Below are 190,116 nucleotides of genomic sequence, written 5' to 3'. Positions count from 1 at the left end.
CCGCCCACAGGATCACATCACCCTGGAAATGGCGCCACTTGAAATCCGTCATCGTTCCGTCCGTCCAATCTCCGCCAAGCATGCTCAAGCTTCACGATTTTTGCAACAGAGCCCTACTGCCAGACCGACAAATAACGCTAGAATCTCCTCAGCCCACACGTTAAGGATTTCGCCGAGCTCGTTCAGTGGCGGGAAAATGCCGTTATCCCTGATGCTCTCTTCTCATAGTGACCGGCTGAACCACTGCTCAGGAAGAGCAATATGAGCAGCAGCGAGGAGAGAATCAAGAGAGCATGAATCAAATTCGAACTGCGGCTGCGAAGTACCACGGTACGGCTCTATGCATTGTTGTCACCTCAATGTCGAAATGTGTTAGTTGTCTTCTTTTGCAGTTTTCCCTAGTCCCGTTGTTTCGCGGTGAGTGTGCTTCGTGCACGCATGAAAATGCTCCCTCAAAAGTGTCGACTTTTTACAGTCCAATTTTCGGGGAGCAGTTCATTTCACAGTCCAACTATCGGGGAGCATTCCACTTATAGGAGTGGATTGCACCATCTACTGATGCACAGTTCGTGCACGCGTGTATTGATTCTTACTTGAGCAGACTATTCACGAGCTGAATAGGGGTGGACTCTTCGAGGAAGAAGTACAAGTAGATTTTCAAAAGTAGGCTATCCATTTCCTCTGAAGAGATAAGACGGGCTTCGGGGGCACGAAGCGAAACCACTATGGAAGCGACATTCATGATGGCTTTATTATGCTCACCTCTGGAAAGGTTCTTGTTTCTGAAAGATTCCAGATACAGAAGAGCCAGATGGCGCAATACGTCTACATCTGCTTTGCTGTTAGTCGCAATCGTTGAATTCGTGGCACGATTCATTGCGTCAATTGCCACGTCAACTTCAGGTAACGGCAAGCACTGCTGATTCAGTTTGAGAAGAGCATGTTCTGTGAATATTGGGTCTTGATGGCCATTCGCAGAATAGTCAACCTCACTCCGCTCTCCTGGGAAATTATCCACCACAGTTGTATCGCCTCCAGCCTGAAGCGCCTGTTGCGATGTAGCCTTTGCCAGCGATGGTTACACGTCCTTGTGACACTGTATTGAATTCAGCAACATAGCCGGTTTTGCACGTGTAATCAGTTTCAACTTCGTTGTGGAACTCTGTTTCACTGGCGACAATGGTTCCGCTACCTGAAGCTCCGGCTTTCTTTTTATGGATATCTAATTCGATTCTGTGCGAAAAGGCTTGGTCGCAGCGGTTGTGCGCCCATCCGGACACATGGCTGTAGTTGCTGCTGTTCGGGGTATGGTACTCACCTGTTACTAACTTGCACCCACCAGGCAAAGCAAATGTTGTTGCTGCTTTATTCGAAGATGCTTCAGGCACATACTCGGTAGAGCTCACACTAAGAATGACTCCTCCTCCATCCTGCTCTACTCGTTCTGCAAGCAATTCCAAAGCCTGCTTCTCATCTTGGTTCAATCTGTCCACATCAACGTAGGAAACATCTACCTTGACGTTGCTGGCGTCAATCCCAAAATGCGAAATCGGCTCTACTGAGTCGGAGGGGCTATTCGTTGCTGCAATAGCTGGGGTCACCATCAAGGAAGACGCCAATAGAGCTATTGCGGCGATGGAGCCAAAGGTTTTAGGTTTCAAGAGATGAAACCTTTCTTGTGTTGGAACGCTGTCTGGTCGTCGAGAGACGGTGAGGTCATCTTGGATATGAACTCAATTTTAATAGTAAAGGCAAATGTGTAAATCGTCATCTAGGTTATGACTTTTTCGGCTCTTCAGGGTTCCGGGTGTAATCGCGATCTAAAACCACCGATTTTGACAGCGAACACTGATGTGCGCGACACGCACTAACGGCCTGGGCTTAGGTAACTGGCTGAATGATTTCAAGCCCAGATATTGTCTGAGTATGCGAGTAACTCCGACCGTGCATGCAGAGCCAGAAGACTATGAAGAATACCCGACTTACCGAGTCAATTTTTGGCAGAGCGGTCCGGGGCAGGTGAGCTTTAACCTAGAGGCCTTTGTTGTGTCAGGCGCGTTGGATGTCAATCAGGTGAAGGAATGGATACACGACCATGCTGCAGGGCGCTCCTATGAGCTGTTTGTCGAGGTAAACGGAACCGTGCCCGATGATTATCGGAAGCCGCGGGTGGCGGCTCTCATTCGCCTTGAGGGGAGAGACCCAAATATGGGTGAGATGACGGAAATCGGGAGATTCATCCCCGAGTAGTACAACAGGGTGGGGCCAGCAGTTCTGCCGGCCCCACCCCAAGAGCAATGAAGACCTAGTTCTTTTGATCTTCTCGCACGAACGTGACAGTCATCAAAGATGCCAAGTCGGATTCTGATTGTGTAGAAAGTGAAGCAGCGCCGCGGGCGATGGGTAAGATGGAACCGTATTTTTGGTAGGTCGGTGCAGTGTCGAGTACGTATCCGGGAGGGGGCTTAATTTCGCTCTTTCCCCATCCTCGAAAATCTCCAGGACCTTCCTTGCAACTGACCCCTCGGTTGGTGGAGATATAGTTCCTGCCGGAATTTGATTCTGTGGGGCCGCCCCACTGCGTGGGGTTGGGGGCTGTACGAATTAACGAATAGTGAATTGTTAGGCTACCGTCATTACCACCGCTGCACGAGATGCTGGCGGTGCCGTTAATCGTGCCGGTTACATGATGTGAGCCGTGTGGGTGGTGGACCCCGAGGTCGCATCGAATGCTGGGAGCAAGCAGCGCATATTCAGCTTGCGTGAATGTAGATTCTTCTGCTGGCAAGATTGTCAGTTCTGTTGCCTCAGTCGAAAACACCTGATTTCCAGCCTCATCGAACTGAGTCGTTATTTCGGCCTGGTCCGGTGCGAGCTGCTGCGCGGGTTCCATCGCAAGGCTCGGAGTGCCGATGGTTGCCGAAAGCGCAATTACGGCAGCCAAAGCAAGAATCTTTGACGTAAACATTAATGCCTTCCTACACAGTGTGAATATGTTATTTCCACCACATAGCTTTTCTTAATTCTTGTCAAGGCGCTGGCAAATATCTGTTGCCATTGAGTTTCTTTCTCCTGGATGCGCGGGCGGTCCAAAACGGAAAAGAGTTGAGCTTCCAAAATTGACCGTTCTTGATGCCCAGCAAGGGTTGCCCATAAGGGGCGTTTTAGGGGGAACCATGCGGTCTTAGGCACAATAAGATATGGGAGACTCTGGATATGAACAACGACGAGCGCGCTTCCGACCAGGACACCCTGCGAATGGTGAATGTCCTCAAAATGGCTTTGGAACGTAGAGCAGAGGTCTTCGAGATCATTGATCGGGCACCCGACGAATCAACGGCGAGAACGCACCTCGCCAGATTGCTTGATGTCGAGGAGTCTGACTGCTATCCAATACTTAATTTGCAGGTCAAGAGTTGGCTTGGAACTTGGCGCGAGCGTCTCGATGAAAAAGCCGAAGGCCTCCCCTGATTCTTGAACGCGACGCGTCTCAGCCATAGCGACGCACGTGGTTTGGGTAGCCCTTAGCGTGGATTCTCCAGGTCAGTCCAAGTGAATTTTGCAGACCTTACCGGTTGGCTCACCATTAACGGTGTTTTTGAGCTGCTCACCTGCCTACAGGAGTCTGTCGCTCTGGCAGCGTAAACCTTGGTGTCAACCAAACCTTCAGCAGACCCGTTCGTGGAAGCGACGTGGAAGGTGTATCAACGGATGGTCGCCGCTTACCGGGCACCTTCCCCACTCGTGGGGAAGGAGCGGTTGAGGGATTTGATCCATGACCTGACCACGACCTTGCCTAGGGAAATGATCGAGGTGAGGTCCTTGGCGACAACGTTGAAGAAACGCGCGTCGGATATCTTGGCGTATTTCGATCATATGGGGTCATCGAACGGGCCAACTGAGGCGATCAATGGGCGGTTGGAGCATCTTCGAGGTTCGGCGTTGGGGTTCAGGAACCTCGCGAATTACATCGCGAGGTCCCTGTTGGAGTCTGGTGGGTTCAGACCGGTGTTACACCCTTGATTGCGAAGAGCCACTATAGTGTGAACCAATGACCGCCGACAGCTGGCCAACGGAGTTTCACATGCCTGTGGTGAGGAAACCGGGCGCCGATGCCCTGGTGTACTTCTGGTTTGCCGTCGGCTTGTCGGTGCTCGGCGTGGTGGTCCAGCAGATCGGCACATTCCTGATGCTCAACGCCACGCTGGAGCTCAACGTCCTTGAAGTGACCACGCTTCACCTGGTTGCCTGGGGCTGCTACACCGGAGCTGCAATCTTCACCATCGTGGTCATGCACAAGGCCCTGGCCATGCTGATCTACTTGGTGCACCACCATCGCCCGCTGCCTCCACACAGGATGCCGGTGATCCGCGATGCCCCGGTAACCGCCCAGAGTTCCGAGGCCACTGCAGCAAGCAATACATCTTCTGGCGCTTCTGACCCGGCGGATCCACTGGGCAGCGACGAGCTGCCCTCCGGGTCCAAGCCGAAAACCTTCCCGCGGCAGGCGCTGGGCGCTCTGCCCCCGCAGAACCGGCGACCTCCCACGCGGCGCCAGAACCCCGGCAAAGACAACGACCCCGCCTAGCGAACCCTGCATCCACCGCGCTGCGAACTGCGCAGCAAGTCCCTGCGATGCAGGGCCGTCCATCACTGTGGAGTGTCAATATTTGTTCTATGGGTGTCACGAACTTCAACGCCTGATCGCGCCGGTGCGATGCTTTAAGCATCACCTATAAGGAGCGTGCGATTGAGTTCCCGGAAGCCATCGCGGATCCACCGAGCGTGGCTGGTCGCCATCGTGACCACACTGGCACTCGTTGCCACGGCGGCATTCCGCTCCACCACCGGCGCGTTCTTCGAACCGCTCGAATCCGAATTCGGCTGGCTCCGCTCCCAGCTGTCAACCGCGGTGACCATCAACCTGGTGGTCTACGGCCTGGCGGCACCCTTCGCCGCGACCTTGCTGGAACGCTATTCCATGCGCAAGGTGGCTGCCATTGCCCTGGCGTTGGTGGCTTCGGGCGCCGGATTATCGGTGTTCATCAGCCAAATCTGGCAGTTATGGATACTCTGGGGCGTGCTGGTTGGTCTGGGAACCGGGGCGATGGCTCTGGTATTCGGTTCCGTGGTGGCCAACCGCTGGTTCTCCGAACGCCGCGGCTTGGTGATGGGTATCTTCTCCGGCGCGAACGCCGCCGGCCAGCTAGTGTTCCTGCCAAGCATCGTGGTGATCATCGAGCAGTACTCCTGGCGGATCGCGGCCCTGGTAGTTGCCGTCTTCGCGGTGCTGATCATTCCGTTGCTGCGCTGGCCCTTTGCCAACTCCCCTGCCGAAGCCGGGGTGCTGCCCTATGGCGCAACCGATGCCGTGGACACGCCGGCAGCCGAACCCCAGCAGGGCTCGATGGCCGCTGCGACGCTCAAGGCCCTGTTCTCTGCCTCGCGCTACCCGGCATTCTGGGTCTTGGCGATGACCTTCTGGATCTGCGGCTGGTCAACCAACGGCCTGGTGCAGACGCACTTCATCCCTGCGGCGCACGACCACGGCATGCCGGCCACGACCGCGTCCGGGTTGCTGGCGCTGGTTGGCATTTTCGACATCCTCGGAACCGTGTTCTCCGGGTGGCTGACCGACCGCGTACGCCCGTGGCTGCTGCTTGCGGTGTACTACGCGCTGCGCGGGCTCTCGCTGCTGTTCCTGCATTCGCTGATGGGTCCCACCGTCGAGCCGCTGCTGTGGATCTTCATCATCTTCTACGGCCTGGACTGGGTGGCCACGGTGCCTCCTACGGTGGTGCTCTGCCGCCAGTACTTCGGTCCGGTCAAGGCCACCGTGGTCTTCGGCTGGGTCTTCGCCTTCCACATGATCGGTGCCGGCGCAGGTTCGCTGACCGCGGGGCTGTCGCGGGAAACCACCGGCAGCTACCTGGCCGCATGGATTACCGCCGCGGTGCTGTGCTTCGCGGCGGCCGTAAGCCTGCTGTTCCTGCCGCGCATGCGCAAGGCCTACAAGGATCCGCAGCTCGAACAAGTCGGGGTGTAACCGCACGGCACCACTGCGGCACAGCCGCTTAACGCAAAAACCTCGCAGAGCAGATCATTGCTGATCGTTCTGCGAGGTTTTGCGCATCAGGCTCAAGCCACTGCTACGTCCTTGGAAGGAACGTGCAGCTTCTTGTTGCCGTAGTGCACGGAGAAGAACCAGCCGATGCCGGTCACGATATGGATCAGGCTCAGGCCCACTGCGGTAGCTGCATCCGCTGCGTGCATGATCGGGAAGGCGATCGATGCGACAGCTATAACCAGGCCGATCCACTGCGCGATCTTGCAAATGCCCTTGTTTGCCCGTCCAATCAGGAATACCACCAGGCCGAAGAACAGGATCGGAATCAACGTGAACTGAAGCAGGTGGTCGAAGGCGACAACATCAGTTGGGTTCGGACCGATCCGGCGGGATGCCCCAGCGGCGCCAGCCAGGAAGAAGATTATGACGTTCAGGTAGCTGGTACCCAGCGCCCCGATAATCACCTGGATGAAATTGAATGGGCTATTGGGTTGTCCCTGAGCCGTCATGGCACTCCTAGAATTGTTGAAAGTTCGCAACCATTCTATTCCCGAGTGCCTGTGCCACGGCTCTCAATAGCCCGTGAGAACCGCGACACTTAGCATGGCTATATGTTTTCCAGCTCCGCGATCTCGTTGAACTTCTTGTTCGAGTAGTTCACCGCGACGTACCAAGACGCCGCAACCACCAGGTGCATGATCGTCACCGTCAGAGCGGTCCCCCAGTCCTCGGCGAAGAACCACTGCACCACCGCCGAGGCCAGCACGACTGCAACGCCGATGACCTGGGCGATGCGGCAGAACCCCGGCTTGGCCCGGCCAATCAAGAAGGTCAGAAACCCGAGCACGAGGATCGGCGGGGCGGTGAAGCGCACGATATGGATGAAATCCAGATTCTGGAACAAGCCGCCGGAGTACTCCATGGATGCGCCGATGACCCTGGCAATGAAATAGGCCAAGACACTCAGCGACATGGCCCCGAAAGCCGCAATCACCACCTGGGCGAAATTGAACGGCATCTTGAATCTAACGTCAGCCTGCATCGCAAATCATCCCCTTTTACGGCGAATTCGAGCTGAACCGGTAGTTCCACTGTACGCCCGCTGGCGGCAAATGGATCCGGCGATTTTCCGATGCTTTCAGCAGCGGCATCAACGGCACGCGGTTGCACCGTGCTTAGTTCGGGCCGAGCACCAGGAACAGCGCATATCCGCCCAGCGCACAAAGCGCCAGCGTGGTCATCAGCACCGCAACCACGTCCGCCTGGACCTTCTCGTGCTTGACCCCGAGGGCCATGCGCCGATACCGCGCACGCTGCGAGAGCAGGATCCCCAGAGCCATCGACGAGGACACCGCGATCAGCAGGATCATGCCGATGCCGTAGTGCGGCAGCCAGCGCAGGAAAACAGCGGAGACCACGAGGAAGGAGACCATCGTGCGATTCCACGCGAAGATGGTCCGCTCGGGCTGCAGGCCCGCATCGGCGATCTCGATGGGTTCGTTCTTCACGAGCCGAGCGACCAGAAGATCATGACGATGGCCGCCAGCGAGGCGACCACCGCGCCGAAGGCCAGCAGCGGGACAATGGCGGGAATCGGCAGCGGCCGGCCGGTGCGCATGCTGCGCTCTACACGAACCCAGCGCACCGCGGCACCGGCGGCGATCAGGATGCCGACGCCGATCACCAGCACCGCCAGCCAGGTGCGCAGCGGCGAGGGGAAGGCCTCGGCGGCGAAGGCCTCCAGCGCGGTGCCGCCGGCAAGGAACGCCAATGAGGTGCGGACCCAGGCCAGGAAGGTGCGCTCGTTGGCAAGGGTGAAGCGCGGGTCGGGCTCGCTGCCCTCGGGCAGCAGCCAGCGTGAGATCCGGCTGCGTTCTGGCTCGGACATGACCCTCCTTGGTGTACGTCGATGCTATGAGCATACCCAACCAATCATCGGTGAAACCTATTTAGCTGGTTGATAAAAACAGTTTTACGGATGTGATCCAGCGCATAAGAATTGATTGCAGCACTTGAACGAAAGAAAGGGCGCATTCCATGGCCTCCGCCAATCTCAATCCCCGCGTCGTGACGCTGGGCACCGCCGGCGGTCCGCGCTGGTGGACCGGCGAGAACGCCGGAAAGCGCGCAGGAATTTCCACCGCCGTCATCGTGGGCGACAGCGTCTATCTGGTGGATGCCGGAACCGGCGTGGGCAACCAGCTGATGAAAGCGGGATTCACCCCGGCTAACCTTCGCGGCATCTTCCTCACCCACCTGCATTCGGATCACACCATCGACCTGGCGTCGCTGGCCATCTTCGGCATGTTCACCCTGCCAGCTGGCAAGGCCCCGATCTCCATCATCGGCCCCGGCGACCGCGGCGCCCTGCCGCCAGCGTCGCCACGCGCCACCACCGCACCCCAGCCGGTCTTCGCGCAGAACCCGAAGTCGGTCATCCGCGGAACCCTGGTGGGCATGAGCTCCTACACCGTGCAGGGGTTGATGACCGTCTGGGCCATCTCCTACGTGGTCGAGGAAGTCGGAATGGACCGCACGGCGGTGCTGAACATCAAGGCCATCGGTGCCGCACTGACCGTGGTGGGCATCTGGGTATCCTCGCGCTACTCCGACAAGCTGGGCCGCCGCCCGGTCATGATGGTCGGCATCCTCGCCGGCGCCATCGCCGCCCTGCCGATCATGTGGATGCTGGAACTGGGCCAGCTGTGGCTGTTCGCCATCGCCCTGTTCGTGGCCAACGGCATCATCCAGGCGTTCATCTTCGGGCCGTTCGGCGCATTCACCGCCGAGCTGTTCCCCACCCGCATCCGCTACACCGGTGCCTCGCTGGTCTACCAGCTCTCCTCCACCGTGGGCGCAGGCTTCACCCCGATGATCGTTGCCGGCCTGGTGCTGCTGGGCGGCGGCTCGCTGTGGATCGCCGGCGGCGTCTGGGCGGCCGCGTTCATCGTCGCCGCGCTGGCCATGCACGGCATCAAGGAAGGCCGCGACGCGGACCTCGAAGCCGAGGAAATGAGCCACTAGCCTCCCGGCTGGTTGGAGCGCGGGGCCGGTTGGAACCTACGGGTTACAGCCGGCCCCGCGTTCTTTCTCTGCCCCGGTTTCCTCGCAGAAATCCAGGAACGCGCGCAGCCGCAGGCTCAGGCGTTCCGAGGCGGTATAGGCCACGCAGATGTCGCTGACCCCGACCTCGCCTTCGATCTCCAGCGCCGACAGCGGCAACCCGTCGTAGCTCAGGTTGACCGGCGGACGCTGCACCAGCACGGTGTAGCCCAGACCCCGGGCCACCATCCCGCGCACCGCCTCGAAGCTCTGCGAACTCCAGCGCACCTTCGGATCAAGGCCCGACATGCGCAGGTTCACCAGCTGGTTATCGCGCACCGTGGGAATATCCAGTGAAACGAAATCGTCATCGGCCAGCTCGGCGAGCGCAACAGAGGTTCGGTCCGCCAGCCGGTGGTTGCCGCCCACCAGCACATACGGGCGGCCCGACATTACGCGGCGCCAGGATACCTGCGACAGCAGGTGGCGGGTATGGGTGAGCACCGCATCCAGGTGGCCCTTGAGCATGCGTTCTTGCAGCTCGGCGCCATCGCCTTCCACCAAGGTCACCTGCAGGTCCGGGTGGACATTGGTGAAGCGTTCGCAGATCACCGGGATCCAGAACGCTGCCAGCGAGGAATAGCAGCCGATCACCAGCGGGCCCGAGAGCTTGGTCTGGCGCTCGACGATCAGGTCCTGCACCTCTTCGGCATGGCGCACCAGCGCCCGCGAATCCAGCAGGAAGTCGGTGCCGACAGCGGTGAGCACCACCCCGCGCGCCCGGCGTCGCACCAGCAGCTGGGAGCCGACGGCGCGCTCCAGCTCGTCCATCGACTGCGACATGGCGGCCCGGGAAATATGGCACTGCTTCGCTGCAGCCGAAATGGACCCCAGTTCTGCGACGGCGACGAAATACTGCAGCTGGCGCAGGGTGTAATTGATCACCCACACAGTCTAGCCAGCGGGCGATTCTGCAGGCGCAAAACAACAGGCCCAGCATCGGCAAAGAATGCTGGGCCTGCTACGGAAATGGAAGCTACTTCGAGGCGCCGATCGCCCACACGCGTGGAAGCTCGGTGCCGTTGACCGCCAGGTCGCCGATCAACCGCGCCTTGAAGACCCAGGGATTGTGGTTGCCAGCGGTCCGGGCATTGCGCCAGTGCCGATCAAGGTTCTTGGAAACGCTCGTCGCGCTGGCAGCCAGCGCATCGAAGGCATGGGTGATGGCATTGAGCACCAGCGGGGTCAGCACCACCTGCGCCTGCGCGCTGGCCAACTCGGCCGCATCATTGGCCGCTTCGTCCTCTTCTGCGCTCGCCTGGCCGGTGTGCAGCGCCAGCGCTGTTTCGTAGGCTCCCTGCAACGCCACCGAAACGCGTTGAACCGTTGCCGCGGCGGCGAAGGATGCAGCGGAGACCTCGCCGATCACCTGCAGCAGCTGCGGGTCTTCGGCCGCCACATTGGCTGCGGCATGGCTGAAGGTCCGCTTGCGCGCCTTCAGCTCGGCGGCGAAGTCCCGTTCTGCCGCTTTGGCGGAGCCGGCCAGGACCGCCAGCAGCACCTGCTGGTAGAACGCGGTCTGGTACTTGAAACGGGTATCGAAGTCGATCAGGTCCTCCTCGGCCACCACCGCATCGGTGAAGGTGGAGGTTCCGGTACCCGTGGTGCGCTGGCCGAAGCCATCCCAGTCATCGGCCAGCTCGACACCGGGCTGGTGGCGGTTGACCGCGGCGATCACGCGCTTGCCGGTGTCGGTGCGCTCGGCATAGGTGTCCAGCCAGTCAGCGAAAATTGAGCCGGTGGAATAGTACTTGGTTCCATTGATCTTGAAGCCGCCCTCGCCGTCCGGGGTGACCTTGGTGATCACGTCCCCGACCTTCACGGTTCCAACCTCGGTCCACGAGTTGCCCACCAGTTCTCCGGCGGCGAAGCGGGCCAGCCACTTGTCGCGCCCCGGGCCTTCGGCGGCCACCAGCCGATCCTCGACGAAGGCGAAGTGCGCGCGCAGCGCCTGGGCGATATTGGAATCAGCGGCCGCAAGATCCACGAACAGCTCGAAGAGCTCAGGCAGGGTCGCCCCGGCCCCGCCGTGCGATTCCGGAACCCGGACGGCGCCGAAGCCGGCGGCCGCCAGGTCGGCCACCGCTTGGTAGGGCAATTCTCCGGTGCGGTCGCGTTCGGCAGCGCCCTGCGCGATGTCCGCGAAGAGCGGGGCAAAACGGGCTTTGAGCCCTGCAAGCCGAGTGCCAGTTGCAAGTACAGTCATCGTTGAATCCAATCCGTTCGAAATTCTAGGTGTAGAGCGAGAGCGGCTGGGATTCTCCGCGCAGGAAGTACGCGCCGACCTCGATCTTCTTGTAGTCCACCGGGTCATGCAGCGAGTGGGTACGCACGTTGCGCCAATACAAATCCAGGCCCACCGAGCTCGCGGTCGAGGATGATCCGGTCACTTCGAAGATCCGGTTCGCCACCTCGACGCCCACCTCGGTGGAGACCACCTTGGCTTCGGCGATTTCCACTGCCAGCGCGGCCCGCTCGGGCTGGGTGACGTCCCCGGCCTTGGACAGCAGCGCATCGAATTTCCGGCCGAGTTTCTCGGTCAGTGCAGCCACTGCGGCGGTGCGGGCCTTGAGCTCCCCGACGGTGCGCTGGAAAATCGGGTCTTGGGCGTAGGTGTCGGCCTGCGAGAACAGCCAGGCATTCTTGCGGCCCAGCAGGATCTGCTTGCCGCGCTGCAGCGCTCCTTCGGCGATGCCCAGGTAGAAGTTGGCGAATGCCAGCTGGATCCCCGGGGTGAGCAAGGTGGACACTGGTTCGTCGGTGACGAAACCGAGCAAGTCCTCGGCTTCAAGCCTGACGTTGTGGTACTTCAGCGAGTTCGAGGCGCTGAGCCGCTGGCCCAGGTAGTCCCAGTCGTCAACGATTTCCAGTCCTTCGATGTCGCGCGGCAGCACGAAGGCGAGAATCTGCCCGTCGTATTCCCCGCCCTGGACCAGTGCGTTGATGACGATGACCTCGCCAACACCGGAACCGGTGGAGAACCGCTTGGCCCCGTTCAGCCGGTACCCATCCCCTTCGACGCTCAGCGTCAGATCCGGGTCAACCGGATTAACCGAATCGCCCCAGAGCCAGCCGCCTTCCACGGTGCGTAGCCACCACTTGCCTTGCGCCTCCGCCGGAGCATAGAAGGCAATGCTGGACTGATTGATGTAGTGGTAGGCCAGTAGTTGCGCGATGGAGCCATCGGCCGCGGCCAGGATGCGGACCACCTCGAAGGCGGTTTCCCAGTGGGCTCCTGCTCCGCCGTATTCCGCAGGCACCAGGAGGTTCAGCAAGCCGGCCTCGCGCAGCAGCTGCACTTCGGCGAATGGCTGCTGGTTCTTGCGGTCGCGTTCCAGGGCGTCCTTGGCGAGCGTGCCTCCCACCTGTTGGGCAACTGCGCGCCACTGTTCCAGCTCGGTTTCGCTGGCGTTCCCGTAGTAGGGAACTCGGCGTAGTCCAGTGCTTTGTACGGTCATCTTCTTCTCCCTTGCGTTGCAGGTTCCGAAGGACGCAGGATCCCTGCGATTCCATCGATCCTGGCGTTAGCACTACCTGCCGGATGCAGGCTTACTGCGGCGTCGCGGAGCCAGGTCTCTCAGCCGCTCTGGATGGGTTGTGCTCCGAGTCAACCACTGCCGGCAGCAGTCTTGGAAGGGCACTGTCATACGAGGGAACGGCAGGACAAAATACGTCATCTTCGAGCCTCCTGCCTGCCTGATCGATGGCAGCGCGGCCTTCGTATGACACTTGCATGACGAAATCTGAACTCGGGAACTGCTCTGCCTCCGAATAGGATGGCTGTTCACGGCGAATAGTCAGAACAGGTGGAACGTGGATCCAGCAGGCGTCATCCCCTTCATGCTCGGGTTGATGGGCATCACTGTGGTGCCAGCGTTCCTCGCACCCATGGCCCGGGATGGAAAGCTCGCGCGCAATGCGTCCATCGGCATCAAGACGCGCCATACCTTGGCCAGCGACGAGGCCTGGCTGGCAGGGCATCGGCGGGCTGCGCCGCTGATGGCCGCGGCTACCTGGGCCGGCTGGGCCATGCTGGCCGGTGCAACGATTCTCTGCGTGCTGGGCCAGTTCGGTTTCGCCTTCGCCACAACCGGGGCCGGCTATCTCGCCGTCATCACGTTGCTGATGATCTCGGCCGCAAAAGCGAACAGGGCCGCGCGAGGCGTCTAGCCGGCATAGCCCGGCCAGTCTGCGGCCGCATAAAGAAACGGATCGCACCATCGGCAGATGGTGCGATCCGTTGTTTACTTGGCCAGCATCCTGCTACAGCAGTACGGCTCCCAGGAGCAGTACCGTCAGGAAGGCGGCGGTACCCTGGATGGCGGTCGCCACGCTCAAGGTCTTGTATGCGGTAATTACCGGAATGCGGCTGAGCTGCGAAACGACCCAGAAGTACGAGTCGTTGGCGTGCGAGACAACCATCGCACCGGCACCGACGGCCAGTACCGTGAGCACCATGCCCAGTTCCGAGCCCAGGCCCAAGGAGCCGAGCATCGGCGCGACCAGCGCGGAGGTGGTCACCATGGACACGGTGGAGGAACCCTGCGCGGACTTCAGCGCAGCGGCGATCAGGAACGGCACCGCCAGGCCCAAGCCCAGGCCGCTGAGCGAATCCGAAAGAATTGTGGTCAGATCCGAGGCCGCCAGCACCGCGCCGAAACCGGCACCGGCGCCGGTGATCAGCAAGATCGGGGCAGCGGTGCGCACGGCTTCATGCATCTGCTCGTTGAAGACCGACAGCTTGCTGTCGCCGCTGAGCAGGAAGGTTGAGGAGATCAAGCCGAAAATCAGCGCGATCACCGGAGTACCGATGAAGGAAAGGATTTCCAGGGCGATGCCCTCGCCGAACGGGAGCGAAGGCAGCTTCGCAATGGAGGCGGCGCAGATCAGCACGAGCGGAACCAGGATCGGCATGAAGGCCAACGCCGGGTGGGGCAATTTGCCGAAGCTTGCGCGCAGCTGCTCGTAGTCGAGTTCGGAGAGGTCGTCTTCGCCTTCACTGGGCAGCGGAGTCCACTTGGACTTGTTGAAACGGCTGGCGTAGGCCAAGCCGGCCAGCGCCGAGATGGCGGCAACTGGCAAGCCGACTGCGATGATCAGGCCCAGGTTGTCGGCAACGCCGATGCTCTCGGCTGCGGCCAGCGGTCCCGGAGTCGGAGGCACCATGGTGTGGGTTGCGTACAGGCCGGTCATCAATGCGATGGATGTCGCCAGCGCGGAAACTCCGGTGCGCAGGGTGATGGCTTTGCGCAGCGAGTTGAGCACCACGTACCCGGAGTCGCAGAAGACGGGAATGGAAACGATGTAGCCGATGATTGAGAGCGTCAGGTTGGGGAACCGCGTGCCCAGCACCTTGATCAGCGCATCTGCCATGGAGATCGCGGCGCCGGATTTCTCCAGGATGACGCCAATCATTGTTCCGAACAGGATCACCAGACCGATGTTGCCCATGGTGCTGCCGAAGGCCGTGGTGACCGTCGAGGCCACATCGGCCAACGGAATCCGGTAGGCGAAAGCGGCCAAGATGGCGGCGCCAATGAGGGCGAGGAATGGGCTGATCTTCAAGCGTGCCGTGACCATCACGATGGCCACGACAAGGATCAGCAGAACAAGCAGTTCATACACGGCGGGTTGGCTCCTTTGCCAATAACGGTAGTGCTCTGCGCCTGGCCCACGGCGGCAGAATCGGCGGACCAGCTCTGTCGGCAAAGCTGCTCAAGGCTTTGCCCGTTGGGCTAGATGCCTCCGTGCCGCCACGGAATTCGGGCGCAAAGATCGATCATCCTGCCAATATTAGGAAAAGCTGCCCCGGATGCCTATGGGCACACGACCATATTTGCCTGATTCTGGTCGGGGTAAATGTGTGCAAATATCCCGCTACTGCCACAACTGTCACCCGCACCCCCGTTCCCGGGTCCTAGAAAATATGCAGCTGCCCCAAGGCCACTCGCGCGTAAATCGCATGCTGGAGTTTCAGGGACTCGCTGGACTGCCGAATGTCCACACCACTGATCTGGCTGATCCGCTCAAGCCGTTGCACCAAGGTGTTGCGGTGAATATGCAGATCCGTGGCAGCCTGGCTCATCGATGCAGCCGTCGACACCACCAAGAGGGTTTTGGCCTGTTCCTCATTGAGCTGTTGCGCCGGGGCAGCCGCATGTTCCAGGCTGCGCGCTGGGGTGCGGGCGATAGCCACGGCAATTTCCCGGCTCCACATTCGGCGTTGGGCGTAGCGCGGCACGAGTGGCGGATAGCCCAGCAGCGCCCGCAGCGCCTCGGTTTCAGCCATGAGGTCCGCTGCCGTTTCCACCGGCATGGAGACGAGGAAACGCTCCTCATCCATGCGCTCTTCAGCGAAAGCGGGCTCGTGGGTGGCGCGTAGCCTCCAGTACGCACCGGAAAGGCTGATCCAAGACGTGCGATGGTGTTCCTTGGCCGGTTCTTCGAGCAAAGGATCCTCGACGCTTCGCGGGAGCCATGCTTCGATGCACTTGGGCCCGCGCAAGCCGTGGGCCGCCAGCGAGCGGTCGATGACTTCGGGGGCAACGCGGCCTGCGATCAGCGCAGAAATGATGTCTCGGGCCTCGGTCTCGCGGCGCGCACTGCGCGAGTGCTCGTAGTCCTGGGCGAAGAGCAATTGCACCGTCAAGGCAATCAGGCCGGCCAGCGGCTCCACCTCATGCGGAGCACCGGTCACGCCAACAACTCCGCACAGCTGGCCGTTCAGCGTCAGAGGGACATTGACCCCTGGCAGGGTTCCCGCGGAACCGTCAGCCTGGCTGACCCGGATGATGGCGTTGCGACTGATTGCCTCGGCGCTGCCGTCGTGGTGGGTGCCGATTCGCGCGGCATCGGTCGAAGCGATGATGACCCCGTGAGCATTCATGATGTTCACGTTGCGGTTGATGGTCGGAGCAATCGTGTCGACAACTTTCTGCGCCAATGCGCTGGCCAGCCGCGGTTGCTCCTTTTCGCTCATGAGCTCATCCTATCGGCTAGGGAGTGCACAAACATGAAACATAAGCGCACACAAGCAATCAAGGTTCCGGGCTGACAGCAACAGTTACTCGAAGCATCATCAATAAACCACCCGCAGTCACAGCCATGTGATCGCCATCACCAGCCAAGGGAACTGATGCGCCGCGGTAAAGCTAAAAAATTTTCCAAGTCAGAAAATACATTTATTGCTTGACAGTGCATTAGATCACACGCAATATGTTTATAAGCTTTCGGCCAAACAGCATCTCGGATATTTGTTGCGCTTGCCCGGATAGAAGACATGGGGAGTAGAAGTTGTGAGAAAAATCAGGTCGTCCGGGGCATTGCTAGCCCTCTTTCTCTTGTTTATCTGCGCTTTCTTCGGTTATCCGCTGGCAATGCTCATTTACGGCACTTTCCGCAGCGGACAACCGGGCACCGAAGGCTCGTTCGGCCTCGCCGGCATCGTCGATGCCTACGGTGATCCCGCGACATGGGAGACCCTGTGGGCCTCGGTCATCTATGCCGTTGCGGTGCAGTCCATTGGCATCATTGGCGGATTCATCTTTGCTTGGATTTCCATGCGGACCAAGACTCCTGCCGGCAAGGCCATCACCCCCGTCATGGTCACCATTTTTGCCATACCGACGCTTTTCTTCGCGATCAGCTGGGGCATGATGACCTCGCCTACCGGTTTGCTGACCCAATTCTTCGGTGTCTCCGCAGACGGCTCGCCACGCCTGGATGCGTATTCCTGGGCCGGTTTGATCATCGTCAGCGGGCTGAAGGCAATTTCGGTGATGTACCTATTGCTGCTCGGTCCGGTTCGTGCGCTGAACCGTTCGCTCGAAGAAGCCGCACTGCTCTCTGGTGCCAACCGTGTCCGGCTCTTCCTGGATGTAAACATCCCGATTCTGCTGCCGACCCTGTCCGGTCTGGCCATCCTCGGATTCGTTAACTCCCTAGGCCAGCTGGATGTCGCCCTGATCCTCGGCGTTCCAGCGGCAATCTATGTCTTCCCTACTCAGATTTATGATTTCCTGGCGACGACGCCCATCCGCTACGACTCGGCCAGCGCGTTGGCACTGTTGCTGATCGCCGTCATCTACATTCTGGTGGCCATCCGCTCCAAGGCCATCGGCAACCGCAACTTCATCACTGTGACCGGCAAAGCCTTCCGCATTGAGAAGGAAGAGATCGGCCGTTGGAAATGGGTCGGCTTCAGCCTGTTCATCGGATACGTCGGTGTCGCACTGGTGCTTCCGCTGCTCCAGCTGATCATCGGCTCCTTCCAACCGGTGCTGGGAGTTGCCGGCTTCACTTTCAAGCACTACATCGGACTGTTCGAGTCCTCGAAAGTCGTCCGGGCACTGGAAAATACCTTGATCATGGGTGTTGTCGGCGGGCTCCTCGCAACAATCCTGGCCGTGTTGATTACCTATGTCGCCCTGCGTAGCAAGAGCCGCTGGGCACAGGTGCCAGAACTCATCGTCTGGGCCGTGGTCGCGGTGCCGGGCATCGTCCTCGCCTTGGCCATCACGTGGGCATACCTCAGCATCCCGGGCCTGAAAAGCCTCTATGGCTCGATCTGGATCGTGCTGATTGCGCTGGTCATCGTGGTCACCCCCATCGCGCAGCGCGCCACTTCAGGCCCGGTGGGCCAGTTGGGCGTCGAGCTGGAGGAATCAGCCCGCATCTGCGGCGCTTCCGCGCCGAGGATGCTGCTGACCATCGTGGTGCCGCTGATCGGCCCGACCTTCCTGGCTTCCTGGTTCATCACCGGCGTGATGGCGGCGGGCAGCCTGGATATTCCGATCCTGCTTTCCAGCGCCAAGACAGAAACTGTATCGCTGCTGGTCTACAACTACTACACGCAACTAGGCAACGGCTCCACTGCCGCAGCGTTGCTGCTGTTGCTGCTGGCCCTGCTCGCGGTCGGTGGCGGTCTCCTCATGGCCATCGGCGCACTGTTCAAGAAGGCCAACGAGAGCAGGACCACCCGCCGCGGACGCCTTGTCGATACCGCAACACCCACCGATACCTTCGATCCAGCACTTTCCAAGGCCCTCGAAGCAGACAACGATCCAACCACCTTGCGTCGAGTCCCGACCTCCGTTTCCAAGTGATAGGAAATTCCATGGCACACGTCAGTATTGAGTCGCTAGAAAAAAAGTACTCGCCCAAAGCGCCAGCTGCAGTGGAATCACTGGACTTGGAAATCAAGGAAGGCGAATTCCTGACCCTGCTCGGCCCCTCCGGCTGCGGCAAAACCACCACCCTGCGCTGCGTCGCTGGCCTGGAACGCCCCACCGGCGGCCGCGTCTCCATCGGAGGCAAGGTCGTGGACGACCCGGCGCACCGCACCCACATCGCGCCGGACAAGCGTGACATCGGCATGGTTTTCCAGAGCTACGCCCTCTGGCCGCACATGTCGGTGGCCTCCAATGTCGCCTACCCGCTGAAGATGCGCAAAATCGGCATCGACGAACGCGCACGCCGCGTCCGCGAAGCACTGGACATGGTGGGCCTGTCAGAATATTCCAGCCGCATGGCCACCGATCTTTCCGGCGGCCAGCAGCAGCGCGTTGCCTTGGCCCGGGCCCTCGTGGCGACCCCTCAGCTGCTGCTCTTCGATGAGCCGCTGTCCAATCTGGATGCCCGATTGCGCCAAGACATGCGTTCGGAATTGCGTGAAATGCACAAGCGCGTCGGCACCACTTCCATCTACGTCACACACGATCAGGAAGAGGCGGTCTCGCTGTCCACCCGAATCGTGCTGCTCAACAAGGGCGCGATTGAGCAGGTCGGCAGCCCGCGCGAAATCTATTGGCACCCGGTCTCCCACTTTGTGGCCGATTTCGTTGGATACGACAACTTCATCGAAGGCACCGTTGTCGGCGCCGACCAATATGGAGTCAAGGTTTTGCTGGAAGGCACCGAAATGCGCCTGGTCTGCCCACCGCGCAATGATGTGCATGAGGGCCAGCGTGTCGATGTCGCTGTCCGTTCCTCCTCGGTCATTCTCGGCCCACCCGCGGCCGACAAGCCGAATGCCTTCGAGGGGCTGATTACCGACGTGATGTACCTAGGCGATGACTTCATCTACGAGCTGCAGCTCGGCCCGCATAAGGTCACCGTTTCCATTCGCACCGCCGAGGTCGCCAACATTTGGCTAACCGGCGCACCGAAAGTCGGCGATATCATCTCCGGTGCCATTTCGCCCGACTCCCTGGCTTGCCTGCCTGCTCTGCATGCCAACGTCCCGGCCATGGCCTGAGACACGACGCAGCCGGGCACCACACCAGCCAAGACGCTATTTTCGACCATCACAATGAAAGGCACCACCATGGGGATCAAGAAGAACAAGGCAACCATCGTTGCAGCCCTGGGACTGTCGTCCCTGCTCCTGCTCAGCGCCTGTGGCGGCAACGACGCCGCCAGCGCTGACGGCCTGGGCGAACGCGAGGGCATCGACACCGTTGAAGCCCTGGGCGGCGAAGAAGCCAAAGCCCAATTTGAAGAACAGTATGCGGCCGCCCTGGAAGCGGGTCAGGAGTCACTGAATATCTACACTCCGTTGACCGCCACCTGGCCTTCGGTCTTCGAAGCGTTCGGCGAGCGCTTCCCTGGCATCGAGGTTGCGCCGTTGCAGATCGTCGGCGCGGAACTGGATACGAAGATCTCCCAGGAGCAGTCCTCCGGGCAGCGCATTGCAGACATCGTCATCACCGGCGATGTAGGCGCCGTCTCCCTCGCGGACCGCGACTACTTCGAGGAATACCGCCCGGCAAATGCAGAGAAGGTCACCAGCGATCCGCAGTTCTCGCTGGAGAACGGCACCCTGACCGCGGTCTCGGCTTCGCCTCGCGGCCTGATCTACGACACCCGCCAGGATCTGGGCCAGACCCCGGACAGCTGGGATGACCTGCTGGATCCTGCCTACAAGGGCAAGATCACCATGACCGACCCGAGCACCGACGGCGGCGGCATGCAGTGGGCCGACCTGGTCTTGAATGCGGACAAGCTAGGCAAGCCATACCTCGAGAAGCTGGCCGCGCAGGATCCGATCTTCTCTTCCAGCACGGCCGAATGCCACAACGCAGTAGTCCAGGGCCGAGCTTATGTCTGCTTGATGGGCGCCATGGGCAACTACCTGACCCTGACCAACGACGGTGCTCCGGTGGAGATCTCCTACCCGGTCGAGGGCGGCAACTGGGCGACTTACTGGTATGCCGGCGTCATCAAGGAAGCTGAGAACAACAAGGCGGCTGAGCTGTTCGTCTCCTGGTTGAATTCCCCAGAAGCCAATGAAGTCAAGGCCAAGGCCGGCCACGGCCCGATCGTGAATGCCGAAGGCCTGGACCTGCCATTTGAAAACCCGGCAGAGGTCCCATTGTTCCCACGTCCTGACCTTGTCGACGTGACCGAGCGCCAGCGCGAAGGACAGAAGGCTGTCAGCAGCGTCTTCAACAAATAAGACCCTGCAACGATGGTGGGCATCGCCTGGCGATGCCCACCATCGTTTTTCCATATCGGATCCCTCCCATAGAAAGCGATCGCGCCGATGAAGAGCGGAATGACAATCCATGCCCTGGGTACAGCGGGCGGACCGCTGCTGCGCCGAGGCATCGCCAACGGCCACCGGCGTGGAATCGCCACTGCTGTGGAGGTCGACGGGCACACCTACCTCATCGACTGCGGCCACGGGGTCGGGCTGGGCCTTGCTGAAGCCGGGCTGGCACCCACCAGCCTGCGCGCCGTATTCATTACCCACCAGCACTCCGACCACGTCATCGATTTGAACTCCCTGATGGTGCTCGGCGGCTTGGCGTTTCGGGGCAAGCCCGATCTGCGGGTGCGCGTGTTCGGTCCCGCAGACCGCGGCGTCTTGCCCGAAGTGCAGCACGCCGACAAGGACGTCGAGGTGATCTTCCCGCAGTCGCCAACCCCTGGGACAGCAGAAATGGTCCAGCGGCTGCTACAGGCACACGCCACCGACCTCAATGACCGCCGCAGGGACTCCGGCGCACCGGATATCTCCAAGATCTTCACTGGGGAGGACATCGAAATTCCTGCCGAGGCCGGCTATCACCCCAACGATGCCAATCACCCGCAGATGCAGCCATTCGAGGTGTATGCCGACGAGCTCGTGAAGGTCTCTGCGATTCTGGTACAGCACCGTCCGGTGGCTCCGGCTTTCGCGTTCCGTATCGACAGCGCCTACGGTTCCGTGGTGGTTTCGGGCGACACCGCACCGAGCCAGAACTTGGTACGGCTGGCCGAGCACTGTGACTTGCTATTCCATGAAGCCATCGATCTCGAAGCTGTGGCGCGCAGCTACCCGAACGCCACCCCGGCAGAGCTCGAGGCCAGCATGGGACATCATCGGCGGGCGCACACGACACCGCAGGATGCAGGCGCCATCGCACAGCAGGCAAACGCCGCAAACCTTGCGCTGCACCATTTGGTCCCTGCTGGTTCGCCTGCCGAAACATGGCAAGGCGCCAAGGAGCAATTTGGTGGAAACCTGTTCGTTCCGTGCGATGGCGACAGCTTCGAGATCAATGCAGGGGTGGTGTCCCATCACGAGAACGGATAGCACGATGCGAACCTCGAAGCAGCCTCCGAGTCGGAAGAACATGCCGGCAAATCCTTGGTGCAGGCCGCAGGTGATGCTAGGCTCGCAGGAACAAGTTTCACCCGTGGAAGGTTCATAATGAGTTCAGCTATCAGTTATCTGACCGGCGGATTCCTGGTAGCACTGCTAGTCTCCCTGAACATGACTTGGACCCAGTACCTTCCGGCCTTGATTGGAATTGCGGCCGTAGTCTTCAGTCTCCTCGGACTGGCCGCCTGCGTTTTCTACGCAACTCGTGTGACTCCGAAGGCTAGCCAATAACCGGATTGCGCGGCTCGCGCTAGCCGTTCGGCTTCGCCTGTTCCTTTTCTATAGCGTGGACGTTGGAGACCGTGTCCGGCGCAAAGGCATAGAGCGCGCCGTCTGCCTGATGCACCCAGAAACGTCCGCACAGGTCAGTTGTCTTGTCCTGGCCATCGGCCGGCCACCAGTCGGCATCCAAGGTGCGGGTTTCTGAGATCTCATCAGGCTCGAAATTCTTGGTGCGCGGATCTGAAGCATAGGCCTTGGCCAGTTCCGCAGCGGTTGGATCTCCTGCTGTTTTCAGCGCCGTGCATTGCCCGCTATCCAGCTTGCCGTCGTATTTCATCGTGAAGATACGTTCGGCACCGGTGTTGCGCTGGACCAGTTGCACGTCGGTGCCGCCGGGGGGGGGGAACCCAATCGGGCAGCAGGCCATCGGCAACGGCCTGCGCCGACGTTACGGCAGTTCGCGTGGTGGATTCATCGTACTTGTCGGCAAAGAGGTCAGAAGCGCTGCATCCAGTGAGCAGCAGGGCAAAGGGAAAGGCGAGCGAGCCGGCAGAGAGATACTTTTTCTTGAGCATGATTACAGCGTAGAAAGATCAGCAGCCCTGGACATCAGCGATGCGAGGTAACTGTCCTGCGCCCTGCTCATCCCCTCGTCTGAGGGATTCACCCCATGGCCTCAACCCGAAACCACGATTCGCTGCCTGCACGTGGCGAATCACCTGCAATTTGAAACCTACTAAGGAGCTGACACCAATGAGCACTTTCGATCCGGTGAAACTGGAAGCGCAGCTGCGCGAAGCCGAAGCCCAACGGCTCTCGGCCATGCTGGCAGGCGACCTCGAAACCTTGGAGACCCTGCTGGATCCTGAACTGCAGTACACCCATTCCACCGGTCGGGTCGATAACCGCGACTCGTTGCTGGAACTGCTGGGTTCCGGGGCCGTCGAATATTTGGCGCTCAACCACGACTTCGATTCGATCACCCAGGAAGGCGAGGTGGCGGTGGTCGAAGGCACCATGACGATGCGTCTGGTTTCGGGCGGCGTTGAGAAGCAGCTGGAAACTGCCAATCGCACGGTGTGGGCCTGCACCGATGGACAGTGGAAACTGCGGCTCTTTGTTGGGTCCAAAACCGCATATGGCGCCTGCGCAAGGAATTAAACGTCAGCGGCGGCAAGCTGGATGATTCCAGCTTGCCGCCGCTGACGTGAGTACTTACCGGATCCTAGACCTGGCCGCCATGGCGTGCCACTACTTCACGCGCCAGGGTCTTGCCGAACTCGGTGTGGGCCGCCAGTGCCGCCTGGGCAGCTGGGGCATCGCCGGCGGCCAGCGCTTCGGTCAGCTCTGCGACGTGGCGGTGATCCAGCTGCCGCGACCACTGTTCAGGGGTCAGGGCCTGGCGCCACACGGTGCCAATTCCCAGACGACGGAAGGAATCCACCAGCTGGCTGGAACCTGCAACGCCAACCAGTGCATCATGGTAGGCCACATTCAAAGCCAAGAACTCTTCCAGATCGGATTCCGAGGTCTCGCGCAGGTCCGCCAGCTTCGCGGTAATCTCGCGCAGTGTGGAGATAGTCTCCTCGGAGATCTTGCCCAGCTGCGAGGCGATCACACCGGATTCGATGGTGGCACGCGAGTCATAGGCAGAGTCGGTCAGCTCTGCGGTAATCGGCTTCGGCTGGTACTTTCCGGTTTCGGTGCGGAAGACCAGGTGCTCGCTTTCCAGCTTCACCAGGGCGTTGGCCACATGATCTGCTTCGGCGCGGGAAGCCGCGGCGATGGCGTCGATGTCGAGGTCCTCGCCCAGCGGGCTGGTGCGCAGCAGCACCCAGTTGCGGGTGGCCTGGTAGGCGGCCAGTTCCTTGGTTGGCTCCAGGCGCCCCATGGTTCCGCGGTAGTAGGCCAGCGGTTCGCGGTCATGCGCTTCAGCGTGGCTGACCAAGCCGAGGAACACCGTGTGGGTACCCCCGGTCGGGGTTTCTGCCACATGGCACACGATCGTGGCCAAGGCGCCGTCGATCAGCGGGATGCCTTCCTCGGAGAGGGTATGCGGCACGGTGGCGAACTTGTCCTCGCCCTTGCGGCCGAAGTGGAAGGCCAGCGCCCCCTGGTCCTCGGCCAGGATGTTGATGCCGAAGACGCCGGCTTCCACCACCCGGTCGTGGGTTGAGCTGGAGCGGTTCAGGCAGGCGAGCATCATGGGCGGTTCCATCGACAGCGAGGACACGGCCGAAGCGGTGGTGCCGTAAAGCTGGCCGTCCACAGCGGTGGTGATCACCGTGACGCCGGAGGCGAAGTGCCCCACGACATTGCGGAAGACATTCATGTCTACCGGGGTGACCGATTCAAGGTTGGTGATGCTCATGAGAGTTGCTCCTGGTAATTCGGGGTGAAGTTTTTAGAAGGATCCAGCGTTGCGATCAGTTCACTGACATCGCGGGCGCTGGAGAGGTGTTCGAGCTGGTGCAGCAACGCGTCTTTGCGTGCTGCCAGCTCAGGATGCGAGAACTCGAGATTCTTCGAGAACTTCTCAACGACCTGGTCATGCTCCAGGGGCGTGCGCAGGATGTTTCCGTCCGGATGTTCCACGCGCACGTGGCGTATTTCGCCGTTGCGCAGCCGTGCGGTGATTTCAGCGGTCAGGCGCTGGCTGTTGGGCAGCGAGGCCACCAGCTCGATCCGTCCGAGCATCTGCGCCAGTTCCGGATCGGCCAGCGCGCTGGCGGTCAGGTGCTCCGGGCGGACGGTTCCGTGGATCAGGGCGATCGCCGCTGTGGCATGCACCGAGAACAGCGCGGCCACGGTGCGGGTGTCCCCCGCCGCGAAGCGCGCCCCCACGAATCCGTTCAGGGTCCGCTCGCTCAGGTGGACGGTGAGGCATTCGATGTCCTTGTAGTCCACCGTGCCTTCGGCCACCAGTTCTGCGCAGGCCTGCAGCGATGGCTGCGCTGCCCGGCAGCTGGCGTACGGCTTGATGGTGCAGTCGCCGTGGAAGCTTTCGCCCAGACCTTGAACTGCCAGTTCCGGCTGCGCGTCGATGCCGAACAGCTGGAAGTAGCCGTGCTTGCCGGTCAGCGGGTCAGCGGCTGATTCCAGGCCGGCCTTGGCCAGCTGCGCGGCAGCGATTCCGGATCGCGCGGCGAAGGCCATGGGCAGCTTGAAGCTGTTGGCGCCATCGAAGATGGCGGCCACGTTGCCCGCGGCCTGGTTCACCGCGATGCCTGTTGCATGCCGCGCCTGGGCCTTGGTCAGCCCGAGCATTCGGCTGGCGATGAACGCGGCGGCCAGGGTATTGAGCGTACCGGTATTGTCCTGCCCCGAGTACACATCGAAGCCGCCGGCGATGGCCAAGCGGGCTGCCAGGTCATCACCCAGCGCCAGCGCGGCCAAGGTTTCTTCGCCGCTCGCCCCGGTCGTTTCGGCCAGGGCCAGCACGACGGCCACGGTGGTGCCGGAAATATGGGCTGCCACCTGCTTGCCGGCTGGGCCTTCGGCTTCCACCGGCTCGAAGTCGAAGGACCGGATCAAGGCAGCATTCACGAAGGCCGCCGAGGTGGCCGGAAGCTTGATTCCGGTCCCCAGCACGGTGGCTTCTTCACCGCTGCCCCAGGCTTTGGCTACCTCGATGAGGCCCGCCGCATCATCGGCACGGTGGCCTGCTACTCCGACTCCCACGGAGTCGAGCAGGCGCTGGTTCACACGCTGGATCGTTTCCTCCGGCAGCTGGGCGTACTGGGTTTCCAGCAGGTGCTCCAGCAGCGCATCGAGCACATCGGGCGTCGGGTTAGCCATGATTTCCTCAGGCGCGCGTTGCCGCGGCGTCGAGGTCCAGTCCGGACTGCTCTGCCAGAACCGGGTCGATGCCCAACTCCGCGAACATCGCCTCGAAGGCACCGGTTTCGCCCTTCATCTGGGCCTTGCGGTGGTCCAGGCCGCGGGCACGGCCCACCGAGCCCAGGTAGAAGCGCTCGTAGAGCTCGATGCGGCTGCCCAGCGCGGATCCGGCGAAGTCCCACGCGGTGCGGAAGATCTTGGCGCGTTCCTCCGGCGCAATGCCGTTGGCCCCTGGCAGGTACTTCTTCAGCAGTGGGCCCAGGCGAGGATCCTCGAAGGCGGACGCGGTCGGGGTGGCCAGCAGGTTGTGCGAGCCCATCGACTTGATGATGTCGTTCACGCGTGCCATCCAGATTGGCATCATGGTGCGCAGCGCGGAGATGTCATCGTGGCAGAAGAACGCTCCGCCGCCCCATTCCGAGGCGTTGACCTCGGCCGAGTGGATCACGGCGCGGGCGATGCGCAGGTAGGAGTAGATTTCTCCGAGCATCGCAGCGGTGTCCGGCTTGGTATCGGTGGCGGTGACCTTGGCCATCTGCACGCACAGGTCATAAGCGAATTCGAGCTTCACCGATGCGCGGATGGCGGTCTGCTGCTGGGTGTTTCCGGTGGCGGTGCCGGCATTCAGGGAGTTGTAGACATCCAGCTGGCCGTCGATGAAGACGCGGTCCCACGGAACCAGCACGTCGTCGAAGATGATGACCGCATCCTGCTCGTCGAAGCGCGAGGAGAATGGCTTGTCCACCACTGGCTGGTCCACGCCGTAGTGGTCGCGGCATACCGAAACCACGCCCTTGGTGGCGACCGGGATGGCGAAGGACAGCGCGTATTCCTCGAAGCCCTTCTGGATCGGCACGGCCGGGTAGACGTAGAGCTCGTCGGCGATGGGGCCCAGGGTGGCGAGCATCTTCGCGCCGCGCACGATCAGGCCTTCTTCGGTGCGGTCCACCACGCGCAGGGTCAGTTCTTCATTGATGCCCTGCAGCTCGCCGACCGACTTGTCGATGGCCGCATGCACGATGGTGTGGGTCAGGGCCAGGTCCTTCTCCTGGACCAGGCGCCAGTAGTTCTGCAGGCGCTCGAAGTAGACCGGGTTCCCGGACTTGGCGAAGATGTCCGGACGCGAAGCATGGCCGGCCAGCACGACGTTGACGTAGTCGGGAGTGCGGCCAAGCATGCCGTTGGAGTAGCGGGCCAGGCGGTCGAAGGCGCGGTGGCGGCGTGCGATGTCTTCCGCGTTCTTCGGGCGAAGCAGCGAGACGTTATGCTGCTCGCCGGTCTCTTCATCGACCATCAGGCAGTCATCTGCATACTTGTGCTGGTAGTCGAAGTACGCTGCCATGCCGTTGATCGAGCCGGCAAATGCCGGGTGCTCGGTGACGTCAATGCGCTGATCTCCCAGCCAGACCTCGCGGGAATCCTTGAGCCCTGCCAGGTACTGCTCTCCAGTGCGTGCACTCATCTTTGCTGCTCCTTTATCGGGCGTCCCGCCACGCGGGTTCAAAAATATATTCTGTGCATCAGTTTATATAACTTCTGTGACCCAGATCAAGTCACTCGCTGAAGAAATTTTTCAAAACCGCGGAATTCCGCGGTTTTTACCTCTTCAAGAAAATATTATTAGTCTTAAAATGCGTAAAAATTGGACAGCGCGAGTGAAATAAGCCACTATGGCTTAAGTCACATCAGCGAAAAGGAAGGGTTCTCAGGTGTCCTCATCACAGCAGAACCGCCCAGCACAGGCAATGGAGCCCAGCGACTCCCTCAATACCAAGGATTTGCGCCGCATTCTCGGTTCCAGCTTCTTGGGCAGTGTCATCGAGTATTACGACTTCATCTTGTACGCCACCGCGGCGTCGCTGATTTTCGACAAGGTTTTCTTCAGCAACCTGACCCCTGGCTTGGCTCTCTTCGCCTCCTTCGGCACCCTGGCTGTCGGATACATCGCCCGCCCGCTGGGCGGCATTGTCTTCGGCCACTTCGGCGACCGCTTGGGACGCAAGAAGATGCTGGTGCTGTCCATGATGATGATGGGCGTGGCCACCGTTGCCATTGGCCTGCTGCCTACGACGGCAACCATTGGCGCGGCCGCTCCGGTCATCCTGGTCCTGCTCCGCGTGATCCAGGGTGTAGCAGTCGGCGGCGAATGGGGCGGCGCCACCTTGATGGCCTTGGAACACGCCCCGGCTTCCAAGCGCGGCTTCGCAGCTTCCTTCGCCAATGCCGGAGCTCCGGCCGGCGGCCTGCTGGCGACCTTCCTGGTTTCCTTCGTCTCCTTCTCCACCGGTGATGCGTTCCTTGAATGGGGCTGGCGCATTCCGTTCATCTTCTCGGCAGTCCTGATCATCATCGGCATGGTCATCCGCCTGAAGGTGGCAGAAACCCCAATTTTCCAGGAAATGGATGCGAAAGCCGCCGAACGCCAGCAGGAACGCAAGACCCCGATCTCGCTGGTACTGAAGAACCACTCCCGCACCGTCATCATTACCCTGATCGCTTCGCTCGGCTTCTACACCTGCCAGGGCGTCCTGACCTCATGGGGCGTTTCCGAAGCCGCGGCCCAAGGCGTGGACCGCTCCTTCGTGCTGAACACCAAGGGCTACGCGGCCATGGTCACCATCGTGGTCTGCTTCTTGGCCGCCAAGCTCTCGGACAAGTACGGACGCAAGACCATCCTGACCATCGGCGGCACAGCCGGTATCCTGTGGGCTTTCCCCGCGGTCTTCCTGATGAGCAATGGCACCGGCTGGGGCTTCGCAGTAGCAGTGATCGTCGGCAATGGCGTCATCCAGGGCATTCTCGCCGGACCGATTGGCGCTTACATCTCCGAGCTGTTCCCGGCCGATGTCCGCTATACCGGCGCGTCGCTGGCCTACCAGGGATCCTCAACCCTCGGTGCCGGCTTCACCCCGATGATCTGCACCGCGCTGGCCGTCAGCTTCGGCATCACCGCGGTTGGCATCTTCTGGGTGGCGATCCTGGTGATCGGACTGATCGCAATCCGCATCAGCCCGGAAGGCGCCGCATTGTCTCCGAAGACCGCTGGCTCAGCATCGGCCGACGCAAAGCTGAACGCCTAACCCCACCGCCGGTCCGCGTACCTGTGGGTACGCGGACCAGTTTTTGACTTCTAACATCAATTTTTCTGAATGCCATGGCACAAAAGTTCTCTATTTACTACTTTGTGGACTCTTGTAAACATGGATTCAGTGCTTCCCGTCGCATTCGCAGGAAAGGATGAGTTTCAATGACTCCCAAGAACCCCCAGCACATGGTGCTCACCACCTTCATGCTGCCAGCTGGCTACCACAAGGACTCGTGGCGCATGGACGGCTCGCGCTCCGATGAGCTGGCCAACCTGGAATTCGTCTACGACCTGACCAAGATGGCTGAAGACGCCAAGCTTGATGCCATCTTCTTTGGCGACATCGTCCATGCCAACACCGTGATGCGCGGCGACATCAAGATGAACGGCTTCTACGAGCCCATCTCGGTACTGTCCGCACTGGCAGCACGCACCAAGAACATTGGCCTGATCGGCACCGTCTCCACCTCCTTCTCGGAGCCATACAACCTGGCCCGGCAGATGGCCGGCCTGGACCACATGTCAGGTGGACGCGCAGGCTGGAACATCGTGACCAGCTCCGATGGCTTCCAGAACTTCGGCATGGACAGCGCCCCGGATCCAGCTACCCGCTACCGCCGCGCCACCGAGTTCGTCGAGGTAGCCAACAAGCTTTGGGATTCATGGGAAGACGACGCCGTCACGAACGACAAGGAATCGGCCTGGTACGTCGATACCGACAAGATCCACCCGATCAATCACGAAGGCGAATTCTTCAAGGTCCAGGGCCCGATCAACATGCCACGCAGCCCGCAGGGCCGTCCGGTGCTGGTCCAGGCAGGATCCTCGGGACCGGGCATGGAGCTGGGTTCCTCGGTGGCCGACGGCATCTACACCGCGCAGCCGCTGAAGGAGCCTTCGGTCGAGTTCTACGCGAAGTTCAAGGCCATGGCCGCGGCCAAGGGCCGCAACCCCAACGATGTGAAGATCATCCCGGGCATCCTGCCGATCCTCGGCGATACCCAGGCTGAAGCAGATGAGCTGGCCGAAGAGCTGGCCAACCACATCCACTTGGAGAACGGCCGCGTGCAGGTTGGCGCCGATCTGAAGATGGACCTGTCGTCGCTGGACTTCAACGAGAAGATTCCTGCCGAATGGTTCTCCGATGACCCGGCGCTGGGTTCGCGCTACCAGATCTACCGCCGCAAGTCGGTGGACCAGGGCATGACCCTGCGCGAACTGATCGTCGATCTGGCCCGCTCCACCGGCCACCAGTGGATGGCCGGTACCGCCTCGGCAGTGGCCGACCGCATGATCGACTGGTTCGATTCCAAGGCCTGCGACGGCTTCAACCTGAACGCCCCGTTCAACCCGGGTGGCTTCAAGCTGATCTGCGACAAGCTGGTCCCGGAACTGCAGAACCGCGGCTACTTCCGCACCGAGTACGAGGGCACCACCCTGCGGGATAACTTCGGTTTGTCCTACCCGTCCTCGATCCGCTCGCGCGTCTAGCCGCTAGGCGCGCCGGCCTGCAGTCTCGAAGAGCTCAGCTGCCACTTCCACCCAGGCTTGGGCACGGGAGTTCAGCCGCGAAGTGCGGGGCCAAGCCACCGAAACCGGAACGACTGCAATATTTCCGTCATCCAGTTTCAGCGGCTTGAGCACCACATTCAGCTCTTCATAGGGCGCCTCCAGGGCCGGCTGCTGGAACAGCACCGCCACACCACGGCCGGTGCTGACCAGCGAGCGGACGGTTGCATAGGAACGCGAACGGTGCCGGATCATCGGCTCCAGCCCGCTGCCCTGATAAAGGCCGAGGATGCGCTGGGTGATCGGCTCGGATTCGAAGAGGACCAGCGGCTCCTCGGAGATTTCACGAAGCGACACCGATCGGCGACCCGCCAGCGGATGCCCCGACGGCAGCAGGATCTGCGCTTCGGCCATCGCCACGGTGGCCGAACGCAGAGCCGGTGAGATCTCCGATCCGTAGAGGAAGGCGACGTCGATGGAACCATCGAGCAGCGCGTCCTGCATTTCCTGGTGGAAGCCCTCTAGGAAATCGACCTCCACCTTGGGGCACTGCTCTGCGAAGGCGCTGAGCATCGAAGGAATGATGACCGGGCCCAACGGCATGAAGCAGCCAACGGTCAGCGGACCGGCCAGCTCTTCGCGGGTCCCCTGGCCCATGGTTTCCAGATCATGGGCGCGGTCCAGCAGTTCTCGGGCCTGGAGCAGCACCATCTTGCCGCTCGCGGTCAGTGTCAGGCCCTTGGCCCGGCGCTTGACCGCCAGTTCGGCGCCGACGATGCGTTCGAGTTCGGCGATGGACATGGAGATGGCCGAGGGTGCCAGGTGCAGCCGCCGGGCGGCTTCTGCCATGGTTCCGGCCTCGGCGGCGACAACGAAATGCCAGAGCTGGCGCAAGGTCAGCTGCGGGTGGGACACAAGACTCATGGCATCAAGCTTATTGATGATGGCCATGTGCAATGCAAGATTTTTAGATTAAGACAGTGAGGCCGCGGCACCTGCCAGCGGCCAGTGGAAGGGTGAATCATGGATCGTCGTGAAGAGTTTCTTCGGGCAGCCAAGGAAATCGTGGGTGCGGAGAACGTTGTTTCCCTAGGTGATTCCGAGGGGTATCTCGATCCCTACCCGCTGAACCCGGGACGCACCCCCTGGCCCGGCGTCCGTCCGGCCAACACCGAAGAAGTACAGGCCATCGTCAGACTGGCCACCGAGCATGAGGTTCCGCTGTGGACCTTCTCCTGTGGAAAGAACCTCGGCTACGGCGGCCCTGAACCCCGCGATACCGGCATGGTGGCGCTGGATCTGAGCCGCATGAAGCGCATCATCACCGTCGATGACCGCCTGTGCTACGCCGTGGTGGAGCCCGGCGTCACCTTCTTCGAGCTCTTCGAATACATCAAGGAACGCGGCCTGAAGGTGTGGATGTCGGTGCCGGCCCTGGGCTGGGGTTCGGTGATGGGCAACATGCTCGACCGCGGCTACGGCATGACCCCGCTGGGCGACCACGTGAAGTCCCTGTGCGGCATGGAGGTCGTCATGCCCGACGGCGACCTGGTCCGCACCGGCATGGGCGCGATGGACGGCACCGAGCTGGGCCCGATCTTCCAGGGCGGCTTCGGTCCGACGCTGGACGGGCTGTTCACCCAGTCCAACTACGGCGTGGTCACCCAGGTCGGCCTGTGGCTGATGCCCGCGCCGAACACCTACGTCAACGGCGACATCTTCGTCGACGATGAAGCGCACCTGCCGCAGCTGATCGATATCCTCACCACCCTGCGCCGCGAGGAAATCATCCAGAACAATGCGCTGTGCGGCAACGTTGTCCGCGCGGCGACCATGCGCGGATCCCGTGCCGATTTCTGGGATGGCGAAGGCTCCATTCCCGACTGGCGGCTGGAAGAAATGCGCCAGGAATTCGGCATTGGCCAGTGGAACTGCAAATTCGCCTTCTACGGCGACCGTGAGCTGTGCGAACGCCGGCTGCAAATCGTCAAGGACCGGATCAGCGCCATCCCCGGTGCCCGCGTCGATGCCCGTTTCTACTCGGGCGAAGAGGGCCTGGCCTTGCAGCATGATGACATCGCCGCCCAGGACCGCACCCAGATGGCTGGCGTTCCGACCCTGAAGCCGCTATCCACCGTAGGCTGGGCTGCCGAAAATGGCGGGCACATCGATGCCGCTCCGATCATCCCCGCCCGCGGCGAACTGGTGGCCGAGTTCTACCAGGAAGCCAAGAAGCTCTATGAGAAGCACGGATTCGACCTGTACATCGGGTACCACCTGTACCCGCGCCACATGGTCCACGTGACGATGATCTTCTTCGAGCGCGGCAACGAGGAAATGCTCCAGCGCGCCCGCGCCCTGTACTCCGAGCTGCTCGATGCCGCCCGGGCCCGCGGCTACGCACCGTACCGCAGCCATGTGGACTACATGGACCGGATTGCCGACGGCTTCGACTTCAACGGCAATGCGGCCCGCCGCTTGCAGGAGAAGATCAAGGACGCGCTGGATCCTGCGGGCATCCTGGCCCCGGGCAAGCAGGGCGTCTGGCCTGCACGCTTCCGCGAAGAGCGTTCAAGCGTCCAGAACTAGCACCTGGCGCACTAGCCACAGCAATTCCCCTTGCCGCAAAAGCGGCAAGGGGATTTGTTGTACCCGGACACGGACCGATTATCCGTTGCCTGGCATGGATTCTGGCCGAAACGGCTTAGATCGAACGGGCAACTCCACCGTCAACACGAATGTTCTGTCCGGTCATGTAGCTGGATTCGTCACTGGCCAGGAAGCGCACGGCCTTGGCAATCTCGGTGCTGCTAGCGGCACGGCGCAAGGGAATCTTCTGGACCCATGCTTCAGGCACCGTGCTCGGGTCCTCTTTAGTGAAACCCGGAAGCACATTATTCATGCGTATGCCTTTGGGACCGTATTCATCGGTGTACAACTTGGTGAAAGAGGCTAGGGCAGCACGGAAAGTTGCGGAGACGGGGTATTTGGGATTCGGCTCGAAAGGCGAGCTGGTGGAAATGTTCACGATGGTTCCTCCCCCATTGTTCTCTAAGTGAGGTGTGACGATGCGGCACATCCGGACCACGTTCATCAGATACATTTGCATGCCGGCTTCCCAGTCCTCATCGGTGATATCCAGGACGGGACCGGAGGCCGCGTGGCCCGAGCCGTTGACAACGACATCAATCCGCCCGTAGGTCTCCAGAGCAAGGTCAACCACAGCCTGCAGGTCTGCGGTCAAGCAGTTCGAGCCGGCTAAGCCGACACCGCCCAGTTCTTCGGCAAGTGCCTTGGCTTGGCCTGACGGCGAGAGGGCAACAATTCTATGCCCATCGCCCAAGGCCAATTCACGGGCTACCGCAGCGCCTATCCCGGAGCCTGCTCCGATAACAACAGCTACTTTCCGTGTTTCAGTCATTCAATCCCCTCATCGGATACCCGCTGAACTTCACGTGCAATCAACGCATTGACCGCGGCCGAAGAAAGCTCGGCGAATTCCATAAAATCAATCTCGTCGCCAGCAGAAGCGGCAACGTAAAATCCATCAGTGAGTGCCCGGCCGAGCACCACCATTTTTCGTGCGAAGGCCGGGTCGGCCTCCAGCACTTCATCTGGGATTTCCGGTTCAACCCGGGAAACCATCAGCTCAAACATTTCTTTTCTGACTTCCAGGTAGCGCTCACGCGCGGCATTGCCTTCCAACCGCTTTTCGAGCGCAAAGAGCAGTGCCAAGACCCAGAATGCTTCTGTCTCATTTTCGGGGTTGGTGGAACCACCGGCAGAACCTGCGATGCTGCGGCGCAGCAGGTCGCGGTTCGTTGGCCCGGTATGGTCGAGCTTCCACTGCTCAAAGCAGTAATCGATCAGGTTGGAAAATAGCTGCTCTTTATTGTTGAAGTGCCAATAGACTGAACCGACAGGCAATCCGGATAGTTCGGCGACCTTGGACATCGTGGTGCCTTCGTATCCGGCGTTAACTGCCAAAGTAAGCGCTGCATTAAGAATTGCCTTCTCGTTTTCGGGGGTTCCCTGGTGCGATCCATTGCGTCGGGCCACGAACTGCTCCTTCTCCTGTACTGCTTCAGTCAATACTGCAGAGACTACCGCACGCGGAAGCGCCCAACCCTCTTCCGCGTGCACCAAGTCATCACCGGCTCTTTTCAGCGCAGAAATTCATGCTCATCTGGACGAACGGATTCCGTTGCTTCCCAATATTCAATGTTGGTGAATGGCCAGACTTGGGAAACCCTGCCCTTGCTGTTCTGATACCACGTTCTGACATAGGGCTGACCCCACGCCATTTGGCGGTTCTCCGCATCCACCCATGCCGTGAACCGATCCAGTGCTTCCTGGGTGACCGACAGTGCTTTTGCGTCGCGCTTGAGCACTTCGTGAATGGCCTTGAGTGCGTACTCACTGGCTCGTTCCAGCATGAAGTGCAGACTACCGGCAACCACACCGCCAACGTTCGGTCCGTACACCATGAAGAAATTCGGGAATCCCGGAACCGTGACGCCGTTATGTGCCCGTGCATCTGCTTGCCAGTAGTCGTGGATGCGCAAGCCTTCACGCCCAACTATTTCAATACCGTCCAGGTAATCCGACGGCTTGAACCCGGTGGCATAAATGACGATGTCCACCTCGTGATGGACTCCATCCGCAGTCATAATGCCGGTTTCGGTGAATTCGGCGATTGGTGAGACTTCCAGTGTGGAGTGCTCAGCCTTGAGCGCTTGTGCCCAAACGCCGTTGTCGCGCAGCATCCGCTTGGCACCGGGCGGGTAGCTAGGGATCGCGTGCTTCAACAGCTCGGGATGGCCTTCGAACTGCTCGCGGAGCAAGTCGATGAGCTCTTCACGCACCTGGTGGTTTTTGCGCGAAACACTCAGCGGCGCCTGTGGCCAATTCTCTTCAGCACGCACGGTATGGAAGCGCCCCGGTATTCCCAAGACCGTCGTCCACAGGCGGAACCACTGGGCGTAATGCGGAACTTTGCGCACCAGCCACGAGAAGGTTTCACTGACTTCCTGGTGGTATGCCGGTGCTGGCAGCATCCATGGTGCGTTGCGTTGGAAGACCACGAGTTCTTCAATGTCCTGGTAGATCGCCGGAACAATCTGGTAGGCACTTGCCCCGGTGCCAATGACCGCGACCTTCTTGCCCCGCCAGTCGACGCTCGAGTCCCATTCCTGCGAATGCATCTGGATTCCAGCGAACTTGTCCCGATTCGGGAATTCTGGAATGTTCGGGATATCAAGCTGCCCCGAGGCACTGATCAGGGCGTTGAAGCGACGGGTCTCGGCCCCATTGCCATCTTGGGAAATCACGGCCTCCCATTGCCCCGCAGCTTCATCCCATGTGGCGCTGATCAGCCTAGCGCCATACTGGATTTTGCCGGACAAGCCGGCTTTGGCTGCCACCGTCTCCAGGTATTCCCGTACTTCTTCACCCTGTGCGAACTGGTGCGGCCAGTCGGCTTTCTGCGCGAAGGAATACGAGTAGCCGAAGGTCGGGGTGTCCAGCCGTACCCCTGGATATTTGTTCTTCTGCCAGGTCCCGCCCAAACGGGCGCTGGCTTCAATGATCTCAAAAGGCACCCCGGCCTGCGCGAAACGGTGAGCTGCCGCAATCCCTGCCACCCCCGATCCGACGATCAGCGCGGTGAACTCCTTGCCTGCGGCAGCGAAATCCTCATACTGCCACGTCGGTGCGCCGCTATTTTCAGGCAGTATCGACAGCTCGTGCTTGAGCATGTCGTCCCATTCGGAGTGGCCATTGCTCAGATAAGCCAGGATCTCTTCAGCGGCCTGCGGCTGCAGAGCTGGCGTTGCCGTGATCTGCTGATCGCGCAGCTGTATCAGTCCGGACAAGGCCACGGCCTTCCCCTTCAATACTGCTTCTTCACCCATGCCGCCATGCGGGTGGTTCTTGGTATCCACCGGGGTCAATGGGGGACGCAGCTCTTCGGCAAGGATCGCGGTATTCGACGTCGCGGCAGCGATGGCGGCCAGAAGCGCGGGCAGGTCCGCCTGATCCACGATTCGGGCCAGCTGCTCATCGCTTTCGGTGATCAGTTCGCTGTTCGCCTGCCAGAACAAGTCATCGGCTGCCGGTGCCAGGGTGTTCACGCTGTTCTCGCTCATGCCGCTGGTTCCTTGACTCGCAGGACGTCGGACTGCCCGTCGGTATTCGTCTTGGCCCGCTGGACTTGTTCGTAGACCTCCGAGCGCAGCTCGCCAAAACGGGCTTCGCTGCGGGTCGTCAGCTGGTTGCGGTCGACAGGCAAGTCGATCTTGATGTCGTTCTGGATGACGGTCGGTGAGCTGGAGAGCACCAGCACGCGTTCTGCCAAGTAGACGGATTCGTCGATATCGTGGGTGACGAACAGGATCGTCATGTTGTGTTGCTTCCAAATGCGGCGCACCAGATCTTCCAGCTCTGCGCGGGTTTGCGCATCCACCGCGGCAAATGGCTCATCCATCAGCAAAACGCTGGGCTGTGCGGCCACGGCGCGAGCAATCGCTACGCGCTGCTGCATGCCGCCAGACAGCTGCCATGGGTACTTCTTGCCAGCCTTCTCCAAGCCCACGGATTCCAAGGCATCCTTGACCCGGCGGGCCCGCTCGCCCTTGGCTACGCCGCTGGTTTTCAGCGGCAGGTCGACGTTGGCTTCCACCGTCATCCAAGGGAAGAGGCTACGCCCGTACTCCTGGAAGACCACGGCCATGCCCTTGGCCGGGCCATTGACCGGTTTGCCGTCCAGCACCACAGTGCCGGAGGTGGCGTTCATCAGGCCGGCGATACACTTGAGCAAGGTGGTTTTGCCACTGCCTGAAGGGCCTACAAGGCAAACGAATTCACCTTCATGCAGATCGAAGGTCAACGACCTCACGGCTTCGAATTCATTGCCCGAGGACAGCTTGTAGATCTTTTGGACCTGATTGACCTCAAGCCGGACGTTGCTTTGCTGATTAGTCATTTTCGTTTTCCTTTAATCCTTCGTACCAAGCTAGGGTGCGCCGATGAACCCACCCGAAGATGATGGAGAGCACGACGCCGATCAGGCCAAGCAGGAATACTCCGCTCCACATTTCAGGGATGGCAATTCGGTTCTGGAAGTTGATGGTCCAATGGCCGATGCCGTCTGTGGAAGCGAACATTTCCGAGACCACCATCAGGATCAGCGCCACTGCCAAGGACTGGCGGATGCCGGCCATGATCTGCGGCGAGGCGCCGGGCAAAACCAGATAGCGCAGGCGATCGACTTTGTTCATCTGCATCATCTGTGCGGAGTTCTTCAAAACCTCGTCCAGCGAGGTGACGCCTGCTACCGTATTCAGCAGGATCGGCCACATGCAGCTGAGCACAATCAGGGTGATCTTCATAGTGTCGTTGATGCCAATCAGCAGCAACAGCACCGGGATCAGGATGGTGGAGGGAACGGCTCGGATAAATTCGAACAACGGTTCCAGCAACCAGCGAAGCCACCGTACCGACCCCACGAGGACACCGAGCAGCACGCCAATGACGATTGAAATCCCCAGTCCGGCCAGCAGGCGGTAAAGGCTCGGGATGACATCCGATAAGAAGCGCTCGGCGAACCAGATGTCCACGAAGCGGTCAAAGAGCTCCAGCGGCTTCGGGATGAAGAAATTCGCGTAGAGATCCGTGTAGATGAACCACGTCGCAAGCAGAATGATCGGCAGGCCCAGCAGGTAGGCGGCCTTCTTGAGCAACGTCATAGCGAAGTGCCTCCTCGTACGCTTTGATGCCAGAACAGGGTCTTGCGCTCAACGAAGCGCATAATCATGTTGATAGCAATGCCCAGCAGTCCGCTGGTGATGATCAACGCATAGATTGCTGGTGCTGATCCATTGATCTGGGCGAAGGCCACTTCCTGACCCAAGCCCGGGGTGCCCACGATCAGCTCCACGCTGATAGCCAGGATCAGCGCAATCGTTGCCGACAAGCGCAGCCCGGTCATCAAGAACGGCAGCAGTGTGGGGAAGAGCAGGTAGCGCACACGCTGCGCGAAATTCATGCGCAGCGTCCGGGCTGTATCCACAGCAACCTTGTCCACGTCTGAGATCCCGTAGAACACCTGGATCAGCACCACCCAGAAGCAGGCGTAAATGATGATCATCAGCTCTGTGCCGATCCGTGGGCCGAAGAGCAGGGCTGCAATGGGAATCAGCGCCACGGCCGGGATCGGGCGGAAGAATTCCACTGTCGAATGGGTGGCCTTTGTCAGGATTCGACTCGAACCGATAATGATGCCCGCAATGATTCCCAAAACGGTGGAAATCGATACGCCCAGCAGCCAGGCCTTCATCGTGTTGCCCACGGCGGCCCAGAATTCCGCATAGGCGAAATTCATCACGAAGCGTTCGAGAACTACGGTTGGCGGCGGCATGTGGGTTGCGTTCACCATCCCGGACACCGAGACCACCTGCCAGATGGCAAGGAACAGCAGGATCCCCAAGGTGCCCAGGGCAACCGGTCCCACCGAGGTCCACGAGACCCGCTTGCGCCTCGACGTGATATTTACCCTGCGAACCGATGCCGCAGGAAGCGCTGGATTACTCATGAGTTCCAGCCCCCTTTCAATTGTCGCTGGCTCAATCGCCAGGCGCTGAAGCTACTTGCTCCATACCGTCTGGTCGATGTCCGGACGTTCTTCCACGAGTCCGTATTCCTTCATCAGATCGGCGAACTGGTTCAATACGTCTTTGTCCAGATCCGCGTTCCATTCGATGAAGTCGGTCTTCTCAGCAGCAGCCTCCGAGGTGCCCAGGACTTCCGGCAGCAGCGCCCGGACTTCGTCCTGATGCGCTTCGGCGTAGGTCAACGTCTTATCCAGTGCAGCAGTGAAGCCGTCAACCAGCTCCGGGTCCTCCTCGGTCAGAGCGCCACTGGAGACGATCACCAATTCCGCTCCGCCAAGCTTCGATTCCTTGATGAAGTCGCTGATGACGACGCCTCCGTCTGCAACAATCTGCTGCAGGAACGGAGGTCCCGCCATACCGGCGTCAATCTCGCCGCTTTCCAGCTGCGCGGCGACTTCGTTCAAGCCCAACTGCACGAAGTTCACCTTGTTCGGATCGCCTCCGTCCAGCGAAATCGCCTCGCGAATGCCGATGTCCCCGATGCTTCCCAGCGCGTTGATGGACACGGTCTTGCCCTCGAGGTCCTTAGCGCGCTTGATGTCTGACTTCGGACCGACCAATACTGCAACGGAATCCTCGACGATGTCCGGACGGTTCTTGGCATAGCCCGAAACGATCTTCACATCAAGGCCCTTGGTGGTGGCCACCAGAGGTGTGGTGGGGCTCGCCAGCATGAATTCCAGGCTTCCAGAGGTCAGCGACGGAAGCTGAGCCGCGCTGCCCTGACCGAGCAGCATTTCAAGATCGATGCCTTCCTCTTCGAAATAGCCCTTGTTGATGCCCAGCTGGATAGCGCCAACTGCGGAGGATGGGAACAGACCGATGGTCGCCTTGGCAAGGCCGCTGCCGGCGTTTGAGTCCGATCCCGTATCAGCGCCACCGGAGATGGAGCCCTGCGCGCAACCGGTGAGGCTAAGCGCTGCGATCAACCCGAGAGCGGACAGTTTGCGAGTGGTTTTGGTGTTCATGAGAGTTCTTTCTTTCATGGATGGGGTGAGCCGTGGTTGGTCAACGAAAAGGAATACGGCGGTGTCGTGCGGTGTGTCCGCGTCCTAGCGGGCCGGTTGGATTTCTGCGGCCTGTGCTTCAGCGATGGTGTTGCTTTCGTTCCTTCCAGCTGGAGCAACGCTGGCTTTGTCGAGAACCCGATTCAGAGTCTGATCCAGGTTCTGAATCAGACATTCAGCGGCGACCACGTGATCCGGGCGGACCACCACTGCAGAGACTGGGTGCTGATGGAACCATTGCTTCAAGACACCTGCGGGGTCGCCCACGACCTGGACTCCCGGCACGGCATTCTGCTGCGCCCAAGGAAGCTGGACGCTCGGAACTACCTGCACCAGGCTCGCCCCCAAGGCCTCGAAGCGGCGACGGCTCTGTTCGCTCAGGAAGTTCGATGGATCGTTGTTCCATGCGTAGATTCGCCAACCGAGATCGGTAGCGTCATCCAGCAGGACCTCGCCGCATTCGCCGTCGATCACCTTGGGCTGCGGGAAGAGCATCCCGGTACTCGACTTCGCACCTTCTTCCACGGGGACCGCCTTGGAGTCCTGCGAGGTATCGTGCACCACTACCCCCCGCGTGTACTTGGGCATCGGCTTGAAGCCCTGACCCGATACGTAGGATTTGAGTTTTGGCAGATGGTCGATCACCGCTGCCGTGGCATCGCGCACCGCCGAGGTGATCTTGCTGCGATTGGTGACCACCTTGGACATGCCCACCGACAGGTCAACCATGGCTTTGACATGGTCACGCCGCTCATCCGCATAGGTGTCCAGCAGCTGACCGGTGGCCAAGCCGCGGGTGACAGCATGCAGCTTCCAGCCCAGGTTCATCGCATCGCGAATGCAGGAATTCCATCCCTGGCCTGCGACGACCGGCATGACATGAGCGGCGTCGCCGGCCAGCAGCACACGATCCTTGCGGAAGCTTTCGGCAACACGAGCATGGTGCGCGTAGACGCGGCGCCGGATGATGTCCAGGCTTGCTGGATCGTCCACATGGTCCTTGAGCAGCTTGTCCAAGAACTCGTCGCTGTCGACGAGTTCATCGCTCTCGTCTTCCATCAGCGAGAACTCCCAGCGGCGGATGCCATGCGGCAAGCTCAATGTTGCGTAGGCGCGAGATGGGTCGCCGCCGAACACCGCGTGCGGGGTGCCCAGCGGATCATTGGCAACGTCGATCACCACGCCGCGCTGCGCACGGGTGGTCCCGGGGAAGCCAATGCCCAGCTTCTTGCGGGTGAACGATGCACCGCCCTCGCAACCGACTACGTAGTCTGCGCGGATGGTGCGTTCGTGCCCGGCATCCCCGATGGTGACGGTGACGCCCTGGGCATCTTGGACCAAGTCGGTGGCTTCCGCTCCAAAGCGGACGTCGACGCACTGGTAGCGGCTGATGCCTTCGAGCAGCACCTGGTCAACTAGCGGCTGCACGAAACCGTTTCGGCGAGGCCAGCCGAATTCCCGGGTGGTCGGATTGATGTTCGCGATGATCTTGCCCGACCCGTTGACGATGCGAACCTGCTGGTCCGGAACGGTGTGCACCAGCACTTGGTCAACTAGGCCCAATGTCTGCATGGCCCGCAGCGACTCGTCGTCGATGCCCACGGCCCGAGGGTAGTCGATCAGCTGCTCACGAGCCTCGATCAGGATGGTCTTGACCCCCAGCTTGCCCAGCAGATTCGCCAAGGTCAGGCCGGTGGGACCGGCGCCGATGATCAGGATTTCAGTTTGCTCGCTCATGCCTTTTCCTCCAATGCCGCGAGTGAAACCCGTGCTTGTTTTCCAACGTATAAAAGGTCGATGCCCAGTCCTGCGTAGGCCAGGGAATGACTGCGCATGGCAGCCGCGGCAAAGGCCGGGTCGCTGCAGTACAGTCCCAAGCCGATGCCCTGCTCTTGCGTGATCGTCGCCAATTGCTCGACAGCCTCCGCCACCGGGCCCTCTTCCCAGTCCGCCCGTCCGGGCAGTCCGTAGGTCACGGCCATATCGGAGGGTCCGATGTACAGCGAGTCGAGTCCCGGCACCGCAGCGATCTGCGCGGCCGCTTCCACGCCGGCGGCCGATTCAATCTGCACGATGGCCGATACCGCTTCGTTGCCTGCTTGGCAGTAGTCCGCTCCCTGATAAAGGTTCGGGCGCGTCGGGCCAAGGCTGCGGCCGCCCAACGGCGGGTACTTCACCGCTTGCACCAGTGCACGGGCCTGTTCCACGGTTTCCACGCTGGGTGCCACGATGCCGCGTGCTCCGCTGTCGAGCAGGCGGCCAATTACTCCGGAGTCGATGCTGGCCACACGCGCGTAGACCCACTGGTTGCCGCGAGGGATTGCACGCAGCATGCTGCACGCTTGGTCCAGCCCGATCTCTCCGTGCTGCAGATCGATCATGACGCCGTCGTAGCCGGCGTTCAGCGCGCTTTCGACTACCGCCATTGAAGGGAGCGCAATGTGCAGCAGTACCGGTGCGTTGTCTGGTTCGCTGCTCATTTTTCTGAACCTGCGGCAATCTTCGCCGCATGCTTTGCGGCGTTTTCCGCTCCGAATACCGGGACGATCTCGCGGCGCTGGATCAGCCACTTGCCATCAACGTTGGTGTACTCCTCTTGGAATTCGCCAACACTTGCCGGATGCAGTGGATCTGGCTGGCTGTCGCGGAAGGTCATGTAGTAGGTGGTGCTCTTGACGACACCGTCCTCGACGTAGACGCGGGTGCCGCCGGAGAAGTGGCGCACGATTCCAGCGTTGATCTTGCTGCGGCGTTCGCCCCATGCCTTGATCGCTTCGCGGCCTTCCATCACGCCCATGGGGCCGACCGAACGTCCGTCTTCGGCGTACAGCTCATGCAGCTTGTCGGCATGGCCGTGGTCCAGGAGCCAGTGGAATTCAGAGACCAACGCCAGGATTTCGTTGCGGATATCTGCGGTCAGTTCAGTCATTGCTGTTTTCCTTGCTGATCAGGGTCGCGGAGACTTCGCCGAAACCGTGCGAGTACTTGGCGGTGTAGGTGACGTCCTCGTCCCAGTCGACGATCATGCCGATCGATCCGGACAGCAGGATCTCGCCTGCGCGCAGCGGCTTGCCGGTGCGGATCGAGGTCTCTGCCAGCCATTGGACGGCGTTGATTGGTCCCTGCAGGACGTTGCGTCCCACGCCGCGGGTGACTTCCTCATCGCCGCGATAGAGCACCATCTCAACCTCGTCCAGATCGACTTCGTCGAGCTTCTTCCGGGCTCCTCCCACCACCAGGCCTTCGCAGGCGGCGTTGTCGGCCACGGTATCCAGGATGCTCATCTTGTAGTTGTGGTATCGGCAGTCGACTAGTTCCATCGCCGGGACCACGTAGTCGATAGCTGCCCTGATGCTGTCCATGTCCGCTTCAAGGATGTCGTGCTTGAGCACGAAGGCGAGTTCGGCTTCGATCTTCGGGCGGATGAATGCCGAGCGCGGGCGGTCCACCGGGCTTTCGAAGACCATGTCATCGAGCACGATTCCATAGTCCGGCTGGTCTACACCTGCTTTCTTCTGCACCATCGGGTTGGTCAGCCCTACTTTGCGGCCCACCCTGCGAAGGTTGAATTCTTCTTCGCGGCGCTTGGTGTTCAGCTCCGAGATCGCGTAGGCGGAATCCAGGTCGCCTTCCTCAAGCTGATGGCGGATGAAGTCGATGGAGGTGAGATTGGTGCGCGCCTCATACAGGGCATCCGCGAGCTTCTGGATAGTTGCCGACATGTTCAGCCCTTCCTTGAAAGAAAATCGATGGCTCGTTCGTTGAATTTCTTCGGGTCTTCCCACTGCGGCCAGTGCGCCGCATTTTCGATGACGAGCAGTTCGCCGTCGGGCAGGTGCGATGCGAGCTCGTGGCCCGTATCCACACCGCCAGTTGGCTCGTGGTCGGTCCAGACCAGCAATGTCGGGACCTTGGCCGCCGCATAGTCTTCTTCGGTCACCCGGTTCCGGAAGCGGATCTCAGAATTCTGCAGCACCAGAATGTGTCCGATGGACTGGCTGAATCCTTCACGGGAGTAGACAGCCTGCCGCATCCGAACCAGCTCGTCGGAGATCAGGTCTTCGTTGTGGATGACGACCTGCAAGCGAGCCTTGACGTTTTCGAATGTTGGGTTGTCGACGGCGTCGCGGGTGACCGAGCGTCCTTTGCTCATGGCTGGTTTGCCAACGATGCGGCCCCCCGGTGCGCTGAGAATCAAGGTGTGCACGCGATCTGCATGCTTCTGTGCAAACTTCAGTGCAATCCAACCTCCCAAGGATTCGCCGCACAGGTGTGCACGCTCCAGGCCGAGAGCATCGAGCAAACCGATAAGGTGCTCTTCATAGTCGCTGATTTCCAGATCGGCTGTCGCCAACGTCGAGAAGCCGTGTCCTGGGTAGTCGTAGGCTACGACGCGGTAGTTCTCGGCCAGTGCGCGGATGTTGTGGGTGAAGGCTTCGAGGTGACCACTGGTTCCGGCCAACAGCACGATGGTTTCTTCACCGGATCCGACGGTCAGGATCCGGGTGTTCCATTGGCCAATTTGCTTGTATTCCAAGGTGTGCGGGACATCGCCGATGGCCTGCCACATGGTGGTCATGCCAGTGTTCATTTGGTACCATCCGCGATTGCAGCAACGACGCCGAAACCGGCGCCCCACGTTTCCACCGGCCAGTACTTGTCTACTGCCATGGAGTAGCTGCCATGGGCGGACAGCGCAGCGAAGGCCGCGATCCAGGTACGGACTTCATGCGCGCCGCTGCCGCCTTCTGCTCCGAACCATTCGTTGGTCCACTGGTCTACCACCGATAGATCTCCGCTGCGCAGCACGTCGAGCACTTCGTTATCCCAGGCTTCGTTCAGCGGCTGGGTGCTGGCCTTGCCTTCAGCGAACTTGCGGATATTGGCAAGCATCGTTGATTCCTTGATCTCGCGCTGCTCTGGGGTCATGGTGGCCTCGATCAAGCGCTGGCGCACTTCGTCAGGAGCGTCGTCCCATACGGGGATCGGCGGATTGTGGGACAGGCCGCCGGACGCGAAGACCAGCACCTTCTTGTCCAGCTTCTGCGCCGCGCGCCCCAGTGCTTCGCCGAGCAATCGAACCCGGCTCATCGGGGTGAGCGGGAGGCCTACGGAATTCACGAAGATCGGGACAAATGGGTTGGTGAACCCGTGGCCGAAGACAAACTCGAGTGGCTGGAGCACACCGTGATCCACCTGGAGATTCTCGGAACGGGCAATGTCGATTCCATCTTCAAGGATCAATTTATGCAATTCACGGGCGGTGTCTCCATCCACCGGCAGTGGACCGGCCGCAGTTCCCCAGTCGCCAACGCCGCTAGCCTGCGCGCCAACGCAGAACGGCGGCATCATTTCGTACATCACGCCATTGAAATGGTCCGGACCCAAGGCGATGGTGATGTCTGGAGCGAAATCTTCGACGAATTTGCGAACGTCTTCGATGGCTTCATTGATCTCGGCAAAGGTCGTCCCGCCTGGATCGACATTTCCAAACGATGGCGCGTGGGACATGGCAGCAACTGCAAGTGTCATTTTCAGATTCCCTCGGATACTTCGGAGCGCCCTAGCTCCGCGAATTCAACAAAACGTGATCTAGATCATTACTTCTAGAACCACGATTCTAGAGTCTTGCGTCACATAAGGCTAGCCCTCGGAATGATTTTGTCTCGCAAGAAAGGGTCCAAGTCAACGGGAAAGGCCCCTTTGAGCAAGGCTGTTATTCAGGGAAATAGCCATGGGAAAATCGTCTATTTATTTGTCGAACAATGCATAACTTGAGATCAAGTAGAGTTTCCCTAGAAGGTTTCAATGGCGCTCTCACGCCATGAAGACGATGCCAGGCGCGCATCGGCGTCTGATCGAAAATTGAAGAAAATTCTTCAAAAATAGTTCGCCCCTCTATCGCAGATGCGGCAATTAGGCTGCAGAGCCGCGCAGGAGGGCACTTGGAGTCGTTGAGGACAACAAGTTGGCAGCTCGTCAAGCCTGAGCGCCAGCAATGCTCGAAATCCACTGCGTGCCGCTATTAAACGGAACCGAAGTACACTGAAAACCGGCGGGGCAAGCAAGCGCCTGCAGCGTGGGACAACTGGAGCGACGCCACGCACCAGAGGCTCATCGGCAACGGTCGAGCCGTCCACGTCAGCCCTCGGCACGAATCAAGGTGAGATGAAAGAACCAGCCGTACAGAGCGAACCGTATATCCTGGTCCCGCACACGGTGACGGACCTCGACGATTTCGTCGCGCATCCCGAAAACTACCTGGTCAGCATGTTCCAGGAGCCTGGCCGTGCCGCCAGCATTTGGCGGGATCGGCTGAACAGAAACCCCTACGGTAGTGAAGGTTTTCTTTCGCTGTCGTACCACGGGATCGAATTGATTCCAGGCGAGCTGTGGGATGAAGTGAGCGGGATCTGGTTCGAGCTGATTGAACTGGTCGAGGAGTATCTGCACAAGGGATCGGCTCAACGGCTGTTCCCAGGCCAACCCGTGCCGCTTCGCCTGGAGATGAAGGAACGGTCGACTCTCTTCACCGTGAACCAGCACAAGCACCGTGTTGATCCCAGCGATTTCATTCCGGGAATCCTGGCAGAAGCCCAGCGCTACTTCACCTGGGTCGAAGAAAACATCGGCACCGGCGAAGGCCAGGTGCTCCAAACCATTGATTCCTTGCGCACCCGCTTCTTGTAACGGGCGCATTCCCCCGCGGCACTCTCGATCCTGAGCCCTGGAGCCGAGTTCCGCGCATGGCGGCGGGCCACATCTTGCCTTGGCTGCGCCGCGAAACAGCTTCCGGCTACTTCAGCAGCTTCACATGCGGCAGGCAGGCCAAGCCCACCTCGCCGCCATTCTTGACGGCGCTGAGTGTGGTTTCGTAGTGCGCACGCAATAACTGCCCTGCCAATTCGGCATCACGGTCCAAAGCCGCGTTCAAGATGTCGCGGTGCTCCTTGTCCAGATCGCGTTTGGCATCGCGCGTTGCCGGCCCGGCCCAGCGCCCGTAGAGCTGGATGAGATCCGACAGCGTTCGGGTCATCTCGGTCAGCAGTGGAACTCCGCAGGCTTCGACGAGCTTGTCGTGGAAGGTTTGGTGCGCGTGATTCCATTCCGGGGTGTGGTTATCCGGGTCTTCGTCCGAACGGCGCGGGGTGCGCTCCAGGGTATGGTGTGCGGCCATGAGCTCGCTCTCCCACTCCAATGGCGCGCGCTCGAAGCCCAGCGAGATGGCCAGCTGCTCATTGACGCAACGCATCTCCACGATGTCCGTCAGTTCGGCCAACGACAACTCGGGCACGAAGAAGCCCTTGTTGGCGCGAAGGGTCACCAGCTTGTCCCCCACCAGACGGGTCAACGCTTCGCGAATGACCGTGCTCGAGGTTTCGTAATGCTCGGACAGGTGCGTGAGCTGGAGCCGGGCACCTGGCTCCCAGCGCCCATCGAGGATATCGGTGCGCAGGGTGTCACGGATGTGCTTTGACATCGTCTCTGAATCGGTGCGTTTCGCCATGATCTAGATCATACCAAAGTCGGTAAAGAATACATTTTTAGTTGACTTATGCATAACTTGCCGGTGACACTGGTTACATAACGCGTCTGCTGGCCCTTGCCGCGCACGGCCCGAAATGACTTGCTAGGAGCAACCAATGAGCGAATCACTGATCGAGACCGCCACCACCAAACAGGTAGATGACCTGTACTGGCGTGACAACTACTCGGCGATCACCGAAAGCGACGAGCAGCTGCGCCAGATCGTCGCAAGCACCGAACTGCCGCCGCTGATGGTGGCACTGGCCGCTGCCACCGGCGATTACTCGATCCTGCGTGATGAGCTGCGCCCGCCGCAGCCGCCGGTTGACACCGTTGGCCAGCCGCACGGCGGCATGAATGCCGCAGCGCAGGAGGCAGCCCGCGAGCTGGCCTTCGAGGCGCTGCGCACGATCCGCGACGAGAAGATCACCTCGGTGGGCACCCTGGATGACGAGCAGGCCACCACGATCCTTGACTGGATCACCAATCAGGCCACCAGCGATTACCACGAGATGCTCAAGCACGACATGGCGCTGGTCCCAGAAGTCAGCGGCGCACCAGCCTTCACCAAGGAACAGGTAGCCCCGACCCGCGACTTCACCGTGGCGGTCATCGGCTCGGGCGTGGCCGGCATGGCCGCCGCCTACCGCCTGAAGCAAGCAGGACTCGACTACACCGTCTTCGAGAAGGGCCACGAAGTCGGCGGCACCTGGTGGAAGAACACCTACCCAGGCGTGCGCCTCGATACCCCCAACTACGCCTACTCCTTCTCCTTCGCGCAGCGCGATGACTGGCCGCAGCAGTTCTCCGAAGGCGCCGAAATCCACAAGTACACCCGCGACGTGGCAGAACGCGCCGGCATCACGCAGAACATCCAATTCGGCACCGAGGTCCTCTCGGCGACCTGGGATGAAGAAGACGGCCGCTGGGTGCTGGCCATGGTCGTGGACGGCGGCCAGGTGCAGGAACGCCGCTTCAACGCCGTGCTCACTGCCGTAGGCCAGCTGGACCGCCCGAAGTTCCCCGACACCCCGGGCCACGACAAGTTCGCCGGCATCCATGTGCACTCGGCCGAATGGAAGCCGGGCATCGAGCTGGCAGGCAAGAAGGTGGCAGTGATCGGCACCGGCGCCAGCGCCTACCAGATCGTTCCGGCGATCGTGGATGAGGTCGCGGAGCTCAAGGTCTTCCAGCGCTCTTCCCCATGGATGCTGCCTACCCCGTTCTACTACGAGGACATGCCCGAATCCGTGACCTGGCTGGTGGAGCACCTGCCGCAGTACGGCCAGTGGCTGCGCTTCTGGCAGCATTGGCTGGGCGTCGAGGGCCGCCAGCACACCACCGCCGCGGATCCGAACTGGACCAAGGAAGGCTCGGTTTCGGCGATCAACGAGCGCGTGCGCCAGCAGCTGACCGAAATGCTCAAGGAACAGTACGCAGACCGCCCGGATCTGCTGGCGAAGGTCACCCCCGACTACATCGTGGGCGGCAAGCGCATGCTGCGCGACAACGGAGTATGGGCCAAGAGCCTGAAGAAGCCGCAGACCACCCTGGTCACCTCGGGCATGAGCGAAATGACCGAAGCCGGGATCATCGATGGCGAGGGCACCCTGCACGAGCTGGATGTCATCATCTACGCCACCGGCTTCCAGGCCTCCGAGTTCCTCGAGCCGCTGCGCATCACCGGCCGGGATGGCCAGGACCTGCACGAATACTGGGGCGGCAACGCCACCGCCTATGCCGGCGCCACCGTGCCGGGCTTCCCGAACCTGTTCATCGTTTCCGGCCCGAATACCGGCCACGTGGTCAACGGCTCGCTGTTCTCGATGATCGAGTACGGCCTGACCTACATCCTGGACGCGCTGAACATCGTGCTGGAAAAGGACCTGAAGGCCCTGGATCTGAAGCAGGACGTGCTGGATGAGTTCGTGGCGGACCTCGATGCCGCAAACGCCCAGAAGGCCTGGGGCCACCCGGACGTACACACTTGGTACAAGAACAAGTTCGGCCGCGTCTCGCAGATCTGGCCTTACCCCATCGTCGAGTACTGGAACATCACCCGCGCAGTGGACCAGTCGCAGTACACGGAAATCCGCTAGGCATGGGGGTATACCGCTACGCACAGCGCAGCGCAGGCCGCTTCGGCAAGCTCAGTGAAATCACCGGGCTTGCCGAGGCGCAGCCGGCCATCTTCCCGCAGACCCCCGGTTCGCTGGATTGGCTGCTGGGTCCGGCCCTGCACGAACTGCCGCAGAGCGAAGATGCTTTCCAGCTCGCGGTGTTCGCACCCGAGCAGGCCAGCGGTCTTCCGGTGATGGTCTTCCTTCCCGGCGGCGGATTCGTTTCCGGCGCCGGCACGGTGCGCTGGTATGACGCGCAGAATTTCGCGGAACAGCAGAACTGCGTGGTCGTCGTGGTCAACTACCGCATCGGCCTGCTGGCGCATCGCCAGTCGGTGGGCGGAGGCAACCTGCCGGTCGAAGAGCTGCTGCTGGCTTTGCAGTGGGTGCAGCGCCACATCGCCCAGTTCGGCGGCAATCCGCAGGAAATCACGCTGGCTGGCCAGTCCGCCGGGGCTTTCTGGGCCTTTGTGCTGGCTCAGCTCGATGAGGCCCGCGGCCTGTTCAAGCGCCTCTACCTCGGCTCGCTGTCCTACCAACCGCCAATGAACCAGGCTATGGCCGATGAGCGCAATGGAGTCATCGGCCAAGCCCTGGACGGGACCGCTCTGGAGCAAGCCAGCACCGAACAGCTGCTGGCCGCCGGTGGCGCGCTGGCCAAGGCGTGGGCAGGCCGCGGGCTCGGCCTCTACCCGAGCGCCGACGGCGCGGTTCCGGCAGACCTGTTCGACGTCAACCAGGCAGCTTCCCGGCTGCACGTGCCCGAAGTGCTGATGACCTACACCGCCGATGAAGCCAATGCGTTTATCGGCATGGCTCCGGAGCAGGCGTTCAGCATCGAAGCGGTGCGCGGCTTCATTGCGGGCAACTTCGCGCAGCCACAGGGCGTTTTCGAAGCACTGGCCGCCGAGGCGCCCGAGGCCACGGCCAAGCAGCTGATGGCCAGGGCCATGACCCTGCACCAGATCCAGCTCTACGCTGTGGAATTCGCTGATCAGGCCGTTGCGCAGGGTGCCAGCGTCCAGCTGTTCGGCTTCGAGCTCAGCTCCCCGCTGCCCAACGCCGGGTCGGCGCACTGCTTCGAGTTGCCATTCCTCTTCGGCAACCGCCAGGCATGGCATGATGCGCCGATGCTCGATGGCATCACCGAGGAAACGTTCAGCGCCGCGGCCGCCCAGCTTGGCGGTGCGCTCGGAGCGTTCATCCGCACCGGACGCGCCGCCAGCGACTCCGGAGAGAGCCTGCCGCTGCATGCGCCAGGCGTCCAGTCGCTGACCGCGCTCACCGAATCCGGTTTGGTCCAACGCGAGATCGACCGGCGTTTCGCGGCCAAGCGCCAGGTGCTGGCCTAAATATTTGCGCGCCCGTCTGCGCGGACCCCCGGTTCGCGCGGACGGGCGCGCAAATTTCTTTCGCAGTAACACTAGACAATCTAACTTAAAGTAAATAATCTAATTATCTAGATCACAATATTTTTATTGCCAGCAGAAGGGATCCACCATGGCTTGGGGATTAATCAGGGAAATGGGCCACGTGTCCATCCAGACCAATGACATCGAAGGATCCATTTTCGACGCCACGCAGCTGCTCGGCCTGCGCGTCACCGAACGTACCGGCAACGAGGTCTACCTCGCCGCCAACTCGGTGCACCACGAGCTGACCTACGTCGAGTCCGAGGTCAACGGCATCCACTCGCTGGGCCTGATCGCCCAGAACGGCGACGCGCTACGCGAGATCCGCAAGCGCGTGGCCGACGAGAACTTCAAAATCGTCTCCGAAACCCCGGTATCCCTGGGCGTCCAGGACGGCTTCTCGTTCGTCGGCCCCGAAGGCTGGATCTTCGAGGTGTACACCGGCATGCAGCACAACGACCGCGGCCTGCTCTCCTTCGGTCCGGATCGCTACGGCCACATCAACTTCCACCCGCGCGACGTGAAGGGAATGATGGAATTCCTGCGCCGCATCTTCGACTTCCGCCTCTCGGATGTCATCGGCGACGACTTCGCCTACTTCATGCGCTGCAACCCGGATCACCACGGCATCGCGCTGATCAAGGGCCAGGGCACCTTCCACCACCACGCCTGGCAGGTCCAGTCCATCGGCGACCTGGCCAAGCTCGGCGACCGCCTGGGCGCAGCCGGCCGCGAACTGATCTGGGGCCCGGTCCGCCACGGCGCCGGGCACAACATCGCCGCCTACTACGTGGAGACCTCCGGCGCCGTAGTGGAGCTCTACACCGACCTGGAACAGATCTACGACGACGAGCGCGACCCGGTGATCTGGGGCGAAGACGAGAACTGGTGGAACATGTGGTCCAACCGCCGCACCGAGGACTTCCGCACCTTCGGCATCCCGACCGTCACCGAACTGAAGACCTTCATCTAAACCGCAACGCATCGCGAACACTTTCGAAAGGCAACACCACCATGCAGTACGTATCCTTCAAGGCAGCTGACGGCACCGAGACCTGGGGCGTGTCCATCGACGGCACCGTCCACGACCTGGGCCCCTCGGGCAAGAACCTCGCGGCCAGCACCCGCGACGCCATCGAAAAGGGCATCTTCGGCACGCAGCTGGATCTTTCCGGCGCACCGACGATCGCCGAGTCCGACATCGAATTCCTGCCCTCGGTCACCAACCCGGGCAAGATCATCTGCATCGGCGTGAACTACCTGGCCCACCAGGAAGAATCGGGCAAGACCGGGCAGACCGCGCCGACCGTGTTCACCCGCTTCGCCGATTCGCAGATGGGCCACCTGGCCCCAGCCGTGAAGCCGACCACCACCACCAAGTTCGACTACGAGGGCGAAATGGCGCTGGTGATCTCCAAGGAAGCCTTCCACGTCGAGAAGGAAGACGCCTGGGACCACATCGCCGGCTACGCCTGCTACAACGATTTCTCCGTCCGTGACTGGCAGAAAGCCGCCAGCCAGTGGATCCCGGGCAAGAACTTCCCGGGCACCGGCGGTTTCGGACCCTACCTGGTGCCGGCAGCCGACCTGGGCGACATCACCACCGCGGTGCTCGAAACCCGCGTCAACGGCGAAGTGCGCCAGCAGGCGCCAGTCGCCAACCTGGTCTTCGACATCCCGACCCTGATCAACTACGTCACCGGCTTCACCAAGCTGAACCCGGGCGATGTGATCGTCACCGGCACCCCGGGCGGCGTGGGCCTGTTCTACGGCCCGGACGGCCTGATCAACCACGGCGACGTGGTCGAGGTCGAGATCACCGGCTTGGGCATCCTGCGCAACACCGTGGCCGACGAAGCCTCGCTGCTTGCCGGCGCGCAGGCGACCGCTGGCGCCAGCGCCTAGCCTCGCACCAACCGACAGAAGCACGACAGCAACCAAGGAAGTAGCGGGCAGTGGCACAATCCCATGAAATCGACGTCCTGGTCATCGGTTCGGGCCCCACGGGCCTGACCGCCGCCAACCTGCTGGCCGATTCCGGCCTGCAGGTGGCATTGATCGAGAAGAATCCGGGCAGCGGCGACGAACCGCGCGCCATCAGCGCCACCGATGAGACCCTGCGCATCATGTCGCACCTGGGGATCATGGATGAGCTGGGCCCGCAGATGCTCATGGACACCGGTGCCCGCTACTTCGGCTTGGGCGGCAAGGTCATTGCCGACGTGCGCCCGGGCAACCCGCGCCTGGGCCAGCCCGGCAAGAGCCAGTTCGACCAGCCGATCCTGGAAGGCCTGCTCTACGAGGCGGCCGCCCTGCGGCAGAACCTGGCCCTGCACTACGCCACCGCGGCCACCTCGATCCAGCAGCACGAGGACCACGTCATCGTGCATGCCACCCGTACCGGAGAGGCCACCACCGGCTTCAACGGCGCGAAAATCGGCGACGCCGGCCACGATCCCTACGCGGGCGCCGAAGGCACTGAAACCGCACTGGAATTCAAGGCGAAGTGGGTGCTGGCCTGCGATGGCGGCAAGTCCTTCACCCGCCGCGAGCTGGGCATCGGCCTGCAGGGCTCCACCCAGACCGAACGCTGGATCGTGGTGGACCTGCTGGATGTGCCCGGCAACCCGGAGCCCTTCGCCTCTTTCCACTGCAACGGGCAGCGCCCGGCCGTGGTGGTCCCCGGGGTGAACGGCCGCCGCCGCTACGAATTCATGCTCTTCGACCACGAGGACGGGGAGCAGATGACCTCGCCAGCCTCCATCACCAAGCTGATCTCCCCGTTCCAGGACACCGAGACGGTGACCATCCGCCGCGCCGCCGTTTACACCGCGCACCAGCGCATCGCCGAACGCTACCGCGAGCGCCGGGTGCTGCTCGCCGGCGACGCCGCGCACCTGATGCCGCCCTTCGCCGGGCAGGGCCTGAACGCCGGCATCCGCGATGCCGCCGCCATTTCCTGGCGCTTGGCAGCCGTCATCGCCGGCGAGGCCGAGGAATCGATCATCGACGACTACGAAATCGAGCGCCGCCCGCACGCCGCCGAGATGGTCAAGCTCTCCAAGCGCATCGGCTGGGTGGTCATGAACACCAACCCGGTGATCACCCGGATCCGCGACGCGGTGGTCGTCGGCACCCGGATCATTCCGCCGTTGAACCGCTGGCTGACCGGCATGCGCTTCCTCAAGCAGCCGAACTACACCACCGGCACGGTCCTTCCCCCGCTGCCCGGGGTCCCGCACCTGGCCCAGGACTTCGTCGGGCGCATGCTCCCGCAGCCCGAGGTGGATGCCAACGGCGCGGCCACCACGCTCGATGACCTGCTGGCCCCAGGCTGGAACACCATCGAGGTGGCCGCCGGCCACCAGCTGGTCTTCACCAGCCAGGACGGCAGCACCGTCACCGCCACCGACACCTCCCGCGTCTTCGATGCCGCCACCGGCACTGTCCTGCTGATCCGCCCGGACTACTATGTCGCAGGCATTGCTCCATCCAACGACCGCGCCCTGCTGCTCAAGGAAATGAGCTCCAAGGCCACCGTGCTGGCTTCCTTCGGGACGGCAAAGCAGCCAAGCCATGGCTAAGCCGGCCGAAGCCGCACTATCGGGCATCCGCGAGGCCATCCTCGATGGCGCCTGGATGCCCGGCGAGCGCCTTGCTCCTCCGCACCTGGCGCAGCGCTTTTCCACGAGCACCACCGTCATCCGCGAGTCGCTGACCCGGCTGTCCGGCGAGGGCCTGGTGGCGGCAATCCCCAATCGCGGCTTCTTTGTCCCGGAGCTGAACCTGCGCCAGCTGCGCGACCAGACCGAACTGCGCTGCGTCACCGAAGAGCTGGCCGCCAGGCTTGCACTCGAGCGCGGGGATCTGGAATGGGAGTCCGCCCTGATCGCCGCGCACTACCGGCTGGCCAAGGCTCCGCGCCGCCGCGCAGATCATCCCGAGCAGTTCACCCCCGCATGGGGCAAGGCGCACCGCGAGTTCCATCAGCTGCTGCTCGCCCCCTGCGCTTGCCCGCCGATCCTGGACCTGTCGGCCAACCTGGCCAATTCGACGCTGCTCTACCGCCGCTGGGCCGCGGCCACCGAAGCCGCCACGCATCGGAATGTCGAAGCCGAGCACGAAGGACTGCTCCAGGCTGCGCTGGATCGCAATGCGGAGCAGCTCGGCGAGCGCCTGCGCGCCCACTATGAGGCAACGGCCCAGGTGATCCTTGAAGCCGGCCTGCTCAAGCTGGAGAATTTCTAGCGCTGCCCTACCGTTTCGATCGCCGTGTCACCTAGGCTGGCACTGGGCATTGCACCAGAGGGGAAGCGAGCAGCCATGGGATCCACGCCAAGCATTGCAGTCACCGGCTCCACCGGAGCGCTCGGATCCCTGGTGGCCCATCGGCTCGCCCACCGCGGGATCGCCCAGCGACTGCTGGCGCGCACGCCGTCAAAAGCCCCGGAACTGCCCGAGGCCGAGGTGCGGCAGTTCGACTATGCCGACCAGTCCGCCAGCGCCGAGGCTCTTGACGGCATCGAGGTACTCTTCATGGTCTCCGCTCCGGAAGGACCGCAGCGGATGGATCTGCACCGTGCCTTCATCGACGCGGCCAGTAAGGCCGGGGTAAAGCAGGTCATCTATACATCCTTTTCCGCCGCGGCACCCGATGCGCTGTTCACCCTTGCCCGCGAGCACCACGCCACCGAGCAATACCTGAAGGAGTCCGGGATGCGCTGGACTTTCCTGCGCGACAGCTTCTACCAGGACCTCATGCCGCACCTTGCCGGGCAGGACGGGGTCATCCGCGGACCTGCAGGCGAGGGCCGCTTCGTTCCGGTCGCCCGGGCCGACGTGGCGCGGTCCGTGGCCGCCGTGCTCGCAGATCCGGCAGAGCATGCCGGCGCCACCTACGAGCTGACCGGCCCGCAGTCCCTGGACATGGCCGATGTGGCACGCATCCTCAGCGAGGCCGGCGGCAAGCAGATCGTGTTCCACAACGAAACCATCGAGGAGGCGTACGCCTCGCGTGCGGTCTTCGGTGCCCCGGACTGGCAGCTGGATGCCTGGGTCAGCACCTATACGGCCATCGCCAGCGATGCGATGTCACAGGTGAGCAACCACGTCGAAATCATCACCGGCACCCCGCCGATCTCTCTCGAGGAATACCTGCGCACGGCCGGCTGACCCCGAACGCGCAGGCTAGCGCAGGTAGGTGCGCGCCACGCTGAACGCGGTGCGCTCCACCAGGGACAGGGTCTGCGCGGAGAGTTCTGCCAGCGTTGCCGGCCCCGGGGCAATGGAATAAGCGGCCAGGATTCCGGAGTCCTCCAGCTGTTCATCGGTCAGGTCCACCGACCCGGCAACCACGATCACCTCGGCGTTCTCGCCGGCTGCCTGCAGCACCCCGGAGACCACCTTCCCGTCCAGCGACTGCGAATCCAGGCGCCCTTCCCCGGTCAGTACCAGATCCGCGCCCTCGAGGATGCCGTGGGCGCCAAGCACTTGCGCCACCAAATCCCAGCCGGGGACCAGATCCACCTGGAAGTAGGATCCGAGGCTGATGGCCAAGCCGCCGGCCGCGCCCATGCCCGGCTGCTCGCGCAGCTTGCGCCCGGTATCGGCTTCCAGCACATCGGCCAGCCGGGCCAGGCCTGCATCCAGGAGCTGCACCTGCTCCTGGCTGGCGCCCTTCTGCGGACCGAACACCGCGGCCGCGCCCTTGGCGCCGAGCAGCGGGTTGGTGACATCGCAGGCGATCTGCCATTGGACGTTCGCCGCCCGCGGGTCAAGCTCCGAAACGTCGATGGAGTCCAGATTCTGCAGCGCTCCGCCCCCAGCGGGCAGCTTCGCGCCGTCGGCATCCAGGAAGCTGGCGCCGAGGGCAGCAAGCAGCCCGGTGCCGCCGTCGGTGGTGGCCGAGCCGCCCAAGCACAAGATGATTTGCGAGACGCCCAGCTCCAGGGCCCGGGAGACCAGCGCGCCCAGGCCGTAGGTCGTTGCCTCCAACGGCTGGCGCTCGACGTCGCTGACCTGAGGCAGGCCGGCAGCTTCGGCCGCTTCAACCACGGCGATCTTCCCGTCGGCCGACAGTCCCAGCCGGGACGCGACAGGGCGGCCCAGGGCGTCGGTGGTCTGCACGCTGATCGCTTCGGTGCCCCAGGCATCGATCAATGCTTCGAGGGTTCCTTCGCCGCCATCGGCGAAGGGCACCGCGGTAATCTCAACCTCGCGTTTGCGGCTGGTCGCTCCCTTGGCAAAGCCGTCAGCCAGGGCCGATGCCACTTCGCTGGCCCGCGCACTGCCTTTGAAGGAATCAGGCACGATGGCCACGTTCAACGGACGGGTCGCTGCGGGTGCTGGCTTCTGCGTTGGAGTCATGCTTCCCAGCATAGGGAGAAGCGGCTCGCGGGCCTATGGAGATTTGACCAAGTTTCACTCCGGTCGGCCCGTGGATCTATGTGCATTTCGCCCAACGGCCTTCTGTGTACCCTGCCTGTGCGGAAGCATCGAATATGCGTAGCTGAGCCAAAGGGACGGCACAGAAACCGCCAGTAGTGTTGTAAACACCTCTTGAAGGTGCGAGTGATGATCGTAGAAGTTCCCGTTGGATATTGCCCAACGGGAACTTCTCTTTAAGCCCTTTTGGCTTCGCTGTACTCTTCGATCGAGCTGTTGAAGCGATTCAGGTACTTGGCGAATTGCTCGATATCCGCAGAGCTCCAATCGCCCAGGATCTGCTCCAGCGAAGCGATGGACAGCGCGCGGGAATCCGACAGCCGTTCGGCGCCCATCGAGGTCAGGCAGATCTTGCGGGCGACATTTCCCTGGGGATCGGCAATGCGTTCCAAGTATCCTTCCCTGATGGCCGCAGTCGCTTGGCGCTGCAGGGTTGAATGATCCGGGCGCAGGGCATTGCTCAGTTCACCAACCGGAGTTGCTGGCTAACAACAAGCATCTTGCCCGATGCATGGCCTACGCGCAGTGCATGCTTATAGCATCCACAGACTGCCGCTCTAGAGTTATAAGTACCTCATGAAGGTGCGAGTGATGACGCGGAAACTGGCACTGTCGGTCTTGCGACAGTGCCAGTTCCTGTATCCAAAACCATTTGCCTGCTTCCGGCAATTCTCGAAACCGCGAACTGCACGAGGGCCGTTGAAATTATTTCCGGCACCCTGCGACCTGCGACTCACGACAAGGAACTCTTCCTGGAGGCAACCGGCGGCACGATCCTCCCCTAATCTGCAGTCGGCGCTCAGCACCGGCATAGCTTTGCCTCCTATATTTGTAAGTACCTCATGAAGGTGCGAGTGATGATCGAGAAATCCCGGCGAAGCAATTCGCCGGGATTTCTAATTTAAAATGGCGCGACTTACTATGCTGGTGCGTATGTTCCTGTACAGAATGGGGGATCCATGCCGCCTCTGAGCAGCATCCTGTCAAGCATCAAGAATCGCCTTAGCCCGAAATATGCAGAGCAACTGTCGGTCTACGTTGTCTATGGCAAACAACCCAGCCCATTTCCAGATCTGGAACATATAGAGCCAATAATTGCGGTCGTGGCCAATGAGCCTGAATGCTTTGAGATCCAGGAAAAGTGCCCGGAAACTGAAGTCAGCTGGGAAGCCCGAACGGTGAAGAACGCTGAAGGCATGGACGTGGCAACAGGCAGCATTCTGTATCTCACGCATACTGCTTTGTTACCGTACGACGAGGATGGCGACGGGAATCCAGTCTTCGGGATCATGGAGTCTCCGCAGCCTACGGCCCTGTATTGCAGTCGGGACAGTGCTGAACAAGAAGCACCAGATCAATATCTGCACAGAGTCACCGTCGGTGAAATCAACCTTCGCGGCGTCGGAGAGCTTCTGGACACTGGCCACTGACCAATCTGATCTTCTCCCAACCGGCGAGCGCGTACCTCCCGAATGACGGTCAGCGCCTGCGTCCGATCTGCAGCCCTGAGCCCGATTGGGCGTAGGTGCGATAACGTAGACGGGATCCCACTTCCCTTCCCTGGGACACCTGACGAAACGGAGCCCCGGTGAGTACCGCGACCGCTGAATTGACGCCCCTGCAACGGCAGTCGGTGCTGCGCACCCTCAAGTCCCCGCGGCTGCTGAAAACCGAACTGCTCGCTGGCCTGGTCGTTTCCCTGGCACTGATCCCCGAGGTCATCGCGTTCACCGTGATCGCCGGGGTGGACCCGCGCGTAGGCATCTTCGCCTCCTTCACCATGTCGGTGGTCATCGCGATCACCGGCGGGCGCCCGGCGATGATTTCCGCGGCCGCCGGCGCGGTGGCACTGGTGGTCGCCCCGCTGGTGCGCACCCACGGAGTGGAATACCTCTTCGCGGCGGTGGTGCTGGCCGGCATCATCCAGGTCACGCTGGCTGTGCTGGGCGTGGCCAAGCTGCTGCGCTTCATTCCGCGCCAGGTGATGATCGGTTTCGTCAATGGCCTGGCCATCTCGATTTTCTGGGCGCAGATGCCCGAGCTGCGCAATGTCCCGTGGATGGTCTACCCGCTGGTGATCCTCGGCGTCGCCATCGTCTGCTTCTTCCCGAAGATCACCAAAGCGGTCCCGGCGCCGCTGATCGCGATCGTGGTGCTCACCGCGATCACCATCTTCGCGAAGGTCTCCGTGCCCACCGTGGGCGACAAGGGCGAGCTGCCCGACTCGCTGCCGATCTTCCACCTGCCCGGCGTGCCGCTGAACCTGGAGACGCTGCAGATCATCGCGCCCTATGCGATCGCGGTGGCCTTCGTCGGCCTGCTCGAATCCCTGCTGACCGCCAAGCTGGTCGATGACATCACCGACACCCCGTCGAGCAAGACCCGCGAGTCCTGGGCGCAGGGCACCGCGAATATCGTCACCGGCTTCTTCGGCGGCATCTGCGGTTGCGCGATGATCGGCCAGACCATGGTGGGAGTGAAGGTCTCCGGCGGACGCACCCGCATCTCCACCGCCTTCGCCGGCATCTTCATGCTGCTGCTGGCGGTGCTGCTCGGCGACATCGTCGCACGGATTCCGATGGCAGCGCTGGTCGCGGTGATGATCGTGGTTTCGGCGACCACCTTCGACTGGCATTCAATCCGCCCGAGCACGCTGAAGATGATGCCCAAGAGCGAAACCTTCGTCATGGCCATCACCGTGGCGCTCACGGTGATCACCAGCAACCTCGCCATCGGCGTGGGCGCGGGCATCCTTGCGGCAATGGTGCTCTTCGCAAATCGCGTGGCGCATATGGTCACCGTGGACCGCAGCGCTACCGAAGATTCGGCCGTGTACAAGGTCAACGGCGAGCTGTTCTTCGCTTCCTCCAACGACCTGTACATGCAGTTCGACTACGCGCAGGACCCCGAGAAGGTCATCATCGACATGTCCGACTCGCACCTCTGGGATGCCTCGACCGTCGCCGCCCTGGACTCGATCCGCACCAAATACGCGCACTACGGGAAGAGTGTGGAAATCCAGGGCCTGAACGAGGCCAGCCAGAAGATGCAGGACCGGATGGGCGGCAAGCTCGGATAGGGGCGGAACTCAGAATTCCCCGGCGGGCTTGCCGCGTTCGGCAGCACGCTGGCGCTTGGAGGCGTACATGTCCCGGTCGGCGCGCAGGATCATGGTGCTCAAGTTGTCGTCGGCTCGGGCCTGCGCAGTTCCGAAGCTCCAGGCCAGCTTGGATGAGCCCGCAATGCGCTCCATCAATAGCTGCGCCTGGCCCTGGGTCGTATTGGGGAACACCAGCACGAATTCGTCTCCGCCCAATCGGCAGACCAGGTCTCCGGCACGGATCGAGCTGCGCAGATGCCGCACCAGCTCCTTCAGCGCACGGTCCCCCGCGTCATGGCCGTCCTGGTCGTTGATCTCCTTGAATCCGTCCATGTCCAGCAGCGCCACAGCCAGCGGCCTGCGGTGCTTCCGCGACGCGAGCAAGGCGGCCTCGCCACGCGCTGACAGCCCGACGCGGTTCAAGGCGCCGGTCAGCGCATCAACCTGGGTTTGCTGGCGGAACCGGCGCTTGACGTAGTGGCCGACGAACAAGCCAACTACGGTGAAGAAGACCAGGCTCAGCACGTTCAGCGGCCCGCTTTGGTGCTCGGTGCCTACTGCAGGGCCGAAGAACACCGAGTAGGGAATCGTGAAAGCCATGATCGGATAGATGGTCCACCGGGTGACCGCCGGCGGAAAGAGCCAGGACATATAGAGCGCGATAAGCGGAAATTCCTGGAGCCTGAAGACGATCTGCTCATGGTTGACCGAGAATCCCACGAAGGCGACAAAAGCCGACAACTCGGCCAGGGCCCCGAGATAGGCAATCCACAGTGGAAAACGGTCAAGCAGCATCCACACGGTGATCACCATGGCCAAGGTCCCTGCAACCCTTGCCACCGCCAGCTTCTGGATGAGCGGAGAACTGAAATCATTGCCCAGGTTGACCAGATAGAACGCCAGCAGGAAGGCCGCCACCATCCCGGTGACAGCAACTTCCAGTCGCTTGATCCTGCGGAGCCTGGCTGGCAGCAGCCGGCTCCACCAGATTCCGTCATCGTTGGCCCGCCGGTTCCTTGTCCTGGGCATGCTGCTCCCGCTTCCTTGTGAATTCATCAGTACCGCGTATCCCTGGCCAGCTTCAGGGTAATATCACCTTCGTACACAACAGCCTAACCAGCATGATGTTGCCAATCCGCATCGCCAGCCTAGGTGGACCATGAAGTTTGCATTCCAGCCCCTGATCAACCTGCGCGCCGACGCGCTGCTGGGCTTCGAGGCGCTGGCACGATTCAGCGACGGACGCCGGCCGGACGAGCATTTCGCCCAGGCCCGGGCCGAAGGCAATCTGCTGGCGCTGGAGCTGCGTGCCCTGGAGGGCATCGTCCACGCCGCCGAAGGGCTGCCCGACGGGCTGCTGCTCACCATGAATGCCTCGGGCCCTGCAATCAAGGCCTTCGCGCGCACTGCCCCGGAACTTGATCGCCGGCTGGACTGGGGGCTGGAACTGAACGAGCTGTCCGCACCGGAAGTTTGCGATGCGGCCCGGATCAATGCCGATGAGCTCGGCTGCCTGCTGCTCGTTGACGATGCAGGCATCGGCTACGCGACCAGGGAGCGCATCCTGCGCCTGTTGCCGCACATCGTGAAGCTGGACCGTTCGCTGTTCGTCCACTACCTGGCATCGGCCGAGGCCCGCGAGCATGTGGACATCCTGCTGGCGGCCGCCCGCGAGATCAATGCCAAGACGCTGGTCGAGGGGGTCGAAACCGCCGAGCACTTGGAGCTGGCCCGCAGGCTGGACTTCGACTATGCGCAAGGCTTCTATTTCAGCCCCGGCATCGAGCTGGCGGACCTGCCCGCGGCGATGCATGAGCTACACGGACGCCTCGGGATCGATATTCCTGGTTTCTGAGCGGCGTTCGCGTCCCCGTGCGCTGCGGATCCGGAACACCGGCAGCAGCTTGGCCAAGCCCAGGACCAGATAGAGCACGGTGTTGATCGCGACGAACGAGGCTAGCACGGCGAACCAATCGCTGAGTAGCACGCTTTCGGGGAGAATGATTCCCCGCGGGATCTGGACGATGAGATTCATCATGAGATGTTTTCCTTCCGTGCGGCACCTGCGTGGTCGACATGCTTCCAATCCGCGCTGCGGGCAAAGGCGATATCCCCGACGCCCTTGAGGAATGCGAGATCGAGGAAGGCGTCGTAGACCAGCTCGGGAATCACCAGTGCGGCGACGATCCTGGCTTTCCAGCCGCCGCGCCAGACTGTGACCACGCGCTCGAGCGCGAACAGCGCGCCCAGCAGCATCCAGAACGGGAACCACACCCAGGTGTCCATGGAGATCAGCATGATGATCATCAGCACAAAATAGCTGAACAGCGCGATCACTCCATAGCCGATGCCTACCTGCTGCGCCCAGTACCGGGAGGTCTGCGCGGTGACTCCGTACGCGCCCAGATTCTCCAACGCCCCGCGCTGCCAGCGCAGACGCTGCGCCCACAGCATCTTCCAGTTGGGCATCAGTTCGGTGACCACCGTGCAGTCCTGCGGCGACGTGGTCAGCGCGCCGAGGGTTTTCAGCGCAATGGTCAGCTCATTGTCTTCGGTCAGGGCAGCTGTGTCGTAGACCTCGCCGGGAGTGCCCGGAAGCAAGCTGCCGCGCGCAGCCGCCACCTCGCGCAGGGCCGAGGCGCGGAAGACCGAGGCGGTACCGGTCAGCACGAAGACCCGGCCGTCGCGCCGCGAGATTTCGCGCTGATAGCGGGTGTATTCGTTGCGCTGGAATTGGCCGATCAGCCCGTGGCCTTCTTCGCCGTGGAACAGCCCGCCCACCGCCATCAGCGCGCGGTCCCAGGTGAAGCGGTCCCGGGCGGTTGCCAGGAAGTCCGCGCCGATCTGGCTGTCGGCGTCCATCACCATGACGCAGTCGTTATCGCCCATCCCGGGCAGGATGGAGTGCAGCGCCTGGTTCAGCGCCCCGCCCTTCTTGTGCTTGTTGTCCACCGATTCGAACACCTCTACCCCGTGCTCGCCGGCGACCTGCACGGTCCGGTCGGTGCAGTTGTCAGCCACCACGATGATGCGCGATGGAGCAAAGCTCTGCTCCTCCAGGGCCTTCAGGGTGTACGGCAGGGAAGCTTCTTCATTGTGTGCCGGAATCAGCACGGTCACGGTGACCGGTCCTGCGTAGACGCCTCGGGTGCGGCCCATCACCGCCTTGGGCGCCAGCGGCCGGCTCGATTTCTCGATTGGTGTGCGGCGATAGCGCCAGGTGACCAGACGCTCGCCCAGGACCACCAGGAGCACCAGGATCACCGCGGCGGCAACGGAGAAAACCAGGATCGACAAATCCGGCAGCTCGGAGCTGTAGAAGGTTGTCCAGAGCCTTCCGATGTGGACCTCGATCGGGTTCCACATTCCCACCGGCCGATCAGCGATGCTCAGCGCCCACACCAGCAGCGAGGCCGCGAGAACCACGATCATGATCACCGCGATGCCCACTAGTCGGCTGAAATGCTTCTGCACGTACGCACCCCATTCACGTAAGGATTTTCCTTGTCGCCCCCGAGGTTAACCCACGGAAGCCACTTGGAAAACTAGCATGCAGGAAATTCCCGGGCGCAGTATTCATGCTGAAGCTCACCTCCACCCAAAGCATCGCTGTGGCTTGATGCCCCGGCTGGCGGCAAGCGGCTACAGTTCGAGCAGTTTCGCCGCATCCTCGCGCAGCTGGTTCTTGCGGATCTTGCCGGTGACAGTAGTCGGGAAATCCTGCAGCACCTGCACATACGCGGGGATCTTGTAATGCGCCAGATGCCCGGCGCAATACTCGCGGATCGCGGCTGCATCCAGCGGCTCGCGGCCTGCCTTCATGCGGATGCAGGCGCAGACCGTCTCGCCGTACTTCTGATCGGGCACCCCGATCACCTGCACGTCCTCGATGTCCGGATGCTTGTAGAGGAATTCCTCGATTTCCGCCGGGTAGATGTTCTCCCCGCCACGGATCACCATGTCCTTGATGCGCCCGACGATCGTGCAGTAGCCGTCCTCGCGCATCACCGCCAGATCCCCGGTGTGCATCCAGCCTTCGTCGTCGATGGCCGCCCGGGTCTTCTCCTCATCGTTCCAGTAGCCGAGCATCACCGAGTAGCCGCGGGTGCAGTATTCGCCGGTTTCCCCGCGTTCCAGGGTTTCGCCGCTGACCGGATCCACCACCTTGATTTCCACATGCGGGTGCACCCGGCCGATGGTGGAGGTGCGACGCTCGAGATCGTCGTCGCCGCGGGTCTGGCAGGACACCGGAGAAGTCTCGGTCATGCCGTAGGCGATGGAGACCGCGCTCATCCCCATGTCATCGACGCAGCGGCGCATCACCTCGATGGGGCAGATGGAACCGGCCATGATGCCGGTGCGCAGCGAGGAGAGGTCGTGGTCCTTGAAGCTGGGATGGTTCTGCATCGCGATGAACATCGTCGGCACCCCGTACAACCCGGTGCACTTTTCCTCGGCCACCACCCGCAGCGTGGTTTCGGCGTCGAAGCCCGGGGCCGGGATGACGATCGTGGTGCCCCGGCTGGTGCAGCCCAGGTTGCCCATGACCATGCCGAAGCAGTGGTAGAACGGGACCGGGATGCACAGCCGGTCATGCTCGTCCAGGTCGATCATGCCGGTGACCTGGTAGCCATTGTTCAGGATGTTGCGGTGGCTGAGCACCGCGCCCTTCGGGTAGCCGGTGGTGCCCGAGGTGTACTGGATGTTAATCGGGTCCTCCGGCTTGGTGGCAGCCAAGCGCCGGGCCAGCGCCTTATCGCTGATGTGCTCGCCTTCGGCCAGCAGTTGCTCGAAGTCCGCGGTGTCCACGTAGATAACGCGCTCGAGCTGCGGGGTATCGGCACGGGTCGCATCCACCATCGCACGGTAGTTGCTGGTCTTGAATTCGGAGACCGCCAGCAGTAGGCGCACCCCCGAATGGTTGACCGCGTAGGCGTACTCATGGGTGCGGTAGGCAGGATTGACATTGACCAGGATGACGCCGATTTTCGCGGTGGCGTACTGCGCGAAAACCCATTCGGCGCAGTTCGGCGCCCAGATGCCCACCCGGTCCCCCGCCTGCAGGCCGGCGGCCAGCAGGCCCTTGGCCAGGCGGTTAATCTGCGCGTCCAGCTCGCTCCAGCTCCAGCGCCGTCCGGTGGAAGCTTCGACCAGTGCTTCTGCCGGGCCGAAGCGGGCCGCCGTGCGTTCGAAGTTGGCTCCGATCGTCTCTTCGATCAGCTGCGGCTCGCTCTCGCCCTGGGCATAAGCCTTCATCTGCGTACCCCTTCATGGATCGCCTCGTCGGAATTTGCGCGGACACCGAACATGTGCCCAGCGTCACATTCACACCCTATCCGCGACCCTTGCCGCTGCCAAGCGCCGGTGCGACCTGCGATTTCAAGATTGAAGCTGCGCCCTGAGATCGGAGGACAGCTCGGTGAAGCATGGCAAGCTCTTCAACTCCTCGGCGATTGCCTTGATGCCTTGCTCCGCCAGCAGGAGCGCTCCATCGAGATGCTCCAGCAGCTCTTGCTCGCCGAGCTGTCCGGATCCGTTGAGGCTGATGGCGCATCCCCGGTCCCAGTGGATCGAGACCCGGGTGCCATCGTCGAACTCGGCGAACTCGTCGACTTCAACGCCAACCTAGTCCCGGCTACCGGTCGACGAACAAGCGCCCCTGGGCGTGCACCTGGCGCCGACCGCGACAAGAACACCGGTGCTCCCGTTCCGCTTTACCCATGTTGCTGTCCGCGGCGCGACGCCGGCAGGACCATAAGCCATCTCTTCCACATCCCTCCCTGCCAGTACGGCAAGTCCATTCATACTTGATCAACACGATGCAGCCGGCTCCGTACCAGATTCCGACCGACGGCGCCTGCGGCCAGCTGATCGCCGCCGCCGGTTGGCACGCTTGGCGCCCAGCCCACCTGCACCTGAAGGTTTCGGCACCGGGCCACGAGCTGTTCACCGCCCAGCTGTACTTCCCGCGCGACGCGCACAACGACGATGACATCGCCACCGCGGTGAAGCCGGAACTGATGCTCGACGTGGAGCCAGCCGAATCCGGCAACGGCAAGCAGGTCACCTACGACTTCGTGCTCGACCCAGTCAAGTAAGCCCCAGCGCGGCCAGGCAAGCGGAAGGCCTCGGCAGGAATGTTCCTGCCGAGGCCTTCCGTGCATTTGAACGGCTCCGGGCGTTGCCGCTGCCTTGGATCAGCCAGCCGCCTTTTTCACCAGCTCGCGGATCCTGTCTTCCGTTGCAGCATCCAGCGAGGTGATGGTCCACGCGACTGGATGCATGTGCGCGCCGTCCTCGTAGGCGGGATTCACCACCTCGCCAAAACCGAAGGCAACGAAGTCCTTGTCAGGCTTGATGTAGCAGACATCCTTGCCGTCCCGGACATAAAAGGGAAGTCCCCAGCGGACGATCGGCTCCAGCGACGGTGCGCTTTCCACGATGATGGCATGCAGCCGCTCGGCAATCTCGCGATAAGGTGCTGGAGCCGCACTGAGCTTGGCCAGGACAGCGGCGTCGCCCTTCTTGGTGAAGATCATTTCTAGTCCCCTTATAGACAATTGGCGCTGCATGGCAGCGTTTGGTGATGTCGCTTGCGCGATCGCCGCGCTTTCCCGATCGGCACATAATGCACTTTACCGATTCGGGGCCTCTGCTTCACGGACTTCTGCAATGCAATACCGGCACCCGGCGCACGAGCTGCTAGTAATGCCAAGTATTTCGCTTGCACGCTGTAGGCTACCGGCATGCGCAAGCTTCTAGCCACCACCGGTGCCGCCATCATCGTGGCCTACGCGGTTTACGGCGCACTGCTCATGAACAATTGGGCAGTGGTCGCAGCCAGTGGAATCCCCCTGGATGAGACCATCGCGCAGATGGCCGCCATGGACCAGGATTACGACTCGCTCGGAGGTTGGGTCTTCGCAGCAATCGGAATTGCCCTCGCCATTTCCTGGCTTGTTTCCGTCATCAGGTCCGGCCGCAAGCTGCCCGCTTGGGCCGCTATTGGGACATGGAGCCTGATCGTTGCTCTCGGCGCACCGGCCTATTTCTTCGCCTCCTTCGCCAACATGAACTCCGTGGGCGATACCTTTGCCGATTGGAACGCCGGCGCTGCTGCTGATCTGGAAGAGCCCCTGCACATCGCCAGCATCCTCGCCTTGGCCTTGCTGGCAGCCATGGGAATCCTTGGCCTCCGCGCGGCCTTGACGCGCCCGCCACGCCCTCTGGCTCAAGCAAGCAGATAAAACCACAGCCACTGCTCCATTCCCGGTACTGGGGATTTTTCACCAGAATCCACATGGATGGCTTTTCGCAGAAACTTTCGAGATGTTATCCACAATTCGAAAATAACCAGAACACATAGTCGATGTATCGCGGGAAAGTAAATCATGACTACTCCCGCATATTTAGAAGATAACGACGGTGAACACCGCCTGCCACTGCGACCACCGGGCACCCGCACAGAGTCGCACAAGACCTCCCCGTTCGATGCTCAGCGCGAGCACCAGATGTTCTTCGGTCCCCTCAAGAAAATTGCCAATGAGCTCTATGATGCCGGCCCGGTCAACGGCCCCGGGGACGCATTGGAACGCTTGCAGAAGATCCAGCGCCTCCTGAGCAGCGTCGAAGCTGTCATCTGCGTCTTGCTGGCGGATTCGGTCGAACAGGTCAGCGAATCATTCAGCGATTTCATAGCCACGGAAAATACCCACACGGCAGAGGAAGAAGCTGAAGCCCGAAAGAGCGCCGCATACTACGGCGTGGACCGTGGAAGCGAGCAGACCATCAACTCCAACCTCATCGCCGAGGCGGCTGTCGCGTTGAGGGAAAGCCCGCGCAAAGTCAGCAAGCGGATGTTCCACGCCAAAGGATTGCGCCATGTCTGCAAAGCCACGCTCCTCGCGCTGGCCGCCGGCGAGATCACTGCCAAGGCCGCCCACGACATCGTCAAGTACTCCCAAGACCTCGGCCCTGGGCAAGTCTCGCTCATGGAACAGACCCTTCTGCCTCTGGCAAGGACCGCCAGCGACGAGACCGTCTACCAGCGCGCCCGCCGCCTTCATGACCGGCTGAACCCCGACTCTGCCGAGAACCGGCAGAAGGACGCCATGGCCGCCCGCAACGTCAAGGTCTGGAATGACGAGGATGGCATGGCCACCTTGCAGTTGCATCACCGCGCTGATGTCATCCACTCAATCCGCAATTCGATCAAGCAGGTGGCCGCCCAGAGCACTGATCCCAAAGATCCGCGCACCCAAACCCAGCTTGAGGCCGATGCCCTTGCAGACGTATATCTGAATGGATGGCCCGGAATGGAGGGCATGCCGCTGAAGCCACGGGTATCCATCACGATACCGGCCGTGGAAATGCTCGCGAATCCCACTCGCGCCCTTGCCGATCTGGAAGGCTACGGACCCATCCCAATCGGGGTAGCGTTGGAACTCGCGGCAGACGCTCCATCATTCCAGCGCGTGCTGACCGACCCATGGACGGGCGCCGCAATTGACGTGGAACCCAAGAAATACCGGCCTTCGCAGGGGTTGCGCGATTTCCTGCGTCACCGCGACCGGCATTGCGGTTTCCCGGGTTGCCGTCGCCCAGCCGACCGATCAGAAATAGACCACATTGAAGCGTTTGGGCAAGGCGGCCACACGACCCGGCGAAACACCCATCTCTTGTGCAAGCAGCATCAGATGTTCAAGCACGCCCTAGGGTGGAAGGTCTTCGCCTGCCCTGATGGCTCCAAGACGTGGGTGTCTCCGCACGGGCTGCGGTCAATCACGATCCCTGAGAGCGTAGCCAACGTGGCGAACTTTGATCATGTCAACGATCATTGCCCGCAGCGAACATCGGACGACGCAGCTCACAAGGTGCATTTGACCCCCGAAGTGCGGCGCGTGCTGGGCCTTGGCCAAGATGAAGACCTGCCCGACACTGGGACCAGCTAGCACCGGTCGCCCGCTGTGAATTTTGAGTGACAAATTTTTTCAGTCACTAGAACCGCCACACCACCCATAACCCCACAGGAGCAACCGCGATGATTCGCGTTGCTCAGCTGGCTGCCGCCTGCATCAAGTCCTGTCTTCCTCCCATTCAAGCGATACGACTTGAATGAAAAAAATTTTCAGTCACTGCACGCAGGACGAGCCACACTGCGGATGGCTCGGCTGTCGTTCGTGAGTGAAAATTTTTATCAGTCAAGAAGCACTATTCTTCTTGGCCAAAGCGTGCCAAAGCAGCAAGCTCTGTACGGTTGGAGACCGACAGCTTCGTGTAGATCTTGGTCAGGTGGTACTGCACTGTTTTGGTACCGATATACAGTTCTTCAGCTACACGTCGGTTGCTTGCCCCTTCGCACACCAGCTTGGCCACAGTGGTTGGGTCCCTTTAAGGAGTCCAGCAACTATGCGATAGCTAACTGATTCTCTCTAACCCATTCATCCCAAAACCGGGAAGGCGTCAACCCATCCAAGGAGCCATGGGGACGTTCCTGATTGTAAATGTCCTTCCATTCATCAGCCAAATACCTCGCTTCCACCATAGTGTCCATGATCTCTCCGGAAAGCTGTTCACGTCGGAACTGCGCATTGAACGACTCAATAAAACCGTTCTGCCAAGGTGAGCCCGGATCAATGAACGCAGTAGACACCCCCACAGTGTTGCACCAGTTCACCAACGCACCGGCAGTGAATTCAGGCCCGTTATCGCACCGCACGAATGTTGGTTGGGTCCCTGTCTCGGCAATGATCCCTTCCAAAACTGCCACCACGTCCTCAGCCTTGAAAGGCCGCCGCGGAATAATCGCCAATGCCGTTCTCCTGTACTCATCAATGACATTGAAAAAGCGGACGTGACGTCCGCAGGAGGTGACATCCGACTGGAAATCAAAGCTCAGTACATGCATCGGGTACTCGGCGGTCAACCGCTTCTGCTCCCCAGCGTCTGGACCGGTGCGCCGCTTCTTTCGACGCTTGGGCTTACAGACCAAGCCTTCCTCGCGCCACAACCGTCGGACACGCTTGCTGTTCAAGACAGTGCCTGCCCATCGTTCAGTGCTCAATAGGTGCCAGCGGGCCTTGCGCCAGCCCCAGACCGGATACTCGGACGCGACGGCGCGCAAGTCGGCTCTCAGCTGCGCTTCGTCAAAGCTCATCGGTGATTTCTTCTTACGCAGCGCAGAACGGTTCTGGCCCAGAACTTGGCATGCGAAACGTTCGGACGCCCCAAATTTTTCCATCGCCATCCGTACGGCACGACGGCGTGGTTCGGGGCTTAGAATTTTCCCTTGGCAACCTCGGTAAGGATGTCGTTGGCGAGCATCCGATCAGCGAGCAGCTTCTTCAGGCGGGTGTTTTCCTTTGCCAGCTCCTTGGTACGTTTGCTGGCTTCAGCGTTCTTCTCGGACCCGTACTGGTTGAGCCAGCGGTACCAAGTAGCTTCAGTGATCTGCAGTTCTTTGATGACCTCGATCATCGGGTGGCCTTCATTGAGCATCTTCTGTCCTTGGCGGACTTTAGCGATGACCTGGTCTGGTGTGTGTCTGCGTGCCATTGTTTCTGTGATTCCTCCTGTGTCCATGTGTCGGACACGAGTACTCACATAGTCACTGGACTACTTTCCGGGGACCCAACCAACAGCTTGTTCCTGAGCGGTCAGCGTCGACCAGTCGGCGCTTTCCTTGCGCAGCATCCCGGTACCGCTTGCCTGAAGCTCACGCGTGCAACGGTCAATGTACACGGTTGCATCGAAGTGCGTGAAAAGCGCCAGCGCGCGGGTCAACGGAGCAACGCATTCAGCCCGCTTGCCGGCCCGGCGCAAGCACTGGCCGTAGTAGAAATCGATGATCGCACGATGGTAGACCGATCCGACGCCCTCCAAACGGCGGATGGCATCTTCAAAGACAAGGCGGGCGGCGTCGATATCACCCCGAGCTGCCAGCAAGGTGCCCTGCACACTCAGGAAGCGGACGGCTCCGCTTTGGTGGCCTGAAGCGACGGCGCTCTCCAGTAGTGGCTGGATGAAATTGTCGGCCTCATCAAGGCGTTCACAACGTATGAGCGCCAAGGCATATGTATCCTGCCAGGTCCAGAAGCCTGTCTGGTCAATACCCTGGGTGCGGTCCAGCCGTAGCAGCGGCTCCAGCGCACGCACGGCCTCTTCATGGTTGGCCTGCGCCCCGGCGATCTCGGCCCGCGGATCTCGGCCCGCGCCATCCGGTAGGGCATCTCCATGATGGCATAGCTACCGGTACGGGCCCACGACTTGTGCAAATGCAGATCCGCCTGTTCCCAATTGCCGCGCAACGCGTGGATTTGCGCCGCGGTCATCTGGATCAGCGGACGCAGGATTTGGATTTCAGAACGTTCCTGCAGGGCTTGTGCGGATCGGACTGTTTCCAGCGCTTGGTCCCAATCGCCCATGAGGAATTCTGCCCGGGCCGACCACGCTCTGGCCCACAGCGAGATGCGCAGCGATCCATCACTGAAGTCCGTGGAGCTTGCCGAGGAAAGCTCATGCCTGGCCAGCTCGACGCGATCGGTCGCGAGGTAGACCCAGCCCAGCGACATTTCCGCACGCTGGCGCTGCGCTCCCGACGGAAGGGTGGCCAGCAGGTCCATCAAGAGCTGCTCTCCTTCTTCGGCCCGGCCCATCATTGCCAGGCCAAGCCCCTGGATGGCCGCATTCTCAATGGCTAACGGGCTGCCCACCTGGGCAAGGCTCAGCGATTGCTCGGCCCAGTCAATGATCTTCTGCCCCTTTAATCGGCACAGCGAATCGAGGACTTGGCGTTGCGCGATCACGGCCATCACGTCGTTGTCCTGCTCCTGCAGCGCGTTCTGCCAGGCACTGGAGAGCCAGCGCTGCGCGGTATTGGCCCGGCCTTGCAGGATGGAGATGTATCCGGAGAGCACGTCCCGCTCCGGGCTGCTGTCCAGGCTCGACAGCTGGTGCGCAAAGGTTTGCGCGCGTGGCAGCTCGCCGGCGGCAACGATGGCATCCACGGCGTTGAGCAGCAAGGAGTCGCGACGCATCGGTTCCGGGGACAAAGGCATGGCACGGAAGTAGGCGGTGGCTGCCGAAGACCACTCGCCCCGCTTGCCCTGGGCGCGCGCGTAGTCCTGCAGTTCCAGCGACAGGCCACCATCGGGCAGGATGCTCGCATCGGCCCGATGGCCCAGGCGCTCGCCAGGGTCCTCGACAATGTCTGCGGCGCTAGCATGCAACTTGATGCGGGCGCTCAGCGGGATCTGGTGGTAGACAGCCATTTGCGCCAGCGCGTTCTCGAACCCGAGCCGAACCTTCCCGCTGTGGCCGTGGGCCTGCGCCAGCGAAGAGTCGAGGATCTGCTGGATCGGCTCCAGCGGATCATCCTCCCCGACCAGCTTGGCGATCATGTCGATCCGGGCCTGCACCCCGAGCACCGCGGCGGCTTCCACCAGCGCCCGGGCGCGCGGCTCCAGCCCATCCAGCAGCTCGATGATGTGCAAGGACAGGGCCCGCAGGGCAGGCGGCCAGCGATCGAACTGCTCCCAGCTCTGCTCCGGATTTTCCTGGGCCAGCTCGATGACCGCTTGCAGGTTGCCCTGCGTGTAGTGCACCAGCTGCTCGGCGGCAGTGGGAGGCAGGTCGATCCCCGTTGCGGCGCAGACGATCTCGCGGGCCTGCGCGGGACCGGCAACTTCCAGCTGGAGGACCTTCAGTTGGCTGTCAGCCAGGAATTCGCGGGTTTCCGGTGAAAGCCTTGCAAGGTTCTGCTCGCGCATCACCAGCACGATGAGCACCGGTTCATTGCGCAATCGGCGCCAGGCATAGTGCAGCGCTTGGAAGCTGAGGTCATCGAGCCACTGCGCATTCTCCAGCACCAGCACCCTCGGGTGCGGCGCATCCCTGCGCAGGTGGTGAACCCTCGGCCAGGTGCTGCGGCTCGAAGTGGTTCGTGACGTAGCCCTTCTTCTCCGAAGCGCTTTCCGGGTCGCCCACCACGGTGTCGAAGCTGAAGCCCTCGATGCGCTGGGTGTAGTCCTGCAGCACATCCAGCTCCACCAGGTCGATGTCGGTGTTCACGCCGTAGATCAGGTGCACCGGGTGCGGGGTGTCCATGCCGGAGAGCTTCTCCAGGATGGCCAGCAGCGGGGCCAGGCCGGTGCCGCCGGCCAGCAGCAGCGACTGGCGCTTGGGTTCGCGCAGGAAGAAGCTGCCCATCGGGCCGGTGAAGGTGATGCGGATCAGGAAGGAGACGATCTCGACGTCAGGGCCGGAGCTGAAGGAATAGGAGCGGGTCTGCCCGCCGGAGCCGGGCACCTCGATGTTCACGTACTGGCCCGGCAGGAAAGACAGCTCTTCGCGGTTGTCCACCTTCAGGCTGAAGGCGTAGGTGGTCTCGGAGATGCGGCGGATCTCGGTCAGCGTGGACTCGAAGGAGGAGGCCGAGGTCTTGGCGACATCCGAGGTAGTCGGGATCTGCAGCACGAGGTCGGATTCGGGGACCATCTGGCAAGGCAGGCAGTAGCCTGCATCTGCTTCGTCGTCGGTCAAGGCTTCTTCGATGTAGTCGCCGCCGTCGTACTTGCCCGACTCGCAGAAGGCCTTGCAGGTGCCGCAGGCACCGTCGCGGCAGTCCAGCGGGATATTGATACGGGCTTTGTAGGAGGCGTCGGCGACGGTTTCGTTCGCGCCGACCTTGATGAAGCGGGTGATTCCGTCTTCGAAAGCGAGTGCTACCTGATGGGACGTGGCATGCTCATTTCACAAAATTCGGGGATGGGTGAGCTGGCGGGGCCTGCACTGGCCCCGCCGCCCACGAGTGGTGTTGCCTAGATGTGGTAGATGTCCACCACGTGGTGGATGTAGTCGTTCTTCAGGACGACCTTCTTCGCGGTGATCACCGGCGCGGTGCCGGAGTAGTCGATGGTGTAGAACGAGGTGCCGAAGTAGGTGTCAACGTTCTGGTAGCGGTAGTACAGGGTGAACCAGTTGAAGCGGATGTCCACCTTGTCGCCGTCCACCGACAGGATCTCCACATTGGTGATGTTGTGCCCGGTGCGCGGCTCGGGCAGCGAGGTGGCCGAGGAGCGGTCGGTCTCGATGCGGAAGACGCGGTCTTCCAGGCCGCCGCGGTTCACGTAGTAGATCAGCGAGATCTCGCGCTGCGGATCCTCGGTCAGCTGCTCGTCGTCGGCCCACGCAGGCATCCAGAAGGTGGCTTCCGGGTGGTAGCAGTCCAGCCAGCGGTCGAAGTCGCGGTCGTCGAGGAAGCGGGCTTCCTGGTAGAGGAACTGCGCGATGTCCGCGGTGGTGATTGCGCCGTTGGACGTCGGCGCCTCGGTCAGTGCAATGGTGCTCATCTGTATGCCCCTTCGGCCTTAGTTCTGTGCTGCGCGTTCGTTGTCCACGGCCTGGCGCATGGTCTGCAGCCAGTAGCCGTGCTGGATCGGGTACAGGCCCTCGTCTTCGGTGCGGGCGCCGGAGGAGATGGGCTTCAGGCCCACCCTGTCGGCGTTCTCATCCGGACCGGTGATCTGGTGGGCCTGGCCGCGCGAGAGGTCGTTCCACTTGGCCGCGGTGGCCAGGTAGGTCTTCTGGCAGGAGCGGAATTCTTCCAGGTCATCCGGGGTGGCCATGCCCGAGGCGTTGAAGAAGTCCTCGTACTGGCGGATGCGGGCGGCGCGCGCGGCGTCCGATTCGCCCACCGGGGCGAAGCAGTAGATGGTCACCTCGGTCTTGTCCACGGAGATCGGACGGAAGACGCGGATCTGCGAGCCGAACTGGTCCATCAGGTACACGTTCGGGTAGAGGCACAGGTTGCGCGAGATGCCGATCATCCAGTCGGCCTTGGCTTCGCCCAACTTGGCGACCAGCTCATCGCGCTTCTCAGCCAGCGGGCGGTTGGCAGGGTCCAGCCATTCGGTCCACAGCAGCAGGTGGCCGTGCTCGAAGGAGTAGTAGCCGCCCTTCTGCTTGTCCCAGCCGCCGGCATCCATGCTCTTGGTGTCATTCGAGGATTCGCCGTTGGCGCGGCGGGCCTGGGTGGCGGCGTAGTTCCAGTGGGTGGCCGAGACGTGGTAGCCGTCGGCGCCGTTCTCGGCCTGCAGCTTCCAGTTGCCGTCATAGGTGTAGGTGGAGGCGTCGCGCAGCACTTCCAGGCCTTCCTCGGACTGGTCGACCATCATGTCGATGATCTTGGTGGCCTCGCCCAGGTGCTCTTGAAGCGGCTTGACATCGGCGTTGAGCGAGCCGAAGAGGAAGCCGCGGTAGTTCTCGAAGCGGGCGACCTTGGTCAGGTCGTGGGAGCCGTCCTTGTTGAACTGCTCCGGGTAGCCGGCGCCGCGCGAGTCCTTGACCTTGAGCAGCTTCCCGGAGTTGTTGAAGGTCCAGCCGTGGAAGGGGCAGGTGAAGGTGGTGCGGTTATCGGTCTTGCGGCGGCAGAGCATGGCTCCGCGGTGGCTGCAGGCGTTGATCAGGGCGTTGAGTTCGCCCTGCTTGTTGCGCGAGATGATGATGGGTTGGCGGCCGATGTTGGTGGTGTAGTAGTCGCCGATGTTCGGGATCTGGGATTCGTGGGCCAGGTACACCCAGTTGCCTTTCCAGATGTGCTTCATTTCCATCTCGAAGATCTCTTCGTCGGTGAAGATATTTCGATTGGCGCGGAACTCTCCGGTTTCCGGGCTGTCAACCAGGGCGTTATCCAGCAGGCTGGATACCTCGTTCAGGGTCTCTGTCATGGCGTGGTGTGCTCCGTCCATTCAATGCTCGTCAGAAGGGGAAAACCGTTGCAGCCGGTTTGCATGGATTCAACCTTGGCAGAAAGTGCGCGGGGTCACACTAGGGTTATGCCTAGGCATGGGCTAGGCATCTGACTACTATGTTTTCGATCGTCTGAATCAACACCTGTTGCCTATCAATGCATCGGCGTATTCTTTGATACGAGCACCAGCCCACTTTTTCGAAGCAGGCTTCCCCATGCGCGATGAAGGACCCACGGATCATCCGCTGGCCGGCAGCGGCAACCCCGAGGTTCCGCCGCAGGGCCAGCGCTCATTCATGCACATCCTGGTGAATACCGCCGTTGCGAACCTCACCACCAGCTACCTGTGGTTCGCGTTGACCTTCTGGGTGTACCTGGAAACCGAGAACGTCATGGCCACCGGCATCATCGGCGGCGCGTTCATGCTGCTGATCTCCCTGTTCTCCATGGTTTTCGGGACCATCGTGGACAACCACCGCAAGAAATCGGTCTTCGTCTTCTCCGCGCTCATCACCGCGGTGGCCTTCAGCCTGGCCGGGCTGATCTACCTCGTGCTGCCCACCGAAGACATCCTTGACATCGGCGGGTGGCAGTTCTGGATCTTCTGCCTGGTCATCCTGTTCGGGGCGATCGTCGAGCAGATGCGCGGCATCGCCCTGTCCACGACCGTCACCCTGCTGATCCCGGTCGAGCGCCACGCGAATGCCAACGGGCTGGTGGGCACGGTGCAGGGCATCGCCTTCATCGTCACCAGCGTGTTCTCAGGGCTGTCCATCGGGCTGCTGGGGATGGGGTGGACGCTGGCCATCGCCATCATGCTGGTGGTGATCACGATGCTGCACCTGCTGGGCATCTCCATCCCGGAGGAGGAGCCGGAAAAGGAGGAGGGGCGCACCAAGACCAGCGACCTGCGCCTGGGCTTCACCACGGTAATGGCCATTCCGGGACTGTTCGCCCTGATCATCTTCTCGATGTTCAACAACTTCATCGGCGGCACCTATATGGCGCTGATGGACCCCTACGGGCTGACCATCATGCCGGTCGAGGCCTGGGGCATCGCCTTCGGACTGGCGTCCACCGGCTTCATCGTCGGAGGCCTGGCCATCGCCAAGTTCGGCTTGGGGGCCAACCCGATCCGCACCATGCTCCTGCTGGTGGCCGTCATGGGATTCCTCGGCGCGATCTTCACCATCCGCGAGTGGACCTGGCTGTATGTGCTGGGAATCTGGTTCTACATGATGCTGATTCCCGCTGTGGAAGCCTCGGAGCAAACGGTGATCCAGAAGGTGGTCGCCTTCCGCCGCCAGGGCCGGGTATTCGGCTTCGCACAGATGCTCGAAGCTGCGGCGGCCCCGATTACCGCCTTCCTGATCGCGCCCATAGCCCAGTACCTGGTCATCCCGTTCATGCGTTCGCCCGAGGGCGATGCCCAGTTCGGCTGGCTGGTGGGGCAAGGCGAGGCGCGTGGCATCGCCTTGATCTTCCTGGCCGGCGGGCTGATCATGATTGTGGTGGCGCTGCTGGCCATGGGCACCAGCCAGTATCGCAAGCTGTCGGCAATTTTCCAGGCAGAATCGCCTGCTGCACCCGAGGAGGCATCACTTGCCAACAAGTCAGAAGACACTTCCAACTGACGCCAGCGTTGAGGAGTTCATCGCGGCGGCAACCCCGGACAAGCGCCGGATTGACGGCCATGAGCTGGACCGCATCTTCCGCGAAGCCACCGGCGAGCAGCCTGTGATGTGGGGCCCGAGCATGATCGGCTACGGAAGTTATACCTATATCTCCCCTGCCAATGCGCGCACCACCGGCATCTGGCCCAAGACTGGCTTCTCGCCGCGCAAGGCCCAGCTGTCGCTCTATGGCCTGAAGGATCTGCCCGAAGGGGCCGAGCTGCTGCCGCAGCTGGGCAAGTACACCGAAGGAGCCGGCTGCGTGTACGTGAAGAAGCTGGAGGATATCAACCTGGACGTGCTGCGGAAGCTAATCAGCATCGCGGCCTCGCGAAAGGACGATGAGGCGCGATAGCGGGCCGGGCCACCCGGTGCAACACTGAGGCACCCGCAGGCCGTAGCGCTGCGGGTGCCTTCACTGCTTTGCCGTGTTGCCTTATTCAGCTTCTTCGAAGAAGACCTCGACCTCGGTGATGCCGGCGGAAATGACCGGAACCAGGCGCTCGTCGATGCTGTAGTGCTCGCCATCCTTGGAAATCAGGCCGTAGTCGGCCAAGGAATCCATGGCCGTCCGAGCTTCTGGCAGCACCTCATCGTAAATCTTCGGGCCGCAGTTGCGGCGCAGGCCTTCCAGGTCCCCTTCGCGTCCGGTGGATGCGGTGACCAGCAGGTTGCGCAGCACCAGGTAATGGGCTTCATCGCGCAGGGTGACATCGAAGGTCGGGTTCAGGTGCGCCTGGACACAGCCGACAGCCATCTCGAAGAGCAGCTGTGCGCTGCCCGCTTCCTCGCCGGCCACCAGCAGGTCGTAGGCGTCCGGGTCGGTGCGCAGGACCGAGCCTTCGGACTCCACGACCGACATGCGCCCGGCACTCCAGATGTAATTGAAAGCCAGTGGCGCCGGACCGCTGAGGTCGAAGGTTTCAGCATCCAGGCCAACGGCGTTCAGCACCTTGGCGCGCGCAGCTTGCGCCTCTGCGGAGAAGTCTTCCATGTCCACCCCCTCGGCCAGCGCCTCGGCATAGGCCTTGACCTGGGTGAACAGCTTGGTTCCGCGCAGCAATTCGCACAGTTCCGCATCGCCTTCGGCGAAGCCGTTGAGGGTGTCCTCCAGCATCTCGCGCAGTGCTTCGAGGTTTTCCGCGGGACCCTGCCAGAGATTGCGGTCATCGACGAAGTTGAAGTACTCCAGCCAGGTGGTGAAGATCGGTTCTGGCGCGACTGATTCCGGCAGGTTGCCAAGGTGCATGGCCAGGGTCTCGCCGAAGACATCGACGTCCATGTCGAACAGGTTGGAGCTGCGGGCGTTGTCGGCGTACTCGCCTGCGATCTGCCCGATGAGGTCCCACTGCATGCCCGCTGCCTGTGACGCCTGTTCGGCAGTGAAAACAGGGACCTGCTCCGCGACCCAAGCCGTGTAGTCGCCGCGAAGCGCGTCGACCTGCGCTTCAGCCTGGATCTTGAACACGCTGCGGCCGCGAGCTGCCGCCTTGGCAGGATTTCCTGCGCCCGAATTCTTCTTGCCTTGACGCTTCTTGCTGGCCATGAGCCGTCCTTTAATTCCGAAATGGTCTCTGGTTAAAGCCTACGGTGCCCACCCGGAACCGGGCGAAAAGCGCGATGCGGCTCACCTGCTCAGAAACGCGTTCGGATACCCCGCCGATCTGTAGACCATTTGTCCTTCAACGTGCTCACTTGCTGTTTTCTTGTCCACTTTCATTGACCATTGGCGCTTGATCCGACAAGATAAACAGCAGAGACGAATGTAGCCTACGACACAGTACTTCGAGTTCTGCAGGGTATCTGCGACGGGGTCCATTAATGAACTTGGATTTCCTAGTAGTTTCGGCGGCGAGCATGGCCTAGGTCCGTGGAACTCGGAATCATGGATGGCTTCCGGCACTCGGAGGTTCTGGCGGAAACTGCTGCGATAAGAGGGAGAAAATGATGAAGATCGCGGTTCTGATCAAAGAAGTCCCGGATACCGGAGAAGACCGCCTGCTGGATCTGGAGACCGGCCTGGCTGATCGCGCCGCTTCAGAAGTGGTGCTCGATGAAATCGGCGAACGGACCTTGGAAGTCGCGTTGAAGCACGCTGACGCGAATCCTGGAACCGATATCACCGTGCTAACCATGGGGCCGGAATCGGTCCAGGCCACCTTGCGCAAGGCCTTGGCCATGGGCGCCGCCGACGCCGTGCACATCAACGATGAAGAGCTGCTCGGAGCCGATCTGGTGCTCACCGCGCAGGTGCTTGCGGCGGCTTTGCGCCGGGGCAATTACGACCTGATCCTCACCGGCAACATGTCCACCGACGGTTCGGCCGGCATGCTCCCGGTGATGCTGGCCGAGCTGCTTGATCTTCCAGCGGCGACGTCCCTGTCCTCGGTGGACATTGCCGACGGCGCGATCAGCGGCTTGCGCGAGCTCGATGGAGCCGCGGCCAAAGTCAGCGCTCCGCTGCCGGCGGTCGCTTCGATCACCGAAGCATTGCCCGATGCCCGCTTCCCGAACTTCAAGGGCATCATGGCAGCCAAGAAGAAGCCGATCGAATCCTTGTCCCTGGCGGACTTGGGCATCGAGGCGCTGCCTGCGGATACCGCGCGTTCCATCATGGTTTCGGTGGCCCAGCGCCCGCCGCGCACCGCTGGAACCATCGTGACCGATGACGGCGAAGCCGGCAACGCCTTGGCCGAATTCCTCGTCAAGAACAACCTGGTGTGAGCGGAAAGAGAACCATGACTGATTTTGCTGCTGATTCAATTCTCGTTTTCCTCGAGACCACCACTGCCGGAACGCTGGCCAAGAACCACGCGGAGCTGCTCGGTGCAGCCTCCACCGTGGGCACCCCGGTCGCCTTGGTGACCGCCCCGGCAGGATCCGTTGAAACCCTGGCGGAACTAGCCAGCCAGGCTGGTGCCGTGCAGGTGCTCACCGCAGTTGTCGAGTCGCCGGTGCTGACCGCGCCGATGGCTGACGCGCTGCAGCAGGCCTTCGCCGTAGTCCAGCCGCAAGCGGTGATCCTGGGGCATACCCTGACCTCGCGCGAAGTGGCAGCACGCTTCGCGGTGCGCAACCGCTTGGCGCTCAGCGTGGATGCCCTCGGCGTTTCGCGCGATGACCAGGGAATCATCGCAGCCCACTCGATCTACGGCGGCGCGTACTCGACCCACAGTGCCCCGACCTTCGGCGCTCCGGTGATTACCGTGCGCGTGGGCAGCATCGAAGAGCGCGCCCAAGCCCAGCCGGCGAGCGCCACCGCACTGGAGGTCGCCGCAAGCGGCAAGCCGGAGATCGAGGTCAAGGAACTGGAAACTGCCGAAACGGCATCGACCCGTCCCGAGCTGCGTTCCGCGGCTCGCGTGGTTTCCGGCGGTCGCGGCCTGGGCAGTGCGGAGCAGTTCGATCTGGTGCACCAGCTGGCCGATGCCCTGGGGGCAGCCGTGGGCGCTTCGCGCGCCGCGGTGGATGCCGGCTACGTCGAGCATGCCGCGCAGGTAGGCCAGACCGGTGTTGCGGTCTCGCCCCAGCTGTATGTCGCGCTGGGCATCTCAGGAGCCATCCAGCATAAGGCAGGCATGCAGACTGCCAAAACCATCGTTGCCATCAACAAGGACGCCGATGCGCCGATCTTCGAGATCGCCGACTTCGGTGTGGTCGGCGATGTCTTCAAGGTCGTTCCGCAGTTGATTTCCGCGCTTGAAGCACGCAAGGCGTAATTGCCATGAATGCACCTGAGCAATCCATCCGGCAAGGCCTGCCCCGCGTGGCTGGAGGCGAGCCCTGGCCCCCGGCCGAGCTGTTCGCTTCCGTGGCAGCCACCGCTGACGCAACCGTTGCGGAGCCCACGAAGGCTGAGCCAGTTGCCGAGCCCATTCTCGAACAGCCCGTCAGCTCACCTGCTCCCGCCGAACCAACGCCTGCCGAAACACCTGCTGTTGCCGCGGCCAGCGCTGCGTCCGCGCAGACTGTTGCCGGCCAAGTACCGGTAGCTGGATCGCTGCGCCGGGGCCTGCCACGAGTTGCCGGCGGCGAGCCATGGCCTCCTGCAGGAAATCCTGTTGTCGCGAGCGCTCCGGCTGCCGCAACGCAGCAGGTGTCGGCGGCTGTACCAGCTTCCGAGCCGGCAACCACGCCGGTCACTGAACCGGCGAATGCGGCACCGGTTGAAGCGGCGCCGGCAGCCAGCGAACCAGTTCCCCCGGCGAATGCGGCACCGGCCGCGGCGAATTCCAGTGCAGATGCACCGGCAGTTCGCCGTGGACTTCCGCGGACCGCCGGCGCAGAAGCCTGGCCGCCAAGTTCATTCGTGGCTGCACCCGCAGCCGCAGCGGTCCCGGCAGCATCTGCGGAACCTGCGGAACCTGCAGCCAGCGTCCCAGAAAACGTTGCTGTTGCCGCTCCGGTTGCGCCAGCTCCCGTTGCTGAAGACGCCCAGGCCGCACCGGCGAAGGCCGAACCAGCACCGGCAGAACCGGTTGCCCAAGCATCCAGTGCGAAGGCCGCTCCCTCGGCCACGGCAGATGAAACGCCAGCAGCCCCTGCGCGTACCCGCATGGGCATGCAGCAGTCTGCGGCTCCGGCGGCGCCAGCAGTGGCGGCAGAAAAGGCATCTTCCGCAAAACCTGCAATCACCCCGAAGCCCCAGGCCTCGGCAAAGAGCAAGAAGGAAGCGGTCAAGCATGGCCCGCTGACCACCAAGCAGTGGGTGCTCGCTGGAATCGTCGGCGCGTTCGCCGCATTGGGCCTGGCCACTGCCGCGGTGCTCATTGCCCGCGGCATTGCCGGAATCGATGGGGTCGAGTCCTTCATGGAACGCTACCCGGGCGAATACCATCTGCCGGAATCAGCACCCATCGGCTTCCCCGGCTGGCTGGCATGGAACCACTTCTTCAACTTCTTCCTCATGGTCCTGATCATCCGCTCGGGCATGCTGGTCAGGCATCAAAAGAAGCCGCCTGCCTATTGGTCGTCGAAGCGCAGCCCGAAGGTGAGCATCAACCTCTGGCTGCACCAGGGCCTTGACCTGCTGTGGCTGGTCAATGGCTTGGTGTTCCTCGTGCTGCTGTTCGCCACAGGCCACTGGATGCGCATTGTCCCGACATCGTGGGAGGTCTTCCCGAATGCGATCTCGGCGGCCTTGCAATACCTGACGCTGGATTGGCCTACCGAAAATGGCTGGGTGAACTACAACTCGCTGCAGCAGCTGGCCTACTTCACCACCGTGTTCATTGCCGCTCCGGTAGCGGCGATCACCGGTTACCGGATGAGCGCATTCTGGCCCAAGAACATGCCAGCACTGACCAAGAAGTACCCGATTGAGGTGGCCCGAGCCCTGCACTTCCCCACCATGCTGTACTTCGTGCTGTTCATCCTGGTGCACGTGATCCTGGTGTTCTCCACCGGGGCGCTGCGCAACCTGAACCACATGTATGCGGCCCAGGGGTCCACCGATCCCGCCGCGTACGCGGATAACTGGGCCGGGCTGCTCTACTTCGCGCTCTCGCTGCTGGTGATCGCCGGTGCGTGGCTGGCCTGCAGGCCAATGATCCTAGCCTCCATTGCCCGCCTCTTCGGCAAGGTCAGTGCAAGGTAGATACAATAGTTCTTGCCTCTGGCGCAAAACTGATCGCGTACGGGGCCCATCGTCAGTAAGGTCTTCAATAACGGCCTTACTGACGAATGGGGAACACCAAGGATGAGCCACCACCACGAACACCACACCACGCAACTCGACGGCGTCGACTTCTGGGAGAACCACTACGGCCAGTCCGAGCGGATCTGGTCAGGCAAGGTCAACCAGGTCATCGAGGAATTGGTTGCCCCGCTGGACGCCGGCACATCGTTGGACATCGGCTGCGGCGAGGGCGGCGACGTGCTGTGGCTGGCAGCCAATGGCTGGAGGGCTACCGGTGTGGATATCTCGCCCACCGCCGTGAAACGCGCCGCGGAAGAAGCCGCCAAGCTTGGTCTGGATGCGGGACAGGCCCGCTTCATTGCCTCGGATCTGGGCGCGTGGAATACCGGGGAGACCTTTGATCTGGTGACCTTGAGCTTCTTCCAGGCACCCTTCGAATTCCCGCGCGCCGATTTCCTGCGCAAGGCGGCAACGCTGGTCGCACCGGGCGGCCACCTGCTGGCCCTGTCCCACGCCTCCATGCCCTCCTTCCCCGGCAAGCCCGATCACCCGATGCCCGCGTTCCCCAGCCCGGAAGAGGAACTGGCGGCCCTGGAGCTGGACCCTGAGCAGTGGGAGGTGCTGTGCGCAGAGATCCGCGAACGCAGCATCATGGCACCGGACGGCAATCCTGCAACCTTGGAAGACTCCGTCGTATTCGTGCAGCGCAAGCCGTAGTCAATATGACCAAAGATCCCCTTGACTCTGGGTTGCACCAGGGACAAGGGGATCTTTGTTGGCTGGGATCCCAGCCATGACCTAGATGCCCACACGGATCTAGGCCAGACTTTCGGCCTTCTCAGGCTCATAAATTTCAAGTTCCACCGACGCACGGACCAGTTCGCGCAAGTTCATCTGGCTTCCGGACAGCGAGCGCAGTTGCACCAACACGTTGCCCAATGCGGTGCACTCCACAGGCCCGGCAACTACCGGAACCCTCGCAAGATCCGCGGTACGCTGGCACAGCAAATTGCCCTGCGAACCGCCCCCGACAATATGGATGCTCTCCGGTTCGAAACCGCCGAACGCCGCAGCCGCCATTGCTTGGGTGGCAAAACTGGACGCCAAGGACTCTATGATGACGCGGATCAGCTCCGCGCGGGTAGACGGTGCCACCCCGCCTGCCGCAACAACGGCTTCGCTCACGCGCTGCGGCATCCGTCCCGGCGCCAAAAATCGCTCGTCCTGAGGGTTTATGAGCACCTCAGGGACCGGTAGGGCCTGGGCTTGGACCAGCAGTTCTTCAAGGCTGGTTTCCGGCTCGCCGGACTGGGCGGACTGTTCGTTCCAGTGACGGATGGACTCGCTGAGCAGGAATGTCCCAGTCACGTTCTTGAGGAATCGAACACTCTGCTCCAGCCCCAGCTCATTGGTAAAACCAGCCTGTTGCGCTTCTCGGCTGAGTACCGGAGCATTGAGTTCTACACCTACCAGCCCCCAGGTTCCACAGGATACGTACGCCGAGCGCGGGCCTGCCAGAGGAGTCGCGGCCACGGCACTGGCAGTGTCGTGCGAGGCCACCGCCACCACTTTCACCTCCAACTCGGCACCTAGCTCGGCAGCCAGATGCGGGAGCAGCGTCCCCACCACTTGGCCCGGACGAATCAGTTCGGGCAGCTTACCGTCTACACCCAGATGGGAGGCAAGCTGCTCATCCCAACCACCGGTGCGCTGGTTAAGCAGCCCGGTGGTGGACGCGTTTGTCCACTCGCAGCGCGCGACTCCGGTCAGCAGCCAGTTAATGTAGTCGGGTACGAGAAGCAGTGCATCCGCGTCCCGCAACCGCGACTGCGCGCGCTCCGCCTCCAACTGGTACACGGTATTGAAGGGCAGGAACTGCAGACCGTTGCGATCGAAGAGCTCAGCCCGGTCGAAGTGCTTCTCCAGCTCCGGCACTGCGCGCTCATTACGCGGGTCCCGGTAGTGGCGCACCTGCCCCAGCCGCTGGCCGTCGGCCAGCAGCGCATAGTCCACAGCCCACGAGTCCACCCCGATAGCGGCGATGTCCGGACGCTGCGCAAAGGCCAACGACAAACCGTGGCGAATCTGCACCCACAGATCGTCGATGTCCCAGGACAGGGCCTCGGCTGGTGCGCTGTCCTCCAGCGAGGACAAGGGCACCGGACCGTTGGCAAAGCGGTGCATCAGCTGCAGCTTGAGTTTGCCGTCCGCCAACTCGCCGATCATGACGCGGCCGCTGGTGGCGCCCAGGTCAATCGCAGCGACGGGTGATTGAAACTCGCGGCTCATCGCAGGAACGCCGCCGCCACTCCGGAGTCCACCGGGATGTGCAAGCCGGTAGTGCGGGTCAGTTCCGGCCCGGTGAGCACATACACCGCATCTGCGATGTTTTCAGGTACGACTTCGCGCTTGAGGATAGTGCGGTTGGCGTAGAACTGACCGAGGTCTTCTTCGGCTACTCCGTAGGTGGCGGCACGCTGTGCACCCCAGCCTCCAGAGAAGATGCCCGAACCGCGCACCACGCCATCAGGGTTGATGCCGTTGACACGGACTCCGTGCTCGCCCAGCTCGACGGCCAGCAAACGCACCTGATGCGCCTGATCGGCTTTGGTCGCCGAGTAGGCAATGTTGTTCGGGCCGGCAAAGACCGAGTTCTTGGAGGAGATGTAAATGATATCTCCGCCCAATTTCTGGTCTATCAGCACCTTGGCTGCCGCCTTCGAGATCAGGAAAGAGCCCTTGGCCATGACATCGTGCTGCAGATCCCAGTCGGCTTCAGTGGTTTCCAGCAGCGACTTGGACAGCGAAAGCCCGGCGTTGTTGACCACCAAGTCCAACCCACCGAAGGCCAGTACCGCTTGGTCAATGGCGGCCTGTACGGCAGCAGCGTCCGCCACGTTCGCGGCCACGCCGATGGCGACATCCGCATCGCCGAGTTCAACGGCCGCTGCTTGGGCCTTGGCCAGATCCAGGTCGGCAATGACGACACAGGCGCCCTCAGCGGCCAGGCGCTTGGCGATCGCCTTGCCGATACCTGAAGCTGCACCGGTGACCAGCGCAATTCGCCCCTGATGCGACTTCGGCTTGGGCATTCTCTGCAGCTTGGCTTCTTCCAAGGCCCAGTACTCGATGCGGAACTTCTCTGCGTCGGAGATCGGGGTGTAGGTATCCAGCGCCTCGGCACCGCGCATCACGTTGATGGCATTGAGGTAGAATTCGCCGGCTACGCGTGCGGTTTGCTTGTTCGCTCCGAAGGAGAACATGCCGACACCGGGAACCAGGACAATCAACGGGTCCGCGCCGCGCATGGCCGGTGAGTTCTCGTCCTTATGCGCGTCGTAGTAGGCCTGGTAGTCCGCACGGTATTGGACGTGGAGTTCTTTCAGGCGATCCAGCTGTTCTTCCACGCTGGCAGTTGCCGGCAGATCCAGAACCATCGGCTTGACCTTGGTGCGCAGGAAGTGGTCCGGGCAGCTAGTGCCCAACGCTGCTAGCTGCGAAAGCTTCTCACGTGACAGGAAGTCCACCACGCGCTCGTCATCGGTGAAATGGCCGACCATCGGCTTGTCGGTACTGGCAAGCCCGCGAATGGTCGGGGCCAGCGCGGCGGCGCGAGCAGTGCGCTGCTCAGCGGGGAGAGCTTCAAAACCCGCTACGACCGGACCGAATGGTTCGGCGGCTCCGTGCTCTTCGATGTACGCCGCGGCGGTGTCGATGATCCACAGCGAATTCGCTTCGGATTCCTCGGAGGTCTCACCCCAGGCGGTGATGCCGTGTCCACCCAGGATGCAGCCAACGGCCTGCGGATTGCTTTCCTTGATGGCGGCGATGTCCAAGCCCAACTGGAAGCCCGGACGGCGCCAGTCCACCCAGGCAACCTTGTCGCCGAAGATTTTTGCGGTCAGTTCGCGGCCATTGGCGGCGGTGGCGATCGCGATGCCCGAGTCCGGGTGCAGATGGTCCACATGGTTAGCGTCGACTAGCCCATGCATGGCGGTGTCGATGGACGGCGCGGCGCCGCCCTTTCCATGCAGGCAGTAGTCGAACGCCGCGACCATGTCGTCCTCGCGTTCCACGCCAGGATAGACGTTGGCCAAGGCACGCATTCGGTCCAAGCGAAGGGTGGACAGACCCTTTTCGGTCAAGGTGCCGAGGTCCCCACCCGATCCCTTGACCCAGAGCAGCTCAATGCCCTCACCGGTGACAGGGTCGGTGACTGTGCCCTTTGCCGAGGTGTTGCCTCCGGCGTAATTGGTGTTTTTCTTATTCGCACCCAACCGGTTGGATCGTTGAATCAGTTCCTGTGCGGTGGTGCGTGTCGCGATGGTGTTGCTCATGGTGTTCTTGTCTTCCGACTCGTTAATTTGCATTGGGAGCAGACGTTCTCAGGCCTCGATTTTGGAAGCCCTGGTTTCATATCCGTAACGGTCCAGCTCGATCTCCTCCAGCGACCTGCCGCGAGTTTCCGGCGCCCAGATGGTGCCGATCAGCAAGGCGACTACCAGCAGGCCGATGATCAGCAGGCCCAGCTTTTCCAAGCCCCAGCTGGTGAGCAACACTGGGAACACGAGTGAGAGCAGGCCTACCAACACACGGGCAAGCATGAACAGCACCCCCTGTGCGCTGGCGCGATAGCGCGTGGCAAAGAGCTCCGCGGTCCACAGCCCGTAGAATGCCTGTGCGCCGATACCGGCAGAGATGCCCCAAGCCACCGCGTAGAACAGCAGCGAGAAGGTGCCGGGAGGGGCAAAGATCAGCACGACCCAAGCTACGACACCCAGCAAGGCGCCGGCGAAGTACAGCCAACGGCGGGAGACCTTGTCCCCATACTTCATGAACCCGAAATAGGTGGCTGCCGCGGTCAGCACCCAGACAAGGACCTGAAGCAGGTTCTGCTGGGTCGCCGATTCGACACCAGCGGCCTCGTAGACCCGCGGCTGGAAGATGCCAGCCTGGCCTGCCACGGTGTTCCACAGCCCATAGACTCCGAGCAGGAAGAAGAGCGCGCTCCAGTTGCGTCGATCAGCCAGCAGCCCGCGCATGCCGGACAAGAAGGATACTTTCACGCCGCTAGCCAGCTCTGCCTCGCGCTGTTCCTTCCAGCGGGTCGATTCAGGCAGCCCACGGCGCACCCACCAGGTCACTGCCGCGATGACGAACAGGTGGAAGAAGATCACGCGGGATCCGTTGACGCCCCATGGCTCCACCAAAATAGCCAGGGCGAAACCGATAGCGGGGCCAATCGACCACGCCAGCTGGGCGGTGCCCACGTGCGCCGCACGCGATTCCTGAGGGGCTTCCTCAGCGATGTAGGTCCACGAGGCCGGCACACCAGCGCCGACGGCGATACCCATGAGAACCACGCCAATGATCAGCAGGCTAGTACCCGAGGAGAAGGTGATCATCAGGGCACCGATCATGAACAAGATCAGATCGTATGTGTAGATGAACTTGCGTCCCAGTCGGTCGCACAGCGGACCACCGATCAATGCGCCTAGAGCAGCGCCGAAGGCATTGGCCGAGACGGCAGCGATCACACCGACCAGCGAATCATCGAATCCGAAGGCACCCTGCCAAAGACTGAGGCTGGTGGCCAGCGCAATGATGGCTCCGGCTTCGATGTAATTGCTCATTGCCACGGCAATGGTGGCTTTCCATCCGGAGATGCCGCGCTTCTTTGCAACGGTAGTCATCGTTATGCTCCCCAGCTTGCCTGTACGCCGCCAGTGCGTTCGTTTTCAATAGTTGATTGGTAGTCCGAGGCGCGGAAGGCTTCCATCGGGTCTGCAGGCAACCCGCACGAGGCGCGCCACTGCGCCAGTTCTTCTCGCACGTCGGTGTAGAAGGCATCCATGAAGATCTCGTTGGCCTTCAGCACGTCGCCGGAAAGCTGGGCCTCGGTCAGCGCGACCCTGTCGATCAGCAATGCCCGCGCGGTCATTTCCTGCACATTTAGTACACTGCGAATCTGGCCCAGGATCTTGTCCTCGACGTTGTGGCACTGGTCGAGCATGAAGGTGATCGGGGTATTCTCTTCGAGCCCACCCCCGCGATATACCTCGGCCATGATGCGGAAAAGCTGATACGGATCAGCTGCACCAACAATGAGGTCGTCGTCCGCGTAGAATCGCGAGTTGAAGTCGAACGATCCCAGCTTGCCCAGACGCAGCAGCTGCATCACGATAAATTCGATATTCGTGCCCGGCGCATGGTGGCCGGTGTCCAGGCAGACCATGGCCTTCTCCCCCAGTGCCACGACCTGGGCGTAGGACGTGCCCCAATCCGGAACATCGGTGTGGTAGAAAGACGGCTCGAAGAACTTGTATTCGAGAACCAAGCGCTGGTTGTCTCCCAGGCCTGCGTAGATCTCTGCCAGCGAGTCCGCAAGACGGTCCTGACGGCCACGCATGTCTGCCTGGCCCGGGTAGTTGGAGCCTTCGGCCAACCAGATCTTCAGGTCCTGCGAACCCGTGGCGTTCATGACGTCGATGCATTCGAGGTGGTGGTCGATGGCCTTGCGGCGGATCGCAGGATCCTCGTGGGTCAGCGCACCGAATTTGTAGTCGTCATCTTGGAAGGTATTGGAATTGACGGTGCCCAGCTGGACACCCAGATCCTCGGCATGCCGACGCAGAACGGCGTAGTCCTCGACCTTGTCCCAAGGAATGTGCAGGGCAACGGCGGGGGCCAGTCCTGTCAGGCGGTTCACCTGGGCCGCATCGGCAATCTTTTCAAACGGATCACGCGGGGTGCCCGGCGTGCCGTAAACCTTGAAACGGGTGCCGGAGTTGCCATAGGCCCATGAAGGTACCTCGATGGCCAGACGTTCTAGTGTGGTCAGGATCTCGGGGCTCAGCTTTGCGCCCATGGATCTCTCCGTTCTGTCGTGAGTGTGTACGTGTGTTGAAAGCTGGCGGCGCAGCTAGTGCGTTGCCGCGGCCAACTGGTCCTCGAGATTGAAGACTTCACTCAGGCGCGGCGCTCCCTGGTCGGGCCTGCCGGCAAGAGAGACAAAGAAGTCCGCCATCTCGGCTTCCCAAGCTGCTGTGCGTGGATCCGAGTCCAGGGCGGCTTGCGAAGCAGCATCGTCGTCGGTCTCGTAATAGCCGATCAGCAATCCATCTTCCCGAAGGAACAGGGAGTAGTTCCGGCGTCCTGATTGTTCAATGGCCTGAAGCATCTGTGGCCACACTTCCTTGTGCTTCGACACGTACTCGTCAATCAGATCGTGCTTGACCTGCAGTTGGAAGCAGATTCGCATCGTACTACTCTTTCTGGCCGCTGGAATCGGTGGGTAAAACTGTGCGATTTGATTCCCTTCACATCAAAATGAATCGTTTCAATCGCTTCGAGATTCGAGTGTAGAGCAGCTCACACTTGAATTGCAAGCGATCACAAACAGGTTTGAACGATAGTCTTGAATCATTTCAAAAAGACTTCGAAGTTCCCGTTCTTACCCGCGCTCCAGTTATACTCACAGAAGAACATCTCACCGAAGAACAGGAAAGATCCGTGTCCGTCAGCGTCAAGGAAGTTGCCGCCGAAGCGGGCGTTTCAGTGGGCACTGTCTCCAACGTGCTCAACCGGCCGCAGGTAGTTTCCGAACGCACCATTTCCAAGGTCACCGCAGCTATCGAGAAACTTGGCTTTGTCCGCAACGATGCAGCCAGGCAACTGCGCGCCGGACACAGCCGGAGCTTCGGGCTGGTCGTCCTCGATGCACGCAACCCATTCTTCATGGATGTCACCCAAGGCGCCCAGCATCGCGCATTGGACAACGGCTACACCGTGCTGATGGGCGCCAGCGATAACTCGCTGAGCACCGAACAGCAGCTGCTGGACCTCTTTGAAGAACAACGTGTAGCAGGAGTACTCATCTCTCCCCTGCACAGTGACCTGAGCCGGCTCTGGCGGATCCGGGAATCGGGCACGCCAGTGGTTCTGGTGGACCGCGGAAGCGGTGACCGCAGCTTTTCCTCAGTCTCCGTTGACGACGTGGAAGGTGGGAGAATCGCTGCACGGCACTTGCTGGATATCGGGAGAAGGCGGATTGCATTCGTCGGCGGGCCACAGACCATCGAACAGGTCCAACACCGTTTATCGGGGGCCCAGTCCGTATTGGCCCAGGTCCCGGATGCCATGCTGGAGCATCTGCCCACCAAAAACCTTACGGTGCTGGAAGGCCGCTCGGCCGGAGAGCGCATTCTTGCCATGGACCCCGCGCAACGCCCCGACGGCATCTTTGCGGCCAATGACTTGCTTGCCCTGGGTATATTGCAGGCCTTGATTATGTCCGACGAGGTGCGCGTGCCCGATGATATTGCTCTGGTGGGATACGACAATATTGACTTCGCCGAGTCTGCCATCATTCCGATTACAACCGTGCGACAGCCTGCCGAAGAAATCGGACGGACCGCTGTTGACGTGTTGCTCCGCGAAGCTGAAGCGGGAGATAAAGCGGTCCGCGAGCAGTTCGTTTTCACGCCCAAGCTCGTAGTCCGCGCTTCGACTGTGCCACCAACCCAAGCGCGCTGAATGATTGCTCAAGGCTTGCTGAAAATGGCGCCATTCAGGTTTTGAAGTCCGCTGATCCTTGCTAGGTTGGCAATCCAACCAACGAAAGGGATGGATTCATGACCGAGAACAACCCTGAAGCACTGCTGAACAAGGCAGAAGCCGAAGAGCCCGATACCATTTCCGACCCTGCATTGAATGACGAAGTTGGCCAGGACTGGACCGATGAAGGCGGTGCGACTCCGCATGGGGCCGCGCTGGACGGCCGCCCGGAAATCTAGGACCGGCTGCGCAAGCAGCTAGTTCGACAAGCGCCCCTGCTTATTGACACCACGGAGGCCGGACTGCAACTTTGCAGCCCGGCCTCCGTGGCGTTTTCATGACTAGCCCGGCAGGCACGGCAGCGATCATTCGGCTGAGTTGCCACGAGTACCGCAACACACAAATCTCGACAATGAACTACACCCGGATGCCTCGTTCACCCATGCCATCTAGAACGCAACGCCAGCGCGTGGGCGAATTGCCGAGCCGGACTGCCACGGACATCTCGTCCGACGGATATTCCGTTGCGGGCGGGTTGGCTTCTTATCGTTTCTGGCTTGGATCAAGGCCTGCCCCACGTTCAAATGACGCGCACAGGCATGACCGCTAGACTCGGATGGGTTCTGAATTGAGAACCGGTTAATTCGCAATTCCGAGGGACAGAAATCGAGCAATGTCACCACGCACCCTATTCCGCATCGTTGCCAGGGCCGAAGCAGTCACCTGGACGCTGCTGATCATCGCCATGATCCTGAAGTATGTCGTGAAGGTGGGCGACTGGCCGGTTTCCATCGCCGGATTCGTGCACGGTTTCGTCTTCCTCTCCTATGTCGCCACCGGCGTGCTGGTCGGCATCAACCAGCGCTGGAGCAAGCGATCCATCGTACTGGCCGCGGCTACCTCGGTGGTCCCCTACCTGACCATTCCTTATGAACGCCGCTTGGAAAAACAGGGACGGCTGGAAGGCGAATGGCGCACAACCAAGAGCGACCACCCCGACGATGACAAATGGATCGACACGCTGTTCCGCTGGATGGTTGGCCGCCCAATTCTGACTGCGGTGACCGCGGTCGTGATCGTCGCACTGATCTTCACCGTCATGCTGATCCTGGGCCCTCCAGGCGGCCGCGCCTAGCACAGGCTCCTCAGGCAACGACGCTCCAGCGACAATGAAATTGATGGTGGAGGTCGAGGTCCTGGACACCGTGTGCCGGCACATCAACGACCACATGGTGACCTTCTACGCCCGCGCACCGGGCGGCTGGGACATCGAGTACGGCACCGACGGCATGCTCGTGGACGAAAACTACTACACGTTTGAGGAGATCACCGAGGAAAGCTCTTGGGGCCACTCGCATGAGGGCGCCGAGCCGCTGGCCGCCTTCGAAGTGCCGTCCGAGTCCGGCGCCGTCAGCTAGATCCCGGAAGAGTCACTCACTCGCACCAAGCAAACCGCCCTGCCCGATTCATGCAATTGAATCGAGCAGGGCAGTTTGACGTGCCGCGGCATTTCCTAGAACTCGAGCTCCAGGTGGGCGTTGATGTCTTCCTTGCTGAAATACGCCGGATCAACTTCGTCTTCCTCGTCGCCGCCGAAGCCGGAGAGCCACTCTTTGACTTCCTCGTATTCCGGGTCCGTCGGGTCTTCGAGAATTTCCAGCTTGGCTTCCCAGCCGCCGACCCCGCCGCTGTCCTCCAACGGGGCCATGCGCCGGCCTCCGGTGCAACGTGGCAGCTGGCCATCATCAGCATCCAGGACCTTCTCGACGTCAATGCGGATTTCCCAGCCGTCACCGAAGTCGTATATGTAATCCAGGCGGTCTTTTTCCTTCTTCAGCAGCGAAGAAACCAGGGTTTCCGCTTCATTCTTCTCGTAATCCATGTCGTCAATCTCTGGACCATATGAGGTTCCGCCGAAACCGCCCTCGTAGAAGATGTGCAGGTGCCCGTCGTACCAGTCAAAGCTCGCCTGGATGATGTCGTGCAGGTCGCCGAGGTTCAGGTCCATCGGCACGAGCACACGTCGCCAGATCGGCGGTTTGGCCTCCTTGAGGGTCAGCTTCAGCTGCAGCACCTTGCCGGTGTAGGGCTCCTCGCGCTTCAGGCGTTTCGGCTCGTCGCCCTCCGGTCCGAACAACGCGTCGAGCTCCGCATCGTCGAATTCATCTCCGTCATCGAGCAGGTCATTCTCAACGTCGGTAATCGCAAGCCGGACAATCGCGGGCACAGAGTAGGTTTCGCCCTCTTCGAGAAGGCCGAGCGAGCTCAGCTCACGCAGGTGCACGTGCGCGGTTTCCCAAACCTCTGGAGACCACTGGTCATCTCGCGGGGCATCCACGCGATGCGGGTTGCCGTCGATTCCCTCGACGATCCACAAGGCGGCTAGTCCCCAGGCTTGGAGGCTGGCTTCCTCCATGCCCTCAGGCTTTTCCATGAACAAGTCCAGGCAGGCTTGGATGAAGTAGAAATTCGCCTCGAAGGCGTCGGCATCCTCATGCTTCATGATGTCTTCGTACATCAAGCCGCGTTCAGGCTTGCCCTTGTCGGGCAGCTTGATGGCATTGACCGATTCCAGCGCCATGAGCACTACGCCCAACACCACGGGATGACGGGATTCGTGGACACCCGCAGGCATGTAATCGGCGAGCGCCGCTGCGGCAGTTTCCATGAATTCGTCGACCGGCATGCTGCCCCACAGCTTATTGCCTTCGCCCAGGAGCCACGGCAAAACAGCGCGGCCCAGCTTGCTGATGGGCATGGCAGCAATCTCTGCCAGTGCGGCTGCCGACGCTTCGTCGGATGCCATGATCTCGTCAATTTCGTCATTGCCGGCGGCATCGGCATCCTCGCCGAACGGATCGTGGGCTTCCAGTGCCTCCAGGAACCACTCCAGGCTTTCGGGTTCGCGCTTCCACAGGCCTGAATCGCGCAGGAACTCCGCGTAGTCCGACCAAGCCATGAAAATCATGGTTCCCAGTCCGCTGGAAGCGGCCCCGGGATCTTCGGCTTCCTCAAATTCAATCATCGAGCTGAGCACTGATAGCAGTTTTGGCGGGTCGAAATCGGTCACCTTGTCCAAGCCGACGACTTCGGCGTAGATGCCCAGGGTTTCGCGCACAGTGGCAAGGAGCATCATCGACATTTCGGGGTCATCCCGGTATTTAGCGGACCACTGCACGAACTGCGGAGTGAGCGCGTCCAGGCCTCGCCCGACCTTCACGCGGTCCATGGAGACGACGCCCGCTTGCAGGCGTGCCGGATGCCCCTGCTTGGGCTTCTGCTTCTTCTTTTTCTTCGCCATCAGACTGCTTTCCTGGTCGTTTGCCTTTATTCCCAAGGCTACGTGGCTGCCGGTTGCTGAAGAAGCATGCCGGACGCGTGTTTTTCCAAATCAGAATTGCCCGAGCAGATGGAGCCCAAACCGTGCGCATATGAATCGAGTCGCATTCACTATCTATGTCGTAACCAGTGCTGCTTCGGAGCCCGCATTGGTAGGGTGACTTCATGATCAACACTGCCCGTCTGCACTCGGACCTGTCACGACTCAGCCGCGAAACCGCGATGATGTCGGCCACGATCGAGACCCTGTCCACCGAAGAAATGGCTGCCGCCTCGCTGTGCGAAGGCTGGAGCCGTGCGCATGTCATCGCGCACCTGGCCTCCAACGGCCGGAGCCTGGTCAAGCTCATCGACTGGGCCACCAGCGGAGAACCGCAGGAACTCTACGCCTCGCGCGCGGCCCGCGATGCGGAGATCAACGAGCTGGCAGCCCTGCCGCGCGAGGAACTGGTCAAGAAGTTCCAGGACGCGGCCGCCTACTTCGCCGAGCAGTGCGAACGGCTCAGCGGCGATTTAGCCGTCGAAGAGGTGGACCTTCACGGAAAGATCATTCCGGCGACCTCCATCGTGGCGCTGCGCATCGCCGAGGTGGTCATCCACCACCACGATCTCGATACCGCCTGGACCATCGAGGAAGCCGATCCGGATTCCCAGGAGAACGCCGTCGAAGCCGCCGTGCGGACCATGCGCGTGAAGAACGCCCCGGGCATGACGCTGGTGACTGAAGAGGGCGATGAATGGGTCATCGGCGATGGCGCGTTGAAGGTGCGCTCGGACCGCGAAGGCCTGATTGAATGGCTGGCCCGCGGCCAGGCCCGGCACATCGAGGCCGACGGACCGATTCCTGAATTGCCTGCCTGGTAACCACTGCCTGGCAGGCGTGTCAGCACGCGGCAACGGTTTGCCGAGCGAGGAGAATGGAATCGGCCTGCTTGTCGATCTGAAAAGGAGCCGGCATTGATCCCTGTCATCGTGCTGACCGGATATCTGGGTGCAGGCAAGACCAGCCTGCTCAACCGCTTGCTGACCCGCCCGGGCACCCGGGTAGGGGTCATCATCAATGACATCGGCAAGGTCAACGTGGATACCGGGCTGATCACCGGCCAGATCGATGCGGCCGAATCCATTGCCGGCGGCTGCGTCTGCTGCCTGTCCGACAGCAGCGGCCTGGATGAGTTGCTGGAAAAGCTGGGCCAGCCGCGGCTGCGCCTGGATGCCATCATCGTGGAGGCCAGCGGCGCCGCGGATCCGATCAACGTGGACCGGCTGCTGCGCTTTGGCAAGGCCCACGGGGTGCGCTTCGGCGGCATTATCGACGTGATCGACGCGGTGGAGCATGAGCACACCGTGGATACCGCTGCGATGGCCCCGGCACGTTTCAGCGCCACCAGCATGGTGGTGGTCAACAAGCTGGATCGCATTGCCCCGGAGCACCGCGACGCGGTGTTGGAGCGGATCAACGGACGGATCCGGGACGTCAACCCGCACGTGGCCATCATCCCGGCCTCGCACGCCGCCATAGACCCCGAGTTGGTGTTCGACATCGCCTTGGACGAAGACCCGATCGACGAGCTGCCGTTGGCAGCCGCCTCCCGCCCGCACCACGACCACGAACATGCTCCGCATGCCAACGCGGTGACGGTGCGCTGCCCCGAAGCGGCAGACCCGGGTGCCTTACTGGATCTGCTCGAGCAACCGCCGGCCGCGGCCTACCGGCTCAAGGGGCACGTGAAGCTGCGCACCGCTCAAGGCACGCAACGCTTCCTAGTCAATATGGTGGGCCGGCAGATCCATTTCGCGCAAGCCACTCCCCACAGCGACCCGGCCGATGACGCGCTGGTCGCAGTAGGCATGGGTCTGGTTGAGACGGTGGTCGGCGAAGCGTTGGCGGCGGCCTTGGAACCAGCCCGCGAAGATCCTTCGCCGAGGAATCTCACCCGGTTGGAACGGCGGCTGATCTTGAGCAGCGATGCAGCAGATGCCGCGGACGAGCCTGCTGCTGAAGGGTTCTAGCTGGTGCGGGGCTGACGTTAGCAGGTTGGCATCGAGGGCATCTACGGCCCTCGGTCTCACTCGACTTGAAAATTTCCACGTCTGCCTGAGCCATCTAAGAGTCCGCCGGCAAATGTCAATGTGAATCATGCTGCAAAACTGGCGACGACCTCAATCGCCAAGGAACATGCCTGACTTGGCCGTTAATTACGCTGGACTTACTGGAGATGTTACACGCCTATTGGCGCGTTCCCTTAGCGGCGCCGCCCCTCGCGGCGCAGTTGCACGGGGCTTTCCAGTCGGACGGGCACTTCCCCACACCGCAGTTAAGTCGCACCATTAAGTGGTACGGCAAGTAGTGGAAGGAGTCCGAGATGTCCATCAGTGCAAGCGAAGCCCGCAAGACGCTATTTCCATTGATTGAACAAGTCAACTATGATCGCCAAGCTGTCGAAATCGTGTCACGCAAGGGAAATGCTGTTCTCATGGCAGCAGATGAATACGTAGCATGGCAAGAGACCGCGTACCTCTTCCGCTCGCCAGCCAATGCCCGGCGGCTCTTGGATGCCTACGAACGTGCACGGTCGGGAATAACAGAGACCCACGAGCTCGACTGGGACGAATAAGTGCGGCTCGTCTGGGATCGGGCAGGATGGGACGACTACGTCCACTGGCAAACGGCCGACCGGCGCGTTCTCAAGAGAGTCAACACCTTGATCGAAGCATGCCTTCCGGATCCCTTCCAAGGGATTGGAAAGCCCGAACAGCTGAAATACGGGGCCTCCGGCTCATGGTCCCGTCGGATTACCGACGAACACCGACTGGTCTACATCGTGATCGAAGAAGACTTGATCATCCTTCAAGCCCGATACCACTATTGAATGGCGTCCGGCCGTACTAATCGTAGAGAACCTGCAGACGCTGCTGTCCCTGCCCGAACTGCCCGGGGTCATCGCTCTGCACGGCGGCGGTTATGACGTACGCTATGTGCTCCGATTCCTTGGGTGGTGCGTATCGAGGTGCTGTACTGGGGCGATGTTGATCTGGATGGACTGGCAATCCTGGCGTCATTGCGCAGCGTGCGGCTCGATGCCCGATCAGTGATGATGGACCCCGGAAAACTCCAGCGCTTCGCGCAGCTGGCGACACCCCATGCCAAGGGCTGACCCGGGCGGCGTCTGCAGAATTGCTGCCCAACGAGGTCGAGGCCTAAGAATTGTTGCGCATCCAAGGCGGACTGCGCCTTGAGCAGGAACGCATTCCCTGGGACCAATCATTGGCCACGTTGGGCATCGAACTAGGGGGTTGCGACACCCCTCGGGTCTTCTGCCCCGGCGGCACAGAAGCGCGAGGTTGAAACCATAAATTTTCACTCACCACACCGCACGCACATGTGGCGGCTGATCTTCAGCGGATAGCCGGAAAACGGCTTGCTTTGGAGCGGCGAACCGACGTGCCTGACCGCTCTGGACTGGTCGGGGAAGGTCACCACGACGGTGCGCACCACAACTGGAGACCTGGTCGTAGCGGAGCAACATTTAGTTACCAACAATTACCTGGCCCGTTTCAACAATTACAAACGACGGCCTTCGATCCCTTGAATCACTCGGATTTTCTGATCTTCGGAGAGCACAACAATTACAGATAGCGGATGTTTTCACCGATTACGGGCACGCAAATGATTCATCCTGCTGCCCCTGTCCACTGGCGAACGCTCGGGTCAGGTCATCGATCCTGTGGAGCATCAACACATGATCTCAGCAGAAGCGTAGCGCCAGTCCGAATTTGCCGGCAGAAAGGCGAACCCGTATCCATGTCTTTCCTGCGGACACAACTAAAGTGCTGCCCACGCCTGTCGTGCATGACCTCCACTTTGGAATCGTCCAACGTTGGACGATTTCATGCTCCTCACGGGTGCAGAGATAAGCCCCCACTCCCAAGACAGCCAACGTTGGCTGATTTCGCGCTTCCCTCGCCTGCCCGGATGCCAACCGATATTGCCGATATTTGTGGTGCATGGGTCCTGATAATCGTTTGGTCCTCAGGCAACAGCCGGGAACCCAAAACCGGAGGCCGCATCCCGCGCGACCCGGCCGTCAGCCCACCATGTCCGAGCAAAGGAAACATCACTGGAACATGAAATGGACACGGTGCGCCGATAGTCGGCGGGTCAGCGCGGGGTGCGGCCCCGGCAGTCTCTGGAAATGAACGCTTACAACGCGATCTGGCGGTTCTGGTCCTTGTAGAGCAGGTAGCGGAAGTTCTCCGGCCCACCGGCGTAGCAAGCCTGCGGGCAGAAGGCGCGCAGGGACATGTAGTCCCCGGCCTCGACCTCGACCCAGTCGCCATTCATCCGGTACACACCCTTGCCTGCCAGCACGTACAGGCCGTGCTCCATGACATGGGTTTCAGCGAACGGGATGGATGCACCTGGTTCAAAGGTCACGATGTTCACGCCGAAGTCGAAGGCCACATCCTCGGGATCGAGCATGCGGGTGGTGCGCCACTTGCCATCGGTACCCGGCATCGGGCCAGGCTCGATATCGCGTTCGTTGCCGACGACCGGACCCGGAGCGGCGACGCCGGCCAGGACTTCGTAGCGCTTGCGCAGCCAGTGGAAGCTGGCGGTCTCGGTGCCGTCGTTGCGGGCCGACCAGGTGGCGCCGGCTGGCAGGTAGGCGAAGCCGCCGTCCACCAGCACATGCTCGGTGCCCTCGATGACCAAGGTCAGCTGGCCGGTGAGCACGAAGATGAATCCCTGCACCTCGGCCTGCGGTTCCGGCTTGTCGGCACCGCCGCCGGGGGCGACTTCCACGATGGACTGGGCGAAGGTGGTGGCCCCGCCGGCTACCGGGCGGTTCAGCACCCAGGCACGGGTGTTGGTCCACTCGGGGAAGACGCTGGTGACGATGTCGCGCAGCACGCCCTTGGGGATGACCGTGTAGGCCTCGGTGACGATGGCGCGGTCGGTGAGCAGGTCGCTCTGCGGCGGGTGGCCGCCGAAGTTCGAGTAGTAGGACGAGGAATTCTGGATGGCAGGAACAGTCATGGTGTAGTCCTTAGGCGTGGGAGCGGTTCAAGGCGATCGCCTCGAGTTCGGGCAGGGTGATCTGGGCCAGTTCGGTGACCTCGTCGGCGGTGACCGCACCGCAGGCGACCCCGCGGTGGATGTAGCGGGCCAGGGCGCGTGCGGTGGCCGGCTCGTCCATGATGGCCGAGTTGATCCGGTGGACGTAGTTGCGCAACCGGGTGCCGGCGGCCTGCAGGCCTTCGCGGAAGAACGCGAAGGTGGCCAGGTAGCGGGTGGCCAGCTGGTTCTCGTGCATGTCCCAGCCCTGGTAGATGCCGCGGGCCAGGTGGCGGGAGACCAGCTGGGCGTGCAGTTCCCAGGCGGCCGCGATGTTCTCCGGGTCGCCTGCCGGGATGATGTTGGTGGAACCGTCGGACAGTTCCACGCCGGTGCCGGCCACGGCCACCTGCATGACGTCCTTGGCGAAGTCGGCGACCGGATGCTCCATTGACTGGTAGCCGGCGGCCACGCCCAGCGAGGCGGAGTAGTCGTAGGTGCCGTAGTGCAGCGAGGAAACCCGGCCCCTGCCGGCATGGATCAAGGTGGCGACCGGGTGGCTGCCATCCGCGGCGATGATCACCTGCGGGGTTTCCACCTGGACCTCGAAGCGGATGCGCCCAGCTTCCAGGCCGTGGGCTTCTTCCAGCTTCTCGGCCAGCAGGACCATGGCTTCGACCTGGTCAACGGTCGTGACCTTCGGCAGGGTCAGGCGCAGGCCCTCGGGCAGCGGGCCGTTGGCGACCAGGCGCGAGATGAACAGGTCAAGTGTGCGGATGCCGCGGGTCCGGGTGGGGGCCTCGAAGCACTTGAAGCGGATGCCGATGCAGGCCGGGGCCTTGCCGGCGGCTACCGCCGCGGACACCGAGTCGGCCGCGGCAAGCACTGCTGCGTCCTCCTCGGCATCCGTGCGGTTGCCGTAGCCGTCCTCGAAATCGAGGCGCAGATCTTCGATGGGTTCGCTTGCCAGCTTCGCTGCCACCAGTTCGCCCAGGCGTTCGGGCTCGGCCAGGTCCAGCGTGGCTGCCAGCTGGGCCAGTCCGGCGGCATTGCCGGCAGCGGCCAGGGCGTTGGCGCCCCAGGTTGCCGGCAGATCCGCGCTGTACTTGTCCCCCGGGACATATACGGTGTGCACCGGCTGGCGGGCCCCGGTTTCTCCCGGGTAGGAGGTTTCCAGCAACCGGTCGGTGGCTGCCAGCTTGGCTTCTACGCTTGCAAGCGTGGACTCATCGAAGGTGTTGCTCATGGCTTGGTCACGTATTCCTTTTCCAAGAGTTCGTAGGCAGGGGTGGTGAGGAAGTCTGCGAAGTCCTCATCCTTGCCGCTGGTCAGTTTCGCGATCAATTCTGCGGCCGGCTGGTAGTAGGCGTTGAAGTGCTCTTCATTGTCGACCTCCGAGCGCAGGCGTTCAACCTCTTCGGCCAGAATGCCTGCCACCAGTTCCGCGGTGATGGTGTTGCCGGTGTCGGCGGCGACCACCTGGTTGCGGATCTGCTGCCAGATCTGCGAGCGCGAGATCTCTGCGGTGGCGGCGTCTTCCATCAGGTTGTGGATGGCGACCGCGCCGTTGCCCGAGAGCCAGACGGCGGTGTAGGCCACGGCCACGTAGAGGTTGGCGCGCACGCCGGCCTCGGTGACATCGCCGGGGGCGCTGGCCACGTCGAGCAGCTGGGCTGCGCTGACCTCGACCTCCGGGCGCTGGCGGTCCAGCTGGTTCGGCTTCTCGCCGAGCTTCGCGTCGAAGATCTCCTTGCACAGCTCGACCAGGTCCGGGTGGGCCACCCAGGAGCCGTCGAATCCGTCGTTGGCCTCGCGGGTCTTGTCTGCGCGGACCTTCTCGAAGGCGGCGGCGGTGACTTCCGGTTCGCGGCGGTTCGGGATGAACGCGGCCATGCCGCCCATGGCGAAGGCCCCGCGCTTGTGGCAGGTCTTGACCAGCAGCTCGGTGTAGGCGCGCATCATCGGCGCGGTCATCGACACCGCCGAGCGGTCGGGCATGATGAACGCTTCGCCGGCTTCGCGGAAGGTCTTGATGATGGAGAACAGGTAGTCCCAGCGGCCTGCGTTCAAGCCCGAGGCGTGCTCGCGCAGCTCGTAGAGGAACTCTTCCATCTGGAAGGCGGCCGGAATGGTCTCGATGAGCATGGTGGCGCGCACGGTGCCGTGGGCGATGCCCAGCTCGGCCTGGGCGAAGGTGAAGACCTCGTTCCACAGGCGCGATTCCAGGTAGTGCTCCATCTTCGGCAGGTAGTAGAACGGTCCCTGGCCGGATTCTGCGAGCACCTTCGCGTTGTGGAAGAAGTGCAGGCCGAAATCCACCAGCGCGCCCACGGCCGGCTTGCCGTCGATGAGCACGTTGTTCTCCGGCAGGTGCCAGCCGCGGGGGCGGACCACCACGACGGCGCGCGGTGCGTCGGTGTGCAGGGCGTAGGACTTGCCGGTCTTCGCATCGGTGAAGGCCAGGGTGCCGCGGGCGGCGGCCGAGAGGTTGGAAATCGCGTCGATGACGTTGAACCAGCTCGGGGTCGAGGCATCTTCCAGGTCTGCCAGCCAGACCTTGGCGCCGGAGTTCAGCGCGTTGATCGCCATCTTGGCCGGGGAGGCCGGGCCGGTGATCTCCACGCGGCGGTCCTTGAGCGCCTCGGGCGCTTCGGCGACCTTCCAGTCGCCGGTGCGCACGGATTCGGTCTGCGGGTCGAAGTCGATGGACTTGGCGGCGGAGAACTCCTCGCGGCGCACGCCGCGGGCGGCGAGCAGCTCGTCGCGGGTGCCGGCGAACTTCTGGTGCAGCTTCTCGATGAAGGCCAGCGCCTCGTCGGAGAGGATCTGCTGGGCATCGGCGACATCGGGGATGCTGGTGATTTCAATACTCATGGGTTGTTCCTTAACCTCTTGTGCTCTGTTCCATTGAAAGGGTGCGTTGACATGCACCCTTGGGTCTTGCTGCGCGGCGCCTACTTGGCGGCGGCTGCGTCCTGCACCGCCAGTGCGACATCGGAGGCGACCTGTGGGTCGAATACCGACGGGATGATGAATCCTGGGTTCAGCTCTGATTCGCTGACTCGGGCGGCAATGGCATCCGCGGCGGCCAGGAGCATGGCGTCGGTGATCTCGGTGACGCCTGCATCCAGCAGCCCGCGGAAGAAACCTGGGAATGCCAGGACGTTGTTGATCTGGTTCGGGAAGTCGCTGCGCCCGGTGGCGACCACTGCGGCGTGGCGGCCTGCAATCTCCGGGTCCACCTCGGGATCCGGGTTGGCCATGGCGAAGACGACGGCGCGCTCGTTCATGGCGGCGATATCCGCTTCGTCCAGCACGTTCGGGGCCGAGACGCCGATGAAGACATCTGCGCCAACGACGGCTTCCTTCAGGGTGCCGGTGAAGTTCTCCGGGTTGGTGTTCTGAGAGAGCCAGATGCGGTGCGCATCGGTGTAGCTCTCATTGCGGCTGATCGCGCCGTTGCGTCCGCAGGCGATGATGTTCTTTGCGCCGCGGGCCATGAGCAGCTGGATGATCGCGTTGCCGGCCGCGCCGACACCGGAAACCACGATGCGCAGGTCCTCGATCTTCTTGTCCACGACTTTCACCGCGTTCAGCAATGCGGCCAGCGTGACAATTGCGGTGCCGTGCTGGTCGTCGTGGAAGACCGGGATGTCCAGCTCCTCGCGCAGCCGCGCTTCGATCTCGAAGCAGCGCGGGGCGGCGATGTCCTCGAGGTTCACCCCGCCGTAGACCGGGGCCAGCGCCTTGACGATCTTGATGATCTCCTCGGTGTCCTGGGTGTCCAGGCAGACCGGCCAGGCATCGACATCGGCGAACTGCTTGAACAGCGCGGCCTTGCCTTCCATCACCGGCAGGGCCGCGGCGGGGCCGATATTGCCCAGGCCCAGCACTGCCGATCCGTCGGTGACCACGGCAATGGTGTTGCGCTTGACCGTCAGGTTGCGCGCGTCGGCCGGGTTTTCGGCGATGGCCATGCAGACCCGGGCAACACCGGGGGTGTAGGCGCGGGAGAGGTCATCGCGGTTGCGCAGGGCCACCTTGGGGGTGACCGAGAGCTTGCCGCCCAGGTGCATCAGGAAGGTGCGGTCCGAGACGTTGCGCACGCTCACGCCGTCGAGGTTGTCCAGCGCCGCGCGCACGGTCTCGCCGTGGGCTACATCGGTGGTGTTGCAGGAAACGTCCACCACCATGTGGGTGTGGTTGGACTCGGTGACGTCCAAGGCCGTGATGTGCGCGCCGGCCGAGCCGACCGCGCCGGCCAGCTCGCTGGTTGCGGTAATCGACGCAGGCGTCTGGACGCGAAGCGTGAGTGAATATCCCGGGCTTGGTGCCGCCATCTGATCCTCCTGTAAAAGTTTTCCGTATAGTGGATACTATTATCCTCAAAATGAAAATGCAAGAGTGTTTTGTGGCGCGGGGCACGATTTTTTGACGGCTTAATATCGGATCGTGGAAGAAATGGCCGATTCTGCGCTATTCTTGGGACAAGGATTTCGCATCGTAGAAGTAATGCGCAGTCCGTTTCCGAAAACCACTGCCTGCACAAGGAGCAAAGATGACGCAGACTGCCAGCAAGTCCACCACCGGCGGCGTCCAGTCCGTCGAACGCGCTTTTGAGCTCCTGGAAGTCATCGCGCGGGCCGGCGGCGAAGCAGCGCTCAGCGAGCTCGCCGCCGATACTCCCCTGCCATTGCCGACCATCCACCGGCTGCTGCGCACCCTGGTGGGCGTGGGCTACGTGCGCCAGCTGCCCAATCGCCGCTACTCGCTGGGCCCGCGGCTGATCCGCCTCGGCGAGGTCGCCAACCGCCAGCTGGGCGCTCTGGCTTCCCCTGCACTGAAGGAACTGGTCGCGAAGCTGGGCGAATCGGCGAATATCGCCGTGCTCGATGGCGATATGGTCACCTACATCGCCCAGGTCCAGTCAGCCCACTCGATGCGCATGATCACCGAAGTAGGCCGCCGCGCCATGCTGCACAACTCCGGGGTCGGCAAGGCCGTGCTCTCGGTGCTCGATGACGAGCGCGTGCAGCGCCTGGTCTCGCAGGCGGGCATGCCGCCGAAGACCGCCAACACCATCACCACCCTGGGCAAGCTGTTCACCGATGTCGAGGCGACCCGCGAGCGCGGCTACGCCGTCGACGAGGAAGAGCAGGAATTGGGCGTCCGCTGCATCGCCGTGCCGGTTCCGGGCGCACCCACGCCGATGGCAATTTCGGTCTCCGGCCCGGTGACCAGAGTCGACGAGGCCTTCACGAAGAAGGCCGTGCCGGTACTGCAGGACGCTGCCCGCGAACTGGGCCGCCAGCTGGTGGCAGCCGCCGACTAGGCAGGCGGCAATTCCAGCTGGTACCTGATCACCTCCGGAACCGCCGAACCGGCGCGCTACTGCGCGAACTGGGTTTCATGCAGCTCGCTGTAGCGACCGCCCAGTGCCAGCAGCTCGCTGTGCGTGCCGCGCTCGAGAATGCGTCCGCCCTCCACGACCAGGATCTGGTCTGCCGAGCGGATGGTCGACAGGCGGTGGGCGATGATCAGCGCGGTGCGGTTTTCCAGCGCTTCGCCCAGCGCCGCCTGCACCGCGGCCTCGTTCGACGAGTCAAGCGCGGCGGTGGCCTCGTCCAAGATGACCACCTGGGGAGCTGCCAGCAGCAGGCGGGCAATGGTCATGCGCTGGCGTTCGCCGCCGGAAAGCCGGTAGCCGCGCTCCCCCACCACGGTGTCCAGTCCATCGGGCAGGGCGGCAATCACCGGCTTGAGCCGGGCGCGCTCCAGCGCCTCCCAGATCTGCTCGTCGGTCGCTTCCGGACGGGCCAAGGCCAGGTTGGAGCGGATGGACTCGTGGAACAAGTGCCCGTCCTGCGTGACCATGGAAACCGACCCGCGCAGCGAGTCCAGCTTGAGCTGGCGGATGTCCTGGCCGGCCAGTTCGATGCTGCCCGAGTCCACGTCGTAGAGACGGGCCAGCAGCGAGGCGATGGTGGATTTGCCGGCACCGGAAGAACCGACCAGCGCAAAGGTCTGTCCCGCGGGGATCTCGAAATCGATATCATGCAGGACTTCCTCGCCGCCACGGGTGTCAAGCACTGCCACTTCCTCCAGCGAGGCCAGCGAAACCTTGTCCGCGCTCGGGTAGGAGAAGTTCACGTGGTTGAACTTCACCGGCACCGACCCGGCCTCAAGCCGGCGGGCGTTCGGCGCATCGGCAATCAGCGGTTCCAAATCCAGCACCTCGAAGACACGGTCGAAGCTGACCAGCGCGCTGGTGATTTCCACACGGGCATTGGCCAGTGCGGTCAGCGGCGTGTAGAGGCGGGTGAGCAGCATGCCCAAAACCACCACGTCGCCGGCGGCCAGATCGCCGCGCACCGCATACATGCCGCCCAGTCCGTAGACCAGTGCGAGGGCCAGGGCGGCCACCAGGGTCAGCGCGGCGACGAAGTAGAACTGGCGCATGGCCATCTTCACGCCGATATCGCGCACCTTGCCGGCGCGCAGCGCGAACTGCTCGGACTCGTCCTTGGGGCGGCCGAACAGCTTGATCAAGGTGGCGCCGGGCGCGGAGAAGCGCTCGGTCATCTGGTTGCCCATGGTTGCATTCAGTTCCGCGGATTCGCGGCGCAGCAGGGCCACGGACTTGCCGAAATGGCGGGCGGGCAGCAGGAAGATCGGAAGCAGAACCAGCGCGATCAGCGTGACCTGCCACGAGGTGGTGAACATGACGCCCGCGGTGAGCACCAGCGCCACAGTGTTGGAGACCAGGCCGGACAGCGTTCCGGCGAAGGCTGACTGCGCGCCGATGACGTCGTTGTTCAAGCGGCTGACCAGCGCACCGGTCCGGGTGCGGGAGAAGAACGCCACCGGCATTTTCTGCACATGGTCGAAGACCGCGGTGCGCAGGTCATAGATGATTCCCTCGCCCAGGCGCGAGGAGAACCAGCGGACGACTACTGAAACCACGGCGTCCAGGATCGCGATCACCGCCATGAGCAGCGCCAGGTTGACGATCGTGCGGATGCCGGATTGCGCGACGATCTCGTCGACTACCCGTCCGGCGAGCACCGGGGTGATCACGGCCAGCACGGCGGCCAGGATGGAGAAGATGACGAAGACCAGCAGGCGGGACTTGTAGCTGGAGGCGAACTTCAGCACCCGCTTGGGAGTGGTGGGAGCATAGGCCTTGCCTTTGTCCCCCGACAGCTTCCACAGCGAATGCCAGGCGGCGCTTTCCATGCTCATTTGCGAGTGCTCTCAATTCTGCCGGAGTTAAATCGGTGGGACGCTTGAACCCAATGATCTCAGTAAGCGGACCCCGCCTCTACGTAGGCAAAGCTTACGTCCCGGTCTGATTGCATGAAAGAACTTCCTTGCCGGCGGCAGCAAGATCACGCATGGAGCCCCTGGCAATTCCAAGCCCGCCCTCAGTGCATGAGCTGGCGTGCTCAGTGTAGAAAGTGAGGAACTCAGTGTGAGGCCGGCAGCCTATTGACCATGAACGACAAGCTTTAAACGAACAACTGTAATCGCCGTTAGCCAACATGAAATGAATTACCGGCCTGCGCTCATCGTGCTGATAAATGCTAAGGCTCCCAAGCCGCCGAACGGGAACTAAGCAGACATTGAAAATCTAGGTAGAAATCTATATAGTTTTTGCATGACTACCATGAGCATCACCGAAGCTTCCCGTTCCGGCCTTTCAGCGTTGGTGGCGGCCGCTGAAGAAGGCCACGATACAGTCTTGTCGCGTCACGGCAAGGTTGTGGCCGAAGTGGTGTCAGCCAAGGAAATCGCTCAACTACGACAGGACCGGGAGACACTTCGCGACGCCGCATTGGTTATGGCACGCTTTGCCACCGATAGCGGTGCACGCACGACCCTCGATCAAGCCTTGGAATTCTTCAACTTGGACCGCGCAGAGTTGGAGGCAGAAAATGCCAAAGAAGCTAAGTCAGGGGATTCGTGAGTCAGCCTCGAGACCGGCTGTGTATTGTTCGGCTAACTGAAGACGCAGTGTCCGACCTACATCGCCTTCACAAAAAAGACCCCCGGATCGTCCGTGCCGTGTTCAAGAGAATGCTGTTTCTGGAACAGTCGCCTGAAGCCGGTGAACCACTGCTTGGAGCCCTGGTTGGTTTTCGCAAGCTAGTTGTCGGTGACCGGGATTGGCGCATCGTTTGGCGCATCACCGAGGATGCCTCCGGTATACCCGTTCTTGATATCTCGGAAATCTGGGCTGTGGGCGCCCGTTCAGATGGCGAAGTCTACGAGGAGCTCACCTCACGGGTTGCACGCATGGGCAACAGCCCGAAAATTCGACCTTTGAAGGACGTCATCATCCAAATGGGTCGGCTCTACGAATCAGTTGAGGCAATGGCCGAGCCAGCCCTCGCATCGCCCCTTCCCGAATGGATGATCAGTGCATTGAAAGATCAGCTGCACTTGTCTGATCCGGAAATCTCAGAGCTCAGCGAACAACAAGGCCAGCAAAGACTAATTGAGCACTGGTCCGGACATAACGGTAGCTGAATCCCCGTCTGGCACGCTTCGAGCAACTTCAATGGGATATGCAGAAGCTAGGTGGAGCACTCTGATACCCAGCTCTGCCGACAGATCACAAGTGATAGTGGCATTAGCGACGACCCATCGTCAGCGTCGAATCATGTTCACGACTTGTATCTTTTACTGAATCAAATTGGATCACGACTGTTTTCGAAGCAAGCAACAATTCCTCTGCAATCAGAGGTCTCCAATACCGCAACCGTGTCTGCGGCATTAGCAATTTTTGGCATGCCTCCTCCTACAAATGTCCGTTCCGGACACAGGGAATCGAACGATCGCAGAACACCGGAGGACGGCTCATCTGAATTTCGCGAGTACAGGCAAGCCGTGCACCTGCCGTAAGTTCAATACGCCAATGCAGGCTCGCTAGACGCGCGTAAGTAAGGTGGCCCGCACTTGCAGCAGCCCGTCATAGCGGCTTATCGGTGCATTCGGATCATACAGGTTGAAGCGCTCCACGTCCGCTTGCGCGCCTTCGGGGCGCACATAGCGCACATCGACAACGCCCAGGGTCGCGGCGTACTCGAAGAGCAGGGCCATCAGGTAACGGCGGTCCACCACGCCAGGGAAGTCGGAGTCGGCGTAGCCCAGCGATCCATACTGGGGGTGCTCAATGTAGAACTTCCAGGTAGCCCGTTCCGTGCGCGCACTGGTGAACGGCGCCACCGCGGTCACCTGATCGAAAAGTCTATCGATCTCCACGAACTCGTCGACCGCCAGCAACTCGATAGCCGTGGACGCAGCCCGGCGGCGCGTACCCAGCGCGGATAGCACATGGGCGCTGCGTTGACCCTTGATTTGTTCCAGTCGCGCGAGCTCGTCGATGATGCCCTTGGCCACCCAAGGCTCCCACAGCGCGCGCAGGACCTCGTCTGGATCTTTCGTTCTGGCGGCACGTCCGCGAGCGGTCAATGCGAGCTTCGGCCCGTTGGCGAGCCCGCCGGCTTGCAGCAGCAGCGGCCACGCGAAGGCCTGTATTTCATGGTCCGGATAGAAATCCCCGCCCTCAAGCACCTGGGCGATAGCGCGCTGGGAGGCCGCCGACGGGCGGCTCGTCGACTCACTGCAACGGATCTTGCCTTTCTCGACCAGGGCGAGCACTGCGGCGAGGTTGGCTCGGGCGGCGGGGAGCATCTCACGGGTGTAGGCCACCATGCTTTTAGCTTAGGCCCAGTTCGGTCGCCACCTAAAAACTGTCAGCCGTTCGTTTCAGTTTTCGTCACTGGTGCACGGCTTTTCGCGAAGCGGACGGGCGCAGCCCGGGTCCAGCGCTCTGCTACCAATCAGCAGTACGGCTACGGTATCGGACATGACTGCCTTCGAAGCTCTATCTAACAAGGGCTCCCGAGCGCTGCCGGAACGCTGGGAACACAAACGTCTGGGGTGCAATCCACGTGGACTGCACCCCAGACGATCTACCTCCAAGCAGTGAGGCTCGCCTGAAGGCGGGCTTCGCTAGATGGCGCTCCAGCCGGTATCCGAAGCCAGGACCACGCCGTTGATGTTGGTGCTGTCATCGCTGAGCAGGAAGGTGATCGAAGCGGCGAGCTGGCTTGCCGTGGCCATGCCCGGGACGATGCCCATCAGCTGAGGGATCACCTGCTGGGCGAATTCCGAATTCATCGGAGCCTCGATGTTGGTCTGCACCGCGCCCGGTGCCACCGCGTTGAAGCGCAGGCCCTTCTTCCCGTACATGACCGCCGAGTTCTTGGTCATGCCGATGACCGCATGCTTCGAGGCGGTGTAGGCGACGCCGGCGGCCGAGCCGCGCAGGCCAGCTTCCGAAGCCACATTGACCACGGTGCCCTGCCCGGCGTCGAGCATCAGCGGGACCACCGCACGGCTGAGCTTCAGCACGGAATTGACGTTCACGTTCATCACGCGTTCCCAGGTCGCGTCCTCGATCTCGTGGATCGGCTCGAACTTGTCCATGATGCCCGCGACATTGGCCAGGGCATCGATGCGTCCTTCAGCGGTTGCCACGACCTGGTCCACTACTGCCTGGTCGGTGATGTCGCCGGCCACGACGGCAAAGCCCAGGCCAGGGTTCTCGGCAACGAGCTCATCGAGCCGCTCGCGGCTGATGTCCGCGGCAATCACCTTGCCGCCTTCCTTGGCCACGCGCAGCGCGGTGGCCTTGCCGATGCCCGAACCGGCACCGGTAACCACAACCGTCTTGCCAGCAAAACGTTCGACGGTGATCTTTTCCTGCCATGCGCTGTCCATGCCCATAACCGTTCCTCCTGGTTGCCGATGCATTGGTCATTTCATGTTATGACACAGAGTGTCATAAGTCAATGGGCCATAATTGGAATATGCCAGGCACCCAAGATTCCGCCACGTCCCACCTCGCTGGGCGCCCGCAGTCCATTGATCCTGAATCCGTGGCGCGCACCGCGCTGGAGCTGTTCGCTAAACACGGATACGGCGATGTCTCGATGGCGCAAATTGCCGAGGAAGCGGGAATTGGGCGCAAGAGCCTCTACCGCTATTTCGCATCCAAGGCGGATTTGGTGTGGGGCGGCCTGCTGGAAGCTTCGGCCATTTCAGATGAGGTATTCGCCTCGGCGAAACAGGAGGGCCTCGACCTGCTGGAAGCCATGCACGCCGCGACGGTGGCGGCCTTCGATTCGCTGCCGGATCCCGAAGTCACCCGCGGGCGCTTGCGGCTCATCGCGGACCAGCCTGAGCTCCTGGCCCAAGCTTCGATGCGGATGGGCAAGGACAGCGACCGGGTGCTGCGGCATTTCTCGGATGGCGGGGTCGACGAGCAAACTGCGCCCTATTTGGCGCTGGCGTTCGGCACGGTGACCTTTGCGGCGTGGATCCGCTGGGCGCAATCCGCTGACCCGTCCCCGAAGCCGTATCTGGACAACGCCATCAAGGTGCTTCGCTTGCCGTAGCCTGCGGCGGCTCCTAGCGCTTGACCGCCCAGTTGTCATCGATCATCGCGGCGAAGTCGAAAGCCTCATCAAGGATCTCGCGCAGCGTGCTGCCGGTGGCGCCAACCCAGCGGTCCAGCGCATGGTCATACAGGGACAGGCCCAGCAATGCCGCGGTTTCGGCCAGCCGCTGGTTCGCGCAGAACGGCGAGAGCGCCTGGGCCAGCGCCGCCTGCTGCTCACGCAGGGATTCCTGCCAGCTGGCCCGCAGCGCAGAGGTGCTCCGGCTCAATTCAATGCGGCTGATCATTGTCGCCGGGTCCTGTTCAGCGAACGCCACGGCCGGTTCGAAGCTACGGCGCAAGAGCTCCAGCAAGCTCTCCCCCGGCTGCGACGACATGGAGCTGGCTACATCGGAGAAGTGCCCGGTCATGGAACGCAGCGCGGTAACCACTGCATCCTCTTTCGAGGAGAAGTACCGGAAGAACGTTGCGCGGGAAATTCCGGCGGCTTGGGCTGCCTGCTGGACGGTGACGTTCTCTACACCGCGTTCGGCGAACACGGCATAGGCCTGTTCCGCCAACTCGACTTTCATCTTTTCGCGAACCCGATCGCGAACCACGCTGCCCATGGCAAGAATTTTACTCTGAGATCAATTCGCGAAAGTGAGACGCAGTCTCTTTATCCAAGTCATCTCATATTCAGCTGGGGTGTGTCGCGGTGGTTGCGGTTCGCGGGGCTCAATATTTCCACGAACTTGAGGCCATGCCGTTTCCGCTTCGCTAGGCTCAGGTACAGAAAAACCGACTATTGATGAGGACAAGCATGGCACAGCAGATCGCACACCGCATCGACCTCGGACAAGGACTGGAAACCACTGCGCAGGGTTTTGGCTGCATGTCGCTGAGCGGACCCTACGGCGCGGCCGACGATGCCGAATCCTTGCGCACCTTGAACCACGTCATTGACCGAGGTGTCACGTTCCTGGATACCGCCAACATCTACGGCGAAGGGCACAACGAAACCCTGCTGTCGCAGGTGCTGAAAACCCGGCGGGACGAGGTCACGCTGGCGACCAAGGCGGGTATCGTCCGCCCGAAGAACCCCGGAGATCCACGCGCCAACGGCGACCCCGCCTTCATCAAGAAATGCATGGACGAGAGCCTGCAGCGGCTGGGCGTCGACCACGTGGACCTGTACTACTACCATCGCGTGGATTCCCGGGTCCCGATTGAGGAGACGGTCGGGGCCTACAAGGAACTGGTCGAAGCCGGCAAAACCCTGCACATCGGATTATCCGAGGTAACCTCCCAGGAGCTGCGCCGAGCCCACGCGGTGCATCCGATTTCCGCGATCCAGATGGAGTATTCGATTTTCAGCCGCGACATCGAGCGCTGGCTGCTGCCCACCGCCAGCGAACTGGGCGTGGGCCTGGTGACCTACGCGTCGCTGGGCCGCGGCTACTTCACCGGAGAAGTGGATTCACTGGAACAGTTGGAATCCGGGGACATCCGCCGCAACTTCCCGCGCTTCGAAGCGGCCCGCATGGAGCATAACCAGCCGCTGCGCCAAGTCATCATTGACGTGGCCGAACGCGAGAACATCTCCACCGCGCAAGCATCGCTGGCCTGGGTCTACGAAAAGGCGCGTGCATTCGAAGTGGCCGTCTCCCCGATCCCGGGGACCCGCTTCAGCGCGCACTTCGATGACAACCTGCAGGCACTGGATGTCCGCTTGTCCGCGGAATCCATGTCAGCACTGGATGCCTTGGCCGCCAAGGTGGACGGCGAGCGCCAGAAGGACTTGATGTCGGTGTCCAAGGGCCGCGAAGAGGTGCAAATTGCCCGGTTGTAGCTTCGCCGATCTCTACTGCGTAGAGTCGAGAGCGTAGCGCATCGCCACCCGTTGGCCGCAGGAAAGGACTATCCCATGAGAATCGCATTGGCGCAGGTGCTGAGCACCGCTGATCCCCAGCGCAATCTGGTGACGGTGCGAGATCATGCACGCCAGGCGAAGGAGGCAGGCGCCACGCTGGTGGTCTTTCCCGAGGCGATGCAGGTGTCTTTCGGACATGATCTCGCCAAGTACGCGCAAGCGCTGGATGGCCCGTGGGCTACGCTGATTCGCCAGCAGGCGCGGGACATCGGCATCACCATTGCCGTGGGCATGTTCACCCCCGGCGAGGGCGGCCGGGTACGCAACACCTTGCTGGTCGCCGGCGATGGGGTTGACACCCATTACGACAAGATCCATCTCTACGATGCCTTCGGCTATGCGGAGTCGGATTCGGTGACGCCCGGGCGGTCCCCGGTGCAGTTCGAGCACGAGGGCACGATCATCGGCCTGGCCACCTGCTACGACCTGCGGTTCCCGCGCTTGTTCACCCGCCATGCGCAGGCTGGCGCGGCGATCTGCATTGTCAGCGCATCGTGGGGCCAGGGCGAAGGCAAGGCCGAGCAGTGGACCACCCTGGCACAGGCCCGGGCACTGGATTCGACGACGTTCGTGGTGGCAGTGGACCAGGCAGACCCGGAAAGCATTGGCCGCACGGTGACCGGCACGGCTCCCCTGGGCGTCGGGCATTCGCTTGCGGTGGATCCGCTGGGCCGTGTTATCGCCCAGGCCGGTGCGGAGCCCGAGCTGCTGGTCGTGGACCTGGATCTCGATCAAGTCGAGGTCGCGCGCAAGCAGCTGCCAGTGCTGGCCAACGCGGTCGACCTGTAGCCAGTCGGCTCGCTCAGCGTTTCCGGCTCTCCAGCCAGTCCAGCAACTCTGGCCAGGCGGCTTCCCCGACGCCCCGGCGCATCAGCCCGTGATGCCCGATCGCTGGTACTCCGAGCTCATCAGGTGTGCAGGTCCGGCGCTGGACCGTGGCCGAGACCAGGTGCCCGGTCAGCTGGTCCATCTGCCGCGGCGAGGCCCACAGGTCATCGCTGGCACCGACGGCCAGGATGGGAATCCGGGTTCGGGCTGCACGTTCCCGGGCCTGCATGCTCGGGTCATCGAAGAAGTAGTTCGGCTTTTTGATCCAGCGGCTCCACTCCAGCAGGGCAGCTGTCGGGATGTCCTCGCCCAACCCGAGTTTCTGCCCGGGCATGTAGCCCATGGTCCGGCTGAGCACTGGGCCCAGGACGTTCAGTATGGCGGTGACGCGAGCGCGTTCCTGCCACGGGGTGATGGTCCGTGAAGCTGCCACATGGCTGGAGACGATGACCGCTGCTGACAGCGCTTCGGTGCCGTAGTCCAGGATCAGCCCATGCCCTCCGATGCTGTGGCCCACTGCGTAGTGCGGGAGGTCGGGGTAGCTCTCGGCCGCCCACCGCGCGACGGCTGGGATATCCTGCTGGATCCAGTCGCGCATCCGCAGGCTGCTGTGTTCCTTGGGCGAGCCGGACAGCCCGGTCCCCCGGTAGTCGTAGGTCACGGCAATCATTGAGGAACGCGTCGCCGCTTCAGCAAAGGCGCGATAGAAACGCTGCGGGGTGGCGGTCGCCGGATGAATCACCAGCACGCCACGCGGGTCTTCTGCCGGTTTGTACACCGTGGCCTGGGCACTGTCCTTGGCGGTGACGAGAATGCGCACTGATTCGCTGATGATGCTCTGGGGCTGCATACCGCCATCCTAGCCATATGTTACTCACCAGTAAATGGATTCCTCCGGTCCGGAAATCGCACGGCCAAGCCCAGCCCGTTCCCCGCCGATCGGTTGCAGCCCAAAACCTCTTCCGCCATGGCCGTCCTCCGCTTAGGGTGGAAACAGCCATCTGACCTTGCCTGCCCATCGGAGCCTGACGTGCCACTAGCCTTGCCCGAATCCTCGCTGCCCCATCCGTCCTCGGCTCCCGCGCTGAATTGGGGCATTCTCGGGCCGGGGTGGATCGCCTCGCAGTTCGCCCAGTCGCTGAACAGCTTGACCGCCAGCCGGATCGGGGCCGTCGGCTCGCGCACCGTAGCCCGCTCCGAGCAGTTCGCGCGCAGCTACGGAGATGGGCGAACCCGGGCCTTCGGATCCTACGATGCGGTGCTCAGCGACCCTGCGGTGGATGCCATCTATATCGCTGTCCCGCACAGCGGGCACGCAGAACTCGCCCTGAAAGCCATCGCCGCGGGCAAGCACGTCCTGGTGGAGAAGCCGATGAGCCTGGATGCCCGGCAAACCGCCCGGGTCATCGAGGCGGCCAGGGCTGCCGGGGTGTTCGCCATGGAAGCCATGTGGTCGCGGTTCCTGCCGATCGGGAATGTGCTGTCGCAGGTCATCGAGTCCGGAATGCTCGGGCAAGTGATCGCCATCCAGGCTGATTTCGGCGCCAAGTTCGAGGTCGACTACAGCTCGCGCATCTACGACCCGGCGCTGGGCGGCGGGGCCCTGCTGGATGTCGGCATCTATCCCGTCGCCTTCAGCGCCATGGTCTCCCCCGCCAAGCAGCTGCTGCACGCTTCGGGGCGGATGGTCCCCACCGGTGTCGACGCATCGTTTACCGCGGTGCTGGCCAATGAGGACGGCTCCACGGCAACGGTGTTCAGCAGCATCGAGACCGATTCGCCGCAAGGCGCATGGATCGCCGGCACCGAGGGAACGCTGGAGCTGCAGCGCCCGATCTGCTGCGGTTCCGGGCTGGTGCTGCGCAGTGCCGACGGAAAGCTCGCCGGCAGCCGCGAGTTCGCCGAAACCTCGCCGGCTGCCGGCTTGGGCTTCGAAGCGGCCCACGTAGCCCGGTGCATCGCCGATGGATTGACCGAGTCGCCGGTCATGCCGCTGGACGAGTCGCTGGCGATTGCCCAGACCATGGATGCGATCGCCGCAAAACTGCGCACCGGCTAGTCAGCGGCGCTGCGCCGAGGCCTCCCAGGCGCTGTGCACCATCTGCGCCAGGCTGTGGCGCATCCTCCAGTCCAGGTCGCGGGCGGCCAGCTTGCCGTCGGCAACGATGCGCGCCGGATCGCCCGGACGGCGGGCTTCCTCAATAGCGGTGAAGCCGATGCCGGTCACCTCGGCGACCGCGTCCATGATCTGCCGCACCGAGACGCCATCACCTGAACCCAGGTTGTAGACCGGCTCCAACGCCTCGCCCGCCTCCAGCTTCCTGGCCGCCTCCACGTGCGCCAGCGCGAGGTCGGCGACATGCACGTAGTCGCGCACGCAGGTGCCATCGGGGGTGCCGTAGTCGGTGCCGAAGATCTTCGGGGACTTGCCGGAGTTCAACGCCTGGAACACCAGCGGGAACAGGTTGTGCGGGCTCGCATCGTAGAGTTCAGCGCTGCCCGATCCAACCACGTTGAAGTAGCGCAGCGAGGTGTGCTTCAGCCCGGTGGCCACCGCCTGGTCGCGGATCATCCACTCCCCCACCAGCTTGCTCTGGCCATACGGGGATTCGGGGAAGGTGCCGGTGGCTTCGGTGACCACATCCTCGGCCGGGGTGCCGTAGACGGCGGCCGATGAGGAGAAGACCATATTGTGCACGCGGGCGGTGGCCATCGCTTCAAGCAGGTGCGCGGTGCCGGTGGCATTCTGCTCGAAGGCCAGCAGCGGGTGCTTCACCGATTCTCCGGCGTACTTGTAGCCGGCTAGGTGGATGACCCCGGTAACCTCGTGGCGCTTCATGATTTCCACGAGCTTTTCGGTCTGCAGGATGCTCAACTGGTAGAACGGCACTTCTTCGGGAACGAAGGAGCGCACCCCGCTGGACATCGAGTCCACGACGACCGGTTCGAACCCCGCCTCCTGCAGCGAACGCACCACGTGGGATCCGATATACCCGGCTCCGCCGGTCACTAGCCAACTCATGCCCTGCCTGCTCCTTCATCTGCAACGACGGTGAAAATGGCCGGCTCGACATAGCCGGCGTGGTCAAAGGCCTCGCGGACAGCCTGGCTGACCGGCTCGATCCGCTCGCGCTTGACCAGGGCAATGGCGCTGCCGCCAAAACCGCCACCGGTCATGCGGGCACCGATCGCCCCGGCCGCCATGGCGGCCTCCACCGCGGCGTCCAGTTCCTCGCTGGAAATCTCGTAGTCGTCGCGCATGGATTCGTGGGACTGGCACAGCAGCTTGCCTACCGCATCCAGGTCCGAGGCGCGCAACGCGGCAACGGCATCGAGCACCCGCCGGTTCTCGGTCACGATGTGCTTGGCGCGGCGCCGGGCCACCGGGTCGGCGATGGCCTCCAATTCCGCGACGCTGTGCACTTCCCGCAAGGATTCCACCCCCAGTGCCGCGGCGGCCTGCTCGCAGCTGGCACGGCGGGCGGCATAGCCGCCATCCACATGCGAATGCTCGACGCGGGTATCGACGACCAGCACCACCGCGTCGTGCTGCGCCAACGGCAGCGGCACTGCCTGGGTTTCCATGGAACGGCAATCCAGGAAGAGCGCGTGCTGCGCATGGGACATCAGCGAGGCGCTCTGATCCATGATTCCGGTCGGGGCGCCCACGAATTCGTTCTCGGCCCGCTGGGTCAGCTGGGCCATCTGCACCTTGGCCAGCCCCAGGCCGTAGAGGTCATCCAGCGCCACGATGGTCGCCACTTCCAGGGCGTGCGAGGAGGACAGCCCGGAGCCCACCGGGACATCGGAGTCGACCATCAATTCCAGCCCGCCAATTTGCACGCCATCGAGCTGGTTCAATGCCCACAGCACGGCGGCCGGGTAGGCGGCCCAGCCGGGCACCGCCCGGGGCACCAGCTCATCGACCGTGACCGAGGTGATCGGCAGCTCGTCGACTGCCCCGTAGGTGGAGGCGAAATCCAGCACCTGGCTTCCCGGCTCCAGCTGCGACTTGCGGCGCACTGCCACCAGCGCGTTCTTATCGATGGCGAAGGGCAGCACATAGCCCAGATTGTAGTCGGTATGCTCGCCAATCAGGTTCACCCGTCCCGGGGCGCGCCAGATGCCTTCGGGCCGGTGGCCGTAGGCCTTGGTGAACTTTTCGCGCAGGGCGTTGACCCGCGCCGCGGTTTCCCCGCTTCCGCTGCGGCTCATGGCATGACCTCGCGCAGCCGGGCGGCGGCCTGCTCGGCCGGAACGTCGTTGATGAAGGCGCCCATGGCGGCTTCCGAGCCGGCCAGGTACTTCAATTTGCCAGCTGCCCGGCGCGGGCTGGTCAGCTGCAGGTGCAGCCGAGATGCCGCACGGGCTTCCGGTTCCAACGGAGCCTGGTGCCAGGCAGCGATATAGGGGGTGGGGGTGTCGTACAGCGCGTCGAATCCGCGCAGCAGATCCCGGTACATCACTGCCAGTTCAGCTTTCTCGCCGTCGTTGAGCGCCGCGAGATCCGGCACGTGGCGGTGCGGCACCAGATGGGCTTCCAGCGGCCATCGGGCAGCGTAGGGCACGAACACGGAGAAGTGCTCGCCCTGGCGCACCATGCGCGTGCCTTCATTGCGCTCGAAGTCCAGGATGTCTTGCATCAGGGGGCGTCCGGTCTTCGCCAGGTGCGCCACCGCCTGGCCTGCCATCTTGGCGGCGGTCGGAGCCAGGTACGGGTAGGCGTAGATCTGCCCGTGCGGGTGGTGCAGGGTCACGCCAATGTCCTGGCCGCGGTTCTCGAAGACGAAGACCTGCTCGATGCCTTCCATCGCGGATAATGCGGCGGTGCGCTGCGCCCAGGCCTCGATGACGGTGCGTGCCCGGGCGTCATCCAGCGAGGCGAAGGAGCCGGTGTGCTCGGGGGTGAACACCACGACTTCGCAGCGGCCGTAGGCCGGGGCGGGAACCTGCACCGGTGCGGCGGCTGGAATCGAACCCAGTACCGGGCCGAGCGACGGGAAGCGGTTCTCGAAGACCACCACGTTGAAGTCCTCGGCGGGGATTTCGCTCATGCGCCCGTGCGCGCTGGGGCATAGCGGGCATTCTTCCTTGGGCGGCAGGTAGGTGCGCGACTGGCGGTGGGCGGCGACCGCCACCCAGTCTCCGGTCAGCCGGTCATAGCGCAGCTCGCCGGGTTCCCCGCGCGGATCCAGCGGCCGGGTATCGGCCACCGGTTCCGGCAGTGCGGTGTTGGCATCGGCGAAGAAGATCGCTTCGCGGCCATCGGCCAGGTGGTGCACCCGGTGGGCTGCTTCATATGCTGCGGAGCCTTGCGGCATGGCCATCTCTCCAATGGGCTAGTGGTGGTGCAAATAGGTAGGCGGCGCGGCGGGCGCGCCTGCGGGTTAGCTCGGCTGGACCGGGCCGATCAGCCAACTGGCCTCGCAGCTGGCGCCCGGGGCAAGCGCGATGACGTCCTGGCCTGAGTTGAACCCGCCGGGCGGGCAGGTCATCGGCTCGATGGCCAGGCCGGTGCGGTCAAGCGCCGGGTCATCGCGGTCAGCGGTGTGGATCTGGACCCACGGGCAGGCCGCATCCCAGCTGATCTGCGCACCGACGCCCGCAGCGTCGGTGATCGATGCACTGAACAAGCCGTCGGCGCCGGCGGCCAACCCGGTGTACGCATGATCGATGAACAGTTCCCCGATCGGCTTCGGGGTGCGGAAATCCAGCTCGGTGCCAGCCACCTGAACCACCTCCTGCGGCAGCAGGCGCGCGCCGTCGGTGAGCTGCACCTTGCCGGCTGGCAGGGTGAAAGTCCATTCATCCGCCTTCTTGCCCGGTGCGACCAGGTAGGCGTGCGAACCCCAGGCGAAGGGCGCGGTGCCCTGCCCGAGGTTGGTGGCGGTGGCGATGGTGCGCAGCCCGCCGGCTTCCAGCCGGTAGTCGATCACCAGCTGCACCTCATAGGGGTAGCCGGGGTTCGGGGCGATCACTGTGCGCAGCTGGGCGAAGTCCGGGCCGCGTCCGGTGATCTCGAAGTTCTCGTCCAGCACCAAGCCGTGCAGCGCGTGGCCGCGCTCCGGCTCGCTGATTCCCAGTTGCAGCTCCCGGCCTTCCCAGTGGTAGGCCCCGTCGATCACCCGGTTGGGCCAGGGAGCCAGGATCGCTCCGGAGAACACCGGGCGCTCACCGCGCGGATCGAAGGCGCGCACCAGCGGGCGACCACCGTAGTCCAGGGACACCAGTGTGGCGCCCACCGTGGCCAGCTGCGCGGTGAAGCCGTGGGCTTGCAGCGTGAGCACCGTTCCGTTGGCGGTGTCCTGCTGCGGCATTGATTGGCGATCCATTTCGTCATCCTTCGTGCTGTGCAGGGAAACTGTCGGGCATGGGCAGGCCCTCCCGCCACCTCATGCGGGAGGGCCCGTGGCAGCAAGCCGCAGGCTAGTTGCCGGCGCCTGCGCGGCGCTTGTTGTAGATGTCGAAGGCCACTGCCAGCAACAGCACCACGCCCTTGACGATCTGCTGGGTGGACGCGCCGACGCCCATCAGCTGCATGCCGTTGGACAGCACCGCCATCACCAGGCCGCCGACGATCGCTCCGGTCACCCGGCCCACGCCGCCGGTGGTCGAGGCGCCGCCGATGAAGCAGGCGGCGATCGCATCCAGCTCGAACATGTTCCCGGCACCCGGCTGGGCACCGTTGGAGCGCGAGGAGAAGACCACGCCGGCCACACCGGAAAGCAGGCCCATGTTGATGAAGATCCACATGTTGATCTTCTTCACGTTCACGCCCGAGAGCTTCGCGGCGGAGAGGTTGCCGCCGATGGCGTAGACGTGGCGGCCGAAGACGGTCTTGGTGGTCAGCACGTGGTAGCCCAGGATCAGGGCGGCCAGGATGATCAGCACGATCGGCATGCCGCGGCTGGTGGCGATCTGCCAGAAGAACCAGAGGATGATGGCGCCGGAAATGATGTTCTTGGCCAGGAACATGGCCATCGACTCGACACTCTGGCCGTACTTTGCCCGGCCTGCGCGATTGCGCCACTGCGAGTAGAACAGGCCCACGACGGCGATCACGCCGATGATCACGGTGAACAGGTCGAAGCCGTTGCCGCCGAGCAGGCCGTTGAGGAAGCCGCCGGCGATCTGGCCGTATTCGCCGGGGAACGGCGAGAGCGAAACGTTGTTGAGCACTTCGTAGGTCAGGCCGCGGAAGAGCAGCATGCCGGCCAGCGTCACGATGAACGCGGGAATGCCCACGTACGCAACCCAGAAACCCTGCCACACACCGCACAACCCGCCGACCGCGATGCCGGCGAGCATGCCTGCCCACCATGGCATGTCGTTCTTGATCACCAGCACCGCGGAGACCGCGCCGGTCAGGGCGACCAGTGAACCGACGGAAAGGTCGATATGCCCGGCCACGATCACGATGATCATTCCCAGTGCGAGGATCAGCACGTAGGAGTACTGCAGGATGATGTTGGTGATGTTGATCGGGCTGAGCAGCAGGCCGTTGGTCAGGATGGTGAACAGCACCACGATGAGCACGAAGGCAATGTAGATGCCCGAGGTGCGCAAGTTCTTGGTGAAGATATCCTTCAGCTCGTTTGTGATGGTCATCGGGTGCTTTCCTTCTCGATGGTCATGAGTTCCATGAGGCGTTCCTGGGTGGCTTCGCTGCGCGGCAGCTGGCCGGTCATCCGGCCGTAGGCCAGGGTGTAGATGCGGTCGCAGATGCCCAGCAGCTCGGGCAGTTCGGAGGAGATCACCAGCACTGCCTTGCCGGCCGCGGCCAGCTCGTTGATGATCGTGTAGATCTCGTATTTGGCGCCGACGTCGATGCCGCGGGTGGGCTCGTCGAGGATCAGCAGCTCAGGGGCGGTGTGCAGCCACTTGCCCAGCACGACCTTCTGCTGGTTGCCGCCCGAGAGGTTGCCGACCTTCGCCATGACGTTGGGGGTCTTGATGCGCATGGACTTGCGGTAGTGCTCAGCGATCTGGATTTCCCTGTTGCCGTCCACGAAGCCCTTCGAGGAGATCTTGCCCAGTCCGGCCGCGGTGGTGTTCACGCGGATGTCCTCGATGAGGTTCAGCCCGAACTTCTTGCGGTCCTCCGAGACGTAGGCGATGCCGGCGCCAATGGCCTTGCCCACCGTGGAGGTGTCCACCGGCTTGCCGCCCATCAGCACGGTGCCGGTGATGTTCCGGCCGTAGCTGTGGCCGAAGATGCTCATCGCCAGTTCGGTGCGCCCGGCGCCCATGAGCCCGGCAATGCCGACGATTTCGCCGGCGCGCACGTCGAGGCTTGCGTGCTCCACCACGGTGCGGTCCTGCTGGACCGGATGCTGGACCGACCAGTCGCGCACCTCGAAGACCACGTCGCCGATCTGCGGCTCGCGCTGCGGGTAGCGGGCGGAGAGCTCGCGGCCGACCATGCCGCGGATGATGCGGTTCTGGTTGGAGGCGGGGTCGGCCATGTCAAGGGCCTCGATGGACTGGCCGTCGCGGATGATGGTGGTGGTGTTGGCGATGTCCTCGATCTCGCCGAGCTTGTGCGAGATGATGATCGAGGTGATGCCCTGCTCGCGCAGTTCGCGCAGCAGGTTCAGCAGGTGCTCGGAGTCGTCGTCGTTCAGCGCGGCGGTCGGTTCGTCCAGGATCAGCAGCTTCACGTTCTTGCTCAGCGCCTTGGCGATTTCCACCAGCTGCTGCTTGCCGACACCGAGCTGGCCGACCGGGGTGACCGGCTGCTCGTGCAGGCCCACGCGGGCCAGCAGGTCGGCGGCGCGATGGTTGGTTTCGTTCCAGTCGATGAAGCCGCCGCGGGAGGTCTCGTTGCCGAGGAAGATGTTCTCCGCCACCGAGAGGTAGGGCACCAGGGCCAGCTCCTGGTGGATGATCACGATGCCCTGGGCCTCGGAATCCTTGATGTTCGAGGCCTTGAGCTCCTCGCCCTCGAAAATGATCTTGCCCTCGTAGCTGCCGTGCGGGTAGACCCCGGAGAGCACCTTCATGAGGGTGGATTTTCCGGCGCCGTTCTCTCCGCAGATGGCGTGGATTTCGCCCTTGCGAACCGATAGGTTGACGCCGTCCAGCGCCTTGACTCCGGGAAAAGTCTTGGTGATGTCCTGCATGTGCAGGATCGTGGTGTCCATAGTGCAGACGTCCTTGGTGTGTGCTGTGAGCGGTGAACCGCGGCGGCGGGAGCGCAGGTTGCCCTCCCGCCACCGCGGTTGCTGCCTGCGCGGCTACTTGGCCTGTCCGGCCTTGACTTCCTCGGCGGTGTAGTACCCGGAGTCGACCAGCAGCGAGGTGATGTTGTCCTTGACCACGATGTCCGAATTCAGCAGGTACGAGGGAACGACCTTCTTGCCGTTGTCGTAGCTTTCGGTGTCGTTGGCTTCCGGCTCGCCGCCGCCAGCGTAGGCTTTCACTGCCTCGACAGCCTGGGTGGCCAGCTTGCGGGTGTCCTTGAAGATGGTTGCGTACTGCACGCCGTCGTCGATCAGCTTCACCGAGGCGATTTCGGCGTCCTGGCCGGAGATGATCGGCAGGCCGTCCTTGATGGACTTGCCGTAGCCGGCGTTGGACAGCGCGGTGATGATGCCGCGGGAAATGCCATCGAATGGCGAGAGGATGCCGTCGATCTTGGTCTTGCCGCCCTGGTAGTGGGCGGTGATCAGGTCTTCCATGCGCGATTGGGCTTCTTCCTGGCTCCAGCGCAGGGTGGCTGCCTGCTCGATCTTGGTCTGGCCGGACTTGACCGTCAGCGTGCCGTCGTCGAGGTATGGCTTGAGGGTGTCCATGGCGCCCTTCCAGAAGAAGTGCGCGTTGTTGTCGTCGATCGAACCGGCGAAGAGCTCGATGTTGAACTTGCCCTTCTTGTCGGTGCGCTTGCCTTGATCATCGGCCAGGCCCATGCCGGCCAGCAGCGAGGTGGCCTGCTGGACGCCGACGTTGTAGTTGTCGAAGGTGACGTAGAAGTCGACGTTCTCGGTGCCGTTGATCAGGCGGTCGTAGGAGATGATCGGGATGTTCTGGTCCGCGGCGGCCTGCAGCTGGGTGGACAGCGCGGTACCGTCGATGGAGGCGACCACCAGGATGTCGCTGCCCTTGGTGATCATCTGGTCGATCTGCTGCTGCTGGGTGGGGATGTCGTCATTCGCGAACTGCAGGTCGACTTCGAAGCCGGCTTCTTCCAGCTGGGACTTGACCGCTTCACCGTCGGCAATCCAGCGTTCGGACGTCTCGGTTGGCATTGCGACGCCCACCTGGATGTCCTCGGGGGCGGTCGATTCCCCGCCGCCAGCCCCGGCTCCGCCTCCGGCGCCGCTGCCGCTGCAGGCTGCCAATGCGCCGACCAGTGCGAGCGATCCCATGGTCGCCACGGCTTTGCGGGTCCAATTATTCCATGCCATCTTTTCCTCCTTGAAAGGTTGCCATATCTGCGAATGAGACTGGACTCACACTATGTTAGCGCTAACACAGTGACTTCGACCACCCTCTGATGAAAATAAATTAAGATTCCTTACCCAGTGGCCTTGCGCGCCCAGCACAGGGCGCGCAGGGCCCATTAAAGGGGCTTGTCTGGCTGCTAGAAGCCTTGCGCCAAGCGGTAGTAGCTCTGGTTGACGCGGATCTGCTGCGCGAAGTTCCGGCGTGTGGTCTCCTCGTCGATGACCAGCAGTTCGGCACCGGCGATCTCCGCGAAGATCTCGAAAGCCTCGATGCCTGCGGCGGTGGACATCACCGTGTGGTGCGCCCCGCCGGCAGCAAGCCAGGACTCGGCAGAGATATTGAAATCAGGCCGCGGACTCCACACCGCGCGGGCTACCGGCAGGTTCGGCAGGTCAGCTGGCGGGGTCACCACGTCCACCACATTGGCGGTCAGCCGGAAGCGCTCGCGCATATCGGCCATGGACACGACCACCGCGCCCTCGGCGGCGTCCGCGCTGAAGACCATGCGCACCGGATCCTCGCGGCCGCCGATGCCCAGCGGGTGGATTTCCACCCTTGGCTTGGAGGTGGTCAGCGACGGGCAGACCTCGAGCATGTGGGCACCGAGGATCAGCTCCTTGCCGGGGGTCAGGTCGTAGGTGTAGTCCTCCATCAGCGAGGCTCCGCCCGGCAGGCCCTCGCCCATCACCTTGGCGGCGCGCACCAGCACCGCGGTCTTCCAGTCGCCTTCGGCGCCGAAGCCGTAGCCCTTGCCCATCAGGCGCTGCACGGCCAGGCCAGGCAACTGCTTGAGCCCGCCGAGATCCTCGAAGTTGGTGGTGAAGGCCATGGCGCCGGCTCTGGACAGGAACGCTTCCAGCGCGATTTCCTGGGCAGCGGCATAGCGCAGCGAACCGTGGCGGGCACCGCCGGCACGCAGTTCGGGAACCACGTCGTACTCGCGCTCGTACTCGCCGACCAGCGCATCGATGTCGGCTTCGGCCACGGCCTTCACGGCCTCGACCAGGTCATTGACGGCCCAGGTGTTCACCGAGACCCCGAAGCGGATCTCGGCTTCGGTCTTGTCGCCCTCGGTCACCGCGACATTGCGCATGTTGTCGCCAAAGCGGACCAGCTTCAGGTTCTGCACGGCGTTGAAACCGGCAGCGCCGCGGATCCAGGTGCCCACGCGGCGGGTGACCGCGGGATTGGAGACGTGGCCGACCACCGTGGTGCGCGCGGCGCCCAGGCGGGTGGCCAGGTAGGCGTATTCGCGGTCGCCGTGCGCAGCCTGGTTCAGGTTCATGAAGTCGAAGTCGATCGAATCCCAGGGCAGTTCGACATTTGCTTGGGTGTGCAGGTGCAGCAGCGGCTTCTGGAGGGCCTTCAGGCCATTGATCCACATCTTCGCCGGGCTGAAGGTGTGCATCCAGGTGATCACGCCCAGCACGTTCTCATCCGAGTTGGCCTCCAGCATCGCGCGGCGGATCGACTCGGAGTCCTTCAGCACCGGCTTCCAGATGATCTTCGCCGGGACATCGGCGGACGCATCCAGCGCCTGCGCCACCTCGGTGGACTGCTGCGCCACCTGGCGCAGGGTGTCCTCGCCGTACAGGTCCTGGCTGCCGGTGAAGAACCAGATTTCCTTGTCGTTATATGCCTTGGCCATGATGTCCTTACTGTCCGTAGACGTTCTGGTAGCGCTCGTAGAGCGAGTCGATCTTCGCGGGGTCGATGGGCTGCGGGTCCCCGAGCTGCTGGGCGATATGCACAGTGCGGGCCACTTCCTCGCACATCACCGCAGCCTTGACTGCAGCCCGGGCATCCTTGCCGATGGTGAATGGCCCGTGGTTGGCCATGAGCACCGCGGGGCTGCGGGATTCGCGCAGCGTGGAGACAATGCCGCGACCGATGGAGTCATCGCCGATGATCGCAAAGGGGCCCACGGGGATGGGGCCGCCAAACTCATCGGCCATCATGGTCAGCACGCAGGGGATTTCCTCGCCGCGCGCTGCCCACGCGGTGGCGTAGGTGGAGTGGGTGTGCACCACGCCGCCGACTTCCGGCATGTGCTCATACGTGTAGGCATGGGCGGCGGTATCCGAGGATGGCGCATGCTCGCCCTCGAGCAGCAGGCCATCGATGGTGCACACCACCATCGATTCAGGGGTCAAGTCGTCGTAGGAGACCCCCGACGGCTTGATCACGAAGAGGTCTGAGCTGCCATCGGTGATCTGCGGATGGCGCACGCGCTGGGAGACGTTGCCTGCGGTCCAGACCACCAGCTCGTAGCGCGGCAATTCGGCGTGCAGGCTGGCAACGAGCTGCCGGACCGCAGCCACCTCATCTTGCATCGATTGCGGGTAATCCGCCAGTGACTTGAACTTACTCATTTTTTCTTGGCTTTCTGCTGGAAACTTACAGGGCGGTGATGGCCGCACGCTGAATGGCCAAACCGGATTCATAGTTCTGCAGCCAGGCCTTGTAGCCGGCCACATCTTCAGGCAACGGGGCTGCGTCCTTGGTGTTGGCCTCGGCGAAGACCAGCTCGTCCAGGTAGGAATCCAAGCTGGCCTGCGGGTTGGCTTCGATGAACTGTCGGAAGCTTGCCAGCACCGCGATACCCCAGGGCCCGCCGTGGCCGGCAGTTTCCGAAACGCTCACTTCGGTGTCCAGCGCGGCCGCCAGGAAGCGCTGGGCCACCCCGGCGGTGCGGAAGATGCCGCCATGGGCATAGAGCTTTTCCACCTGCACGCCCTGCGCGGCCAGCACCTTCATGCCCAGGCTCAGGGTGGCGAACATACCGTAGACCTGGGCGCGCATCAGGTTGGCCAGGGTCAATGAGGAGTCCGGGGTGCGGATGACCAGCGGCCGGCCTTGTTCCAGGCCGGTGACCGGCTCGCCCGACAGGTTGTTGTAGGCCAGCAGGCCTGCCCCGTCGGCCTGGCCGTCCAGTGCCGAGCCGAGCAGCGCCTCGAAGATGCGGTCGCTGGAGGCATCCACGCCCAGCGCCTTGGCGAACTCGCCGAATACGCCGGCCCAGACGCCGATCTCGCTTGCGCCGTTATTGCAGTGGACCATCGCGACGCTGTCGCCGGCCGGGGTGGTGACCACATCGATTTCGTGGTGCACTCCGGCCAGTGGCTTCTCCAGCACGAGCATCGCGAAGATCGAGGTGCCGGCCGAGACGTTGCCGGTGCGTACGGCCACCGAGTTGGTGGCCACCATTCCGGTTCCGGCATCGCCTTCGGGCGGGCAGAACGGGGTGCCGGGCTGCAGCTGGCCGGTGGGATCGAGCAGGCGGGCGCCGGTTTCGCTCAGGGTTCCTGCCGTCGCGCCGGCAGGCAGGACTGCCGGGAGCAATTCGGCAAGAGAGCGCGGGGACTGGTAAGGGGCTGAGATCTCGTCGAAGGTCTCGAGCAGCGCGGCGTCGTAGCTGCCGGTGGCGGTGTCGATGGGGAACATACCCGAGGCATCACCGACGCCCAGCACCTTCTCGCCGGTGAGCAGCGTGTGGACATAGCCAGCCAAGGTGGTCAGGTGCTGGACCTGCGGCACATGCTCCTCGCCATCGATCATGGCCTGGAAGTAGTGGGCCACCGACCAGCGCAGCGGGATATTGACGCCGAGGGCGGTGGTGAGCTGCTCGGCGGCCACCTGGGTGTTGGTGTTGCGCCAGGTGCGGAAGGGAACCAGCAGATCACCATCCTCGCCAAAGGCCATGTAGCCATGCATCATGGCCGAGACGCCCATGGAGGCGAAGCCGCTTGGGGCAATACCGTAGCGCTGGCGGCAATCGGCGAGCACGGCAGCGAAGCACTGCTGCAGGCCGGTGTGGATAGCGTCCAGCGAGTAGGTCCACAGCTGGTTCTCGAATTGGTTCTCCCACTGGTGGCTGCCGCTGGCCAGCTGCTGGAAATCCGGGCCAATCAGGCTGGCCTTGATGTTGGTGGAGCCCAGTTCGATGCCGAGCACGGCTTGGCCGCTGATGATGAGCTGGGCTGCAGTTGCATCCTGGGGCGCGGTGGCCATGAACTCTCCGTCCTGAGGCCCAGCTTGGTGGGCAGCGTCTTTGCATCGACGGCAGCTTCCGAGGGGTTTCGGAGAAGCGCCGGCGGGAACTTCGAGATAATGTTAGCGCTAACATTTCGTGATGCGCAACACCCGATTTCGAGATACTGCCAACTAGAACAGAATTACTGGGACTTCGGCGGGGCCGTGCTCGCCCGCATGACCAGCGTTGGAGCGATCACCTTTGGAGATTTATCGGCGGTGTCGCCTTCGAGCAATTTCGTGAGTGCCGCATGCCCGACGTCCCTGAATGGCTGCCGAACGGTGGTCAGCGATGGAATGAGGAAATTCGAAATCTGCAGATCGTCGAAACCGATCACCGAGACATCGGTTGGCACATCCAGCCCGGCTTCCCAGAAGGCGCGCAGGATGCCAGTGGCGAGATAGTCGTTCGCGGCGAAGACTGCCGTCACTTCCCCGACGCGCACCGAGTCAACCAGTCTCTTGCCCGCCTCGTACCCGCTGGGCGCCAGCCATGATTCGGCGGGCACTTCAATAATCGGCGCCTTGGCTTCGAGCATTTTTTCCTGCCAGCCGATTTGGCGCTCGGTGGCGTCGAACCAGCCGGTTGGCCCGGAGACATGGGCAATTTTGCGATGACCTAAAGCCAGGAGGTGTCCGGTAGCCAGGCGTGCGCCTTCGCGCTGGTCAACATAGACGTAGCGAGCCGGATCCGAGACGGGAACGCTGGTGCGGGCGGCGACAACTACCACTGGGATCTTGAGCGCCGCATCATCCAGGGCGTCAATGACCTTTTCGAACGGCGCGACCATCACCACGCCGTCAACTCCTTGGTCAACCAGGTGGTTCAAGGCTTCGGTTGCACTGTGAGCGTCGTAGCGATCCAATGCGGTCACGCTGACGAAATAGCCTTGCGCGCGGGCTGCTGCTTCGATGGCCAGCACAGTTGACTGCGGTCCAAAGAACTCGCTGCCGATGGTCAGAATCCCAATGGTGCTGGAGTGCGATGTCGCCAAAGCACGGGCAGCTCGATTGCGGCGATACCCGAGTTTGCGGATTGCTTCCATGACCTGGTCACGCGTTCCGGACCGGACATTGGGGTGGTTGTTGAGCACTCGCGACACAGTCTGGTGCGACACCCCTGCCATGGCCGCTACATCCGCCATTGACGGAGGCCTTTTATTCGGGTGCCCTTCACCGGGCTGAGCAATGTTCACATCGGTCATTATTGCAAAAACCGGCGGTTTGGCTACTGCCACGCCGGGTAATCCGGGGCCTTATGAACCCATCGAGGTGGTATATGACGTGGTGGACATATATCTTTGCCCGGGAACTTATCCGCTAGATTGCGGGGGTTCTCCCCCAGCTTTTCCGGAGGGGGAAGGTTTACTTGCTATGAATCAGTGGCCTCACTTCAGCCTGACAGACAGAGTGATCCGGTCTGATCTGTTACCGATGTCCTGAGACAGAAGTGTCACCGGTGTCTTGAGACATCACACATTTAAAAAGTAAGTATGTGGGACATGATTCGAAAGTGCCGTCATTCGATTGTGCTCGGAGGTAGCCAATAGTTCATCGAAGGACGGGCAACTTCATCCCCGTATTGGTCATGAGGTTACATCGTCCGTCTTGAGTCGGGCAGGGCGTAAAAGCCGACAACCACGTGAACACGTAGTTGTCGGCCAGTCGCTGACGATGCTACTTAACCGAAGAAGTTGAGGTCTTCGAGGCGTAGCCCTTCTTACTTCCAGTGACCTTCACGTAGACAACCTTGCCCAGGTCCCGCGAGGTCACCTTGTAGGTCGACTTGGTGGCTTTGCTGATCGGGGCGCCAGAACGGTACCACTGGTATTTGTATTTCTCGGGTTTCGGACTCCACGAACCGGGTTTGGCTGTCAGTTTCGAGCCAACCTTCATCTTGCCCGATACGGATGCTCCCTTCTTTACCGTGAACTTCGCCTTGGCTACCTTCTTGGTCTTAGCAGTGGTGCTTGTCTGGGTTGCAAATCCGGGACCGCTGGCGGTGACTCGGACGCTGATATTCCTGCCTGTATCGGACAGACCCAGTTTGTAGGTGGTCTTCGTAGCGTTCTTGATGGTCTTGCCATCACGCAGCCACTGGTACCTAAACTTTCCCGGCTTAGTGGAACGGGTGCCAGGATTGACCTTCAGTGTTTGTCCATAGACTGTCTTGCCACTGATACGCGGCGCTTTAGTGACAGTGTATTTTCCCTTTGTGACCCGGGAGGTGTCATACGAGGTATGGACAACCGGGTACATTCCAGATTTTGAACCCGTTACCGAATAAGCAAGGCGTTTGCCCAAATCCGCAGTGGTTGGCGTGTAAGTGGACTTGGTGGCGCCATTGATTCTCTCCCCTGCGCGAAGCCACTGGTATTTGAGCTTTACACCTGACGGCGCATTGGAGAACTTCGCAGTGAGCTTCTTCCCTACCTGCGCCGAGTCAATCCGCCCCAGTTTTAACAGGATTGGATCCTGGACAGTGAAAATTCTGGAGAAGGTTTCCGTTGTGCTTTGCCAGTATTCTGTTTCGCCCCAGTACTCATGGTGCGTTGCTTTGACGGTGAGCTTTTTGCCGGAGTCTGCCTTGCTCAGCTTGTAAGCGCAGCCGCCTGAATCTCCACTTTTTGATTTTTGGAATACTGTGCTGCCGCGGCTCCAAGTGCAATTGGTTTTCATGGCGAAGCCGGTGGAGGTTTTGCTGCCTGCAGCAGTCACCCAAGTACCGACGGGAACCGTAGTTGCCGATGGATTCAAGATTGAAGCTTCGCCGAAGGGGGTATAGCTAGCCTGTAGCTTTCCCGTACCCAGCCATGACAATTCTTCATATGCAGAGACAACATATTGTTCACCGACATGGATGTTGTACTGCAGGCTGCGCCCGTCTGCCTTGTGCTGGCCCTCGTAGTATCCATCCAAGAAGCGAATATGCGTTGCCCTGGGGGCAACGAAAGTATTAAACCCCACCTGCTTGACTGGCGGATCTGTCCATCCGTCGTTCGTAAGGTAGTCTCCGATTTCCAAGCTGAAAGGTTCGCCGTCGAAACCTCTGAAGGTTTGAAGCTTGAATTCAGTACCTGCCAGCACACGGACTGGCTTCGTGTCGAACGTGATTTCCAGTTGTGCTAAAGCTGGTGCGTTCAAGAATTCTCGTAAGTCCACGTCAATCGGACCGTTGTACGCCAGACGGTTTAGCGCGGTCATGCTTTTCAGAACATCACCCTTAATTGGCGCGTTCTCCAAGCTCAAGTCAGTGATGGAAGTATTGCCATGCACTGCTTGCTGGTCGTCTCCGGTGCAAACCGCGCTGCTGCCTTCAACGGTGCAGTCCCCCATGCTGGCTTGCGCCGGCACTGCCATAAGTGGACTGATTCCCAGAGCAATGCTGAGGATCAGAGCAGATAATTTAGTTTTCAATTTTCCCCAAATGCTACGACGCGAGTATCGAGACGAATTTTATCCTGCACTTAGAAAATTGGGTATTACTGTTTGTTAGTAGCCTGGTCTTTCAGGATAGTCATATCGTGTTTTTCCTAGTCTCTTTCTTTCAATTAAGTGGGGACTTACATCATCCACCTGACAGGCTCCATGATTCATCCGGTGGACTTTGAACCGCAGCCACGCGGCCAGCATGTGCCGGTTGGGGAACAGGAAACTGTATTCACACTAGCCGCGTGGCGCAGGTCATGTGTCATCTAAATGGAGGTGGTCCCATCCCAACACAGGCTGGCGATGCAGGTGAGCCTGCAGAGCAATATTGATTCTGCAATCGTGCCATTAAAGATAGGCCCGCCATTGTCCGAAGATGGCAGGACCTGGTCGGCGAATGCAGATCAACGCCATGCGATGGCCTAATCTGGGCCTATGAACCGCCTTCAACTGACGCATCCCTCGGAACTCCTGTTTCCACTCTTGGTGCGCGGAACAGCAGCCGGCATCCTGGTGGCCGCCATATGCGTCACCGCTCTCGAACTCCCTGGGCCTGCAGGCTATGCGACCATCGCATTCATGTACGGCCTGCCCTTCGGGGCGCTGCACGGGCTGCTGGTTGCTGGCGGGGTCTATGCAGTGCTCGCCTTCCGTCATCATCGAAGCTCCGCAGGCGTCATGCAGCGGCTGGTTCCAACAGCCACCGCAACGGCGGCGCTCCTCTGCATTCCTGCAGGCATCCTGGTGGCCCTGCTCATCGGCGCGGAAAACGCAGCCTACCTGCTGCCAGCCGCTGCACTAGACGCCTCGGCTGCGGCGGTCACCGCCTCGTGCACGCAGTCGGCGATACGCGCCGTTGAGAAGAAACTCAATGCAGGACGCCCGGAACCGAGTCCTGGTCGCCTGGCTCGGGCGTAGGAGGTTCCCAGCGCTAGGCGCACTGCTGTGGACCAATCCAACGAGGTCTTGAGCCCACCACGGGCGAACGCCCGCAGGCTCTCGGGCCTGCGGGCGTTCGCCTCGCTCAGGATGGATCCTTGTCCATCTCGTCGCGGTCGTTCTTGTCCTGTTCGGGCTCTGCCTGCTCCGGCTTAGCGTTCCGGGCTCCCGGCAAGCCTGGGTACAGGCATCTCGATGGCCCCTGTCTGGATCTGCTCGAATTCATCGGGCGTGACTACAGGAATCTCGTAGCCTTCCTTGTCGATGAGCTTGCCGCCCACGTAGTGGTCGCCCTCGAGCAGTCCGCAGATCTCCTCGGTCTTGACCATCCGCGGCGGAGCTGCCGAGAAGACTGATGCATTCTTCGTGTTTCCGAACTTGAGCTCGTTGAACAGCAGGTTCAGCAGTACGGCCATCACGGCTGCCGAGGAAATTCCGGAGTGGAAGATCGTCTCGAACCAGCTGGGGAATCCTGCATAGAAGTCGGGCTTCACGATCGGGATGCAGCCGAAGGCAATCGAGGCGGCGACAATCACCAGGTTCATGCCGTCGTACTTCACCTTGGACAGGGTCCGGATTCCGGAGGCGGCAACGGTGCCGAAGAGCACGATGCCCGCACCGCCGAGCACCGGGGTGGGGATGGCCGCGACCACGCGGCCGAGGATCGGCAGCAAGCCGAGCACCACGAGGATGCCGCCGCCGGCAGCGACCACGAAGCGGCTGGTGATTCCGGTGATGGCCACCAAACCGACGTTCTGCGCGAAGGCCGACTGGGTGAAGGTGTTGAAGATCGGGGCCACCGCGGAGGAAGCCATGTCGGCGCGCAGGCCGTCGGCGATGCGCTTGGAATCCACCTTCGAGCCGGCAATCTCGCCCACTGCGAGGATGTCGGCGGTGGTTTCGGTGAGGATCACCAGCACCACGATGGTCATCGAGATGATGCCGCCGATTTCGAAGACCGGCATGCCGAAGGCCAGCGGCTGCGGGAAGGCGAAGATGGCGCCGTGGCCGACCTGCGAGAAATCTGCCATGCCCAGCAGTGCCGCGGCGACCGTGCCCAGCACGATTGCCAGCAGGATCGACATGCGGGAGATCGCGGCATTGCCGACCTTGGAGAGCAGGAGGACCACCAGCAGCGTTCCGGCGGCCAGGCCGATGTTGGCCAGCGACCCGTAGCCCTCGGCCTTGGCGTCCCCGCCCATGGCCCAGTTGGCCGCGACCGGGGTCAGCGAGATGCCGATCATCGTGATGACTACGCCGGTCACTACCGGCGGGAAGAATCTGATGATGCGGGCGAAGAACGGTGCGATGAGGAAGCCGATCAGCGCAGCGACGAGCACGGCGCCGAAGACAGCCTGGATGCCGCCGCCGCCATTGACGATGGCCACCATGGTGGCCACGGAGGCGAAGGAGGTGCCCTGGACCAGCGGCAGCTGCGCACCGAAGAACGGGATGCCCACGGTTTGCAGGATGGTGGCCAGCCCGCCGACAAACAGGCAGCAGGCGACCAGCAGGCCGATCTCGTCCGGAGCCAGCCCTGCGGCGTTGCCGATGATCAGCGGCGGGGCGATGATTCCCCCGTACATCGTCAGGACATGCTGCAAGCCATAGGCAAAGGACTTCCCCAGCGGAAGCTTGATGTCCTCGGGACGATTGCCTTTGATAGATTCATCTTGTGTAGCGCTCAAGGCTGACCTCCTACGTCAGTCGCTGCCAAAGGTGTGCCGGTGTGCCAGCACCGGCACACCTTCAACGCTGTTCGTTTAGATAAATGCCGGAATATTTGCCCAGATCGGGTGATTCGCCTCGGTGCCTTCTCGGGTGATCGTCGCTTCGATCAGTCCGTACGGGCGGTCAGCCGCGAAGAAGACCTCATTCGGGTTGTCCTGGCCGAAGACCTCGAGGTCCACCAGGAAGTGGTGCTTGTTCGGCAGCGACATCTTGATCTCGGCAATTTCCGGATGCGCTTCGAGCACGGCCTGCCCCATCTGGAACATGGTCTGCTGCAGCGCGTACGAGTGGGTGTCGGCGAAGCGGGTCAGCAGCAGCTGGCGCACCGAGGTGTAGACCGCGTCGAAGTCGATGCCCTCGGCGATGGCCTGCTCGGTGTAGCGCCAGCGCGCGGTCACGTCGGTGGCCAGGATGCGGTCGGTGGTTTCCTTCAGGGTCGTGTACTTGTCCCGCGGGAAGCCGTGGAATTCGCTGCCCGTGGACTTCAGCACGGTGAGGTCTTCCAGGCCTGCAACGATCGATTTCTTGCCGTCGGCGCCGATTTCCAGCACGGCGGTGCGGACCTCGGACTTGTTCTGCGAGAAGGCGTGGTCGTGGTCGTTGATGCGGTCCCAGAAGAACTGCTGGGCTGCCCAGCGGCCACCGGTGATCCAATCGAATTCCCCGGTGAAGTGCTTGCCAAGCTGCACCAGGAACTCCTCGATGGCACCCACGCCGTTGCGGGCCAAGCCATAGACGGTGTTCTTCTGGGTGTCGGTGGCGACAACGCGGCCATTGTCGCCATCCTGGTGCGCGGCGGTGAAGTCGCCGTGCAGCTGGCTGGTGACGTTCAGATCCTGGATCTGGTGGCGAACCGTGTCGCGGGTGATCTTGACCAGGCGGACTTCGGCCTTGCCGTACTGGTTGGAGCCCAGCACGATCTTGGTGTCTGCCGGGGCGGTGATTTCGGTAGTCATGGTTCTAACTCCCTCGGTACGTGGAATATGCAAACGGGCTGATAAGAAGAGGTACGTGGTAGTGCTCGTCGACGTCATTAACGAAGAAATCGATGCTTACCGCGGGGAAGAAGCTTTCCGTTCCCTGCTTCCCGAAGTAGCCGCCGGTTTCAAAGGAAATCCGGTAGCGGCCGGCTTCAACCTGTACCGGTCCGAGGTTCTTGATGCGGCCATCGGCATCCGTGGAACCTGAACCGATTTCTTGCCAGCCGGATGCCGCCTTGGCTTCCAGCGTGGCCTTGACACCGGAGGCAGGCCTCCCGGTCCCGGTGTCGAGTATGTGGGTGGTGATGTGGCTGCGTTCGCCGTTGCCATCTGCCATGTTCATCTCCTGGCTGTCGGAGGGATAAGGGGTCGGTAAATGCGCGGGGTGTGCACCCCGGGCATTGGCTTAGTTGTCCACCGCGTTCTGCAGCCGCAGCAGCGCGATCTGGCGCAGCTGCTCGGCAACCTCAAGAAATTCTTCCTGCTCGCCATTGGCCAGCCGGCGTTCGCATTCGGCGAGGATTTCTTCGGAGCTGCGGCCAGCGGCGCGGATGAGGAAGACCCGGTTGAAGCGCTGCTCGTAGGCCTTGTTGGCCTCGGCCAGGCGTGAGGTGACATCGCCATCAAAGTCCAGGCCTGCCTGTTCGCCACGCGAGAGCTCGGCTTCCTTGCTGCTGCCCTGCCCTTGTTCGCCGATGCGCGGGTGGTGCGCCAAGGCGGCGGCGATTTCCTCGCGGTTGAAGGGGGCGACGTCCTGCAGCGCATAGCTGGAAAGCTCATCGAAGCTGTTGAAAGGACGGGCGGAAACAAGTGCATCGATCCAGCGGTCGACATCCACGCAGGGGCGCAGGACATCTGCCGCCTCGGCTGCGGGCAATTGATTGAATACGTCTAGTCGCATCGGGTGATCAGCTCTTTTCAAACGGTCGTTCTTTCCACGGACCTTGGCTGAACACCCTTACCACCGAAGGAGACTTCGGCTTCGACTCGATGCTGGTTTCGTGGAACCTTGTGCCACCACTGTAATCCACCTCACAGCGTCGCCGTCAAGTCAAAGCCGGAAAATCTTTAACAAGTGTGACTTATGAAAGTTTTCCGCATTGCGGATAGAAAATTTTGCGCCCAGCTATTGCCAACAATCCACCATGGTGCACATAATGGTTTCGTAAGACAAAACATAATTTCCATATTATGGAAATAGAGAATCGCGAAGGAGGGTCGCAATGACCGCTATCAACACTGGCAAGATCAACTGCTCACCGGAGGGCCAGCGCCTCGTTGCCACCACCGACGCGTTGCGCACCGGGCTGTTCCAGCCTATCGAAGGCCTGGATCCCGATATCGCCCGCCAGCCGCGGATCACCCGCGAGGTCCCCTCGCTGTTCAGCCGCCTGTTCGGCCAGCACCAAGGGCGCTAGGCGCTCCTCAAGACCACGCAGAGGCCAACCCCTGAGGCGTCGGGACCTGGCCTCTGCGTTTTTTTAATCCGGTTCGCGGTCGCGCGTCCTTGTCCTCTGGGACGCCGCAAACGCGAATGCAGCGGCATGAGCCGTTACCGAAACCGGCCCCGCCCATTGACGTGGGCTGGCCCGCAGTTCGCTTCCGCCTAGCGATCGATCTTGGCCACCGTGAGCAGCACGCTGGAATCCTCGGTAGCGCTGATTTTCAGCCGCCCTTCGGGCAGCACGATCAGATCCTGGCTGCGCCCCTCCCACTGGTTGCCCATCGATGAGACGGTGACCCTTCCGTCGAGGACCAGCAGTGTCGCTTCGCCGGGATTCGCATGCTCCTGCAGCTCGGTGCCGGCCTTGATCCCGATGACAGTTTGGCGCAGCGTGTGCTCATGGCCTCCGAACACCGTGCTGGCGGCGCGGCCATTGCCGGCGTTCTCGGCATCGCGCAGCTGGGCCCGGGCGATGGCGGTCAGCGAAAACTTCTTCATTTAATCCCTGCATCTCATCTCTGCGGCTGGAAGCTCCTCGCCGGTTGGCATGTGGTGCTACCAGCCTGTCCCCGGTCGGGGCAAAGGTCAAGGAGTGCGCGGAAGGCTACTTCAGCGCCAACTGCGCCAGCACCGGCAATGCTATGACCGACAGGACGCAGGTGATGACGATGGCTACCGCAGTCGGTTCGCCATCCCCGGTGTCGTTTTGCGCCATGATGTAGGCGGTCGCGCTCACCGGCATGGCCGCCATGAGCACCGCCGAATTGAACCAGATGCGGTCCAGCTCAGGGGCGAAGGCAAGCAGCATGGCCACCACCAGCACGGGGAATGCCACGAGCTTGCCCACGACCATGGTGGCGATGGAAATTTTCGCCCAACGGGCTGCTGGCGCGGTACCGTCCGCGGCCGCCGGCGCCCGGCGCCTGGAACGTGCTCGGTCAATGGTCCGCTTCAGCGACATGCCGATGACGAAGAGCGCGCCCGGAGCAGCCGCGGCGGCCACCAGGTCGATGGTGTCGTCCACCGGCTGCGGCACCGGCACTGCGAAGATTGCTACCGCCCCGCCGACGAGCATCGCCCAGGTGACCGGGCTGCAGACCAGGGCGTTGCGCACGGTTCGGGCAATGCGCGCAGCACTGGCCTTGTGCTCTCCTCCGCCTGCGTGGGGCAGGACGATTTGGGCGAGGATGGGGAACCCGACCATGAAGATGATGTTGTGGACCAGTTGCCCCATGCCCGCCGCGAAACCGGCTTCGGTTCCCATCACGCCCAGGACGATCGGGATGCCCAGATACGAGACGTTGCCAAAGCTGGTGGCCAGCATGCCGGCGAGCGCCCGCGCCCGGTCTGCGCGCAGCAGATAGCGGAAAGCCAGCCAGCTGATCAGCGCGAACACGAGTGCCGAGACGATGCTGATCCACAGGAATGCGAATGGCACGCCGTCGCTGATGTCCGCCCGGGCCACCACCTTGTAGAGCAGGGCCGGCAGGGCGACATAGAAGACGAATACGTTCAGTGCTGGTTCCACGCTGGCCGGGAACTTGGGAGCATGGCTGGCGGCGTAGCCGATGAGCATGACGAAGAACAGCGGCAGCACGCCATAAAGCACGTCGAGGAACACAAGACTCCTTCGGGGATATTCGGCCCGGATTGCGCGAACCGGCCACTTCAAGGTTAGTAGCCGGCCAGGCTGATCCGGGAAACGCGGCCGGGGATGCGACGCAACATGCAGAAGAAAACTGGGGTTTCGCGGCCCGAATTCCTAGGATGGGACCACGCGCCTCACCCTAATGCCGTTGAGATTTCCGCAAGGAGAATTGATGTCCCAAGCATCTAACGCCCCGCACGCCCCGCGCACCATCGTCATCACCGGTGCAGGATCAGGCATCGGCCGCACCACCGCCCGCCTGCTGCTGGAGCAGGGATGGAATGTGGTGCTCGCCGGGCGCACCGCGCAGAAGCTGCACGAGACGGCGCAAGGACATGGCTCCGCCCTGGTGGTCCCCACCGATGTCAGTGATCCGCAGGCCGTGGATCAACTGTTTGCCGCAGCCGCCGAGCGTTTCGGATCGGTCGACGTGCTGTTCAATAATGCAGGGATCTTCGGTCCCCCGGCAGCCATCGACGAGCTGGACCCTGCCCAGTGGGATGAGGTGTGCCGGATCAACCTCACCGGAGCCATCAACGCCGCCCGGGCGGCGTTCACCCACTTCAGGGCGCACGGCGGGGGACGCATCATCAACAACGGGTCGATTTCGGCGCAGGTGCCGCGCGTGAACTCCGTTGCCTATACCGTCACCAAGCACGGAATCGCCGGCCTGACCAAATGCCTTGAACTCGATGGGCGCGAGCACCGGATCAGGGCCACCCAGATCGATATCGGCAACACCGCCAGCGACCTGCTCGATGATTTCGGCGCCACCGAGGGAGCCTTGCAGCCCAGCGGACATCGGCTCGTCGAGCCGACCTTCCCGCTGGCCGAAGCCGCTGAAGCCGTTGCGTACATCGCCGGGGTTCCATTGGGCACGTCCATCAACCAATTCACCATCACCGCTGGCGGCATGCCCTACATCGGGCGAGGCTAGGCCGCGGGCATCATCGAGGAGGAACTGGCATGCAAGTTGAGACCCCGGCGACCTGCGGCAACGCCCCGCGCCATCAGATCATCATGGGGCTGCTGGCTGCGCTGCACGGCAAGGACCTGGCAGAACTGCGCCAGTGGCTTGCCGAAGATGTGGTGTGGGAGTTCCCGGGCGAGCAGGCCCTGCATGGACGCGACGCGGTGGAACAGTGGGTCCAAGCTCGCCCCGAGACCAGCAAGGTGCACTTTTTGAGCATCCTCACCCACGGCAACGAAGGCAGCGCGGACGGGATCTTCACCAGTGGCGGCAGGGAAACTCCCTTCAGCCACGTGCTGCGGTTCGCCTCGGCCGGCAAGGCAGCGAAGCTGGTCGGCGTGCGCAGCTATTTCGCCGCTTCTTCCGCTGCTGCGCAGTAGGGCCTAGAAGTATTCTGCCAGCAGCGCTTCGAGCTTCGCGAAAGCCGAGTGCCATGCCTGGGTGCTGGACTCGATCACCTCATGCGGCAAGGGGGTTTGGGTCAGCGTGAGCATAGTCTGGCCGGCGAATTCCTTGAATTCGATGCGGGTCTCGATTACCAGGTCCAAGGTCATTTCGTGCGGGCCGTCGGCGCTGGCCAGGCACTCGTACTCGTCGAAGGCGGTCAGCACCGCCTTGAGCGGCACCCTGGCTTCCGGGTTCCCTGCCTGCACCATGTTCAGCTCATGCCGGCCGCCGACCTTGGCTTCGAAGACGACAGAATCTTCCTCGACCAGCCAGCCCTCCGGCCCCCACCATTGGGCGATGATTTCCGGTTCGACAAAGGCAGCCCAGACGGCGTTCTTCGGTGCGGAAAACTGCCGGGCGACTACAAGCTCAGTCATCGATTCCATGGGTTCAATTCTATCGCGGCCCGCTTTCGGGCTCAGCTGCGCGGGCTAGCCTTGCGGGCGGCGGGGCTCCATGCGGCTCACGGTGTACAGCGTTTGCTCATCCGGCAGGGTTCCGGCGGCTTCATGGGCGCGCATGACCTTCATGGCGCGATCCCATTTGATGCGTTCGCGCGGGCTGGCCAGGACGCGGCGCTCGGCGGGACCGAAGATCGACAATCCCAGGTACTTCAGGCGCCAGAAGATGCGGTAGCCGACGCTCAGTCCGGTGGTATCGGAAATGATCGGCAGGGGTGATTCATCCATGATCGTCGTCCTCTTCGGTCATCTGACGTGCAAGTGCTGGCGCATCAATCATACGTCATTAGTTGGTGCACCAACTAAATTGGGCCTAGCTCTTCGGAGCGTTCGCACCAGCGGCGATCATGCGGTCCAGGATGCTGCGCAGTTCCAGGACATCCTTCTCCGAGAGGGCAAGCCGGGCCATCATCTCGCGGGGCACCTTCACCGCTTCGGCACGCAGCGCTGCGCCCTTCTCGGTGGGCTGGATAACCACTGCCCGCTCATCGTCCGGGTTTTTCGTCTTGGCTACCAGCCCGGCAGCCTCCAGCCGCTTGACCAGCGGCGAGAGTGTTCCCGGGTCCAGATGCAGGTGCCCGCTGAGGGCACTGGCACTCGTCGGTCCCAGCTCCCAGAGGGCCAGCATCACCAGGTACTGCGGATGAGTCAGCCCCAGCGGATCCAGCACGGGCTTGTACGCCGAGATCACCGAGCGCGAGGCTACGGCCAGGCCGAAGCAGACCTGCTTTTCCAGCTTGAGAAGATCTTCGTCGCGAAGAATTGCACTGTCCACGTTGCTGCAAGCTCCTTGAAAGACGCCTAATACCACTGCATCGATCGTACCCCGGCCGAAAACTGCGCTGCCGGGCCCAAGCCCGCGCACCGGAAAGGCATGGCTTCCGGCGACATGGAAAATAGCGGAGCGAGTAGTCAAAACGGGCCGCAGTGAATAGCCTTGGCCTATGAGCAATCTCGAGCAGAGTCCGCAGGAGATCGACTGCCATGCACTGCGTTCCGGGGCAGAGGTTGAAATCCTCGAGCCACGCGAAGTGCCGCTGGGCGGCCCGCGGGCCATGACTGTCTTCCGCACGCTGCCGCAAAAGCAGCGCAGCCTGATTGGCGCCTGGTGCTTCCTTGACCATTACGGTCCGGACGACGTCAAGGTCACCGGCGGGATGAACGTGCCCCGGCACCCGCATACCGGATTACAGACCGTCTCCTGGCTCTTCACCGGCGAGATCAACCACATGGATTCTGCCGGCTTCAAGGCAACCGTGCGCCCGGGCGAGGTCAACCTGATGACCGCCGGCCACGGAATCAGCCATTCGGAGATCCTCACCGAGGACACCACCATCCTCCACGGCGCCCAGCTATGGACCGCGCTGCCCGATCATGCGCGGGACATGGAGCATACCTTCGAGAACTACCGCCCGGAACCGCTGGCTGCCGAGGGCTGGTCGCTATCGGTATTCCTGGGAACCTACGCGGTAGCTGGGCAATCTTCCGCCTCCCCGGTGAAGACCCACACCGAGCTCGGCGGCGCGGAATTGCGCCTCGAGCCGAATACCGAAATCCACGTCGTGGTTCCCGAGCACCATGAGCACGGGATCCTTTTGGACTCCGGCAGCCTCGAAGTCAACGGCCATGAGCTCGCCCCGCGCGATCTGGGATTCGTGCAGGCTGGGTGCAAGACCCTGCACCTGAGGTCCGGCGACCAGCCGGTGCTGGCGCTGCTCATCGGCGGTGAACCGCTGAAGGAAGACATCCTGATGTGGTGGAACTTCGTGGGCCGCACCCATGAGGAAGTCCTCGCCTTCCGCGCGCAGTGGCAAGCCGAAATCGGGGCGGAGCCCGGGGACGCCTCCGAGGACCGCTTCGGGCCATTCCCGCCTGATACCCCGGCAGCCCTGCCGGCCCCGGCGCTTCCTACCGTTCGCCTTCGCCCGCGGGTGAACCCAGCCTAGCCACCAAGGAGCTTTCCATGAGCGATATCAAGCCAGTTTTCCTGCCCGAGCGCCAGCGTTTCGCCCTCGATGATGACGGGAAGATGATCGGCGCGGCGCACTACCGCGATTTCGACGGTTCAGAAGGAGTCGAGCGGATTTTCTTCCACACCACCGTGGATGAGGAATATGGCGGGCAAGGGCTGGCCGGCATCATGGTGAAATTCGCGCTGGAGAACACCATCGCCAGCGGCGCCAGGATTGTTCCGGTCTGCCCGTACGTGAAGGCCTACGTTGCCAAGCACACCGAGTACGCGAAGCATCTGGTGGAACCGGAAAAGCACCATCTGGAGATCCTGCCGCGCGGCTGAGCCGGGCAGTTCAAGGATTCATCTCCAGGCCTCGCGCGGCCAGCTCTTCGCTCAGGAGGCGGATGGCTTTCGGACCCACGCCGTGCAGTGCGAGCAGCGCCGCGGCGCCGGCCTGCCCCGCCTGCTCGAGGCTGGTGATGCCGGCGTGCTCGAAGGCCCTGGCCGCGGGGTTGCTGGTTTTCGGAAGCTCGGTGCCCATGACCCCAGCGTAGTCAGGCTGCCGGCCGCGCAACAGCTTTGGTGCGCGGCGAGATCGCGATCAGGACGAGCACCAGCAAGAGGCTGAAGCTGAATACCGAGATGAACCCCATGCCGGTGGCGGCCATTGCGAAGATGACCCCACCGATGGCAGTGACCCCGGCATTGCCCAGGGAGTCGGCCACGGTCATTGCCGATGAGTTGAATCCCTGCTCGTCCTTGGCGGACAGGGCCAGCATGTTCACGTTTTGCCTCGGGAAGATCATGCCCATGCCGAAGCCGCCCACAGCCCATCCGCAGACCAGCACGAGCACCGGCGGATGGAAGACCGCTGTAGCCAATGCGGTTGAAATCGCCACGCAGCCGGCAATCGCCCCCACGGTGATGCAGGTGGAGGATTCCACCTTCTCCCCCAGCTTTCCCTGCAGCCATGAGCCCACCGACCAGCACAGTGCCGACGCCGTCAGGATCAGGCCGGCCCGGTCGGGGCCCAAGTGGTAATCCTCGCGCAGCAGGTAGGGCAGGTAGACTTCCACGCCGAAGAAGGCACCGGCCACGAAGATGCGGGTCATGATGGTGGACGGCAGTCCCCTGGCCAAGCTGAATGTGCCCTTGGGCAGCAGCGGGCGAACCGCGGCCAGGGCCACCGCCAGCGCCAGGATCAACCCGAGCAGGGACCAGCGGCCCTGCGTATTTCCGAGCAGGTTCATGCAGATGACAGCCACCCCGGTCAGGCCAGCCAGCACCAGCCGCTTGGCGGAAATCGGCCCCAGGTCAGGATTGCGCGTCGAGCTCAGAGACTTCAATGCCGGCACGACCCCGCAAAACGCGAGAACCACCAGCACCGCCACGCCGGAGAACACCCAGCGCCAACCGAGGTGCACCGCAATCAGGCCCGCCATCCAGGGGCCGATCATCGCCGGAATCACCCAAGCGGTAGCGAACAGGGCGAAGATCTTCGAGTGCAGGTGCCCGGGGTACACCCGGGCAATGAGCACATAGATGGCGACGGTGATCGCGCCGCCGCCGACTCCCTGCAGGATGCGCCCGGCAATCAGGGCCTGCATGTTCTCGGCCGAACCGCAGATCAGCAGGCCAACGCAGAATACGGCAACGGCGATGAACAGCGGGTGCTTCGGCCCCCAACGGTCGGTGACTTCTCCGGCGGCCACCATCCCCAGCATGCCGCTGGCGATCGGCGCGGCAAAGGCCAACGCAAAGTAGCGTTCACCGTCCAACAGCTCGCTGACCAGAGGCATCACCGTCGTCACGGCCATGGATTCGAAGGCGACCAGGAAGACGAGCACGAACATGCCAAGGGTGGTGGCAAGATACTGCGGAGCATAGATGGTGGACTCGGCGCGCTCGGTTGATTGGCTGCTGCGGTTCAGGGGCATGCATCCATGATCTCAGGTTTCGACTAGCCGCCGATCACGTGCAGGCTGAACGCCGCGAGGAAGCCAGAGGTCACCAGCAATCCGGTGTAGTCGTGCTCCACCTTGTAGGCTTCGGGAACCATGGTGTCAGCGATCATCGTCAAGATGCCTCCGGCAGCGACGGCGGTGGCGAAGGCCAGCACCTCGCCGGGCATGGATTCCAGCAGCAGCGCCCCGAGGAAGGCCGCGATCCCGCAGGAGATGGCGATGGCGCCCCAGAGCAACGCGATCGAGGATCCCTTCTTCCCGGACGCTTTCATCTGGGCGGTGCTCGCCAGCCCCTCGGGGACATTGGAAATGAAAATGGCGATCAGCATTGCCGGATTAATGCTTGCGCTGGCGACGACGGTCAGTCCCAGGGCCACGGATTCGGGAATGCCGTCGATGAGCGCACCGACAGCGAGCGCTGATCCTGATGATTCCTGCTCGCCTGCGCGCTGCGCCTGCCGCTTTCCGGTCCGCCAGGCCAGCAGCCGGTTCGCACCGAAGTACAAGGCAGCGCCCACGATCACGCCGCCCAGTGTCGCACCAAGGCCGCCGGTGCCATAGGCTTCGAGCACCAGTTCGAAGGCCAGTGCGCTGATCAGGACCCCAGCGCCGAAAGCCATGATGGCGCTGACCCAGACCTTGGGGATCTTCAACCACCAGGCAGCACCGGAACCCAGCAGCAGGGCGGATCCGGCCACGGTGCCCCACAGCAAAGCCTGCAACGAAGCGAACATGGCGCCCACTATAGCCAGCAATGAGCTGGCTTAGTAGGTGCCATATCAGTTCTGACTGGACTAACCCTCGTTGGACATGTTGTTGAAGCGCGAGTAGTGGCCCTGGAATGCCACGGTGATGGTCTTGGTTGGACCTGCACGGTGCTTCGCGATGATCACGTCGGCCTCGCCCGGACGGTTTTCCTTGTCGTACACGTCGTCTCGGTGCAGCAGGATGACCATGTCGGCGTCCTGCTCGATCGAACCCGATTCACGCAGGTCCGAGACCATGGGCCGCTTGTCGGTGCGCTGCTCGGATCCGCGGTTCAGCTGCGACAGCGCGATCAGCGGCACGTCGAGCTCCTTGGCCAGTAGCTTGAGGTTACGCGAGAACTCCGAGACTTCCTGCTGGCGCGATTCCACGCGCTTGCCCGAGCTCATCAGCTGCAGGTAGTCGAGGATGATCATGCGCAGCTCGTTGCGCTGCTTGAGCCGGCGGCACTTGGCGCGGATTTCCATCATGGACATGTTCGGCGAATCGTCGATGAACAGCGGGGCTTCGTTGAGCCGGCCCATGGTCGTGGCGATCTTGGTCCACTGCGCATCTTCCACCGAGCCCTTGCGCAGGTCCTGCAGCTGGATAGACGCTTCGGCCGAGAGCAGGCGCATCGCAATTTCGTTGCGGCCCATTTCCAGGGAGAAGAACACGGTGGCCATGTTGTGCTTGATGGCAGCCGAACGGGCGAAGTCCAGCGCGAAGGTCGACTTGCCGACGGCGGGACGGGCAGCGATGATGATCATCTGGCCGCCCTTCAGGCCCTGGGTCAGCTCGTCGAATTCGTAGAAGCCGGTGGGCACGCCGGTGATGCCGTCGCCCGCGTTGGCCGCGTTCTCGATCTCGTCGACGGTGTCTTCGATGATGTCCGAGAGGCGCACGTAGTCCTCGCTGCTGCGGTTCTCGGCAACCTTGTACACCTCGGCCTGGGCTTCGTTGACGATTGCGTCGACCTCGCCATCCGGCGAGTAGCCCATCTGGACGATGCGCGTACCGGCGTCAACCAGCCGGCGCAGCACTGCGCGTTCGCGCACTATTTCTGCGTAGTACCCGGCATTCGCCGCAGTGGGAACCTGCTGGATGAGGTTGTGCAGGTAGGCAGCGCCACCCACGCGCGAGATTTCGCCGCGCTTGGTCAGCAAGTCGGCTACGGTGACCGCATCGGCTGGCTCGCCGCGGCCGTAGAGGTCAACGATTGCCTCGTAGATGGATTCGTGGGAGGGACGGTAGAAGTCGGTGCCGCGGATGGATTCAACGACGTCGGCAATCGCATCCTTGGAAAGCATCATGCCGCCGAGCACCGACATTTCGGCCTCGATATCCTGTGGCGGCTTGCGCCCTGCGTCGGATTCCCGTCCTTCGTAAACCGGCTCAGCACTCATTGCAGACACTTCCATCCCCTATTGACCCGCTGGGAAAATTCTCCTTGCCCTCATGGCAACGCTTCATCATGTCAGTCGATACGGACATTTAGCTGTAAAGCGCCTGTGGATATTTCTCTCCCGAAGCCAACACTAGGGCTGTTATTAACAGGCGTAAACCTCATTATCCACAGAATATGTGGATAACACACCGCTACCTGTGGACTCCCCTGTTCACAGTCTGGGGAGAACCCTGTGGATTACCCCACTCTACACACCGGTAACATCGATTGACTAGGCTGTTTGTATTTTCACACTTGTGGAAAGAAAGTTAATTCATTGAAGGTCACGTCAACCACATCGAAGTTATCAACACCCATAATCGCCCAGTTTCCGGGGTTTTCGCTCCTTTGTTCACATTTCCCCATACTTCATCCACAGTTTTGTGGATAACACTGTGGATACTGTTGATTTTGCAAAACCCTTAGTCACCACGGATTAATGTTCGCTATCAAGGCTCCGAGCCCGAAGTAGTTCACAACCGACAAGAATTTCACCGCTCAGGGCCGTGGATAACTTGATGTCGCCGAGGTGGCGTTGCGTGAATTTGAAGCCGTAACTGGGCTCTTGGCCCACTGCCACCGATTTACCTCGGCAATCAGCTGCAGTGGAAGTGCAATTACACGTCGAACTTGCCCGCAGTGCATGGGCTGCATGTAGTCCAGGGTTGCTGCCGGGGTGCCCGGAGATCAACAGGCATCGCGCCTAATTTTCCGATTGGCACAGGGATCAAGTGATTCCGCAGGCCTCGAAATCAAAAAAGCTTCGGCCAGATCGATATGTTGATCTGGCCGAAGCTTTGGAAGTTCAGAAGAGCTTAGACGAGCTCGGGAACCGGCAGTGAATGGAAGCGCGAATCGTGGAAGATCTGCGGCGAGTGCTTCGAGATGCGGTGCCCGTGGACTTCCATCAAGATCACCCAGTGATCCCCCGCTTCGACCTCGTTGTAAATCGAGGTTTCCAGCCACAGCGTGGAGTCGTTAATGAACAGTGCGCCCTGTTCCGAGGAATAGGTGTCGATCCCGCGGAATCGGTCGCCGTTCTTCGACGCGATCTGAGCGCATACTCCTTCATTGCGTTCGCTGAGCACCGAAACGCCGATGCGGCCAGCGTTGCGCAGCTTTGGCCACGTATTCGAGGATTTCTGCACGGCGAACATCACCAGTGCTGGCTCGAGGGAAACACCCACGGTAAATGACGAAGCCACAATGCCGGTTTTCTCGCCATCCAGTTCTGCACAGAGGGCGGCTACGCCTGACGGATGCTGAGCGAAAACCTTGCGCAGGGTCAACGGGTCAAGTTCAAGATTCAATGACATGGCTCGATTCCTTCGGGTCTTGCCCACCGCGCAATAATCCGCACGCCGGAGCTTCTTGATTCTCGAAGCCGCCAGCGTTGGAGTTCCGCGCCGTGTGCGGTACTTGTTCCAGCACGTTTTTGCGTGGAACCGAATCCTCACCTGGAGCACCCCACTACCGTTGAGAGGGTTGCCGATCAGCAAGCCAGGGCTTATAGCTGATGCTCTTGATTCTGTTTAAAACGATATGGCTCATGTCGAACACGCGTCAAACATTTTGCTTCGCAAATCGCAATATTCAACGAAACGTTCGATCCAATGCCTTGAAATGAACCTTTTAGCAGTCTTTTATTCGCCACATCCACCTTGCCCGAGACCTTCGACGCAACTTTCATTACGGACCTTCTCCGGTCACGTTGCAGCGGAAGACCCGGCTCTACCCGTGGAACCGGAGGCCTGTCGCGAATTCACTACCGCTCACCGAAATGAAACTTGGTTTCTCCGCATGACGCTGAGGTTCATGACACTATTGATCATGGAGTGCGTTGAGTCACACTCCTGCTTATTGTTCTCCGTAACCATCGCTGACGATTGAGGAATAGCCACACCATGGTAGAGATTCAGGCAAACCATTCAGAACTGACCCCGCTGCGTTTCCTTGAGCGCACAACCGAGGCCTATCCGAAGAAGACCGCCGTCATCCATGGAACTCGCAGCTACACCTACGCGGAACTCGAAGCACGCGTGCACCGCTTTGCCCAGGCGCTGAAGGCGCGTATTGAGCCGGGCGACCGCGTGGCCGTGCTGGCACCGAATACTCCCGAAATGCTCATGGCGCATTACGCCGTGCCGCTGGCTGGCGGCGTCCTCATTGCCCTGAATACCCGCCTTTCGGACCACGAGCTGCAGTACATCATTGATCATTCGGCTGCCAAGCTGATGCTTGCCGACACCGAGCTGCTGGAGAATACGAAGACCCTGCGCCGGGAGAACCCGACGCTGGAGGCGCTCATCGAAATCACCGATGACCAGTACTCCGGACCGCGTCCCGAAGTGCAAGTGGACGCCACCTTGGACGAGCTGCTGGCGGAAGCCTCGGATGAGAAGCTTCCCTATGCCATAGCCGACGAGCGGGCGCCGATCACCCTCAACTACACGTCGGGCACCACCGGCAAGCCGAAGGGCGTGCTCTACTCGCACCGCGGCAGCTACCTGAATTCCTTGGGCGAAGCACACCACCAGGGCTTCACCGCCAAGACCCGCTACCTGTGGACCCTGCCGATGTTCCACTGCAATGGATGGTGCACTCCCTGGGCCGTCACCGCAGCAGGAGGAACCCACCTGTGCCTGCGCGGCGTGCGCGAGGATGCCGTCTGGGACGCCATCGAGAATCTGGGGACCACGCACCTGTGCGGCGCCCCGACCGTTTGCTCCATCATCGCCGACTCCACCCGCGCCCACCAGCTTGATGCGCCATTGCGGATCACCACCGCTGGCGCTCCGCCATCCCCGGCCATCATCTCCAAGCTGCAGAATCTGGGCATCGAAGTAGTCCACGTGTACGGCCTGACCGAAGTCTATGGGCCGTACACGGTGTGCGAATACCAGGATGAGTGGGATGAGCTCGATGGGCCGGCCCGGGCAGCGAAGCTCGCCCGCCAGGGCGTTGGCATGATCACCGCCGAGTCCGCGCGCATTGTCGACGAGAACATGGACGATGTCCCGGCGGACGGGCAGACCATGGGCGAAATCGTGCTGCGCGGCAATAACGTCATGATCGGCTACTACCGCGACGAAGCCGCCACCGCCCAAGCTTTCCATGGCGGCTGGTTCCACACCGGCGACCTCGGCGTCATGCACCCGGACGGCTACATCCAGGTGCGCGACCGGGCCAAGGACATCATCATTTCCGGCGGCGAGAACATCTCCACCATCGAGGTGGAACAGGCCCTCGCATCGCACCCAGAAGTGCTGGACCTTGCAGTCATCGGCGTCGCCGACGAGAAATGGGGCGAGCGCCCGGTGGCTTATGTCATCCGCGCCAGCGGATCCACCCTGGATGCCGAAACCCTGATTGGCTTCGCCCGCGAAAAGCTCGCCGGATTCAAGGTGCCGCGCACCATCGTCTTCCCGCAGGATCTGCCGCGCACTTCCACTGGTAAGGTGCAGAAGAATGTTCTGCGCGCCCAGGCGCTCGAAGACAGCACGACGAAATAGCCCGAGGATCACTAATTGGATAAGCCAGCACCACGGATTCCCGACAAGACCAGCCGATTCAGCGCAAGCATCGGATTGGAATTCGATGAAATCACTGCCACTGAAGTACGTGCCCACGCGCAATTGGACGAGAACCACCACACTCCGTGGGGCGTGGTCCATGGCGGCGTGTACGCCTCGATGATCGAGAGCGCAGGGTCGGTCGGCGCCAGCTATGCGGTGGCAGAACGCGGGCAATTCGCCGTCGGCGTGCACAACGCGACCGACTTCCTGCGCCCATCCACCGGGGCTCGGGTCCAGGTGGTCGCCACTGCGCTGTTCCAAGGTCGCACCCAGCAGCTCTGGGAGGTCATCATCACCGATGAAGCCACCGGCAAGCAGCTCTCCCGTGGCCAACTGCGAACCCAGAATGTGGACTTGCCCAAGGAATGACGTCAAGCAGAAGATTCATAAGATGCGCATCATGGCCAGCACAGTGAGCGTGCATTTCATGTAGTGCGCCCGTAATCCACAGATGCAGTACTGTCAAAGGCGGGAAGAAGGTGCGCAATTGAAGGTCTCCGCAAATATACTCGTCGGCAAATGTCCGCTATGGACTTGGGTAATGATGGGATTGGCGCTTGCTTCTGCCCTGGCCCTCATTGACTGGGCAGACACGGGGACGGCAAAACCACTCTGGATGTTCCTCCTGCCCACTGCCTTTGGCTTATTGGGAGGCATCGTGGCTGCGTTGAAGAAGAGCTTTGGATGGGCGCTCATCTCGCTGGCTTTCGGCCTGCTGGTTGTGCAACTGCTATCCGTCGTGGTCACCGTGGTCCAGGGTCCATAACGGTTCCCTGAGAATCCCTCGTCACTGCTTTTCCCTCTGCGAGCACCTGCGTACGGTAGGTGGCATCTAACGCCCGAGCTCCAGGAGGTTCGCCATGAGCGCGACCTATACCTTCGATGTGTTCAGCAGCCTTGATGGCTTCGGCAGTGCCGGAAGCGATTGGGGCGGCTATTGGGGAAAGCAAGGGCCGGAACTGCTGGCCCATCGGCTCGAACTGTATACGCCAGCATGCCGAGTAGTCTTCGGAGCCAACACCTTCCGCCTCTTCAGCCGCTTCTGGGAAGAAATCGAAATGAATCCCGAGGTGGAAGACGCGTGGGGCGTAGCCTTGCACGACAAGCCCGCCACAGTCATCTCCACCACCTTGGAAGAGCCTCTGAACTGGCCCAACCCCACACTGGAGCGCGCTGATGCACTGGAAGTCGTCGCGCGGCTGAAGGAAACCTCGGATGTGCCGCTGCGCTCCCACGGTTCTCTCGCCATGAACCATTCCCTGCTCGCGGCAGGCCTGGTCGATTTCATCCAGGTGACCATCTTCCCCGTGCTGACCGGGCACAGCGGCTCAGCTCCTGTACTTGGCGGGGTGGACGACTATGACCTGGAACTTGTCGATTCCAAGCTGCTGGACGGCCGGATCCAGGAGTTGACCTATCGTCCGACGCGCCATCAACCAGCACACAGCTAGCAGCACCATGCCTCGCATCCTCTTTCCTTGGACGCTGGTTGGCATGCTCCTGCTCAATGGGTGCGCTGCACCGACCGCCAGCGACCAGCCTGCCAGCACGCCCGCTCCCCTGGCCACCGGTCTGGAAGCCCCCTGGTCAATGGTCTACGCCCAAGACAGCTTGCTGGTCAGCGAACGGGATTCGGGACGCATCGTGGAAATCCTGGATTCCGGGCAGCATCAGGAAGTCGCTCGGGTCGATGGCGTGGCAGCCCAGGGCGAAGGCGGGTTGCTCGGCTTGGCCTTCCTCGCCCCCGATCAGCTGTACGCCTACTCCACCACGGAATCAGGCAACCGCATCCAGCAGTTCACCGTGCAGGGCACCACGGGAAGCCTTTCGCTCTCGGCACCGCGCACGCTGCTCTCCGCCTTGCCGTCGGCGAGCATCCACAATGGCGGGCGGCTCGCAGTCGGGCCCGATGGCATGCTCTATGCCTCCGTCGGGGACGCGGCGGACCCCCAGCAGGCCCAGGACCTCCAGCAATTGGGCGGCAAGATACTGCGCATGGCACCGGATGGCAGCATCCCGGACGATAATCCATTCTCAGGAACCTATGTCTACAGCTACGGGCACCGCAATGTGCAGGGCATGGCGTGGAGCTCGGACGGGACCATGTATGCCAGCGAGTTCGGGCAGAACACCTGGGACGAGTTGAACATCATCGAGGCCGGAGGCAATTACGGCTGGCCGCTGGTCGAGGGATCCGGCGGCACAACGGATCAGTACACTGATCCGATCGCGCAGTGGGCGCCGTCCGAGGCGAGCCCTAGCGGCATCGCGATTGTCGACGATACCTTGTACCTGGCAAACCTGCGCGGAGCGCTCCTGCGCAGCGTCAGCCTGGATTCACCCGATAGCCAATCAGAATTGCTGGAGGGAGAGCATGGGAGGCTGCGCGATGCCTTGCTGTCCGAGAATGGGGACCTGCTGGTCTTGACCAGCAATACCGACGGCCGCGGCAACCCGACCCCGCAGGATGACCAGATCCTGGGCATCAAGCTCGTTCCGCAGTCACCCACTGGATAATCTCCGCCAAGGCGTCCCTGCGGCCGGATCCCATGGAAATGACGGAGGGCCGGAACCATGGTGCCGGCCCTCCGCCATCTGATCCAGTCCAGCCTAGTTGGCCGGGCGCATGTCTCCGGTCTGCCGGAAGCGCTCATGCCAGGACAGCGCCTCGCCCAGCAGGTGCGGGGTGTGCTTGCCGTAGCTCTCCTTGCAGGCGCGGTCGAAGTAGTCCTGCAGCATCGGGCGGTACTCCGGGTGGGCGCAATTGTCGATGACAGTCTGCGCACGCTGCTTGGGAGAATGCCCGCGCAGGTCGGCCAGGCCCTGCTCCGTAATCAGGATCATGGTGTCGTGCTCAGTGTGATCCACGTGGGAGGCCATCGGAACGATGCCGGAGATCTTGCCGCCCTTGGCGGTGGATGGGGACATGAACACCGACAGGTAGCCGTTGCGGGCGAAGTCGCCCGAACCGCCGATGCCGTTCATCACGTGCGAGCCGAGCACGTTGGTGGAGTTCACGTTGCCGTAGATGTCGGCTTCGATCATGCCGTTCAGCGCAATGCAGCCCAGGCGGCGGATAATCTCCGGGTGGTTGGAGATCTCCTGGGCGCGCAGCAGGATGCGCTTGCGGTAGTGGTCGACGTTGCGGTTGAATTCCTCGATGCCCTCCGAGGACAGCGAGAAGCTGGTGGCGGAGGCGAACTCGATGGTGCCGTCCTTGATCAGCTCCAGCATGCCGTCCTGGATGACCTCGGTGTAGGCGGTCAGGCCCTTGTAGCCGCCGCGGGACAGGCCGGCCAGCACGGCGTTGGCGATATTGCCCACGCCCGACTGCAGAGGCAGCAGCTTCTCGGACAGGCGTCCGGCGCGGATCTCGGAATCAAGGAAGGTCAGCAGGTGATCCGCGATCTTCTCGCTGGTCTCGTCCACTGGCGCGAAGGGGCTCAGGCGGTCAGGTGCGTCGGTTTCCACGACGGCGACGATCTTGTTCACGTCGACGTCCATGTACTGCTGTCCGATGCGGTCGCGCACGGTTCTCAGGTCGATCGGCTTGCGGTGCGGTGGGAGCGCGGTGCCGTAGTAGACGTCGTGCATGCCTTCCATGGCCGCTGACTGCTGGCTGTTGACCTCGATAATGACCTTGTCGGCCATTTCCAGCCAGGTCTTGTTGTTGCCTACCGAGCTGGAAGGGATCAACGCTCCCTCGGCAGTGACGCCGACAACCTCGACGATGGCCAGATCGATCTTGCCGTAGAAGCCGAACCAGGCGTGCTGTGCCACATGGGACAGGTGGATGTCCATGTATTCCATGTTGCCGTCGTTGATCCGGCGGCGCAGCTCGGGGTCGGACATGTACGGCAGGCGCAGGTTCATGCCCTCGGCCTTGGCCAGCACGCCATCCAGTTCAGGGGCGGTGGAAGCGCCGGTCAGCACGTTGATCTTGAAGTCCTTGCCGGCAGCGTGCTGGCGCTCCATCTGCGCGGCCAATGCCCCGGGCACTGCCTTCGGGTATCCAGCACCGGTAAAGCCGCTCATGGCTACGGTCATGCCCGGCTTGATGAACTCGGCAGCCTGCTCGGCGCTCATCAAGCGATCAGCAAATGCCCGGTGGTGAATACGTTCGTGCAAAATAACCCCTTTAGAACTTCCTTGTGATGCAGGTCTATAACCTGCATCTCACCGGAATACTTTAGCGGGTTCGGCGCAGTGACTCAGACCTCACCGGGCGCTTCTGCGCGACGGGTGGCATATTTATCGACGAGCAGGGCTCAATTTGCGCTGACCGGTCTGCCGGGAAAAGCCGCGCGGCAATTGTTGCGGGCTGCTGGGATCGCTAGCCGATTTCGGCGTGCATGTCCTTGAGGATCGCCCGCACTTGCAGGCGGGCGCCCATGGCCTCTGCGTAGCGGCGCAGGGTCGCCAACTGGACCCGATCCAGGTCGCCGGTCTCCATGCGGGCAATGCGATCGACACTCAGCTTCAGCGCGCCGGCCAACTCAACCTGGCTCAGCTCTGCTTCTTCGCGCAGTGCACGCAACGACAGGCGCCGGGACTCGACCTGGACACGGCGCTGATGCTCAGCCACAGCTTCGCGTTGGGCCTCGGTCAAGACTTCAGGATCGGCATACGCAAAACCCATTTGTTCCACCGTTTCTCTCGATCATGCTGGCTTAGAACGCATTCATCTTCGAGGCTACGAGCCCGGAGATTCAATGCCAACGTTTAAGACGCGCCTTTCACAAGGCGATCTGGTGAATTATGTGCCAACCCGCGGTGGACCGGATACAGGCTGGCATTGCCCAGTGGCCAGAGGGAAATGCGGCGATGATGGCCAAGCCTTTACCAAAATGCTCCCGAAATCGGATTGTGCGTCGGCAACCTCGAACCTACATTTAAATCGACTCCCGCCAAGGAGCCCTCTGCAATGGATGTTGGAGGTATTAGCAATGAAGAAATGGACTCGGTGGCAAGACTGGGTCGGCGTCGCGGCAGGTATTGTTGCCGCAGTTTCAACCACCTGGCTAGACGGAACCAGCACCTCGATGAAGCTGATGCTGGTCTTCGGCTTGCTCATGGTGGTCACCGGTGTTTGGAGCGTCATGATGCCGCGCCTGGTTTCCATGGAATGGGCACTGGCCATCGCCAGCGCACTGCTGTTCGCCTCGCCGTGGATGGGATCGTTCACCGATTTCGCCGGCGCCGCATGGATGTCGTGGATCTGCGGTGGTGTCGGCATCGTCTCCGGCCTGCTCGCGATTTCCCCTGCCATTGATATGCACCATGCAGCTGGCGGATCCCGGATGGCGCACTGAGAAACTGGAATCCCGATCGATGGCCGCGATGCCGAAGCATCGCGGCCATCTGGCGTTAATCCCGGCACTCGGCGGATGCGACTCGACCTTGGCTGGACCCGGAGGGTTAACGCCAAGAGGTGGCGTGCACTCCTTGCGGAGCGCACGCCACCTCTTGATCAGAAGCGGAGTCTGGAAGACTTACTTCTTGGCAGCAGCTACAACCTGCAGGCGCAGGTTTGCAACAACGTCCTCGTGTACGCGAACGGTTGCGGTGTAGTTGCCAGTCGACTTGATGTGGTCGTTGACCTCGATGTTGCGCTTGTCGATCTTGCCCAGACCGGCAGCCTCGACGGCAGCAGCAATGTCGGTGGTCTTGACGGTGCCGAACAGGCGACCGTTCGAGCCAGCCTTGATGGTGATCTTCACCGGCTGGGACTTCAGCTTGGCTGCAAGTTCCTGAGCTTCCTCAAGGTTTGCAACAGCGCGAGCAGCACGTGCAGCCTTGATCGACTCCACCTGCTTCTCACCGCCCTGGGTCCAGACGATTGCGAAGCCGCGTGGCAGCAGGTAGTTACGGGCGTAGCCGTTCTTTACCTCGACAATATCGCCAGCAGCACCGAGACCGGATACTTCGTGAGTCAGAATGATCTTTGCCATTTTGCTATCCCTCTTCCTTAGCCGCGGCCAGCGCCGGAGTAAGGCAACAGGGCAACTTCACGTGCGTTCTTGATTGCCTGTGCGATCTTGCGCTGTTCCTGGACGGAAACGCCAGTTACACGACGAGCGCGGATCTTACCGCGGTCGGAGATGAACTTGCGCAGCAGTGCGGTGTCCTTGTAGTCGATGACGGTGATGTCAGCGGCCTTCAATGGGTTGGACTTTGGTTTGGGCTTACGGATTTCAGCCTTAGCCATCGTGGAGCTCCTTTAGCTTTGGAGCCCGCAGAGTGATCTGCGGGATGGTGAATAAATATTGTTTAGAAAGGTGGTTCGTCTGCGCCCGGGTTGCCCCAGCCGCCACCGTTGTTTCCGCCGGTGCTCCATGGGTCAGCGGCTGGAGCATTCCATCCGCCACCCTGCTGCGGCTGCTGCTGACGCGGAGCCTGCGCTGGTGCACTTTGCTGCGGTGCGTTGGAGAAGCCTCCACCACCGTTGCCGAAGCCGCCGTTGCCACCGCCGGAGCGCTGGGTACGGGTGACCTTGGCCGACGCGAAACGGAGCGATGGGCCGATTTCATCGACTTCAAGCTCCATGACGGTGCGACGTTCGCCTTCCTTGGTGTCGTAAGAACGTGAACGCAGGCGACCCTGGGCGATGACGCGCATGCCCTTGGTCAGCGTCTCGGCAACGTTCTCTGCAGCTTCGCGCCACACCGATGCGCGCAAGAACAGGGCTTCCCCGTCCTTCCACTCATTGGACTGGCGGTCAAACGTGCGAGGAGTCGAAGCGATCGTGAAGTTCGCTACGGCTGAACCGGACGGCGTGAAACGCAGCTCCGGATCGGCAGTCAGGTTTCCGATAACGGTAATAACAGTCTCGCCTGCCATTGACTCTCCTTAGAAAGATTGAACGTTAATTCCTACGACGGAAGGTTGCGCGTAATTAAACGCGTGCCTCTTCCGGACGGGTGACCTTGTGGCGCAGGATCAGCTCGTTGATCTTCAGCTGGCGCTCAAGCTCAGCGGAAGCGGCTGGTTCTGCGGTGTAGTTCACCACTACGTAAGTGGCTTCTGCCTTCTTCTTGATCTCGTAAGCCATCTTGCGACGACCCCAGACATCAACCTTTTCGATGGTGCCACCGTTGGAGCGAACAACCTCGAGGTACTTCTCGATGGTTGGCTCTACGGTGCGGTCATCGACCTCTGGATCAATGAGGACCATAAGTTCATAAGCACGCATGTGAACCCACCTCCTTTGGGCTAAACGGTCGCGGTATTTCCGCAACAGGAGGTTCTTGCGTTATCTGCGCACCAGACACCCAACTTTCGGGCATGCAGTGGCACAGACCTTCCAATCCTACCCGAGAGACCCGAACTTGCATAAGGCTTGGTGTCCTAGATCATGCCCGGCTACTTGGAATCCAGGGCAGCCTCGATCCTTTCACCGAAGATCGGGGCCAAGGTGCGCATGTAGGTATCGCTGATGTGGTGCTTGTCCCGGTAGACCAAGACATTCCCCACCACTGCCGGGCACGTTCCGTCCACACAGAAGTAGTCGCTGAAGTCGAGCACCTCGACACGCGGTTCCAGTTCGGCGGCCTGCTTGGTGGCATCGCCCTTTTCGTAGGCTCCCGCTTCAGGGAAGGAGCACTTGCCTGGATCCTGCACGTTTTCCTCTACGCAGTCCCGCGCATAGGAATCCTGCGGTGGACGCGGGGTATCGACAAGGGCATAGACCGGCAGGCCCGCATCTTCCAACGCGGACCACGTCGAGGCCAAGCCCTGTGCCGCGTCGGTAGTAAATGTGGCACCTCCCCAGTTCGCGGTGATCACCGCGTTGATGTCATCGCGCGAGGTCAACGCATCCATGGTCTGGTCGATGGCTTCTTCGCAGTTGATGCTGCCATCCCGGTCCGCCTTGCGCTGGGCGTCGGAGAACGGGCAGGAATTCTTCAGGTAGGTCACGACCTTCCAGCCCTTGCTCTGGGCGTAGCCACTGACTGCCTCGAACCAGTGGGCGGCGTGGGAATCCCCGACCAGCGCCACGGTGTAGCTGGCATCCTCGCTGCCGAATTCGCACTCCTTGATTTGCGTGGACTTCGGCTCCTGGACGCAATCCCCCAGCTCGGGCTGGTCTTCGGCGGCCGTCGCGGGCAGCGGGACTACCTGCCGGTGGCCGGCAAGGAACGCCGGTGCCCCCTGGTCGACGGAGGCCGCGCCGAAACCGGTTGGCGGGTCTTGCATCATCGATCCCAGCTCGCGCTGCTCCTTTGCCACAAGTTGCTGCTGCATGGCACCTGGCAAGAGCGCGATGGACGCCGCCAACCCGACCATCACAGCCCCGGCAAGCAGGGAGCGGGCCGGCGAACTTGCAATCGGGCGGAAGTGGCGCGCAGGCGTCTCGACCCACTTCAAGCTGGCCCAGGCCAGCAGCAGGGAACCTGCCAGCAACGCCAGCGACTGCACCGGACCGGGCTCGCTGCCCGCCAGTTCGATGTAGAACACGATTAGCGGCCAGTGCCACAGGTACAGCGAATACGAAGCGAGGCCTACCCACTGGACGGGAGCCCAGTTCACCAAGGGATGCAAGGATCCAGGGCCTCGCGTGCTGCCCGCGGCGATCACCACGGCGCAGCCAAGAACCGGGATGGAGGCCGCGATGCCCGGGAAGACCGTCAGTGCGTCGTAGCTGAAAGCAGCGAAGCAGATCGCTGCCAAGGCCGCGAGCACGGCAAGGTTCCTGGCCTGCCAGCTGGTGACCCAGGCTGGGAGCTTCAAGGCGCCGTTGGCGTGCGCCTGCACTGCCAAGGCCAGCAGTCCACCGACGGCAAGTTCCCAAATGCGCGTGGTGGTGATGAAGTATCCGGCGCTATTGCCTGAGTAGCCGGCAAAGGCCGAGTACCCCAAAGACAAAAGTGTGGCGGCCCCGAACAAGATCCAGAGCATGCGGCGCCGCGGAGCGAAAGCATCCGCGCCGCTAGCGTCCGGCCCCGGCTTGGCCATCAGGCAGGCGGACAAAACCAGCAGCGGCCAGAATAGGTAGAACTGCTCCTCGACACCCAAGGACCAGAAATGCTGCAACGGCCCGGGAGCCTGGTCCGCGGCCAGGTAATCAACGGAGTCGGCGGCGAGCACCCAGTTCTGCACCGAGAAGGCTGAGGCGATGGCTTGGGTGCCCAACTCGCCCCACAGGGTCTTGGGCAGGATCAGGAAACTTGCCGCGACCACTGCCAGGATCACCAGCATGGCCGCCGGGAGGATTCTCCGCGCTCGACCGGCAAAGAAGTTCGGGAGGCTGACCCGGCCGGTGCGTTCGGCCTCGCGCAGCAGGTGCGAGGTAATCAAGAAGCCCGAGATGACGAAGAAAATGTCGACGCCGATATAGCCGCCCGGAACCACGGATGGCTCAAGGTGATAGGCCACGACCAGCAGAACTGCCAAGGCGCGTAGCGCTTGGATCTCCGGACGGAAATTCTTGACCTGCGGGGAAATCGAACTCATAGTCATTGATCAGACCAGCAGGGGGTAAACGGCAGGTTATCAACGGGCAACAGGCACTCTAACGACCCGTGGGAACCTCATGAGCGGCCCGAGGTTCCCGCTTCAGAGCCCGCCCCTAGCTCAGTAGTTTCCGATTCGCCCTGGATAGCGGGTACTTGGCATCAAGCTTGGGATCGAGGCTCAACCGGAAGACGGCTTCAAGCAGGAGCTTCCCGACGCCCCAGTACACCGGGATCAGCAACCAGATGTACCAGCCGAAGTTGCCGGTGGTTGCCAAGATGACCGTGCCGAAAGTGACCAGGATGCCCACGCCGCGGAACACGAGCAGGATCCCCTTGGTGACCGAATCCCGGCGTTCTTGATCCGCTTGGGTTCGCGCTTCGAGCCCGTCCACGGCCTCAGAGAACTTTGGGGTTTGGACGCTCGTGAAGAGGTCTCCAACCGGCACATCCAGTGCCTTGGCAACCTGGGAGATGGTTTCCAGGCTCGCGTCGTTTCCGGCTTCGAGCCGTTGGACTGTTCTGACAGTAACGCCGCTCTCTGCGGCTAGACGTTCTTGCGTCCAGCCCTTGACCCGGCGAAGCTGTGCGATGCGTGATTCATTCATGGCACTAACGCTAGCCAATGGCTTGACGAAAGCACCACGACATCAACATGAAAGTTACCCGACTGCAACACGACAGCACCTTAAAACCAAGGTTGGCCTGATGAAAAGAAATATTCCTGGAAGCGACTATTTCGGTCCAGTCAGGAATTGCGCTGTTGCTTCTCACGGATCAAATCCAGCGCCAGGACCGAACCGATCACTGCTTGGCGTTGCTGCCTTGTGAGGTTTTCGGCCAGGCGCACGGCGTAGGTTGACTTCCCCATCAACGCGTTGCCCATTCCGGACCATTCCCTGGTCACGGTTCCCAGCACTCCCCCGGGACCGGTGATCTGGAAGTCGAAGTCCCAGATGCTGCCCAACAGCTCGAGCTCTTCTCCCAGCATCGAGATGGAAACCTTCGTCTTGAAGAAGGTAATCCTCTTGACCAAGCTGGCCAGCGGGGAACCATTGCCGTCAAGGATTTCGAACCGATCGCGGCCCATGGTCATCGTGTCCTTGACGACGATCACCGGATTATCCGGGCCATCGAAGACAGTAAGTTCGCGAGCCCCAACGAACATGCGCCCCAGCGTGCTTCCACCGGTATCCACGTGGGCAATTTGCGTCCCGGAGGAATCCAGAATCGCGAAGTCGTTCTTCGAGAAGTTCTTCGTCTGCTGGAAGATCAACGTGTTCTGGCTGAAGATCGTCATGGTGCTGATTATGCCACCGATCAGGCGCGGCGGACGAGGTTCGAGCCGGGACACGGAAAGCCGGCCCGAAGGCCGGCTTTCCGCAATGCCTTGCCCTAGGCTCCGAAGAACTCGCTAGAGACCTTGGACAGGTACCATGGGTCGTCGACGCCGCACATCTCGCGGGCCGAGTGCATGGACAGCAGCGCCACACCCACGTCAAGGGTGCGGATGCCCAGCCGGGTTGCGGTCAGCGGGCCGATGGTCGAACCGCATGGTACGCGGTTGTTGGATACGAACTCCTGGTAGGGAACTCCAGCGGCCTCGCACCAGTTGGCGAATGCGGCAGCACCCACCGCATCGGTGGCATAGCGCTGGTTGGCGTTGATCTTCAGCAGCGGACCGGCATTCAGCTGCGGGCGGTTGGCCGGATCGTGCCGCTCCGGGTAGTTCGGGTGAACCGCGTGGCCGGCATCCGCAGACAGGCATACCGAATTCGACAGCGCACGGGCGGTGTCTTCAACCCCTGCGCCCATGGATGCCTGGATGCGGTTGATCAGTTCTTCCAGGAAGGGGCCGCAGGCGCCCGAGCGCGAGGAGGAACCCAGTTCCTCGTGGTCGAAGGCGGCAAGCATGGCAATGCGGTTGCCTGCTGGTTTGCGCGAATGTCCAATCAATGCGATCAGGCCTGCATGCACCGAGGAGAGGTTATCCAGGCGGGAGCCGGCGAAGAAGTTCTTGCCTTCGCCGAAGACCTCGCCGCGCTGCGCTGGTGCGGTCAGGATGTCGTAGCCGGCGACCTGTGCCGGGTCGACACCTGCAGACTTCGCCAGGATCGCCAGGATGTCGGCATCCGCAAGGTCACCGGCGCCGAAGATCGGATTGGTGTGGGTCTGCTTGTCCAATGCCAGGCCCTCATTGACCTGGCGGTCCAGGTGGATGGCCAGCTGCGGAATGCGCAGGATCGGTTCAGTCTGGGCCAGGTACTCGGATCCATCCTTGAGCACCAGTCGGCCGGCAAGCACCAGTTCGCGGTCCAGCCAGGAGTTCAGCAGCGGTCCGCCGTAGACTTCAACTCCTGCCTGCCACCAGCCGTTGGAGCCAGTGGTCGGCTTCGGCTTGAGCTTGAAGCCCGGCGAGTCGGTGTGAGCACCGAGGATATGGAAACCGCTCGTTGCGGTGGCAGCTTCTGGCTGCACCCACGCGATGATCGCACCGTCGCGGACCACGTAGTAGGAGCCCGGGCCAAGGTTCCACGCCTGCTTCTCGTCCAGCGCCGTGAATCCAACAGCGTCCAGGCGCTTCGCTGCCGAGGCGGCGGCGTGGTAGCTCGATGGCGAGGTTGCGACGTATTCGGCCAGATCTGCAATGTGGGCCATTGCTGCGGCTTGTGCCATGGCTGGTTGCTCACTTCTTTCTGTCAAGAGATGTTTGTCAGACGGTTCTTCAGGTTTTGGTTCCCGCCTGAAAAGTCGAGTTGCCTCCCAGCTTAGTAGCCTGAACCACATTTGCTGGTGTCCGACTGTACCTCCGGCCTCGCTGGCAACCTGCCGGACACCCCGATCCAGTCCTTGACTTGGCGGCTAGCTGTCGACGAAGCTGAAAGCAGTCCCGCCAGACAAGGAAAGCGAGTTCATCATGGCTACGGCTGATCGAACACCAGAGCAGAAGAATATTCCAGCAGCAGCACGCGAGGACGACGTGGAGCCCACCGCACCGGCGACTTCCACGGTCCAGCCGGCAAAGCCTGCCGGCGCAGATAAGCTCCCGGTGACCAAGTTGGGCCGCATCTGGACCGCCACGATCTTCGGGTTGATCGTGCTGATCCTGCTGATCATCTTCATTGCCCAGAACCAGGAGCAGGTGACGCTCAGCTACTTCGCGTACCAGGGACAGGTCAACCTCGGTCTGGCATTATTCTTCGCCGCAATTGGCGGCGCCCTCGTGGTGGCAATCGCCGGCGTGGCCCGCGTGATCCAGCTGCGCGCCACCGCGAAGAAGCGGAGCAAGGACAAAAAGCGCTAGTAAACTTCACGGCCGCCGGGCGAACCCGAATGGGTTTCGCCCGGCGGCCGTTTTGCTGCCCAGACGCCGCCTAGTAATCCAGGCCCTGGGATGGAATGACCAGCCCGGTCTCATAGGCGTACACGACGGCTTGGACGCGGTCGCGAAGGTGCAATTTGGTCAGGATGCGCCGCACGTGGGTTTTCACCGTCGCTTCGGACAGGAAGAACCGGTGGGCGATCTCGGCGTTGGACAGCCCCTCGGCGAGCGCACGCAGCACTTCCTGCTCACGCGGGGTGAGGTCATCAAGCAGCGGGTCGTGCGGAGTCTCGGCCGGCCGGCTGCGGTTCCCGGCGCCACCGTTGCGCACATAGGTTTCCAGCAGGCGGGCGGTCACCCGCGGTGCCACGACTGCGTCGCCGGATGCTACCAGGCGCACCGCTTGGACCAGCTCTTCCGGGGCGACATCCTTGAGCAGGAATGCGCTGGCTCCTGCCTGCAGGCCCGAGAAGGCGTATTCGTCCAGGTCAAAGGTCGTCAGGATGATGATCTTCGTTTCCGGGTAGTCCTTGGCGATGCGTTCGGTGGCTTCCAGGCCATCCATCTTGGGCATGCGCACGTCCATAAGGACCACATCGGGTTTCAGCGCCGCAGTCTGGGCCAGGGCATCGAGACCGTCGACAGCTTCCCCGGCGATGACGATATCCTCCTCGCCTTCGAGGATGAGGCGGAATCCCATGCGCAGCAGGGGTTGGTCATCGACCAGCAGGATCTTGATTTTCTCTTCCACGCTTATTCCTTCACTGCCTTCCGGCTCTTGTTCTGCAAGCTGCATTCGGGCAGCTGCAGGACCGCTTTGACGATCCATCCGCCGCTGGCTACTGGTCCGGCATCTACCGTTCCGCCAAAGAGCGCCGCGCGTTCGCGCATGCCACGCAGACCTCGCCCGCTGCCGACGCTCGGAACTCTCGTTGCATCGCCGTTGTCCATGATTTCCATGCGCAGTTCCCCGCGGCGCTGTTCCAGGCGCACCTGAACATCACTTACGTTACGGGCATAACGCAAGGAATTGGTCAAGGACTCCTGGATGATGCGGAAGACCGTCAGCTGGAAGGTGGTGTCTTCCGGCAGCGGATCACCCGTATGCGCATAGGTGACCGGCAGGCCTGCGGTACGGAATCCTTCGAGCAATTGCTCCACGTTGCCGCCAGTAGGCTGCGGAGCGAGCTCCCCGGATTCTTCTTGGCGCAGCACGCCGAGCATGCGGCGCATATCTGCCAGGGCGGCGCGGCCGGTTCCGGAAAGCTCGTTGAGCACTTCATCGGCGCGGGCTTGATCCCGTTTGGCCACCACCCGCGCCCCCTCGGACAGGGCAATCATCACCGACAGCGAATGGGCAACCACGTCATGCATTTCGCGGGCAATGCGGTTGCGCTCTTGCACCTGGGCCAGTACGGAAACCTGCGAAGCCCAGTGATTCAGCTCAGCTTCGTGGATGCGCGCGTTGCGCACGTTCATGCCCACTGCTGCGGCGGCGATGTAGAAGCCGATGATGAAGCTGCCCGAGACCGCGATGATGACGCGGGTGAAGATCGTTTCATCGATTCCATCCTGAGGGTCGAATTCCATGCCGGTCATGTCCGGGAAGCCCATCAGCACCATCAGGACGGTTTGGAAGCTTCCGGCCAGGATGGACAGCGGGATGGTCCGCTTCGCCGAATAGCTGGTGGCGACGGTATACAGGGCGATGATCATGCCTACCCCGCCCAGACCGCCCTGCGGTCCAGCAATCACCAGGGCCAGGCACTCGAAGATGAACACCAGGATGATCACCGTCATCGGCGCCCTGCGCCGGTAGAGCAGGGCGGCGCTGACGGCGAGGGTGACGACCAACAGACCGGTCGCATTGGATTCGGGCATTGCCGCCACCACCAAAACGCCTGGCAACGTGAGCAGCAGGTAGATGACTACCGCACCGATGACCACCAAGCGCGGGTGGGTACGCAAATAGCGGCGTATCCGGCCCATCCGCTTGGCGGCCAGTTCATCGAAGGTAACCACAGTTTCCTGCAGCGTCGGTTGGCTCATGCTTCCAGTCTAGTTTTCTCGGTGACGCTCTGGACTATTTGATGTCCCGCTTGGCCAGCAGGACCGCACCCAGCGCCAGCGGAAGCACAATCCAGCCTGCGACGCCCAGCAGCTGCTGCCAGCTTTCCAAGTCGGTGACGACGCTCGAAGGCGTCGCCAACGCCATGCCCAGCTGGTCGGGGGTGAACTTCGCGATGTGCTGTGCCCAGTCGGTGATGCTGGTCAGGATGGAAAGGATGATCGGCAAGACGAAGAACAGGGCAGCGAGGCTGGTGATGCCTCCAGCCGAATTGCGCAGCATCATCCCGAGCGCCAAACCAATCAGCGCCGCCATGGCCACCGCAAGCGCCCCGTACCAGAGAACCCGCTGGAAGGCGTCGCTGCCGAAATCCAGGTCCATCTGGTAGTTGTCGGCAATCGGCTTGCTGATGGCGAAGGCCAGAAGCGAGCTGACGATCTGGACGGCAGCTGTCACGACGGTGATCAGGATGGTCTTGGCAGCCAGCACGCGCAGGCGCTGCGGGCTGGCGAGGAAGGTGCTCACCGCTGAACCGGTGGTGAATTCCCCGCTGAAAAGCAGGACACCGAGCACGCCGAGGATCAGTTGGCTGAAGACCAGGCCCGAACCGATGAGCTCGGAGGCGAATCCCGGAGCCGCTAGGTCCTCCATGCCCGGCATCTGCTCCAAGCCGCCCATGCTGGCCCGCAGCGATCCGATGCCCCAGGTGCCGATGGCCGCGATGGCCGCATAGAGCACGATGGCCAGCAGAATCAGGATGCGGGTGGAATTCAGGGAGAAGAAACGGATGGATTCGCTGCGCAGCACGCCGAAGAGGGAGACCTTGCCGCGAGGTGCGGTTGCTAATTTCTCAGACATGTCTTTACTTCCCGCCGCCAGTCTCGGCAACATTACTCGAGTGGTATTCGACGGCATCACGGGTCAATTCCATGTAGGCGTCTTCCAGCGTGCGCTGCAGCGGACGCAGTTCGCTGAGCACCACACCGTATTCCAGTGCGCGACGGCCAATGGTCTCTGAATCGGGACCGGTGACTTCCACGCCATGCTCGTCGATCCGGCGCAGCTGGACGCCGTCGCCGTTCAGCGCGTTCATCAGCACCTCAATGTCTGCTGAACGCACAATTGTCTGGTCAAGGCCGTTATCGATGAATTCACTGATCGGTGCATCGGCCATGATCCGGCCACGGCCAATCACAATCAAGTGATCCGCGGTCTGGGCCATTTCGCTCATCAGGTGGGAGGAAATGAACACGGTTTTGCCTTCGGCAGCCTGCTGGCGGGCCAGATTGCGGACCCACGCCACGCCTTCGGGATCCAGCCCGTTGACCGGCTCATCGAGGATCAGCACCTGCGGATCTCCCAGCAGGGCGGTGGCAATGCCAAGCCGCTGGCCCATGCCCAATGAGAAGCCGCCGACTTTCTTGCGCTGGACGCTGGACAAGCCGGTCAGTTCCAGCACTTGGTGCACTCGGGAAACCGGCAATCCTGCAGTAGCCGCCATGGCACGCAAATGCGCCAGCGGCGTCAGGGACTTGTGGACCGATTTGGCTTCCAGCAAGGTGCCGACTTCGGTCAGCGGATGCCTGGACTTCTTGAAATCGCGCCCGTTGACCAGCACTTCTCCGCTGGTAGGCGCTGCCAATCCCACAATCATGCGCATGGTGGTGGATTTGCCGGCGCCGTTGGGGCCGAGGAACCCGGTCACCATTCCCTGCTGCACCGTGAACGATGCATTATCGACCACGGTTTTTCCACCGTATTTCTTCGTCAACTGCTGAGCCTGGATCATGCTTCCAGCCTAGGGACTTGGCGCCCAGGTTTCACCGCCCGCAATGCTGATTTAGGGCTCACCCGAAAGGGTGAGGGCAGCTGGGCCAATCGTGGGTCCATGCACCATATGGTGCATGGGCCCACGTTTCCACGGCAGTTGGCGGACGGTCATAGGTAGCTCGTCGTGAGGACGTACATCATTCCTGCGACGGCCAACGCGAAGGGCAGGGCCAGCAAGACCATCAGCTTCTTCTGATCCCGCACGATCGCTACGCATTCCCTGAGGAAGGCGCTTGGACGGTAGTAGGCCGCCGTCTTCCCGCCGAACGCACGGGCATCCAGGCCGAGCTGGCGTGAGGCCATCGCGGCACGCAGTGCGTGATAGTCGCTGGTGACCAGCCACAGCTGACCTTCCGGACGCTGGGCGCGAACCAGGGCATCGGAATACCGCAGGTTCTCGATGGTGTCCCTGGCCCGGTCTTCCACCAGAATCTGCTCATCGGCGATGCCCTGCTCGCGCAGGTAGCGGGCCATGCTCACGCCTTCGGGCTCGACCTCATCACGGCCCTGGCCACCGGTAGGAACCATCAACGGGCGGGGATCCGCCTGCCGCTCATGCAGTTCGATGCCTTTGTCCAGGCGGCCGCGCAGCAGCGGGGTGACCTTGCCATCGATGGCGCGGGCGCCGAGCACCACCACGGCGGCGCCCTTGCCCCTGGCAGGGAATTTGGCGTGAACCCAGGCATACAGCAGCAGCATGGTGAACAGGCTCGCGGTGAAGACAGAAGCCATGAACAGGACGAAAGCGAGCGAATAGGTCCACCATGACTGGATCCGGATCAGCAGCACCGCAATGACCGGCAGGATGAAGACCGCGAGCCCGGCCGCCAAGGACAGCAGGTTCGCGGGCTTGGCACCTTCGCGCCGGCACAACAAGATCCCGTTGTAGATCAGGGCCGCGCCGAAGACCACAAGCATCAGCGGGGTCAGCACCAGGACGATGGAGAACAGAAGCCCGAATCCGGGAAGCACGCTGGAGAGCAGGCCAGCCGCCGCCGAAATGCTGAAGAGCACCAGCGGCAAGAGCAGGACGGCGAGTCCCAGGCGGCGCGGGTCCTTGCGGTATTGCCAGATGAACAGCCACCAGAGCACTGCCAGGAAAACCAATCCGGCCAGTTGCTCGAATACTGCGTCCATCATGTGTCAGTTCTCCGCTTTCCAGTTCCCGATTCCGTATTCCCGCTTGAGCATCGATTGAGCTCCGAGGAATCCGCCCATGCCGTGCACCGACGGGCCCGGGGGCGCGGCCGAGGACACCAGGTACAGGCCCTTGGATTGCAGGTACCACGGGTCCGGGGAGATCCGGGGCCGCTTGATGCTGCCCAGCAGGTCCATGGTTCCCCCGGAAAGATCGCCGCCGACCAGCGCGGAGTTCTGCGCTTCCAGGTCCTTCGCGGTCACCACATGCGATTCGATGATGGTCTCGGCAAATCCCGGGGCTGCCTGTTCGATCATGTCCTCCAGTTCACGGCTCATGTCTGCCGGGGAATCCAGCGGCACATGGCAGTACGCCCAGATCACGTGCTGGCCCTGCGGCGCCCGCGAGCCATCGAATTGCGAGGGCTGGGCCACGATCATGAACGGTTTTGCCGCTCCCCTGCGCACCGCGGTGCGCTCGGCCTTCCCTACCTGCGCGGCGGTGCCGCCCAGGTGCACGGTGCCGGCCTGGGCCAGCGTCGGATCGCGCCACGGAATCGGTTCCGAAAGCACGTAGTGCACCAGGCAGCTTCCCGGCGAGCGCCGCGTGCCGGCCAAGGCCTGCGCGAGCCGTTCGGGCAGGTGCCCGGCTGACAGCTTGGCAGCGCTTTCGGCGGAGGTATCGAACAGGACGTTGCGTGCAGAAAGCTCATCGACATGCTCGACGCGGGTTCCGGTGAGGATTTTCGCCCCGTGATCCAACGCTTCTGCGGCCAGCGCATCGCTGATGGCTTGGGAGCCGCCGCGCGGGATGGCCCAGCCCTTGGCGTGCGCCGCCGCGGCCAGGAACAGCCCGGCCCCGGCATTGGCCGGCCCGCGCGAACCGCCGGCGACGTGGGCCGCGCAGCCTGCATAGAGCGCTGCGGCTCGCTCGAATTTCCCGGAGAAGAGGTCCTTGACCGCCATGCCGGCCACCGTGCTGATGGCGAAGGTTGCCAATGCCGCCGGATTCGAGGGGACCTTGAACAGCGGGTTGAGCAGGGTGTTGCTGACTGCGTCGATCTGCTTGGCCAGCGGCCCCAGCAGCCGGGTGTACATCTGGCCATCCGCACCGCCAAGTTCCTGCCCGGTGCGTTCCAAATCCCTGTACGCGTACGCGGTCCGCCGATCCAGCACATGGGCAAAGGACAGCTCGGGGACGATGAAGTCCACCCGGTCATGGACACCGAGTTCATGCATCGCCTGGGATTGCATGGCCATCGGATGCACCGCGCTGCCCAGATCGAATTTCGCCGCCGAGCCATTAATCGGCTGCGTTCTGGCGGCCCCGCCGATGGTGCCGTTGGCTTCATAGACCGTGACGCTCAATCCGGCCCGGGCGGCAACCGCCGCGGCGGCCAGCCCGTTGGGGCCGGCGCCGACTACTGCAACATCGCTCATGGCTTCTTGCCCGCCGCTTCTTTCTCCTGCTTGGCCTGGGGCAGCAGCCCACGCAGGGTCCAGCGGTCTTCCAGCCCGGCAAACGGACCGGCCAGCGGATCATCCTGTCCCACGGCGCGCACCGGGTCGTGGCGCGGATCGAGCATCGAACGCGCCACCAGGAACATCAGGTATCCGAGCATCGCCATATGGGCCAGCACCAGTACCGCATATCCGGTCTCCGGGAAGGCCTTCTGCACTTCTTCAGCAGAGAGGGAATCGAGGTAGTACCAGACCCCGTAGAAGTGAGCGATTTCCACCAGCATCCAGATCACGAACTCGCGCCAGCGCGGCAGGGCCAGGGCGAACAGCGGAATCAGCCAGACGACGAACTGCGGCGAATACACCTTGTTGACCATGACAAAGGAGGCAATGATCAAGAAGGCCATGGAAGCCAGGCGCGGGGTGCGCTTGGCCGTCAATCCCAGCACGGCCACACCCGCGCAGCACAGGAAGAAGAGGATCAGCCCGAAGCGGGAAATCTGCTCCGCTTCGAAGAGCGGAACCCCTTCACGGTTATCGGCGATGACATTCCACGCGTGCCAGAAACTGGAGAAGCCTGCCCCGCGTTCGGAGGAGAAATTGAAGAAGTGCATGAACGAGTCGGGGAACGCCAGCGCATAGGGAAGATTCACCAGCACCCAGGTCGCCGCGGCGGTTCCGCCGGTCACCCAGAAGGTCTTGAGCTTGCCGGTGCGGATGGCCAGCACCAGCACCGCGCCGAGGACGAAGAACGGATAGATCTTCATCGCCGCACCGAGGCCGATCAGCACCCCCGCCAGCACCGTATGCTTCCGGGCGAAGGCCAGCATGCCCAGGGCCAGCAAGGCCACAGCCCACATGTCCCAGTTGATGCTGCCGGCCAGGATGATGCCCGGGGCGATTGCCACCATGGCGGCATCCCACGGACGGCGCCCGGTCATCCGCAGGGTGGCGACCACGGTTGCCATCCACAGGATCGCGACGAGCAGCAGGTTGATGTCGAAGTACAGCAGCGAACGGTTCTCGATCCCCGTGGGGATGATCGAGGCGACTGCCGAGGCCACCGAGCTCATCAGCACCGGGTACTCGAACTCGGCGGCGGCGCTGAACGGCGCCCAGGGGTTCTCGGCGAAGCCGCGGGCGGAGAACAGCGGAACCCAGTCGCTGTAGCACGCATAGACATAGGGATTGTTGCCGGTCCACCCGTTGACCCGGCACGGGTTCTTGGCAAGGAGCATCAGCAGCGCGCCCACGGTGGTCATCAGGATGATGACCCGTTCCACGCTGAAGAACCCGGGATCGACTCGGCCCGGGTCGCTGTGCCGTCCTAGCGGGCCGCCGATCATTGCGGTGAATTGCCGGAGGAACCCGTCAGCGCGTGAAGGCACGGTAATGCGCAGCGGGCCACGCGTGGGCTGTGACTGGTTAGGCTCGTGCATACCATCCAGCCTAGATGTTCTGCGCCCCAGCACCGGCGTGCACACTCGGATTTCATCAGACGCTTTGATCTTTTACCGAAGCGCAGTGCTCTTCCCGCCCCTGCCGCAACCCGCTTCCGGGAACGTAAAACGCTTGCTGACCTAGCATTCAACAAACAGACAGGTGATTACACCGGCACTTCACCGTGCGTTAACCCAGATACCCCCTCCCGGTTAACTTGTGCCCATAGCGTCTTATTCGTGAGCAAAACCAACCAGCCAAACGTCATGGCGATCATCCCCGCCCGGGGAGGATCCAAGGGCATCCGGCTTAAGAACCTGCGTGAGATCGGCGGTAAATCGCTGCTCGGCCGCGCAATCGAATCAGCCAGATCCGCGGCGGCAGTCAGCGACGTCGTGGTGAGCACCGACCATGAGCAGATCAAGGCCGAAGCGCTCCGCTACGGGGCGCGGGTCATCGATCGACCGGCAGATATCGCCGGCGACACGGCCAGCAGCGAGTCAGTTCTGCTCCACGCACTGGCGAATGCGGAATCCCAGCCAGAGATCACCGTGTTCATCCAGTGCACCAGCCCGTTCATCGACCCGGAGGACCTGGACGCGGCCATCGCGGCAGTGGCCTCGCAACGCGCCGACGTCAGCTTCGCGGCTGTTGCGGACCACGGTTTCCATTGGGGACTGGATCCGCAGGGCGAAGCGGTCGCCGTGGGGCACGACAAGCTGCACCGTCCGCGCCGCCAGGATCGCGAACCGCGCTTCCGCGAGACCGGGGCCTTCTACGTGATGGATACCCGCGGATTCCTCGAAGCCGGCCACCGCTTCTTCGGAAAGGTCCGGGTCCATGAGGTTCCAGCAGAGCACGGCCTCGACATCGATACCGAAGCAGACCTGCTGCTCGCCGGGCTGGCCGTTCCGGCCAACCGGGAACCGATCGAAGTCGATGCGGTCATCACGGATTTCGACGGGGTGCACACCCCGGACACCGCATATGTCGATGAGCACGGGACCGAAACCGTGCGCGTCTCCCGCTCCGATGGAATGGGAGTGGCCCGGCTGCGGGCCGCCGGAGTGAAGTTCCTGATTCTCTCCAAGGAAACCAACCCGGTGGTCGCCGCCCGCGCCGCCAAGCTGAAGGTCGAAGTGGCCCACGGCATCGAAAACAAGGCCGAATACGTGGCCCGCTGGCTGGCTGACGAATCCATCAACCCGGCCCGCGTCGCCTACCTCGGCAACGACATCAACGATCTGGGCGCGATGGCGCTGGTCGGCTGGCCGATCACCGTGGCCGATGCCCACCACGACGTGCACCTGGCAGCAAGGCACACGCTGACCCGCAAGGGCGGGCACGGAGCGGTACGGGAACTGGCCGAACTGGTTCTCGCCGCACGCACCGCCACCAAGAGTTCTCCAAGTTTCACCCACTGAAAGGCAATACCCATGACCTCCATGACTACCGACATCAAGCCAGTTGCCATCGGCGACGTCCAGGTTGGCGCAGGCCAGCAGGTCTACGTCATCGGCGAGATCGGCATCAACCACAACGGCGACATCGAGATCGCCAAGCAGCTGATCGACATCTCGGCCGAGGCCGGCGCCAACGCGGTGAAGTTCCAGAAGCGCACCCCGGACATCTCCACCCCGATGGACATGCGCGACAAGATCCGCTCCACCCCATGGGGCGACATGACCTACCTGGACTACCGCTACCGCGTCGAGTTCGACCAGGCCCAGTACAAGGAGCTCATCTCCTACGCCGCATCCAAGGGCCTGCACGCCTTCGCATCGCCATGGGACGTTCCTTCGGTCGAGTTCATGGAAGAGCAGGGTGCAGTCACCCACAAGGTAGCGTCCGCATCGGTCACCGACATCGAGCTGCTCAAGGCCCTGGCGGAAACCGGCAAGCCGATCATCCTGTCCACCGGCATGTCCACCATCGAGCAGATCGACAAGGCAGTGGAAACCCTGGGCACCAGCAAGCTGGTCATGATGCACGCGACCTCCACCTACCCGCTGCCTGCCGAGGAGGCCAACCTGCGCATGATCGAGACCCTGCGCGACCGCTACCAGGTCCCAGTGGGCTACTCGGGCCACGAGCGCGGCCTGCAGATCTCGCTGGCAGCTGTCGCCCTGGGCGCAGTGACCGTCGAGCGCCACATCACCCTGGACCGCACCATGTGGGGTTCGGACCAGGCTTCGTCGCTGGAGCCAAAGGGCTTCGAGTCGCTGATCCGCGACATCCGCATCCTGGAACAGGCCATGGGCGACGGCGTGAAGAAGGTCTTCCCAGGCGAACTGGCTCCGCTCTCGCGCCTGCGCCGCGTCGACGCCTAAGCACGCCAGCGTATCCGGCGGTTGGACTCACCGACGGGTCCAACCGCCGTTTATTTTTGTCTGCATGAGGAAGGCCTTGAAGCACAAATGAGTTTGATCTCCGGGCGCATTTCAGTGGTGATCCCCGCCTATAACCAAGAAGCGTACATTTGCGATGCCCTCTCATCCCTGGTCCGGCAGAAGCTGGGACGCTGGGAACTGGAAGTGCTCGTAGTTGATGACGCTTCCGATGACCAGACTGCCGATCTGGTGCGCGGCTACCAAGACCAGCTGCCTGGCCTGAAGCTGATCTCGCTGCCGGAGAATTCAGGAGTTTCCGCCGCCCGCAATGCCGGGCTGGAACAGGTCACCGGCGAATACTTCACCTTCCTCGATCCCGACGACTGGTACTCCCCCGAGCATTTGGAAGCCCTGGCGGAATCCTTGACCGAGCTGCATGTGGACTTCGTGCGCTGCGACCATGTGCGCGTCACCGGCACCAACCGGGTCATCCACCGCGCCCCGCAGGCCCTGCGCGGCATGCCGCTGAACCCGGCCGACGACATCGAGCCGATCGATTCCCCGTCCATGGTGGACTACGCCTTCGTGTGGGCAGGCATGTACCGCACCGAGCTGATGCGCACCCGCGAGCTGATGTACTTCGACGCACAGCTGCACAGCGCCGAAGACCGGCTGTGGCTGTGGAAGCTGCACCTGAATACCGAGCGCTACTCCGTCGTCTCCTCCCCCGGGGTGTTCTACCGCCGCGGCCTGCCCGGTTCGCTGACCCAGGTCTTCGACCATCGCCAGCTCGGCTTCATCCCCGCCTACTCGCAGATCCTCACCGAGGTGCGCCTGCATCCGGATGCGGATCGCCACCTGCCCAAGGCGATGCGCCAGTTCTTCGCCATCGTGTGCCATCACGAGAAGCGCGCGAAGAACTACCCGCCAGAAGTCCGCCTGGAGATGAAGCAGAAGCTGCGCCAGGTATTCACCACCGTTGACGCGCCGATGGCCCGCCAGGTCGCCCTCGAGATGGATGTTGCGCGCCGCCGCCATATCCTCTCCTTCCTCCAGCCAGGTCAGATCGGGGCCGCCAAGTGATCGCACTGATTGAAGCCAGCAGCTACTTCCAGCTTGCTTCTCTGGCCGCGATGGCCGATGCAGGGCTGCTCCCCGAAGCAGATGAACGCATTCTCGTCCTGGCCAACGGCTCGCAGGTTCCGGAACTGACCACCCCGCTGGATGAGGTTCCGGGCTTTGAGCAGCTGGCCGCCCGCTTTGACCGGGTGGTGGATTTCGCCGCGCTGACCGCCCCGCGCCGCCCGGCGCAGTTCAACCCGCGTGAGGACGAACTGCTGATTTTCGAGCGCCTGCTGCGCAGCGCCTGGGATCTGGGCCATGAACCGCTGACCCTGGTGCTGGAATCCATCCAGGTCAATCCCGCCCGCGCCCTGGCGCGCATCTTCTTCGATTCCCAGCTGTGGATCCATTCCGACGGCCTGATGTCCTATGGACCCACCCGCAACCGGTTGCCCATGCCGTTGCGCCAGCGGGTCATCGGCACTATCCACGTGGACCTGGTACCCGGACTTCAGCCGCATCTGCTCGCAGAGCTCGAGCCTCGGCGTGAAGTCCTGGAGGCTGGCGGATTGGCTGGCATCTTCGGCGAATTGGCCCAGGACGCCGAATTCGATCTGCCCTCCGGTGGCGCGCTGGTCCTCGGGCAGTACCTGGGTTCCCTGGGACTGATGGACGTCGAGGAAGAATTCGAGCTGCACCTCGAGATGCTCAACGAGGTGGCCCGCCGGGAGCTTTCCACGGTCCTGTTCAAGGCGCACCCGTCGGCCAGCGCCACCTCGGCGGCCCGCTTGGCTGCGGCAGCCAAGGACATGGGCCTGGATTTCCGGCTGGTCAACACGGATCATCTGGCGGAGACCGTAATCTCGGCGGTGAACCCAGCCGTGGTGATCTCCTGCTTCTCCACCGGCTTGGCCACCGCAAAGTACATCCTGGGCACGGAAGTCCATGCCGTGGGCACCGGCAGGATGCTGCAGGCGCTGGCTCCGTACGAGAATTCCAACCGCATCCCGCTGTCCATCATCCACGCGCTGTTCGTCCAGGACCTGCCGGTTCCGGCGCACGCTAGCGATGACGACCGGCTCACCGAACTGCTGATCGCCGTGGCCTACTGCATGCAGGCCGCCCAGCTGCCGCACCTGCGCGAGCAGGCCGAGTGCTTCCTGACCGCGCACTACCCTGAGTTCTCGGCCCATTTCAAGCGCCGCCGCATCACCAAGCTGGACCTGCCTCCGCACTGGGCGCACATCAGCTCGCGCCGCTCGCTGCCCTCGAAGGTCCGCGGGGCTTCGCGCCGAGTGCTGCGCCATGGTTCCAAGCAGTTCGAAACGCTTTCCAAGTCCCTGAGCCGACTGGCAAAATGACACTCACGATGATGAAACTGACCCAGCATGACACCCACGAGGTGCCACGCCCCCGTTTCGGCACGGCGCATGTGTGGGTCGAGTCGCCCCTGCAGCTGCTCTCCGCAGTGGAAACGCATGCCGCAGGACTGCTGGGCACCGATATCCGGATTATCCCGCGCCAGGGAATGCCACTGGAGGCCACGACCCAGGCCATGCTGGATCATGCACCTGATGGGGTTCATTTCGAACCGGCGGCGCGCAAGCCTCCGCAGCCCAGAGGCGCTGCCGACCGCTATGTCACCGGTGACGCCTATTCGGGCAAGATCCAGCGCACGCTCCTTGCCGGCGTGCGGGCCAAGGAAATCGTCATCATCGACGACGGCATGGCAACGCTGGCCCTGATCAAGCATCTGATCTCCGACGAGCCCACCCCCTTGGTGCGCGCCCGGACGAAGAATTCGGCGGCCCGTGTCGCCATGGGGCTGGCGACCTGGCATCGCTTGCGCCAGCTGGCCCGCGAGGATCGCCTGCTGATTGTCTCGGCGCTGTTTGTCGACCCGGAATCCCGCCAGAAGATGGCTGATCTGGGGATCAAGTTCGCGCAGCACAAGTTCGAGTGGCTTGCTACCCAGCCGGTGGCCGAGCGGTTCATCGAGCCTACCCTGCTGATCGGTTCGGCCATGGTCGCCGATGAGCTGATCCATGAGCAGCCGTACTTGCGCTGGATCGAAGAGATCGCCTCCGAAGGTCCGGTCGCCTACTTCCCGCATCGCCGTGAGACGCCGGAATTGCTGGCGAAGATCTCCAAGATTGACCAGGTAGTGCTCAAGGAGCACACTGTTCCCATCGAAATGCGCTTGCGCGCCCTGCGGCCGGGCCAGGAAATCCGGGCCCTGCCGTCCACGGTGATTCCATCCCTGCGCTTGCTGCTGGGTCCCGATGCCCGCTTCCTGTATCCGCAAGCCGTGCTTGACAACTGGTGGACCCCTGGTACTCCCCTCGAGTTGCGTGAGCACCTATCCAGTTCGTTGAAGGTGTGAAGCAGCTGATGAAGCCATCAATTCTTGCAATTGCAGATTCCGATTCCTACCTGAAGCTCGCGACAAGTTTCCTGACCCGCCTGGGTCCCGCATGGGATCGCAAGGTGTATTTGGCGCGGACCCCGGTGATGCCGACGGCCGAGCAGATCGCCGCCGCCTTCGAAGGCACGGATCTGGACCTCGATGCCCTGCAGGTGATTTCGGTATCCCAGCTGGAAGCCGACACCGTGGACGAGGATATTGTCTTCGCGTCGGCGACCGGTCCGGTCGTTGCCGAAACCTATTCCCGCATCCTGCGCACCGAGCCGGTTGACGGCCGCTGCACCGCACTGATTTCAGCCTTGCCCGGCGTTGCCTTCCCCGCCACGCAGAAGGGATGGAACTATCGCCGGGCCGGCGATGCGTTCATCTGCCATTCGCATGCCGAGGCGCGTGATTTCTCCTTCATGATCGAAGGACAGGAGGGGCATCACCCGACGATCATGGTCAGCAAGCTGCCTTTCTTGCGCTCGGCGGGTTTCCCGCCGGAGCAAAAGCAGGTCGTCGAACGGCTGGTGTTCGCACCTCAGGCGAAGGTTCCGGCCCAGGAGCACGAACGCGAGTCGATCCTGCTGGCGCTCGAGCAGGCCAGCAGGATGAATCCCGAACTTGAGGTGCTCATCAAGCTCCGTGCCAAGGCCGGGGAGCCGCAGACGCATCTCGAGGCGTTCCCCTATGACTCGCTGTTCGAGAAGCTGCAGGCTGAACAGCGGATCGGCGCGGATTCTCGGTTGCGCTTCGATACCGGATCGATGAGCGAGGCGTTGACCGATGGCAGCGCCCTGGTGACGGTCTCGTCGACAGCCGCCCTGGAATCCCTTGATCGCGGATTGCCCACGCTGATCCTCTCCGACTTCGGTGTCAGCGCCCAGATGATCAATACGGTCTTCGTGGCCTCTGGTGTGATTGGCACCTTGGATGATGTCATCGGCTTGAGCTTCGGGGAGCCGACCAAAGCCTGGTTGCGGGAAAACTACTTCCACCGGGTCGACCACAGCTTCGCCCAATCCCTCGAGATCCTCGCGCATCGGGCTCGAGCCGGCAAGCTGCTCACCGATCCGGAAGTACTGGCGCATATTCGACGCCAGCCTTTGCGCCATCGGCTCCGCACCACGTTGCCTGCCCCGCTGGTCCGGGTTTTGGTCAAGTTACGCCATCATTACCGGCATTCCCGCAGGAATGGGGCTAACTCTTTGTCATGAGCTAATAGCAGTTTGCTCATGAATACCATTTTATGCTTGCAAACATAGGTTACCTCAGTATCATTCTGTATTTTGCTCATGTACCGATTCTCGGCATTCCTATGCCGCGATAGCCTCGCTGGCCCTCGACGGCACTGGCCCGGGAGCGCCTGTTCAAGAGTTATTCGGTGATACGGGGCACGATTGGGAATGTTTGCGAGCCATTAAGACTTAAGATCATTATGGGCCAATTTGCGCGATGCGCTTCTGCGCGCCCAATTGCCCAAAGGTTTTATACATTTCAATAAGGAGTTCATGTGTCGGCGAACCCGATTCGCGTTGCCATCGTAGGCGTAGGCAACTGCGCCACTTCCCTTATCCAAGGTGTTGAGTACTACCGAAACTCCGATGCAGATTCCACCATTCCTGGACTCATGCACGTGCAGTTCGGCCAGTACCACGTTGGCGACGTCCAGTTCGTTGCCGCCTACGATGTCGACGCCAAGAAGGTCGGTCTCGACCTCTCGGAAGCCATCCTGGCCAGCGAGAACAACACCATCAAGATTGCCGACGTTCCAACCACCGGCGTGACCGTCCAGCGCGGCCACACCCTTGACGGCCTCGGCAAGTACTACCGCGAGACCATCGAAGAGTCCGCAGCCGAGCCAGTCGACGTGGTGCAGTCCCTGAAGGACAACAAGGTCGACGTCCTCGTTTGCTACCTGCCGGTGGGTTCCGAGCAGGCCGCCAAGTTCTACGCGCAGTGCGCCATCGATGCCGGCGTTGCCTTCGTCAACGCACTGCCAGTATTCATCGCTGGCACCCCGGAGTGGGCGCAGAAGTTCACCGACGCCGGTGTGCCAATCGTTGGCGACGACATCAAGAGCCAGATCGGCGCAACCATCACCCACCGCGTGATGGCGAAGCTGTTCGAAGACCGCGGCGTGGTCCTGGACCGCACCTACCAGCTGAATGTTGGCGGCAACATGGACTTCAAGAACATGCTCGAGCGCGATCGCCTGGAATCCAAGAAGATTTCCAAGACCCAGGCGGTCACTTCGAATACCTCCGCCGCTCTGGGCGACGACGATGTCCACATTGGCCCGAGCGACTATGTTTCATGGCTTGACGACCGCAAGTGGGCGTTCGTCCGCCTAGAGGGCCGCAACTTCGGCGACGCTCCGGTGAACCTGGAATACAAGCTGGAAGTTTGGGACTCGCCAAACTCGGCCGGCGTGATCATCGATGCCGTTCGCGCGGCGAAGATCGCCCTGGACCGCGGCATCGGCGGCCCGATTCTGTCCGCCTCGAGCTACTTCATGAAGTCGCCACCAGAGCAGTACGACGATGAGACCGCACGCAACAAGGTGGAAGCCTTCATCAGCGGCGACATCGAACGCTAATTTTCCGCTGCGGCGGAAAAGCAATGGCCAGGACTGATGTCCTGGCCATTGCTGTATTCAAAAGTTCTTTGGATGCGGAGAAGCCCGCCGGCTTGCAGGCCGGCGGGCCTCTGGGCGATGCATTGCGAGTTCATCATTGGTACCTCGGATTCTAGTTAGCTGGCAACGGTAATGGCGTTGCCAGGCCTAGCGAATTCGCAGGTACATTTCTGGTGGCACATGGTTCTTCAGCTCGCGCTGACGCATGCGGCGATTGAACTCGGTGCTGTCAAGGTTGGTGAACTTGCGCTTGTCTTGACGCTTTTTCATTTGTTGTCCCTCCCTTCGGTCAAAGTCGAAGGGGAGGGAAGATCTTGTCGCGTGGTTGAAATTGCGCGAGCTTTCAGGCTTTCTGGTCCTGCGAAGATTAATTCCGAGGTGCGAACTGCCCGTTGAGCGGATGAGGAGAACAGTGGACTGGACATGAAAAAAGTTCCTAAGGGTGAGAGTCGATTACTGACCTGCAACCTCAGGAACTTGAGCGGGATTTACCGTGAGCTAGGAATCCGCTTGTCCGGAGGTTGGGGAAATGCGCTTGCGCAGACGAGTCATTGGAGAGCCGCCATTAAATCGCGCTCCGCGATGAGTCTCTGTGTACCAAGTCGTATTAATCATTTCGCCACCTCCTAAAATCTGCTCTCGGCCGGCCATGGATGCCATGCGACCTGTCTGAAAATTTGTCTCGATCCGCAAGTCTCATTGAGACTTCCCAATCACAGTATTCAGCATACATGGATTATGCCCAATGCGCTACAAGCCAGAGCAAAAACTTTAAGCACTTTCCCGGGAATGGCGAAAGCACCTGGATCCATGCAGATTCCAGGTGCTCCTCCAACAGCAACCAGGCCAGAAGTTACCCCTCAGTAGGCGTTTCCTGGGCTTCGGGCTGCTCTTTCCACCACGCACGCAAGCGCTCCGTGGCGACCTCTTCACCCAACGGACCTTCGTCCATGCGCAGTTCCAGGAGGAACTTGTAGGCCCGGCCAACCACCTTGCCCGGCTTGATCCCCAGCAACCGCATGATCTGTTCGCCATCCAGATCAGGACGGATCGCCTGCAGCTCTTCCTGCTCGGCAATCTTCGCGATACGCGCCTCGAGGTCATCGTAGGCAAACGCCAGGCGGTCAGCCTTCTTGCGATTGCGCGTGGTGACGTCCGAACGGGTCAGGCGATGCAGATGCTCCAGCAAGTCGCCGGCATCGGTGACATAGCGGCGTACCGCCGAGTCGGTCCAGCCCGCTTCGCCGTACCCATAGAAGCGCATATGCAGCTCGACCAGGCGGGCCACGGCCTTGGTGGTGTCCTTGTCGAAACGCAAGGCGCGCATCCGCGCCTTCACGAGCTTTGAACCCACCATGTCGTGGTGGCGGAAGGAGACGGCGCCGCTGGGTTCGAACTTGCGGGTCGCAGGCTTGCCGATATCGTGCATCAGCGCCGCGAAGCGCAGCACGAAGTTCGGTCCGGGCACCGGTCCCGCTTCATCGGTTTCCAACGCCATCGCCTGCTTCAGCACGGTCAGCGAGTGCTGGTAGACGTCCTTGTGCCGGTGGTGCTCGTCGATCTCCAGACGCAGGGCCGACACTTCGGGCAGCACCTTGTCCGCCAGGCCGGTTTCCACCAGCAGGTCGATGCCCGTGCTCGGGTCGGCCCCGTTGATCAGCTTGACCAGCTCGTCGCGGATCCGTTCGGCGGAAATGATGTCGATTCGATCGGTCATTTCGCTCATGGCGCGGCGAACCTCGGGGCTGACTTCAATCTCCAGCTGCGAAGCGAATCGGGCGGCACGCATCATGCGCAGCGGATCATCGGAGAACGAGACATCAGGGGCACCGGGGGTGCGGATGGAACCGTCTTCCAGGGAACTCACGCCGTCGAAGGGATCCACCAGCTCGAGCTGGGGCAATCGCAGCGCCATCGAGTTCATGGTGAAGTCGCGGCGGAAGAGGTCATCGTGCAAGTTATCGCCAAAGGCGACGATGGGCTTGCGCGATTCCTTGTCATAGGCATCAGCGCGGTAGGTCGTGACCTCTAGCGTGTGCTCGCCCTTCTTGAAGGCAATCGTTCCGAACTCGCGCCCTACATCCCAGATGTTATCGGCCCAACCGGAAATTGCCTTGATGGTTTCTTCCGGACGTGCGCTCGTGGTGAAGTCCAGGTCCGGGGAGACGCGTCCCAGGTACAGATCGCGAACCGGCCCACCTACCAACGACAATTCATGGCCGGCCCGAACGAAACGGTCGGCCAAGTCGAAAATGACCGAGGGCAGGATCTGACGCAGCGCGTCAGGCGAGGGAAGTGCATGCATAGTTACTTAAGCGTGCCAGAAATCCGGCAAGAATGCTTGAGATTTCGGCGAATTTGCCTGCGAGATAACTTACTTGTCCACGTCGATCAGGCGGCTAGCGGCACTTTCTCGATAGAGTGGTTCTATGAACCGACCGATCCCGTCTGCCCCGAAGCGCACTCCATTGACTGCGTCAATGGCTCGCGCGCAGGCAACTGGCGGTCATACGAGCTTGCCGACAGTGGAAGAAGTCTCTTCCGGAGGCATCGTCATCGACTTCGACGACCCCAAGTTGCCAGTGGCAATTATTGCCCGCTACAACCGTGGCGGACGGCTGGAATGGTGCCTGCCCAAGGGCCACCCGGAGGGCGTGGAAACCAACGAGGAAGCGGCTATCCGCGAAATCGAGGAAGAGACCGGTATTGCCGGACGCATCCTCGCCCCGCTGGGTTCGGTCGATTACTGGTTCACCGTGACGAATTACCGTGTGCACAAGACCGTGCACCATTTTCTGCTGGAAGCTACCGGCGGGCATCTGACGATCGAGAATGATCCCGATCATGAAGCCGTCGATGTTGCCTGGGTGCCGCTGGGTTCCCTGGGCAAGCGCCTGTCCTTCCCCAATGAGCGCCGGATCGCCGATCTGGCACGCGAGGTCCTTACAAAGCATGTCCCAGGTTCCTAATCCAACTGCCGGCTTCGACCAGCCAAACACCGGAGCCACGGACATCGTCGCCGAACCTCCCCAGCAGCCTAAAGCCCAACCGGCAGGATCGCGTTCAAAGATCTATGCCCTGATGGCTTCCGGCACGATGGTTTCCCGGCTGCTGGGCTTCGTGCGCACGGCCTTGCTGGCGATGGCCATTGGTTCGGTCACCTCGGTGGCCGACATCTTTGAAAAAGCCAATGTCATCCCCACCATCATCTACATGCTCTTGGCCGGCGGCATTTTCAATGTCGTGCTCATCCCGCAGCTGATCAAGGCTTCCAAGGCGAAGGACCGCGGTGCGGCATACACGTCCAAGCTGGTCACGCTGACCGTGGTGGGCATGGGTATCCTGACCTTGATCCTCACGCTGTGCGCCAGGCCCTTGATCACGGTGCTCACCAATAACTGGACCGAGCCGATGATCGCGCTCGGAACGGCATTTGCCTACTGGTCGCTGCCGCAGATCTTCTTCTACGGGCTCTACGCGGTCCTGGGCCAGGTGCTGAACGCCAACGGCAGATTCGCCGCGTTCATGTGGGCCCCGGCGGTGAACAACGTCATCCAGCTGATCGTCATTGGCGCATTCATCCTGGCCTTCGGCGCCTACTCCTCTGGCGACCCGATGCAGGAGTGGAACGGGCTCAAGACCATGTGGTTGGCGGGCGGAGCCACCTTGGGCATCGTGCTGCAGTCGGTCGTGCTGTTCTGGCCGTTGAAGAAGACCGGGTTGAAGCTGACCCTGGACTTCCAGTGGCGCGGCATGGGCCTGCGCCATGTGGGCAAGCTGGCAATCTGGACGCTAGCGGCCATGGTGATCGGCAATCTTTCCTCGCTGGTCTACTCCAAGATCGTCTCCGGCTCTACCGCAGCTCGAGCGCAGCTGCCGCCCGAACAGGCCGCCTCGGTCGCCGGCGAGTACGCGCTGAATACCTCCCAGCTGATCACCGTGCTGCCGCATTCGCTATTCGCGCTGACTGTCGCCACCGTGCTGTTCAACGACTTCGCCCGGGCGTTCACCGAGAACCGCCGCAAGGATGTCGGCAAGCTGCTGAACCAGGGCATGCGCTCCACCGCAATTCCCATCGTGTTCTGCACGCTGGTCTTCATCGTGCTGGCCGGTCCGCTGGGCCGGCTGTTTGCCGGCAGCTCCGAGCATGCCGCGCAGGCCGCGGGCGCTTTGGGGCAGCTGCTGGTGCTCACCGCGCTTGGCCTGCCGTTCAAGTCCTTGCAGTTCTTCATGCTGCGCGTCTTCTATGCAGAGGAAGATACCCGCACCCCGATGCTGATCCAATCGGCCACCGCCGGACTCGGCTTGATCCTGGCGTTCACCGCGGCGGCCGTGGTCGACCCGCTGCATATCGCCGCCGCAATTGCCTTCATCTACGGCTTGACCAACGTGCTGACCTGCATCGGCACCCACTATCTGATCAAGCGCCGCTACGGCAGCTACGATGTTTCCTCGGTCATCGACACCTACATCCGAGTCGGGTGGATGGCTGCGCTGTCGGCCATCGTCGGCTGCATCGCGCTCTGGCTGCTGGGAGGATTCAGCTTCGGGTTCGCTTACGGTTCAGTAATCAGCGCTCTGATTTCGGTGGCTGTTGTCGCCCTGCTGATGGGCATCGTGTTCATCGGCCTGCTGCACAAGACCAAGGTTCCGGAGCTCCAGTCGTTCCTCGGTCCGATCCTGCGCAGAATCCCGGGATTGAATCGCTGAAAATCCGCTGAAACTTGCTAGTGATTCTGGGCAAATAGGCACCAAATAGCCGGAGCTGACCGGTAACATGACAGGTGGTGGTCTGCGGACCGCCACCGAACCAAATTCAACCCCTTGGAGATGCACGTGTCGCAGCCAATCGATGTCGGCTCTGTCCTCAGCGGCCGCTACCAGGTAACTGAGAGTGTCCTTTCATCATCTGAAGGAGACTTGGTACTCGGTGGCGTAGACCAGGTACTGAACCGGTCGGTCAGCATCATGGTGGCTTCCGTGGAGAATTCCTCGCAGCTGGCAACGAGCGCACGCGAGATCGCCATGGGCGAGCGCGCGTCGAACGTCCAGGTGCTGGATCTGGGCATCACCGATTCCAACCAGACCTACCTCGTGGCCAATACCGCGCGTTCCTCGGACCTGCTGGACCTGGTTCTGGAAACCGACGACGCTCCATACGTTGAGCCTTTCTTCACCGATACCCTGGGCACCGAGATCTTCGGCGAGTCCCGCCAGGCTGTCCCCGAAACCTACGAAGACGACAACGAGTACTACGAGCAGCTGCAGTACGAGGACGAACCAGAACATCAGGGCAAGATCGGTTCCGCCCTGGCTGGCGGCTTCGCGGGGCTGAAGAACCGCTTCGGCAAGAAGAACCAGGAACAGCCTGAAGAGGAGCAGTTCGACCAGACCGCTCCGAATGAACAGGTTCCCGATACCGTTGCCACCCCGGTTGCCCCTGCTGAAAAGCCAGCAGCTGAAGACAAGCCGAAGGTCACCCGACTGGACGACGACGAGCCGAACGTCACCGCAACTGCGGCGCTAGCCGCCGCGGCGCAGTCCAAGGGCAACACCCCGGCCAAGCCTGCCAAGGAAGAGCCGGCCAAGGAAGAAGAAAAGCCTGCAAAGAAGAAGGGCGCAGCGGCTGCTGCAGGTGCCGCCGCTGCCGCGCCTAAGGCCTCGACCTTCCCGGCAGCTGCCAAGAACGCTCCCGCGCAAGACCTGCAGGTCGACGAGCAGGAAGAGGAAGAAAGCGGTTCCAAGGGAACTCGCCTGCTCGTTGGCGCCGTATTGCTGATCGTGCTGGTCGTTGCCGTGGTCTTCGCCTTCAACTTCCTAGGTGGCGACAAGAACACCACCGCAGAGGGCGAGTCGCCAACTGCCGTGGAATCCTCGGAGAAGCCATCAGAGTCCGAGAAGGAAAAGGAACCAACCGAAGAGTCCTTGCCCGCCCCGAAGGTCGATGACGTGTCCCGCCTCGTTCCCGGCAACCAGCAGCTGAATTCCGAAACCGACGGCAAGCTGGGCCAGATGATCGACGGCAACGCCTCGAGCACCTACGCCACCTACTCGTACACCACAGCTGATTTTGGCGGCTTCGCTTCCAACATGGTCTTCATCCTGGAATTGGACGAGAAGTCCAAGATCTCCGAGGTCAACCTCGAGGGCCTGAACGGCACCGGCGGCAACTACGAGATCCTCGTCGGCGACTCCGACGATCTGGGCGACGCCAAGTCGGTAGCCAAGGGTTCATTCTCCGGACCTTCGGTGTCGGTAACTGTCAAGGGCGACGACAAGGACTACATGGAAGGGTCCCACGTATTCCTGGACATCACCGAGCTGCCTCGCAAGGCATCCGGTGGCAACGATTCGCGGCCATTCGGTCTGCAGATCGGTGAATTCTCCGCCAAGTAATAGAAGCGGAATTTTTTACGAAAGCAATGCGTTGAGGTGGATAGTGAGGTTAGACCTTGCTACCCACCTCGCATTATTAGAACGAAAGGGTTCTACCCCCGTGACTTCAGCACAGAACGACGAAATCCGCGACGTCATCATTGTCGGCTCCGGTCCGGCCGGTTACACCGCCGCGGTTTACACCGCCCGTGCGAATCTGAACCCACTAGTCATCGCAGGATCAGTCACCGCCGGCGGCGAACTGATGAACACCACCGACGTGGAAAACTTCCCGGGCTTCCCCGAGGGCATCATGGGCCCTGATCTGATGGACAACATGCAGAAGCAGGCCGAACGCTTCGGCGCCGAGATCCTCTTCGACGACGTCACAGAAATGAACCTCGAAGGCGAGATCAAGACGCTGTCCCTGGCCGACGGCACCGTCTACCGTGCCCGTGCTGTCATCGTCTCCACGGGCTCTGCCTACCGCGAGCTGGGTCTGGAAGATGAAAAGCGCCTCTCCGGCCATGGCGTCTCGTGGTGCGCCACCTGCGACGGGTTCTTCTTCCGCGAGCAGACCATCGCTGTGATCGGCGGTGGCGACTCGGCCATGGAAGAAGCACTGTTCCTGACAAAGTTCGCTTCCAAGGTCATCGTGGTGCACCGCCGCAACGAACTGCGCGCCTCGAAGATCATGGCCGACCGCGCCTTGGCCCACGAGAAGATCGAGTTCATCTGGGACTCGGAAGTCGTCGGCATCAACGGCGCAGAGAAGGTCGAGGGGCTGGTCGTGAAGAACCGCACCAGCGGCGAGGAAACCACCGTGGATGTCACCGGCATCTTCGTAGCCATCGGCAACGACCCTCGCGTGGATCTGGTCAAGGACCAGCTTGAGCTGACTTCCGAAGGCACCATCGCCGTTGAAGGCCGCTCTTCCAAGACCTCGCTGCCAGGTGTCTTCGCTGCCGGCGACGTGATCGACTCCACCTACCGCCAGGCCATCACCGCAGCCGGTTCGGGCTGCGCCGCGGCCCAGGACGTGGAGCACTACCTGGCCAACGTTTCCGAAACCCTCGCTACCGCCTAACAGATTTCTCAGAAAGGGGTTGTCTCTCATGAGCAACGCAAAAGCAGTAACTGAAGCAACCTTCCAGGCTGATGTCCTGGATGCCGAAAAGCCAGTCATCGTAGATTTCTGGGCTGAATGGTGCGGCCCTTGCCGCCAGCTCGGTCCGATCCTGGATCAGATCGCAGAAGAGCACGCTGCGAAGGTCGACGTCGTGAAGGTCAACGTCGATGAGAACCAGGCAATTGCCGCCAAGTACGGCATCACCAGCATCCCTGCCGTGTACGTGTTCAAGGGTGGCGAGCATGTTGCCACTTCCATCGGTGCCAAGCCAAAGGCTGTCATCGAGAAGGACTTTGCAGAATACCTGTAAGTCGATACGTCATTGGAGTGGAGACCAGCCGCAAGGTTGGTCTCCACTCCTGTTTTAACCGATGCCCTGTGAAAATCTAGCTAGTTCTCCCTTTCCGGCATTAGTTCCAGCCCTTACCCCAGCTCAGATGGGGCTGTTCTTTGATTTGAAGACGTTTTGACGACTAACGTTGAATTATCAACATGTAAAGTTTGCTTTTGGATTCTTGGTACTACTTTAGGACTTAATGCATCACTACTTGTCTTCGATGCGTCGAGGACGCACTTTCTGCTCGGATAATGGCTTGCCAAGTTCCAGGCATGCGTCGGTGATTCAGTGCTGTTCGTTCCGGTGCATTTTGCAACCAGCTCTGCGATGCAGGGACTGCCCGTCGGCAAGCTCTCGATCCCGAATGGTTCGTCTCCGACTTTCGAGCAGTGGCAGCAGAAGCACCATGCGGGTTCGGAAACGCATGCAGCATTCCTGTCTTTGAGAGAGCAGGACAGTTCCGTTCAGTGCCACCCTTGTATAGGTTCCTTCCATCATGCGACGACCTAAGCGATCGAGCCTGGCGCTCGAATGCATCGGCTGTCCCGGAGTACGACGAGCTTTCTTCCTATGTCCAGAGCAGGGGTTCCACCAGGACCGGCAGCCGAGTCTTCGCAAGGCAACTCCCGGCGCTGTGGAGCTACGCTCTTCAAAACCTGAGGCCTCATCTGTTCCGTTGGTAGGTGTTCAACGACCTGAGCCACGAGCAGATCTGCCAGCAGCTGTACCCGGTCCGCAACGGTCGCAGAATCCTGTTTGATCAACCAGACCGGGTCGTTCATGCATGAGGGACCCGGTTCGATACTCGAAGGTCCTGCCGTTCATGCACCGTGTCTCCGCCGACCACGCCAAAGACTCTGAACCGCAGAATACGGTCCACGACATGTCCCGAACGGTCTATCTGCACGACCTATTCGAATACGGGCTACCTCAACAGTCGTCCGCAGAGCCGGAGTCACTCAGGATCGGTATGAGCTGATAAGGATGTCCCATGGCCTGGCATGATCTCAGTCGCCGGCAAACAATCCAACGCGTATCTGGTCGTCGCCCGCGTGCCGTTCAATCTTGGCACCTTCAAAGAGTTCCGTCTTGATACGACCTCTCTTCTAGAATGCCGTGCCAAGCAACCTTGTTCAGCGCGTTCGAAGGCAGTCCCCCCGGGATCGTAATCGCTTACCCTAAAGCTGCCTTCCTCCAATACGATGCCAGCGGTGATATCGCCCTCAACGATGGACTACTTCCACCTGACCGAGCCCAAGAGCGCTGCAGTGTTCCGGGATCACTTATCGTCTATCGGCGTCTCGCATGCTGTGGCCTATTGTCAGATCGTTACCCATAATCGCCCACCCAAAACAGATGCGAAGTTCTTCCTCCGAGGGACCAGTCCGCGATGGACATCAACTGTTGTCGCCCGCATTGCCCACCATATTCAAAGGGACAAACGCCTGGATCCACGGACAAGTGGCATAGCTGTGTGACGGCAGAAACGGGCTTACTTGACTGGGTTCTCTCTCGATGGCGTGGGCATGCAAATTGGCCTGTGGTGCCCGTCCTCGGTCTCGGAAGTTCAGCTCAAATCAAAGCGTCTACAGCCACAGATCTAACGCTATTGTCGCTTCGTTGATCCTGTTCTGCGCCATCAGTGCGCTACTCTCCTCAGCAAAGCCTCTACGGGCCCGTGTAGCGATCCAGGAGCCTATGGAACCTCTTGGTACTCGCCTGGTAGATGGAAGGCTCTCAGTGGCGCTTCTGATGCTCGTAGCACTTATGAATGCGATTTGATCATCACACTCCATGACTGCACTTGACGCTCACCAGACGAACCCCTGTTAGAGACGAGTACATACGAATGAAGCGCGCGGCACCGCGGCAGACCGTGCGTACTGGTCGGGATTACGTTCTGGTTATACGTCCAGATTCATTGATTGCGCGCCTACACGGAATACT

General features: G+C 61.9%; 179 protein-coding genes, 3 pseudogenes and 2 riboswitches. Of the genes and pseudogenes, 76 read left to right on the top strand and 106 right to left on the bottom strand.

The genetic code is table 11. The features are described from left to right. Positions 1-589: 589 nt before the first annotated feature. Both EKH49_RS11920 and EKH49_RS11915 read right to left on the bottom strand, forming a co-directional pair. Positions 590-1,018, bottom strand: coding sequence for a hypothetical protein (locus EKH49_RS11920; RefSeq protein ID WP_128471010.1), 429 nt, complete (start codon positions 1,016-1,018; stop codon positions 590-592). After that, entirely contained in the window at positions 1,011-1,661 is a 651-nt protein-coding gene (locus tag EKH49_RS11915) for a hypothetical protein (protein ID WP_128471009.1), read from the bottom strand. Before EKH49_RS11915 ends, EKH49_RS11920 begins: the two co-directional genes overlap by 8 nt. Before the next feature lie 265 nt (positions 1,662-1,926). On the opposite strand from EKH49_RS11915, the gene EKH49_RS11910 reads away from it, so the two are divergent. Continuing rightward, positions 1,927-2,250 carry a hypothetical protein gene (locus tag EKH49_RS11910; RefSeq protein WP_128471008.1) on the top strand — a complete coding sequence of 108 codons (324 nt, stop codon included), beginning with the start codon at positions 1,927-1,929 and terminating at the stop codon, positions 2,248-2,250. A 55-nt stretch (positions 2,251-2,305) separates the two neighbouring features. Here the strand turns inward: EKH49_RS11910 and EKH49_RS11905 are convergent, their stop codons facing one another. Beyond that, entirely contained in the window at positions 2,306-2,968 is a 663-nt protein-coding gene (locus tag EKH49_RS11905; RefSeq protein ID WP_128471007.1) for a hypothetical protein, read from the bottom strand. A 248-nt stretch (positions 2,969-3,216) separates the two neighbouring features. Between EKH49_RS11905 and EKH49_RS11900 the strand changes: the two genes are divergently transcribed. The 4 genes and pseudogenes from EKH49_RS11900 (at position 3,217) to EKH49_RS11885 (ending at position 6,046) form a co-directional block, all read left to right on the top strand. After that, positions 3,217-3,471, top strand: a complete 255-nt coding sequence (locus EKH49_RS11900; protein WP_128471006.1) for a hypothetical protein — start codon at positions 3,217-3,219, stop codon at positions 3,469-3,471. A 210-nt stretch (positions 3,472-3,681) separates the two neighbouring features. After that, a pseudogene (locus EKH49_RS11895) lies at positions 3,682-4,023 on the top strand (transposase); the annotation flags it as partial. 61 nt (positions 4,024-4,084) lie between these two features. Continuing rightward, on the top strand, positions 4,085-4,588 hold the full coding sequence (locus EKH49_RS11890; protein WP_128471004.1) for a hypothetical protein: 504 nt from the start codon (positions 4,085-4,087) through the stop codon (positions 4,586-4,588). 156 nt (positions 4,589-4,744) lie between these two features. Continuing rightward, the gene (locus tag EKH49_RS11885) at positions 4,745-6,046 is read left to right on the top strand and encodes an MFS transporter (protein ID WP_128471003.1); all 1,302 of its coding nucleotides are present in this window, start codon (positions 4,745-4,747) and stop codon (positions 6,044-6,046) included. Positions 6,047-6,138: 92 nt separating this feature from the next. On the opposite strand, the gene EKH49_RS11880 is transcribed toward EKH49_RS11885, so the two are convergent. The 4 genes from EKH49_RS11880 to EKH49_RS11865 form a co-directional block, all read right to left on the bottom strand. Next, the gene (locus EKH49_RS11880; RefSeq protein WP_128471002.1) at positions 6,139-6,576 is read right to left on the bottom strand and encodes a DUF6069 family protein; all 438 of its coding nucleotides are present in this window, start codon (positions 6,574-6,576) and stop codon (positions 6,139-6,141) included. A 98-nt stretch (positions 6,577-6,674) separates the two neighbouring features. Beyond that, the gene (locus tag EKH49_RS11875) at positions 6,675-7,109 is read right to left on the bottom strand and encodes a DUF6069 family protein (RefSeq protein WP_128471001.1); all 435 of its coding nucleotides are present in this window, start codon (positions 7,107-7,109) and stop codon (positions 6,675-6,677) included. A 133-nt stretch (positions 7,110-7,242) separates the two neighbouring features. Beyond that, a complete protein-coding gene (locus tag EKH49_RS11870; protein ID WP_128471000.1) occupies positions 7,243-7,575 on the bottom strand; it encodes a DUF202 domain-containing protein in 333 nt (110 codons plus the stop codon). Continuing rightward, complete coding sequence (locus EKH49_RS11865) at positions 7,572-7,955, bottom strand: YidH family protein (protein WP_128470999.1); 384 nt, start codon at positions 7,953-7,955, stop codon at positions 7,572-7,574. The genes EKH49_RS11870 and EKH49_RS11865 overlap by 4 nt, the downstream gene beginning before the upstream one ends. Before the next feature lie 149 nt (positions 7,956-8,104). On the opposite strand from EKH49_RS11865, the gene EKH49_RS11860 reads away from it, so the two are divergent. Further along, positions 8,105-9,091, top strand: coding sequence for an MFS transporter (locus EKH49_RS11860; RefSeq protein ID WP_128470998.1), 987 nt, complete (start codon positions 8,105-8,107; stop codon positions 9,089-9,091). 36 nt (positions 9,092-9,127) lie between these two features. Here the strand turns inward: EKH49_RS11860 and EKH49_RS11855 are convergent, their stop codons facing one another. The 3 genes from EKH49_RS11855 to EKH49_RS11845 form a co-directional block, all read right to left on the bottom strand. After that, positions 9,128-10,054 carry a LysR family transcriptional regulator gene (locus EKH49_RS11855; protein ID WP_128470997.1) on the bottom strand — a complete coding sequence of 309 codons (927 nt, stop codon included), beginning with the start codon at positions 10,052-10,054 and terminating at the stop codon, positions 9,128-9,130. 91 nt (positions 10,055-10,145) lie between these two features. Continuing rightward, positions 10,146-11,375 (bottom strand): acyl-CoA dehydrogenase family protein, encoded by a 1,230-nt coding sequence (locus tag EKH49_RS11850; protein ID WP_128470996.1) that lies wholly within the window; start codon positions 11,373-11,375, stop codon positions 10,146-10,148. Between the two features lie 25 nt (positions 11,376-11,400). Continuing rightward, a complete protein-coding gene (locus EKH49_RS11845) occupies positions 11,401-12,627 on the bottom strand; it encodes an acyl-CoA dehydrogenase family protein (RefSeq protein ID WP_128470995.1) in 1,227 nt (408 codons plus the stop codon). A gap of 48 nt (positions 12,628-12,675) precedes the next feature. Next, a riboswitch (SAM riboswitch) is annotated at positions 12,676-12,766 on the bottom strand. Between the two features lie 216 nt (positions 12,767-12,982). Here EKH49_RS11845 and EKH49_RS11840 point away from each other — a divergent pair. Further along, a complete protein-coding gene (locus EKH49_RS11840) occupies positions 12,983-13,339 on the top strand; it encodes an SdpI family protein (RefSeq protein ID WP_201739604.1) in 357 nt (118 codons plus the stop codon). 93 nt (positions 13,340-13,432) lie between these two features. On the opposite strand, the gene EKH49_RS11835 is transcribed toward EKH49_RS11840, so the two are convergent. Both EKH49_RS11835 and EKH49_RS11830 read right to left on the bottom strand, forming a co-directional pair. Then, entirely contained in the window at positions 13,433-14,794 is a 1,362-nt protein-coding gene (locus tag EKH49_RS11835; RefSeq protein ID WP_128470994.1) for a GntP family permease, read from the bottom strand. A 292-nt stretch (positions 14,795-15,086) separates the two neighbouring features. Next, positions 15,087-16,148, bottom strand: coding sequence for a CdaR family transcriptional regulator (locus tag EKH49_RS11830; RefSeq protein ID WP_066143249.1), 1,062 nt, complete (start codon positions 16,146-16,148; stop codon positions 15,087-15,089). Between the two features lie 361 nt (positions 16,149-16,509). Here EKH49_RS11830 and EKH49_RS11825 point away from each other — a divergent pair, with 361 nt between their 5' ends. The 4 genes from EKH49_RS11825 (at position 16,510) to EKH49_RS11810 (ending at position 21,746) form a co-directional block, all read left to right on the top strand. Beyond that, entirely contained in the window at positions 16,510-18,273 is a 1,764-nt protein-coding gene (locus EKH49_RS11825) for an ABC transporter permease (RefSeq protein WP_066143247.1), read from the top strand. A gap of 11 nt (positions 18,274-18,284) precedes the next feature. Further along, a complete protein-coding gene (locus EKH49_RS11820; RefSeq protein ID WP_128470993.1) occupies positions 18,285-19,424 on the top strand; it encodes an ABC transporter ATP-binding protein in 1,140 nt (379 codons plus the stop codon). A 54-nt stretch (positions 19,425-19,478) separates the two neighbouring features. Continuing rightward, entirely contained in the window at positions 19,479-20,624 is a 1,146-nt protein-coding gene (locus EKH49_RS11815) for an ABC transporter substrate-binding protein (protein WP_128470992.1), read from the top strand. A 99-nt stretch (positions 20,625-20,723) separates the two neighbouring features. Then, positions 20,724-21,746 carry an MBL fold metallo-hydrolase gene (locus EKH49_RS11810; protein WP_236641140.1) on the top strand — a complete coding sequence of 341 codons (1,023 nt, stop codon included), beginning with the start codon at positions 20,724-20,726 and terminating at the stop codon, positions 21,744-21,746. Positions 21,747-22,065: 319 nt separating this feature from the next. Here EKH49_RS11810 and EKH49_RS11805 read toward each other — a convergent pair whose 3' ends face one another. Beyond that, positions 22,066-22,464 carry a hypothetical protein gene (locus EKH49_RS11805; RefSeq protein WP_236641139.1) on the bottom strand — a complete coding sequence of 133 codons (399 nt, stop codon included), beginning with the start codon at positions 22,462-22,464 and terminating at the stop codon, positions 22,066-22,068. Between the two features lie 326 nt (positions 22,465-22,790). On the opposite strand from EKH49_RS11805, the gene EKH49_RS11800 reads away from it, so the two are divergent. Next, positions 22,791-23,198, top strand: coding sequence for a nuclear transport factor 2 family protein (locus EKH49_RS11800; RefSeq protein WP_161567516.1), 408 nt, complete (start codon positions 22,791-22,793; stop codon positions 23,196-23,198). A gap of 64 nt (positions 23,199-23,262) precedes the next feature. Here EKH49_RS11800 and EKH49_RS16585 read toward each other — a convergent pair whose 3' ends face one another. The 3 genes from EKH49_RS16585 to EKH49_RS11785 are packed head-to-tail and all read right to left on the bottom strand — an operon-like array spanning position 23,263 to position 27,339. Continuing rightward, complete coding sequence (locus EKH49_RS16585) at positions 23,263-24,408, bottom strand: flavin reductase (RefSeq protein ID WP_161567515.1); 1,146 nt, start codon at positions 24,406-24,408, stop codon at positions 23,263-23,265. Next, positions 24,405-25,835: an MmgE/PrpD family protein gene (locus EKH49_RS11790; protein ID WP_128470989.1), complete on the bottom strand. Its 1,431-nt coding sequence runs from the start codon at positions 25,833-25,835 to the stop codon at positions 24,405-24,407. The genes EKH49_RS16585 and EKH49_RS11790 overlap by 4 nt, the downstream gene beginning before the upstream one ends. Positions 25,836-25,842: 7 nt before the next feature. Next, complete coding sequence (locus tag EKH49_RS11785; protein WP_128470988.1) at positions 25,843-27,339, bottom strand: 4-hydroxyphenylacetate 3-hydroxylase N-terminal domain-containing protein; 1,497 nt, start codon at positions 27,337-27,339, stop codon at positions 25,843-25,845. 247 nt (positions 27,340-27,586) lie between these two features. On the opposite strand from EKH49_RS11785, the gene EKH49_RS11780 reads away from it, so the two are divergent. Both EKH49_RS11780 and EKH49_RS11775 read left to right on the top strand, forming a co-directional pair. Next, positions 27,587-28,957 (top strand): MFS transporter, encoded by a 1,371-nt coding sequence (locus tag EKH49_RS11780; protein WP_236641138.1) that lies wholly within the window; start codon positions 27,587-27,589, stop codon positions 28,955-28,957. A 167-nt stretch (positions 28,958-29,124) separates the two neighbouring features. Beyond that, positions 29,125-30,453, top strand: a complete 1,329-nt coding sequence (locus EKH49_RS11775; protein ID WP_128470987.1) for an LLM class flavin-dependent oxidoreductase — start codon at positions 29,125-29,127, stop codon at positions 30,451-30,453. A gap of 3 nt (positions 30,454-30,456) precedes the next feature. On the opposite strand, the gene EKH49_RS11770 is transcribed toward EKH49_RS11775, so the two are convergent. After that, positions 30,457-31,395 (bottom strand): LysR substrate-binding domain-containing protein, encoded by a 939-nt coding sequence (locus EKH49_RS11770; RefSeq protein WP_161567514.1) that lies wholly within the window; start codon positions 31,393-31,395, stop codon positions 30,457-30,459. A gap of 99 nt (positions 31,396-31,494) precedes the next feature. Between EKH49_RS11770 and EKH49_RS11765 the strand changes: the two genes are divergently transcribed. Then, on the top strand, positions 31,495-33,060 hold the full coding sequence (locus tag EKH49_RS11765; protein WP_128470985.1) for an FAD-binding oxidoreductase: 1,566 nt from the start codon (positions 31,495-31,497) through the stop codon (positions 33,058-33,060). Positions 33,061-33,175: 115 nt separating this feature from the next. Here the strand turns inward: EKH49_RS11765 and EKH49_RS11760 are convergent, their stop codons facing one another. From EKH49_RS11760 to EKH49_RS11700, 13 genes are all read right to left on the bottom strand, one after another. Then, a complete protein-coding gene (locus EKH49_RS11760; protein ID WP_128470984.1) occupies positions 33,176-33,892 on the bottom strand; it encodes an SDR family oxidoreductase in 717 nt (238 codons plus the stop codon). After that, positions 33,889-34,530: a TetR/AcrR family transcriptional regulator gene (locus tag EKH49_RS11755; RefSeq protein WP_161567513.1), complete on the bottom strand. Its 642-nt coding sequence runs from the start codon at positions 34,528-34,530 to the stop codon at positions 33,889-33,891. Before EKH49_RS11755 ends, EKH49_RS11760 begins: the two co-directional genes overlap by 4 nt. Positions 34,531-34,634: 104 nt before the next feature. Beyond that, a complete protein-coding gene (locus tag EKH49_RS11750; RefSeq protein WP_128470982.1) occupies positions 34,635-36,617 on the bottom strand; it encodes a flavin-containing monooxygenase in 1,983 nt (660 codons plus the stop codon). Then, the gene (locus EKH49_RS11745; RefSeq protein WP_128470981.1) at positions 36,614-37,453 is read right to left on the bottom strand and encodes an ABC transporter ATP-binding protein; all 840 of its coding nucleotides are present in this window, start codon (positions 37,451-37,453) and stop codon (positions 36,614-36,616) included. The genes EKH49_RS11750 and EKH49_RS11745 overlap by 4 nt, the downstream gene beginning before the upstream one ends. After that, positions 37,446-38,216 carry an ABC transporter permease gene (locus EKH49_RS11740; RefSeq protein WP_128470980.1) on the bottom strand — a complete coding sequence of 257 codons (771 nt, stop codon included), beginning with the start codon at positions 38,214-38,216 and terminating at the stop codon, positions 37,446-37,448. Before EKH49_RS11740 ends, EKH49_RS11745 begins: the two co-directional genes overlap by 8 nt. Further along, a complete protein-coding gene (locus EKH49_RS11735; protein WP_128470979.1) occupies positions 38,213-39,061 on the bottom strand; it encodes an ABC transporter permease in 849 nt (282 codons plus the stop codon). Before EKH49_RS11735 ends, EKH49_RS11740 begins: the two co-directional genes overlap by 4 nt. Before the next feature lie 51 nt (positions 39,062-39,112). Next, the gene (locus tag EKH49_RS11730; protein WP_161567512.1) at positions 39,113-40,108 is read right to left on the bottom strand and encodes an ABC transporter substrate-binding protein; all 996 of its coding nucleotides are present in this window, start codon (positions 40,106-40,108) and stop codon (positions 39,113-39,115) included. Positions 40,109-40,192: 84 nt separating this feature from the next. Then, on the bottom strand, positions 40,193-41,884 hold the full coding sequence (locus tag EKH49_RS11725) for a bifunctional 3-(3-hydroxy-phenyl)propionate/3-hydroxycinnamic acid hydroxylase (protein WP_128470977.1): 1,692 nt from the start codon (positions 41,882-41,884) through the stop codon (positions 40,193-40,195). Then, on the bottom strand, positions 41,881-42,627 hold the full coding sequence (locus tag EKH49_RS11720; RefSeq protein ID WP_128470976.1) for an HpcH/HpaI aldolase family protein: 747 nt from the start codon (positions 42,625-42,627) through the stop codon (positions 41,881-41,883). The genes EKH49_RS11725 and EKH49_RS11720 overlap by 4 nt, the downstream gene beginning before the upstream one ends. Continuing rightward, entirely contained in the window at positions 42,624-43,076 is a 453-nt protein-coding gene (locus EKH49_RS11715; protein ID WP_128470975.1) for a nuclear transport factor 2 family protein, read from the bottom strand. The genes EKH49_RS11720 and EKH49_RS11715 overlap by 4 nt, the downstream gene beginning before the upstream one ends. After that, positions 43,069-43,869 carry a 2-keto-4-pentenoate hydratase gene (locus EKH49_RS11710; RefSeq protein WP_128470974.1) on the bottom strand — a complete coding sequence of 267 codons (801 nt, stop codon included), beginning with the start codon at positions 43,867-43,869 and terminating at the stop codon, positions 43,069-43,071. The genes EKH49_RS11715 and EKH49_RS11710 overlap by 8 nt, the downstream gene beginning before the upstream one ends. A 2-nt stretch (positions 43,870-43,871) precedes the next feature. Continuing rightward, positions 43,872-44,738 (bottom strand): alpha/beta fold hydrolase, encoded by an 867-nt coding sequence (locus EKH49_RS11705; protein ID WP_128470973.1) that lies wholly within the window; start codon positions 44,736-44,738, stop codon positions 43,872-43,874. Further along, complete coding sequence (locus EKH49_RS11700) at positions 44,735-45,679, bottom strand: 3-carboxyethylcatechol 2,3-dioxygenase (RefSeq protein ID WP_128470972.1); 945 nt, start codon at positions 45,677-45,679, stop codon at positions 44,735-44,737. Before EKH49_RS11700 ends, EKH49_RS11705 begins: the two co-directional genes overlap by 4 nt. A 636-nt stretch (positions 45,680-46,315) precedes the next feature. On the opposite strand from EKH49_RS11700, the gene EKH49_RS11695 reads away from it, so the two are divergent. Further along, complete coding sequence (locus EKH49_RS11695; RefSeq protein WP_128470971.1) at positions 46,316-46,837, top strand: hypothetical protein; 522 nt, start codon at positions 46,316-46,318, stop codon at positions 46,835-46,837. A gap of 106 nt (positions 46,838-46,943) precedes the next feature. Here EKH49_RS11695 and EKH49_RS11690 read toward each other — a convergent pair whose 3' ends face one another. Next, positions 46,944-47,654, bottom strand: a complete 711-nt coding sequence (locus tag EKH49_RS11690; RefSeq protein WP_128470970.1) for a GntR family transcriptional regulator — start codon at positions 47,652-47,654, stop codon at positions 46,944-46,946. Between the two features lie 136 nt (positions 47,655-47,790). Between EKH49_RS11690 and EKH49_RS11685 the strand changes: the two genes are divergently transcribed. From EKH49_RS11685 to EKH49_RS11655, 7 genes are all read left to right on the top strand, one after another. Continuing rightward, positions 47,791-49,773, top strand: a complete 1,983-nt coding sequence (locus tag EKH49_RS11685; RefSeq protein ID WP_128470969.1) for a flavin-containing monooxygenase — start codon at positions 47,791-47,793, stop codon at positions 49,771-49,773. Between the two features lie 2 nt (positions 49,774-49,775). Continuing rightward, positions 49,776-51,146 carry a carboxylesterase family protein gene (locus EKH49_RS11680; protein ID WP_128470968.1) on the top strand — a complete coding sequence of 457 codons (1,371 nt, stop codon included), beginning with the start codon at positions 49,776-49,778 and terminating at the stop codon, positions 51,144-51,146. A gap of 148 nt (positions 51,147-51,294) precedes the next feature. After that, complete coding sequence (locus EKH49_RS11675) at positions 51,295-52,179, top strand: VOC family protein (RefSeq protein WP_128470967.1); 885 nt, start codon at positions 51,295-51,297, stop codon at positions 52,177-52,179. 41 nt (positions 52,180-52,220) lie between these two features. Next, complete coding sequence (locus tag EKH49_RS11670; RefSeq protein ID WP_128470966.1) at positions 52,221-53,111, top strand: fumarylacetoacetate hydrolase family protein; 891 nt, start codon at positions 52,221-52,223, stop codon at positions 53,109-53,111. Positions 53,112-53,161: 50 nt separating this feature from the next. Next, positions 53,162-54,790 carry an FAD-dependent monooxygenase gene (locus EKH49_RS11665; RefSeq protein ID WP_128470965.1) on the top strand — a complete coding sequence of 543 codons (1,629 nt, stop codon included), beginning with the start codon at positions 53,162-53,164 and terminating at the stop codon, positions 54,788-54,790. Beyond that, positions 54,783-55,454, top strand: a complete 672-nt coding sequence (locus EKH49_RS11660; RefSeq protein ID WP_128470964.1) for a GntR family transcriptional regulator — start codon at positions 54,783-54,785, stop codon at positions 55,452-55,454. The genes EKH49_RS11665 and EKH49_RS11660 overlap by 8 nt, the downstream gene beginning before the upstream one ends. A 75-nt stretch (positions 55,455-55,529) precedes the next feature. Further along, positions 55,530-56,378 (top strand): SDR family oxidoreductase, encoded by an 849-nt coding sequence (locus tag EKH49_RS11655; RefSeq protein WP_128470963.1) that lies wholly within the window; start codon positions 55,530-55,532, stop codon positions 56,376-56,378. Between the two features lie 15 nt (positions 56,379-56,393). Here the strand turns inward: EKH49_RS11655 and EKH49_RS11650 are convergent, their stop codons facing one another. Continuing rightward, entirely contained in the window at positions 56,394-57,572 is a 1,179-nt protein-coding gene (locus tag EKH49_RS11650) for a glycerate kinase (protein WP_128470962.1), read from the bottom strand. Positions 57,573-57,826: 254 nt separating this feature from the next. Further along, positions 57,827-58,042, bottom strand: coding sequence for a hypothetical protein (locus EKH49_RS11645; protein WP_128470961.1), 216 nt, complete (start codon positions 58,040-58,042; stop codon positions 57,827-57,829). 567 nt (positions 58,043-58,609) lie between these two features. Between EKH49_RS11645 and EKH49_RS11640 the strand changes: the two genes are divergently transcribed. Both EKH49_RS11640 and EKH49_RS11635 read left to right on the top strand, forming a co-directional pair. Further along, positions 58,610-59,080 carry a hypothetical protein gene (locus tag EKH49_RS11640; protein WP_128470960.1) on the top strand — a complete coding sequence of 157 codons (471 nt, stop codon included), beginning with the start codon at positions 58,610-58,612 and terminating at the stop codon, positions 59,078-59,080. A 158-nt stretch (positions 59,081-59,238) separates the two neighbouring features. Next, positions 59,239-60,729: a SulP family inorganic anion transporter gene (locus EKH49_RS11635; RefSeq protein ID WP_128470959.1), complete on the top strand. Its 1,491-nt coding sequence runs from the start codon at positions 59,239-59,241 to the stop codon at positions 60,727-60,729. 9 nt (positions 60,730-60,738) lie between these two features. On the opposite strand, the gene EKH49_RS11630 is transcribed toward EKH49_RS11635, so the two are convergent. Continuing rightward, complete coding sequence (locus EKH49_RS11630; protein ID WP_161567511.1) at positions 60,739-61,779, bottom strand: GGDEF domain-containing protein; 1,041 nt, start codon at positions 61,777-61,779, stop codon at positions 60,739-60,741. Between the two features lie 130 nt (positions 61,780-61,909). Between EKH49_RS11630 and EKH49_RS11625 the strand changes: the two genes are divergently transcribed. Further along, positions 61,910-62,605: an EAL domain-containing protein gene (locus EKH49_RS11625; RefSeq protein WP_128470957.1), complete on the top strand. Its 696-nt coding sequence runs from the start codon at positions 61,910-61,912 to the stop codon at positions 62,603-62,605. Here EKH49_RS11625 and EKH49_RS11620 read toward each other — a convergent pair. From EKH49_RS11620 to EKH49_RS11610, 3 genes are all read right to left on the bottom strand, one after another. Next, positions 62,567-62,788, bottom strand: coding sequence for a hypothetical protein (locus EKH49_RS11620; RefSeq protein WP_236641137.1), 222 nt, complete (start codon positions 62,786-62,788; stop codon positions 62,567-62,569). The two genes, EKH49_RS11625 and EKH49_RS11620, sit on opposite strands and share 39 nt — an antisense overlap. Continuing rightward, positions 62,785-64,224, bottom strand: a complete 1,440-nt coding sequence (locus EKH49_RS11615) for a glycosyltransferase family 2 protein (protein ID WP_236641136.1) — start codon at positions 64,222-64,224, stop codon at positions 62,785-62,787. The genes EKH49_RS11620 and EKH49_RS11615 overlap by 4 nt, the downstream gene beginning before the upstream one ends. 168 nt (positions 64,225-64,392) lie before the next feature. Then, positions 64,393-66,006, bottom strand: coding sequence for an AMP-binding protein (locus tag EKH49_RS11610; protein WP_128470956.1), 1,614 nt, complete (start codon positions 66,004-66,006; stop codon positions 64,393-64,395). Positions 66,007-66,216: 210 nt separating this feature from the next. On the opposite strand from EKH49_RS11610, the gene EKH49_RS16720 reads away from it, so the two are divergent. Together EKH49_RS16720 and EKH49_RS11605 are read left to right on the top strand one after the other, a co-directional pair. Beyond that, entirely contained in the window at positions 66,217-66,561 is a 345-nt protein-coding gene (locus tag EKH49_RS16720) for a hypothetical protein (RefSeq protein ID WP_201739603.1), read from the top strand. Further along, positions 66,555-66,848 (top strand): annotated as a pseudogene (locus tag EKH49_RS11605) (dioxygenase family protein); the annotation flags it as partial. The gene EKH49_RS16720 and the pseudogene EKH49_RS11605, both read left to right, overlap by 7 nt. 99 nt (positions 66,849-66,947) lie before the next feature. On the opposite strand, the gene EKH49_RS11600 reads toward EKH49_RS11605, so the two are convergent. Next, entirely contained in the window at positions 66,948-67,289 is a 342-nt protein-coding gene (locus EKH49_RS11600) for a DUF1801 domain-containing protein (RefSeq protein ID WP_236641135.1), read from the bottom strand. 207 nt (positions 67,290-67,496) lie between these two features. On the opposite strand from EKH49_RS11600, the gene EKH49_RS11595 reads away from it, so the two are divergent. Together EKH49_RS11595 and EKH49_RS11590 are read left to right on the top strand one after the other, a co-directional pair. After that, the gene (locus EKH49_RS11595) at positions 67,497-67,997 is read left to right on the top strand and encodes a hypothetical protein (protein WP_128470955.1); all 501 of its coding nucleotides are present in this window, start codon (positions 67,497-67,499) and stop codon (positions 67,995-67,997) included. A 144-nt stretch (positions 67,998-68,141) separates the two neighbouring features. Continuing rightward, positions 68,142-69,701 (top strand): HNH endonuclease signature motif containing protein, encoded by a 1,560-nt coding sequence (locus tag EKH49_RS11590; protein WP_128470954.1) that lies wholly within the window; start codon positions 68,142-68,144, stop codon positions 69,699-69,701. A 259-nt stretch (positions 69,702-69,960) separates the two neighbouring features. Here EKH49_RS11590 and EKH49_RS11585 read toward each other — a convergent pair whose 3' ends face one another. The 7 genes from EKH49_RS11585 to benA form a co-directional block, all read right to left on the bottom strand. Then, a complete protein-coding gene (locus EKH49_RS11585; protein WP_128470953.1) occupies positions 69,961-70,125 on the bottom strand; it encodes a response regulator transcription factor in 165 nt (54 codons plus the stop codon). Positions 70,126-70,156: 31 nt separating this feature from the next. Then, positions 70,157-71,304, bottom strand: a protein-coding gene (locus EKH49_RS11580; protein ID WP_128470952.1) for an IS3 family transposase whose coding sequence is annotated in 2 segments (ribosomal slippage) — positions 70,157-71,031 and positions 71,031-71,304 — 1,149 coding nt in all. Because the reading frame shifts where the segments join, the coding sequence is not laid out codon by codon here. 60 nt (positions 71,305-71,364) lie between these two features. Beyond that, positions 71,365-71,706, bottom strand: coding sequence for a hypothetical protein (locus tag EKH49_RS11575; RefSeq protein ID WP_128470951.1), 342 nt, complete (start codon positions 71,704-71,706; stop codon positions 71,365-71,367). A gap of 2 nt (positions 71,707-71,708) precedes the next feature. After that, complete coding sequence (locus tag EKH49_RS11570) at positions 71,709-73,616, bottom strand: hypothetical protein (RefSeq protein ID WP_128470950.1); 1,908 nt, start codon at positions 73,614-73,616, stop codon at positions 71,709-71,711. Further along, complete coding sequence (locus EKH49_RS11565) at positions 73,588-74,451, bottom strand: 2Fe-2S iron-sulfur cluster binding domain-containing protein (protein WP_128470949.1); 864 nt, start codon at positions 74,449-74,451, stop codon at positions 73,588-73,590. The genes EKH49_RS11570 and EKH49_RS11565 overlap by 29 nt, the downstream gene beginning before the upstream one ends. A 116-nt stretch (positions 74,452-74,567) precedes the next feature. Further along, positions 74,568-75,098, bottom strand: coding sequence for a benzoate 1,2-dioxygenase small subunit (benB, locus tag EKH49_RS11560; protein ID WP_128470948.1), 531 nt, complete (start codon positions 75,096-75,098; stop codon positions 74,568-74,570). A gap of 18 nt (positions 75,099-75,116) precedes the next feature. Continuing rightward, the gene (benA, locus tag EKH49_RS11555) at positions 75,117-76,475 is read right to left on the bottom strand and encodes a benzoate 1,2-dioxygenase large subunit (protein ID WP_128470947.1); all 1,359 of its coding nucleotides are present in this window, start codon (positions 76,473-76,475) and stop codon (positions 75,117-75,119) included. A gap of 238 nt (positions 76,476-76,713) precedes the next feature. Here benA and EKH49_RS11550 point away from each other — a divergent pair, with 238 nt between their 5' ends. Together EKH49_RS11550 and EKH49_RS11545 are read left to right on the top strand one after the other, a co-directional pair. Then, positions 76,714-78,132: an MFS transporter gene (locus EKH49_RS11550; protein ID WP_442903508.1), complete on the top strand. Its 1,419-nt coding sequence runs from the start codon at positions 76,714-76,716 to the stop codon at positions 78,130-78,132. Continuing rightward, positions 78,101-78,526, top strand: a complete 426-nt coding sequence (locus tag EKH49_RS11545) for a DUF1801 domain-containing protein (protein ID WP_128470946.1) — start codon at positions 78,101-78,103, stop codon at positions 78,524-78,526. The genes EKH49_RS11550 and EKH49_RS11545 overlap by 32 nt, the downstream gene beginning before the upstream one ends. A gap of 81 nt (positions 78,527-78,607) precedes the next feature. Here EKH49_RS11545 and EKH49_RS11540 read toward each other — a convergent pair whose 3' ends face one another. After that, entirely contained in the window at positions 78,608-79,717 is a 1,110-nt protein-coding gene (locus EKH49_RS11540) for a hypothetical protein (RefSeq protein WP_128470945.1), read from the bottom strand. 401 nt (positions 79,718-80,118) lie between these two features. Here EKH49_RS11540 and EKH49_RS11535 point away from each other — a divergent pair, with 401 nt between their 5' ends. The 4 genes from EKH49_RS11535 (at position 80,119) to EKH49_RS11520 (ending at position 84,526) form a co-directional block, all read left to right on the top strand. Further along, entirely contained in the window at positions 80,119-80,895 is a 777-nt protein-coding gene (locus EKH49_RS11535) for an electron transfer flavoprotein subunit beta/FixA family protein (RefSeq protein ID WP_128470944.1), read from the top strand. Between the two features lie 14 nt (positions 80,896-80,909). Continuing rightward, positions 80,910-81,890, top strand: a complete 981-nt coding sequence (locus EKH49_RS11530; protein ID WP_128470943.1) for an electron transfer flavoprotein subunit alpha/FixB family protein — start codon at positions 80,910-80,912, stop codon at positions 81,888-81,890. Between the two features lie 5 nt (positions 81,891-81,895). Beyond that, the gene (locus tag EKH49_RS11525) at positions 81,896-83,767 is read left to right on the top strand and encodes a cytochrome b/b6 domain-containing protein (protein ID WP_128470942.1); all 1,872 of its coding nucleotides are present in this window, start codon (positions 81,896-81,898) and stop codon (positions 83,765-83,767) included. 102 nt (positions 83,768-83,869) lie between these two features. Further along, a complete protein-coding gene (locus EKH49_RS11520; protein WP_128470941.1) occupies positions 83,870-84,526 on the top strand; it encodes a class I SAM-dependent methyltransferase in 657 nt (218 codons plus the stop codon). Positions 84,527-84,625: 99 nt separating this feature from the next. On the opposite strand, the gene EKH49_RS11515 is transcribed toward EKH49_RS11520, so the two are convergent. Genes EKH49_RS11515 through EKH49_RS11495 form a run of 5 tightly spaced genes read right to left on the bottom strand, consistent with a single transcriptional unit; the run spans position 84,626 to position 91,070 of the window. Then, positions 84,626-86,098: a rhamnulokinase gene (locus tag EKH49_RS11515; protein ID WP_128470940.1), complete on the bottom strand. Its 1,473-nt coding sequence runs from the start codon at positions 86,096-86,098 to the stop codon at positions 84,626-84,628. After that, positions 86,095-88,146: a bifunctional aldolase/short-chain dehydrogenase gene (locus EKH49_RS11510; protein WP_128471028.1), complete on the bottom strand. Its 2,052-nt coding sequence runs from the start codon at positions 88,144-88,146 to the stop codon at positions 86,095-86,097. The genes EKH49_RS11515 and EKH49_RS11510 overlap by 4 nt, the downstream gene beginning before the upstream one ends. Before the next feature lie 48 nt (positions 88,147-88,194). Continuing rightward, positions 88,195-89,502: an MFS transporter gene (locus EKH49_RS11505; RefSeq protein ID WP_201739602.1), complete on the bottom strand. Its 1,308-nt coding sequence runs from the start codon at positions 89,500-89,502 to the stop codon at positions 88,195-88,197. A 2-nt stretch (positions 89,503-89,504) separates the two neighbouring features. Continuing rightward, positions 89,505-90,677, bottom strand: coding sequence for an L-rhamnose isomerase (rhaI, locus tag EKH49_RS11500; RefSeq protein ID WP_128470939.1), 1,173 nt, complete (start codon positions 90,675-90,677; stop codon positions 89,505-89,507). 54 nt (positions 90,678-90,731) lie between these two features. Further along, positions 90,732-91,070 carry an L-rhamnose mutarotase gene (locus tag EKH49_RS11495; RefSeq protein ID WP_128470938.1) on the bottom strand — a complete coding sequence of 113 codons (339 nt, stop codon included), beginning with the start codon at positions 91,068-91,070 and terminating at the stop codon, positions 90,732-90,734. Positions 91,071-91,186: 116 nt separating this feature from the next. Here EKH49_RS11495 and EKH49_RS11490 point away from each other — a divergent pair, with 116 nt between their 5' ends. From EKH49_RS11490 to EKH49_RS11480, 4 genes are all read left to right on the top strand, one after another. Then, complete coding sequence (locus EKH49_RS11490) at positions 91,187-92,344, top strand: LacI family DNA-binding transcriptional regulator (RefSeq protein WP_330857431.1); 1,158 nt, start codon at positions 91,187-91,189, stop codon at positions 92,342-92,344. A 98-nt stretch (positions 92,345-92,442) separates the two neighbouring features. Next, complete coding sequence (locus EKH49_RS16580; protein ID WP_161567510.1) at positions 92,443-92,604, top strand: hypothetical protein; 162 nt, start codon at positions 92,443-92,445, stop codon at positions 92,602-92,604. Between the two features lie 434 nt (positions 92,605-93,038). After that, a complete protein-coding gene (locus EKH49_RS11485) occupies positions 93,039-93,500 on the top strand; it encodes a DUF3817 domain-containing protein (RefSeq protein ID WP_128470937.1) in 462 nt (153 codons plus the stop codon). A 34-nt stretch (positions 93,501-93,534) separates the two neighbouring features. Continuing rightward, a complete protein-coding gene (locus EKH49_RS11480; protein ID WP_201739601.1) occupies positions 93,535-93,783 on the top strand; it encodes a hypothetical protein in 249 nt (82 codons plus the stop codon). A gap of 95 nt (positions 93,784-93,878) precedes the next feature. On the opposite strand, the gene EKH49_RS11475 is transcribed toward EKH49_RS11480, so the two are convergent. Further along, positions 93,879-95,666, bottom strand: coding sequence for a plasmid pRiA4b ORF-3 family protein (locus tag EKH49_RS11475; protein WP_128470936.1), 1,788 nt, complete (start codon positions 95,664-95,666; stop codon positions 93,879-93,881). A 203-nt stretch (positions 95,667-95,869) separates the two neighbouring features. Here EKH49_RS11475 and EKH49_RS11470 point away from each other — a divergent pair, with 203 nt between their 5' ends. From EKH49_RS11470 to EKH49_RS17185, 5 genes and pseudogenes are all read left to right on the top strand, one after another. Then, positions 95,870-96,568, top strand: a complete 699-nt coding sequence (locus EKH49_RS11470) for a maleylpyruvate isomerase family mycothiol-dependent enzyme (RefSeq protein WP_128470935.1) — start codon at positions 95,870-95,872, stop codon at positions 96,566-96,568. 93 nt (positions 96,569-96,661) lie between these two features. Beyond that, entirely contained in the window at positions 96,662-97,717 is a 1,056-nt protein-coding gene (locus tag EKH49_RS11465) for a CobW family GTP-binding protein (protein WP_128470934.1), read from the top strand. Between the two features lie 353 nt (positions 97,718-98,070). Then, entirely contained in the window at positions 98,071-98,322 is a 252-nt protein-coding gene (locus EKH49_RS11460) for a type II toxin-antitoxin system Phd/YefM family antitoxin (RefSeq protein ID WP_128470933.1), read from the top strand. After that, positions 98,323-98,577: a Txe/YoeB family addiction module toxin gene (locus EKH49_RS11455; protein WP_128470932.1), complete on the top strand. Its 255-nt coding sequence runs from the start codon at positions 98,323-98,325 to the stop codon at positions 98,575-98,577. Then, positions 98,573-98,862: pseudogene (locus EKH49_RS17185) on the top strand (Wadjet anti-phage system protein JetD domain-containing protein). The gene EKH49_RS11455 and the pseudogene EKH49_RS17185 overlap by 5 nt, the downstream one beginning before the upstream one ends. A 1,046-nt stretch (positions 98,863-99,908) precedes the next feature. Here EKH49_RS17185 and EKH49_RS11440 read toward each other — a convergent pair. From EKH49_RS11440 to EKH49_RS11425, 4 genes are all read right to left on the bottom strand, one after another. Continuing rightward, the gene (locus EKH49_RS11440; RefSeq protein ID WP_128470930.1) at positions 99,909-100,745 is read right to left on the bottom strand and encodes a bifunctional allantoicase/(S)-ureidoglycine aminohydrolase; all 837 of its coding nucleotides are present in this window, start codon (positions 100,743-100,745) and stop codon (positions 99,909-99,911) included. 10 nt (positions 100,746-100,755) lie between these two features. After that, entirely contained in the window at positions 100,756-102,009 is a 1,254-nt protein-coding gene (locus tag EKH49_RS11435; RefSeq protein WP_128470929.1) for a DUF6986 family protein, read from the bottom strand. Then, a complete protein-coding gene (gene aceB / locus EKH49_RS11430; RefSeq protein ID WP_128470928.1) occupies positions 102,006-103,637 on the bottom strand; it encodes a malate synthase A in 1,632 nt (543 codons plus the stop codon). The genes EKH49_RS11435 and aceB overlap by 4 nt, the downstream gene beginning before the upstream one ends. 80 nt (positions 103,638-103,717) lie before the next feature. After that, on the bottom strand, positions 103,718-105,103 hold the full coding sequence (locus tag EKH49_RS11425) for an NAD-dependent malic enzyme (protein WP_066142974.1): 1,386 nt from the start codon (positions 105,101-105,103) through the stop codon (positions 103,718-103,720). Positions 105,104-105,321: 218 nt separating this feature from the next. On the opposite strand from EKH49_RS11425, the gene EKH49_RS11420 reads away from it, so the two are divergent. Continuing rightward, on the top strand, positions 105,322-106,095 hold the full coding sequence (locus EKH49_RS11420; RefSeq protein ID WP_128470927.1) for an IclR family transcriptional regulator: 774 nt from the start codon (positions 105,322-105,324) through the stop codon (positions 106,093-106,095). A 56-nt stretch (positions 106,096-106,151) separates the two neighbouring features. Here EKH49_RS11420 and EKH49_RS11415 read toward each other — a convergent pair whose 3' ends face one another. Then, a complete protein-coding gene (locus EKH49_RS11415) occupies positions 106,152-108,005 on the bottom strand; it encodes an ABC transporter ATP-binding protein (RefSeq protein ID WP_128470926.1) in 1,854 nt (617 codons plus the stop codon). Positions 108,006-108,420: 415 nt separating this feature from the next. On the opposite strand from EKH49_RS11415, the gene EKH49_RS11410 reads away from it, so the two are divergent. Beyond that, entirely contained in the window at positions 108,421-108,729 is a 309-nt protein-coding gene (locus EKH49_RS11410) for a type II toxin-antitoxin system Phd/YefM family antitoxin (RefSeq protein ID WP_201739600.1), read from the top strand. Next, the gene (locus EKH49_RS11405; RefSeq protein ID WP_128470925.1) at positions 108,726-109,292 is read left to right on the top strand and encodes a type II toxin-antitoxin system RelE family toxin; all 567 of its coding nucleotides are present in this window, start codon (positions 108,726-108,728) and stop codon (positions 109,290-109,292) included. The genes EKH49_RS11410 and EKH49_RS11405 overlap by 4 nt, the downstream gene beginning before the upstream one ends. A 399-nt stretch (positions 109,293-109,691) precedes the next feature. Here EKH49_RS11405 and EKH49_RS11400 read toward each other — a convergent pair whose 3' ends face one another. Further along, complete coding sequence (locus EKH49_RS11400) at positions 109,692-110,480, bottom strand: hypothetical protein (protein WP_145964444.1); 789 nt, start codon at positions 110,478-110,480, stop codon at positions 109,692-109,694. 300 nt (positions 110,481-110,780) lie between these two features. Further along, the gene (locus tag EKH49_RS11395; RefSeq protein WP_128470923.1) at positions 110,781-111,557 is read right to left on the bottom strand and encodes an SDR family NAD(P)-dependent oxidoreductase; all 777 of its coding nucleotides are present in this window, start codon (positions 111,555-111,557) and stop codon (positions 110,781-110,783) included. A gap of 83 nt (positions 111,558-111,640) precedes the next feature. On the opposite strand from EKH49_RS11395, the gene EKH49_RS11390 reads away from it, so the two are divergent. Continuing rightward, positions 111,641-112,228 carry a TetR family transcriptional regulator gene (locus EKH49_RS11390; protein WP_128470922.1) on the top strand — a complete coding sequence of 196 codons (588 nt, stop codon included), beginning with the start codon at positions 111,641-111,643 and terminating at the stop codon, positions 112,226-112,228. Positions 112,229-112,241: 13 nt separating this feature from the next. Here the strand turns inward: EKH49_RS11390 and EKH49_RS11385 are convergent, their stop codons facing one another. After that, positions 112,242-112,838 carry a TetR family transcriptional regulator gene (locus tag EKH49_RS11385; protein WP_128470921.1) on the bottom strand — a complete coding sequence of 199 codons (597 nt, stop codon included), beginning with the start codon at positions 112,836-112,838 and terminating at the stop codon, positions 112,242-112,244. Positions 112,839-113,032: 194 nt separating this feature from the next. On the opposite strand from EKH49_RS11385, the gene EKH49_RS11380 reads away from it, so the two are divergent. Then, positions 113,033-114,061: an aldo/keto reductase gene (locus EKH49_RS11380; protein ID WP_128470920.1), complete on the top strand. Its 1,029-nt coding sequence runs from the start codon at positions 113,033-113,035 to the stop codon at positions 114,059-114,061. 75 nt (positions 114,062-114,136) lie between these two features. Continuing rightward, positions 114,137-114,931 (top strand): carbon-nitrogen hydrolase family protein, encoded by a 795-nt coding sequence (locus EKH49_RS11375; protein ID WP_128470919.1) that lies wholly within the window; start codon positions 114,137-114,139, stop codon positions 114,929-114,931. Between the two features lie 13 nt (positions 114,932-114,944). On the opposite strand, the gene EKH49_RS11370 is transcribed toward EKH49_RS11375, so the two are convergent. Beyond that, a complete protein-coding gene (locus EKH49_RS11370) occupies positions 114,945-115,820 on the bottom strand; it encodes an alpha/beta hydrolase family protein (protein ID WP_128470918.1) in 876 nt (291 codons plus the stop codon). Between the two features lie 180 nt (positions 115,821-116,000). On the opposite strand from EKH49_RS11370, the gene EKH49_RS11365 reads away from it, so the two are divergent. Further along, positions 116,001-117,029, top strand: coding sequence for a Gfo/Idh/MocA family protein (locus tag EKH49_RS11365; RefSeq protein WP_161567507.1), 1,029 nt, complete (start codon positions 116,001-116,003; stop codon positions 117,027-117,029). Here EKH49_RS11365 and galE read toward each other — a convergent pair whose 3' ends face one another. The 12 genes from galE to EKH49_RS11305 all read right to left on the bottom strand — a co-directional run bounded on the left by galE (position 117,030) and on the right by EKH49_RS11305 (position 132,865). Continuing rightward, positions 117,030-117,992, bottom strand: a complete 963-nt coding sequence (galE, locus tag EKH49_RS11360) for a UDP-glucose 4-epimerase GalE (RefSeq protein WP_128470916.1) — start codon at positions 117,990-117,992, stop codon at positions 117,030-117,032. Beyond that, positions 117,989-119,185: a galactokinase gene (galK, locus tag EKH49_RS11355; RefSeq protein WP_128470915.1), complete on the bottom strand. Its 1,197-nt coding sequence runs from the start codon at positions 119,183-119,185 to the stop codon at positions 117,989-117,991. The genes galE and galK overlap by 4 nt, the downstream gene beginning before the upstream one ends. Further along, positions 119,182-120,291 (bottom strand): galactose-1-phosphate uridylyltransferase, encoded by a 1,110-nt coding sequence (gene galT, locus EKH49_RS11350; protein ID WP_201739599.1) that lies wholly within the window; start codon positions 120,289-120,291, stop codon positions 119,182-119,184. Before galT ends, galK begins: the two co-directional genes overlap by 4 nt. A 66-nt stretch (positions 120,292-120,357) precedes the next feature. Further along, on the bottom strand, positions 120,358-121,302 hold the full coding sequence (locus EKH49_RS11345; protein ID WP_128470913.1) for an aldose 1-epimerase family protein: 945 nt from the start codon (positions 121,300-121,302) through the stop codon (positions 120,358-120,360). Positions 121,303-121,396: 94 nt separating this feature from the next. Then, entirely contained in the window at positions 121,397-122,578 is a 1,182-nt protein-coding gene (gene mmsB / locus EKH49_RS11340; protein ID WP_038992822.1) for a multiple monosaccharide ABC transporter permease, read from the bottom strand. Beyond that, positions 122,575-124,113, bottom strand: a complete 1,539-nt coding sequence (mmsA, locus tag EKH49_RS11335; RefSeq protein WP_038992820.1) for a multiple monosaccharide ABC transporter ATP-binding protein — start codon at positions 124,111-124,113, stop codon at positions 122,575-122,577. The genes mmsB and mmsA overlap by 4 nt, the downstream gene beginning before the upstream one ends. A 93-nt stretch (positions 124,114-124,206) precedes the next feature. Further along, positions 124,207-125,376: a multiple monosaccharide ABC transporter substrate-binding protein gene (gene chvE / locus EKH49_RS11330; RefSeq protein WP_052253952.1), complete on the bottom strand. Its 1,170-nt coding sequence runs from the start codon at positions 125,374-125,376 to the stop codon at positions 124,207-124,209. Positions 125,377-125,552: 176 nt separating this feature from the next. Next, on the bottom strand, positions 125,553-127,064 hold the full coding sequence (gene araA, locus EKH49_RS11325; RefSeq protein WP_128470912.1) for an L-arabinose isomerase: 1,512 nt from the start codon (positions 127,062-127,064) through the stop codon (positions 125,553-125,555). A 7-nt stretch (positions 127,065-127,071) separates the two neighbouring features. After that, positions 127,072-127,788: an L-ribulose-5-phosphate 4-epimerase gene (locus EKH49_RS11320; protein ID WP_128470911.1), complete on the bottom strand. Its 717-nt coding sequence runs from the start codon at positions 127,786-127,788 to the stop codon at positions 127,072-127,074. A 25-nt stretch (positions 127,789-127,813) separates the two neighbouring features. Further along, entirely contained in the window at positions 127,814-129,427 is a 1,614-nt protein-coding gene (locus EKH49_RS11315) for a xylulokinase (RefSeq protein ID WP_128470910.1), read from the bottom strand. Positions 129,428-129,591: 164 nt separating this feature from the next. After that, the gene (locus EKH49_RS11310; RefSeq protein ID WP_236641133.1) at positions 129,592-130,593 is read right to left on the bottom strand and encodes a LacI family DNA-binding transcriptional regulator; all 1,002 of its coding nucleotides are present in this window, start codon (positions 130,591-130,593) and stop codon (positions 129,592-129,594) included. Between the two features lie 532 nt (positions 130,594-131,125). Beyond that, positions 131,126-132,865: a hypothetical protein gene (locus tag EKH49_RS11305; RefSeq protein ID WP_128470908.1), complete on the bottom strand. Its 1,740-nt coding sequence runs from the start codon at positions 132,863-132,865 to the stop codon at positions 131,126-131,128. Between the two features lie 498 nt (positions 132,866-133,363). Here EKH49_RS11305 and EKH49_RS11300 point away from each other — a divergent pair, with 498 nt between their 5' ends. After that, positions 133,364-133,795, top strand: coding sequence for a hypothetical protein (locus EKH49_RS11300; protein ID WP_128470907.1), 432 nt, complete (start codon positions 133,364-133,366; stop codon positions 133,793-133,795). A 173-nt stretch (positions 133,796-133,968) separates the two neighbouring features. On the opposite strand, the gene EKH49_RS11295 is transcribed toward EKH49_RS11300, so the two are convergent. The 4 genes from EKH49_RS11295 to uraD form a co-directional block, all read right to left on the bottom strand. After that, a complete protein-coding gene (locus tag EKH49_RS11295; protein WP_128470906.1) occupies positions 133,969-135,504 on the bottom strand; it encodes a nucleobase:cation symporter-2 family protein in 1,536 nt (511 codons plus the stop codon). A 75-nt stretch (positions 135,505-135,579) separates the two neighbouring features. Next, positions 135,580-136,503 carry a factor-independent urate hydroxylase gene (gene pucL, locus EKH49_RS11290; RefSeq protein WP_128470905.1) on the bottom strand — a complete coding sequence of 308 codons (924 nt, stop codon included), beginning with the start codon at positions 136,501-136,503 and terminating at the stop codon, positions 135,580-135,582. A gap of 4 nt (positions 136,504-136,507) precedes the next feature. Continuing rightward, entirely contained in the window at positions 136,508-136,864 is a 357-nt protein-coding gene (gene uraH, locus EKH49_RS11285) for a hydroxyisourate hydrolase (RefSeq protein ID WP_128470904.1), read from the bottom strand. Positions 136,865-136,933: 69 nt separating this feature from the next. Then, positions 136,934-137,428 (bottom strand): 2-oxo-4-hydroxy-4-carboxy-5-ureidoimidazoline decarboxylase, encoded by a 495-nt coding sequence (uraD, locus tag EKH49_RS11280; protein ID WP_128470903.1) that lies wholly within the window; start codon positions 137,426-137,428, stop codon positions 136,934-136,936. A gap of 322 nt (positions 137,429-137,750) precedes the next feature. Here uraD and EKH49_RS11275 point away from each other — a divergent pair, with 322 nt between their 5' ends. Further along, positions 137,751-137,945, top strand: a complete 195-nt coding sequence (locus tag EKH49_RS11275; RefSeq protein ID WP_066142901.1) for a hypothetical protein — start codon at positions 137,751-137,753, stop codon at positions 137,943-137,945. Positions 137,946-138,133: 188 nt separating this feature from the next. On the opposite strand, the gene EKH49_RS11270 is transcribed toward EKH49_RS11275, so the two are convergent. Next, a complete protein-coding gene (locus tag EKH49_RS11270; protein WP_128470902.1) occupies positions 138,134-138,469 on the bottom strand; it encodes a LuxR family transcriptional regulator in 336 nt (111 codons plus the stop codon). A gap of 106 nt (positions 138,470-138,575) precedes the next feature. Beyond that, positions 138,576-139,592 carry an AEC family transporter gene (locus EKH49_RS11265; RefSeq protein ID WP_121867698.1) on the bottom strand — a complete coding sequence of 339 codons (1,017 nt, stop codon included), beginning with the start codon at positions 139,590-139,592 and terminating at the stop codon, positions 138,576-138,578. A 199-nt stretch (positions 139,593-139,791) separates the two neighbouring features. Between EKH49_RS11265 and EKH49_RS11260 the strand changes: the two genes are divergently transcribed. Together EKH49_RS11260 and EKH49_RS11255 are read left to right on the top strand one after the other, a co-directional pair. After that, positions 139,792-140,556 carry an SDR family oxidoreductase gene (locus EKH49_RS11260; RefSeq protein ID WP_128470901.1) on the top strand — a complete coding sequence of 255 codons (765 nt, stop codon included), beginning with the start codon at positions 139,792-139,794 and terminating at the stop codon, positions 140,554-140,556. Positions 140,557-140,585: 29 nt separating this feature from the next. Further along, entirely contained in the window at positions 140,586-140,969 is a 384-nt protein-coding gene (locus tag EKH49_RS11255; protein ID WP_128470900.1) for a nuclear transport factor 2 family protein, read from the top strand. A gap of 3 nt (positions 140,970-140,972) precedes the next feature. Here the strand turns inward: EKH49_RS11255 and EKH49_RS11250 are convergent, their stop codons facing one another. The 3 genes from EKH49_RS11250 to EKH49_RS11240 form a co-directional block, all read right to left on the bottom strand. Further along, positions 140,973-141,422, bottom strand: coding sequence for an SRPBCC family protein (locus EKH49_RS11250; protein ID WP_038992801.1), 450 nt, complete (start codon positions 141,420-141,422; stop codon positions 140,973-140,975). 45 nt (positions 141,423-141,467) lie between these two features. After that, positions 141,468-141,725 carry a hypothetical protein gene (locus EKH49_RS11245; protein ID WP_052253948.1) on the bottom strand — a complete coding sequence of 86 codons (258 nt, stop codon included), beginning with the start codon at positions 141,723-141,725 and terminating at the stop codon, positions 141,468-141,470. An 85-nt stretch (positions 141,726-141,810) separates the two neighbouring features. Continuing rightward, positions 141,811-142,272: a MarR family winged helix-turn-helix transcriptional regulator gene (locus tag EKH49_RS11240; protein WP_128470899.1), complete on the bottom strand. Its 462-nt coding sequence runs from the start codon at positions 142,270-142,272 to the stop codon at positions 141,811-141,813. A gap of 169 nt (positions 142,273-142,441) precedes the next feature. On the opposite strand from EKH49_RS11240, the gene EKH49_RS11235 reads away from it, so the two are divergent. Beyond that, positions 142,442-143,443, top strand: a complete 1,002-nt coding sequence (locus tag EKH49_RS11235; protein WP_128470898.1) for a pirin family protein — start codon at positions 142,442-142,444, stop codon at positions 143,441-143,443. 17 nt (positions 143,444-143,460) lie between these two features. Then, positions 143,461-143,793: a GNAT family N-acetyltransferase gene (locus EKH49_RS11230; protein WP_121867700.1), complete on the top strand. Its 333-nt coding sequence runs from the start codon at positions 143,461-143,463 to the stop codon at positions 143,791-143,793. Positions 143,794-143,803: 10 nt separating this feature from the next. Here the strand turns inward: EKH49_RS11230 and EKH49_RS11225 are convergent, their stop codons facing one another. The 5 genes from EKH49_RS11225 to EKH49_RS11205 form a co-directional block, all read right to left on the bottom strand. Further along, positions 143,804-143,992 carry a DNA-binding protein gene (locus EKH49_RS11225; protein WP_128470897.1) on the bottom strand — a complete coding sequence of 63 codons (189 nt, stop codon included), beginning with the start codon at positions 143,990-143,992 and terminating at the stop codon, positions 143,804-143,806. Positions 143,993-144,005: 13 nt separating this feature from the next. Then, positions 144,006-145,388, bottom strand: coding sequence for an MFS transporter (locus EKH49_RS11220; protein WP_128470896.1), 1,383 nt, complete (start codon positions 145,386-145,388; stop codon positions 144,006-144,008). Between the two features lie 23 nt (positions 145,389-145,411). Further along, positions 145,412-146,149 (bottom strand): ZIP family metal transporter, encoded by a 738-nt coding sequence (locus EKH49_RS11215; RefSeq protein ID WP_128470895.1) that lies wholly within the window; start codon positions 146,147-146,149, stop codon positions 145,412-145,414. A 60-nt stretch (positions 146,150-146,209) separates the two neighbouring features. Further along, positions 146,210-147,565 (bottom strand): replicative DNA helicase, encoded by a 1,356-nt coding sequence (gene dnaB / locus EKH49_RS11210; protein WP_038992790.1) that lies wholly within the window; start codon positions 147,563-147,565, stop codon positions 146,210-146,212. A gap of 856 nt (positions 147,566-148,421) precedes the next feature. Continuing rightward, positions 148,422-148,922: a flavin reductase family protein gene (locus EKH49_RS11205; RefSeq protein ID WP_128470894.1), complete on the bottom strand. Its 501-nt coding sequence runs from the start codon at positions 148,920-148,922 to the stop codon at positions 148,422-148,424. A 94-nt stretch (positions 148,923-149,016) separates the two neighbouring features. Beyond that, positions 149,017-149,134, bottom strand: a riboswitch (SAM riboswitch). Between the two features lie 376 nt (positions 149,135-149,510). Here EKH49_RS11205 and EKH49_RS11200 point away from each other — a divergent pair. The 4 genes from EKH49_RS11200 (at position 149,511) to EKH49_RS11180 (ending at position 153,698) form a co-directional block, all read left to right on the top strand. After that, positions 149,511-151,118: a long-chain-fatty-acid--CoA ligase gene (locus EKH49_RS11200; protein ID WP_128470893.1), complete on the top strand. Its 1,608-nt coding sequence runs from the start codon at positions 149,511-149,513 to the stop codon at positions 151,116-151,118. A 15-nt stretch (positions 151,119-151,133) separates the two neighbouring features. Continuing rightward, positions 151,134-151,550, top strand: a complete 417-nt coding sequence (locus EKH49_RS11195; RefSeq protein ID WP_121867704.1) for a PaaI family thioesterase — start codon at positions 151,134-151,136, stop codon at positions 151,548-151,550. Positions 151,551-152,041: 491 nt separating this feature from the next. Beyond that, entirely contained in the window at positions 152,042-152,632 is a 591-nt protein-coding gene (locus EKH49_RS11185) for a dihydrofolate reductase family protein (protein ID WP_121867705.1), read from the top strand. A 7-nt stretch (positions 152,633-152,639) separates the two neighbouring features. Continuing rightward, positions 152,640-153,698, top strand: coding sequence for a PQQ-dependent sugar dehydrogenase (locus EKH49_RS11180; protein WP_128470892.1), 1,059 nt, complete (start codon positions 152,640-152,642; stop codon positions 153,696-153,698). Between the two features lie 93 nt (positions 153,699-153,791). On the opposite strand, the gene EKH49_RS11175 is transcribed toward EKH49_RS11180, so the two are convergent. Continuing rightward, positions 153,792-155,309, bottom strand: coding sequence for an acetyl-CoA hydrolase/transferase family protein (locus EKH49_RS11175; protein ID WP_201739598.1), 1,518 nt, complete (start codon positions 155,307-155,309; stop codon positions 153,792-153,794). Between the two features lie 205 nt (positions 155,310-155,514). Continuing rightward, positions 155,515-155,820: a helix-turn-helix domain-containing protein gene (locus tag EKH49_RS11170; RefSeq protein WP_052253946.1), complete on the bottom strand. Its 306-nt coding sequence runs from the start codon at positions 155,818-155,820 to the stop codon at positions 155,515-155,517. Positions 155,821-156,127: 307 nt separating this feature from the next. Here EKH49_RS11170 and EKH49_RS11165 point away from each other — a divergent pair, with 307 nt between their 5' ends. After that, positions 156,128-156,493, top strand: a complete 366-nt coding sequence (locus EKH49_RS11165) for an SPW repeat domain-containing protein (RefSeq protein ID WP_128470891.1) — start codon at positions 156,128-156,130, stop codon at positions 156,491-156,493. A 180-nt stretch (positions 156,494-156,673) separates the two neighbouring features. On the opposite strand, the gene rplI is transcribed toward EKH49_RS11165, so the two are convergent. From rplI to EKH49_RS11125, 8 genes are all read right to left on the bottom strand, one after another. Beyond that, on the bottom strand, positions 156,674-157,132 hold the full coding sequence (gene rplI / locus EKH49_RS11160) for a 50S ribosomal protein L9 (RefSeq protein WP_038992777.1): 459 nt from the start codon (positions 157,130-157,132) through the stop codon (positions 156,674-156,676). 17 nt (positions 157,133-157,149) lie between these two features. After that, complete coding sequence (rpsR, locus tag EKH49_RS11155; RefSeq protein WP_013350683.1) at positions 157,150-157,389, bottom strand: 30S ribosomal protein S18; 240 nt, start codon at positions 157,387-157,389, stop codon at positions 157,150-157,152. A gap of 62 nt (positions 157,390-157,451) precedes the next feature. After that, on the bottom strand, positions 157,452-158,021 hold the full coding sequence (locus EKH49_RS11150; RefSeq protein WP_013350684.1) for a single-stranded DNA-binding protein: 570 nt from the start codon (positions 158,019-158,021) through the stop codon (positions 157,452-157,454). A gap of 55 nt (positions 158,022-158,076) precedes the next feature. After that, positions 158,077-158,373, bottom strand: a complete 297-nt coding sequence (rpsF, locus tag EKH49_RS11145) for a 30S ribosomal protein S6 (protein ID WP_038992775.1) — start codon at positions 158,371-158,373, stop codon at positions 158,077-158,079. Positions 158,374-158,543: 170 nt separating this feature from the next. Beyond that, the gene (locus EKH49_RS11140; RefSeq protein ID WP_236641132.1) at positions 158,544-160,640 is read right to left on the bottom strand and encodes an acyltransferase family protein; all 2,097 of its coding nucleotides are present in this window, start codon (positions 160,638-160,640) and stop codon (positions 158,544-158,546) included. 109 nt (positions 160,641-160,749) lie between these two features. Continuing rightward, the gene (locus tag EKH49_RS11135) at positions 160,750-161,241 is read right to left on the bottom strand and encodes a helix-turn-helix domain-containing protein (protein WP_128470890.1); all 492 of its coding nucleotides are present in this window, start codon (positions 161,239-161,241) and stop codon (positions 160,750-160,752) included. 140 nt (positions 161,242-161,381) lie between these two features. Further along, positions 161,382-161,933: an LURP-one-related/scramblase family protein gene (locus EKH49_RS11130; protein ID WP_038992773.1), complete on the bottom strand. Its 552-nt coding sequence runs from the start codon at positions 161,931-161,933 to the stop codon at positions 161,382-161,384. A 95-nt stretch (positions 161,934-162,028) separates the two neighbouring features. Then, positions 162,029-163,309 (bottom strand): M18 family aminopeptidase, encoded by a 1,281-nt coding sequence (locus tag EKH49_RS11125; protein WP_128470889.1) that lies wholly within the window; start codon positions 163,307-163,309, stop codon positions 162,029-162,031. Positions 163,310-163,550: 241 nt separating this feature from the next. Between EKH49_RS11125 and EKH49_RS11120 the strand changes: the two genes are divergently transcribed. After that, entirely contained in the window at positions 163,551-163,937 is a 387-nt protein-coding gene (locus tag EKH49_RS11120; RefSeq protein WP_128470888.1) for a LapA family protein, read from the top strand. 70 nt (positions 163,938-164,007) lie between these two features. Here the strand turns inward: EKH49_RS11120 and EKH49_RS11115 are convergent, their stop codons facing one another. From EKH49_RS11115 to EKH49_RS11085, 7 genes are all read right to left on the bottom strand, one after another. After that, positions 164,008-164,751, bottom strand: a complete 744-nt coding sequence (locus EKH49_RS11115) for a response regulator (RefSeq protein WP_128470887.1) — start codon at positions 164,749-164,751, stop codon at positions 164,008-164,010. Then, the gene (locus EKH49_RS11110) at positions 164,709-166,004 is read right to left on the bottom strand and encodes a sensor histidine kinase (protein ID WP_128470886.1); all 1,296 of its coding nucleotides are present in this window, start codon (positions 166,002-166,004) and stop codon (positions 164,709-164,711) included. The genes EKH49_RS11115 and EKH49_RS11110 overlap by 43 nt, the downstream gene beginning before the upstream one ends. Before the next feature lie 34 nt (positions 166,005-166,038). Beyond that, a complete protein-coding gene (locus EKH49_RS11105) occupies positions 166,039-166,881 on the bottom strand; it encodes an ABC transporter permease (RefSeq protein WP_128470885.1) in 843 nt (280 codons plus the stop codon). A gap of 4 nt (positions 166,882-166,885) precedes the next feature. Continuing rightward, positions 166,886-167,812, bottom strand: a complete 927-nt coding sequence (locus EKH49_RS11100; RefSeq protein ID WP_128470884.1) for an ABC transporter ATP-binding protein — start codon at positions 167,810-167,812, stop codon at positions 166,886-166,888. 149 nt (positions 167,813-167,961) lie between these two features. Continuing rightward, complete coding sequence (locus tag EKH49_RS11095) at positions 167,962-168,993, bottom strand: YdcF family protein (RefSeq protein ID WP_128470883.1); 1,032 nt, start codon at positions 168,991-168,993, stop codon at positions 167,962-167,964. Positions 168,994-168,996: 3 nt separating this feature from the next. Continuing rightward, the gene (locus tag EKH49_RS11090; protein ID WP_128470882.1) at positions 168,997-170,430 is read right to left on the bottom strand and encodes a phytoene desaturase family protein; all 1,434 of its coding nucleotides are present in this window, start codon (positions 170,428-170,430) and stop codon (positions 168,997-168,999) included. Beyond that, the gene (locus EKH49_RS11085; RefSeq protein ID WP_128470881.1) at positions 170,427-171,890 is read right to left on the bottom strand and encodes a glycosyltransferase family 87 protein; all 1,464 of its coding nucleotides are present in this window, start codon (positions 171,888-171,890) and stop codon (positions 170,427-170,429) included. The genes EKH49_RS11090 and EKH49_RS11085 overlap by 4 nt, the downstream gene beginning before the upstream one ends. Before the next feature lie 240 nt (positions 171,891-172,130). On the opposite strand from EKH49_RS11085, the gene EKH49_RS11080 reads away from it, so the two are divergent. The 7 genes from EKH49_RS11080 to EKH49_RS11050 all read left to right on the top strand — a co-directional run bounded on the left by EKH49_RS11080 (position 172,131) and on the right by EKH49_RS11050 (position 180,289). After that, complete coding sequence (locus tag EKH49_RS11080) at positions 172,131-173,315, top strand: acylneuraminate cytidylyltransferase (RefSeq protein ID WP_128470880.1); 1,185 nt, start codon at positions 172,131-172,133, stop codon at positions 173,313-173,315. A 12-nt stretch (positions 173,316-173,327) separates the two neighbouring features. Further along, positions 173,328-174,221 carry an N-acetylneuraminate synthase family protein gene (locus EKH49_RS11075; protein ID WP_128470879.1) on the top strand — a complete coding sequence of 298 codons (894 nt, stop codon included), beginning with the start codon at positions 173,328-173,330 and terminating at the stop codon, positions 174,219-174,221. Positions 174,222-174,308: 87 nt separating this feature from the next. Further along, the gene (locus tag EKH49_RS11070) at positions 174,309-175,304 is read left to right on the top strand and encodes a glycosyltransferase family 2 protein (RefSeq protein WP_128470878.1); all 996 of its coding nucleotides are present in this window, start codon (positions 174,309-174,311) and stop codon (positions 175,302-175,304) included. Then, entirely contained in the window at positions 175,301-176,644 is a 1,344-nt protein-coding gene (locus tag EKH49_RS11065; protein ID WP_128470877.1) for a polysialyltransferase family glycosyltransferase, read from the top strand. The genes EKH49_RS11070 and EKH49_RS11065 overlap by 4 nt, the downstream gene beginning before the upstream one ends. 11 nt (positions 176,645-176,655) lie before the next feature. Further along, positions 176,656-177,666 (top strand): hypothetical protein, encoded by a 1,011-nt coding sequence (locus EKH49_RS11060; RefSeq protein ID WP_236641131.1) that lies wholly within the window; start codon positions 176,656-176,658, stop codon positions 177,664-177,666. An 8-nt stretch (positions 177,667-177,674) separates the two neighbouring features. After that, entirely contained in the window at positions 177,675-178,907 is a 1,233-nt protein-coding gene (locus tag EKH49_RS11055; protein WP_236641130.1) for a DUF6716 putative glycosyltransferase, read from the top strand. 296 nt (positions 178,908-179,203) lie between these two features. Further along, positions 179,204-180,289 (top strand): inositol-3-phosphate synthase, encoded by a 1,086-nt coding sequence (locus tag EKH49_RS11050; protein WP_128470874.1) that lies wholly within the window; start codon positions 179,204-179,206, stop codon positions 180,287-180,289. 186 nt (positions 180,290-180,475) lie between these two features. Here EKH49_RS11050 and EKH49_RS17060 read toward each other — a convergent pair whose 3' ends face one another. Together EKH49_RS17060 and EKH49_RS11045 are read right to left on the bottom strand one after the other, a co-directional pair. Continuing rightward, the gene (locus EKH49_RS17060) at positions 180,476-180,598 is read right to left on the bottom strand and encodes a hypothetical protein (RefSeq protein WP_255209577.1); all 123 of its coding nucleotides are present in this window, start codon (positions 180,596-180,598) and stop codon (positions 180,476-180,478) included. Positions 180,599-181,181: 583 nt separating this feature from the next. Continuing rightward, entirely contained in the window at positions 181,182-182,633 is a 1,452-nt protein-coding gene (locus tag EKH49_RS11045) for a CCA tRNA nucleotidyltransferase (protein ID WP_128470873.1), read from the bottom strand. Positions 182,634-182,757: 124 nt separating this feature from the next. On the opposite strand from EKH49_RS11045, the gene EKH49_RS11040 reads away from it, so the two are divergent. The 5 genes from EKH49_RS11040 to trxA all read left to right on the top strand — a co-directional run bounded on the left by EKH49_RS11040 (position 182,758) and on the right by trxA (position 188,142). Next, a complete protein-coding gene (locus EKH49_RS11040; RefSeq protein ID WP_038992756.1) occupies positions 182,758-183,297 on the top strand; it encodes an NUDIX domain-containing protein in 540 nt (179 codons plus the stop codon). Next, a complete protein-coding gene (gene murJ / locus EKH49_RS11035; protein WP_236641129.1) occupies positions 183,281-185,038 on the top strand; it encodes a murein biosynthesis integral membrane protein MurJ in 1,758 nt (585 codons plus the stop codon). Before EKH49_RS11040 ends, murJ begins: the two co-directional genes overlap by 17 nt. 126 nt (positions 185,039-185,164) lie before the next feature. Beyond that, positions 185,165-186,724: a hypothetical protein gene (locus EKH49_RS11030; RefSeq protein WP_128470872.1), complete on the top strand. Its 1,560-nt coding sequence runs from the start codon at positions 185,165-185,167 to the stop codon at positions 186,722-186,724. A gap of 100 nt (positions 186,725-186,824) precedes the next feature. Further along, a complete protein-coding gene (gene trxB / locus EKH49_RS11025; protein ID WP_066142780.1) occupies positions 186,825-187,790 on the top strand; it encodes a thioredoxin-disulfide reductase in 966 nt (321 codons plus the stop codon). Positions 187,791-187,818: 28 nt separating this feature from the next. Beyond that, positions 187,819-188,142, top strand: a complete 324-nt coding sequence (trxA, locus tag EKH49_RS11020) for a thioredoxin (RefSeq protein WP_038992752.1) — start codon at positions 187,819-187,821, stop codon at positions 188,140-188,142. The last annotated feature ends 1,974 nt before the right edge of the window (positions 188,143-190,116 follow it).

This window comes from Glutamicibacter sp. HZAU, from assembly GCF_004100365.1.
Classification (GTDB): domain Bacteria; phylum Actinomycetota; class Actinomycetes; order Actinomycetales; family Micrococcaceae; genus Glutamicibacter; species Glutamicibacter nicotianae.
The sequence above is the reverse complement of the archived record's forward strand: the minus strand, read 5'-3'. Positions and strand labels throughout refer to the sequence as shown.

Coding starts and splice junctions, on each gene's coding strand:
- EKH49_RS11910 (WP_128471008.1), top strand. CDS start 1,927: ATGCGAGTAACTCCGACCGTGCATGCAGAGCCAGAAGACTATGAAGAA.
- EKH49_RS11905 (WP_128471007.1), bottom strand. CDS start 2,968: ATGTTTACGTCAAAGATTCTTGCTTTGGCTGCCGTAATTGCGCTTTCG.
- EKH49_RS11900 (WP_128471006.1), top strand. CDS start 3,217: ATGAACAACGACGAGCGCGCTTCCGACCAGGACACCCTGCGAATGGTG.
- EKH49_RS11890 (WP_128471004.1), top strand. CDS start 4,085: ATGCCTGTGGTGAGGAAACCGGGCGCCGATGCCCTGGTGTACTTCTGG.
- EKH49_RS11880 (WP_128471002.1), bottom strand. CDS start 6,576: ATGACGGCTCAGGGACAACCCAATAGCCCATTCAATTTCATCCAGGTG.
- EKH49_RS11875 (WP_128471001.1), bottom strand. CDS start 7,109: ATGCAGGCTGACGTTAGATTCAAGATGCCGTTCAATTTCGCCCAGGTG.
- EKH49_RS11865 (WP_128470999.1), bottom strand. CDS start 7,955: ATGTCCGAGCCAGAACGCAGCCGGATCTCACGCTGGCTGCTGCCCGAG.
- EKH49_RS11860 (WP_128470998.1), top strand. CDS start 8,105: ATGGCCTCCGCCAATCTCAATCCCCGCGTCGTGACGCTGGGCACCGCC.
- EKH49_RS11850 (WP_128470996.1), bottom strand. CDS start 11,375: ATGACTGTACTTGCAACTGGCACTCGGCTTGCAGGGCTCAAAGCCCGT.
- EKH49_RS11845 (WP_128470995.1), bottom strand. CDS start 12,627: ATGACCGTACAAAGCACTGGACTACGCCGAGTTCCCTACTACGGGAAC.
- EKH49_RS11830 (WP_066143249.1), bottom strand. CDS start 16,148: ATGAGCGAAAAGGAGCAACCGCGGCTGGCCAGCGCATTGGCGCAGAAA.
- EKH49_RS11820 (WP_128470993.1), top strand. CDS start 18,285: ATGGCACACGTCAGTATTGAGTCGCTAGAAAAAAAGTACTCGCCCAAA.
- EKH49_RS11815 (WP_128470992.1), top strand. CDS start 19,479: ATGAAAGGCACCACCATGGGGATCAAGAAGAACAAGGCAACCATCGTT.
- EKH49_RS11810 (WP_236641140.1), top strand. CDS start 20,724: ATGACAATCCATGCCCTGGGTACAGCGGGCGGACCGCTGCTGCGCCGA.
- EKH49_RS11805 (WP_236641139.1), bottom strand. CDS start 22,464: ATGGCCTGCTGCCCGATTGGGTTCCCCCCCCCCGGCGGCACCGACGTG.
- EKH49_RS11800 (WP_161567516.1), top strand. CDS start 22,791: ATGAGCACTTTCGATCCGGTGAAACTGGAAGCGCAGCTGCGCGAAGCC.
- EKH49_RS16585 (WP_161567515.1), bottom strand. CDS start 24,408: ATGAGCATCACCAACCTTGAATCGGTCACCCCGGTAGACATGAATGTC.
- EKH49_RS11790 (WP_128470989.1), bottom strand. CDS start 25,835: ATGGCTAACCCGACGCCCGATGTGCTCGATGCGCTGCTGGAGCACCTG.
- EKH49_RS11785 (WP_128470988.1), bottom strand. CDS start 27,339: ATGAGTGCACGCACTGGAGAGCAGTACCTGGCAGGGCTCAAGGATTCC.
- EKH49_RS11775 (WP_128470987.1), top strand. CDS start 29,125: ATGACTCCCAAGAACCCCCAGCACATGGTGCTCACCACCTTCATGCTG.
- EKH49_RS11770 (WP_161567514.1), bottom strand. CDS start 31,395: ATGAGTCTTGTGTCCCACCCGCAGCTGACCTTGCGCCAGCTCTGGCAT.
- EKH49_RS11765 (WP_128470985.1), top strand. CDS start 31,495: ATGGATCGTCGTGAAGAGTTTCTTCGGGCAGCCAAGGAAATCGTGGGT.
- EKH49_RS11760 (WP_128470984.1), bottom strand. CDS start 33,892: ATGACTGAAACACGGAAAGTAGCTGTTGTTATCGGAGCAGGCTCCGGG.
- EKH49_RS11750 (WP_128470982.1), bottom strand. CDS start 36,617: ATGAGCGAGAACAGCGTGAACACCCTGGCACCGGCAGCCGATGACTTG.
- EKH49_RS11745 (WP_128470981.1), bottom strand. CDS start 37,453: ATGACTAATCAGCAAAGCAACGTCCGGCTTGAGGTCAATCAGGTCCAA.
- EKH49_RS11740 (WP_128470980.1), bottom strand. CDS start 38,216: ATGACGTTGCTCAAGAAGGCCGCCTACCTGCTGGGCCTGCCGATCATT.
- EKH49_RS11735 (WP_128470979.1), bottom strand. CDS start 39,061: ATGAGTAATCCAGCGCTTCCTGCGGCATCGGTTCGCAGGGTAAATATC.
- EKH49_RS11730 (WP_161567512.1), bottom strand. CDS start 40,108: ATGAACACCAAAACCACTCGCAAACTGTCCGCTCTCGGGTTGATCGCA.
- EKH49_RS11725 (WP_128470977.1), bottom strand. CDS start 41,884: ATGAGCGAGCAAACTGAAATCCTGATCATCGGCGCCGGTCCCACCGGC.
- EKH49_RS11720 (WP_128470976.1), bottom strand. CDS start 42,627: ATGAGCAGCGAACCAGACAACGCACCGGTACTGCTGCACATTGCGCTC.
- EKH49_RS11715 (WP_128470975.1), bottom strand. CDS start 43,076: ATGACTGAACTGACCGCAGATATCCGCAACGAAATCCTGGCGTTGGTC.
- EKH49_RS11710 (WP_128470974.1), bottom strand. CDS start 43,869: ATGTCGGCAACTATCCAGAAGCTCGCGGATGCCCTGTATGAGGCGCGC.
- EKH49_RS11705 (WP_128470973.1), bottom strand. CDS start 44,738: ATGAACACTGGCATGACCACCATGTGGCAGGCCATCGGCGATGTCCCG.
- EKH49_RS11700 (WP_128470972.1), bottom strand. CDS start 45,679: ATGACACTTGCAGTTGCTGCCATGTCCCACGCGCCATCGTTTGGAAAT.
- EKH49_RS11695 (WP_128470971.1), top strand. CDS start 46,316: ATGAAAGAACCAGCCGTACAGAGCGAACCGTATATCCTGGTCCCGCAC.
- EKH49_RS11690 (WP_128470970.1), bottom strand. CDS start 47,654: ATGGCGAAACGCACCGATTCAGAGACGATGTCAAAGCACATCCGTGAC.
- EKH49_RS11685 (WP_128470969.1), top strand. CDS start 47,791: ATGAGCGAATCACTGATCGAGACCGCCACCACCAAACAGGTAGATGAC.
- EKH49_RS11680 (WP_128470968.1), top strand. CDS start 49,776: ATGGGGGTATACCGCTACGCACAGCGCAGCGCAGGCCGCTTCGGCAAG.
- EKH49_RS11675 (WP_128470967.1), top strand. CDS start 51,295: ATGGCTTGGGGATTAATCAGGGAAATGGGCCACGTGTCCATCCAGACC.
- EKH49_RS11670 (WP_128470966.1), top strand. CDS start 52,221: ATGCAGTACGTATCCTTCAAGGCAGCTGACGGCACCGAGACCTGGGGC.
- EKH49_RS11660 (WP_128470964.1), top strand. CDS start 54,783: ATGGCTAAGCCGGCCGAAGCCGCACTATCGGGCATCCGCGAGGCCATC.
- EKH49_RS11655 (WP_128470963.1), top strand. CDS start 55,530: ATGGGATCCACGCCAAGCATTGCAGTCACCGGCTCCACCGGAGCGCTC.
- EKH49_RS11650 (WP_128470962.1), bottom strand. CDS start 57,572: ATGACTCCAACGCAGAAGCCAGCACCCGCAGCGACCCGTCCGTTGAAC.
- EKH49_RS11640 (WP_128470960.1), top strand. CDS start 58,610: ATGCCGCCTCTGAGCAGCATCCTGTCAAGCATCAAGAATCGCCTTAGC.
- EKH49_RS11630 (WP_161567511.1), bottom strand. CDS start 61,779: ATGCCCAGGACAAGGAACCGGCGGGCCAACGATGACGGAATCTGGTGG.
- EKH49_RS11625 (WP_128470957.1), top strand. CDS start 61,910: ATGAAGTTTGCATTCCAGCCCCTGATCAACCTGCGCGCCGACGCGCTG.
- EKH49_RS11620 (WP_236641137.1), bottom strand. CDS start 62,788: ATGATGAATCTCATCGTCCAGATCCCGCGGGGAATCATTCTCCCCGAA.
- EKH49_RS11610 (WP_128470956.1), bottom strand. CDS start 66,006: ATGAAGGCTTATGCCCAGGGCGAGAGCGAGCCGCAGCTGATCGAAGAG.
- EKH49_RS11600 (WP_236641135.1), bottom strand. CDS start 67,289: ATGATCTTCACCAAGAAGGGCGACGCCGCTGTCCTGGCCAAGCTCAGT.
- EKH49_RS11595 (WP_128470955.1), top strand. CDS start 67,497: ATGCGCAAGCTTCTAGCCACCACCGGTGCCGCCATCATCGTGGCCTAC.
- EKH49_RS11590 (WP_128470954.1), top strand. CDS start 68,142: ATGACTACTCCCGCATATTTAGAAGATAACGACGGTGAACACCGCCTG.
- benB (WP_128470948.1), bottom strand. CDS start 75,098: ATGAGCACCATTGCACTGACCGAGGCGCCGACGTCCAACGGCGCAATC.
- benA (WP_128470947.1), bottom strand. CDS start 76,475: ATGACAGAGACCCTGAACGAGGTATCCAGCCTGCTGGATAACGCCCTG.
- EKH49_RS11550 (WP_442903508.1), top strand. CDS start 76,714: ATGCGCGATGAAGGACCCACGGATCATCCGCTGGCCGGCAGCGGCAAC.
- EKH49_RS11540 (WP_128470945.1), bottom strand. CDS start 79,717: ATGGCCAGCAAGAAGCGTCAAGGCAAGAAGAATTCGGGCGCAGGAAAT.
- EKH49_RS11535 (WP_128470944.1), top strand. CDS start 80,119: ATGAAGATCGCGGTTCTGATCAAAGAAGTCCCGGATACCGGAGAAGAC.
- EKH49_RS11530 (WP_128470943.1), top strand. CDS start 80,910: ATGACTGATTTTGCTGCTGATTCAATTCTCGTTTTCCTCGAGACCACC.
- EKH49_RS11525 (WP_128470942.1), top strand. CDS start 81,896: ATGAATGCACCTGAGCAATCCATCCGGCAAGGCCTGCCCCGCGTGGCT.
- EKH49_RS11520 (WP_128470941.1), top strand. CDS start 83,870: ATGAGCCACCACCACGAACACCACACCACGCAACTCGACGGCGTCGAC.
- EKH49_RS11515 (WP_128470940.1), bottom strand. CDS start 86,098: ATGAGCCGCGAGTTTCAATCACCCGTCGCTGCGATTGACCTGGGCGCC.
- EKH49_RS11510 (WP_128471028.1), bottom strand. CDS start 88,146: ATGAGCAACACCATCGCGACACGCACCACCGCACAGGAACTGATTCAA.
- EKH49_RS11505 (WP_201739602.1), bottom strand. CDS start 89,502: ATGACTACCGTTGCAAAGAAGCGCGGCATCTCCGGATGGAAAGCCACC.
- rhaI (WP_128470939.1), bottom strand. CDS start 90,677: ATGGGCGCAAAGCTGAGCCCCGAGATCCTGACCACACTAGAACGTCTG.
- EKH49_RS11495 (WP_128470938.1), bottom strand. CDS start 91,070: ATGCGAATCTGCTTCCAACTGCAGGTCAAGCACGATCTGATTGACGAG.
- EKH49_RS16580 (WP_161567510.1), top strand. CDS start 92,443: ATGACCGAGAACAACCCTGAAGCACTGCTGAACAAGGCAGAAGCCGAA.
- EKH49_RS11485 (WP_128470937.1), top strand. CDS start 93,039: ATGTCACCACGCACCCTATTCCGCATCGTTGCCAGGGCCGAAGCAGTC.
- EKH49_RS11480 (WP_201739601.1), top strand. CDS start 93,535: ATGAAATTGATGGTGGAGGTCGAGGTCCTGGACACCGTGTGCCGGCAC.
- EKH49_RS11475 (WP_128470936.1), bottom strand. CDS start 95,666: ATGGCGAAGAAAAAGAAGAAGCAGAAGCCCAAGCAGGGGCATCCGGCA.
- EKH49_RS11470 (WP_128470935.1), top strand. CDS start 95,870: ATGATCAACACTGCCCGTCTGCACTCGGACCTGTCACGACTCAGCCGC.
- EKH49_RS11460 (WP_128470933.1), top strand. CDS start 98,071: ATGTCCATCAGTGCAAGCGAAGCCCGCAAGACGCTATTTCCATTGATT.
- EKH49_RS11440 (WP_128470930.1), bottom strand. CDS start 100,745: ATGACTGTTCCTGCCATCCAGAATTCCTCGTCCTACTACTCGAACTTC.
- EKH49_RS11435 (WP_128470929.1), bottom strand. CDS start 102,009: ATGAGCAACACCTTCGATGAGTCCACGCTTGCAAGCGTAGAAGCCAAG.
- aceB (WP_128470928.1), bottom strand. CDS start 103,637: ATGAGTATTGAAATCACCAGCATCCCCGATGTCGCCGATGCCCAGCAG.
- EKH49_RS11425 (WP_066142974.1), bottom strand. CDS start 105,103: ATGGCGGCACCAAGCCCGGGATATTCACTCACGCTTCGCGTCCAGACG.
- EKH49_RS11420 (WP_128470927.1), top strand. CDS start 105,322: ATGACGCAGACTGCCAGCAAGTCCACCACCGGCGGCGTCCAGTCCGTC.
- EKH49_RS11415 (WP_128470926.1), bottom strand. CDS start 108,005: ATGAGCATGGAAAGCGCCGCCTGGCATTCGCTGTGGAAGCTGTCGGGG.
- EKH49_RS11410 (WP_201739600.1), top strand. CDS start 108,421: ATGACTACCATGAGCATCACCGAAGCTTCCCGTTCCGGCCTTTCAGCG.
- EKH49_RS11400 (WP_145964444.1), bottom strand. CDS start 110,480: ATGGTGGCCTACACCCGTGAGATGCTCCCCGCCGCCCGAGCCAACCTC.
- EKH49_RS11395 (WP_128470923.1), bottom strand. CDS start 111,557: ATGGGCATGGACAGCGCATGGCAGGAAAAGATCACCGTCGAACGTTTT.
- EKH49_RS11390 (WP_128470922.1), top strand. CDS start 111,641: ATGCCAGGCACCCAAGATTCCGCCACGTCCCACCTCGCTGGGCGCCCG.
- EKH49_RS11385 (WP_128470921.1), bottom strand. CDS start 112,838: ATGGGCAGCGTGGTTCGCGATCGGGTTCGCGAAAAGATGAAAGTCGAG.
- EKH49_RS11380 (WP_128470920.1), top strand. CDS start 113,033: ATGGCACAGCAGATCGCACACCGCATCGACCTCGGACAAGGACTGGAA.
- EKH49_RS11375 (WP_128470919.1), top strand. CDS start 114,137: ATGAGAATCGCATTGGCGCAGGTGCTGAGCACCGCTGATCCCCAGCGC.
- EKH49_RS11370 (WP_128470918.1), bottom strand. CDS start 115,820: ATGCAGCCCCAGAGCATCATCAGCGAATCAGTGCGCATTCTCGTCACC.
- galE (WP_128470916.1), bottom strand. CDS start 117,992: ATGAGTTGGCTAGTGACCGGCGGAGCCGGGTATATCGGATCCCACGTG.
- galK (WP_128470915.1), bottom strand. CDS start 119,185: ATGAGCCGCAGCGGAAGCGGGGAAACCGCGGCGCGGGTCAACGCCCTG.
- galT (WP_201739599.1), bottom strand. CDS start 120,291: ATGCCGCAAGGCTCCGCAGCATATGAAGCAGCCCACCGGGTGCACCAC.
- EKH49_RS11345 (WP_128470913.1), bottom strand. CDS start 121,302: ATGGATCGCCAATCAATGCCGCAGCAGGACACCGCCAACGGAACGGTG.
- mmsB (WP_038992822.1), bottom strand. CDS start 122,578: ATGACCATCACAAACGAGCTGAAGGATATCTTCACCAAGAACTTGCGC.
- mmsA (WP_038992820.1), bottom strand. CDS start 124,113: ATGGACACCACGATCCTGCACATGCAGGACATCACCAAGACTTTTCCC.
- chvE (WP_052253952.1), bottom strand. CDS start 125,376: ATGGCATGGAATAATTGGACCCGCAAAGCCGTGGCGACCATGGGATCG.
- araA (WP_128470912.1), bottom strand. CDS start 127,064: ATGGCCAAGGCATATAACGACAAGGAAATCTGGTTCTTCACCGGCAGC.
- EKH49_RS11320 (WP_128470911.1), bottom strand. CDS start 127,788: ATGAGTAAGTTCAAGTCACTGGCGGATTACCCGCAATCGATGCAAGAT.
- EKH49_RS11315 (WP_128470910.1), bottom strand. CDS start 129,427: ATGGCCACCGCGCCCCAGGATGCAACTGCAGCCCAGCTCATCATCAGC.
- EKH49_RS11310 (WP_236641133.1), bottom strand. CDS start 130,593: ATGGCGGATGTAGCGGCCATGGCAGGGGTGTCGCACCAGACTGTGTCG.
- pucL (WP_128470905.1), bottom strand. CDS start 136,503: ATGACTACCGAAATCACCGCCCCGGCAGACACCAAGATCGTGCTGGGC.
- uraH (WP_128470904.1), bottom strand. CDS start 136,864: ATGGCAGATGGCAACGGCGAACGCAGCCACATCACCACCCACATACTC.
- uraD (WP_128470903.1), bottom strand. CDS start 137,428: ATGCGACTAGACGTATTCAATCAATTGCCCGCAGCCGAGGCGGCAGAT.
- EKH49_RS11275 (WP_066142901.1), top strand. CDS start 137,751: ATGACCGCTATCAACACTGGCAAGATCAACTGCTCACCGGAGGGCCAG.
- EKH49_RS11270 (WP_128470902.1), bottom strand. CDS start 138,469: ATGAAGAAGTTTTCGCTGACCGCCATCGCCCGGGCCCAGCTGCGCGAT.
- EKH49_RS11260 (WP_128470901.1), top strand. CDS start 139,792: ATGTCCCAAGCATCTAACGCCCCGCACGCCCCGCGCACCATCGTCATC.
- EKH49_RS11255 (WP_128470900.1), top strand. CDS start 140,586: ATGCAAGTTGAGACCCCGGCGACCTGCGGCAACGCCCCGCGCCATCAG.
- EKH49_RS11250 (WP_038992801.1), bottom strand. CDS start 141,422: ATGGAATCGATGACTGAGCTTGTAGTCGCCCGGCAGTTTTCCGCACCG.
- EKH49_RS11245 (WP_052253948.1), bottom strand. CDS start 141,725: ATGGATGAATCACCCCTGCCGATCATTTCCGATACCACCGGACTGAGC.
- EKH49_RS11235 (WP_128470898.1), top strand. CDS start 142,442: ATGAGCAATCTCGAGCAGAGTCCGCAGGAGATCGACTGCCATGCACTG.
- EKH49_RS11230 (WP_121867700.1), top strand. CDS start 143,461: ATGAGCGATATCAAGCCAGTTTTCCTGCCCGAGCGCCAGCGTTTCGCC.
- EKH49_RS11225 (WP_128470897.1), bottom strand. CDS start 143,992: ATGGGCACCGAGCTTCCGAAAACCAGCAACCCCGCGGCCAGGGCCTTC.
- EKH49_RS11220 (WP_128470896.1), bottom strand. CDS start 145,388: ATGCCCCTGAACCGCAGCAGCCAATCAACCGAGCGCGCCGAGTCCACC.
- EKH49_RS11215 (WP_128470895.1), bottom strand. CDS start 146,149: ATGTTCGCTTCGTTGCAGGCTTTGCTGTGGGGCACCGTGGCCGGATCC.
- dnaB (WP_038992790.1), bottom strand. CDS start 147,565: ATGAGTGCTGAGCCGGTTTACGAAGGACGGGAATCCGACGCAGGGCGC.
- EKH49_RS11205 (WP_128470894.1), bottom strand. CDS start 148,922: ATGTCATTGAATCTTGAACTTGACCCGTTGACCCTGCGCAAGGTTTTC.
- EKH49_RS11200 (WP_128470893.1), top strand. CDS start 149,511: ATGGTAGAGATTCAGGCAAACCATTCAGAACTGACCCCGCTGCGTTTC.
- EKH49_RS11185 (WP_121867705.1), top strand. CDS start 152,042: ATGAGCGCGACCTATACCTTCGATGTGTTCAGCAGCCTTGATGGCTTC.
- EKH49_RS11180 (WP_128470892.1), top strand. CDS start 152,640: ATGCCTCGCATCCTCTTTCCTTGGACGCTGGTTGGCATGCTCCTGCTC.
- EKH49_RS11170 (WP_052253946.1), bottom strand. CDS start 155,820: ATGGGTTTTGCGTATGCCGATCCTGAAGTCTTGACCGAGGCCCAACGC.
- EKH49_RS11165 (WP_128470891.1), top strand. CDS start 156,128: ATGAAGAAATGGACTCGGTGGCAAGACTGGGTCGGCGTCGCGGCAGGT.
- rplI (WP_038992777.1), bottom strand. CDS start 157,132: ATGGCAAAGATCATTCTGACTCACGAAGTATCCGGTCTCGGTGCTGCT.
- rpsR (WP_013350683.1), bottom strand. CDS start 157,389: ATGGCTAAGGCTGAAATCCGTAAGCCCAAACCAAAGTCCAACCCATTG.
- EKH49_RS11150 (WP_013350684.1), bottom strand. CDS start 158,021: ATGGCAGGCGAGACTGTTATTACCGTTATCGGAAACCTGACTGCCGAT.
- rpsF (WP_038992775.1), bottom strand. CDS start 158,373: ATGCGTGCTTATGAACTTATGGTCCTCATTGATCCAGAGGTCGATGAC.
- EKH49_RS11140 (WP_236641132.1), bottom strand. CDS start 160,640: ATGACTATGAGTTCGATTTCCCCGCAGGTCAAGAATTTCCGTCCGGAG.
- EKH49_RS11135 (WP_128470890.1), bottom strand. CDS start 161,241: ATGAATGAATCACGCATCGCACAGCTTCGCCGGGTCAAGGGCTGGACG.
- EKH49_RS11130 (WP_038992773.1), bottom strand. CDS start 161,933: ATGACGATCTTCAGCCAGAACACGTTGATCTTCCAGCAGACGAAGAAC.
- EKH49_RS11125 (WP_128470889.1), bottom strand. CDS start 163,309: ATGGCACAAGCCGCAGCAATGGCCCACATTGCAGATCTGGCCGAATAC.
- EKH49_RS11120 (WP_128470888.1), top strand. CDS start 163,551: ATGGCTACGGCTGATCGAACACCAGAGCAGAAGAATATTCCAGCAGCA.
- EKH49_RS11115 (WP_128470887.1), bottom strand. CDS start 164,751: ATGCAGCTTGCAGAACAAGAGCCGGAAGGCAGTGAAGGAATAAGCGTG.
- EKH49_RS11110 (WP_128470886.1), bottom strand. CDS start 166,004: ATGAGCCAACCGACGCTGCAGGAAACTGTGGTTACCTTCGATGAACTG.
- EKH49_RS11105 (WP_128470885.1), bottom strand. CDS start 166,881: ATGTCTGAGAAATTAGCAACCGCACCTCGCGGCAAGGTCTCCCTCTTC.
- EKH49_RS11100 (WP_128470884.1), bottom strand. CDS start 167,812: ATGATCCAGGCTCAGCAGTTGACGAAGAAATACGGTGGAAAAACCGTG.
- EKH49_RS11095 (WP_128470883.1), bottom strand. CDS start 168,993: ATGATGGACGCAGTATTCGAGCAACTGGCCGGATTGGTTTTCCTGGCA.
- EKH49_RS11090 (WP_128470882.1), bottom strand. CDS start 170,430: ATGAGCGATGTTGCAGTAGTCGGCGCCGGCCCCAACGGGCTGGCCGCC.
- EKH49_RS11085 (WP_128470881.1), bottom strand. CDS start 171,890: ATGCACGAGCCTAACCAGTCACAGCCCACGCGTGGCCCGCTGCGCATT.
- EKH49_RS11075 (WP_128470879.1), top strand. CDS start 173,328: ATGACCTCCATGACTACCGACATCAAGCCAGTTGCCATCGGCGACGTC.
- EKH49_RS11070 (WP_128470878.1), top strand. CDS start 174,309: ATGAGTTTGATCTCCGGGCGCATTTCAGTGGTGATCCCCGCCTATAAC.
- EKH49_RS11060 (WP_236641131.1), top strand. CDS start 176,656: ATGAAACTGACCCAGCATGACACCCACGAGGTGCCACGCCCCCGTTTC.
- EKH49_RS11055 (WP_236641130.1), top strand. CDS start 177,675: ATGAAGCCATCAATTCTTGCAATTGCAGATTCCGATTCCTACCTGAAG.
- EKH49_RS17060 (WP_255209577.1), bottom strand. CDS start 180,598: ATGAAAAAGCGTCAAGACAAGCGCAAGTTCACCAACCTTGACAGCACC.
- EKH49_RS11045 (WP_128470873.1), bottom strand. CDS start 182,633: ATGCATGCACTTCCCTCGCCTGACGCGCTGCGTCAGATCCTGCCCTCG.
- EKH49_RS11040 (WP_038992756.1), top strand. CDS start 182,758: ATGAACCGACCGATCCCGTCTGCCCCGAAGCGCACTCCATTGACTGCG.
- murJ (WP_236641129.1), top strand. CDS start 183,281: ATGTCCCAGGTTCCTAATCCAACTGCCGGCTTCGACCAGCCAAACACC.
- trxA (WP_038992752.1), top strand. CDS start 187,819: ATGAGCAACGCAAAAGCAGTAACTGAAGCAACCTTCCAGGCTGATGTC.